This is a genomic window from Nocardioides conyzicola (assembly GCF_039543825.1).
Classification (GTDB): domain Bacteria; phylum Actinomycetota; class Actinomycetes; order Propionibacteriales; family Nocardioidaceae; genus Nocardioides; species Nocardioides conyzicola.
Map to the genome: position 1 here is coordinate 1 of NZ_BAABKM010000001.1, position 225880 is coordinate 225880.

Genomic DNA, 225880 nt, shown 5'->3' on the forward strand with positions numbered 1-225880 from the left:
CTCGGCAGCACCGACAACCCGACCGAGATCGTGCTCCACGCCCACACCCGGCCCGACGGCCACGACCTCGTCGACGTCGACAACACCCGCTCGATCGTCACCATCGACGAACTCATCGAATGGTGCAGCCTCCCCGGCGCCCACGTCACCCTCAAGCCGGTCATCGACCTCGCCGCCGACCTCACCACCTGCGGCTACACGCCCACGCCAGCCCAGCACGAGCAAGCCATCCAGCTCAACCCCACCTGCGTCTTCCCCGCCTGCACCCGACCCTCCCGCAACTGCGACCTCGACCACATCATCCCCTGGCCCCTCGGCCCCACCACGACCGCCAACCTCGCACCCCTGTGCCGAGGCCACCACCGCCTCAAGACCCACAGCGGCTGGACCTACGAACGCACCGGACCCACCACGTTCGTGTGGACCAGCCCGTCCGGGCGACATCTCCACTGACCCCACCCCGCCGACACCGCCGGCGGGGTCATAGCCGCGCAGCACAGTGATTCGTAGAGTCGGACCATGACGACGACGGCGGTGTTGTTGGCCTTCTCCAACGGGGTCAAGGAGTTCGTCGACGGCACGCACATCCACGGCTTCCGCGACGGGCACCTGCTGATCGCGAGCGGAGCTCCCGGCGCCGGCCTGGACGCGCAGGTCGTCAGGCGAGTCGCCACCGTCGACCTGGCCTTCGCCGAGACCTGCGAACGGGACGACACCTCGGATGACGAGCCGACCTACCCGTCGTAGTCGAGCACCACAGACTCGGAGGTCGGGTGCGCCTGACAGGTGAGCACGTACCCGCGCTCGATCTCGTCCGGTTCGAGGGCCCAGTTGGCGTCCATGGCGACGGTGCCGGAGACCAGGCGGGCGCGGCAGGTGCCGCAGACGCCGCCCTTGCAGGCGAACGGCAGGTCGGAGCGTACGGCGATCGCGGCGTCCAGCACCGGTTCGTCGTCCGGGCGGAGCTCGAACGACGAGGAGCGGCCGTCGAGGCGGATCGTCACGTGCGCGGCGCCGTCGACCGCAGAGGACAACGACGTGACCGGCGCACGCGGGACCGGGTCGGCGTGGAAGAGCTCACTGTGCACGCGGGCGTCGGCGACCCCGAGAGCAGCGACGGCCGCGCGCAGGTCGACGAGCATCTGCTGGGGTCCGCAGAGGAACCAGTCGGCGTCGGCGGGAGCCGGGACCAGGGCGGCGACGATGCGCGACAGCCGCTCCCCGTCGAGGCGGCCGGAGAGCAGCTCGACGTCGGAGGCCTCACGGGAGAGGACGTGGACGATCTGCAGCCGCGACGGGAAGCGGTCCTTCAGGTCGTGCACCTCGTCGAGGAACATCACCGTCCGGTGCGTGCGGTTGGCATAGATCAGGGTGACGGAGGAGCCGGGCTCGCCCTCGAGGATCGCGGTGACGATCGACAGGACGGGCGTGATCCCGGAGCCGGCCGCAACGACGACGCAGTGCCGCGCGGCCGCCGGGTCGATGGTGGTCGTGAAGCGCCCCGCCGGCGTCATCACGTCGAGCGAGTCGCCGACGCGCAGCGTCCCGAGGACGCCCTCGCTGAACGCGCCGCCGGGCAGTCGCTTGACGCCGATCCGCAGCCGGCCCGAGGACGGGGCGGTGCAGATCGAGTAGGAGCGGCGTACGTCGTCGCCGCCGCGGATGTTGAGGTGCTGACCGGGCGTGAAGACGAAGTCGTCGGCCAACGACGCGGGCACCTCGAAGGTCAGTGCGACCGCGTCGTCGGTCAGCGGGTCGATCGCCGCGACGCGCAGCGGGTGGAAGGTCGCCGACACTCAGTGCGCCTTGAAGTGGTCGAACGGCTCCCGGCAGGACTGGCACACCCAGAGCGACTTGCAGGCCGTGGACCCGAAGCGGCTCGACTCGCGCGTGTCGAGCGACCCGCACTGCGGGCACCGCACCGAGAGCTGGAGCGCGACCGGTCCCGGCGGGGCGACGCCGTACGCCGCGAGCTTCGCCTTGGCGTCGTCCGTCATCCAGTCCGTGGTCCAGGCCGGTGCCAGCACGAACTCGACGTCGACGTGCTGGTAGCCGGCCGCCGTGAGCGCCTCGACCAGGTCGTCAGTGATCGTCTCCATCGCCGGGCAGCCGGAGTACGTCGGGGTGATCTGCACGTGCACGCGCCCCTGGTCGTCCTCCGTGACGTCGCGGAGGATGCCCAGGTCGGCGATCGTCACCACCGGCAGCTCGGGGTCGGGCAGGTCGGCGGCGATCTTCCAGGCGGCCCCGCGGACGGCGTTCACCACGTCGCCCCCGGGTGCGACCGGTGCAGGTGCTGCATGTCGGCGAGCAGGTGGCCGAGGTGCTCGGTGTGCAGGCCCCGGCGGCCCCCGCCGACGACGGGTGCGACGGTCGGCAGCTCCAGCGTCGCCTCGGCGACGACCGACGAGATCCCGGCCAGCACCGCCGGACGCAGGGACGACGGGTCGACGAGCGCTCCGTCCACGGGCTCGAAGAGCTCCTCCACGAACGGCCACTCGGCGTCGAGCGCGGCCTGCATCCGGGTGTGGGAGAGCTCGGTGCCGTCGCCGAGCCGGAGCGTCCACAGCCGCGCGTGGTCACGGTGGTAGGCGACCTCCTTGACCGCCTTGCCGGCGATCGCGGACAGGGTGGGATCGCCGCACGACGCGAGCGCGGCGTACAACTCGCACTGGTACGTCGAGAGGACCAGCAGCCGCGCCATCGTGACCCCGAAGTCGGTCTGCGGACGCTCCACCAGCCAGACGTTGCGGTAGTCGCGGTCGTCGCGCAGGTAGGCCAGGTCGTCCTCGGTCCGCCCCGCACCCTCGACGACCCCGGCGTACGACAGCAGGGTCCGCGCCTGGCCGAGCTGGTCGAGCCCGATGTTGGCCAGCGCCAGGTCCTCCTCGAGCTCCGGCGCTCGGCTGATCCACCAGCTCATCCGCTGCGCGGAGACGAGGGCGTCGTCGGCGAGCCCGAGGACGTAGTCGACGGACGCGGTCACAGGTGCTCCACCCCGTCGGGGACCGAGTAGAACGTCGGGTGCCGGTAGACCTTGTCGTCGGCCGGGTCGAACAACGCCTCGGACTCCCCCGGGTCCGACGCGACGATCTCCGCGGACGGCACCACCCACAGCGACACGCCCTCCTGCCGCCGGGTGTAGACGTCGCGCGCGTTCTGCAGCGCCAGCTCGGCGTCCGGCGCGTGCAGGGAGCCGACGTGCACGTGGGACAGCCCCCGCCTCGACCGGACGAAGACCTCCCACAGCGGCCACCCGTTCACGCGGCACCCACCCGGTCGGCCCGCTTCGCCTCGTACGCCGTGGCCGCGTCGCGCACCCAGGCGCCGTCCTCGTGCGCGCCCACCCGGTGGTCGATCCGGTCCCGGTTGCAGGGCCCGTTGCCCGCGATCACCTGCTGGAGCTCGGAGAAGTCGATCGTCCCGAAGTCGTAGTGGCCGCGCTCCTCGTTCCAGCGGATCTCGGGGTCGGGCAGCGTGAGCCCGAGCGCCTCGGACTGCGGCACGGTCATGTCCACGAACCGCTGCCGCAGGTCGTCGTTGGAGAACCGCTTGATCCCCCACGCCATCGACTGCGCCGAGTTGGGCGAGTCGTCGTCGGGCGGGCCGAACATCATCAGCGACGGCCACCAGTAGCGGTCCACCGCGTCCTGGGCCATCGCGTGCTGCGCCGGGGTGCCGTGGGAGAGCGTGTGCAGGATCTCGAAGCCCTGCCGCTGGTGGAAGGACTCCTCCTTGCACACCCGGACCATGGCCCGCGCGTACGGGCCGTAGGAGCACCGGCACAGCGGCACCTGGTTGACGATCGCGGCGCCGTCGACCAGCCAGCCGATCGCGCCGACGTCGGCCCAGGTCAGCGTCGGGTAGTTGAAGATCGAGGAGTACTTCTGCCGCCCGGTGTGCAGCTGGTCGATCAGGTCCGACCGGTCCACCCCGAGCGTCTCGGCGGCGGCGTACAGGTAGAGCCCGTGCCCGGCCTCGTCCTGGACCTTGGCCATCAGGATCGCCTTGCGGCGCAGGCTCGGCGCCCGGCTGATCCAGTTGCCCTCGGGCTGCATGCCGATGATCTCGGAGTGCGCGTGCTGGGCGATCTGGCGCACCAGCGTCCGCCGGTAGCCCTCCGGCATCGGGTCGCGGGGCTCCACCCGTCCGTCCTCGGCCAGCAGCTCCTCGAACGCAGTCCCCGTCACCATGAGCCGCACGCTACCAGAGTTGTTACACCTTCGATCCCCATGTGCGACGTCCTGTAACAACGTCGCTGCTGACAGGATGCAGGCATGAGCAGCCCCACCGCCGACGTCTCGGTGCGCATCGCCTGGTCCGACGACGCCGGCGCGATCGCCGAGCTGCAGGTGCGCACCTGGCGGGAGGTGTACGCCGACCTGCTGCCGGCCGAGGCCCTGCCGGACGACGTGGAGACCGCCGCCGCGACCTGGAGGGCCGCACTGAGCCGTCCGGGCGACGCCCGCAACCGCGTCCTGGTCGCGCTCGAGCGCAACCGGGTCGTCGGCTTCGCGATCACCTCCCCGGCGACCGACCCCGACCGCGACCCGATCGTCGACGCCGAGCTGTCCGAGGTCACCATCGACCCCGCCGAGCGCGGCAAGGGGCACGGCTCACGGCTCCTCCAGGCGGCCGCCGACACCCTCGTCGCCGACCGGTTCGAGCGCGCCGTGCTCTGGACGATGGCCGGCGACGACGGCCTGCGGAAGTTCCTCACCGAGGCCGGCTGGGCGGCCGACGGTGCGCACCGCGAGCTCGACCTCGACGGCTCGGGCACGACGCTCGTCAAGCAGGTCCGGATGCACACCGCACTCACAGGTTCAATCTCTTGATTTCAGGGAATCGAGGGTCAAGATGGAGACCCACTCCTCGAACGGAGACGCTCGTGTTCGGACCGCTGCCACCGCTCTACCGGATGCTCGTCGTCGTCACCGCGCTCGTCGTCGGTCTCCTGTCCGGGGTCTGGTTGGTCCAGGTCATGGATGCGCCCGCGCTGATCGCCGCGGGGATCGGCTGGGGCCTGCTGGCCGGCCTGCTTCTCAACTTCGTGCTGCTCCACGACTTCCACCACCGCCCGCGCGCGGTGCGGGTACGCCGCCACTAGCCTCTCCCGGGTGACCGACAGCCCCCTCGACCCCCACGAGCGGACGGCGATCATCCGCGACAGCCTCGGGGTGGGCATCGCCACCGGGGCGTACGGCGTGGGCTTCGGCGCGGTGTCCGTCGCCTCCGGCCTGTCGGTCGCGCAGACGTGCGCGCTCTCGTTCTTCGTCTTCACCGGGGCCAGCCAGTTCGCCCTGGTCGGGGTGGTGGCGGCCGGCGGCGCCCCCATCTCGGGCGCGCTGACCGCCCTGCTGCTCGGCACCCGCAACACGCTGTACGGGCTGCGCCTCGCCCCCCTGCTCGCCTGGAGCGGGTGGCGTCGGGCGCTCGGCGCCCAGGTGCTGATCGACGAGTCCACCGCCATGTCGGTGACCCGCGAGACGACCCCGGCCGCCCGGCTCGGCTTCCTCACGACCGGCGTCTCGGTCTTCGTGCTCTGGAACCTCGCCACCCTGGCCGGCGCCGTCGCCGGCAACGCGATCGGGGACCCACGCACCTACGGCCTCGACGCAGCCGTCGGGGCCGCGTTCCTGGCCCTGCTCTGGCCGCGGCTGAAGACCCGGCGCAACCAGCTCGTCGCCGTCGCCGCCGCCGCGGTCGCCCTCGGGACGGTGCCGATCGTGCCCGCCGGCGTACCCGTGCTCGCGGCGGCCGCGGTCGCGCTCCTCGCCGGCATCCTGGCGAAGGACGCACCCCGATGATCTGGGTGGCGGTGGGCATCACCGCGATCGGCTGCTACCTGCTCAAGCTCGCCGGCCTCTCCGTCCCGCCTCGCGTGCTGGAGCGGCCGGTGGTGGAGCGCGTCGCCGACTACATCCCGGTCGCCCTGCTCGCGGCCCTGATCGCCGTGCAGGTCCTCAGCCGAGGGCACGAGCTCGTCATCGATGCTCGTGCCCTCGGCCTCGGGGTCGCCGTCGTCCTGCTGCTGGTGCGCGCGCCGTTCCTGGTGGTGGTGTTCGGCGCAGCGCTGGCCGCGGCAGTCGTCCGACTGCTGTAGGTCAGGCCGGCTGCACCGCCCCGAGCACCTCGAGCACGTCGAGCGGCGAGTTGGCCTCCTCGAGGTGCCGCACCCGCTCGGGGTCGGTGAAAACCTCGGCCAGCCGCGCCATCAGCTTGAGGTGCTCGTTGCCGAGGGCGGCGACACCCACGACGTACTTGACCTCGCGGCCGTTCCAGTCGATGCCGTCCGGGTAGCGCACGAACGACAGCGCCGTGCGTCGTACGTCGGCCTTGGCCTCGTTGGTGCCGTGCGGGATGGCCAGGAGGTTGCCCATCGCCGTCGACACCGACGCCTCACGCTGGTGCATGGCGTCGACGTACGCCGGGTCGACCGCTCCCGCTGCGACCAGCAGCTCGCCGGCCCGGGCGATCGCCTGGTCCCGCGTGGCCGCACCGCCGTCGAGCACGATCGCGTCCTCGACCAGCAGCCCTCGGGTCGCGTCGACGTCGTCGGCCACCGCGACCGGTGCGGTCGCCGAGCCGGCACCGTTGCGGGCCCGGACCAGCTCGACCACCTCGTCGTAGCGCGGGCTGGCCATGAAGTTGTCGACCGACACGTGCACGGCCGACGGCGTCTCCCGGCGCGCCCGCTCGGTGAGGTCCTGGTGGGTCACCACGACGTCGTAGTCGTCGCTCAGGCTCGAGATCGCCTTGTTGACCACCGTGACGTCGCCGAAGCCGGCGTCCTGGATCTTCTTGCGGAGCACCGAGGCGCCCATCGCGGACGACCCCATGCCGGCGTCGCAGGCGAAGACGATCGAGCCGACCGGGCCGGCAGCGGCGCTGGCGTCGTGGCCCGTCAGCACGCTCGCGACCGACGACTTCTTGCCCTTGTTGGTCTCCATCTGCGCGGTGGCGGCGGCGAGGTCCACCTCCTCCTCGGAGCGGTCCATCTTGAGCAGCAGCCCCGCCACGACGAAGGTCACGACCAGGGCCGAGGACCAGCACAGGGTCACGCCGAGCGCGCTCCCCTTCGCGAGCGACGAGTACACCGCGAAGATCGATCCCGGCGCCGCGGGCGCCACCAGGCCCGAGTCGAAGATGACGTTCATCAGGGTGCCGGTGGCGCCGCCCGCGATGAGGGCGAGGAGCAGGCGCGGCTTCGCCAGCACGTAGGGGAAGTAGACCTCGTGGATGCCGCCGAAGAATTGGATGATGAAGGCACCCGGGGCGGTGGCCTTCGCGACGCCCTTGCCGAAGACCATGAAGGCGAGCAGGAGGCCGGCGCCCGGGCCGGGGTTGGCCTCGAGCAGGAACAGGGCCGAGTGCCCGATGTCCTTGGACTGGTCGAGCCCGAGCGGCGTGAGGACGCCGTGGTTGATCGCGTTGTTGAGGAAGAGCACCTTGGCGGGCTCGATGAAGATCGAGGTGAACGGCAGCAGGCTGTGGTCGACGAGGAACTCGACGACGTTGCCCAGGCCCTCCATGACGGCGCGCAGGATCGGGCCCAGGATGAACATCGAGCCGATCGCCAGGATGGCGGCCGTGATGCCGGCGGAGAAGTTGTTCACCAGCATCTCGAAGCCGGGCTTGATCTTGCCGTCCCAGAGCCGGTCCAGCCGCATGATCACGAAGGCGCCCAGCGGGCCCATGATCATCGCGCCGAGGAACATCGGCGATCCGCCGGTCTCCGTGTAGACCTTGTCGAAGAGCGGCGAGCTGGTCGCCATGATGATGCCGAGGGTCGACGTGGCGCCCACGACGCCACCGCGGATCTTGTAGAGGTTGTAGCCGCCGGTGTAGGCGATCAGCAGCGGCAGCAGGTAGTAGATGCCGGGACCGACCATCGTCGCGATCTTCTCGTTGGGGGTCCACCCCACCGGGATGAAGAACGCGGTGATCAGACCCCACGCGATGATGGCGCCGATGTTCGGCATCACCATGTTCGACAAGAAGGTGCCGAACCGTTGGACGTGGACGCGCGTGCTGACCCGCTCGGGGGCAGCCGCGGATGTGGTGGTGGTCATCGAACCTTCTCTCGCCAGTGCGACCTGTGACTCCAGTCACGCAGATCTTTGATCGTGTTTATATGCCGCCCGAATCGTTGGCGTCAAGGGTTCGAACCAACATGATCGGGCGAATTCCCACACAAATACGCTAGAGTCGAGCGTCGCCCCCACCCGAAGGAGAGATCGATGAAGGCCCTGCGCTTCTACGCACCGGAGGACGTCCGCCTCGAGGAGGTGCCCGAGCCGACGTGCGGTCCCGACGAGGTGAAGCTGCGGGTGCGCAACTGCTCCACGTGCGGCACCGACGTCAAGATCTTCCACAACGGCCACCAGAACCTCACGCCGCCCCGCACCATCGGTCACGAGATCGCGGGTGAGGTCGTCGAGGTGGGCGCCGACGTCAACGCGACGTACGGCAGCAGCTGGCAGGTCGGCGACCGCGCCCAGGTCATCGCGGCGGTCCCCTGCGGCGAGTGCCACGAGTGCAAGAAGGGCTGGATGGCCGTCTGCCAGAACCAGACCTCGGTCGGCTACCAGTACGATGGCGGCTTCGCCGAGTACATGATCGTGCCGAAGCAGGTGCTGAAGGTCGACGGGCTCAACCGGATCCCCGACAACGTGGGGTACGACGAGGCCTCGGCGGCCGAGCCCTTCGCGTGCGCCATCAACGCCCAGGAGCTGCTCGGCATCGAGCCCGGGGACACCGTCGTCGTCTTCGGCGCCGGCCCGATCGGCTGCATGCACATCCGGATCGCCCGCGGCGTCCACCAGGCGGGCGCCATCTACCTCGTCGACGTCAACGCCGAGCGGCTGGCGATGTCGGCGGACGCCGTGAAGCCCGACGAGGTCATCAACGGTGCGGAGGTCGACGTCGTCGAGCGGGTCATGGAGCTCACCGGCGGCCGGGGAGCCGACGTGGTCATCACCGCGACCGCTGCCAACGTCACCCAGGAGCAGGCGATCTCGATGGCCGCCCGCAACGGCCGGATCTCGTTCTTCGGCGGGCTGCCGAAGAACGACCCGTTCATCACGTGCGACTCCAACCTGGTGCACTACCGCCAGCTCCACATCCACGGCGCCAACGGCTCGGCGCCCGAGCACAACAAGCGGGCGCTGGAGTACATCTCGTCGGGCCAGGTCCCGGTCAAGGACCTGATCACCCGTCACATCCCGCTCAGCGACGTGCTCTCCGCCTTCGACATCGTCCAGAAGGGCGAGGCGATCAAGGTCACCGTCGAGCCGTAGAGAGCAGGTAGGGCCCGCACCGTTGCCGGTGCGGGCCCCCTCGCGGTCTCCCAGAGGGTCAGCTCACGCCGACAGCACTCCAGGCCGTGGCGACCGCGTTGTACTGGACGCTGCCCGCGGTGAAGAGGTCGCGAGCCGCATCCAGGCTGGCCGTCCGAGCACCGTGGTAGTCGGTGCTCGACGTCATGTAGACCGTCAGGGCGCGGTACCAGATCCGCGCCGCGTCGTCACGGCCGATGCCGCTGACGGTCGAGCCGTTGCAGGTGGGGCTGTTGTACGACACCCCGTTGATGGTCTTCGCGCCCGAGCCCTCGGCGAGCAGGTAGAAGAAGTGGTTGCCGATGCCCGAGGAGTAGTGCACGTCCGAGTTGCCCGCCGTCGACGACCAGCAGTTGAGCGAGTCACCGTCGGCCGCCGGGTTGTCCATCCGACGGAAGCCCGAGTGGTGGGCCAGGTCGAACTCCTCGCCGATCAGGTAGTCGCCCGGGTCGTTGGCGTTGGCGGCGAAGAACTCCACCATCGTCCCGAAGATGTCCGAGGTCGCCTCGTTGAGCCCGCCGGACTCGCCGTCGTACGTCAGGTTGGCGGAGTGCTCGGTGACGCCGTGGGACATCTCGTGCCCGGCGACGTCGAGCGAGACGAGCGGTCCGTAGCTGGTGCCGTCACCGTCGCCGTACGTCATCTTGGTGCCGTCCCAGAAGGCGTTGACGTAGCCGTTGCCGTAGTGGACCCGGTTGTACGAGCCGCTGCCGTCGCCGAAGATCCCGTTGCGGCCGTAGGTCGTCTTGTAGAAGTCCCAGGTCATGTTGGTGCCGTACTGCGCGTCGACCGCTGCCGACTCGCGGCTGCTGGTCGCCCCGTTGCCGAACGACGTGTCGGGGCTGGTGAAGAGCGTGCCCGTCTGGCAGCCCGAGCCGAAGATCTGGCAGAAGAGCGAGTCCTCCTTGTTGTTCAGGTCGGTCGTGTACGTGTTGCCTCGCGTCGGGTCCTTGAGCTGGTACGTCGAGCCGGACTGCGTCAGCTTCAGCGGCACGGTGCCGGAGTAGAGCGACTGGCCCGAGCCGTCGACGGTCTCGATCTGCTGCTCGCGCCACAGCACCTTGCCGGTGCGGGCGTCGACGTACGTCGCGAGGCGGCTCGGCGTGCCGTCGGCCTGCTTCCCGCCGGAGATGACCTCCCAGGCCAGGCGGCCTTTGCCCGAGGTCGCGTCGACGACGAGGCGTGACGACTCCGCCTTCGGCCCGACGAGGCTCTCCGCGACACCCACGCCGACGACGGGCGTGGTGACGAGGCTGAGCGGTGCGGCCAAGGTCTGGCTGATGCCGCGAGCGGCGCCGGAGGGGCCGCGGTGGACGACCCGGTCGCCACCGATGACCGGCAGCCCGTCGTACCGGCTGACCATCCGGGTGTGGGTGGTGCCGTTGGCATCGGTGATGACGCCGACCACGTCGTACGTCGTGCCTTCGTTCTCCAGTGAGGACGGCGCGGCGCCGGCAGGTGCACCGGCGGCCACGACAACCAGAGCCGCCGCGGCGGCCAGTCCCGAGATCGTGCGCATGAAGAGTCCTTCTCGTCGCAGAGGAGAGCTGCGAGACCCGCAGCCTTGTCGCTCTCAACGAGATGTGGGACGTCGGGGTACGCGCAGGTTCCTGCAATGCAGGAACCTGCACTACTGCGCGAGATCCTGGCTCAGTCGATGTCCAGGAAGTGCTCGAGGCCGACCGTGAGGCCCGGTCGGGCGCCGATCTCGCGCAGGCCGGTGAGCACGCCGGGCACGAACGACGCCCGGTCCATCGAGTCGTGGCGGATCGTCAGGGTCTCCCCCGGGCCACCGAGCAGGACCTCCTGGTGCGCGACCAGGCCACGCAGCCGCAGGGCGTGCACGGCGATGCCGTCGACGTCGGCTCCGCGGGCCCCGTCGAGGCCGGTGCTGGTCGCGTCGGGGACGGGGCCGAGGCCCGCCTCGCGCCGGGCAGCGGCGATGAGCTCCGCCGTACGGCGGGCGGTGCCGGAGGGCGCGTCCGCCTTGTTCGGGTGGTGGAGCTCCACGATCTCGACGGACTCGTAGAAGGGCGCCGCCGCCGCCGCGAAGCGCATCATCAAGATGGCGCCGATGGAGAAGTTGGGGGCGATCAGCACCCCGACCGCGGGAGCGTCGGCGAGCCAGCCCCGCAGCGTCGCCAGCCGGGCGTCGTCGAACCCGGTGGTCCCGACGACGGCATGGATCCCGTGGTCGATGCAGAACTCGAGGTTGTCCATGACCACGTCGGGATGCGTGAAGTCGACGACCACCTCGGCACCGGCGCTCACCAGCCCGCCGATGTCGTCGCCGACGTCGACCGCCGCCACGAGCTCCAGGCCGTCGGCCGCCTCGACCCCACGGCACACCTCGGTGCCGACCCGGCCACGCGCGCCGAGCACGCCCACCTTGATTGCGCCTTCGCTCACGGGCGCCAACCTACCGGGACCTCGCTTCCGGCCCGGCGGTGACTGACGCGGTGGCGACCGTCTGGCAGTCTGTGAGCATGGCGCTGCAGACCATTCCCCCACGGATCCGATGGGCGGTCGACCTGATGGACGTCCAGCCGGGGGACCACGTGCTGGAGATCGGCTGCGGGCCGGGCTTCGGCGCGGAGGCGATCTGCGAACGGCTGGAGACCGGCAAGGTCTTCGCGATCGACCGTTCGGAGTCCGGCGTCGACCGCACCAAGCGTCGTGGGCAGCGCTTCGTGGACTCGGGACGGCTCACGGTCCGCCAGATCGACCTGGCCACGCTGCGCGTCCCGGTCAAGCGCCTGCACAAGGTCTTCGCGTTCAACGTCAACCTCTTCTGGATCCGCTCCTGCGCCGACGAGGTCGCCCTGCTCCACGAGCGGGTGCTGCCGGGCGGGGCCGTCTACCTGTTCTTCGACGCCAACCGCCCCGAGCTGGTGCCCAACATCGTGCGCAAGGCGTCGGCCGCGCTCCAGGAGGGCGGCTTCCGGGTGTCCGTCGTGGATCAGAAGGCGCCGCCGGTCGTCGGCATCATCGGCCGTCGATAAGGAAATATCCTTCATCGCTCTTGTATAAGGCTTTTTCCTGAACTAGCCTCGGCGCATGACCACGTCCGTCGTGGTCCTGACCGTGGACCAGCGTGGGAGCCGGACCGGGCCGGACCTGATCCCCGAGATGCTCACCGGGCTCGCCACCGTGCCGGCCCGCGTCAGCTTCGAGCGCACCGTGGGCGACGAGCTCCAGGGCGTGCTCGACCACGGCGCGGCCCTGGCCGACTGCGTGGAGCGACTGCTGCGGGCCGACGCCTGGAACATCGGCATCGGCGTCGGCGCGGTCGAGGAGCCGCTCCCCGACCATGCGCGTGCGGGGCGCGGACCGGCATACCTCCACGCCCGGACGGCGGTCACCGCCGCCAAGAGCAGCCCCTGGCACACCCGGGTCGTCGGCGACGACCCGGCGGCCCGAGCGCTGGAGACCACGATCTGGCTCTGGGCCGCGGTGCTCGCACGCCGGTCGAGCCGCGGCTGGGAGGTCGCCGACCTCGTCGCCGAGGGCCTGTCGTACGGCGAGGTCGGCGAGCGGCTCGGCATCAGCCAGTCGGCCGTCAGCCAGCGCGCCCAGGCGGCCGGCATCGTCGAGAGCCGCCGCGCCCGCGAGCTCGTCGCGGGCCTCACCGCCCACCTGCTCGGCAAGGATGGACCCGATGACACCTGACACCTGGGGCGCGCTGGCGCTCGTGCTGCTGGGGTTCGCGGTCGCCACCAGCCTCGTCTCCTGGACGGCCGCGGGCCGGCGGATCTGGGCACCGGCGACCCTGGCGCTGCTCGTGGCCGCCGCGCTCGTCGCCGCGATCCCCGAGGACATCACCGTCGAGGGCCGCGGCGCGACCACGGCCCTGGTCGCCCTGGCGGGCGGGCTCGCGGTCTCCGGCGGCGGGCCGGTGACCGCGCTCGTCTTCGACCTCGTCGACCGGCGCGAGCCGCCGGCGGACTCGCTCGCGCGCGCCGGGCAGGTGCTGCGCGGGGGCGCCTGGATCGGCGCGCTCGAACGGGTCACGATCTTCGGCACGCTGGTCGCGGGATGGCCGGAGGGGCTCGCTCTCGTGCTCGCACTCAAGGGCCTGGGCCGCTACCCCGAGCTCCGGGCCGCCGAGACCGGGGGCGCGCCGAGCGGCACCGCCGAACGCTTCATCATCGGCACGTTCACCAGCGTGCTCTGGGCCTGTGCCTGCGGCGGCGTCGTCGCGCTTCTGCTGCGCTGACCCGGTCGGCGTGGAATCCTCGACAACGTGGAAACCCTCGCGGTCCGGCTCACCAACGCCGTCGCCCGCCGCGCCGAGGCGGGCTGGTCGGCGACGTCCACGGCCGAGGCGGCGCTCGCCGCGCTGAGCCCGGAGACGGTGGACGTCGACGCCGAGTCGGCGCTGGCCACGCTCGGCCACCAGTTCGGCCTCTCCCCCGCGGACACCGCGATCCTCGAGGTCGCCGCGCTGGCCGACCAGAGCGTCAGCGGCCACCTCCTGCTCGGGCTGCTCTCCGGGGACGCCGGCCCGGCCCGGCCCAGCGTGGCCGTCGCCCTGGAGGTCGCCGGATTGCCCGCCGACGCCCGCGCTGCCCGGGCGCACCTCGGTCCGCGCTCCCCGCTCGCGCACTTCGGGCTGGTCGACACCTCCGGCACCGACGTCCTGCTCAGCCGCCGGGTGGTGCTGGCCGACCGGGTCGCCGCGCACCTGTCCGGCGACGACCTGCCGCCGCAACGGGTGCTCACCCTGCTGCTCGACGCCGTCCCCGTCGAGGTCGAGGGCACCGACCTGGTCGCCACCGCCCTGAGCGCGGGCCAGCGGGTCGTGTGGGTGCATGCCCCCGGTGGCGGCGCCGGTGCCGCGATGGCGACGGCCGCCTGCCGGCGGCTCGGCGTGGCCCACCTGGTCGCCGACCTGGCCCGGCTCGACCCCGCGGCATCGGTCGAGCAGGCGGCGCTCGACATCCTGCTCGAGGGCGGCCTGGCCGGCAGCGTCGTGGTGCTCGTCGGCGCGGAGCGCGCGCGGGCCGACGTCTACGCGCGATCCGCCGTCCCGGTGATCGCCGTGAGCGCCGAGCCCTGGGACCCGCTGTGGCCCGCCGACCTCCCCCTGACCGTGCCCGCACCGCGCCTGTCCGTGGCCGAGCGGCAGGCGCTCTGGGCCCCCGTGCTCGGCGACGAGGAGGCCATCCGCGAGGTCAGCGGCATGCCGCTCTCCCCCGAGCAGATCGCGACCGTCGGCCGGCACGCCACGACTAGCGCGACGCTGCACGGCGAGGACGGCGTCTCCGCCGAGCGGGTCCGGCACTCCGCCCGCGAGCTGAGCCGCGGCCGCAGCGTGCGGGCGAACGCCGGCTCCTCGGTCACCCTCGACGACCTGGTGCTGCCGCCGGCCGCCCTCGGCGAGGTCCAGCGACTCCTCGACTGGGCGCGCTACCGCGACGAGGTCACCGCCATGGGTCCGCTGCACGGCAAGGGCGGCAAGGGGATCGGGATCTGCGCCCTGTTCTCGGGCCCGCCGGGCACCGGCAAGACCCTCGCCGCCCACGTCGTCGCCGACTCCCTCGGCATGGACCTCTACCAGGTGGACCTCTCCACGATCGTCGACAAGTACATCGGGGAGACCGAGAAGAACCTGGAGCGCGTGTTCCTCGAGGCCGAGGCGACCAACGCCGTGCTGTTCTTCGACGAGGCCGACGCCCTCTTCGGCTCGCGGTCCGAGGTCAAGGACGCCAAGGACCGCTACGCCAACCAGGAGATCGCCTACCTGCTCCAGCGCATGGAGCAGTTCGACGGCATCACCGTCCTGGCCAGCAACCTGCGCGGCAACATCGACCCGGCGTTCGCGCGGCGGCTGCACTTCATGGTCGCCTTCCCCGAACCCGACGAGCCGACCCGCCGGCGCCTGTGGACGCACCACCTCGAGGACCTGGCCACCGACCCGGCCGACCCGGTCGACGTCGACCTGCTCGCGTCCGCGGTCGAGCTCGCCGGCGGCGACATCCGCAACATGGTCCTCACCGCCGTCTACGCGGCCGTGGCCGAGGGCGTCCCCCTCGGGATGCGCCACGTCACCGACTCGGTGCACCGCGAGCACCTCAAGCTCGGCCGCCGGCCCCCAGCCGGCCTCCCGAGCCGGTCTTGACCACTTCAGAAATCTGCCCCGTCCGCGCGGTTCGTGAGACTCCGGGCGTCTGCGGTAGGACAATCCGAGCGTGACCGGTCCTACCCACGTGACCCCGGACGCGGCCGAGGCGGCTCCCCAGGTCGAGGCCCCCGTGCCCGCGACCGTCGCGAGCGCACCCGTGCCGCTCATGGTCGGCCACGCCGAGGACCGCGCCGAGACGGACGCCGACGCCATGGCGGACACCGCGCTGAGCAGGCTGCGCCGGCTCGAGGGCGAGACGCACACCCATGGCCCCGGCTGCGACCACTCCCGGGTACGCCGCAGCGCGGCCGCGCCGAGCGGTGCGCCCGTCGTCGGCTACGAGGGCGGCGCGCTCGACGCCGGCACCAGCTCGGCGATCGAGTCCAGCCGCGGCGGCGGCCGGACCCTCGACGGCGACGTACGCCGCCGCATGGAGAGCGCGTTCTCGCGCGACTTCTCCTCGGTCCGCATCCACGACGACGCCAAGGCCGCCCAGCTCAGCTCGGCCGTCTCCGCGACGGCGTTCACGACCGGCAAGGACATCTTCTTCGGGAGCCGTCAGTACGACCCCGGCACCCCCGCCGGCGACCGGGTGCTCGCCCACGAGCTGGCCCACACGCTCCAGCCCGACGGCGGCACCCGGCGACAGGTCGCGACCGCTCCCGGCGTCTCACCGAAGGCGCACGCCGCGATCGTCCGCAGCGTCGCCACCACCCACACGGTCCGGCGCGGGATCTTCGACTCGATCTTCGGCAAGAAGAAGCCTGCGGCGCCTGCGGCACCCGCCGCGGCCCCGAAGGCCAAGCCCGAAGCGCCGCCGCCACCGCCCCCGGGCTTCAAGGGCAAGGGCGGCGCGCTCCCCTCGACCGCGGTGGAGGGGACGAAGGGCGGCATCGTCGGCGGCGTCGTGGGAGGCGCCGGCGCGGCCGGGCAGTTCGGCTCCGCCGCGGCGCCGATGCTCGGTGGGCTCACCGGCGGCGCGGCCGGCCTGCTCACCACCGGCGACGCCCTGATGGGCCTCAACAACGCCGACAGCATGGCGGAGGAGGCGGCCGACTACGGCGACGCCGGCATGTGGAACCTCGCCGGGCGCAAGGGCAAGAACCAGGGCATGCAGGCCATCACCGGCGCCGCCAGCATGGCCAAGGGCGGCGTGGAGATGGGCTACCTCGCGAGCGCCGGCAGCGCCAACGTCGCGAAGTCGATGGCGGCCGGCGCGGGCAACGCGACCCTCGGCGTGGCGGCAGGTGGCCTCGGCATCGCGGTCGGCTCGCTGCAGACGGCCCAGGGCCTGTGGCGCAGCGGCAAGGCCGTGCAGAAGCTCTGCCGGCTCGCGTGGGGCAGGTCCAAGGACATGTACAGCGAACGCGGCAAGAGCTCGTGGAAGCCGGCGGTGCTGAGCGCCGAGAAGTTCAAGCTCGGCGTCGGCATCGTCAAGACCGCGCTCGGCGTGCTCGGCATCGCCGCGGGCGCCCTCCTCATCGTCAGCAACCCGATCGGCTGGGGCATCGGCATCGCCGCCGCGATCGCCGGCGGCGTCTACGCGGCGACGAAGATCGCCGCGAAGATCTCCGACGCGAAGGCCCGGACCAGGATCGCCGAGAAGATCGCCAACGGCGACGACGCCGACGTCATCGTCGGCGAGGGCGGCACCAAGACCGCCGGCGAGGCGAAGAAGAACGCCGCCGCGAAGACGGCCCAGTCCAACAAGCGGTCGGACAAGCTGCATGCGGGCGGCGCCAAGGGCGAGGAGGACCACCACGCCCGCAACGACGCGATCGAGAAGGCCAACGAGATCGCCCGGATCGCCTCCTCCACCGCCGTCGTCGCCTCCGAGATGCGGGACCGGATGCTGTGGGCCGACGACAGCGGCAACCAGCGGGTCTGGGGACTGCTCGAGAAGGCGGTCGGCGGCGACACCAAGTCCGCCGCGGAGGACCAGGCCGGACTGGACATGACCTGGGCCAGCGAGTCGGAGAAGGAGCTCTTCGACGCCTACATGCTGCTCAGCACCATCAACGTCTCCCGCGAGGAGGCCGTGTCGCCGATGGGCCAGGAGCTGATCGAGAAGAAGCTGTCCAAGATGGAGTCGATGTAGCAGGTGGCGCCCGGACCGCTCGACCCATCCGAAGACCCGGCGTACGAGCTCCTCGGGCTGCTCGGCGAGGAGCTCGCCTCCGGCGACATCGACAACCGGCTCATGGCGGCGGTCGGCGACGCACCGGCTCAGCTCGTCATCCCGCTGGTCGCCGACAACGGCGAGGTCGCGGCGATCAACCTCTGCTTCCTCCCGGAGCACGACCTGCCGGCCGTGCTCCAGTACATCGTCGCGCTCGAGTACGACGTCGTCCCCGACGCGGTCGCGACGACGGCCCGCTTCCTGCACATGGTCAACTCCAGCCTGCCGCTGACCGGGTTCGAGCTCGGCGAGTCGGTGTCGGCCGTCGTGTTCCGCCACCTGCAGGCCGTGTCGGTCCAGCCGCTGGTGACCGAGGTGGTCCTGTGGCCGCTCTCGATGATCTTCCACGCCGTCACCCGGTTCGGGCCGCTCATCGGACGGGCGTGCGACGGCGCCCCCATGGACGAGCTGGTCTCGGGCTACGGGCTGGCGATGGCGGAGCTCTACCGGTCATGAGCAGCGCCGCGCCGGAGAAGCTGGCGACGCCAGCCGAGCAGGCGGTCGTCGAGCCCGCGACGCCGAGCAGTGCCCCGTCCGACGCGCCCCGGGCGCCGGTGCCGCTGCCGGTCGTGGGCCGCGAGCCCGCCGCGGCCAAGGGTCCGAGCCTGCCGGAGGGCGCACCGCCGCTGCTCTCGGAGCAGCAGGCGCAGGTCCACCCCAAGACGATGGATGACCTGCTGGCCCTCAACGACTGGAACATCCGCTTCCTGTGCGCCGGGACCGCCCCCCACGGCATGTTGATGGACGTCCTCAAGACCGCCTTCGAGGCCGACTGGTTCCGCGCCAAGGCCTGCCTGGTCTTCGACAAGTGGCCGGAGGGTCGCACGCGGACCAACTTCACCCACGAGAGCGCCCTGCAGCTGATGACCGCCCTGACGGTGCTGCGCGGCAACGTGCACAACGCGGTCAAGCCGCTGGCCCAGGAACGCGTCAAGACCTCCATCGCCGAGCGCGCGGCGAAGCTCAAGGGCAATGCCAGCCTCGCCGGCGGGCTGACCGCGCAGGCCGGGGTCGAGGGAGCCAAGCAGGTCGAGTTCAAGGGGTCCGTCGGGGCCGACACCGTGACCTCGGACGTGGACGTGTCCACCGGCGGCATCAACAGCGAGCTCGCCGTACGCGCCTATAACGAGGAGTTCCGCAGGTTCGTCAAGGTCCCGCTCGACCCGGGCACGGTCTTCGACCTCAACGTCTACGCCAAGGACTTCATCTTCGGCTTCAACGACAACGCCGACAAGACGGTCATCGACCCCAAGACCGAGAACGCCGAGAAGCCGTCCGCCCCCAAGGCGGCCGACCGCGATCGCGAGCAGGACATCTGGGCGCTGGTGCACGTCTCCCGCTACCTGCCCGACGACGCGGACTGGGACCGGTACGTCGCCGACTCACTGGCCGGCCTCGACGAGCTCAAACGACCCGAGCAGGAGGAACGGCTCTCCACGGCCCGGCGCCGGTCGAAGGGCTTCGAGTTCCGGCTGCTCGCGATGATGGAGCACCTCACGAAGTCCCTCGACCTGGGCCTGGGGAAGTCGGCGGCGACCTGGGGTGCCGAGGAGTCGGCCCACTACGAGGAGGGCGCGGTGCGGATGCGCGCCGCCAACAAGCTCTACGAGGACAAGCTGTTGCAGGTCAAGGAGCTCCGGCTACAGATCGAGACCGTCCGCGCCAAGGTCAAGGAGTCCGCCCTCCCGGCGGACGCCGCCCAGCTCGACGCCCTGATCACCAAGCTGGACGGCGAGCTGTCGATGGCGCAGCTCTACGCCAACGAGGTCTACGGATCGGGTGGTGGGACCGTGCACGCCGTGATCGGGATGCAGCTGCCCAAGAAGCTCACCACCGAGCGCGGCAAGAAGGTGACGGCCGACCTCCCCAAGCAGCAGTGGTACCAGTCGTTCACCGACAACCTCGGCGACGTCCTCAAGGACTTCGAGCACTACGGGAAGGCCGGAGCGCACGGTGACCCCGACTACTGGTACGCCGCCTTCAAGATGGGCAAGTACGCCAACCGCATGATCGACTGCCTCGACCACCTCGCCGACGGCAAGGACGACGACATCATCTCGACCGAGGACGCGGGGACCTTCGCGGCGAACCCGCAGGTGGCGCTGCTCAAGGAGCTCTCCGAGCACCACCTCGTCGAGAAGGACGGCGACGGCGGCCGCGACCCGATGACGCTGAGGACGCACCCCTACTTCCGGACGATGGACCAGGCCAAGGTGGCCGGGCTCCGGACCGCCGCGCTCACCCTCGGCTCGACCGTGCGGGGCATGGCGGCGCGCAAGGGCCCGCTCGTGGGCGCCCCCGTCCGACCGAAGCGCGGAGCCGACATCACCACCGAGCAGGTGAAGCAGATGTCCCTCGCCGTCAAGCACGCGATGGAGGAGGCCCGCAAGGTGAAGGTCGAGGCGGCCGGGCCCAGCTAGCGGCGCGGGTCAGGCCGGCCCGACGACCGCGAGGATCTCGGGTCGACCGAAGACCTCGCGGGCCACCTCACGCACCTGCTCGACGGTGACGGCGTCGATGCGCCGCATCACCTCGTCGATCCCGAGCAGCTCGTCGTGGACCAGCTCGGCCTTGCCGATGCGCGACATCCGTGAGGCGGAGTCCTCGAGGCCGAGCACGAGGCCGCCGCGAAGCTGTCCCTTGCCGCGGGCGAGCTCCTCGGCACTGATGCCGTCGCGCGCCACCTTCGCGAGCTCGTCGCGCACCACCACCAGGACGTCGTCGAGGCGGTTGGGCAGGCAGCCCACCGACACTCCGACCAGGCCGGAATCGGCGTGGTGGGACGAGAACGAGAAGACGGAGTAGGCCAGGCCGCGGTGCTCACGCACCTCCTGGAAGAGCCGGCTCGACGTGCCGCCACCGAGGGCGGTGTTGAGCACCCCGAGCGCGAACCGGCGCTCGTCGTCGCGGGCGAGGCCCTCCATGCCGAGCACGAGGTTGACCTGCTCGAACGGGCGGGTCGCCTCGACCTGGCCGGGCCGGACCCGCTTGCGCCCGCCGTGGCGAGGCGCGACCGGGGTCTCCTCGACGTCCAGCCAGCCGTTGCGGCCGAACGCCGCCTTGACCCGGCGTACGACGTCGTGGTGGTCGACGTTGCCGGCCGCGGCCACGACGATGTTGGCGGGCCGGTAGTGCCGCCGGTAGAACCGGTGGACCTGGTCGCGGGTCAGGGACGCGATCGAGGCCTCCGTGCCGGCGATCCCGCGGCCGAGGGGCGAGTCGCCCCAGGCCTGCAGGGCGAAGAGGTTGTGGACGACGTCGTCGGGGTCGTCGTCGTGCATCGCGATCTCGTCGAGGATCACGTCGCGCTCCGCCTCGACGTCCTCGGGGGCGAGCGTCGAGCTCGTGATCATGTCGCCGAGCACGTCGACCGCGAGCGGCAGGTCCTCGTCGAGGACGCGCGCGTGGAAGCAGGTGTACTCCTTCGCGGTGAAGGCGTTGAACTCGCCGCCGACCGCGTCCAGGGCCACCGAGATGTCCAGCGCCGACCGGTGGGGCGTGCCCTTGAAGAGCAGGTGCTCGAGGAAGTGGGAGCACCCGTGCAGGGCCGGCGACTCGTCGCGCGAGCCGACGCCCACCCACACGCCGATCGCCGCGGAGCGGACCCCCGCCTGCTGCTCGGTGATGATGCGCAGCCCGCTGCGCAACGTCGTACGACGGACCCGTGAGGTCACCTGTCCCGCACCGTCGCGCTCGGTGACGAGCGTGACGGTGGTCTGAGAAGGCGTCGACCCGCCCGCAGTTGCCTGGGGGCGGGTCGACGATGGAGCCTTGGTCACTCGGAGTCGTCCGCGCCTTCGCCGGCAGCGTCGTCCGAGGAGCCCTCGATGTACGGGACCAGCGACAGCTTGCCGCGGTCGTCGATCTCGGCGATCTGGACCTGGATCTTCTGGCCCACCGACACGACGTCCTCGACGGCGTCGACACGCTTGCCGCCGGCCAGGTCGCGCAGCTTGCTGATGTGCAGCAGCCCGTCCTTGCCCGGCATCAGCGACACGAACGCGCCGAAGTTGGTCGTCTTGACGACCGTGCCCAGGTAGCGCTCGCCGACCTCCGGCATGGTCGGGTTCGCGATCTGGTTGATCGCGTCCTTCGCAGCCTGAGCGGCCTCACCGTTGGTGGCACCGATGTAGATCGTGCCGTCGTCCTCGATCGAGATCGAGGCACCGGTGTCGTCCTGGATCTGGTTGATGATCTTGCCCTTCGGGCCGATGACCTCGCCGATCTTGTCCACGGGGACCTTGATCGTGATGATCCGCGGGGCGTGGATCGACATCTCCTCGGGCTCGTCGATGGCCTCGGCCATCACGTCGAGGATCGTCATCCGGGCGTCCTTGGCCTGGTTCAGCGCCGCAGCGAGGACCTCGGCCGGGATGCCGTCGAGCTTGGTGTCGAGCTGGAGCGCGGTGACGAACTCCCGGGTGCCGGCGACCTTGAAGTCCATGTCGCCGAACGCGTCCTCGGCACCGAGGATGTCGGTGAGCGCGACGTACTGCGTCTCGCCGTCGACCTCGCCGGAGATGAGGCCCATCGCGATGCCCGCGACGGACGCCTTGAGCGGCACACCGGCCTGGAGCAGCGCCAGGGTGGACGCGCAGACCGAGCCCATCGAGGTCGAGCCGTTGGAGCCCATGGCCTCGGAGAGCTGGCGGATGGCGTACGGGAACTGCTCACGGTCGGGCAGCACCGGCAGCAGGGCCCGGCGCGCGAGCGCACCGTGGCCGACCTCGCGACGCTTCGGGGAGCCGACGCGGCCGGTCTCGCCGGTGGAGAACGGCGGGAAGATGTACTTGTGCATGTAGCGCCGGTGCTTCTCCGGCGACAGCGTGTCGAGCTGCTGCTCCATCTTGAGCATGTCGAGGGTGGTGACGCCCAGGATCTGGGTCTCGCCACGCTCGAACAGCGCGGAGCCGTGCACCCGCGGGATCACGCCGACCTCGGCGTGCAGCGGACGGATGTCGGCAAGGCCGCGGCCGTCGATGCGGACCTTGTCGCGCAGGACCTGCTCGCGGACGGCCTTCTTGGTCACCGCGCGGTAGGCGGCGCCGACCTCCTTGTCACGGCCCTCGAACTGGTCGGCCAGCTTCTCCAGCAGGCTGGCCTTGATCTTGTCGGCCTCGTCGTCGCGCTCCTGCTTGCTCAGGGTGCGCTCGCGCTGGCCACCGACGCTGTAGAGGTCGCGGACCTCGGCGCCCACGGCCGCGTCGACGGCGTCGTAGACGTCGTCCTCGTAGTCGAGGAAGATCGGGAACTCCTGCACCGGCTTCGCGGCGACGTTGGCGAGCTCCTGCTGGGCCTCGCACAGCTGCTTGATGAACGGCTTGGACGCGTCCAGGCCGCCGGCGACGACGGCCTCGGTCGGGGCCTGCACGCCACCCTCGACGAGGGTCCAGGTCTGCTCGGTGGCCTCGGCCTCGACCATCATGATCGCGACGTCGCCGGTGTCGGTGACGCGACCCGCGACCACCATGTCGAAGACCGCGTCCTCGAGCTGGCTGTGGGTCGGGAACGCCACCCACTGGCCCTCGATCAGGGCGACGCGGACGGCGCCGACCGGACCGGAGAACGGCAGGCCGGAGATCTGGGTGGAGAGCGACGCCGCGTTGATCGCGAGGACGTCGTACGGCGTGTTGGGGTCGAGCGCCATCACGGTGATGACGACCTGGACCTCGTTGCGCAGACCCTTCTTGAAGGTCGGGCGCAGCGGGCGGTCGATCAGGCGGCAGGTGAGGATCGCGTCCTCGCCCGGACGGCCTTCGGACCGGAAGAACGAGCCGGGGATCTTGCCCGCGGCGTACATCCGCTCCTCGACGTCGATCGTCAGGGGGAAGAAGTCGAAGTGGTCCTTGGGGTGCTTGCCGGCCGTGGTGGCCGACAGCAGCATGGTGTCGTCGTCGAGGTAGGCGGTCACCGCACCGGCGGCCTGCCGGGCGAGGAGGCCGGTCTCGAACTTGACCGTGCGCTGGCCGTGCTTGCCGTTGTCGAGGACAGTCTCGACGGCGGAGATCACGGGCTCGTTGGACGTGGTTTCAGTCAAGGGTCGTTCCCTGTTCTGTTTCACGGAGCCACCGCTGCTGCCGGTCTTCGATCGAGGCCCGCCCTGCCCCACCGTCGTGGTGGTGCGCACCTGGTGCGCACAGGGAGGGCCACTACCGAGGACCGGGCCAGCACGAAGCGGTCTGCTCCTAGGGGTATTACTCGGATTCAGTTGTGGTGCAACCCGACACTATCGGCGTCGGGTCGAAATGCAGACGAAGCGGCTGCCCGAGAGGGGCAACCGCTCCGCCCCGCAAGATCGGGTGGTCAGCGTCGCAGGCCGAGGCGCTCGACGATCGTCCGGTACCGGGCGATCTCGGTCTTCTGCAGGTAGTTCAGCAGGCGACGACGACGACCGACGAGCAGGAGCAGACCACGACGGCTGTGGTGGTCGTGCTTGTGCGTCTTGAGGTGCTCGGTGAGGTGGCTGATCCGGTGGCTCAGCAGCGCGATCTGGACCTCGGGCGAACCCGTGTCACCCTCGCTGGTGGCGTACTCGGCAGCGATCTTCTTCTTGGTCTCCGCGTCAGTACCGATCGACATGCGGGCTCCTTCTCCGGCCCTCCCGGGCTCAGTCGTTGCGCGGCGCGCCCGGGCCTGTTCACCGGGGCACTCTGGTTCCGCGGCCGTTGGACGGCAGTTGTCGCCTGTGCAGGCAACCGGAGAACCTTACCGCGTCGGCGTGTCGCGGGCCCAATCGAGCGTGGCACCATCGGGACATGCTCGCTCGTCTCGGACTCCTCCTCGCCGCGCTGGTGCTGGTGGGCACGACGTCCGCCGTCGTGCCGGCCGTCGCGACGGCGCCCGCCCCGCGCTCCGCCGTACCGTCCTGGGCGGCGGACCTGCCGGCCGGTACGACGCAGGTGGTGCGCACCGTCTCGAGCCGGAAGTACTGCCGGAAGGTCTGGTGCACGGTCACCCAGGCCTGGGAGCGTGACGACGACGGCGCCTGGACGAAGCTGCGTGAGTTCCGCTCGTCGATCGGCAGCCGGGGGTGGGGCAAGCAGCGCGAGGGCGACGGCCGCTCCCCCGTCGGCGTCTACCGGATCAAGGTCACGTTCACGACGTCGAGGGCCAACCCCGGGCTGATGCCCTGGCGGCAGCGGCGCGCGACGTCGATCGTGTCCGAGCGGGCCGGGCGCAACTACAACACGTGGCTGGAGGTCCGGGGCGTCACGTCGGGCAACCGACCGTCGATGCGGTCCGGGTGGGTCCTCGACTTCAACCGCGTCCGGCTCCGCCCCGGCGTCGGGCCCCGGCCCGTGCCCGGCAAGGGCAGCGGGATCTTCTACCACACGTCGAAGCCCGGGCACGCGTGGGCGCCGACCGCCGGGTGCACCCAGGTCGGCCGGCCGAGCCAGATGCGGTGGCTGCTCACCTGGCTGCGCCCCGAGGCGCATCCGAGGGTCGTGCAGGACCGTTAGCGGCTGGTCAGACGGCCGGCGGCGGGTCGTTGCGCTCGGTGACGACGCGGCTGCCGTCGGAGTACTGCGTCACGGCGGTCGAGCGTCGGCGCGAGGCCGCCGTGGCCGCGGTCAGCACGATGACGAGCAGACCGGCGGCGCTGAGGATCCAGCCCACCATGGTCAGGTCGACGTTGGAGATCTGGTCGGTCACCGCCAGCGCGAGGATGAGCCCCACCGCCAGCAAGAAGATGCCGAGTCCGTAACCCATGATGTCTCTCCCTCTCCTGCACCCCGGGTACGGGGTGTCGAGGTCAGGGTGTCCGCGCGCAGCCTCTGCGAAACCCTGGTTCAGACGACCGTGACCGGGTGCCGCACGATCGCGTCGAAGAAGTAGCCGTTGGCGTTGAACGGCGTGACGAGCGGCTGGGTGCGACCGGCCGCGTCGGTCGCCCGGGCGAGCAGCTCGTGGGAGCCCGCCTCGGGGCGCCGCCACGTCCAGGTCCACTGGGTCCAGCCGCGCTGGCGAGCCCGGTCCAGGTCGGCCCGCTGCCACGTCGTACCTCCGTCGACGCTCACCTCGACGCGCCGGATCGGCGCGGCACCGCTCCAGGACCGGCCGGTCAGGCGCAGGGTGCGGCCGCGCGCGAGCTGGGCGTCCCAGGGCAGCTCCCATGCCGAGCGGACCGGGTTGGTGGTGAGGACCTCGTCGCCGATCCGGTACCACTTCGTGTTCCACGGCGAGGTGAGCTCGCTCGTGGAGACCTCCAGCGAGCCGAGCCACTTGATGCTCCCGATGCCGACCCAGCCGGGCAGCACCAGGCGCAGCGGGTAGCCGTGGTCGGGGAGCAGGGGCTCGCCGTTCATCCCCCAGACCAGGAGCGCGTCGTCGAGCGCCTTGCTGACCGGGAACGGGCGCCGCACCGGCCCGTAGTCGACGCCTCCGGTCACGTAGCTCGGGTCGAGACCGGTCGCCTGCACCGACACCGCGTCGCGGTCGAGGCCGACGTGGCGCAGGAGGTCGCGGAGCCGGACGCCCTCCCAGCGGACGGCACCGACCGCACCGAGGGTCCAGGCGGTGCCGGCCGCGGGCGTGCCCTGCTGGCTGGCGAAGAAGCTGCGCCCGTTGCCGGTGCACTCGTGGGTGGTGATCAGCGTGGTGCGCGGGAGCCGCCGGAGGTCGCGCAGGGTCACCGTCACCGGGTCGTCGACGGTGCGTGGACGACGGAGGCCGTCGCCGTACACCTTCAGGGCGTACGTCGATGCGTCGATCGTCGGCGTCACCGTGTGGTTGCGGACGAAGAGCCGCGACGGCGGGGTCAGGTAGCGGCGAGGGTCCACGGACGACCAGCGCATCTCCGCGTTGGTGCCGAAGTCGACGAACTGGTCGGCCGGCAGCGGCTTGAGGATGGCCGGAGCGCCAGCAAGCGCCCGGCCGAGTGGCGCGAGCGCTTGCGTGGCGATCAGTCCGCCGACGACGGCGGCAGAGCGGAGCAGGGTGCGGCGGGTCGTCGCCCGAGACGAGGCGTCCATGCTCCGCACACTAACATCATCCAGTTACTCGACATAGGACCCTGCGTACGCCGGCTCGGGCTCCTCGACCACCTGCGCCCGCGGGCGGCGCGGCTTCCACGGCCACCACACCTTGTCGCCGATGAGGACCAGGATCGCCGGCAGCATCACCAGGCGGACCAGCGTCGCGTCGAGCAGGATCGCGGCCGACAGGCCGACGCCCATCATCTTCATCTCGATCATGCTGAGCGTCGCGAAGATGGCGAACACCGACACCATCACCGCGGCCGCGCTGGTGACCACGCCGGCCGTGTCGGCGATGCCGCGCTCGACCGCGAGCCGGGTCGGGAGCCCGTCGTCCATGTGCTCGCGGATCCGGCTGAGGACGAAGACGTGGTAGTCCATCGACAGGCCGACGAGGACCACCAGCACGAAGAGCGGCAGCCAGTCGACCACGAAGCCCGGGCTGGTGAAGTCGAGCAGTCCGCTCCCCCAGCCGTGCTGGAAGACGAGGGTCATCACCCCGAAGGCCGCGCCGATCGAGGCGAGGTTGAGCACCGTCGAGACGAGCGCGAGCGGGATGCTGCGGAACGTCGTGGCCATGATCAGCATGGTCAGCAGGAGCACGAAGCCGATGACGAGCACGAGCCGGCCGTCCTGCTGCTGGGCGAAGTCGAGGCTCTCCGCGGCGTCGCCGCCGACGGCGTACGCACCGGTCCGACCGACGACGCCATCCAGCGCGGCGGGCACGAGGTCGCCCCGCAGGTCGAGCAGGGCGTCGTTGACGCGCGGGTCGGTCTCGTCGAACGGCATGCCGAGCACGATCAGCGACGTGGTGCCGTCCTGCGAGGTCTGGACTCCACGACCCGACGCCACGAAGTCGCCGGTGGCGACGGCCTTGCGGGTCAGGTCGTCGAGCGCCGCGGTGACCTGCTGGGCGGACGCACCGTCCGACCGCACCACGACCCGCGCCGAGGCACCTTCGTCGGCGGGGAAGCTCGCGCTGATGTCCTTGACGGTCTGCACCTGCGGGATCGAGGCGGGCAGCGTGTCGAGCGTGTCGGAGTGGGTCTTCATGCCGAGCGCCGGGATGGCGAGACCGACGATCACGACACCGGAGAGACCGAGCGCGACGACGGGGTGGCGCACCACCGGGGAGAGCAGGCGGCTGCTGATGCCACCGCGACCGATCTTGCGGTTGACCCGCCACAGGAGCGGGACGCGCGGGCGGTCGACCCAGCGGCCGAGCTTGACCAGCAGGGCGGGCAGCACAGTGATCGAGCCGAGCACGGCGACCGCGACGACGAGGATCGCGCCGATCGCGAGCGAGTTGAAGGTCGCGTTGCCGACCACGAAGAGGCCGGCCATCGACGCGATCACCGCGCCGCCGGACACCAGGATCGAGTGGCCCGAGGTCCGCGCGGCGATCTCGACGGCGTCGAGGGTGGTGCGGCCCTTGTCGCGCTCCTCGCGGGCGCGCTTGAGGTAGAAGAGTGAGTAGTCCACGCCGACCGCCATGCCGATCAGCACGATCATGCTGGACACGGTGGAGTCGGCGGGCACGAGGTGCGACAGCGCAGCCAAGAGGCCGAGGGTCGCCGCGACGCTGGTGCCGGCGAGCAGCACCGGGATGCCGGCCGCGATCAGCGCGCCGAAGGCGAGCAGCATCAGCACCAGCGTCACCGGGAGGCTGATCGTCTCGGCGGAACCGAGGTCGTCGGCGACGCGGTCGTTGATCGCGTCGTCGAGCGTCAGGTCGCCGGCCTCGCGGACCTGGAGGTCCGAGAAGTCCTCCTGCACGCCGTCGGTGACCGCCTGCACGGCGTCCGCGTGCTCGACCCCGTGGTCGAGCTCGACCGAGAGGAGCAGCGCCGTACGGCCCTTGTTCCACTGGGGCTTCGCGACGTCGGCGACCCCGTGGGTGGCCTTCGCCGCGGCGGTGAAGGCTGCGGCGGCCTTCTCGGCGGCCGCGGTGTCGAGATCGCCGGACTTCGCCGTGATCAGGACGTTCTCGGTGTCGGGCTGCTCGAGGTGGGCCCGCGCCACCATCGCGTCGGCGCGACCCGACTCACCGATGCGGTAGTCGGCGTCGGTGGCCTCGTGAGTGGGGATGGCGATCGCGAGCCCGACCGCGATCGCGACGAACGCGACCCAGCCGAGGATCGCTCTCCAGGGGTGCTCGGCGCTCCATCGCGCCGCCTTCATCGGTACTGCTGTGAGTGGGTTGCCCATGGCCGTCTCTCCTGGGATTGGTAGGTGGTTCAACCCTCGGATCTGTGACGGCGCACGTCAGGGGCGCAGGGTCCCGGACGGTGGTGGTGCCAGCACCACTGCGCGAGGTCGGGCTGGCCGGAGAGGATGGACCGGTGAGCACCACGTCGACGACCGCGCCGCCCGGACGGCTCCTGCTGACCGGGTACGCCGTGGCCCAGTTCTTCCTCTCGATCCTGATGATCGTGCTGTTCGTCCTCTGGGTCGTCGGCGGCGTGCTCGTGGTCGTGTGGGTCGGCATCGGCATCCTCGCCGCGGTGGTCCCGGCGACCCGGTGGGTGGCGAACCTGCACCGGTCGATGGCCGCGCGGACGCTGGGCACGGAGCTGCCCCCGCCGTACCGTCCCCTGCCGCCGGGCGGCTTCTTCGTCAAGGCGCGCACCGTGCTCGCCGACCCGATGACCTGGCGCGACCTCGGCTGGCTGCTCGTCGCACCGGTCGTCGGGATCACGGTCTCGCTGATCGTGATCGTGCTGCTGCTCGCCATCGTCACCGGCTTCATCTGGTGGTTCGCGACCCCGCCCCTGATGCAGGCGCGGGCGGTGTTCGACCGCTGGTTCCTCTGCTACAGCCGCACCGAGCGGCTCGAGCAGCGCGTGCAGGTGCTCACCGAGACCCGGGCCGACCTGGTCGACCACTCGGCGGCCGAGCTGCGGCGGCTCGAGCGGGACCTCCACGACGGCGCCCAGGCGCGCCTGGTCGCGCTGTCGATGAGCCTCGGCATGGCCGACGCGGCCTTCGACAGCGAGGACCCCGAGCAGGCGCGGCGGCTGATCAAGGACGCCCGGTCGACGACCGCGGGGGCGATCGGCGACCTGCGCTCCGTCGTCCGCGGCATCCACCCGCCGGTGCTCGCCGACCGTGGTCTCGCGGGGGCCGTCGCCGCGCTCGCGATCGACATGGCGATCCCGGTGACGGTCGACGCCCGCCTGCCCGGGCGGCCGCCGGCCCCCGTCGAGTCGGCGGTCTACTTCGGCGTCGCCGAGTGCCTGGCCAACGTGGGCAAGCACTCCGGTGCCCGCAACGGCTGGATCACGCTGGCGCACGAGGACGACGTGCTGCGAGCGGTCGTCGGTGACGACGGTCGTGGCGGCGCCGATCCGGGGGCCGGAACCGGCATGCTGGGGGTGATGCGGCGGCTGGCCGCGTTCGACGGCACGCTGAGCGTCTCAAGCCCGGCCGGCGGCCCGACCATCGTCACCCTGGAGGTCCCGTGCGTCTTGTCCTCGCCGAAGACCACGCCCTCCTCCGGGCCGGCCTGATCCAGCTCCTCGAGGGCAACGGCTTCACGATCCTGCACGCGGTCGACAACGAGGCGTCGTTGTCGGCGGCACTGCTCGACCCGCTCGCCGAGGCGGCCGTGCTCGACGTACGCCTGCCGCCGTCGCAGACGGACGAGGGCCTGCGCGCGGCGATCGCCGTACGGGCTGCGCGTCCGGGCTTCCCGGTCATGGTTCTGTCGCAGTACGTCGAGCAGCTCTACGCCCGCGAGCTGCTGGCCAGCGGCGTGGGTGCCGTCGGGTACCTGCTCAAGGACCGGGTCTCCGACGTCGCCGAGTTCGTCGACGGCGTACGACGCGTCGCTGCGGGTGGCACCGTGCTCGACCCGGAGGTCGTGGCGACCGTGATGGCACGGCAGCGCGAGGAGCCGCTCGAGCGCCTGACCCCCCGGGAGCGCGAGGTGCTCGGGCTGATGGCGGAGGGCCGCTCCAACGCGGCGATCGCCGGGCTCCTGCACGTCACGGACAAGGCCGTGGCCAAGCACATCAACAGCATCTTCACGAAGCTCGACCTGCCGATCGGCGAGGACGACCACCGGCGCGTGCGGGCCGTGCTCGCCTGGCTGCGGGTCTAGACGAGCAGTGCCCGTACGGCGTCGCGCGCCGCGGTGGGATCGGCTGCGGACAGGGCCGCCTCGGCGGCGTCCTCGCACTCGTCCATCGACGCGGCGGCGAGCTGCGCTCCGACCGGTCGTACGGCGGCCGCGGCCATCGACAGCGAGGTGACCCCCATGCCGACGAGGACGCAGGCGAGCAGCGGGTCGGCGGCGGCCTCGCCGCAGACCCCGACCGGCTTGCCGGCCTGGCGCCCGGCCTCGGCCGTGATCGCGATCAGCTGCAGCACGGCCGGCTGCCACGGGTCGGTGAGGTGCGCGAGGTCGGTCGCCATCCGGTCGGCGGCCATCGTGTACTGGGTCAGGTCGTTGGTGCCGATGGACAGGAAGTCGACGACCTCCAGCATCCGGTGGGCGAGCAGCGCGGCACTCGGGACCTCGACCATGACGCCCGCCTTGAGCCCGAGGGCGTGCACCTTGTCGGCGAACTCCTTCGCCTCGGCCACCGTCGCGACCATCGGCGCCATCACCCAGGTCTCGGTGCCGGTGGTGGCGGCAGCGGCGGCGATCCCCTCGAGCTGGCGGTCCAGCAGGCCCGGGTTGCCGAACGACAGCCGCAGCCCGCGGACGCCGAGGGCGGGGTTCTCCTCGCCCTCGTGGGTGGCGAACGCGACGGGCTTGTCGGAGCCCGCGTCGAGGGTCCGCACGACGACGTATCGGTCGCCGTCGAACGCCGCCAGCACCTCGCCGTAGATCTCCGCCTGCTCGTCGACCGACGGCTCGTCCTGGCGGTTGAGGAAGGACAGCTCGGTGCGGAAGAGCCCGACGCCCTGCACGGGCGCGGTGGCGGCCGACCGGGCCGACTCGCCGTCCGCGACGTTGGCCAGGATCTTGACGGGTACGCCGTCCGCGGTGGCGCCCGGACCCGACCAGGACGCCAGCGCGCTGCGAGCAGCGGCGTCGGCGGCCACCCGGTCGGCCGCCTCGTCCGGGTCCGCCTCGGTCTCGATGGTGCCGGCGACCCCGTCCACGAGCAGCGGCGTGCCACCCGCGAGCGACATCGCCCCGACGACGCCGACCACGCAGGGGATGCCGAGCTGGCGGGCGATGATCGCGGTGTGGCTGGTCGGGCCGCCCCGCTCGGTGACCAGCGCGAGCACGAGCCGCGGGTCGAGGCCGGCCGTGTCGGCCGGCGCCAGGTCCTCGGCCACCAGCACGCACGGGGCCTCGGGCACGCCGACGCCGGGCTCCGGCTCGCCGACGAGCTGGGCGACGATCCGCCGCTCGATGTCCTGCAGGTCGGTGACCCGCTCCGCCATCAGGCCGCCCATGCCGGTGAAGATCGAGACGAACTGCTCGACGGCTGCGTTGACCGCGGCGAGCACGTCGACGTCCGCCCTGAGGTGCTTGCGCACCGCGCCGCGCAGCCCCTTGTCGCGGGCCAGACCCGCGCTCGCGGTGAGCACCTGGGCGGCCGCACCGGAGGCGCTCGAGGCCTTGCGGGCGAAGCCCTCGGCGACCGCCTCCGCGGCCGCGTCGTACGCCGCGAGGGCCGCGTCGGAATCGGCGTACGCCGTGCCGTCGTACCGCTCGATCGCCGCCGGCGACACCTCGCTCCGCACGAGCGACGCGGGTCCGTAGGCGACTCCCGGCACGACCGGCGTACCGCGGAGGATGGCTGCAGAAGGGGTGACCATGGTCACGAGTGAACCAGCCGCCTGCCTTGACAGTCAACACATTCGGGCGTAAAACAACACATACACAGATCGCGAACGGAGGCAGGTGCTCGATGACAATGTACGCCGAGGAGCGCCAGCAGGCGATGGCCCAGCTCGTGACCGACCGCGGCCGCGTCTCGGTCACGGCGATCGCCGAGCAGTTCGACGTCACGACCGAGACCGTCCGCCGCGACCTGTCGGTCCTGGAGCGGATGGGTCTGCTCCGGCGCGTGCACGGCGGGGCCGTCCCCGCCTCCGCGCTCGCCGTGATCGAGGCCGGGCTCGGCGAGCGCGACCAGGCGAACACGGCCGAGAAGGATCGGATCGCCCGCGCCGCCCTCGACCTGCTCCCACCCGCCGACGGCACCGTGCTCATCGACGCCGGGTCGACCACCAGCCGGTTCGCCAGCCTGCTCCCCCGCGACCTCCGGCTCACCGTCGTCACCCATGCCGTCCCGGTCGCCGCCCGGCTCGCCGGCAGCCCGCAGGTCGAGCTGCACCTGCTCCCCGGTCGCGTGCGGCCCACCACCCAGGCGGCCGTCGGCGCCGACACTGTCGCCGCGCTCGGCGTCCTGCGGGCCGACGTCGCCTTCCTCGGCACCAACGGGCTGACGCTCGACCACGGGCTGTCGACCCCCGACCGCGAGGAGGCGGCCGCCAAGCGCGCCATGGCCTCGTCAGCCCGCCGCGTGGTCTGCCTGGCCGACTCGAGCAAGGTCGGCGTCGAGGCGCCGCTCCGCTTCGCCGACCTGACCGACCTGGACGTGCTGGTCACCGACGACGGCATCTCCGACGACGATCGACGCGCCCTCGAGCGCGCCGACGTCGAGGTCGTGGTGGCGTGATCCTCACCCTGACCGCCAACCCCAGTCACGACCGCACGGTCGCGCTCGCGGGCCAGCTGGTGCGCGGCGCCGTGATCCGGTCCGAGTCGGTGACCTCCCAGGCCGGCGGCAAGGGCGTCAACATCTCCCGCGCGTCGATCGGCGCCGGCATCCCGTCGATCGCCGTGCTGCCGGCCCCCGACGACGACCCGTTCGTCCACGAGCTGCTCGCGGCGGGCATCGACTGCCGCCCGGTGCACACGGACGGCGCACTGCGCGTCAACATCACGATCAGCGAGCCCGACGGCACGACGACCAAGCTCAACAGCCCGGGACCCACGGTCACCCGCGAGGTCCTCAACGCCCTCACCGAGTCGCTGCAGCGCCGCGCCGGCCAGGCCGACTGGATCGTGCTCGCCGGCTCGCTGCCCCCGGGCGCACCGGTCGGCTGGTACGCCGAGCTCGTGTCCGCCCTCAGCGGCTGCGGCGCCAGGATCGCCGTCGACACCTCCGACGCACCGCTCCTCGCGCTCGTCGACGGGCTCGAGGTCGCGGCCCCGCACCTGATGAAGCCCAACGGCGAGGAGCTGGCCTCCTTCACAGGCGACGACCCCGAGGAGCTCGAGTCCGACCCCGTCGTCGCCGCCCGGTCCGCGGCAACCCTGGTCGCCCAGGGCGTCGAGACCGTGCTCGCCACGCTCGGCCCGCACGGTGCCGTCCTCGTGACCGCCGACGGCGCGTGGCACGCCGCTCCCCCGCCCACGACCGTGGTCAGCACGGTCGGTGCGGGCGACTCCAGCCTGTTCGGCTACCTCCTCGGGGACCTGCGCGGGCTCGCAGCCGAGCACCGACTCGCGCTCGCCGTCGCCTACGGCAGCGCCGCCGCCGGACTTCCCGGCACGACCATCCCGCAACCCCACCAGGTCCGTCCCGAGCTCGTCTCGGTCCGCCGCCTCGACATCACCTCGGGAGATTGACCATGTCCGACCTCATCAACCCCAGCCTCGTGCGCCTCGACGCCGACCTCGGCGCCGACAAGCACGACGTGATCCGGGCCCTCGCCCGGGTCGTCGAGGACGCCGGCCGCGCGACGGACGTGGAGCAGCTCGTCGAGGACGTGTTCGCCCGCGAGGCGAAGTCCGCCACCGGCCTGCCCGGCGGCATCGCCATCCCGCACTGCCGCACCGCCGGCGTCCTGGAGCCGACGCTGGCGTTCGCCCGCCTCTCCCCGACGGTCGACTTCGGCGCCAAGGACGGCGCCGCCGACCTCGTCTTCCTGATCGCCGCCCCCGAGGGCGGAGCCAACACCCACCTCCAGCTGCTGACCAAGCTCGCGCGGTCCCTGGTGAAGGCGTCGTTCACCGACGCCCTGCGGGCGGCGACGACGCCCGACGAGGTCGCCCGGCTCGTCAACGACGTCGTCGGCGAACCCGCCGCGTCGCCGGTCGCGGCCCCGACCACCGCACCTTCGGGTCGTCGGAGCCTGGTCGCCGTCACCGCCTGCCCGACGGGCATCGCGCACACCTACATGGCCGCCGAGGCCCTCGAGGCCGCCGCCGAGAAGGCCGGCGTCGACATCACGGTCGAGACCCAGGGCTCGGCAGGTACGACGCCGCTGCCCGCCGCGACGATCGCAGCGGCCGACGCCGTCATCTTCGCTGTCGACGTGGGCGTCCGCGACCGCGGCCGCTTCGCCGGCAAGCCGCTCCTCTCCTCGGGCGTGAAGCGCCCGATCGGGGAGGGCGACGCGATGATCGCCGAGGCCCTCCGCCTCGCCGACGACCCCAACGCCCCCCGGGTCGAGGGCGGCGGGTCCGACGAGGGCTCCGGTGCCGGCGGCAGCGAGACCGGCGAGAGCTGGGGCGGACGTACCCGCCGCGTGCTGATGACCGGCGTGTCGTACATGATCCCCTTCGTCGCGGCCGGCGGCCTGCTGATCGCGCTGAGCTTCCTGCTCGGCGGCTACGAGATCGTCGGGCCCTACGGCGACATCGCGGTCAACAACACGATCTTCGACCTGCCCAACCCGAGCGCGCTCGGCCTCGACCACGCGCTCTTCGGCTCCGGCCTCGCGGCCTACATCGGGGCCCTCTTCTTCATCATCGGCAAGACCGCCTTCATGCTCTTCATCCCGGCGCTGGCGGGCTACATCGCCTACGCCATCGCCGACCGGCCGGGCATCGCGCCCGGCTTCGTGATGGGTGGCCTGGCCTCGAACATCTTCGGCGTGCACGCCTCCGACGCGGCCGCGACCCCGCTGCCCGCGACCGGCTTCCTCGGCGCCATCATCGGCGGCGTGCTCGCCGGCGTGATCGCGCACTGGGTCTCCGGCTGGAAGGTCCCGACCTGGATGCGCGGCCTGATGCCGGTGCTGATCATCCCGCTCTTCACCTCGATCGTGGCCGGCCTGCTGATGATCATGGTCTTCGGCAAGCCGATCGGCTGGCTGATGGACCAGCTCCAGGACGGCCTGAACTCGCTCAACGGCAGCAGCGCGATCCTGCTCGGCGTCATCCTCGGCCTGATGATGGCCTTCGACATGGGCGGTCCGCTCAACAAGGTCGCCTACAGCTTCGCGGCAGCCGGTGTCGGTGGTGCGGCGTTGGCCAGCGACGCTCCGGAGCTGAAGATCATGGCCGCGGTCATGCTGGCCGGGATGGTCCCGCCCCTGGCCCTGGCGCTGGCCACCGTCGTACGCCCCGGACTCTTCAACGCGGCGGAGCGCGAGAACGGCAAGGCCGCTTGGGCCCTGGGCGCCAGCTTCATCACCGAGGGCGCGATCCCCTTCGCCGCGGCCGACCCGCTGCGCGTGATCCCGGCGATCATGGCCGGCAGTGCCGTGACCGGCGGCCTCTCGATGGCCCTCGACGTCGGCGTCCGCGCCCCGCACGGCGGCATCTTCGTGCTCTTCGCCGTCAGCAACATCTTCGGCTACCTGATCGCGCTCGCTGCCGGCACGATCGTCGGCGCCGCCGGCGTCATCCTGCTCAAGTCCATCGGCCGCACCGACCGAGAGACGGCCGACGAGCGCGAGCTCGTCACCGTCTGACCGCCGTACCCCCACCCAAGGAGAAACGCATGCCCAGCAAGACCGTCGCCGTCGGCTCCTCCGTCGGCCTGCACGCCCGGCCCGCCCAGCTCATCTCCGAGGCCGTCGAGGAGCTCGACGTCGAGGTGCTGCTCGGCCTCCCCGGCGACGAGCCGGTGGACGCCAGCTCCTCGCTGCTGATCATGACCCTCGGCGCCGGTCCCGGCGACCTGGTGGAGGTCACCAGCGACGACCAGGCAGCGCTCGACGCGATCGTCGCCCTCGTCGAGAAGGACCTCGACGCCGAGTAGTCAGCCTCTACCTGTCCCGCAGGGCCAGGTAGACCGCGCGCACGCCGACGGCCCGCTCGAGCTCACGCATCACGCTGCCGAAGAACTGCTCGCGGTAGGCCTCGTCGGTCACGGTCGACACGGTCAGGTAGAGGCCGGAGAAGGCCGCGAGGAACGTCGAGACCTGCAGCAGGGCGCGCGAGGTGTTGAACGTCGGGTCGGTCTGCCAGGCCTCCATCACGTCGCCGCTCATGATGATGCTGCCGAAGAGCACCAGGAACGCGAAGACCGACAGCGAGAGCAGCAGCACCTGGACGAACTGGACGATGATCAGCACCAGGATCAGGTTCCAGCGCTCGTAGCCCGTGACCTCGGCGTACGACGCCGGGTCCGCGTCCGGGTCGTCGAGCAGCTCACGCGCGGCCTCGGCCAACGGCGTCTTCGCGCAGGTGCGGAGCAGGAACGCGTCGTCGACCTCGTCGTCGGCGCGGTCCACCTCCTCGGGCAGCCGGACGAAGAGGAAGCCCACGGCCAGCGTGGCGAAGAGCAGCACCACGAGCCACAGCGCGCCGACGGTCAGGTTGCCGCCGACCTGCCACATCTCGGTGTTGATGAAGAGGAACGTGATCGCGAGCAGCAGCAGCGGCAGCGCCCGGGTCGTCATCGGGAGCAGCAGCCGCAGGCTGCCGGACGTCCGGCTGAGCGCCCAGCCGACACTCGAGCGGGCCCGCAGCGCGGTGAGCGCGTACCAGAGCGCCGCCAGCAGCACGATGGCCAGCAGCACCGCCGGCCCGGCGCTGATCTCGTCGGAGAACCACGCGAGGCCGACGCCGGCGGCGATCGCGAGCACGACCACCGCCACCAGGAGCGGCAGGGTGCGACCGGGGCGCAGCGCAGCGCGTACGGCGGCCCGCTCGTCGGGCACGAAGTAGGGCAGGCCGTGCTTCTGGAACCAGAGCTCGGCCGCGGCCAGCGGCTCGACCGGCTCGGCCGTCATCCGACCAGCAGCTCGCGCGCGCGGTCGACGTCGGCCGTCATCTGCTCGACGAGTGACTCGACGGAGTCGAACGCCACCATGCCGCGCAGCCGCTCGACGAAGCTCACCTCGACCTCCACGCCGTACAGCTCCAGGTCGGTGCGGTCGAGCACGTAGCTCTCGACGCGTCGGTCCCGGACGCCGTTGAAGGTCGGGTTGGTGCCGACGCTGATCGCGGCCGGGTAGCGCTCCCCCGTGTCGAGGCGCCGCAACCAGCCGGCGTAGACCCCGTCGGGCGGCCCGGCGGTCATCGAGCTGGTCGGCACGTTGGCGGTCGGGAAGCCCAGCCCGCGGCCGCGCTGGTCGCCCTGGACGACCACGCCGCGCACGGCGTACGGACGTCCGAGGGCCTCGGCGGCACCGGCGACGTCGCCGGCGGCCACGCTCATTCGGACGTACGTCGAGGACCACACCTGCGGACCGCCGTCGAGCGGGATGCCCTCGGCGGTGAAGCCGAGCCGCGCACCCACCTCGCGCAGCGTGGCCACGTCGCCGGAGGCGCGGTGGCCGAAGCGGAAGTTGGCGCCGACGACCACGGCCGCCGCGTGGAGGGTGTCGACGAGCACGCGCTCGATGAACTCCTCCGGCGACCAGCCCGCGACGTCGCGGTCGAATGGCACGGCGAGGACGTGGTCGGCGCCGACGGCGCCCAGCAGCTCGGCGCGGACCTCGAGGGAGGTCAGCATCGTCGGAGCGTGCTCGGGGCGGAGCACCGCCATCGGGTGCGGGTCGAAGGTGACCGCCACGACGGGCAGCGACCGCTCGTCGGCGATCTCGCGGGCCCGGGCCAGCACGTGCCGGTGCCCGAGGTGCACGCCGTCGAAGTTCCCGATCACCACCGTGGTCGGGCCGAGGTCAGCCGGGACCTCGTCGAGGGAGCGCCAGATCTGCACGGAGGAGAGACTATCGACCGGGCTAGACGAACACGGCGACGGCCTTGGCCGTCTCACCGCGCGGCTCGTACAGGGCGAGGAACTCGCCGTCGGGCGCGAACACCGCGGTGAGCTCGTCCAGGCCGACGTCGAGGGCCCGACCGACGCGGACGTCGGCAGCCTGGGTGTCGTCGAGCTCGCGGCTGGGGAACGCGGCGCGGGCGGCGTCGGCGATCGGCATCAGCACGCCCTGCAGTCCGGGAGGGGCCTCCCCCAGCTGGTCGAGCGTGCGGGCGCTCGCCAAGTCGTAGGGTCCGACGGCGGTACGCCGCAGCGCGGTCAGGTGGCCGCCGACGCCGAGCCGGGCGCCCAGGTCGCGGGCGATGGCGCGGATGTAGGTGCCGCTCGAGCAGCGCACCGAGAGGTCGACCTCGGCGCCGCGCACGGCGCGGACCGTGAGCTCGTGCACGGTGACGGGTCGGGCCTTCAGCTCGACCTCCTCACCGTCGCGGACGCGTTGGTAGGCACGCTTGCCGTCGACCTTGATCGCGGAGACAGCCGTCGGCACCTGCAGCAGGTCGCCGACGAACTCGCCTGCGGCGGCGCGGACGACGGCCTCCTCGAGCCCGTCGGTCGACGCCGTCGCGGTGACCTCGCCCTCGGCGTCGTCGGTGGTCGTCGAGACACCGAGGCGGATCGTCGCGTCGTACCCCTTCTCGGTCAGCATCAGGTGACCGAGCAGCCGGGTCGCCCGGTTGACCCCCAGCACCAGCACGCCGGTCGCCATCGGGTCGAGCGTGCCGGCGTGGCCGACCTTGCGGGTGCCGGCCAGCCGGCGAACCCGGGACACCACGTCGTGCGACGTCATGCCGCCCGACTTGTCGACGACGACCAGGCCGGACTCAGCCGTCACTCGTCGTCGTCTTCGTCGGCCTCGTCGGCCTCGTCGTCGGCGACGACCTCGCGCGGCTTCTTGTACGGGTCCGCGTCGCCGGCGTACGTCGCGACCCGGCGGGCGGCGACCTCGTCGTCGGCCGCCTTGGCCCGGGCCAGGACCTCGTCGAGCTGGCGGGCCGTCTCGGGCAGGGCGTCCGCGATGAAGGTCAGCGTCGGCGCCGTCCGGGTGCCGAGCTGCTTGGCGACCTCGGCCCGGATGAGGCCCTTGGCCGACTCCAGCGCCGCGGCCGTGCTGGCCAGGGCGGCCTCGTCGTCACCGTCGGCACCGAGCACCGTGTAGAAGATCGTCGCCTGCTGCGAGTCGCCGGTGACCCGGACGTCGGTCACGGTGACGAACCCGAGGCGGGGGTCCTTGATCCGTCGTTCCAGCATCTCCGCGACGACGACCTTGATCCGGTCGGCGATCTTGCGGACGCGAGGGTTGCTCATGGTTCCTACTCTCTCAAATCGCCGAGTCGGCGCCAGTTTCAGGTGAACTGGCGCCGACTCGACAGTGACTAGCCGATCAGCTGCGCGGGATCTCGCGCATCTCGAACGCCTCGATGATGTCGCCTTCCCGGATGTCCTGGAAGTTGCGCAGCACCAGACCACACTCGAAGCCCTCGCGGACCTCGGACGCGTCGTCCTTCTCGCGCTTGAGCGACAGCAGGTCGAGGTTGTCGGCGACCACGGCGCTGTCCCGGAGGACGCGGACCTTGGCGTTGCGACGGATGACACCGCTGGTGACCATGCAACCGGCGATGTTGCCGATCTTCGACGAGCGGAAGATCGCACGGATCTCCGCCTGGCCGAGGGTCGACTCCTCGTACTCCGGCTTGAGCATGCCCTTGAGCGCTGCCTCGATCTCCTCGATGGCGTTGTAGATGACCGAGTAGTACCGGATCTCCACGCCTTCCTTGTCCGCCATCTCGGTCGCCTTGCCCTGGGGCCGGACGTTGAAGCCGATGATGATGGCGTCGGAGGCCGCAGCCAGGTCGACGTTGGTCTCGGTGATCGCACCGACACCGCGGTCGATGACGCGGATGTTGACCTCGTCGCCGACGTCGATCTGCGACAGCGCGTCCTCGAGAGCCTCGACCGAACCGGACACATCGCCCTTGAGGATGAGGTTGAGCTCCTGGCTCGCACCCTTCTCCATGGAGGCCATGAAGTCCTCGAGCGTCCGACGCACGCGGCGCTTGGCCTGCATGGCCGCCCGCTCGCGCGACTCGCGCTTCTCGGCGATCTGACGTGCCATCCGGTCGTCCTCGACCACGATGAACGTCTGACCGGCACCCGGGACAGCGGTGAGTCCGAGCACCATCACCGGGCGCGACGGGTCGGCCTCGGTGATGTTCTCGCCGTGCTCGTCGAGCATCGCCCGGACCCGGCCGTAGCCGGCTCCCGCGACGATCGAGTCGCCCACGTGCAGCGTGCCGCGCTGGACCAGCACCGTGGCGACCGGGCCGCGACCACGGTCGAGGTGCGCCTCGATGACGAGACCCTGGGCGTCCTGGTTGGGGTTGGCCCGCAGGTCGAGCGACGCGTCGGCGGTCAGGATGACCGCCTCGAGCAGCTTGTCGAGGTTGAGCTCGGACTTGGCCGAGACGTCGACGAACATCGAGTCGCCGCCGTACTCCTCGGGCACCAGGCCGTACTCGGTCAGCTGGCCACGGACCTTGGTCGGGTCCGCGTCCGGCTTGTCGATCTTGTTGACCGCGACCACGATCGGGACGCCGGCGGCCTTGGCGTGGTTGAGCGCCTCCACCGTCTGCGGCATGACACCGTCGTCGGCCGCGACCACGAGGATCGCGATGTCGGTGGCCTGCGCACCACGAGCACGCATGGCGGTGAACGCCTCGTGACCCGGGGTGTCGATGAAGGTGATCCGACGCTCGTTGCCGTCGACCTCCGCCGTGACCTGGTAGGCACCGATGTGCTGCGTGATGCCACCGGCCTCCTTGTCGACGACGTTGGCGTTGCGCAGCGCGTCGAGGAGCTTGGTCTTGCCGTGGTCGACGTGACCCATGACGGTGACGACCGGCGGCCGGATGGCCAGGTCGTCCTCGTCGCCCTCGTCCTCGCCGAAGCCCAGGTCGAAGGACTCGAGCAGCTCGCGGTCCTCGTCCTCCGGGGACACGACCTGGACGACGTAGTTGAGCTCCTCACCGAGCAGCTCGAACGTCTCGTCGTTGACCGACTCGGTCGCCGTGACCATCTCGCCCAGCGAGAACAGCATCTGCACCAGGGCCGACACGTCGACGCCGATGCGCTCGGCGAAGTCCGTCAGGGACGCGCCGCGAGGCAGCTTGACGGTCTCGCCGTCGCCCTTGCGGACGCGCACGCCACCGATCGTCGGGGCCTGCATGGCCTCGAACTCCTGGCGACGGGCCCGCTTGGACTTGCGCCCACGACGCGACGGGCCACCCGGGCGACCGAAGGCACCCTGGGTCTGGCCGCGCTGGCCGGGACGGTTGGGACGACCACCGCTGGGGAAGCCACCGGTGCGACCCGGTGCACCAGCACCGGCGCCGGCACCCGGAGCTCCGCGGCCGGGTGCGCCACCGCGACCCGGGGCACCGCCACCGGGGCCGCCACGAGCGCCGCCGGGGCCACCAGGACCACCGCGAGCGCCGCCGGGACCACCGGGACCACGACCGCCGGGGCCGCCACCGAAGGCGGCCGGGGACTTGGGCATCATCGCCGGGTTGGGGCGCGGCATGCCCGGGCGACCGGGCGCGCCACCGTCACGGGCGCCCGGAGGACGCGGCGGACGGTTCTCGCCGCCGGGAGCACCCGGAGCGGCAGGAGCGGCACCGGGAGCACCCTCGCGGGCCGGAGCGGGCCGACGGCCCATGCCCTGGCTGGACGCGAACGGGTTGTTGCCCGGACGGGGGGTGCCGGCGGGCTTGCCCACCGGACGGGGGGCGGGAGCCTTGGGGGTGCCGGAGGCGGCGGGCGCCTCGGGCTCGGCCGGCGGCTCGGTCGCTGCCGGAGCCTCCTCGACCGGAGCCTCGGCAGCAGCGGCCTTCTTGGGGCCGGGCTTGGGGGCAGCGGGAGACTCAGGGGCCGCGGTCTCCGCGACCGACTCGGCCACGGGTGCGGCCGCCTCGACGGGCTCCGCGACCTCGGCGGGCGCGGGAGCGGCCGCCTTCTTGGCGGGTGCCTTGGGGCCGGGCTTGGCGGGAGCCGCGGCCGGCGCCGGGGCGTCGGCCTTCAGCTTGTCGCCGACCTCCTTGCGGAAACGCATCTCCGCAGGCAACTCGACGGTGGAGCTCGCCGACTTGACGAACTCCCCCATTTCCTTGAACTTCTCGAGAACAAACTTGCTCTCGACGCCGAACTCCTTGGCGAGCTCGTGAACTCGGGTCTTAGCCACGCTTCTCCTTCTGGCCTGAGACCCGGGTCCAGAGCTGCTTGCCTGGGGGGTGATTCAGACCGTTAGTGGGGGTGCAAACTCATCGGAAAGAACTCATCGAGTGCTCATGAGCTGCTGCTCCAGTTTCTGTCGGTCGATCAGGGTTGGTGTGCGTGCGAGAGGTGCTCAGCCACCGGTGCGCTGGAGAGCCCCGTCGTGACCCGAAGGGCACGGCCGAAAGCCTTCCGGCGTACGGCGAGCTCGAAGCACTCGGCAGTGGGGTGCAGGTGCGCTCCCCGACCGGGTGCGGTGGCTGTCGGATCGGGTACGACGACCGGCTGGCCGTCTGCATCCGAGCCGGCGGTCACCCGCAACAACTCGCTCTTGGCGGCCCGCTTCCGACATCCCACACAGGTCCGGACCGGGCCCGTGAGGGCCGAGGGATCCGGGCATGCAAGAGAGCTGTGTTCACGCGCCACTGCTGTCTAGCCTAGCGCGCTCGGGCTCCGGATATCGAACCGGGGCGCCGCGCCGACCGCCTGGCCTACCGTGGACGGGTGCCCGACGGCTCCCCGTATCTCGTGGACGACTTCGACCAGGCGGACGTGGATCGCTCCACCTGGCTGACGTCCTACCTGCCGGCGTGGAGCTCACGGTCGGCGAGCGCGGCGACGTACACCGTGGAGAACTCCTGCCTGACGCTGTCCATTCCCCCGTCCCAGGGGCTGTGGTGCGCCGGCGACCACGAGCCGCCGCTGCGGGTCTCGGGCGTCCAGTCCGGGAGCTGGTCGGGCCCGGTCGGCAGCCATCGCGGGCAGCAGCGGTTCCGGGAGGGACAGGTGGTGCTCGAGGAGCAGCCGCGCCTCGAGGGATGGCTGCCGGCGTCGGGGCGGGCCGAGATCCGGTGCGCGATGACGCTCTCGCCGCGGTCGATGGCGGCGATGTGGCTCAGCGGCTTCGAGGACGACCCGGCGCAGGAGCACTGTGGCGAGCTCTGCGTGGTCGAGGTCTTCGGCAAGGACCTCGGGCCCGGGCCGTCCGCCGAGGTCGGGGTCGGGATCAAGGCGTTCCGCGACCCGGCGCTCCAGCAGGACTTCGCCGCTCCCCGGCTGCCGATCGACGTGAGCGAGATGCACACGTACGCCGTGGACTGGGACGCCTCCGCGGCGGTGTTCACCGTGGACGGCGAAGAGGTACGCCGGTGCGCGGGCCCACCGACGTACCCGATGCAGGTGATGATCGCCGTCTTCGACTTCCCGCACTGGTCGACCGGCGAGGACGACCACCTGGTGCCCGCGCTGACCGTCGACTGGGTCCGCGGGTAGGTCGCCGCGGCGCTGCTCAGGCCATGAGGACGCGCAGCACCTCGGGCCACAGCCGGCGACCCAGCTCGGCGTCGGCCGCGGGGGTGCCGCCGTGGGCCAGGTGCGACGGCGCCGGCGGGGTCTCGCCCGGGAGCACGACCCGGTGGCCGGCCTCGAGGTGGCTGACCACCGTCGTCTCCAGGCCGGCGTGGGTGCGGCGGCGCACGATCTCCTCCGCGAAGTCGAGCGACGGCCAGAGCCGGTCGTCGCCGCCTGCGGCCAGCACCACGGACCCACCGATCCGCTCGACCGGGATCCGCGCGGCGGGCACCCGGTCGGCGTACGCCTCGAGGCAGTGCTCGTAGAGGCCGACGTACTCCGGCGGGTCGCCGACCGGCGCCCAGGAGTCGTCGTACGGCACGAACGGCAACGGTTCGCCGCCACGCGTCCACGACGAGCGCTGCGGCCGCTCGGTCGACAGCGCCGCCCAGACGACGTCGCTGGGCGAGATCGCGACGACCGCGTCGACCTCCGGGTGGAGGGCGCCCAGCAGCAGCGCCGCCTCGGCGCCCCGGGAGGTGCCGAGCACCACCAGGCGGTCGCAGCGCCCGTGGAGCAGGCTGAGCGCGTCGTCGAACGACTCGAGCGGCACGCGGTCGAGGCGTTCGCCGAACCAGGCGTACGACGCGGCCGTGGCACCGGCGGCGGCGGCCAGCACCCGGCAGCGGTCCTCCTCGACCCGGCCGCTGGAGCCGGAGAGCACCAGCACGCCGGTCGGGCCGTCACCGATGACGAACATCAGCCCTCGGCGGGGACCTCGTCGTCGGAGCGGATGTCGATCCGCCAGCCCGTGAGGCGCGCGGCGAGGCGGGCGTTCTGGCCCTCCTTGCCGATCGCCAGCGACAGCTGGAAGTCGGGGACGACGACGCGGGCCGACCGGGCCTCGAGGTCGATGATCTCGACCGAGTTGACCCGGGCCGGCGACAGCGCGTGGGCCACCATCTCGGCCGGGTCCTCGGACCAGTCGATGATGTCGATCTTCTCGCCGTGGAGCTCCGACGTCACGTTGCGCACCCGCGATCCCATCGGGCCGATGCAGGCGCCCTTGGCGTTGACGCCCGGCGCGGCGGACATCACCGCGATCTTGGTGCGGTGACCGGCCTCGCGGGCGATCGCGGCGATCTCGACGGTGCCGTCGGCGATCTCGGGCACCTCGAGCGCGAAGAGCTTCTTGACGAGGTTGGGGTGCGAGCGCGAGAGCGTCACCTGGGGGCCGCGCATGCCCTTGCGGACCGACACGACGATGCACTTGATGCGCATGCCGTGCTCGTAGCGCTCCCCCGGGACCCGCTCGCCGACCGGCAGCATGGCCTCGATCTTGCCGAGGTCGACCATCACGTCGTCGGGGTTGCGGCCCTGCTGGATGATCCCCGAGATGATGTCGCCCTCCTTGCCGGCGAACTCGCCGAACCGGATGTCGTCCTCGGCGTCGCGCAGGCGCTGGAGCATGATCTGCTTCGCGGTGGTGGCGGCGATCCGGCCGAAGCCCTCGGGGGTGTCCTCGTACTCGCCGACGACGTTGCCCTCGTCGTCGACCTCGGAGGCGAGCACGGTGACGTGGCCGCTCTTGCGGTCGAGCTCGACGCGGGCGTTGTCGCGCGCTCCGGGAGTCTTCTGGTAGGCGGTGAGCAGTGCCTGCTCGATCGCTTCCACGAGCACGTCGAACGAGATCTCCTTCTCCCGCTCGAGCATGCGCAGGATGCTCATGTCGATGTCCATCAGGCCTCCTCCTCTTCCTCGTCGTCCGACTTCTGCCGGTTGAACTCCACCTGGACCAGCGCCTTCTTGACGTCGGCGTACGCCACGTCACGCCGCTCGCCGCTGACCTCCAGGGTCACCGACTCCGCGGCGGCCTCCAGGATCCGGCCGGTGAGGCTCTCGCCGTCGACGAGCGTGACCTTGACCAGCCGGCTCGCGTTGCGGCGCCAGTGGCGCTCGAGGGTGAGCGGGCGGTCGACCCCACGTGACGTGACCTCGAGCGTGTAGGGCTGCTCGCCCATGACGTCGGAGTCGTCGAGCACCCGGTTGACCTCGCGGGTCGCCTCGGCGACCTCGTCGAGGGTGACACCACCATCCTTGTCGACGGCGACCCGCAGGATCCGGCGCTTGCCGGCCGGGGTGATGTCGACGGCCTCGATGTCGAGGCCCAGGGCACGTAGGGGGTCGTCGAGCTCAGCCTCGATCCGGTCCCGAATGGCGTCCTGGTTGGTGCTGCTCACGGTCGGGCGACCTCCTTGTGCTGTTGTTGATCGTCCACGATAGCGGCTCCGGCCAGCATCGCCCGCACGGAGATAGGGTCGGCGCCGTGCCTGTCGATCCCCAGCTCTCGCGCCGCATTCTGCTGACGGCCGGCGTGGCCGGCGCAGGGCTCGCATCGGCCTGCGGCACCGCACGCCCAGCCGGCCCCGCCAGCGCCGACGATCCGGACGGATCGCTCGTCGACGAGGTGGTGGCCAGGATCACGGCGACCGCCGCTCTCGCCGGGCGGGTGCCGGGCCTGGTCGCGATGCACACAGCGCACCTCGACGCGCTCGATGCCGAGCCGCCGGTGCCGGGACGGGCTGCCCTGCCGCGACTCCGGCGCTCGGAGCAGCAGCTCCAGCGGTTCCTGGTCGGCGCCGCGATGACCGCCGAGAGCGGGCAGCTGGCCCGGCTGCTGGCCTCGATGTCGGCGGCCGTGTCGCAGCAGCTGGTGGTCCTGTGAGCACGGGCTCCCCCGGCGTCGACGCGCTGCAGACGACCCTCGCGGCCGAGCACGCTGCGATGTACGTCCTCGGCACGCTCGGCGGCCGGGTCTCGCAGTCGGCCGACCCGGCTCTGTCCACCGCGGTGACGGCGTCCTTCGAGGCGCATCGCCTCTACCGCGACCACCTGACGGCCGCGATCACCGATCTCGGTGGCGACCCGGTGGCTGCGGAGGCGGCGTACGACGTGCCGTCCGGGCTCGACCGGTCCGGGCAGATCGCCCGGGTCGCGCGCGAGACCGAGCAGTCCTGCGCGACGACGTACGCCTGGCTGGTGGCGAACACGGTCGACGACCTGCGCCGGTGGGCGATCGGGGCCCTGAACGAGACAGCGGTCCGCGTACTCACCCTCCGAGGAACTCCCGAGATGTTCCCCGGAGCAGGTGGGTACGCGGACCGCTGAGGCCTGGACTTGAGGCCCGAGAACGAGATCCGCCGGGATGTGGGGGGACTGGCGGTCCTCGCTCTTGCAAAAGCATGCAACACGGGCCCCGTTCGGCGCGAGAGAGCGCCAGACTCACGTTTCTGCATTGCACAAAAGTGCAGAAATCTGCAGCGGGAGGGTCCTCAGGACCAGCCGGCGAGGACGGCCGGGATCTCGGACAGCCGGTGCACGACCGCGTCCGGCGACCCTTCGGTGTGGCCGACCTGGGTCGGCGGGATCACGCTGTGCGGGACGTGGATGGCGCGCAGCCCGGCGTTCTGGGCCCCCCAGACGTCGTCGAAGAGGCGGTCGCCGACGTACACGCAGCGCGCGGGGTCCGTCGCACCGACGGCGTCCATCGCCGCCCGGAACGCGTCCGGTGACGGCTTCGTCCACGGGATCTCGCTGGTGTAGACGTCGCCGTCGATGAGGTCGAGCACCCCGTCGCGCCGGAAGAAGCCCTCGTGCCACGCCCGCGGCCAGATGGTGTTGGAGAGCACGCCGACCTTGATGCCGGCTGTCCGCAGCGCCTCGAAGAGCGGACCGACCTCGGGGTCGGTGAGCGTGTGCGGCTCCCAGAACTCGTAGTAGGCCGTGAGCAGGTCGGGGTCGTGCTCCAGCCCGGCCTCGGTGAAGAGGTCGGCCACGGTCGCGCTCTGCTGGTGGTCGCGGGAGCGGCCCCAGATGGTCTCGTTGGCCGCGTGCAGGCGCTCCCGGGAGACCTCGACGTCGTGGTCCGTGCTGACCGCCTGGGCCAGCGCGAGCGACTCGGCGTGGAAGTCCACGTCGTGCCACCGGGTGAGGGTGCCGCCCCAGTCGAAGATCACCGCGTCGATCCCAGCCATGGCGCCAACCTAAAGGGGCCTGCGTCAGCTCGCGAAACCGGCGATCTCGTCGGCCAGCCGTCCGGGCTGGTCGAGCGACACGAACGTCCGGGCGTCGGCGATCTCGACCAGGCGGGCGTCCGGGAACGCGGCGACCAGCCGGTGCGCGAGCTCGATCCGGAAGAACCGGTCCTCGGGCGCCCAGCAGAGCAGGACGGGTCGCTCGAACCCCGACAGCCGGGCGCCGACCTCCGCGAGCTCACCCGGACGCCAGGCACGTGCGAACGCGGCCACGTCACGCCGTACGCCGGGGTCGCGGAGGTAGGGACTCATCCACGGTTCGGTCTCCGCCGCGTCGAGGCGGCGCCGGACGAGACCGCCGAAGCCGAGCACGCTGGCTCGCATCCGTCCGGCGCGCATCGGCTGGACCGCCGCGAGCATGGTCCGCGGATGCCGCGCCAGCCGGAAGAGCAGGTCGAAGGGGAAGGGTGGGAAGACCTCGAACGCGTCGCAGTTCGTGAGCACCAGCCGGGCGATGCGCGACGGGTCCTCGTCCACGACCAGCTGGGCGACCGCTCCCCCGGTGTCGCTCCCGACCAGGATCACGTCGCGCAGGTCCAGGGTCGCGAGGAGCGACAGCACGATCCGCGCGACGCCCCGCGGCGACAGGTCCGCGTCCGGCGCCATCGAGCTCGGGTGCGCGCCCAGTGGCAGGGTCGGGGCCACCGTCCGGAACCCGCGCTCGGCGAGTCGTCCGGGGACGTCGCCCCAGACCGAGGCGTCGACCAGGAAGCCGTGCAGGAAGACCACCACGGCGCCGTCCACCGGCCCCGACTCCCGATAGTGGACCGTGCCCGTGGGGAGGTCGACGGTCCGGCGTTTCTGCGTCTCGGTCATGCTCGCCTCCGCTACGTTTCATACAAGGTGTACGTAACTTACGGACAGGTTGTATGGAAAGCAAGAGAACACAGCCGGCGCGGTCCGCGGCGACCCGCGCGGCCCTGGTCACCGCGGCCCGGCCGCTCTTCGCCGAGCGCGGGTACGCCGGCGTCGGCACCGACGAGATCGCGCGCGCTGCTGGGGTGAGCCGGGGCGCCCTCTACCACCAGTTCGCCGGCAAGGAGGAGCTCTTCGCGGCCGTCTACGAGCAGGTCGAGGCGGAGCTGACCGCGGAGATCGACGTCGCGTTCGCCGATGCGTTCGACGCCGGTCCGATGGTCGCGGTGCAGGCGGGCATCGACGCCTGGTTGCGCGCGTCGATGAACCCCGAGGTCCAGCGGATCGTGCTCATCGAGGCGCCGGCCGCCCTCGGGTGGGAGAGGTGGCGCGAGATCGGCCGGAGGTACGCCGTGGGGCTGGTCGAGGGCGCGGTCTCCGGGCTCATCTCGGCCGGCGTCTTCGAGCCGCAGCCGGTCACCCCGCTCGCCCACCTGCTGGTCGGCGCTCTCGAGGAGGGGACGCTCTACGCGGCGCGGGCCGAGGATCGGGAGCAGGCGCTCCGCGAGGTCGGCGCCGCCCTGCTCCGTCTCTTCGAGGGCCTCGCCGTCAGGACCTGACGAGCCTGACCACGTGGTCGACGACGTGGTCGGCCGCGACCTGCTCGTTGGTGCCGGCCGCCCGGTCCTTGACCTCGATCACGCCGTCGGCGAGGCCCTTGCCGACCACGACGATGGTCGGGACGCCGATCAGCTCGGCGTCCTTGAACTTCACGCCGGGGCTGATCTTGCCGGTGCGGTCGTCGTACAGGACCTCGATGCCCAGGGACGAGAGCTCGTGCGCGATCCGCTCGGCCGCCGCGAAGAGCTCGGGGTCCTTGCCGGCGGCGACGATGTGGACGTCGGCAGGCGACACCTCGCGGGGCCAGACGAGACCGAACTCGTCGAGGGTGCCCTCGGCGATCGCGGCGACCGCGCGGGAGGCGCCGATGCCGTAGGAGCCCATCGTGACCGTGACGAGCTTGCCGTTCTCGTCGAGCACCTTGAGGTCGAGCGCGTCGGCGAACTTCCGGCCCAACGCGAAGATGTGGCCCATCTCGATGCCGCGCGCCGTGTGCAGCGTGCCGTCGCCGTTGGGGCAGGGATCCCCCTCGCGGACCTCGGCGGCCTCGATGGTCCCGTCCGGCGTGAAGTCCCGACCGGCGACCAGGTCGATGACGTGGCTGCCGGCGACATCCGCGCCGGTGACCCAGCGGGTGCCCTCGACGATGCGGGGGTCGACGAGGTAGCGGATGCCGGACGCGTTCTTCTCGCCCAGCACGCCGGGGCCGATGTAGCCCTTGGCGAGCATGGGGTGGGCCGCGAAGTCCTTCTCGTCGAACGCCTCGATCTCGGCGGGGTAGACCTGCGCGTCGAGCCTCTTGAGGTCGACCTCGCGGTCGCCGGGCACGCCGATCGCCAGGGGCTCCCGCACACCGTCGGGGTGGCGCAGCACGACGATGACGTTCTTCAACGTGTCGGCGGCGTCCCAGGGCCGGTCGTCGCGGGCGAATGCCGCGTTGAGGTGGTCGACCAGCGTCTGGATGGTGGGGGTGTCGGGCGTCTGCTCGGCATGCGCGGCGGGCGCGTCGTCGTACGCCACGGGTGTGGGCGTCGGCACGCGGACCGCCTCGACGTTGGCGGCGTAGTCGCAGCTGCTGCACCGGACGTACGTGTCCTCGCCGTTCTCGGCCGCCGCCAGGAACTCCTCGGACATCGACCCGCCCATGGCGCCCGACATCGCCGAGACGATGACGTACTCGAACCCGAGCCGGTCGAAGATCCGGATGTAGGCGTCGCGGTGCTTCTGGTAGCTCGCCTCCAGGCCGGCGTCGTCGACGTCGAAGGAGTAGGAGTCCTTCATGATGAACTCGCGACCGCGCAGCAGGCCCGCGCGGGGGCGCGCCTCGTCGCGGTACTTGGTCTGGATCTGGTAGATCGACAGCGGCAGGTCCTTGTAGGAGCCGTAGAGGTCCTTCACGACGAGCGTGAACATCTCCTCGTGGGTAGGCCCGAGGAGGTAGTCGTTGCCCTTGCGGTCCTGCAGCCGGAAGATGTTGGGGCCGTACTCCGTCCACCGGCCGGTCGCCTCGTAGGGATCGCGCGGCAGCAGCGCAGGGAAGCTGAGCTCCTGCGCGCCGATGCCGTCCATCTCCTCGCGGATGATGCCCTCGATCTTGCGGAGCACCTTCAGGCCCAGCGGCAGCCAGGTGTAGATGCCGGGCGCCGCCCGGCGGATGTAGCCCGCGCGCACCAGCAACCGGTGGCTCGGGACCTCGGCGTCCGCGGGGTCCTCTCGAAGGGTCCGTACGAAGAGGCTCGACATCCGCATGATCATGCGGAGAGGTTACTTGCGGGCAGCGCTCGCCAGCGAACCAGTAACCACTCAGCCGCCGACGAGGACCGGTCGCGCCTCGACCACCCGCAGCTGCTGCGGGGTGCCCGGGATCGTGACCGTGCCCGCGACGTCGCGCCACGGACCGCCGCCGACGCGGAACTCGGCGGCGTACGTCGTGTCCACGCTCGGGCTCACCCGCCCCTTGCGGAGGTAGGTGTGGGTGACCTCCAGGTCCGGGTACGCCGCCCCCGGGCTCGTCGTCCGCTCCGACTCACCATCGCCGTACCGCCACCCGAACGACGCCGGCCAGATCCGCAGCTCCACCCGCTGCCCCAGCAGCGTCACCGCGCGGGTGAACTCACCCTGCTCGGTGTAGAAGTTCGTCTCGAAGTTCACCAACGTGCGGCCGTTCGGCGGCTGGATCACCAGCTTCGCCTCGGGGAGCGGGATGCGTCGGAAGGCTCGCGCGATCGAGCCGGGGGTCACGGTCGGCGCTGCACCGCCTTCCGGCGGCAGGTCGCAGTAGCGTCCTGGGTCGGCATCAATCTCGAGCGCGCTACGGACGCAAACTCGATCCCAGTCGGAGTCACGTGGTGGCGCCACATAGCCAATCGATGAGCTCTCGCTTGCACTGTCGCACCGCCGCTCCCACTTGATTCGAATAGTGCCGCTCACCATCTGCTCCGTGCGAACCCACTCGCAAGCCGCGCTCGCTTCGTCGGGCACCGACAGCACTCCGAGGGCGAGAAGCCCGGCGCAAAGCCATGCAATCGGCCTCATGACAGAAAGCCCACGAACGCAACGAGCCAGCGACCATCGGTCTGCCGCAACTTGAACTGGAGGATCGACCGATCGACCCCGTACACAACCGGCTCCGCGTCCGACGAGTTGTAGGTGCGCCCAGCTGCGATCGTCACGGCTGCCTTCACAGTCGTCTCGTCCGAATTGTCGGAGACCTGTTTAGCGCGATCTACTGTCCACCCCGAGGTCTCGAACCGTCCACCTGCGTCGATCACTGCATCAATCGGGTCAATGAGACCGTCGCATGACTCGCAGTCACTGGTACCCAGGGACCGCACTTCCGTCGAGTCTCCCGAGGTCATCGCGAGATTTTGCGCGTCGACCCATGCGCGCACGGTGTCCTCAGGGCTGAGAGCTGCAGCGGCCGACGTACTCGGCGAGGTCGGCGCCTCCGACGACGGCGGCGCGAACTTGGGCTCAGGGTCGTCGTCGGTGCACCCGGCCAGGCCGAGCACCGACAGGAGGGTGAAGGCGGTGAGTGCCGCCCGAGTACGGCTCACGTCGCCGATCATTCCCCGACATGCGCCGGAGCGAAACAGCGAGCCGCTCGCCTGTGGACAACCACCGCGTCCCGCTGGCAGCGGTGTGCCAGCAACCGTTTGGCGGCCACAGTCGGCACCATTCGGTTGCCTGCTCACCGCCTCCGAGCCGGCGCCGCGGCCAGCGGTGTGCCAGCAACCGTTCGACGGCCACAGTCGGCACCATTCGGTTGCCTGCTCACCGCCGCCCCGTGCCGACGCGCAGCACGGAGCCGTCAGCCGCGGGCGGCGCGCAGGGCGGCCCGGATCATCGGGAGCTGCATCGGCAGGCGTGCGAAGGACGCCACCTTGAGGCCGGTGTTCTTGGTCTTCAGCGAGTCCGTGGCCATCTTGATGTTGCCCGGATAGACCCCGAGCAGCAGGAGGACGCTGGCCCAGCCTGCGGCCCGGCGGGTGGCGGGTACGGCGAGGCCGGCAGCGCAGGCGAGCTCGGCGACGCCGCTGGCGAGGATCACCTCGCGGTGTGCGGGCACCCACGCCGGCATCAGGGGGAGGTAGACCTCCGGCTTGACCAGGTGGACGGTGCCGCTGACGGCGAAGCCGAGGGCCAGGGACTTCACGCTGCGTGGGAGGGCCATGGCCGCGAGCCTACGAGGCGGTCAGAACATCACGGTGGCGAAACGCGCCGTCTCGCGGAAGCCGACCCGCTCGTAGACGGCCCGCGCCGAGGTGTTCCAGTCGTTGACGTACAGCGAGACCACCGGCGCGATCTCGCGGCGCACCAGCTGGACCACGGCCGCCATGCCGGCGGTCGCCAGACCGAGCCCGCGCCGGTCGGCGGGCACGAAGACCCCCTGCACCTGGGCGGCGTACGGCGTCGCGCACGCGACCTCCGCCTTGAAGACGAGCCGCCCCTGGTCGTCGAAGCGCGCGAACGACCACCCGCGGTTGACCAGCTGGGCGACCCGCGCGCGGTAGAGGTCGGCACCGCCGCCGTACTCGGGCGAGACCCCGACCTCCTCGGTGTACATCGCGACGCAGGCCGGGTAGAGCTCGGCCATGTCCTCGCGCGTCGTACGCCGGACCAGCGGGTCGGGAGCGACCAGCGGGCCGGCTGCGATCTCCAGGTGCGGCTGGTCCCACCGCGCCTCGCGCGGCTGGCCCCACGAGCCGGCCACGCCGTTCCAGAAGCTCCGCACGGCCTCCTGCGGCCCGACGATCGTGGAGACCGTGCGACCGCGGGCCAGCGCCCGCTCGGCGAAGGCAGCGGCGTCGTCGACACTCGCCGAGACCGGCACCAGGTTGGCGCCCACGTGGCAGGCGGCGGCGAGCTCGCCGGACTCGAAACGGCCCCACATCTCGCCGCCGAGCCAGCGCGGCTCGAGGTTGGTGGTGGTGGCCCGGTAGTCGGCGAACACGTTGACCACCGGATCACGGCGCGCCAGCTCCAGGAAGGCGTCCAGGTCCGCGGCCCCGAGAGGGCGGACGCCGTGGCGGGTCGTGAGCACGGCAGGAGCCTAGATCACGTCCATGTGACGACGACCTCAGACGGAGTCGATGATCTCGCGGCGGCGCTTCTCGTACTCCTCCATCGTGATCAGCTCCTGGTCGACCAGCTGCCGCAGCTCGACCAACCGGGCGGCCGTGCTCGCCGGTGCCGCGGCCGGCTCGGCCGCCGGGGGCACGGGCGGCTGACGCAGGTTGGCCGCGAGGTACGTCGCCTCCAGGCCGTCGTCGGACAGCAGCGCCACCGCCGTCGCGTCGCTCTCGCTCATCCCCGCGTCACGCGCCATCCGTTGCGCGGCGCTGACCCGCCAGATGGACGCGCCGACCCCCGCCACCAGGACGAGCACGAACAGCGCGACGAACCACCCCGGGATACCGGGATCGTCCATGCTGTCCATGCCTGGCTCGAGGAAGTCGTCGTCGAACGGAATGATCAGCAACAGGAGCCGAGACATGGCGGGAGCGTACGACGCACCGGCCTGATCCCGCCGGAAATTGGGACCCCTCGGAGAGGACCGTTGCGGGTCCGGCTCACGTAGGGTCCCGACCATGCGACCGACGACCCGCATCGCGGCGACTGGCCTGTCCCTGCTCCTCGCGGTCGCCATGGCACCTGCCGCACCTGTGGTCGCCGCTACGGTGCAGCCCTTCGCGACGGAGTCGGCCACCAACGGGATCGTGCTCGGCCCGGACGGCAACCTGTGGGTCGCCGAGCAGTTCAACGACACCGTCGCGCAGCTGTCCCCGACGGGCGCGCCCCTCGCGAGCCTCCCGGTCGGCGCCAACCCCACGGCCGTGACCACCGGTCCCGGGGGCACGGTGTGGGTCGCCGTGACCGGGGCCGACAAGCTCGTCTGGATCGACGCTGCCTCCGCCTCGCCCACCGCCCACGACGTGCCCACGCCATCCGGCTGCGGACCTGCCGCCATCGCGTCCGGCGGCGACGGGCGGATGTACTTCTCGTGCAGCGGAGCCAGCAAGCTCGGCTCCGTCAAGGACGACGGCACGGACGTCGTGGCCGCGGATGTCGGCGCCGGACTGGTCTTCGACCTCGCCGTGACCAACGGGCACCTCTTCGCCCCCGACTACGACGGCGATGCGGTACGCCGCTTTGCGCTCGGCCGGACCCTGGTCCTCGACGGCACCGTCGCGATGCCGTCCGGCAGCTCCGGGCCTGACGGCATCGCCGCGGACGGCGCCGGACGGCTCTGGGTGACGGCGTACAACTCGTCGCAGATCCTCCGCTTCCCGGCCACCCAGAACCTCGGCACGGCAACAGTCGTCCCGCTGACGGGCGGCACGCTCGGCTCCCCGTTCGGCATCGTGGCGAGCGCTGACGGCTGGGTCTACGCCACCGGCAAGGAGAGCGGCAACCTGGTGCGGATCTCCTCCGACGGCAGCTCCAGCACCTTCTACGACCTGCCGGCCGGCGCCCAGGCGTTCAGCGTCGTCGACGGGCCGGCCGGCGACCTCTACGTCACCGACCAAGGACAGTCACGCATCCTCCGGTTCGTCAACAGCGCGCCCCGGGTGACCTCGCGACCGGCCAGCTCCGTCGCCTCCACGGGTGCGACGGCGTCGGCCACCGTGAGTCCCCAGGGCAACGCGACCCAGGTGGTCTTCGACTACGGGACGTCCACCGCCTACGGCCGCACCACGCCCGCACAGACCCTGGCCGCCGGAGGCGCGCCCGTCACCGTGGCGAGGAAGCTGACCGGCCTCAAGCCGGGCACTCGCTACCACGTGCGCGTGCGCGCCACCAACGGCGAAGGCTCCACGGTCGGGACCGACGTGGTGTTCACGACCAAGCCGGCCAGGCTCGCCGTCACCACCACGTTCTCCGTCACCCACGGCTCGACCACCGTCATCAAGCAGCTCAGGCTGGCCAAGCTGCGCGGGGGCGAGACGGTCGCGATCACGTGCTCCGGCAAGGGCTGCCCGTTCAAGGCGAAGACCTTCCGGCACCTCAAGAAGGGTCAGCGCTCCTTCGGGGCGGCGCTCTGGAAGGGCAGCAAGCTGCGGCCGGGCGTCCACGTCTCGGTCCGGGTGACCGCACCCAAGGCGATCGGGCGGTCGACCGTCCTCACGGTCCGCAAGGGCAAGGCACCGCGCATCGTGCAGGCGTGCCTGCAGCCCGGAGCCACCAAGCCGACGCGCTGCTAGGAGACGGTCACCGACGCCGCGGCACCGTCGACGGCCTCCATGCCCTCGGCGATCCGCATGGCCTCCTCGATCAGGGTCTCCACGATCTGCGACTCCGGCACGGTCTTGATGACCTCGCCCTTGACGAAGATCTGGCCCTTGCCGTTGCCGGACGCGACGCCGAGGTCGGCCTCACGGGCCTCCCCCGGTCCGTTGACGACGCAGCCCATGACGGCGACCCGCAGCGGGACCTCCATGCCCTCGAGGCCGGCGGTCACCTGCTCCGCCAGCGTGTAGACGTCGACCTGGGCGCGGCCGCAGGACGGGCACGAGACGATCTCGAGCTTGCGCGGTCGGAGGTTGAGGGACTGCAGGATCTGGATGCCGACCTTGACCTCCTCGACCGGAGGGGCCGACAGGGAGACCCGGATCGTGTCGCCGATGCCCTGCGAGAGCAGCGCACCGAACGCGGTCGCCGACTTGATCGTGCCCTGGAACGCCGGACCGGCCTCGGTCACGCCGAGGTGCAGCGGCCAGTCGCCGGCCTCTGCCAGCAGCTCGTAGGCCCGCACCATCACCACCGGGTCGTTGTGCTTCACGGAGATCTTGAAGTCGTGGAAGTCGTGCTCCTCGAAGAGCCCGGCCTCCCACACCGCCGACTCGACGAGCGCCTCGGGCGTCGCCTTGCCGTACTTCTCGAGGATCCGCTTGTCGAGGCTGCCGGCGTTGACGCCGATCCGGATCGACGTGCCACGGTCCTTCGCGGCGCGTGCGATCTCCTTGATCTGGTCGTCGAACTTGCGGATGTTGCCCGGGTTGACGCGTACGGCGGCGCAGCCGGCGTCGATCGCGGCGAAGACGTACTTCGGCTGGAAGTGGATGTCCGCGATCACCGGGATCTGAGAGTGCTGGGCGATCTCGGCGAGCGCGTCGGCGTCGTCCTGGCTGGGGCACGCGACCCGGACGATGTCGCACCCGGTGGCAGTGAGCTCGGCGATCTGCTGGAGGGTGCTGTTGACGTCGGAGGTGAGCGTCGTCGTCATCGACTGGACGGACACCGGGGACTCGCTGCCGACGCCCACCTTGCCGACCTTGATCTGGCGGGTCTTGCGGCGCGGGTTGAGCACGGGCGGCGGCGCCTCGGGCATCCCCAGGTTGATCTCGGTCATGTCTCGATCCTAGGCCGGGGTCACGACTGCAGCCGCACGGGGACGACGAGGTCCCCGACGATCAGCACCATGCCCATGACGAGCAGGCAGGCGGCCACGCAGTAGGCGATCGGCAGCAGCCGCGCGACGTCGACGTACCCGGGGTCCGGACGACCGCGCAGGCGGGCCCAGCCACGCCGGACCGCCTCCCACAGGGCACCGGCGATGTGGCCGCCGTCGAGCGGCAGCAGCGGGATGAAGTTGAACATGCCGATGAAGAAGTTGAAGCCGGCGACCAGCATCAGCAGGAAGACGGCCTTCTCCTTGACCGGGAAGGACTCCTCGGAGACCGTCTCGCCCGCGATCCGGCCGCCGCCGACGATGCTGACGGGTCCGTTCGGGTCGCGGGGGTGGACACCGACGATCGCCTCGGCGACACCCCACACCTTCTGCGGCAGCGTGCCGAGCGCGACGACCGTGTCCTTGGTCATCCCGCCCATCTGCTCGATCGTGTAGAGCGGTCCGCCGGTGACCAGCCCGGTGAAGGTCGGGCTGACGCCGAGGAAGCCGACCTGGGTCAGCTTGTCGTCGGTCATCGAGGTCGGCCGGGCGGTGACGGTCGTGTTGGTGGTGAGCGTCAGCTGCTCGCCGTCGCGCTCCACGACGATCGTCGCGGCACCGTCGTCGTTGCCGCGGATCTGGTCCTGCATGGCGTCCCAGCTCGTGAAGGGAGTGCCGTTGAAGGAGACGATCCGGTCACCCTTCTCGATGCCCGCGGCCTTGGCGGGGGCGACCGGGTCGGTGGCCGCGCAGGTGCGGTCGAGCTCGGCCGCCGGCAGCACGCAGTCGACGACCTCGCTGACCACGGGGCTGTAGGGCTTCGCCTCGCTGGGGTTGCCGTACGTCGCGAAGACGCCGGCGAAGATGAAGAACGCGATGAGGAGGTTCACCGTCGGCCCGCCGGCCATCACGATGACCTTCTTCCACCATGCCATCTTGTAGAAGAGGCGGTCGGAGTCCTCGGGCTTGATGGTCTCCCACTCGGCCGCGCGCGCGTCCGAGATGAGCTGCGTGAACATGCCGGTGTTGGACTTGCGGACCCGGACGACCTGGTTGCCCTGGGCGTCGACGGTGACCTCGTCGGCGAGCTCCGCCGCGCCCGGCGGGAGCATCCCGACGATCTTGACGTAGCCGCCGAGCGGCACCGCCTTGACGCCGTACTCGGTCTCCCCGACCTGCTTGCTCCAGACGGTGGGACCGAAGCCGATGAAATACTGCGTGACCTTCCCGCCGAACTTCTTCGCCGGGATCATGTGACCGAGCTCGTGGAGCCCGATCGAGGCCAGGATGGCGAGCACGAAGATCGCCACGCCCAGCAGGTAGAACAGGCCGGTCATCGGGTGTCTTCGATCCTCTCGGTGGCGGCGTCGCGCGCCCAGGAGTCGGCCGCGAGGACGTCCTCGACGGTCATCGACTGCCCCTCAGAGGGTACGTCGTCACTGCTGAGAACAGCCTGAACCGTGGGCACGATCTCGCTGAAGGCGAGACGACCGTTGCGGAAGGCCTCGACGCACACCTCGTTGGCCGCGTTGTAGATCGCCGGGGCGGTGCCGCCGCGCTCCCCTGCCGCGCGGGCGAGCGCCACCGCCGGGAAGGCATCGTCGTCGAGCGGGAAGAACTCCCAGGTCTCGGGCCGGCTCCAGTCGACGGACGGGGCCGCGTCGGGCACCCGGTCCGGCCAGGCGAGGCCGAGGGCGATCGGGATCATCATCGTGGGCGGGCTCGCCTGCACCAGGGTCGAGCCGTCGACGAACTCCACCATCGAGTGCACGACGCTGGTCGGGTGGACCACGACCTCGATCCGGTCGTACGGGATGCCGAAGAGCAGGTGGGCCTCGATCACCTCGAGGCCCTTGTTGACCAGGGTCGCGGAGTTGATGGTGATGACCGGCCCCATGTCCCAGGTCGGGTGGTTCATCGCCTGCTCGGGCGTGACCTCCGCGAGCTGCTCGCGGGTCCGCCCGCGGAAGGGCCCGCCGCTGGCGGTGAGCACGAGCCGGCGTACCTCCTCGGGAGTCCCGCCGCGCAGGCACTGGGCCAGGGCGCTGTGCTCGGAGTCGACCGGCACGATCTGGCCCGGCTTGGCGCGGTCCAGGACCAGTGGGCCGCCCATGATCAGCGACTCCTTGTTGGCGAGCGCGAGGGTGTTGCCGGCGTCGAGAGCGGCCAGGGTGGGACGCAGCCCGACCGCGCCCGTGATGCCGTTGAGCACGACGTCGCAGTCGCGTCCGGCCGCCTCGGTGGAGGCCTCCTCGCCGAGCCCGGAGTACGCCGGCCGGAACTCCGCCACCTGCGCGTCGAAGAGCTCGCGGTGGGACCCGCCCGCGGTCAGCCCGACGACCCGGAAGCGGTCCGGGTTGGCGCGGACCAGGTCCAGCGCCTGCGTGCCGATCGAGCCCGTGCTGCCGAGCACCACCACATCTCTCACCCGACCAGTGTCCAGCATTAGGCTCCCCACATGAGCATCGAGCAGGAGCGTCGCCTCGTCACCCAGATCCCCGGCCCCGCCTCGCTGGAGCGCCTCGACCGCAAGAAGGCGTACGTCGCCGACGGGGTCGGCACCACGCTGCCGGTCTTCATCACGGAGGCCGGTGGCGGGATCCTCGTCGACGTCGACGGCAACCAGCTGATCGACCTCGGCTCGGGCATCGCCGTGACCACCGTGGGCAACGCGGCACCGGCGGTGGTCCGCAACGTCCAGGCGCAGGTCGCCGCGTTCACGCACACCTGCTTCATGGTCACGCCGTACGACGGCTACGTGGACGTCTGCGAGGCGCTGGCCGAGCTCACCCCGGGCGACCACGCCAAGAAGTCGGCCCTCTTCAACTCCGGCGCCGAGGCCGTCGAGAACGCCGTCAAGATCGCGCGCGTCGCGACCGGACGCGATGCGGTCGCGGTCTTCGACCACGCCTACCACGGCCGCACCAACCTGACGATGGCGATGACCGCGAAGAACATGCCGTACAAGAACGGCTTCGGGCCCTTCGCCGGCGAGGTCTACCGCGCGCCGATGTCCTACCCGCTGCGCGACGGTCTCACGGGCGAACAGGCGGCCGCCCGCGCGATCGACGTGATCGACAAGCAGGTCGGCGCCGCCAACCTCGCCTGCATCGTGATCGAGCCGATCCAGGGCGAGGGCGGCTTCATCGTCCCGGCGACCGGCTTCCTGCCCGCGCTCGCGGCCTGGGCGGCCGACAACGGCGTCGTCTTCATCGCCGACGAGATCCAGACCGGCTTCTGCCGCACCGGCGACTGGTTCGCCTCCGACGACGAGGGCGTCGTGCCCGACCTGGTCACCACCGCCAAGGGCATCGCCGGCGGCCTGCCCCTCGCGGCGGTCACCGGCCGGGCCGACCTGATGGACAGCGTGCACGTCGGCGGTCTCGGGGGCACGTACGGCGGCAACCCGGTCGCCTGCGCTGCCGCCCTCGGCGCGCTGGAGGAGATGCGCGGCGGCGCGCTCGACGCCCGCGCCCGTGAGATCGGCGCGATCATGGCCGCCCGGCTCGGCGAGCTGGCGGCCGTGCACGACGTCATCGCCGACATCCGCGGCCGCGGCGCGATGATGGCGATCGAGCTCTGCACGCCCGGGACCACCGAGCCGGACCCGGTGCGGACGGCCGCGGTCGCGGCCTACTGCCACCAGAACGGCGTCGTCGTGCTGACCTGCGGCACCTGGGGCAACGTCTTCCGGTTCCTCCCGCCGCTGTCGATCGGCGACGCGCTCCTCGGCGAGGCCTTCGACGTGGTCGCGGAGGCGTTCACGGCGACGATGTGACCGTGGCGTTCCTGAGCTCGGCGAAGGAGTCGCGGAGGATCTCGGCGAGGTCCTCGGTCGCGCCGCCGCGAGCCCAGGTCTCGAAGGAGACCCGGAAGACCGCGATGCCGGTCTGGGCGACCAGGCCGGCGAGCCGCGGCTCGACCCCCCGCTCACCCAGCGCCGACGTGAGCGCGGCCGCCCACGCGGTCATCTTCCCGAGCTCGCGCTCCCGCAGCTCGGGGTGGGCGTCGATCACGGCCTGACGCCGGGGCGCGATCTCACGACGCCCCTCCAGCAGGGTGGCGGTCGCCTCGAGCGCCGCCGCCACGACGTCGTACGGCGTCGCCTCGGCGGGGGCGTCGGCGACCGACGCGGTCAGCAGGTCCTCGAGGACCGTCCCGCGGCTGAAGAGCACCTCACGCTTGTCGGAGAAGTGCCGGAAGAACGTCCGCTCGCTCAGGCCGGCCCGCTCGGCGATGGCCGCGACGGTCGTTTGGTCGTAGCCGTGCTCGGCGTACAGCTCGAGCGCTGCCATCTCCAGGCGTCCACGCGCGTCCGGCTCCCAGCGACCCATGGGGTGATCCTACGTGATGACAGTCTCTGACATGACCGTGCTACGGTGATGTCAGTTCCTGACATCAACTCTTCCTGGAGGTATCCCATGCGTGTCTTCGTCACCGGCGCGTCCGGCTTCATCGGCTCCGCCGTCGTCCCCGAGCTCCTGTCCGCCGGCCACACCGTCGTCGGTCTGGCCCGCTCCGACGAGGCCGCCGCGACCGTCGCCGGCCTCGGCGCCGAGGTCGTGCGCGGCTCCGTCGACGACCTCGACGTGCTGCGCGCCGCCACGGCCGACGCCGACGCCGTCGTCCACCTCGCCTTCCGCCACGACATCGCGTTCACCGGCGACTTCGAGGGCGCCACCGCGTCCGACCGGGCCGCCATCGAGGCGTTCGGCAACGTGCTCGCCGGCACCGACAAGGCGCTCACGATCGCGTCGGGCACCGCCCTGCTCTCCCCCGGGCGGCTGGCCACCGAGGAGACCCCGGCCGGGGAGTCCGAGCACGCCGGCGGCCGGGCCGCCAACGCGACCCTGACCCTCGCGCTGGCCGAGCGGGGCGTGCGCTCCTCGGTCGTCCGCCTCACCCCGACCGTCCACGACGCCGGGGACAACGGCTTCATCCCCACCACGGTCGCGATCGCGCGCGACAAGGGCGTCTCGGCGTACGTCGGCGACGGCTCGCAGCGCTGGCCGGCCGTCCACCGGCTCGACGCCGCCCGGCTCTTCCGGCTGGCGATCGAGGAGGTGCCGGCCGGGACCTCCCTGCACGCCGTCGCCGAGGAGGGCGTGCCGCTGCGCGAGGTCGCCGAGCTGATCGGTGAGCGGCTCGGCGTACCGGTGGAGTCGGTCGCACCGGAGGCGGCCATGGAGCACTTCGGCTTCCTGGGCGGCTTCCTGTCGGCCGACCTGCCCGCCTCCAGCGCGATCACCCGCGAGCGGTTCGGGTGGGAGCCGACGGAGATCGGTCTGCTCGAGGACATGGCGAAGCACTACTTCGACTCGAAGTGACACCGATCACGGCATTCCGTTGACACGCGTCAACTAGAACCGGTTCCATGCCCTGTATGACGTACGACGCGATCATCAAGAACGGCCTTTGGTTCGACGGCACCGGTGCGGCCGGCGCCGTCCGCAACCTCGGCGTACGGGACGGCCGCGTCGAGGTCGTCACCTCCGACGAGCTCGACGAGACCGGGTGCGCCGAGGTCGTGGACGCGCAGGGCAAGTGGGTCGTCCCGGGCTTCGTCGACATCCACACGCACTACGACATCGAGGTGCTCGACGGCCCGGGCCTGCCCGAGTCGGTGCGGCACGGCGTGACCACGCTGCTGCTCGGGTCGTGCTCGCTGTCGACCATCCACGTCGGCGGCGTCGACGCCGGCGACCTCTTCGGCCGGGTCGAGGCGATCCCGCGCAAGCACGTGATCCGCGCCGTCGACCAGCACAAGACCTGGAGGAGCGCGGACGAGTACGTCGACGCCCTCGAGTCCCTGCCCCTCGGACCCAACCTGGCGGCGTTCATCGGTCACTCCGACATGCGCGCGGCGACGATGGGACTGGACCGCGCCACCCGCAAGGCGGTCCGACCGACGCGTCGCGAGCAGGCGCGCATGGAGTCCATGCTCGACGAGGCGCTGGACGCGGGCTTCGTCGGCATGTCCGCCCAGCAGCTGCTCTTCGACAAGGTCGACGGCGAGCTGTGCCGCTCGCGCACCCTGCCCTCGACGTACGCCAAGGGCAAGGAGATGCGCGGGCTCCGCGGCATCCTCCGTCGCCGGCGCCGCGCGCTGCAGGCGGGACCCGACGCGAGCCACCCGCACACGATCGTCACCCAGGCCCTCGGCTCGATCGGCCTCTTCGGCCGCAACCCGCTGCGCACCAGCCTGCTCTCGGCCGCCGACATCAAGGCGATCCCGTTCGTGATCCACCTGATGCGGCCGCTCGCCTGGGTCGCCAACTGGGCCGGCGCCGACTTCCGGTGGCAGCACCTGCCGGTGCCCTTCGAGGTGTACGCCGACGGCATCGACCTGGTCATCTTCGAGGAGTTCGGATCCGGCGCGATGGCGCTGCACATCCAGGAGAAGATCGCCCGCGACGAGCTGATGGCGGACCCGGCGTACCGCGAGAAGTTCCGCAAGGACTACGAGAGCAAGTTCGGCCCGCGGGTCTGGCACCGCGACTTCTTCGACGCCGAGATCGTGGCCTGCCCCGACGAGTCCGTCGTCGGCAAGTCGTTCGGCCAGGTCGGCGTCGAGCGCGGCGGCAAGCACCCGGTCGACGCGTTCCTCGACCTGGTGCTCGAGCACGGGACCGACATCCGCTGGCGGACGACGATCAGCAACCACCGGCCCGCCGTGCTCAAGAAGCTGGCGGCCGACCCCGGCATCCAGGTCGGCTTCTCCGACGCCGGTGCGCACCTGCGCAACATGGCCTTCTACAACTTCGGGCTGCGGCTGCTCAAGCACGTCCGCGACGCCGAGCGCGCCGGCAAGCCGTTCATGACGACCGAGCAGGCGGTGCACCGGCTGACCGGCGAGCTCGGCGAGTGGTACCGGATCGACGCCGGCACCCTGCGCCAGGGCGACCGCGCCGACCTCGTCGTCATCGACCCGGACCGTCTCGACGACACCCTGGAGGCGTACGCCGAGAGCCCCGTCGAGCAGTACGGCGGCCTCTCCCGGATGGTCAACCGCAACGACGCCGCCGTCCCGGCCGTGTTCGTCAGCGGCCGCCGCGTCGTCACCGACGGGGAGCCGAACGCGCTGCTCGGCACCGAGCGGACCGGACAGTTCCTGCGTGCCGAGCGGCCCGGCGCCCCCGTCGCCCCGGTGGTCGAGGTCGTCGCGGCGCGCAGCGAAGCGATCGCGTGACCCGCACCCCCAAAGAGGCCGTGCTCGGCCTCTGGCGGACGCTGTCCGCGCGCGACTACGACGGCATCGCCGAGTGGGTCACCGACGACTGCATCTACCTCGACATGCCGGTCGGCCCGACGCTCGCGGCCCGCGGGCCTGCCGACATCGCCAAGCGGCTGCAGGTCGGCTGGGGCGGGCTCGCGGCGTACGAGAACCACGACGGCCTGCTCGTCGCCGACGGCGACGACGTGATGTACGAGCACTCCGAGACGTGGACCTTCGCCTCGGGCGAGGTCTTCACGCTCGCCTTCGCGACCGTGCACCGGGTGCGCGACGGCAAGGTCTGCCTCTGGAAGGACTACTGGGACTACGGCGCGATCATGAACAGCGCACCCGCCGCCTGGGTCGAGGGGCTCGCCACCGCCGACACCTCGTGGGTGTACGACGCGAGCGGCGACGTCTGACGCAGGACCACCCTCGGGTGAGGAGAACCACCGCGACAGGTGAGATCGGGCGACCGATGCGAGCGGTTGGGCCCGTCGGCGCTAGCATTCGCGCTCCGCCCCGAGAGGACCTCATATGGCTACTGACTACGACGCATCACGCAAGAGCGAAGACGAGCAGAAGGAAGAGAGCCTGGAGGCCCGCCGACTCACCTCGGGCGAGCAGGACAAGACCTCGGGCAAGGTCGACGAGGACGAGGCCGAGCTGGCCGACACCTATGAGCTGCCCGGCGCGGACCTCTCCCACGAGACCCTCTCGATCGAGGTGACCCCGATGCAGGCCGGCGAGTTCACCTGCACCGTGTGCTTCCTGGTCCAGCACGAGACCCGCAGGTCCGCCCCGGGCGTCGACGTCTGCAACGACTGCGCCTGATCGATCGGCGACGGGCACCGGTCAGCCGGCGAGGTGCCCCCAGGCCGCACTGAGCTCCGTCCACGGGCCGACGGCGGCGATCCGTCCCTCGACGAGGACGACCACGCGGTCCGCCTGGGCGAGGGCGGCGCGCTTGCTGGTCGCACCGATGACGGTCGCACCCCGGTCGCGGAGCGCGGACCAGAGCTCGATCTCGGTGGCGGCGTCCAGAGCGGATGAGACGTCGTCGGCCAGCAGGAGCTCGGCGTCGCAGGCGAGGCCGCGGGCCAGGGCCAGGCGCTGGACCTGACCGCCCGAGAGCCGGACGCCGCGGTGGCCGACCAGCGAGTCGGGGCCTCCGGCGCTCTCGACGTCGGGCAGCAGGCGCGCGCTCTCGATCGCCGGCAGGACCACTCGGTCGAGGTGGTCGAGCCGGACGTTGTCGGTGAACGTGCCCGACAGCACCCGCGGCACCTGGGCGACGTGCGCGACCCGGCCCGGTCGCAGGAACGTCTCCGGATCGGTCGCCGCCTCGCCGTTCCACCGGATCTCCCCGGTCGAGGACACCAGCCCGGCGAGGGCCGAGAGCAGGCTGGACTTGCCGGACCCGACCTGGCCGAGCAGCAGCACCAGCTCCTGCGCGCCCACCGTGAGGTCCACGTCGCTGACGCCGATCGTCCCGTCGTCGTGGACGGCGGAGACGCCGCGCAGCTCGAGGGTGCGCAGCGGGTCCCGCGGACCAGGGGCCGGTGCCGGCGCGACCCCGCGCACCAGGTCGACTCCCTCGGGGAGGTGCATCAGGTCACCACCGCCGGCCAGCCGGCTGGTGGTCTGCATCCAGGCCCGCGTGCCCGGGGCCTCGGTGATGACGGCGCCCGCCACCCGTCCGAACCAGTCGAAGCCGTTGACGGCACCGGCCACCAGCAGCGCCGTCGCGAGTCCCCAGCCGCCGGCGGCGAGGATGCCCCACGCCGCCACCACTCCGCACTGCACCATCACGATGGGTACGCCGTCGAGCAGCGCCTGCACCCGGTGCTCCCGGACGGCCGCGTCGACGCGGCCGCCGTCGACCTCACGGAGGTGGCCGTGCACGCTCGGGGTGGACGCCGCGAGCTTCACGGTGCGGATCGAGTCGAGGGCGGAGACCAGCGAGCGGCCGAACCGGGCCCGGGCCGCGGCCGATGCCGCCGCGGAGCGACCGGCGACCCGTCGTCCCAGCGTCGACGCGAGCGACGAGGCGACCATGACGGCGAGCAGGACCCCGCCGGCCAGCAGGCTCTGCGCCAGGATCGCGGTCAGCGCGGCGATCACGAGGCCGTTGCAGAAGTCGACCCACCGGTCGGCGTACCGGGCGAGCCGGTCGGCGTCCATGGTGCGGGCGACCACCTCGCCGGGCGGGGTGCGCCGGAGCCGGTGCTGCTCGGTCTGGCCGGCGAGCACGGAGGTGCGGACCCGCAGCATCACGGCGATCCACCAGCGGGGATAGAGCCGGATCGCCTCGGCCAGCAGCAGCGGCGAGGCGAGCAGGGACAGGACGACCGCAGCGGTCAGCATGGTGGGGGTGTCCCCGCGCTGCAGGGCGACGATCAGGTGGCCCCAGATCCAGCCAGTCACGGCGCCGAAGGCACCGCACAACGCAGACGCCAGGAAGATCGCGATGCTCAGCACGCCCCACTGGGGCTCGACCACGAGCGCCGACCACGTGGCGCGGGCCAGCCCGGGGACCGGCTCGAGGACCGGCGCCGCGGGCGGCGTACCGACCCGGCGGGCGGTGCCGACCTGGGTCGACCCGCCCTCGACGACGGCGCCGCGGTCCTCCTCCGCCGAGGCGGTCAGCAGCGACCGGAACGGCCCCTGCTCGACCGCCAGCCGGGCGCGCGGACCCCGCTGGACGACCCGCCCGTTGTCGAGCACCGCGACCTGCTCGGCGCGTTCGGTGGTCGAGAGCCGGTGCGCGACGAGGAGGCCGGTGCGACCCGAGAGCAGGCGCTCGGCGGCGCGTACGACGTTGGCCTCGGTGACCGGGTCCATGCGAGCGGTCGCCTCGTCGAGCACGACGACGCTGACGTCGCGCACCAGCAGCCGGGCGAACGCCACCAGCTGCTCCTCGCCCGCTGACAGCGTGGTGCCGCCCGGACCGAGCAGCGTGTCGAGGCCGGCGGAGAGACCTGCGACCCAGCCGTCGAGGCCGAGCTCGGCGACCGCCTCCTCGATCCGGGCGCGCGGGACGTCCTCGAAGAGCGCGATGTTCTCGGCGAGCGTCCCGGCCAGGACCTCCGTGCGCTGGGTGACCACGCCGACGGTCGAGCGCAGCGACTGGAGCCCGAGGTCGAGCACGTCGACGCCGCCCAGGAAGACGGAGCCGGGTTCGGGCTCGACGGCCCTCGAGAGCAGCGAGGCCAGCGTCGACTTGCCGGACCCGGTGCGACCGACCAGCGCGAGCGTCGAGCCGGCGGGGACGTGCAGGTCGACGTGCTGGAGCGCGAACCGGCCCTCGGCGTACGCGAAGTGCAGGTCGGAGAACCGTACGTCGAGCGGGCCGTCCGGGACCGGGGCACCGTCGCTGGGCTCGCGCTCGGAGCCGAGCACGCCGCGGAGCCGGATCACCGCGCCGAAGCCCTCCTGCAGGTCGGGGAGGTGCCGCGCGAGCTGGTCGACCTGGCCGACGAACATCGTGGTGACCAGGAAGAGCGTGACCAGGGACGCGGTGCCGAGGTGGTCGTTGACCACCAGGGTGACCCCGACCAGGGCGGTGCCGGCGAGCACCGCGTGCAGCATCGACCCGGCCCGGCGCGTGACCCGGGCCTCCACCTGGAGGACCGCGTCGAACAGCGCGTGCACCCGGGCCGCGAGCTCGGTGCACCGACGCAGCACGTGCGCCTGCCCGAGGCTGGCACGCAGGTCGTCGCGCCCGGCGACGCCCTCCTCCAGGGCGGCCGCGTGGTCGGTCCACGCCGCCTCCTCGACGACCTTGCGCGTGGAGATCTCCGGCAGCAGCGGGCGGACGACCGTCAGGGCCGCCAGCCCGGTCACCGGGAAGAGGAAGAACGCCGGCCACCAGGTCACGCCGGCGACGATCCACAGCGGCCCGGAGGCGAACACGGTGCGGATCGCCATCCAGCCGCTCTGCCGCAGCAGCGTGCCGACCTCGTGGGTGTCGTCGTCGATCCGGTCGAGCACCTCCCCCACGGCCTGCTCGGTCAGCGCCGAGAGCGGCTGGTGCATGGCGGCGTCGAGCAGGTCTGCGCGCAGTCGGCCCTCCGCCCGGTCGACCGTGCCGGCCCACAGGGTGCGCGCGACGGTGTCGAGCAGCGCGGCGCCGATCACGCAGATCGCGAGCACGCCGACCAGACGGTCGGTCGCGTTGTCGGCGAGCCGGCCGGCGACGAGCGACCCGAGCGAGGTGCCGATCGCGGCGACCGCGCAGGCGACCAGCGCGCAGACGGCCACCGGCGTACGCAGCCGACGCCAGTCGACGGTGCGGGACGGTGCCGGTGGGTCGAGGCGTGCGGACGTGACCGTCCGGTCGGGGCCGAGAGTGGTGGACATCGGGGTCGACGGTACGGCGCGGTACGGACAGTCGTCGCCTGCTTTTACCGACCTGACAACCTGGGGGCCGATCCGGGCGTCACAGTCTCGGAAGGTGGGGTGCAGATGCGTCGGGTGCTGGTCGTCGGAGCGCTGCTGGCTGCCGTGCTGCCGCTCGCCGCCGTGCCGCAGGCTGACGCCGCACCCCGTCATCGCGAGCGCGTGGTCCCGTGCTCGCGCGGGCTCGTCGCGCTGACCTTCGACGACGGCCCGTCGGTCACGGTCACCCCGCGGCTGGTCCGGCTGCTGCAGCGCGAGCGGGTGCCGGCGACGTTCTTCATGATCGGCCAGCACGTCGACGCGCATCCCGAGGTCGCGCGCATGGTCGCCCGGGCCGGCTTCGCGATCGGCAACCACACCTGGGCGCACGAGGACCTCACCACGCGGACGCCGAAGCAGATCCGGACCTCGATCCGGGCCACCCACCAAGCCCTCCTGCGGGCCGGGATCGCGCCGACCTCGTTCGCTCGGCCGCCGTACGGCGCGATGGACGACCAGGTCCGACGGGTGCTGGTCGGAATCGGCTACACGCCCGTGCTGTGGACGATCGACCCGCGCGACTGGGCCGGCGCGAGCACGCCACTGATCGAGACGCGGGTGCTCGGCGCCGTACGCCGCCACCGCACCAACGTCGTGCTCCAGCACGACGGCGTGACCAACTCCCCCGCGACCCTGCGCGCGATGTCCACGGAGATCCGCACCCTGCGCCGGCGCGGCTTCTGCTTCGCCGGCCTCGACGCGGCCGGACAGCCGACGCCACCGGTGCCGGTGGCGTCGGTCCGCCCGGACGAGCGGCGGGTGGCCGAGGGCGGCCGGGTGGGCCTGACCGTCCGGCTGGACCGGCCGACCTCGCGACCGACGACGGTCCGGCTGACGGCCGAGGGACGGCTGTCGACGGACGTGGTCCGGTTCCGCGTCGGAGAGACGTCCGCGCGGGTCTCGCTGCGCCTGCCCCAGGACGACGCCGACCTGCACGCGGCGCGCTCGAGCGTCGGCGTCTCCGGCGGCACCGGGATCCAGCCGTCGGCGCCGGTCCGGCTGCACGTGGTCGACGACGACCCGGCCCCGGTGGTCAGCCTCGGTGACGCCGAGGTCGACGCCTCCCCTCTGCTGCCGACCCAGGTGGACGTGCCGGTCCGGCTCGACCGGACGACCGACCATGACGTCGAGGTGGTCGGCCACAGCTCCCTGGGACGGGTGGAGACGGTGGTCCCCGCCGGGTCCCAGGAGGCCGTGCTGGTCTTCACGGTGCCGGTCGGGACGCCGCGCGACGAGGTGCAGGAGGTCCGGGTCCGGGTCCCGGGCGCGGCACCAGCCACGGTCGTCGTACGACCTCCGGCGCAGACGCGTGCCGAGGCCGTGCGATCGGCGCTGGCCACGGTGCGGTGGCCGGTCGTCACTCTGCCCTCGTTGTTCTGACCGATCCCGGCCGGGGAGCGGCTGCCGCGTCTACGCGTAGTCGGCCCACACGGTCCGGGTCTCGCCGTCCATCGTGACCTCGCCGCCGTACGGCAGGATCCACTGCGGCCGGGTGTGGCCGAACGGCACACCGACGCAGACAACCGCGTCGGGGTTGTAGCGGCCGATGATCTCGAGGGCCGAGTCCCGCTGGGCGGCGCGGTGCGCGGCCCGCCCCGCAGCATCCGGCCGTTGGTCGAAGCTCGACGACGCCGGCCGGGCGACCAGCACCCCGTCGACGGCCTCGAGCAGGCCCCGCTCGCCGAGCGCGCGCAGGATCCAGCCGAACTCCTGGGCCGGGATGACGTCCTCGCTGGTCTCGATCAGCAGGACGCCGCCGGCCAGCACCGCCGGGTCGGTCGGGAAGCGGCCGGCCGTGAGGATCCACTGGATCACCTCGATGCAGCCGCCCCAGGTGCGGCCGGTGACGCTGCGGCCGGGTCCGGCCCAGGTCCAGGGCTCGGTCGGCTCGCGGTCGCCGTACTCCGTGAGGGCGGCGGGGTCCTCCCACTTCCGCCCGAAGTCCTCGGACTCACCTGGTTCCGTGATCTCGAGGCGCTCGCCCGTGAAGAGGCAGGCGCGCAACGCCTCCTCGTGGCACGGGTCGAGGCGGGGGCCGGGGCCGATCTGCACCTGGGTCGATCCGCCGTAGAAGCCGGCGATCCCCTGGCTCCACAGCCACGACAGGATGTTGGTGTTGTCGCTGTAGCCCAGGTAGGGCTTGGGATCGGCGCGGACCGCGCCGCTGTCGAGGTGCGGTACGACGGTGATCTGGTCCTCGCCGCCGATGGTGGCCAGGACCGCCCGGATCTCGGGATCCCGGAAGGCCGCGTTGAAGTCGGCGGCGCGGGCCTCGGCGGAGGCGCCGACCTGGCGGGTGGTCGGGTACTCGACGGGGACGAGCCCCAGGACGTCGCGGATCCGTCCCATCGCCTGCTCGTGCACCTCGGGAGCGACCCCGGGGGCGGCGAACGACGGCGAGAGCACCGCCACCTGGTCGCCTGGCCGTGCCTTCCTGGGATGGGTGAGATTGCGGGTCATGCCCCCATCAAACACGCTTGCGGTCCTCAGAGGACCCAGCGCGTCGCACCGCCCGGCTCCACGGTCTGCAGCGCCGTGACGGCGGTCGCGTCGATCCGGTAGACCTGCCACGGGGGCGAGCCGGCCGACGGTGCACTGAACGGCGCGGTGAGCGCCGTACCGGACGCGTCCACCTCGCACGGCCAGCCGCCAGCCGCCCAGTCCGCGGCTCGGGCGGCGACGACCGCCGGGTCGGTGACGCGGGCGACCGTGCCGTCGACGATCACGTCGTACTCCCGGAGAGCGACCGCGAGGGCGCACCGCGAGTCGCGCACGACGTTGCGCCCTTTGCGGGTCCCGGCGCCGGTCTCGAACCAGAACGCGCCGTCCACCCAGAGCGCGCCGACCGCGGTCACGTGCGGCGACCCGTCGGCGTTGATCGTCGTCAGCCAGCAGGTGTGGCGGTCCGGTCCGCCACCGCCCGGGGCCTGGTCGAAGCCCTGGTCCAGGCGCGCCCGGAGGGCGGCGAGGTCCAGGGGCGGGAGGTCGTAGAGGTCAGCGAGGTTCGTGGCAGTCATGCGCGTGCTGACCCACCGGGCCCGCCGTACTCATCGGGCGCCGGGCGCCCCCGGTCAGCGGGCCCGTGGTCCCGCGAACGGGTAGACCAGCTCGGAAGGAAGCTTGGCACCCTCGTACCGGGGCAGGACCAGCTCGCACGACGGCTTCGTGACCGTGCACCGCACGTAGCCGTGGCCGGTTCCGTACGGGTTCTCCTCGATGTGGTCGTCGATGCCGCTGAAGGCACTCATCAGGACCGAGGCGGAGTCCGGCTCCCACGCCGGCGACTGGGGTCCGAAGAACTTCACCGCCAGCAGGCCGCGGTACTCCGCGACGAGCGCCCCGGTGCGCGCCTTCCGGATGCGGACGGTGGCGAAGGCCGGGAGGTCGTGGTCGCTGATGTCGAAGTAGGGCTTCGCGACGATGCTCAGCACGTAGCGGTCGTCGGGCGACCACGACTCGACCACCTCGTTGTGCCCGGTCCGCCAACGCGGACCGGACTCACCCGGAAGTGGCCGGACCAGCTGCCGCTGCCCGGTGGCGAGCACGGCCTGCCCCGCGCTCAGGTCGAGGGCGGCCACGGCGTCGAAGCCGCTGGCCTTGGCGCGCGCCTTCGGGAGGACCTGGGAGATCTTGTTGGAGTCGAGGTCCCACCGGGTGAGGTAGCCCGCGAACCGGTCGTCCGGTCCCGAGTCCCGCGCATGCGGACCCGACGCCAGCAGGACCCGGTGTCCCCGGAAGGCCAGCGCGCGGCCGGTGAGCGCGCGGCCATCGGTCGCCTTCCGCGACGCGACCGTGCGTCCGTCGGACACCCGCATCACGAGCGTGAAGCCCGTGCCGGAGTCCAGCAGGAGCAGGCGGCCGTTCGCCGACGCCAGCTGGGCGACGAGGTACCTGCGCTGGCCGGCCTGGGTCGACATGTTGTTCCGCCACAGGAGCCGCCGCTCCCCCGTGTCCGGGAGGAAGTAGATGTCCTCGACGAGGAAGCCGTGGTCCCGCCGGGCGAGGTCGACGACGTAGCCGCCGTGCACGCGCAACGGTTGGCTCATCGGTCGCGCGTAGTCGACCGTCGACCGGCCGGGTCGGACCAGGTTGTGATCGGTGTCGACGTAGGCGACCTCCGGCAAGGCGCCCGTCGCAAGGTCGTCGGGCCGCACCTGCACCGGCTCGGGTGCCGCGGCAGCGGCGCTCCCTCCTGGTGTCATGGACACGACCAGCGTCGCGATGACGGCGCCGACCAGGTTGCGGATGCGCATGGATCCTCCGAGATCGATGGGACAGGTGGACGACACGGATCAGCCGGCGGGGGCGCCCTTGACCTTCACCCGGACCTGAGCCGCACCGTGGGCGTCGGTGGCGGGGAGCTGGACGACGTACCACTGGTCGGCCACGGGGGTCGGTACGTCGAACCGCACGCTGCCGCCACTGCCGAGCCTGGCGCTGCCTTCCTGGACGAGCTGGCCGTCGCGCCGCGTCAGGAGGAGCACCTGGTCGTCGGGCTGACCGCCATTGGCCGTCGCCGTGAGGGTCGCGGTCGCACCGGTGGTCCTGCTCGAGCCGGTCATCGTCGGCTGCACGACGAAGCGCCACGTCGCACTGCGCACCTCCTGTGCCACGAACCGGACGTCCGTGGTGCGCTGCAGGGGTCCGACCGCGATCGCGACGGAGCCGTCGCCGTCGGAGGACACCGTCGTCACCCGGCGCCAGCCGCCGCCGTCGCGCTGCTGGAGCGTCACCGGGATGCCGGCGAGCGGGGCTCCGTCGGCGTCGAGGACCTGCCCGCTCACCACCGCAGTGCCGCCCGGTGCGACGCTGTTGCCGGCGCCGGACGAGATGGAGACGGAGGCCGGCTGCGGGGTCGGGTCGGACGACGGGGTGCCCGTCGGCGAGCCGGCCGGATCGGTGGGAGGCACCTCGGTCGGGGTGGCCGTGGGCAGCTCTGTCGGGCTGGCCGACGGGGGCGGCACGGGTCGGCGGGTCGGCTTCCTGGACGGCGACCTCGTCACCGTGGGCGGGCTCGGGAGCACCACCGCGGGGGCCGTCGCCTGCGGCGCACGCGGCTTGCGTGCCACCGGTCGTGGGGTCTCCGGCGCCGGGACACCGATCGGGGCGAGCACCGAGTGGACGGCACGTTGGACCGGGTCGGGCAGGTGGCTCGAGTACGCCGCGGCGACGCCGCCGGTCGCCACCGCGAGAGCGACGGCCAACGTGACGCCCGTCCCCAGTCGCCGTACGTTCCGGCGACCGGAGCCGACCGCCGTCGCCGTCCCGGCCCCGGTCCGGGCACTCCGGAACATCGCCAGGTAGCGCTCCTCCTCGGCCAGCTCGGCCATGGTGCCGGGTGCCTGCAGCGCGCGCTCGAGCGCCTGCTCGTCGAACTCGTCGACCGACATCACTCACCGCCCTCCGGCTCGTGCCCCGGCGACGGGGACAGGGACGCGGACAGGGACCGAAGAGCCCGGTGCACGCCGACGCGCACCGTGCCGGGCTGCTTGTCGAGGAGCCGGGCGACGTCCGCGACGTCCAGGCCGGCCACGACCCGCAGCAGCACCATCTCGGCCTGCGCGGAGGGCAGCGTGGCCACGAGCCGCAGGGCCTGGGCGGTCGCATCGTTGTCGGCGGCCTCCTGCTCGGCACTCGGCGCCGTGGGCGCGAGCCCCGCGGCCGCGACCGGATCCGCCACCGAGACCGTCTGCGGGGCGCGCGAGCGGGCCCGGCCCTGGTCGACCGCACGGTGCCGGGCGATCGTGAACAGCCAGGCACGGAACTCCGGGATGCCGCCCTCGAAGGTGGGCAGACCCCGGACGACGTGCATCCAGGTCTCGGCGGCCAGGTCCTCCGGCCCCTCGTCGCCGCACCCGCGCAGGTAGCGGAGCAGGCGCGGGTGCAGGTCGCGCCACAGCATGGCGAACCCCGCCTCGTCCCCGCTCCGTGCCGCCGTCAACGCCGTCTCCAGCTCGTCCGTGGTCCCGTCGCCGGCGGTCGGTGCGAGAGCGCGCAGGTGCACCCGGGACGTCACCGTCCCGAGTCGTGGTGACCGGCCCTCGGTCGCGTCCAGCACAGCTCCTCAGCAGTTCCACCCGGTCCCGTCAGTCCTCGCGCTGCGTCCCGGCGTTCGCAGCACGGTAGTTGTCCGAGGCGCCCGGTGCGCGCACGTCGACCCGCGCCACCCGGCTCGATCCTTGGGGCAGACCGGTCGCCGGCCGCGCGTGCAGCCGGTAGCGGGTGCTCTTCCTCGGGGAGACCTGGATGCTCACGGAGCCGTCCGTCGCGGTCGTGGCCGTGCCGACGACCGACCATGGCTTGTCCGAGCCGACGGCCCGGGCGAGCAGGTCGACCTTCACGCCCGCGACCGGGCTGCCGACGTGGGTCACCGTCCCGGTGATCGTCGTGGTGTCGCCCCGCTCGATCTGGGCCGGCGTCGCCGCGATCGTGACCGACTGGCGGATCCCGATCTGGACGACGCCGCTGCGGGCCGACTCGAGCTTGGCGGTGCGCGCGAAGACGAGCCGGTAGTAGGTCAGGGTGGTCGGCCAGACCCGGAAGGTGACGTGACCGCTCCGTCGGGTCCGGTGGCGCTGGCGCACCTCCCAGTCGTCATGCGGTGACGTCCGGGCGAGCAGGACGACGTACCTGCCGCGGAGAGGGGTGTTCTTCGCGAGGAGCGTCCCGCCGACGACGCCGCTCTCGCCCGCGGTCACCACCGGATGCGCCGCGCGCACCGACAGCGAGGTCGCGCGGCGGTGGCCCGGCGGCGGTGAGGCCCGGACCTTGACCACGACGACGCCGCTGATGCGCGCGTGCGCGTTGTCGGCGCCCGCGTAGCTCCAGCGGTAGCGGGTCGTCGCCGCCGGCCTGACGCGGAGGCGCACGCCTCCCTGAGCGTCCGTGGTCGCCGTCCGCACCCGGCTGAAGTAGTGCTCACCGGTCGCCTGCGCCTCGAGGACCAGCGGCCGCCCGGCCGGCGACGCCCCCTCGACCTTGAGGTTCCCGGCGATGGTGCTCCTGCCACCCGGTGCGATGGTGGGCTGCAGGACCCGGATCGAGACGGAGGTCGCAGCCGGGGCCGCGGTCGGTGTTGGCACCGCGGCCCCGGCTCCCCCCAGTCCGGAGAGCACGACAGCGACGACCGTTGCTGCCCCAAGTGATGCACGTGCACCGCGCATGCGGCTTCCTCCTGGATGGTCGTCGACGACGTCTCACCCAGGTAAGCGTCGAGACAGCCGGTTGCGTTACATCGGTCGTCGAGCCGGCCGACCCCGGGACGTCAGAGCTCCTTGATCCCCCACGGGCTGCCGTACTCGGTCAGCAGGTCCAGGAAGGGCACGGCGTCGAACGCCTCCGGGCCGAGCACGCCCGCGCCGGTCCAGGTGCCGCGCGCCAGCAGCTCGAGGGCGACCACGGGGTTGATCGCGGTCTGCCACACCACGCACTGGTGGCCGTACTCCCGCATCGTCCACTCGTTGTCGACCACGTGGTAGAGGTACGTCGATCGGGGCTGTCCGTCCGTGCCCGTCCCCGTGACCCACAGGCCGGCGCAGGTCTTTCCCTTCATCCGCGGCCCGACCGTCGCCGGGTCGGGCAGCACGGCGGCGACGACGTCGCGCGGGCTGACCTCGACGCCCTTGACCCGGACCTTCTCGGTGCTGTCCAGGCCGAGCGTGTGCAGCACCTTGAGGATGTTGATGAACTCGTCGCCCAGGCCGTACTTGAAGGTGGCCCGCTTGCAGTCCACCCAGCGCGGCATCAGGAGCACCTCCTCGTGCTCGACGTTGACGCACTCGACCGGCCCGATGCCCTCGGGGAAGTCGAAGACCTCCGGCTCGGAGAAGGGCGGCGTCGTGAACCAGCCGCGCTCCTTCTCCCACACCACCGGCGGGTTGAGGCACTCCTCGATCGTGGTCCACATCGAGAACGACGGCGCGAAGATCTCGTTGCCGTCGTCGTCGGTGACGACGAGGTTGGCGCCGTCGCGGGTGCCGAGCTCGTCGATCTCGCTGAAGAGGTGGTCGGCGGCGTACCGCGCGAAGACGTCGGAGAGCCCCGGCTCGACGCCGATGCCGACCAGCGCGAGCCGGCCGGCGTCCTTCCAGTCCTGCTCCACCGCGAACTGCTCGTCCCCGAGCTTCACGCCCGTCTGCTCGTACGGCGCCTCCGGGTGCGGCTTCGACAGTGACATCGCCATGTCGAGGTAGTCGGCGCCGGCCTCGGCCGCGCCGCCGAAGATCGACATGTTGAAGACCGGGTCGACCGCGTTCATCACGTGGGTGATCCGGTGCTCGCGGCACAGCGCCGCCACCGACTCGGCCGACGAGGCGTCGATCCGCGCCGCGGCGTACCTCTCGTCGATGGCCACGGCCTTGACCGCCTTCGCCTCGTCGTAGTCGGCGACCACGATCGCCTCGAAGAAGTCGCGGCGCGCCGCGATCGCGGCGAAGGCCGACCCGACGCCCCCGGCGCCGACGAGCAGGATCCGCATCGGGTCACTCACCGATGTAGCTCATCACGTGCTTGATCCGGGTGTAGTCCTCGAAGCCGTACCCGGAGAGGTCCTTGCCGTAGCCGGAGTGCTTGAAGCCGCCGTGCGGCATCTCGGAGACGAACGGGATGTGGGTGTTGATCCAGACGGCGCCGAAGTCGAGGCTGCGCGACATCCGCAGCGCCCGGGCGTGGTCCTTGGTCCAGACGCTGGAGGAGAGCGCGTACTGGACGTCGTTGGCCCACGTCAGCGCCTGCGCCTCGTCGGTGAACTTCTGGACGGTCATCACCGGGCCGAAGATCTCGGTCTGGATCTGCTCGTCCTGCTGCTGGAGACCGGAGAGCACGGTGGGCTCGTAGAAGTAGCCCTTGTCGAACTTGCGCGCGCCGCCCGTCTCGATGCTGGCGTGGTCGGGCAGCCGGTCGACCATGCCGGTGACGTGGGCGAGCTGGTTGGCGTTGTTGAGGGGCCCGTAGTACGTCGACTCGTCGTCGGGCATGCCGGTCGGCATCCCCTTGGCGGCCTCGGCCAGCGCCGCGACGAACTCGTCGTGGATGCCGGCCTGGACGAGCACCCGGGTGGCCGCGGTGCAGTCCTGGCCCGCGTTGAAGAGCCCGGCACCGGCGATGCCCTCGGCGGCCTTGGCGATGTCGGCGTCGTCGAAGACGATGCACGGCGCCTTGCCGCCGAGCTCGAGGTGCACCCGCTTGAGGTCGTGGGAGGCCGCCTCGGCGACCTGCATGCCGGCGCGGACCGAGCCGGTGATGGCGACCATCTGCGGCGTCTTGTGCGAGACCAGCGCCCGGCCGGTGTCGCGGTCGCCGCAGACGACGTTGAGCACGCCCGGCGGGAGGAACTCCTGGGCGATCTCCGCGAGCAGCGTGGAGCTGGCGGGCGTGGTGTCGCTGGGCTTGAGCACGACGGTGTTGCCCGCCGCGAGCGCGGGCGCGATCTTCCAGATCATCATCAGCAGCGGGTAGTTCCAGGGCGTCACCTGACCGACGACGCCGACCGGCTCACGGCGTACCCACGAGGTGTGGTCGGCCATGTACTCACCCGCCGACTTGCCCTCGAGCATCCGCGCGGCACCCGCGAAGAACTTGAAGTGGTCCGAGGCGTACGGCATCTCCTCGTCCATCGTCAGCTGGACCGGCTTGCCGGTGTCCTTGCACTCGACGGCGTTGATCTCCTCGACCCGGTCCTCGATCGCGGACGCGAGCCTGAGCAGCGCGTTGGAGCGGTCCTGGGGGGTCGCGTAGCCCCAGCCCTCGAAGGCCGCGTCCGCGGCGGCGTACGCGCGGTCGATGTCTGCGTCCCCCGACTTGGGCGCCTGGGCGTACACCTCACCCGTCGTCGGGTCGATGACGTCGTAGGTCTCCCCCGACACGCTGTCGACGAGCTCACCGTTGATCACGTTCCTGAAGGTCTTGTCGGCCATGTCGTCGAGCCTAGTGATCGGACAACGGAATCTGTAGGGTCTGATCGCCTCTGAAGACGGAATTCGTTGAATCGAGCCCCTCATGCCATTGGGTACGACCATCCCGGCGCTTCCCGCCCGCGACGTCCCGGCGTCCACCGCCTTCTACGTCGACCGCCTCGGCTTCACGACGCTGCACACCGACGGCCACTTCAGCGTGCTGCAGCGCGACGATGCGCGGATCCACCTCTGGGAGTCCGGCGACACGTCGTGGCGGGGGCGGCCGGACCTCGCGGCGAAGCCGGTCGTCAGCGGCGCCGAGTCCTTCCTGGCGGGCACCGCCAGCTGCCGGATCGAGGTGACCGGCATCGACGAGCTGTACGCCAAGATGGACGCCGCCGGGGTGCTCCACGGCGTGAGCGGGGCGGGCGCCCAGGACACCGACTACGGCACCCGCGAGTTCCACGTGCTCGACCTCGACGGCAACCTGCTGACGTTCTACCTCTGGCGGTAGCCCTCGAAGACCCGGGTCCCGTCGACCCAGGTCGACACCACGCCGGTGCCGCCGATGTCGTCGGCGGACCCGGCGAACGGGTCGCGGTCCAGCACGACGAGGTCCGCGGTCGCTCCCGGGCGCAGCATGCCCGCGTTGTCGCGGTGGTTGATCCAGGCCGAGCCGGAGGTGTACGCCGCGAACGCGGTCTCGAGCGCGATCGCCTGCTCGGGGAGGAACCGTCGGCTGCCGACCGCCCCGTGCTCCATCCGGTTGACGGCGACGTGGATCGCCTCCAGGGGGTTCGGCGTGCTGACCGGCCAGTCGCTGCCCGCGACCAGCCGGGCGCCGGCGCGCTCCAGGTCGCCGAACGGGTACTGCCAGGTCGCGCGCTCCTCGCCCAGGAACGGCAGCGTCAGCTCGACCATCTGCTCGTCGAGGCAGGCCCAGAGCATCTGCAGGTTGGCCGCGACGCCGAGCCCGGCGAAGCGGCGTACGTCGTCGGGGTGCACCAGCTGCAGGTGGGCGATGTGGTGGCGCCGCTCGGGATCGGTGCCCTCGAAGGCGTCGAGCGCCTCGCGCGCACCGCGGTCGCCGATCGCGTGCACGTGGACCTGGAAGCCGACGGCGTCGAGCAGGCGGACGTACTCGCGCAGCTCGACCGGGTCGACGAACGAGTGGCCGGTGTTGGAGGTCGCGTGGCCGCAGCGGTCGAGGTAGGGCTCGACGAGCGCGGCGGTGAAGTTCTCGGCCACCCCGTCCTGCATGATCTTGACGCTCGTGGCACGGAACTGCCCGTGGGTGTAGGCGTCGCGGCGCTCGACGAGGCCGGCCATCTGCTCCTCGCCGCGGCTGCGGTCCCACCAGAGCGCGCCGACGACGTGGGCCGAGAGGTCGCCCTCGCGCGCGGCCCGCAGGTACGTCGGGCCGGGGTCGTCCATGCCGGCGTACGCCCCGACGATGGCGTCCTGCCACCCGGTCACGCCGTACGAGTGGAGGTAGCGCTGGCCCTCGAGGAGGCCTTCGTAGTACTCGTCGTCGGTGGTCTGCGGGGTGAGCGACGCGACCGCGTGCATGGCGCCCTCGTGCAGGGTGCCGGTGGGGTGGCCGTCGGCGTCGCGCTCGAAGCGGCCGTCCGGCGGGTCGGGCGTGTGCCGGTCGACGCCGGCGAGCTCGAGCGCGCGGGTGTTGACCCAGGCGCCGTGGTGGTCGCGGTTGGGCAGGAAGACCGGCCGGTCCGGCACGACCGCGTCCAGGTCGGCCGCGGTCGGCGTGCCGCCCGGGAACGCCGACATCGCCCAGCCGCCGCCCAGGATCCAGGGACGGTCGGGGTGCCCGTCGGCGTACTCCTTGATGATCCGGAGGTAGTCCTCGCGCGTCTCGCCCTCGGTCAGGTCGCAGCGGGTGCGCTCCAGCCCGCCTTGGACCGCGTGCACGTGGGCGTCGACGAATCCAGGGCTGATCAACCCGCCCTGCAGGTCGACGACGTCGTCCGCCTCCCCGAGCTCACGACCGACGGCCAGGATCCGCCCCGCGCCGACCAGCACCTCCCCGGCGCCGAGGTAGCGGTGACCGTCGAAGAGCGCGCCGTTGGTGAAGAGGGTGGTCATCAGCGTCCTTCCAGCAGTGGGCCGGCGGGGTCGTGCGAGAGACCGTGCTTGCGCGCGGCCAGGCCGGACAGCGCCTCGAGGCACACCCGGTTGGCGAGGAACGCGGTGATCTCGGCGTGGTCGTACGGCGGCGACACCTCGACCACGTCGATGCCGGCGACCGGGAGCTCCAGGCAGATCCGGCGTACGGCGTCGAGGAGCTGACGGCTCGACAGGCCGCCCGGCTCCGGCGTACCGGTGCCGGGCGCGTGGCCGGGGTCGCACACGTCGATGTCGACCGAGAGGAAGACGGCGTCGCACTCGTCGAGCGCGATCTCGAAGGCCTCGTCGAGGCACGACTCCAGCCCGCGCTTGCCGATCTCGGTCATCTCATAGGACCGCATGCGCTGCTCGGCCATCCAGCCGAGCGTCTCGGGGCCGGGCCAGTAGCCGCGCAGCCCCATCTGCAGGAACCGGTCGCCGCGCAGGGCGCCGGACTCGATCAGCCGGCGCATCGGTTGGCCGTGGCCGTAGAGCGAGCCGAACTCGATGTCGCCGGTGTCGGCGTGCGCGTCGAAGTGGATCATCGAGACCTTGCCGTAGCCGTGGTGGCGCGCGACGCCGGTGGCGTCGGCCAGCGCGATCGAGTGGTCGCCACCGAGGACCAGCGGGATCGCCCCGGCGCTGCTCACCGCGTAGACCGCCTCCTCGAGCGCGTGCAATGAGCGCTCGATCTCCCCCGGTGGCATCTCGACGTCGCCGGCGTCGACGACGCGGACGTCCTGCAGCGCGTCGACCCGGAGCGCGAGGTGCGGCCGGGAGCCGTCGTGCGGCAGGTAGTCGGTCTGCCGGATCGCCATCGGGCCGAAGCGGGTGCCGGGGCGGTGCGACGTACCGCCGTCGAAGGGCGCGCCCACCACGACCACGTCGGCGGCACCCAGCGCGTCGCGGTCGTCGAGGTCGACCCGGTCGACGCCGAGGAAGGTGATGTCGGGTCCGAACTGCGGGCCGTACCGAGTCATGCACCCATGTCTACAACGGATTCCGGACAAAACACACGCCGCAGCGACGGATTCACTTGCTTCTCTTGCTGCCGACCGCGCACCATGGAGGTATGAGCACCGCCGACTACGACCACCTGCAGCGCGCCGCGAAGGATCACCTGTGGATGCACTTCACCCGGCACTCGACGTACGACACGTCGGACGTCCCGATCATCGTCCGCGGTGAGGGTGCCTACATCTACGACGCGCAGGGCAAGCGCTACCTCGACGGTCTGGGTGGGCTGTTCGTGTCGCAGCTGGGTCACGGGCGCACCGAGCTCGCCGATGCGGCGGCCGCGCAGGCCAAGGAGCTCGCCTTCCACCCGCTGTGGTCCTACGCGCACCCCAACGCGATCCTGCTCGCCGAGCGCATCGCCGGCTACGCGCCCGGCGACCTCAACCGCGTCTTCTTCACGACCGGTGGCGGCGAGGCCGTCGAGTCCGCGTGGAAGCTCGCCAAGAACTTCTTCAAGATCACGGGCAAGCCGATGAAGCACAAGGTGATCAGCCGCTCGATCGCCTACCACGGCACCACCCAGGGCGCCCTGTCGATCACCGGGCTGCCGCCGCTGAAGCAGCAGTTCGAGCCGCTGGTCCCGTCCACCTTCCGGGTCCCGAACACCAACATCTACCGGGCCTCCGAGGCCACCGGCGGGTTCCTCGACGGCTCCGACCCCGAGGCCTTCGGTCGCTGGGCCGCCGACCAGATCGCGGTCGCGATCGAGAACGAAGGCCCCGACACCGTCGCGGCCGTCTTCCTGGAGCCGGTGCAGAACGCCGGCGGATGCTTCCCGCCGCCGCCCGGCTACTTCCAGCGGGTCCGCGAGATCTGCGACGAGTACGACGTGCTGCTGGTCTCCGACGAGGTCATCTGCGCCTTCGGTCGCCTGGGCTACATGTTCGGCGCCGAGCGCTACGGCTACCAGCCCGACATCATCACCTGCGCCAAGGGCATCACGTCGGGCTACTCGCCGCTCGGCGCGATGATCGCCTCCGACCGGCTGATGGAGCCCTTCCTGCACGGCGCCGAGTCCTTCGCCCACGGCTTCACCTTCGGCGGCCACCCGGTCTCGACCGCCGTCGCGATGGCCAACTTCGACATCTTCGAGAAGGAGCACGTCCTCGAGCACGTGCGCGACCACGAGGGCGCCTTCCGCTCCACCCTCGAGCGGCTCCTCGACCTGCCGATCGTCGGCGACGTCCGCGGCGACGGCTACTTCTACGGCATCGAGCTCGTCAAGGACAAGGACACCCGCGAGACCTTCGACGAGGAGGAGTCCGAGAAGCTGCTCCGCGGCTTCCTCTCCAAGGCGCTCTACGACGAAGGCCTCTACTGCCGCGCCGACGACCGCGGCGACCCGGTCATCCAGCTCTCTCCCCCGCTGATCTGCGACCAGACCCACTTCGACGAGATGGAGCAGATCCTCCGCACCGTCCTCGACAAGGCCGCCACCCTCCTGTAACCGCGAGTCGGCGCCAGATTGCAGCCGAGTCGGCGCCAGATTGCACTCGCCTCCCGGCGTTGTCCACAGGGGCCGTGCCGCCCTGGTGAGTGAGCCGCAGGCCCGGGCAGGTCTCGTGTCATGGAGACACCAGACCTGCCACGTCATCCGTTCACGTTCGCCATGGCCCGTGACCTGGGCCTCGACGGGCCTGCCCTCTTCCGGCTCGTCCGGTACGGCGTCCTGCGCCATCCCGTCCGCGGCGTCTACCTGCCGGCCACGGCCCCGGACACGATCGCGGTGCGCTGTCGGGCGTTGGGCCTGGTCCTGCCCGGCGATGCCTTCATCTGCGACAGGACCGCGTCGTGGCTCCATGCTGGCGACCGAGCGCTCGCGCCCAACGAGCACCTCGCCGTACCGCCGATCTCGTGCTTCCGCCCGAGCGACGGCGGCCGTCTTCGCAACGGGCTCACCGAGAGCGGCGAACGTGCCGTCTTGCCGCAGGACCTGATGGAGATCAACGGGCTGGTCGTGACGACACCGCTGCGGACGGCACTCGACCTCGGGCGGCTGCAACGGACAGCAGACCTGAAGCTGCACGGCATGGACTGCATGTTGAGCCTGAACGTCTTCACCCATCAGCACCTGCTCGCCGAGATCCCTCGGTTCAGGCGGCAGCGCGGCGTGGTCGAGCTCCGCGTCCTGGCGCCGCTCGCGGACGGCGGCTCGGAGTCGTTCGGCGAGAGCGCCGTCCGACTTCGATGGCACGCCGCTGGACTGCCGCCACCGCAGACGCAGATCTCGGTCATGGTCGACGGCCGCGAGGTCTACCGCATCGATCTCGGTCTGGAGGATCTGCTCTTCGGAGCCGAGTACTTCGGTGAGCAGTGGCACGCCGAGACCGACGCCCCGCACGACGAGGAGCGCCTCGAGTGGCTGGCCCGCGAGCGTGGTTGGGCGATCGACGTCTTCCGCAAGCAGCACGTCTTCGGTCAGCAGCAGGACGCGGAGCGTCGGTTGAGGATCGGGTACGACGCGGTCCGGGCTCGGCTCGGGCTACGCCCCAAGTTCTTTTCGTAAGTGCAATCTGGCGCCGACTCGGCTCGAATCTGGCGCCGACTCGGCGATGGGTCAGGTGAGGGCGCGCTGGCGGCGGCGGCTGTTGACCTCGCCGCCGACGACGATCAGGACCGAGATCAGGAACATCACGGTGCCGACCACGTTGACCTGCATCGGTACGCCGCGCTGGGCGACGCCCCAGACGAACATCGGGAACGTCGTGGTGTTGCCGGCGTTGAGGTTGGTGACGATGAAGTCGTCGAAGGACAGCGAGAAGCTGAGCAGCGCCGCACCCAGGATGCCGGGGAAGACCAGCGGGAAGGTCACCCGCCAGAACGTCTGCTGCGGGGTGGCGTAGAGGTCCATCGCCGCCTGTTCGAGGTTGTCGTCGAGACCGGCCAACCGGGCTCTCACGGTGACCACCACGAACGAGATGCAGAACATGATGTGCGCGATCAGGATCGTCCAGAAGCCGAGCTGACCGCCACGGCCCGCGGCCACGAACAACGCCAGCAGCGAGGACCCCATCACGATCTCGGGCGAGGCCATCGGCAGGAAGATCAGCAGGTTCATCGAGGACCGGCCGACGAAGTCGTGGCGGACCAGGGCGAAGGCGATCAGGGTGCCGAGGACCGTCGAGCCGAGGGTCGCGAGCAGGCCGATCTCGATGCTCGTGCCGAGGGCGCTGCACATGCCCTCGGCCTCGCACGGGTTGAGCCAGTTGTGGAGCGTGAAGCCGTCGAAGCGGTAGATCAGCCGGCTGGTCGGGGCGTTGAAGCTCATCAGCACGACCACGAAGATCGGCACGAACGTGTAGACCAGCACGATCAGGCCGAGGATCAGGACCAGGTGTCCACGCAGCCAGCGACCCGCCGCGGAGCCCTGCTTGTAGGTGACCGTCCGGTTGCCCGTCGCGGTGCTGGTGGAGGTGCTCACAGCAGGTCCTCCGTCCCGGCCCGGCGGACGTAGAACAGGACCATCACCACGATCAGCAGCATCAGGATGACCGACAGTGCGCCCGCAGCCGGGTAGTTGTTGGCGTTGGTGAAGAGGCTCTGGATGACGCTGCCGATCATCCGCTGGTTGGGGCTGCCCAGCAGCTCGGCGTTGATGTAGTCACCGACCGCCGGGATGAAGGTCAGCAGCGTGCCGGACACGACGCCCGGCAACGACAGCGGCCAGGTGACCTTGAAGAAGCCGACGAACGGGTTCGCGTAGAGATCGCTGGACGCCTCGATCAGGCGCGGGTCGATCTTGTCGATGCTGGCATAGAGCGGCAGCACCATGAACGGCAGGAAGTTGTACGTCAGCCCGGCGATGACGGCGAACGGCGTCGCGAGCAGGCGCCCGTCGGCGCCCAGGATGTGCACGAACTGCAGCGTGTTGACGATGATGCCGTCGTCGGCGAGCAGCAGCTTCCAGGACAGCGTGCGGACGAGGAAGCTGGTGAAGAACGGCGCGATCACCAGCACCAGCATCAGGTTCTTCCAGCGGCCCGCCTTGAACGCGATCGCGTACGCCAGCACGTAGCCCAGGATCAGGCAGAAGAGCGTCGCGAGGGCGCCGTACGCCAGCGAGCGCACGAGCGGCTGCCAGTAGTCGCTGATGACGTGCGAGTAGTTCGCCCAGTGGTACGTCATCGTGTAGCCGACGGTGTCCGACCCGCTCGGGTCGAAGAGGCTGGTCGCGACCAGGGAGTAGAGCGGGATCACGAAGAACAGGCCCAGCCAGAGCACCCCGGGGATGAGCAGGAGATAGCCGGTCCTGCCGCGTTTGCGGACCGTCTCGCTCATTCGGCGTCGACCTTCTGCGAGCCGGCGGACGCGTCCTGGCTGAAGTCGAGGAGGAACGCGTACTCGGGACGCCAGGACAGCTCGACCTTCGCGCCCGGGGCGAAGATCTGGTGGCGGCCGGTGTTCTGCTGGAAGACCGAGAGCTCCTGGCCCCACGGCATCCGGACGAGGTACTGCGTGCTGACCCCGACGAAGCTGACGTCGGTGACCACGCCGCCCGGGATGGTGTTGCCCGGGGCGTCGAGCTCCTCGCCCGGCTCGCCGATGAGCACCTTCTCCGGCCGGATCCCGATCCACCCCTTGTCGCTGTCGGCATGGCAGCGCTCGGCCGGCACCGAGACGCCGATGCCGTGCATGTCGACCGTCACCAGGTCGGCCGCCCGGTTGGTGATCGTGCCCTCGATCAGGTTGGACTGGCCGAGGAAGTTGGCGACGAACGTCGACTGGGGGTTCTCGTACAGGTCGGCCGGGGCGCCCATCTGCTCGATCACCCCGGCGTTCATGACCGCGACCGTGTCGGCCATCGTCATGGCCTCCTCCTGGTCGTGGGTCACGTGCACGAAGGTCAGCCCGACCTCGGTCTGGATCCGCTTGATCTCGAGCTGCATCGAGCGCCGCAGCTTGAGGTCGAGCGCACCGAGCGGCTCGTCGAGCAGCAGCACCTCCGGCTTGTTGATCAGCGCCCGCGCGAGGGCGACCCGCTGCTGCTGACCGCCCGAGAGCTGCGCCGGCTTCTTGCGCGCCTGCGAGGTCAGCTCCACCAGCTCGAGCATCTCCCGCACGGTGGCGTCGACGTCATGGCGCTTGCGGCGACGCAGCCCGAACGCCACGTTCTCGTAGATGTCGAGGTGCGGGAAGAGCGCGTAGCTCTGGAAGACCGTGTTGACCGGACGCTGGTACGGCTTGGCGTAGGTGATGTCCTGCCCGGCCAGCGTGATCGAGCCCGCCGTCGGCGTCTCGAGACCGGCGACCATCCGCAGCGTCGTCGTCTTGCCGCACCCGGACGGGCCGAGGAGGGCGATGAACGAGCCGCTGGGTACGTCGAGGTCGAGGTCGTCGACAGCGGTGAACGCCCCGAAGGACTTCGTCACGTTCCGCAGCCTCAGGCCGTCGTACGACTCGCCGTCGGCCGCGGCCGGCTCCTGCTCAGCCACCTGTGACATCGTCGAACTCTCCTTGGTAGGCAGTGATCTGCTCTTCACTCAGCGGCATGAAGTCGAAGGTGACGTCGAGGGTCTCGTCGTCGGGGAAGATCAGCTTGTTGTCGACGAGCGACGGGTCGACCTTCTCCATCTCCTGCTGGGCGCCCTCGACCGGACAGATGTAGTTGACGTACGCCGCCAGCTTGGCCGCGTTCTCGGGGTCGTAGTAGTAGTCGATCCACTTCTCGGCGTTGGCCTGGTGCTTGGCCAGGTTGGGGACCAGCATGTTGTCGCTCCAGAGCGACAACCCCTCCTCCGGCGCGATGAACTTGATGTCCGGGTTGTCGAACTGCGCCTGGATCACGTCGCCCGACCACGCCTCGCAGGCGACGATGTTGCCCGCCGCGAGGTCCTGGATGTACTCGTTGCCGGTGAAGGCCCGGATCTGCCCGGACGCGACGACGTCACGGAGCTTGTCGATCGCGTTGGCCCAGTCGTCGTCGCTGAAGTCGCTCGGGTTGGCGCCCACGACCTTGAGCATGAAGCCCATCGTGTCGCGCATCTCGCTCAGCAGGCTGACCTTGCCCTTGAGCTCGGAGCGGGTGAGCAGCTCCTCGAAGCTCTTGACCTCGCCCGTCTTGGCGGCGTTGTAGGCGATCCCGGTCAGGCCGCTCTGCCACGGTGCGTGGTAGGTCAGGTCCTTGTCCCACTGGCGATCCCGCAGCGGCTTGATCAGGTTGGCGTGCAGGTTGGGGACCTTGGCCTTGTCGAGCGGCTGGATCCAGCCCAGCGAGATCATCCGGGCGGCCATCCAGTCCGTGAGGACGATCATGTCCCGGTTGATCGGCTCGCAGGAGCCGAGCTGGTTCTTGACCTTGGCGTAGAACTCGTTGTTGTCGTTGACGTCGTCGGTGTAGTCGACGGTGATCCCGGTCTGGTCCTCGAAGACCCGCAGGGTCGACGTCGCCTTCTTCTTGGGGTCGATGTACGCCGGCCAGTTCGACACGATCAGCCGCTTGTCCTTCGCGGACACGTCGGTCGCCCGGCAGTCGGCCGGGTTCACCTTCCGGGGCTCGACCCCGAAGAACGGGAGCTTCAGCGCCGCGATGCTCACGCCGGCGAAGGCGACGCCGCCACCGGCCTTGAGCAGCCCGCGACGAGACAGCCCGCCGCGTCCACCTCCGGTGGGTCCCTGCGCCATGCGGACTCCCTTCGAACTGCCTCGACGCATCGGATCGTGCCACGCTGAAGGGCCCCCCACAAGCGATCCCGTCGAGAAGAAACATCCTCGCAACGAAATCGCTTGCGAACACGGCCGGGCGAAATCTTTGACCGCAGCCCCGGCCTGCGGAAGCATCCCCCCATGAGCCGGAATCCAGGTCGTACGTCGCAGCCTCTCGACGACGTCTCCAAGGCGATCATCGAGCAGCTGCAGCAGGACGGGCGCCGTTCGTACGCCGCCATCGGGAAGGTCGTCGGCCTGTCCGAGGCTGCCGTCCGCCAGCGGGTGCAGCGCCTGATCGAGTCGGGCGTGATGCAGGTGGTCGCGGTGACCGACCCGCTGGAGATGGGGTTCGCCCGGCAGGCGATGGTCGGGGTCCGCGTCACCGGCCCCCTGGAGCCGGTCGCCGACCGGCTGGCCGAGCTCGACGAGGTCGACTACGTCGTGGTGACCGCGGGCTCCTTCGACCTCCTCGTCGAGGTCGTGTGCGAGAGCGACGAGCACCTGCTCGAGCTGATCTCGGGACAGATCCGGGCGATCGACGGCGTCGCCGGGACCGAGACGTTCATGTACCTCAGCCTGCGCAAGCAGACCTACTCGTGGGGTGTCCGCTGAGCCGGGACCCCCACTACGAGCGGCTGTCGCTCTGGCACGACACGGTCGACACCGACTGGTCGCCACGGCCGCCGCTGCCGGGTGACGTCGAGGCCGACGTCGCCATCGTCGGTGCGGGCTTCACCGGCCTCTGGACCGCGCACTACCTGGCCGAGGCCGATCCGACACTGCGGATCGTCGTGCTCGAGGCCGAGACCGCCGGCTTCGGCGCGTCCGGCCGCAACGGCGGCTGGTGCTCGGCGCTCTTCCCGGCGTCCCTGCCGACGCTGGCGGGGTACGCCGACCGCGGCGCCGCCCTCGCCCAGCACCGCGCCGTGCGCGCCACCGTCGACGAGGTCGTCCGCGTCGCCACGGCGGAGGGCATCGACGCGCAGGTGAGCAAGGGCGGCACGATCACCCTGGCGCGGAGCCGCGCCCAGTGGTCGCGCGCGAAGGCCGAGGTCGCCGAGGCGCGGGCCTGGGACCGGGGCGACGACGACCTCCGGCTGCTCGGTCGGCAGGAGGCGACCGAGATCCTGCACGGGAGCAACACCCGCGGCGCGACGTACACGCCGGACTGCGCCGCCCTCCACCCCGCCCGCCTGGTCCGCGGGCTCGCGTCGGCGGTCGAGCGACGCGGGGTGACGATCCACGAGCAGACCCGGGTGACGGCGATCGAGCCGCGCCTCGCCCGGACCGAGCACGGCACCGTGAGGGCGCGCACCGTGCTCCGCGCGACCGAGGGCTACACCGCGACGCTGGCCGGCGAGCGGCGCACGATGGTGCCCGTCTACTCCCTGATCATCGCGACCGAGCCGCTGCCGGCCGAGGTGTGGGACGAGATCGGCCTGGCGCGGCGCGAGACGTTCACCGACCACCGGCACCTGATCGTCTACGGGCAGCGGACCGCCGACGACCGGTTGGTGTTCGGCGGGCGCGGTGCGCCGTACCACCTGGGCTCGCGGATCAAGCCGGAGTACGACCGCGACGAGAAGGTCTTCGCCCGGCTCTACGCCACCCTCGTCGACCTCTTCCCGGTGCTGCGGGGCACCCGCGTCACCCACGCGTGGGGCGGAGCGCTCGGCATCCCGCGCGACTGGTGCGCCTCGGTCGGCCTCGACCGCGCGACCGGGCTCGGCTGGGCCGGCGGGTACGTCGGCGACGGGGTCAGCACCACCAACCTCGCCGGCCGCACGCTGCGCGACCTCGTGCTGGGCCGCGACACCGAGCTCACCCGGTTGCCGTGGGTCGGGCACCGCTCCCCCGGCTGGGAGCGCGAGCCGCTGCGCTGGCTCGGCATCAACGCCGGCCTGCGGGCGATGACCCTCGCCGACGCGGAGGAATCCGTCACCCGGATGCCCAGCCTGGTAGCGCGCACGGTCGCTCCCCTGCTGGGATGAGCAGATGACCAAGCGCGCCCTCGTCCGCCGCCCCGGCCCGCGTCTCGACGACGGCCTCCTCACCCACCTCGAGCGCGTCCCGGTCGACGCCGACCTCGCCCTCCGGCAGTGGGAGGCGTACGTCGAGGCGCTGCGGGCCGAGGGCTGGGAGACGGTCGAGGTGCCGCCGGTCGACGACTGCCCGGACGCGGTCTTCGTCGAGGACACCGTGGTCGTCCTCGACGACCTCGCGGTGATCAGCCGGCCGGGTGCCGACGAGCGCAAGCCGGAGACGGCCGGCACCGAGGCGACGCTCGCCGCACTCGGCTACCGGATCGCCCGCATCGAGGCGCCGGGCACCCTGGACGGCGGCGACGTGCTGAAGCACGACCGGACGGTCTGGGTGGGTCTCGGCGGGCGCACCAACAGCGAGGGGCTGGAGCAGCTCGCCGCCCACCTGGCTCCGCTCGGCGCGGACGTCGTCGGCGTACCCGTCTCAAAGGTGCTGCACCTCAAGTCGGCCGTCACCGCCTTGCCCGACGGCACCGTGGTCGGGTTCGAGCCGCTGGTCGACCACCCGGAGGAGTGGGACCCGTTCCTCCCGGTGCCCGAGGAGGGCGGCTCCCACGTGGTGGTGCTCGACGAGTCGACCGTGCTGATGGCGACGAGCGCCCCGCTGACCCGCGCGCTCTTCGAGGAGCGGGGCCTGCGGGTGGTGTCGGTCGACCTCAGCGAGTTCGAGAAGCTCGAGGGCTGCGTGACCTGCCTGTCGGTGCGGCTACGGGGCTGACCGCAGCCCGTTGTCGACGGTGTCGGCCGGCTTGGTGGCCGTGTGCAGCCAGGCGGCGAAGAACCCGTCGAGGTCCTGACCACTGACCTCCGCGGCGAGCGCCTCGAACTGCGCGGTCGAGCCGTTGCCGCCCTCGCGGTCGGCGACCCACCGGCGCAGCAGCGCCCAGTAGGCGGTGTTGCCGATCCGGGTGCGCAGTGCCTGCAGCGTCATCGCGCCGCGCTCGTAGACCCGGTCGTCGAAGATGTCGTTCACGCTGGAGCACCCGGTCGGGTCGGGGCACGGGTCGGCGACGACCAGGTCCCAGAACTCGTCGTCGGCGTCGAGGTTGTCGTAGCGCTGGTGCAGCTCGTCGTCCGCCGAGGACGCACCGCGCGCCTCTTCCCAGCGCCACTCCATGAAGGTCGCCGCGCCCTCGTTGAGCCAGATGTCGCTCCAGTGGGCGACCGCGACCGAGTCACCGAACCACTGGTGGGCGAGCTCGTGGACGACGGTGATCTGGGTCAGGCTGGCCGGAGAGTACGTCGGCCGCGTCTGGTTCTCGAGCGCGAACCCGGGCTCGAGGTTGGTGACCAGGCCACCGACCGTCGAGAAGGGGTAGTCGCCGAGCTGGGTCTCCAGCCAGCGGGTGATCCCGGGCGTCTGCCGCATCAGCCGCATCGCGTTCGGCTGGGCGTTGGTCGGGAGCGCCTTCGAGACCGCCACCAGCCAGGGCCGGCCGTCGCGGGCCCCGTCGGCGATCTTGTAGTGGCCCGCGGCGAAGAAGGCGAGGTACGGCGCCATCGGCTCGTCCGCGTGCCAGGTGGTGGTCGCCAGCCGGCCGTGGGCCTTGCGACGGACCTGACGCCCGTTGGAGACGACGTCGTACTCCTTCGGGACCGTGATGCTGACGCGGACCCGGGCCTTGTCGAGGGGGTGGTCGTTGGCGGGGAACCACCACGGCGCCATGTGCGGCTCGTTCATCGCGACGACCTCGCCGTTGCGCGCGAGCCAGTTGCTCTCCCCGGCGTAGGAGCGTCGATCCGGCCGCCCGGCGTACTGCACCCACACGTCGACGACCTCGCCCGGCTCGAGCCCGTGCTTGACGACGAGCTCGTGTCGGCCCTGCGTGAAGGTCACGGACCGTCCGCCGACGCGCACGGAGCGCACCGGCAGCAGGAAGTCCAGGTCGAAGCTGGAGATCGACGCCGTGCCCCGCAGCCGGAGGCCGGTCCAGCCGGACAACCGGCCCGAGCGGAAGCCGTAGCGGTCGTGGATGTCGTACGAGAGAACGTCGATGCCGCCGTTGCCGTCGAGCGGGAAGTACGGGTCGCCGATCCCTGCGGCGCCGGCCGGTCGCACGGCGTCGCGGTGCGCGGCGCCCACGGACGGGCCGACCGGGCCGAGGCCGAGGGCGACGGCAACGGCAGCGACGACGAGGGCCGTGGACCGGCGAGGACGCGACACCCGGGCAAAGTACCCGACGCGTGCCCCCCGACCCCGCACCCGCCTTGTGTTATAACTCTACTGATTCACTGCACTTAATCGAGGGGGCGTCATGCAGGTGGTCACGCTGGAGATCCCGGAGCTGGGCAACCACACCCATCTCGTCCACGACGGCCGGCAGGCGCTCGTCGTCGATCCCTCGCGCGACATCGCCCCTGTCGAGGCAGCGGCCGAGCGGGCCGGCGTGGAGATCGCCGCCGTCGCGGACACCCACATCCACAACGACTACGTGTCCGGCGCCCTGGGCCTGGCCCGCCGCCACGGCGCTGACTACCTGCTGTCGGCCGACGAGCCCGTGCAGTTCGAGCGGGTCGGCGTCCGCGACGGCGACCTCCTGACGGTCGGCCGGCTCGAGGTGACGGTCCTGGCCACGCCGGGCCACACCCGCCACCACCAGGCGTTCGCGGTCCGCGACCCGGAGGGCAGCGGTCCGGATGCTCTTCTCAGCGGCGGCAGCCTGCTGCACGGCACGGTCGGACGCACCGACCTGGTCGACCCGCGGCTGCGCCACGACCTGGCCCGGGCCCAGTGGGCCAGCGCCCGGGCGCTGGCCCGGCTGGACCCCGCGACCCGCCTGCTGCCCACCCACGGCTTCGGGAGCTTCTGCGCCGGCGGTGACGCGACGACCGGCACCGACGGCAGCCTCGGCGCCGAGCTGCTCACCAACCCCGCGCTGACGCAGGAGCGCGACCGGTTCGTCGCGGACCTGGTCGCCGGCTTCGGTCCGGTCCCGGCCTACTACGGCCACATGGCGCCCCTCAACCGTGCGGGCGCGGGCCGCGCGGTGCCCCGGCCCGGACGTCCCGTCACCCGCGACCAGGTGACCGACGCGATCCTCGCCGGTCAGTGGGTCGTCGACCTGCGCCAGCGCGCCTCGTTCGCGCGCGGACACGTCGCCGGATCGGTCAACGTCGAGTACTCCAGCCAGTTCGCGACGTACGTCGGCTGGCTGGTGCCGTGGGCCGACGACCTGGTCCTGCTCTACGACACGGCCGACGACGTCGGCTCGGCGCTGCACGACCTCGCCGCGATCGGCATCGACGGTCCCGGGATCCACGACCTCGGCCCGACGTCGACGCTGGCGGCGAGCTTCCGGCGTACCGACTGGGCGGGGTTCCGCAGCCACTCCGGCCCGCGGGTCGTCGTCGACGTCCGCGACCAGGACGAGTACGAGTCCGGCCACCTGCCCGACGCGGTGCACCTGCCCGTCCACGAGGTCGACCGACGGGGGGCCGACCTCCCCGCGGGCGAGCTGTGGGTGCACTGCAGGTCGGGCTACCGGGCGGGCATCGCGGCCAGCCTGCTGCACCGCAGCGGCCGCAGCGTCGTGCACGTCGACGACTCCTGGGACCAGGTCAGCGAGCTGGCGATCGCGACGACCGTCGCCGCCTGACGTCGTCGCCCCCTGATCGACGCCCCGCCCGGCGCACCCCCGGGCGGGGCGTCTCCTTATTCGGTTGCGGTCGCCGGGCGGCAACGACCACAGTTGCCCCGAGCGACCGGAGTGACCGGTGCCCGAGCGAGAGGAGCGTGACATGTCCACGACTGTCCTTGGCCTGTCCGCAGACCACTCCCCTTCTCGCTTCTGGAGCACCCACACCGATGACGCACGACGCACCACCCCCGTTCACTGACCCCGACCTCGACCCCGCCTTCGTCTTCGAGTTCGAGGCGTACGACGACCTCGACGAGGGCCAGCGCTGGTCCACCTGGCTGAGCGTCGAGCCGCTCTGCCGCGGCCCGCAGCCACGACCCGACTGGGTCGTCACCTCCCAGGCCGCGGTCGACACCGACCTCGGCATCCTCAAGACCGGCAAGGAGGCCGACGCGTTCCTCCTCGAGCGCGCGGTCCCCGGCTCCGACGCCGTCGGCGACTCCGTGGTGCTGGTCGCCAAGCGCTACCGCAGCACCGAGCACCGCACCTTCCACCGGGCCGCGACCTACACCGAGGGCCGCAGCGTGAAGCGCTCCCGCGACGAGCGGGCGCTGAAGCGCAAGAGCACCTGGGGCAAGATCGTCGCCGCCGGCGAGTGGGCCGTCTCCGAGTGGGACGCGCTCAAGCGGTGCTGGGAGCTCGGTCTCCCCGTCCCCTACCCCGTGCAGATCGACGGCACCGAGATCCTGATGGAGTGGATCACCTACGACGGGGAGACCGCCCCGCGGCTGGCCCAGACCCGCCCGGAGCCGGCGCTGCTGGCGTCGTACTTCGACCAGCTCCGCGACGCACTGGCGCTGATGGTGCAGCACGGGATCGTCCACGGCGACCTGTCGGCCTACAACATCCTGGCGGCGGGCGACCGTCTGGTGATCATCGACCTGCCACAGGTGGTCGACCTGGTCGGCAACCCGGCCGGCATGGACTTCCTGCTGCGCGACTGCACCAACGTCTGCACCTGGTTCCAGACGCGCGGGCTCGATGTCGATCCCGGCGAGCTCTTCGGGGAGCTGATCGCGCACGCGTTCTAGGGTGCGACTGTGAAGAAGAGCGTGGTGCGCGGTGAGCCGGCAGCGATCGTCGGGCGGCTCGAGGAGTGGATGGCCGAGCACCCGGGTGTCCCGGTCGACACCGCGCGCACCTCGCTCTACACGGCGGCCGAGCTCTACGACACCGCGACGTACGACGCGTCGCTCGACGCCCGTGCCTACGCGTGGTCGCAGGAGCCGCGGACGAGGGAGGCGGCGCTCGCCCGGGCGCTGCACGACCACGCCATCGACCTCGCGCTCGCGGACTGGACCGCCGGACGCCACCTGGTCGGGGTGATGGGAGGTCACCGGCTCGAGCGCGGACAACCGGCGTACGCCGAGGCCGCCCGGCTCGGTGCGGCGCTCGGTGCCGGCCTCGTCGTCGCCAGCGGAGGCGGGCCGGGCGCGATGGAGGCGGCCAACCTCGGCGGCCGTCTCGCCGAGCAGCCCGACGACCTCGACGCCGCGCTCGCGCTGCTGGCCGAGGTGCCGTCGTACCATCCGACCGTCGAGGCCTGGGTCCACCGGGCGTTCGACGTGCTGGCCCGGTTCCCCGGCGGCGCGGACACCCTGGGGATCCCGACCTGGTACTACGGCCACGAGCCGCCGAACGTCTTCGCCACCGCGATCGCGAAGTACTTCCGCAACTCCACCCGGGAGGCCACGCTGCTCGAGGTGTGCGACGCCGGGATCGTCTTCCTCCCGGGCCTCGGCGGCACCGTGCAGGAGATCTTCCAGGACGCGTGCGAGAACTACTACGCCACCGAGGAGTCGGTGGCGCCCATGGTGCTGGTGGGCACGGCGTACTGGACCGAGGAGCTGCCGGCCTGGCCGCTGCTGCGCTCCGTCGCCCGCGGCCGGCCGATGGAGCGGCACGTGCACCTGGTCGACGGGGTCGACGACGCTGTGAACCTCATTGTTTCGAGGACGTGAACGACGGACGGCGCCTAGATTGACGCGGGTGCAGATCTCTCGTCGTGACCTCATCCGTTCCACCGCCGCCGTCGGCGCCGTCACCGCCCTCGGTGGGCTCGGACTGGCCGACGCCGCCGTCGCCGGCACCGGGCCCGTAGCCCGGGCGACGACCCGCACCACGACCCTCGACAAGGGCCCGGCCGGGGCCGGCGGCTGGCGTCCCGTCGTCACGAGGGCCGGCGAGGGGTACGCCGTGCGCGGCGGGCTGGGCGCCAAGGCGCGGGGCGGCCGGGCCCGGCGCCGCAAGTCGCTCCTGGCGTTCGCGCAGATCAGCGACGTGCACATCATGGACTGCCAGTCCCCCGTCCGGTCCGAGTACGGCGAGAACTTCAGCCCGAGCGCCTACCGCCCCCAGGAGATCCTGAGCGCCCACGTCGCCGACGCGATGGTCCGCCGGATCAACGCCGTGCGCCGTGGTCCGGCGACGGGCAGCAAGCTCGCGTTCACGATCCAGACCGGCGACAACTCCGACACCGGTCAGTACAACGAGCTGCGCTGGAACATCGACGTCCTCGACGGCGGCACGCTGAGGGTCGACTCCGGCGACCTCACCAGGTACGAGGGGGTCATGGACCAGGACCCGACGTACTACGACACCGTGTTCTGGCACCCGGACGGCACCCCGGACGGCAAGGCCGACGACGACGCCCGGGCGGTGTACGGCTTCCCCGTGGTCGACGGCCTCCTCGACGCGGCCCGCCAGCCGTTTAGCGCCGCCGGGCTGCAGATGCCGTGGTACGCCGTCATGGGCAACCATGACGGCCTGGTCCAGGGGAACTTCCCGCACACCCCCGCCGACAACGCGCGCGCGATCGGCACGGCCAAGAAGGTCACGGGCGGCGCCACCCGGACCGTCACCGCCGACCCCGACCGCCGGCTGCTCGACAAGGCGGAGTGGGTCGACGAGCACTTCGTCACGACCGGTACGCCGGACGGCCACGGCTTCACCAAGGAGAACAAGGCCAAGAAGACGGCGTACTACTACTTCGACCGGGGGCCGAAGGGCGTGGTGCGGTCCGTCGTCCTGGACACGGTCGCCCCGTCGGGTGACCAGGGCGCGATGGACAGCAAGCAGTTCAGCTGGCTGCTGCGCCTGCTCGACCGGAGCAAGAACAAGCTCGTGGTGCTGTACAGCCACCACCCGCTGCAGTCGTTCACCGACGAGAACATCGCCACGATGATCCGTCAGGAGCTGACCAGCCGCCCCCAGGTGATCGCGTGGGTCAACGGCCACACGCACCGCAACCAGATCTGGGCCTACCCCCGGAAGAAGAAGGGCAAGGTGGTGGGCGGGTTCTGGGAGATCAACACGGCCTCGCACATCGACTGGCCGCAGCAGGCCCGCCTGATCGAGATCGCCAACAACAAGGACGGCACGCTGTCGATCTTCACCACGATGATCGACCACGAGGGCCCGACGCAGTTCAACGGCGACCTGACCAGCCCGATCCAGCTCGCGGGCCTGTCCCGCCTGCTGTCCGCCAACGACTGGCAGGAGCGCGAGGAGCACCGCCGCGGCAAGCGCACCGACCGCAACGTGGAGCTGCTGCTCCCCGCCCCGGCCTTCCTCTGGAAGAAGAAGAAGAAGAAGAAGAAGTAGGTCGGGTCCGGTCCCTCGGGGACCGGTCAGGACTCGGTCGCGGCGAGCTGGCCGCAGGCGCCGTCGATCTCGCGACCGCGGGTGTCGCGGACGGTGGTCGAGATGCCCTTAGCCTCGAGCCGGCGCACGAACTCACGCTCGTCGGCCGGGTCGGAGGCGGTCCACTTCGACCCCGGCGTCGGGTTGAGCGGGATCAGGTTGACGTGCACCCAGCCCCAGTCGCCCCGCGCCTGCAGGACGTCGGCGAGCAGGTCCGCACGCCACGCCTGGTCGTTGATGCCGCGCATCATGGCGTACTCGATCGAGACGCGGCGCTTGGTGACCTTCGCGTAGTTCCAGGCGGCGTCGACGGTCTCGTCGACGGAGTAGCGGGTGTTGATCGGCACCAGCTCGTTGCGCAGCTCGTCGTCCGGAGCGTGCAGGCTGAGTGCCAGCGTGACCGGGATGCCCTCCTCGGCCAGCTGCAGCATCCGCGGCACCAGGCCGACCGTCGACACGGTGATCCCGCGCGCGCTCATGCCGAGGCCGTCGGGCGTCGGGTCGGTGAGCCGCCGGACGGTGCCGATGACGGCCTTGTAGTTGGCCATCGGCTCGCCCATGCCCATGAACACGACGTTGGAGACGCGTCCCGGTCCCCCGGGCACCTCACCCCGCGCCAGCGAGCGGGCGCCGGCGACGACCTGCTCGACGATCTCGGCGGTGGACATGTTGCGCTCGAGGCCGCCCTGGCCGGTGGCGCAGAACGGGCAGGCCATGCCGCAGCCGGCCTGGCTCGAGACGCAGACCGTGGCGCGATCGGGGTAGCGCATCAGCACCGACTCGACGAGCGCGCCGTCGAACAGCTTCCAGAGCGTCTTGCGCGTCGTGCCGCGATCCGCCTCCATGGTGCGCAGCGGCGTCATCAGGCTGGGCAGCAGGCCGGCGACCAGCTCGTCGCGCTGGCTTGCCGGCAGGTCGGTCATCTCGGCCGGGTCGTCGACCAGGCGCGCGAAGTAGTGGGTGGAGAGCTGCTTGGCGCGGAAGCCCGGCAGGCCCAGCTCCTTGAGCCGCTCGACCCGTTCGTCGGGGGTGAGGTCGGCGAGGTGCGGCGGCGGCTTCTTGCGGCCACGCGGCTCGTCGAAGACGAGGGGAAGGGGGGTGCGCTCGGACATCTGGACGATTCTCCCACCCCGCCCGCGCCGGACGCGATTCTTGGGCAGGCTCGGCTCAGGCCTCGCGGGTGATCATGTACCAGAGCACGAGCGCGGCGACGCCGCCGACGACCAGCGCCGTGGCGACCATCCCGATCAACATGTAGATGCCGAAGCGTCGCGAGCGCGGCGCGATGACCAGGCCGATCGGCACCGCCAGCGTCACCAGCACGAACGGGAACAGCTGCTCGGCCGTGTCGTCGTCGACCAGGACGTGCAGCAGCGCGATGAACGCGCCGGGCACCAGGACCACGAACGCCAGCCCGGTGAAGAACCCGGTGAGCGACACGAAGGTCGGGTGGTCGCGGTGCCACCAGTCCGGCTGCCGCTCCGGGGCCGGCTCGCTCGGACCGGTGGGGTCGGTCTCCTGCTCGGTCGTCATCGCCTCGATGCTAGACGGGTCGTCCGCCGTACCACCGTCTATGGGCGCGTGTCAGGCGGACGACTCGGTCACGTGAAGACCGCGTAGTGGAGCAGCAGCCAGATCGGCGCGACCGTCGCGAGCAGGGAGTCGAGCCGGTCCATCAGGCCGCCGTGGCCGGGGATCACCTGGCTCATGTCCTTGATGCCCAGGTCGCGCTTGATCACCGACTCGCACAGGTCGCCGAGCGTGGCCATCACGACCGCGATCAGGCCCAGCGCGAGGCCGACCCACCAGTCGCCGTCGAGCAGGTAGACGACCAGCGCCCAGCCGGCCACGAGGCAGAAGACGACCGACCCGGCGAAGCCCTCCCAGGACTTCTTCGGCGAGATGACCGGGGCCATCGGGTGCTTGCCGAACAGCACCCCGGCGACGTACCCCCCGGTGTCGGAGGCGACGGTGATCGCGATGAACGCGATGATGCCCTGCACGCCCGGGTCGTCGAGGCCGTGGGCGTTGACGCCGCCGCCCTCCGCGAGCAGGAGCGCGACGAACGAGCCGAGGAACGGCACGTAGATCAGGCTGAAGACGGAGGCCGTGGCGTTCTGGACGTAGCCGTCGATCCCCCGGCGCAGCAGCCAGAGCATCGTCATCAGGGCGGCGACGGCCGTGGCGGTCACCAGCGCCGGAGCGCCCCAGAAGTACGCGACGACGACCATGACGACGCCACCGAGCATCAGCGGCTGCTCGGGCAGGTCGATGCCCTTGGCGCCGAAGCCGCGCTGCAGCTCCCAGATCGCGACCACGACCGCGATGGCGACGATCACCATGAACGCCGTCTTCCAGAAGAGCAGCGACAGCAGGATCGCGGCCACCAGGACGAAGGCGGAGGTGAGGGCGGCGGGAAGGTCCCGGCCGGCGCGACCGTGGTCCTTGATCGCCGGCGTGGTGGTATCGCTCATCAGTTGCCGATCCGCTCAGACCTCGAGCAGCTCGGCCTCCTTGCTCTTGAGCAGCTCGTCGATGGCGTCGGTGTGCTTCTTGGTGATGCCGTCGAGCCGCTTCTCGGCGCCGGTGACGTCGTCCTTGCCGACCTCGCCGTCCTTCTCGAGCTTCTCCAGGCCCTGCTTGGCCGTACGACGCAGGTTGCGCACGGCGACCCGGCCGTCCTCGGCCTTGGCCCGGGCGACCTTGACGTACTCCTTGCGGCGGTCCTCGGTCAGCTCCGGGAAGTTGCAGCGCAGCACCTTGCCGTCGTTGGACGGGTTGACGCCGAGGTCGGAGTCGCGGATGGCCCGCTCGATGTTGCCCATCGCGCCCACGTCGTACGGCTGGATCAGGATGATCCGCGCCTCGGGGGCGGTGAAGGACGCGAGCTGCTGCAGCGGGGTCGGGGTGCCGTAGTAGTCGACCATGATCTTGCTGAACATGCTGGGCTGCGCCCGACCGGCCCGGATCGCCGAGAACTCCTCGCGCGTCGACTCGACCGACTTGGCCATCTTGCCGTCGGCCTCGTTGAGGATGTCGTTGATCACCGCTGCTCCTTCAATGTCGTGGTGCTGTCAGCCTGCGCTGACGAGCGTGCCGATCTTCTCACCCTGGACGACGCGCAGGATGTTGCCCTCGGGCTCCATCCCGAAGACGACCATGGGCAGCTTGTTCTCGCCGCAGAGGGCGAAGGCCGTCTGGTCCATGATCCGCAGGCCCTGGGCGATCGCCTCGGCGTACGTCAGCTCGTCGTACTTGGTGGCCGTCGGGTCGAGCTTGGGGTCGGCGCTGTAGACGCCGTCCACCCCGCTCTTCGCGACCAGCACGACGTCGCACTTGCTCTCGAGCGCCCGCTGGACGGCCACCGTGTCGGTGGAGAAGAAGGGCATGCCCATGCCGGCACCGAAGATGACGACCCGGCCCTTCTCCATGTGGCGGATGGCGCGACGCGGGATGTAGGGCTCGGCGACCTGGCCCATGGTGATGGCGGTCTGGACGCGGGTCTCGACGCCCATCTTCTCCAGGAAGTCCTGGAGCGCCAGGCAGTTCATGACGATGCCGAGCATGCCCATGTAGTCGGCCCGGACCCGGTCCATGCCGCGCTGCTGGAGCTCGGCGCCGCGGAAGAAGTTGCCGCCACCGGTCACGACCGCGATCTGCACGCCCGCCTCGACGACGGCCGCGATCTCCTGCGCGACCTTCTGGACGACGTCGGGGTCGATCCCCACGTTGCCACCACCGAAGACCTCACCGGAAAGCTTGAGCAGGACTCGCTTGTAACCCGTCACGGGCGGCTCCTTCGGATGGCATGGGTGCCCCGGCGGCGAGGCCGGGGACGCGAGAAGGCCGGTCCGATGATCAGTGGTGCTGTCATCGAACCGGCCTCCTCGTCGTACGTCTGGCAGAAACCTATCCGCTTACGCGCCGACCTCGAAGCGGGCGAACCGCTTGAGGGTGGTGCCGGCCTCGTCCATGACGGCCTTGACGGACTTCTTGTTCTCGGTGACCGACGGCTGCTCGAGCAGCACGACGTCCTTGAAGAACCCGTTGAGGCGACCCTCGGTGATCTTGGCGATCGCCTGCTCGGGCTTGCCCTCCTCACGGGAGGTCTTCTCGGCGATGTCCCGCTCGTGCGCGACGACGTCCGCGGGGACCTCGTCGCGGGTGAGGTACTTCGGACGCATCGCGGCGATCTGCATCGCAGCGGCGCGCGCGGCGTCGGCGTTGCCGTCGTACGCCACGAGCACGCCCACGGCGGGCGGCAGGTCGGCGGCACGCTTGTGCATGTAGGCCACGACCGGGCCGTCGAAGTAGACGTACTGGCCGAGCTCGATCTTCTCGCCGATCGAGACCGCGAGGCCGTCGACGACCTCGCCCACGGTCTGGTCACCCACGGAGACCGCACGAAGCGCGTCGACGTCGGCCGGCTTGGCCTCCGCAGCAGCGTCCGCGATCTTCTGGGCGGCGACGATGAAGTCCTCGCCCTTGGCCACGAAGTCGGTCTCGCACTTGAGCTCGACGAGCACGCCGGGGGCGTGCGCGACGAGACCGGCGGAGGCCTCGCGCTCGGCGGCGCGGTTGGCCGCCTTGGCGGCGCCCTTGACGCGGAGGATCTCGACGGCCTGGTCGAAGTCGCCGTCCGCCTCGTCGAGCGCCTTCTTGCAGTCCATCATGCCGGCGCCAGTGAGCTCACGGAGCTTCTTGACGTCGGCTGCGGAGAAGTTAGACATGATCCTTCTTCCTCGAAGTATCCGAAGTGTGGTGAGTGGTGCTCAGGCCTGGGCGTCGGTCGTCTCGGCGGCGGCCTCGACGGGCGCCTCCGCAACGGCCTCGGTGGCCTCGGGAGCGACGGGGGCCTCGGTGACAGCCTCGGTGGCCTCGACGGCCTCAGCGGCCTCGGAAGCGGCACCGGTCGACGCGGCGGCCGGGGTCTCCTCCGTGGCGGTGTCGCCACCGGTCGCCTCGACGGCGGCAGCCTCGGCCTCGCCACCCAGGAGCTCGCGCTCCCACTCGGGCAGCGGCTCCTCGGCGCCCACGGCCTCGGTGCCCTCGGACGCCTTGGCGCCGGAGCGGGCGATCAGGCCCTCGGCCACGGCGTCGGCGACGACGCGGGTCAGCAGGCCGACCGCGCGGATCGCGTCGTCGTTGCCCGGGATCGGGTAGTCGACCAGGTCCGGGTCGCAGTTGGAGTCCAGGATGCCGATGATCGGGATGCGCAGCTTGCGCGCCTCCTCGACGGCGAGGTGCTCCTTGTTGGTGTCGACGATCCAGACGGCGGACGGCGTCCGGCTCATCTCGCGGATACCGCCGAGGGACTTGTTGAGCTTGTCCCGCTCGCGGCGCATCTGGAGCAGCTCCTTCTTCGTGCGGCTGCTGCCGGCCACGTCGTCGAAGTCGATCTCGTCGAGCTCCTTGAGGCGGTTGATCCGCTGGTGCACCGTCTGGAAGTTGGTGAGCATGCCACCGAGCCAGCGCTGGTTGACGTAGGGCATCCCGACGCGGGTCGCCTGCTCGGCGATCGCCTCCTGGGCCTGCTTCTTGGTGCCGACGAACATCACGGTGCCGCCCTTGGCGACGACGTCCTTGATGAAGGCGTAGGAGCGGTCGATGTAGGCCAGCGACTGCTGCAGGTCGATGATGTAGATGCCGTTGCGCTCGGTCATGATGAAGCGCTTCATCTTGGGGTTCCAGCGACGGGTCTGGTGCCCGAAGTGGACGCCGCTCTCGAGAAGCTGGCGCATGGTGACGACTGCCATTGAAATGTCTCCTGTGAGCGGAGCGCACACCGTGACGCCCGTCCTTGAGCCAGGACGGACCGGAGCGTGCTCCTGTTGTGTTCTCAGTTGCTGCCTCCGGCGGGTGCCGGCGGCCCTGACGCCTGCGCGCGGCCCGATCTTCGTGAGAAGAACTGAGGGTCGCGCCCACGGGTGGTCGGGTCCTCGGAGTGCCAGGTCCCGTCGCGGTCTGCGAGCGTGCGAAGTCAACCCTTGCGGGTTGCAGCGACCAGAGTAGTCCACGGGCGCCCGCGGGGGGAAATTGCCAGGAACCGTCCACAAGCGGCTGCCGGACACCCGTTTCCCCAGGCCGCCACGCACTCGACGCGGCCCGCCGGGATCTCGCGGCACGCTCGCCCCATGACACCACGTCTCGCGCTCGTCACCCTCGTCCTCGCGGCCCTGGTCGCCCTGCCGGCGGCCGCGTCCGCGGAGACCGACCCGGTCGGCGTCTGGCCGCTGGCACCGGAGCCCGAGGTGGTGCACGGCTTCGACCCGCCCGACGACCCGTGGGGCGCCGGCCACCGCGGCGTCGACCTGCTCGGCACCGTCGGGCAGCCGGTCCGGGCGGCGCTGCCCGGCCGGGTGTCGTGGGTGGGCGTGCTGGCGGGGCGCGGTGTGGTGGTGGTCGACCACGGCGGGACGCGGACGACGTACGAGCCGGTCGACGCCACGGTGTCGCTGGGCTCGACCGTGGGTGCGGGCGACCGGATCGGGATCCTCGAGCTGGCCGGCACCCACTGCCTCCTGCGCGCCTGCCTGCACTGGGGGTGGCTCGAGGGCGAGACCTACCTCGACCCGCTCCGTCTCGTGGGCGCCGGGCCGGTGCGCCTGCTGCCGCTGTGGGTCGACGCACCCGTGACGACCGGGCCGCCGGTCGCGCGGCCCGCCTATGCCGGCTGGCGGACGCCGCTGGAGCTGGTGCGGGGCTAGGCCCGTGGGTGGGCCTGCTGGTAGGCCCGACGCAGCCGGTCCGTGGTGACGTGCGTGTAGAGCTGGGTCGTGGCCAGGGACGCGTGACCGAGCAGCTCCTGGACCGAGCGCAGGTCGGCGCCGCCCTCGAGCAGGTGGGTGGCGGCGGTGTGGCGCAGCCCGTGCGGGCCGATGTCCGGCGCACCGGGGACCTCGGCGATGCGGCGGTGCACCATCGTCCGGACCGCCCGCTGGTCGATCCGCTTGCCCCGGGTGCCGAGAAAGAGGGCCGCACCCGAGCCCTCGACCGCGAGCGGTGGACGGCCGTGTCGCACCCAGAAGTCGACCGCGCGGGCGGCCGGCCGGCCGAACGGCACGGTCCGCTCCTTGCGGCCCTTGCCGAAGACCCGGATGACGTTGCGCTCACGGTCCACGTCGTCGACATCGAGGCCGACCAGCTCGCCGACCCGGATGCCGGTCGCGTAGAGCAGCTCCAGCATCGCGATGTCCCGGAGTCCGGTCGGGCTGCCGTCGTCGGCGTGCTCGGTCGCCGCCCGGATCAGGTCGGCCGCCTCGTCCGCGCGCAGCACCGGCGGCAGGGACTTGTGCGCCTTGGGCGAGCCGAGGCTCGCCCCGACGTCGGTCGGGATCCGGCCGGTGCGGGTCAGCCAGGCGGTGAACACCCGCGCCGCGGTCGCCCGCCGGGCGATGGTGGTGCGGGAACGCCCCATGGTCTGCTGCTTCGCGAGCCAGCTGCGCAGCGTGCGCAGGTCCAGCTGGGTGACGTCGGTGTCGCCCAGCCGGGCGGCGTGGTCGAGCAGGCCCGCCACGTCGGCCAGGTAGGCCCGCACCGTGTGCGGCGTGAGGTCGCGCTCGATCGCGAGGTGGCGGTCGTAGGCCGCCAGCACGCCCGCCATCGCCTCCGGCAGCGCGTCGGTCGCCCCGGACTCGTCGACCTCCTCGGCCTGCTCCGTCACGCCTCCACTCTAGGAACCACCACCCGCCTCAGTCATGAGCGAGCGCGGCGAGCCGCCAGCCGTCCACACCTCCTTCCACCATCCCCCGGACCTCGAGCTCCAGCAGTGCCGTGTGCGTGGCGTCGGCGCCGAGCCCGATGACGCGGGCGATCGAGGCCGAGGTGGCGCCGCGGGCGACCGGCACCGCGTCGAGCACGAGCCGCTGCCTGTCCGTCAGTGCGTCGCGCGGCCGGTCCCGGCCGCGAGGCCGCTCGAGCAGGTGCTCGCCGGCTGCGCCGAGCACCTCCAGGACCTCGGGGCCGGAGGTGACCAGGCTCGCGGCGCCCGTCCGGATCAGCTGGTGCACGCCGGCCGAGGGCGCGCTCGTGACCGGACCCGGGACCCCCATCAGGTGCCGGTTGAGCCGTGCCGCCCAGTTGGCGGTGTTGAGCGCACCGCTGCGCACCGCCGCCTCGACCACGACGGTCCCGCCCGTGAGCGCCGCGATCAGCCGGTTGCGCGTCAGGAACCGCACCCGCATCGCAGCGCCGCCCGGCACCGTCTCGGACACCACCGCGCCCTCGGCCGCGATGTGGGCGAGCAGGTCGGCGTGGCGTGGCGGGTAGACGCTGTCGGCCCCGCAGGCGAGCACCGCGACGGTCGGGGCACCGACCGAGACCGCGCCGCGGTGGGCGGCCTGGTCGATCCCGTAGGCCGCGCCGGAGACCACCACGCGACCGGCCTCCGCGACGTCCGCGGCGATCTCGCGCGCGAGGTCGGTGCCGTAGGTCGTGGCGGCCCGGGACCCGACGATCGCGACGGACCCGGCCAGCGCGTCGAGACGAAGCGGTCCGCGCACCCACAGGCCGAGCGGGACACCGCCGCGCTCCTGCACCGGACCCGCGTGTGCGAGGTCGTCGAGGCCAGCCGGCCACTCCGCGTCGCCGGGCACGACGAACCGGAGACCCGCGCGGGTCGCGCTCTCGAGATCGCGCTGGGCGTCGACCTCCGCCTGCAGCACGCGGGACCTGGTCTCCGGCTCGTCCCGCAGCGAGTCCAGGACGGTGAGCGCCCCGACCTCGGTCACCGCGCCCAGCATCGAGAGCCGGCCAGGCTCCACGATCCGGCCGAGGGTGATGCGGGCCAGCCGGTCGCTGTCGGTCACGACGCCCGCTCCAGCATCTTCACCAGCAGCGCGTCGCCGGTGCGCAGGCGCAGCGCGGTCTCCACCTCGGCGACCCCCGGCGCCGGTAGTCGGCGCAGGTCGGCGACCGTCCAGGCCACCCGGTGCACCCGGGTCGCCCCGCGTCGCGAGATGACGCCGCTGTAGACCTGCTCGTCGATGAGCTGCTGACCTGGGGGTGGCAGCGGCCATCGGTCCCGGAGTGCCGGACCGGGTGCGTGCGCGTTGAGGCGCCAGCTCTCCCGCGCGAAACGGTCGGCCTGGCGCAGCCGAGCATCCTCGACGCGGGCACGGATGGCAGCCGACGACTCCGGCAGCGCGAGCGGGTCCGGCCGGTCGGTGCGTCGGAGGGCGCGCAGGTTGCGCGTGATGTCGACCCGGTCGGCCACCGGCCCGGTGACCCGGAGCTGGTAGTCCCGGACCGCTCGGGGAGCGCACTGGCACCGGCTGGTGCGCTGGTCCTTGGTCCAGTCGCCGCAGGGGCACGGGTTGCACGCGAGCACGACCATGCCGCGGGCGGGCAGCGTCACCGACTCCTCCTGGCGGGCGATGGTGACGTCGCCGCTCTCGAGCGGCTGCCGAAGCGCCTCGATCACGTCGGACCTGAAGAGCGGGAACTCGTCGAGGAAGAGCACTCCGGCGTGGGCGCGACTCACCTCGCCCGGCCGGACGGCACCGCTGCCGCCGCCGATGATGCTGGCCTTGCTGGCGTCGTGGTGCGGCGCGGAGAACGGCGGCCGGACCAGCATCCCGCTGCTGGGATCGAGGACGCCGGCGAGCGAGTGGACCGCGGTGAGCTCCAACGACTCCGACCGGGTCAGGTCGGGCAGGAGCCCCGGGATCCGCTCGGCGACGCTCGTCTTGCCCGATCCCTTGGGACCCGACAGCAGCAGGTGGTGCCCGCCGGCCGCCGCGACCTCGACCGCGAAGCGAACGTCCTCCATGCCGAGCAGGTCGGACATGTCGGTCTCCTCGAGCCGGTCCTCCCCCTGCCAGCTGAGCAGCCGCGCACCCGACATCGGCGCGACCGGCGGCGCCTCGGGCACCTCCTCGCCGCGGAGCTCCGCGACCACCTGGGCCAGCGACCGCATCCCGAAGACCTCCATGTCCGGGACCATCGCGGCCTCGCGCGCCTGCGGCTCCGGCACGAAGACCCGGCGCACGCCGCGCTCCGACGCCGCCAGCACCATCGGGAGGGCACCGGCGACCGCGCGCAGGTTGCCGTCGAGGGTGAGCTCGCCGACGAACGCCGTCGCTTCGAGGGCGTCCGTCGGGACGGCGCCGTCGGCGGCGAGCACGGACACGGCGACCGCCAGGTCGAAGTGGGTCCCGCGCTTCAGCAGGTCGGCCGGGGAGAGCAGGACCGTGATCCGCTTGGTGGCCGGCCAGGTCAGCCCGCTGTTGACGATGGCCATCCGGCACCGGTCGGGCGCCTCGTGGAGCATGGAGTCGGGTCGGCCCACCAGGGTCAGGCCGGCCTGGCCCGGCGACACGTCGGACTGCACGTCGACGAGATGACCGACGGCGCCGTTGAGGGAGACCGCGTGCGTCGTCGCGACCGGCATCAGCCGATCCCCCGCACGTGCTCGATCAGGGACGGTCCGCGGCGCGGGCGCAGCACCGCGACGAGGTCGACCCGGACGTCGGGCACGCTCAGCCCGTGAGCCACCTGCCAGGCGACGCCGAGGCGGCGCAGCCGGTCGAGCTTGTCGGCACCGACCGCCTCGTGGGGGGTGCCGTGGTCGACGCTGGTGCGCGTCTTGACCTCGCACACGACGAGCACGTCACCGTCGCGCAGCACCAGGTCGATCTCGCCGACGGCGCAGCGCCAGTTGCGGTCGAGCACCACCATGCCCGCCGCCTGGAGCAGCTCCGCAGCTCGCCGCTCGCCGTACGCACCCAGGGCCTGCTTCACCGTTGCCGAACTCGTCATCCCGAGACCTCCTGACCACCACCCTCGCGGTCGGCGGGGACGCTCAGGAGGGCACGGGGGCGTGCCTGTGGATCACGGGGTCTGGAGCGCGCCTGTGGACGAAAAGCGGTCCGTTGGCCCCCAGATCAGGTCTTGGGGAGGTCGATCTCCGTCGGGCTGAGCTCCTCGACGTTGACGTCCTTGAAGGTCAGCACCTTCACGTTCTTGGCGAACCGGGCGGGGCGGTACATGTCCCACACCCATGCGTCGCTCATCGAGACCTCGAAGAACACGTCGCCGGCCTCGGTGCGCGCCTTCACGTCCACCTGGTTGCACAGGTAGAACCGACGGTCGGTCTCCACGACGTACTTGAAGATGCCGACGACGTCGCGGTACTCGCGGTAGAGCGTCAGCTCCATCTCGGTCTCGTACTTCTCGAGGTCCTCGGCGCTCACGAGGCCGACTCTATCTCCGCGGCCTCGGGCGCCAAGGGCTCCAGGCCCGCGGCACGCCGGACGTTCACGAACCGCATCCGGTGCACCGGCGACGGCCCGTGCTCGATCAGCGCCGCGGTGTGGACGTCGGTGATGTAGCCCTTGTGGGTCTTGAAGTCGTACGCAGGCCAGTCGGCGTCCAGGTCGGTCATGATCCGGTCGCGGGTGACCTTCGCGATCACCGACGCCGCGGAGATGCAGGCCGCCACGCGGTCGCCCTTCCACACGGCCAGCCCGGGCACGCCGAGCCCGTCGACCGGGAACCCGTCGGTGAGCACGTACGCCGGCGGCAGGTCCAGCAGTGCGACGGCTCGGCGCAGCGCCTCGATGTTGGCCACGTGCATGCCGAGCCGGTCGCACTCCTCGTGCGAGATCGCGACCACCGACCAGGCGACGGCGCGCTGGACGATGTGGGCGTAGCAGCGCTCCCGGGCCTTCTCGGTGAGCAGCTTGGAGTCGGCCAGGCCCGGGATGATTCCGGCCTTGCCGGCCGGCAGGATCGCCGCACCCGCCACCAGCGGGCCGGCGCACGCGCCGCGGCCGGCCTCGTCGACGCCGGCGATCGGCTCGATCCCGTGCCGCCGCAGGGCGCGCTCGTAGCCGTAGAGCCCGGCGTCCTTGCGGACCGTGGCTCCCCGTGGCAGCGCGCTCACGACCAGGACCTACTTGGCGTCGGGGACGTCCGCGAAGGTGTCGGGACGGTGGATGGTCTTGAACCGGTCGCTCGGCCAGAGCAGCACGAACACCTTGCCGACGACGTCGTCCACGTCGACGTACGGGTTCTTGGTGCAGTCCGTCGCCTTGGGCTGGCACATGTGGTACGACGAGTCCGCCGAGTTGTTGCGGTTGTCGCCCATCACGAAGATCTGGCCCTTCGGGACGGGACCGACCTCCCAGTCCTGGTTGCAGTCGGTGACCATCGGGCCGTAGCAGGTCGCGCCGCCGAGGCGGGCGTACCCCTTCTCGTTCAGCGCCTTGCCGTTGACGGTCAGGCGGCCCTTGTCGTCGCAGCACTTGATCACGTCGCCCTCGACGCCGATCACCCGCTTCACCAGGTGCCCGCCGGTCGGGTAGAGCCCGATCTTGGAGAGCACCTTGGCGACGGGGCTGGTCGGGCCGGCGGCCTCCTCGCCGTCGAGCCAGCCGCCCGGGTCCTTGAAGACCACGATGTCGCCGCGCTCGGGTCCGTCGAACCAGTACGAGGGCTTCTCGACCAGGATCCGGTCGTTCTTGACCAGGCCGGGCTCCATCGACTCCGACGGGATGTAGAACGCCTGGACGAAGAGCGCCTTGATCACGATGGCGAGCACCAGGGCGATGCCGAGGAGGAGGATCGTCTCCTGCCAGACCGGCAGGTGCTTCTTCTCCTTCTTGACCGGCTTGTCGGGCTTGCCGGGATCCGGCGCCGGAGCGTCCGTCGTGGGTTCGGTGGTGCTCATGGGTGAAGGACCAGCCTCGCCGGTGTCGTCGGGGTCGGGAACGTGAGAAGACCGCGACCCCTGCTCGTCCGGATCGACGGGCTGCGGGTCGCGGTCTTCAGGAGTCACGCGGAGAGCGTAACGAGCGAGCCTGAGCTCAGAGCTCGCGGCGCTCCTTGATCTTCGCCTTCTTGCCGCGGAGGTTGCGCAGGTAGTAGAGCTTCGCGCGGCGGACGTCACCGCGGGTGACGATCTCGATCTGCTCGAAGATCGGGGAGTTGAGCGGGAAGGTGCGCTCGACACCGACGCCGAAGGAGACCTTGCGGACGGTGAAGGTGCGGCCGACGCCGGCACCGTGGATGCGGATGACGACACCCTGGAAGACCTGGATGCGGGACCGGTTGCCCTCGACGACCTTCACGTGCACCTTGACGGTGTCGCCGGCGCGGAAGGCGGGGAGGTCGGTGCGCTTGATCGAGTTGCCGAGATCGGCGATGACGTTCGTCATGGTGTTCTCTCCTCGCGAGTGTCACAGGTCAGCCGCGGTACGGGGATGTGGTGCAGTGGCGGGTCCAACGATGCCGGTCGGCGGCGCCGGACTCCCCCTGTGACAGGAGCCGGAGCGGATCCCCCTCGGAGAGCTCCTCGGGGCGATCCCTGTTTGACCAATAGGACCAAGGAGCAAGTCTGCCACAGCGGTCCGCGGGCCTGCTAATCCGTCAGCCGCGGCGGATCGGCTTCTGCAGGACCACCGCGCCCGGCTCGTCGTACGCCCCCATCACGCGGTAGCCGGCCTTCTTGTACATCCGCAGGTTGCGCTCGCTCCTGGCCCCGGTGAAGAGCCAGTACGACGTCGCGCCGGCGGGTGCCAGGGCCTCCATCCGACCCAGCAGCTCACGGCCCAGGCCGCGCCCCTCGAGGTCCGGGGCGACCATCAGGCGGCCGATGTCCCAGACGTCCTCGTGCCGGATGCCGCGGACCGCGCCCACCAGGCGCCCGGCGGAGCGGACGACCAGCACGGTGTGGGTCCCGATCCACGAGCGGACGTCGTCGAGCGACTCGTGCAGGGCGGCGACGTGGACGCCGGGGTTCTCGTGCTGGACCTGCACCCAGCAGGCGAGCTGCAGCACGTGGAGCTCCGCGGCGTCGGCGAGCAGGGCCGGCCGGATCTCCAGGTCGTCGAACAGCGAGGGTGCGGACACCAGGTCGGGTCGTCGCTCCGCCGTACGCCGGACCGCCTGGTCGCGCCGCCAGGCGGCGATCGCGGCGTGGTCGCCCGACAGCAGCACCGGCGGCACCTCGAGCCCGCGCCACGACGACGGCTTGGTGAAGACGGGGTACTCGAGCAACCCGTCCTCGTGGGACTCCTCGACCAGCGACGAGGCGTTGCCCATGAACCCCGGCACCAGGCGGACGACCGCCTCGGTGATCGCCAGCGCGGCCACCTCACCACCGTTGAGCACGTAGTCGCCGAGCGAGATCTCGCGGACCTCCGCCCGCGTCGCGACCTCGTCGATCACCCGCTGGTCGATGCCCTCGTAGCGGCCGCACGCGAAGACGATCCGCTCCTTGCCCGCCAGCTCACGGGCGACGGCCTGGGTGAACGGCTGCCCCGACGGGGTCGTGAAGACGACGGTCGGCCGGTCGTCGCCCTCGTGGTCGAGGAGGGCGTCGAACGCCTCCCCCCACGGCTCCGGCTTCATCACCATGCCGGCGCCGCCGCCGTACGGCGTGTCGTCGACGGTGTGGTGGCGGTCGTGCGCCCACTGCCGCAGGTCGTGCACGCGGATGTCGATCAGCCCCTTGTCCCGCGCCTTGCCCGCGAGCGAGAGCTCGAGCGGGGCGAGGTAGTCCGGGAAGATCGTGACGACGTCGATCCGCAGGCCGGTCGACACGGTCAGTCGTCCTCGAGCGGAGCGACCAGGCCGGGACGGTCGGCGACGACCACGCGGCCACCGGCGACGTCAACCTCGGGCACCAGTGCCTTCACGAACGGCACCAGCGTGTCGCGGCGGTCCGGCGTCCGGATCGCGAGCAGGTCCTGCGCGCCACCGTGGACCAGTCCGGTGACCTCGCCCAGCACCACGCCCTCCAGGTCGTACGCCGTGAGCCCGACCAGCTGGTGGTCGTAGAACTCGTCCGGGTCCTCGGGTGACTCGTCGGCCGGGATCGAGGCGTGCAGCAGGAGGCCGCGCGCCGCCTCGGCGGCGGTGCGGTCCGGGACCTCCTCGAAGCGGACCAGCAGCACCGACGAGTGCCAGCGGGAGCTCGCGACAGTGACGGTCCGCAGGGTCGACGCGGATCCCGACGGTGCCTCGACGCCCAGCACGGAGCCGGGCGCGAACCGCCGGTCCGGCTCGTCGGTGCGGACGTTGATGGTCACGTCGCCGCGCAGGCCGTGTGCCTTGCCGATGCGGCCCACGACCACGTCGGTGCTGTCCACGATCTCCCTCTCGAAATGCCGAACGGGTGTCGCCCCGGAGGGCGACACCCATTCAAGCGGTCCTAGGACTCAGCGACGACGGTCCACGTCGACGAAGTCGATCCGGGCCCCGCCGCGTCCCGCCAGGGCGGAGATCACAGTGCGGAACGCCGTCGCGGTGCGACCGGCTCGCCCGATGACCTTGCCCAGGTCATCGGGGTGCACGCGCACCTCGAGGATCGAGCCGCGACGCAGGTCCTTCTCACGCACGACCACGTCGTCGGGGTGTTCGACGACACCACGCACCAGGTGCTCGAGCGCCTCGGCGAGCATGGCGGTCAGGACTCGGTCTTCTCGGCGTCGGCCTCGGCGACCTCAGGGGTCTCCTCGGCCGCAGCCGGAGCGGCCTCGGCGGCGGGCGCCTCGGCGGGGGTCTCCTCGGCGGCCGGGGTCTCCGCGGCGGGAGTCTCCTCCGCTGCCGGGGTCTCCTCGGCGGGCTTCTCCTCGGCCTTCTTCTTCGGGGCCTTCTTGGTCACCGCGTCACCCTTGGGTGCGCTGGCGGCGTCCTTGAGGGCCTCGTTGAAGAGGTCCACCTTGCTCGGCTTCTCGGCGGCGTGCTTCAGGGTGCCCTCGGTGCCGGACATGCCCTTGAAGGTCTGCCAGTCACCGGTGATGGTGAGGATCTTGGCGACGGCGTCGGACGGCTGTGCGCCGACACCGAGCCAGTACTGGACCCGGTCGGAGGTGACCGCGATGTACGACGGGTCCTCCTTGGGGTGGTACTTGCCGATCTCCTCGATGACCTTGCCGTCGCGCTTCTTGCGGGAGTCGACGACGACGATGCGGTACTGCGGGACCCGGACCTTGCCCAGGCGCTTCAAACGGATCTTGACGGCCACGTTTGTGGTGTCTCCTCAGGAATAAGTGTGGTGAGGAAGTCTCCGGGACCAGGTGGGGAAAGCACCGGCCGGTTCCTTCGATGGGCTCTGCGACGCTCGGGTGAGAGGGTCCGGGCGCGCAGGACTCAGCGGCCAAGTCTGCCAGACGGGGCGCCCGGTGGAAAAATCGGGCAGAGTCGTGACCATGAGCCAGCCACCGCCGTCGTACCCGGTCCCGTCCGGCTACCCGCCAGGCGCGTCTCCGTCGCCGCCCAAGTATCGGCCGAGCGGATGGTGGTTCGTCGTCGGGGCCGCGCTGGTCGTCGCCGCCGTCGCGGCCGCGGTCGGGCTGTTCGTCTGGACCCTCTCGGCGTTCTTCTCGACCGACGCGACGGTGCCGGCGGACGGCAGGACCCACACCGTCACCGTCGGCACCGACGGCGACCGGGTGCTGTGGCGGGACACGGCGGTCGCGGATCCGGAGTGCGCCGTCGTGGACACCACGACCGGCGACCAGGTCGACCTGCGCGTGGTCACCAGCCACATGACCAAGGACCTCAACGAGGACCACTGGACGGCGGCGTACCGCTTCGACCCGGGCTCCGGGAGGCTCGACGTCACGTGTGCTGCGGGAGACGAGGTCGAGATCGGCCCGGCACCCAGCATCGGCGGGTTCGTCGGCGGCATCATCGCCACCGTCGCGGTCCCAGGCCTGCTCGGCCTCCTCGGCCTGGTGACCCTGATCGTGACCGGGGTCCTCTGGGCCTCGCGGCCGGCGAGGCCGAAGGGCTGACCACAACCAACGGCCCGCCGGCGGCGTCCCACCGGCATGACCCTCTCCCAACGGCACCCGCGGCTGCGCCCGGCTGCCGTGCTCGCCCACCGCGCCACCCGCCGGGCGCAGTGGCTGCTGGGCGACACCGACTGGGCGACGTACCGCGCTCCTGACGAGCTGCCCGTGCGGCTCCAGCGGCACGGCTCGCTGCTGCTGCGCGAGCTGGCGGGCGCGGAGATGGTGCTGCAGCACAACAAGGTCGTGAACCTGCGGATCGCCGCTCCCCGGGTCGACCGGCTGGTGATCGGGCCGGGACAGACCTTCTCCTTCAACAAGGTGGTCGGCAACTGCACCCGCCGGAAGGGGTACGTCGAGGGCATGCGGCTCTCGGACGGCGCGGCCGTGCCCGGCGTCGGCGGCGGCATCTGCCAGCTCGCCAACCTCCTGCACTGGATGGTCCTGCACTCGCCGCTCACCGTGGTCGAGCGCTCCGAGCACAGCTTCGACCCGTTCCCCGACAACGGCCGGGTGCTGCCGTGGGGAGTCGGCTGCTCGATCGCCTACAACTACGTCGACCTGGTGGTCCGCAACGACACGGCAACGACGTTCCAGCTGCGCACCTGGGTCGGCGAGCGGCACCTGCGCGGCGAGCTCCGTGCCGACCGGGAGCTGCCGGTGTCCTACTCGGTCGAGGCGCGGGAGGAGCGGTTCGAGCGCGGCGACGACGGGCTCGTGCGGCGCAGCAACGAGATCTGGCGGAGCACCGTCGACCGGCGTACCGGCGACGTCGTGGCCACCGAGCTGGTCCGGCGGAACAGGGCCGTGGTGAAGTACGCCGTGGGCGTGTGACCGGCCGACCTCAGGCGACCACGACGCCGCGCAGGACGACGCAGGCGGGCCGGAGCAGGACCGAGAGGTCCGCGAGCGGGTCGGAGTCGTAGACCACGAAGTCGGCGGGCGCTCCCTCGGTCAGGCCGGCGTTCCAGCCCAGCCACTCACGGGCCCGCCAGGACGCCGCGCCGAGGGCGTACTCCCGTGGGAGCCCCATCGCCGCGAGCCCGATCACCTCGCCGGCGAGGTTGCCGTGGCGGCTGACCCCGCCGTTGTCCGAGCCGGCGTAGAGCGGCACCCCCGCGTCGTACGCCGCCATCAGGGTGTCGCGACGGTGGACGAAGAGGTCGGTCATGGTGCGCGAGTACGCCGGGAAGCGCTCGCGGCTCGACCACGCGTACTCGGGGAACTTCTCGGTCTGCATCACCGTCGGCACCAGCGCGACGCCGCGCTCGGCCATCAGCTCGAGGTGCTCCTCCGCGAGCCCGGTGCCGTGCTCGATGCAGTCGATGCCCGCCTCGAGCAGGCCGGTCAACACGTCGCGGCCGAAGCAGTGGGCGGTGACCTTCGCGCCGTGCTCGTGGGCGACCCGGATCGCCTCGGCGAAGTCGGCCGCCGGGAAGGACGGCGTGAGGTCGCCGTCGTCGCGGGAGATCCAGTCCCCCACGAGCTTGACCCAGCCGTCGCCGCGCTGCGCCTGCTCGGCGACGGCCTCGACGAGACCGGCCGGCTCGACCTCGTCGGCGTAGTTGCGCAGGTAGCGCCTGGTGCGCGCGATGTGGCGCCCGGCGCGGATCAGCCGCGGCAGGTCGTCGCGCTCCTGGACCCAGCGGGTGTCGGCCGGCGATCCGCAGTCGCGGATCAGCAGGGTGCCGCCGTCGCGGTCCTCGACCGCCTGCTGCTCGGTCTCCTCGTCGCTGACCGCACCCTCCTCGCCGAGGCCGAGGTGGCAGTGGGCGTCGACCAGACCGGGGACGATCCAGCCGTCGACGGCGCGCTCGGCGCCGGCGACCGGCTCGTAGGTGACCGTGTCCCCGACGACGAACAGCTCACGCCGTTCGCCGTCGGGGAGCACCGGACCGGAGAACTTCAGTACGGGAGCAGCCATGTTCCCGGACGGTACCGCCCTAGCGCGTGCTCAGGCCGAACCCGTAGGAGTAGAGCGGGTCGTACTTCTTGTCCCCGACGTTGATCGGCTCCTGGGCGATGGTGCGGGGCCAGGTGACGGGCAGCTTGCCGACGAACGGGCTGCGCCCGTAGAGCACGTCGGCGACGCCGCCGCCCTCGCTGCCCGGCAGCCACGACGCAACGAGCGCGTCGATCTGGCGGAGCAGTCCCGGCGGGACGATGAGCGGACGCCCCGAGACGACCAGCACCGTGCAGGACGTCGTACGCGCGCAGACCGTGCGGATCGCCTGCTTGTCGGCGGTGCTGATCTCCATGGTCTGCTTCTGCCGCGGCACCCCGGCGTCGCCGGGGTCGTAGGCCCACTGCGGGCCGCCGACGTCGCCGAAGCCCTCGGCGTACGGCGTCTCGCCCACGACCACCACACCGACCGCCTTGCGCGGGATGCGCGCGGTGGCCTTCTCGCTGTAGGTGACGTCGCCCTTCGCGGCCTTCTCGATGCCGTCGAGGATGGTCCGGCCGGGCACCACGTTGGTCGAGCCACCCTGCCAGGTCAGCGTCCAGCCCGCGGTCTGGTTGCCGATGTTGTCGGCGTTGCTGCCCGCGACGTACACCTTGTTCTTGGGCTTGAGCGGGAGCGTGCGCTGCTTGTTGCGCAGCAGCACCTGGCTCTCCGCGACCGCCTGCCGGGCGACCGCACGGTGCGCCTTGCTGCCGATGTCACCGATGTGGGTCCGGTCGGTGAGCGGGTGCTCGAAGAGCCCGAGGTCGAACTTCGCCTTCAGGATCCGGGCGACCGCGTCGTCGATGCGACTCACCGGGACCTCGCCGTCGCCGACCAGGTCGGTCAGCGTCGGGATGAACTCGTCCCAGCCGCTCGGGTTGTTGGGCGCCTGGATCGGCTCCATGAACATGTCGACGCCGGCCAGCACGGAGGCCTTGACCTGGGCGCGGTAGTCGCCGGGCAGCTGGCGGATCGCCCGCCAGTCGGAGATGACGAAGCCCTTGAAGTGCTGCTGGTTCTTGAGCCAACCGGTGATCAGCTGCTTGTTCGCGTGCATCTTGACCGGGTTGCCGAGCCCGTCGTCGGTCCAGTCGACACTGGAGAAGGACGGCATCACCGAGCCGACGCGGTGCTCCTTGACCGCCGGGACGTACGGCGCCAGCGCGAGCTTCTTGAACTGCTTGCGGCTGACCTTGTCGATGCCCTGGTCGATCGGGTAGGCGCCGGTGCCGGCCGCTGCCTCGTCGTACGCCGTGAGTCCGTCGCCGGCGAAGTGCTTGGCGCTGGCGAGGACGCGGTCGGCGTGGTCGAGCTGGCCCTTCTTGCCCTGGAGCCCGTCGATGACGGTCTCCATCGACCGCACCAGAGCGGGCGACTCGCCGAAGCTCTCGTAGGTACGGCCCCAGCGGTCGTCGCGGGCGACGCAGATGCAGGGCGCGAACGCCCACTGCGGACCGGACGCGCGGGTCTCCTCGGCGGTGATGTGGCCGATCTTCTCGACCAGCTTGGGGTCGCGGGTCGCGCCCAGGCCGATGTTGTGCGGGAAGACCGTCGCGCCCTGGAGGTTGCCGTGGCCGTGCACGGAGTCGACGCCGTAGATGAGCGGGATGCCGAGCCGGGTGGCGAGCGCGGCCTGCTGGTAGCGGTCGACCATGTCGGCCCAGGCCGCCGGCGTGTTGGGCGTGGGCACGGAGCCGCCGCCGGAGAGCACGCTGCCGAGGGCGTTGGTGGTGATGAGCGACGGGTCGGCGTCGACGTCGATGCGCTCGGCCTGGGTCATCTGGCCGATCTTCTCGGCCAGCGTCATGCGGCCGAGCAGGTCGTCGACGCGCTGGGCGGTCGGGAGGGACGGGTCCTGGTAGGGCAGCGGGTCATCGCCTGCTGCCGGGGACGACGGTTGGAGGAGCGTGACGGCGAGGGCGCCGCCCGCGAGCACGGCGAGCAGTGAGCTCCGCCGCCGTGAAGAGGGGTTGCTGGACATGCCTTCTCCTTGCCGAGATCAAGGGTGGGGTGACGCCCGTCACGTTAGGAACCGACGTTCGTCCGGGTCAATGCGTAAAGAACGGTGACGGGCGTCTTGTTTGTTCACTTCCCGGATGAATGGCTCTACGCTCGCCCGATGGTCACGACCGGGGCGCTGGAGCGCCTGCGCGAGGCGCACCGCCGGGCGATCACCGGGCTGCTGGCCGGCGAGGGACCGATGAGCCGGGCGGACCTGGCCCGTGGCACCGGTCTCTCCCGGACCACCATCTCGAGCCTGGTCACCGACCTGATCGGCAGCGGCGACATCGTCGAGACCGCCGACCGCGGCCGACCTCACAAGGGCGGCAGCGGGCGGCCACCGCTCCTGGTCGCACTGAGCACGCCGCACGGCGTGGTCGCCGGGGTCGACATCGGCCACGGGCACGTCCGCGTCGCGGTGGCGGACCGCGGTGGCGCCGTCCTCGCCGAGGAGAGCGACGTCCTCGACGTCGACGAGCACGGCGTGGACGCGCTGGACCGCGCCGCCCGGATGGTCCGCGACGGGCTGGCCGCGGCCGGGATCGCGCGCAGCGACCTGCACGCCGTCGGCATGTGCGTGCCGGCGCCGCTCGACCGGCGTTCGGCCCGGATCCGCACCGGGATCATGCCGGGCTGGCGTCACCTCTCCCCCGGCGACGAGCTCCACCGCCGGCTCGACGCCCCCGTCTTCGCCGACAACGACGCCAACCTCGGCGCGCTCGCCGAGCTCGGTCACGGTGCCGCCCGCGGCATCGCCGACGTCCTCTACGTGAAGGTCGCGAGCGGCCTGGGCGCCGGCATCGTCCTCGGCGGCCGACTCCACCGCGGCGCCACCGGCATCGCCGGCGAGATCGGCCACGTCCAGGTGGGCGAGGACGGCCAGGTCTGCCGCTGCGGCAACCGCGGCTGCCTCGAGACCGCCGTCTCCGCGCCGCGGCTGGTGGCGCTGCTGCAGCCGGCGTACGACGAGGAGCTCACCGTGGAGAGCGTGCTCGACCTCGACGACGCCGGGGACGCCGGCGTACGACGGGTGCTCAGCGACGCCGGTCGGTCCGTCGGCCGCGCCCTCGCCGACCTGTGCAACAGCCTCAACCCCGAGGCGATCGTCCTGGGCGGCTCGCTGGGCACGTCGACCTCCCTCGCGGCGGGGGTCCGCGCCGCGGTGGACCGCTACGCCCAGCCCGACACCGCCGCGGCCGTACGCGTGGTCGCCGGCGAGCTCGGCGACCGGGCCGAGGTCGTCGGCGCGGTGTCGCTCGCGATCGCGCGGGTGGCCGCGGGCTGAGTGCTCGGCTGCCGCCGAGGTCGTCGAGTGACGCGAAACGGCCCTTTTCAGGTTTGTCCGAGGGCGATCTCGCGTCACTCGACGCGAAAGGGCGCAGTCAGAGCTGGTCGAGCAGCCAGGACGGGCTGAGCGCCTGGGCGCCCACTCCCCCGACCCGGGCCTGCAGGAACCGGTCGGCGGTCACCACCACGACCCGGTCGCCGCGAGCGGCCGCGACCCGGGCCTGCTCGACGATCGTGTCGTCGCCGGCGCCCTTCGCGTGGACGGTGCGCACGTGGCCGTCACGCCCCGCCTTGACCCCGCCCTTGGCCTGGCCCTCGAGGACCAGCACCACCTCGTCGTACGGCGTGTCCGCGACCAGCAGCCCCTCGTGCAGGCGCCGGGCCGCACCGGCGCGGTCCTTCCACCACCCGTCCGGGCGGCTGCCCACGACGTTGGCGCCGTCGACGATGAGGACCGATGTCACCGCTGCAGTCGCACCGGAGCCGACACCGCACCCAGTCGGCCGCCCTGATGGGCGAGCACGACCCTGTAGGTGCCGCGCGGCAGGTCGAGGGTGCGGGTCTCGGCTCGTCCCCGCGTGTGGAGAACACCCGGGCGGGTGTGCCAGGCCCCCGACATGGCCCGACGCTGCACGCGGAACTTCCAGGACCCGGAGGCTCGGTTGGGATTGACGTTGAGAAACAGCCGACTGCGATGCCGGAGAGCGCCGACGCGGAGCGTGAGGTGTTGCGGCATGGTCGTGGGCGGCGGCAGCTGATGCCCCAGCTGGATGTCCGCACCCGCTGCCGTGCCGCCGGCACCCACCGTGACGCTGTCGGCCTGGTCCACGGACGACGCACCGCCGAAGTACTCGTCGTCGAGGGCACCGGACGGATCATGTGCGCTGATCCGGTAGGCGCCTGCCGCGAGACCGCCGAGGTCGTAGGCCCCGGAGGCGTCGGCCGCGACCGTGGTCACGGCCTGCCAGCTGAACCGCTCGTCACCACCGCCCCACGGGGTGTGCTCCGTCGTGCCCTCCGTCATCCACGAGTACGCCGTCACCTCCGCGCCGGCCAGAGCCGCCCCGTCCGAATCGGTCACGGCCCCGGTGACGTGAGATGCCGGACCGAGCTGGACGTCCATGCCCGAGACGGTCGTGCCGTAGGGGACGTGGATCGCGACCGCGTCCGTCGGCCCGCCACCGCTGACCGTGATGCGGGTCGCGTTGTCGTAGTACTCGAACGCATGGACACCGTCGGAGAACCGGAGGTAGTAGTCACGGTGGTCGGCGCCCGCGTAGGAGTCCGTGAGCAGGTTGCTGACGTCGTAGGCCCCGGAGGCGTCGGTCTGCACCGAGGTCACAACCACCGGTCCCAGGAGCTGGGTGCCGAAGTCGTTCCAGGTGTACGCGGTCACAGTCACGCCGGCGAGCGGTGCGTCATCCGCGCCGATCACCGTCCCGGTGATGTGCCCGCGGTCCGCTGCCCACGCGCCGCCTGGCACCATCGCTGCGACGAGCCCGAGGACGAGGCCCGCGCATCCCGTCACGATCCGCGTTGCTGCAGGCATCAGTGGCTCCCTCGAGTTCCCAGGACGACGTCGTCCCTCGCCGTTCTATCACTACCCACGAGTGGCGGACCGGTGCGCGGTCACTTGAGGTACTTCGAGAAGTCCTTCGGCAGGTTCAGCGCGGCCGCGGCCTGCTCGTAGTCGACGGGCTCGGCGCCGGCGGGGGTGCCGAAGGGGTTGGCGGGGCTGGCGGCGGCCTTCTGCTTGGCCGCGGCGGCCTCCTGGGCGGCCTTGGCGGGGTTGCCGGAGCGCTTGGCGCCCTTCGCCTTCTTGGCCTGGGGCTTGGCCTTCGCGCGCTTGGGACCACCCATGCCGGGCATGCCCGGCATGCCGGGCATCCCGCCGCCCTTGGCCATCGACTGCATCATCTTGCGGGCCTCGAAGAACCGGTCGACGAGCTGGTTGACGTCGGAGACCTGCCGCCCCGAGCCGCGGGCGATCCGGAGCCGGCGGGAGCCGTCGATCATCTTGGGGTTGGCCCGCTCGGCGGGGGTCATCGACTGGATGACCGCCTGGATCCGGTCGATCTCGCGGTCGTCGAAGTTCTCGAGCTGGTCGCGGAACTGCCCCATCCCGGGGAGCATCCCCATGATCTTGGACATCGAGCCGAGCTTGCGGACCTGCTGCATCTGCTCGAGGAAGTCATCGAGGGTGAACTCGCCGCCCTGCCCCGTCAGCTTGGCGGCGGCCTTCGCCGCGGCGTCGGCGTCGAACGTCTTCTCGGCCTGCTCGATCAGGGTGAGCATGTCGCCCATGTCGAGGATGCGCGAGGCCATCCGGTCGGGGTGGAAGAGGTCGAAGTCGGACATCTTCTCGCCGTTGGAGGCGAACATGACCGGCTTGCCGGTGATCGAGGCGATCGACAGGGCGGCACCGCCGCGGGCGTCACCGTCGAGCTTGGTGAGCACCACGCCGTCGTACCCGACGCCGTCGAGGAAGGCCTGCGCCGTGCTGACGGCGTCCTGGCCGATCATCGCGTCGACGACGAACAGCACCTCGTCGGGCTGGACGGCGTCGCGGATGTCGGCGGCCTGCTTCATCAGCTCGGCGTCCACACCGAGGCGGCCCGCGGTGTCGACGATGACGACGTCGTGCAGCGTCCGCTTGGCCTCCTCGACGGCGTCGCGGGCGACCGTGACCGGGTTGCCGACGCCGTTGCCCGGCTCGGGTGCGAAGACCTTGACCCCGACGCGCTCGCCGTTGACCTGGAGCTGGTTGACGGCGTTGGGGCGCTGGAGGTCGGCCGCGACCAGGAGCGGGCTCTTGCCCTGCTCCTTGAGCCACAGCGCGAGCTTGGCGGCCAACGTCGTCTTGCCGGCGCCCTGGAGGCCGGCGAGCATGATGACGGTCGGGCCGGTCTTGGCGTAGCGCAGCCGCCGGGTCTCACCGCCGAGGATGGCGACGAGCTCCTCGTTGACGATCTTGACGACCTGCTGGGCGGGGTTCAGCGCACCGCTGACCTCCTCGCCGCGCGCGCGCTCCTTGACCGCGCCGACGAACTCCTTGACGACCGGCAGCGCGACGTCCGCCTCGAGCAGCGCGATGCGGATCTCGCGCGCGGTGGCGTCGATGTCGGCCTCGGAGAGCCGGCCCTTCCCGCGGAGGTTCTTGAAGGTGTCGGCGAGCCGGTCGGAAAGTGTGGCGAACAAGTCGTGGTCCTACTCGTGGTCCTGAGGTGTCAGCGACGGTCGATGAGAGGTGCCAAGCCTAACCGGGACGCCCTGGTACGCCGTACGCTGGCGGCATGGTCATCCTGGCGATCTGCGTCGCATCGGTGCTGCTGCTCGGCGTCATCGTGTGGATCGGCACCAACATGGTGGCCCACCCCGACCCGGCCGCGGGCGCCGTGGGCGCCGGGATCGGCTCCGGCCTGGGCATGTTCGACCCCGGTGCGGGACGGGCCCGCGAGGAGATCGACGACAAGGCGAACCAGACCGAGGTGCTACCGACTCCCGACGAGGACGAGGACCACCCGGTGTGGAAGGTCGACCTGCGCCGCGGGACCGTCAAGATCCCCCGGCCGCCGCAGTGAGAGCGGCCCGTACGGCGTGCGCGGCCTCGGCCGCACGCTGGTCGCTGAGCACCCCGGCGTGCGCCTCCTGCAGGTAGAAGACGTCCACCGCCTGCGGTCCCAGGGTGTCGACGTGGGCCGACCGGACGGCGATGTCGAGGTCGGCCAGCGCCGCGCAGGCCAGGTAGACGACCCCCGGCCGGTCGCCGGTCCGGACCTCGAGGACCGTCGCCTGCTGCGACGCCTCCGGACGTACGGCGACGGTCGGCTCGAGCGCGTCGGTCGCGGACGCCCGGCGGAGCCGCTTGGAGGCCTCGACCCGGCCGGCGACGACCGCTTCGTACCGTTGCCGCAGCACGGCCGCGTCGAGGTCGGGCACGCCGACCTCCCAGACGGAGACGCCGTACTGCTCCTGCGCCCAGGCGCGCGCGGCGCGCACGGGGATGCGCTGCAGCGCGAACATGGCCGCGAAGTCGGCCAGCAGGCCGACCCGGTCGGGTGCGATGACCGTGACGCGGGTGCCGTCCTCGTCGTGCTCGACGGTGATCGCCGCCGAGCCGCGGCGTACCTCCTTGGGGATCTGGACGTCGTCGGTGACGATCGGCGGCAGCGCCACCCCGGAGTCCAGGGCGGCCCGCGCGCGCCGCGCCAGGTCGTTGATCAGGCCGGACCGCCAGGCGGACCAGGCCTTCGGTGAGGCCGCCTTCGCGTCGGCCTCGGACAGCGCGAGCAGCAGGTCCAGCGCCTCCACGGACCCGACGCGGTCGGTGATGAGCTCGACGGTGGCGGGGTCGTCGGGGTCGCGGGTGGTGGCGGTCTCGGCGAGCACGAGGTGCCACCGCACCAGCCGCGCGATCAGGTCGACCGCGTCCGGCGCGAAGCCCATCCGGGTGGCGACCTCGCGGGCGATCGGCTCGCCGGCCACGCTGTGCTCGGTCAGGCTCCCCTTGCCGATGTCGTGGAGCAGCGCCGCGACCATGAGCACGTCGGGCCGGGCCACGTGGCGGATCAGGGCGGACGCCTCGATGCAGGTCTCGACGACGTGCCGGTCCACGGTGAACCGGTGGATCGCCGACGCGTGCGGCAGCATCCGGATCCGGTCCCACTCGGGGAGCGCCCGGCTCATGGCGCCGGTCTCCTCGAGCGTCTCCCAGACGGCCAGCAGGCCGCGGCCCGAGGCGAGGAGCCGCACCAGCAGCTGCCGTGCCTCGGCGGGCCACGGAGTCGGCAGCGGGACGCCCTCGCGGGCCAGCCGGGCCGCGGTCGCGGGAGCCAGGACCACGTCGTGCTCGGCTGCCGCCGCCGCCGCTCGCAGCAGGAGGACGGGGTCCTCGGCCGGTCGGGCGGACCGGTCCAGCACGACCTCACCGTTGGAGAGCGCGACGCCGGGTGCCAGCGGGGTCAGCTCGGGGCGCCGCGCGCGCTGGTTGGGGGCCGGCCGCGCCAGCGCGGCGTCGACCCGGCGCCAGGTCAGGTGCGAGAGGTGGGTGATGCGGCGACCGAGCTCGCGCACGTGGATCTGGGCCTCGCGTGCGTCGGTCAGCCCCAGCGCGTGCCCGAGGTCGCTCCACTGCTCGGGGTTGATCCGGTCGGTCGGCCGGCCCGCGGTGTCCTGCAGCGCGTCGCGCACGTCGAGCATGGTCAGGCGCACCCGCTCGAGCTCCACGTGCGGCACGTCGACCATCCAGGTCGCGACCAGGGCCTTGAGGACGGTCGCGTCGCGGAGGCCGCCCTCGGCCTCCTTGATGTCGGGCACCGAGAGGTGGGCGACCTCGCCGACCGACTCGTGCCGGGCGCGGACCATGGCCTGCAGGGCGGGCAGCCGCTCCTTGGCGGTCCGGCGCCAGCTGGCGAGCATCGTCGTGCGCAGCCGCAGGGTGAGGTGGGGGTCGCCGGCCAGGTGGCGTACGTCGAGCAGACCGAGCGCGACCTTCAGGTCGGCGTCGGCGGCACTCACCATCTCGCTCATCGTGCGCACCGAGTGGTCGAGCCGGGCGCCGGAGTCCCACAGCGGGTACCAGACCTTCTCGGCGACCGCCCGGACGTCGACCCCGTCGTCCGAGACCAGGACGACGTCGAGGTCGGAGTAGGGAGCCAGCTCGCGTCGTCCGTAGCCGCCGACGGCGACCAGCGCGGCCCCGGACTCCGGGCCGCCGCTGTCGCGGTAGGCCTCGGCGCAGAGCGCGTCGGCCTCGTCGGCTCGGCGCGTGCGGTCGGATGCGCTCAGAGGGCTGCCTCGCCCTGGTCGCCGGTGCGCACACGCTGCACCGACTCGATCGGAGACACCCAGACCTTGCCGTCACCGATCTTGCCGGTGCGGGCTGCGGAGGAGATCGCCTCCACGAGCGGGGCGGCGTCGTCGTCGGAGACCACGATCTCGATGCGGATCTTCGGGACCAGCGCGACGTCGTACTCCGCGCCCCGGTAGGTCTCGGTGTGACCCTTCTGCCGGCCGTAGCCGCTGACCTCGCTGACGGTCATCCCGGTGACGCCCGCCGCCTCGATCGCGGCGCGGGTGTCCTCCCACTTGTGGGGCTTGATGACGGCGGTGATGAGCTTCACGAGGACTCCTCAAGGTCGGGACGTGGTCCGATCATGCCGGACTGTGGTCTCGGGCAGGACGGGACCGGCCCGGCTCCCCGCCGGGGAGCCGGGCCGGACTGCACCTCAGGGATCAGATCGCGGACGAGTCACGGTCACCGGTGCGGACCCGCACCACCGTGTCGACCGGGCTGACCCAGACCTTCCCGTCGCCGATGCGGCCGGTCTGCGCGGTCTTCACCACGATGCCGACCACGTCCTCGGCGTCGTCGTCGTCGACGACGATCTCGATGCGGATCTTCGGGACCAGCGCGATGTCGTACTCCGCGCCGCGGTAGACCTCGGTGTGGCCCTTCTGCCGGCCGTAGCCGCTGACCTCACTGACGGTCATCCCGGTGACGCCGAAGGTCTCGAGCGCCTCCCGCACGTCCTCCCACTTGTGCGGCTTGATCACCGCAGTCACGAGCTTCATGCGTTGACTCCTTCCGTGACCGTCGAGCCGGCCAGGACGCCGGTGGACGGCAGGCCACCGCTGATGCTGGTGCCCAGGTCGTACGCCGACTCGCTGTGCTGGTCGCTGTCGATGCCCTCGACCTCGGCCTCGTCGGAGACCCGCCAGCCGATGGTGAACTTGATCGCGAACGCGATGATCGTGGTCAGGACGCCGGTCCACACGATCGTGAAGAGGGCCGCGAGGGCCTGGTCGCCGAGCGAGGAGAAGCCGCCGCCGTAGAAGAGGCCGTCGATGCCACCTGGAGCGCTCTTGGTGGACACGAGGCCGATCAGCAGGGTGCCGACGAGGCCACCGACGAGGTGGACGCCGACGACGTCGAGCGAGTCGTCCATGCCGACCTTGTACTTCAGGCCCACCGCGGCGGCGCAGGCGCCACCGGCGACGGCACCGACGACGATGGCCCCGACCAGGTTGACCGCACCACAGGCGGGCGTGATCGCGACGAGACCCGCGACGATGCCGGAGGCGGCACCCAGCGAGGTGGCCTTGCCGTGCAGGAGCCGCTCGATGACCAGCCAGGCGAGCATGGCCGCGCAGGTCGCGATCGTCGTGTTCAGGAACGTCACGCCGGTCTCACCCTGGAACTGTGCCGAGAACGCGTCCGGGTCGGCCAGCGAGTCGGGGGTGAAGACGATCGAGCCGACGTTGAAGCCGTACCAGCCGAACCACAGGAGGCCGGCGCCGATCATGGTGAGCGTCAGGTTGTGCGGCTTCATCGGCTCCTTCATGAAGCCGACGCGCTTGCCGATGACCAGGGCGAGCACGAGGCCCGCCACACCGGCGTTGATGTGGACGACCGTGCCGCCCGCGTAGTCCTGGGCGAACGTCGAGCCCTTGGCGAGCTGTCCGGCCAGCCAGCCGCCGCCCCACACGTTGTGGGCGATCGGGAAGTAGCAGGCGGTCAGCCACAGCGGGACGAACACGACCCAGGACACGAGCTTGACGCGGTCGGCGATGGCTCCCGAGATGAGCGCGACCGTGATGGCGGCGAACGTCAGCTGGAAGACCACGTAGATGTAGTTGATGTGCGACACGCCGTCCAGGCCGAACATGTCGAACGGGTTGGCGATCAGCTTGCCGTTGCCGTTGCCGGCACCGTCCCCACCCCAGCCCATCGACCAGCCCCACAGCACGAAGACGATGGCCGCGACCGCGAAGGCGACGTACGACATCATCATCATGTTCAGGACCGACTTGGCCCGCGTCATGCCGCCGTAGAACAGGGCGAGCGCGGGAACGGTCATCATCAGGACGAGGGCTGTCGCCACCAGCATGAAGGCGTAATAGCCGTCCACAGAACCTCCAGGGATCACATCTCGGGAGGGCGGCTCTGGGAGGCGACCGCACTGTCGGCTCCGGGGTCCCGCCCCATTGCCAGACACCTTCGAAGCCGGAGGTTTCGACCTGCGTTGTCGCGTGTTGCGGTCAGGAAACGAGACGCACCGTTTTGTTACTTCGGTGTTACGAGTTCCCGAACGACGTTTGTCAGCCCAGCAACGCGTCGACGAACGCGCCGGGCTCGAACGGAGCCAGGTCGTCGGCTCCCTCGCCCAGGCCGACGAGCTTGACGGGCACGCCGAGCTCGCGCTGGACCTGGACGACGATGCCGCCCTTGGCGGATCCGTCGAGCTTGGTGAGCACGATGCCGGTCACGTCGGCGACCTCGCCGAAGACGCGCGCCTGGATCAGACCGTTCTGACCGGTGGTGGCGTCGAGGACCAGCAGCACCTCGGTGACCGGCGCCTGCTTCTCGATCACCCGCTTGACCTTGCCGAGCTCGTCCATCAGGCCCGCCTTGTTCTGCAGGCGGCCGGCCGTGTCGATGATGACGGTGTCGACACCCGCGTCGACGCCCGTCCTGACGGCGTCGAAGGCGACGCTGGCGGGATCGGTGCCCTCGGGCCCGCGGACGACGTCGACGCCGACCCGCTCCCCCCAGGTGGCGAGCTGCTCCACCGCGGCCGCGCGGAAGGTGTCGGCAGCGCCGAGCACGACCGTGTGGTCCTCCGCGACCAGGATCCGCGAGAGCTTGCCGACCGTGGTGGTCTTGCCGGAGCCGTTGACGCCGACGACCAGCACGACACCGGGCTTGCCGTCCGCGCCGCTGACCTGCAGCCGACGGTCCATGCCCCCGTCGACGAGCGTCAGCAGCTCCTCGCGCAGGACGGTGCGGGGGTCCTCTCCTCCCTCGACCCGGAGGCGGGTGCGCAGTCGGTCGACCAGCTCCTGGGTCGGGGCGACGCCGACGTCGGCGGTGAGCAGGGTGTCCTCGATCGACTCCCAGGTGTCCTCGTCCAGGCGGTCACGCGACAGCAGGGCGAGCAGGCCGCGGCCGAGGCCGCTCTGCGAGCCCGCCAGGCGCTGCCGCAGGCGCACCAGCCGCGAGGCCGTGCCCTCGGGCCGCTCGAGCGTCGGCGTGGCGACCGGGGCCTCGGCCTCGACCGGGGTCTCCACCCCGGTGGGGGGCGGGCTGACGACCTCCGGCGCAGGGGCCGCTGGCGGAGCGGACCTGCGTCGGCGACCCGAGACGGTGAGCCCGACGCCGACGGCGACGGCGATGACCGCCACGACGGCGATCGCGAGCACGAGCAGCACGATCAATGACATGGCTCAATCCAACCAGAGGCGGTGGCTGGAGGCGTCAGTGGCGACGCTCGGACTCCTCGAGGTCGCCGCGCAGGTCGTACATCTCGTCGTCCTCGGCGGGGAGGAGCGGGGCGGCGTCCGCCGCCTTCGCCATCGCGTCCCCGAGCCACGGCGTGCCGGGCATCTGCTCACCCCGGTGGGGATAGGCGACGTACGCCGCCACCAGACCCGCGATCACGACGATGACGACCATGACGACCACGACTGCGAGCACGTGCACTACCTCCCGAGAGAACCGGCTGTCAGACGACTACCCGTTCGTCCACCGTGCCACACGGACCCCGAAGGCCCGGCTTCGCCGCGCCCGTGCCCTACGATCCCCGGGTGACTCGGTGACCGCTCCCCGACGGACGTCATCCCCTCAGCGACAGGAAGATCCCCCGATGAGAATGCGTTGGCTCGCGCTCGGCGCCGGCACGTGCTGGTTGGCCCTCGTCGTCGTCGTCGCCCTCGTGTCCGACCTCGGTACGGCGAGCGCCGTGCTGTTCGCGGCCCTCGGCCTGATGACGATCGCCGGGCTGGTCTTCGTGGTCTCGATCCCCCCTCGCATCACGAGCGCGGCGGGCCGGGTGATCAAGGCGATCCCGCCGCCGCCGCCCGCCGACGCGAAGGTCGCCGCGACCCTGGACGAGCAGGTGCTCGCCCAGGTGGCCAGCGCCGTCGCCCGCGCCGTCGACCAGGACCTCAAGCGCACGTTCCGCCAGACCGAGGCGCTGCAGAACCTCTACGCGATCATCGACTTCGAGCACGCGCTGCCCGCCTCCCGGGGCTGGCCCGCCTCGCCCGACCTGCTGCTCCTCCTGGTCGACCTCGTCGACCGGCACCGGCCGCAGCTGGTCGTGGAGTGCGGCAGCGGCCTCTCGACCCTGTGCCTCGCCCTCGCGATGCGCCGCTACGGGATCGACGGCAAGGTGATCGCCCTCGAGCACCTCGAGCAGTACGCCGCCCAGACGCGCGAGCTCCTGGAGCGCCACGGCGTGGCCGACCTCGCGGAGGTGCGCACGGCCCCGATCGAGACCGTCGAGGTGGGCGACGGCTCGGCCGTCTGGTACGCCCGCGCCGCGTGGGAGGACCTGACCGCCGTGGACCTGCTCTTCGTCGACGGCCCACCCAGCAGCCTCTCCCCCCAGTCCCGCTACCCGTCGCTGCCGCTCTTCTCCGAGCGCCTGGCACCGGGCGCGCACGTCGTCCTCGACGACTTCCAGCGCGCCGAGGAGCGCGACGTCGTCAAGCGCTGGCGCAGCGAGTACGGCGACCGGCTGACCCTCGAGCGGGTCCCGCTCGAGAAGGGCGCCGCGCTCCTCACCTTCCGGTGAGGAGCGGCTCCACCGCGGCCCGGATCACGTCGGGCATCGTGGTCGACGGCCGCTCCGGGTCGGTGTTGTCGACGTACACGTGCACGAACCGGCCCTCGGCGGCGGCCTCCTCGGAGTCGCCCTGGAAGAGGCCGATCCGGTAGATCACGCTGGAGCGGCCGACCTTGTCGACCACCAGGCCGGTCTCGATCGGTGCCGGGAAGCCGAGCTCGCGGAAGTAGCGGCACGACGTCTCGGCCACGACGCCGATCTGCGGCAGCCGGCGTACGTCGACGCCGGTCGCCTCGTAGAGGTAGGCGTTGACGGCCGTGTCGAAGAGCTCGTAGTAGGTCGCGTTGTTGAGGTGGCCGTAGGCGTCGTCGTCGCGCCAGCGCGTGGTGACGGTCCGCCACGCCACGTAGTCGGACCGGGTGGGACGATCGCCCACTAGGCCGACTCGGCTTCGCGCAGCCGCTGGCTGATCACCGCGGAGACGCCGTCGCCGCGCATGGTCACGCCGTAGAGCGCGTCGCCGACCTCCATGGTCCGCTTCTGGTGGGTGATCACCAGCAGCTGCGAGTTCTCGCGCAGCTCCTCGTAGATCTCCAGCAGGCGGCCCAGGTTGGTGTCGTCGAGCGCGGCCTCGACCTCGTCGAGGATGTAGAACGGCGACGGGCGGGCCTTGAAGAGCGCCACCAGGAAGCACACGGCGACCAGCGACCGCTCGCCACCTGACAGCAGCGAGAGCCGCTTGACCTTCTTGCCGGCCGGACGGGCCTCGACCTCGATGCCGGTGTTGAGCATGTCGTCCGGCGTGGTCAGCACCAAGCGGCCCTCGCCGCCCGGGAACAACCGCGAGAAGGTCGAGTCGAAGGCCCTGCTGACGTCGGCGTACGCCTCGGTGAAGACCTGCTCGACGCGCGAGTCGACCTCGCGCACGATGTCGAGGAGGTCCTTGCGGGTCTGCTTCAGGTCCTCGAGCTGCTCGGTGAGGAACTTGTGCCGCTCCTCCATCGCCGAGAACTCCTCGAGCGCCAGCGGGTTGACCCGGCCGAGCTCGCGCAGCGACCGCTCCGCGAGGCGCAACCGCTTGGCCTGCTCGTCGCGGACGTACGGCGCCGGGGCGGGCGTCTCCTCGCCCTCGGCGACCTCGCCGCTGAAGGGCACCAGCTGGTCGGGGCCGTAGTCGGCGACGAGTCCGTCGCCGTCGAGGCCGAGCTCCTCCAGCGCACGCTCCTCGAGCTGCTCGATGCGCATCCGCTGCTGGGTGCGGGCCATCTCGTCGCGGTGGACCGAGTTGACCAGCTCGTCGTGCTCCTTGCCGAGCTCGCGCATCGCCGCACGCACCTCGCGGAGCTCCTGCTCGCGCCCGCTGCGGGACTGCTCGACCGCCGTCCGGGCCTCGGCCGCCCGGTGCACGGAGACCTCGAGGCGGCTCAGCACGTAGCCGACCGCCAGGCCGACCGCCTCGGCGGCACGGCCCTCGCGGATCATCCGCTCGCGGCGCTCGGCGGCGCGCGCGCGGGCGTCGCGCTCCTTCTCGGCCGCCCGCAGCAGCGAGTCGGCGCGACCGTGCAGCGCACGGGAGCGCTCCTCCGAGGTCCGCAGCGCGAGGCGGGCGTCCATCTCCGCCTGGCGGGCGGTGCGCGCCGCCTCGGCGAGCTGCTCGCGGACCGTGGTGTCGGGCTCGGCCTCCGGCGCGTCCTCGGCCGCCGCGAGGCGGGCCTCGAGGTCGGTCAGACCGGCGACGGCCTGGACCCGCGCCTCCTCGGCCTTCTCGATCGCCTGGGCGAGGCGGTCGGCCTCGCCGCGGGCGGCGCGCGCCTGCGAGCCGTACTGGCCGAGCTCCTCCGCGACGGCCGCCAGGGTGGCGTCCGACTCGTGCAGCTTGGCGAGGGCGACGTCGACCCGCTTGCGCGCGTCGAGCCGCTCGCTCTCGAGCCGGGACATGTCGAAGCCGAGCCGCTCCGAGGAGGCGATCGCCTCGGCGAGCTGCTCCGACGCCTCGTCGACCGCCGCCTGGATCTCGATCAGGCTCGGCTGGGAGCTGGAGCCACCGGACGCGAAGTGGGTGCCGATCAGGTCACCCTCGCGGGTCACGGCGGTGACGTCGGGCAGCGACGCCACCAGGGCACGGGCGGCGTCGAGGTCGTCGACGACGGCGACCTTGGACAGCAGCCGCGTCAGGGCCGCGCGGACGGTGTCCGGGCACTCGACGACGTCGGCGGCGTACGTCGCGCCTGCGGGCAGGCTCGGCCAGTCGCGGGCCGGGTCGTGCGTCGGGGCGGTGCCACCGCCGAGGAGCATCCCGGCGCGGCCGAGGTCGGCGCTCTTGAGGTGGGCGATCGCGCCGACGGCCGCATCCGCGTCGACGACGGCCACCGCGTCGGCGGCCGAGCCGAGCGCCTGGGCGATCGCGGTCTCGAAGCCGGAGCGGACGGTGACCAGCGCGGCGACCGACCCGAGCAGGCCGGAGATCTCCTCGCTGGCGGCCAGCAGGGCGCCGACGCCGTCCTTGCGGTTGAGGCCGAGCTCGAGCGCGTCCTTGCGGGCGGCGAGCCCGGTGCGGTCCCGGTCGGCCTGGAGCGCCTCGTCCCGGGCCTTGGCGAGCCGGTCCTCGACGTCGTCGAGCGCGGCCGTGGCGGCCTCGTGCTCGGCGTCGAGCCCCTCCTCGCCTGCATCGAGGCCGGCGACCCGGGTCTCGAGCGAGGTGAAGTCGCGCTGGGCGCGGTCGGCGCGGGCCACGGCCTCCTCGCGTGCCAGCCCGAGGCGGCCGACCTCCTCGTCGGCGGCGGTCGCGCGCGAGCGCAGGGTGTTGACCTGGCCGTGCAGCCGGGCGAGGCCCTCACGCCGGTCGGCGGCGGCGCGCTGGAGCGCGGCGATCTTGCGGTCCTCCTCGGCGGCGGCGTCCTCGGCGGCGCGGCGGCCGGTGACGGCCTCCTCCAGCGCGACCCGGTGGGCGTCCACCTCGGCGGTGATCCGCTGCTCCTGCTCGCGGACCTGACCGGCCTCCGCCTCGAGCTGCTCGGGGTCCCGCCCGGAGCGTGCCTCCTCGACGTCGGCGGTGCCGGCGGCGTTGCGGATCCGCTCGGCGGCCAGCGACTGGGTGCTGCGCAGACGCTCACGGAGCCCGGACAGGGCGAACCACACCTCCTGGGCCCGGGCTAGCGCCGGCAGGTCCTCGCGCAGGGCGGCCTCCAGCGCCGTCTCCTGCTCGGCGCGGCGGGCGACTTCGGCCTCGACCTGCTCGCGGCGCGCGACCAGGATCGACTCGTCGGCCATCTCCTGCTGCAGCGCGATCCGGGCCGTCGTCAGGTCGTCGGCCAGCAGGCGGGCGCGGGCGTCGCGGACGTCGGCCTGGACGGTCTGCGCCCGACGCGCGACCTCGGCCTGACGACCGAGCGGCTTGAGCTGGCGCCGGATCTCGACCAGCAGGTCGTTGAGCCGGGTCAGGTTGCCCTCGGTGGAGTCCAGCTTGCGGAGCGCCTTCTCCTTGCGCTTGCGGTGCTTGAGGACGCCTGCCGCCTCCTCGATGAAGCCCCGGCGGTCCTCGGGCGTCGCGTGGAGGATCGTGTCGAGCTGTCCCTGCCCGACGATCACGTGCATCTCGCGGCCGATGCCGGAGTCGGAGAGCAGCTCCTGGACGTCGAGCAGACGGCACGAGCTGCCGTTGATGGCGTACTCGGACCCACCGCTGCGGAACATCGTGCGGGTGATCGTGACCTCGGAGTACTCGATCGGCAGCGCGCCGTCGGAGTTGTCGATGGTCAGGACGACCTCGGCGCGCCCGAGCGGCGGGCGCCCCGACGTACCGGCGAAGATGACGTCCTCCATCTTGCCGCCGCGCAGCGACTTGGCGCCCTGCTCACCCATCACCCAGGCGAGCGCGTCGACGACGTTGGACTTGCCGGAGCCGTTGGGACCCACGATGCAGGTGATCCCGGGCTCGAGCTGGAGCGTCGTCGAGGAGGCGAAGGACTTGAACCCCTTCAGGGTCAGGCTCTTCAGGTACAACGCGGGCTCCCAGCTCATCGGTATCGAGGTACTGATACGAACGCTGCATCCTCGCAGCCGGCCGTGGGGGAAGCTCAGCGGGGCTCACGTTACCCGGAGCCACCCCCGATCGGTGGCATCCGGGGGCGCGGGTCTCGTCCGCCTTAGGGTCCTGCCATGGAGTTGATCGGCACCGGGCGGGACGCGGACGTCTTCGCGTACGACGACGGCCTGGTCCTGCGGCGCAACCGCGACGGGCGCAGCAGCGAGCGGGAAGGGGCGCTGATGGTCCGGCTCGCCGGCCTCGGCTATCCGCTCCCCCGCGTCCACTCGGTGAGGGGACCGGAGATGGTCATGGAGCGGGTCGACGGCCCGACCCTCGGGGCCGAGCTGTTCGCCGGCACGCGGCCGGCCGAGGAGGGCGCGGCGATCCTCGCCGACCTGCACCGCGGCCTGCATGCGCTGCCGTGGCCCGGTGCCGCACCGGGCGAGTGCCTGGTGCACCTGGACCTGCACCCGCTCAACGTGATCATGACGGGCGGCGGACCGGTGTTGATCGACTGGACCAACGCGCGTGAGGGCCGGCCCGGGCTCGACGTTGCGGTCACGGTGCTGACGATCGCCCAGGTCGGCCTGGCCGACGACGACCTGCGCGACGTGCTCCTCGGCTTCCTCGCCGAGTTCGTCGTCCGGGTCGCCACGCCGTACGCCGCGGAGCTGCCGGAGGCGGTCGCGTTCCGTCGCGCCAACCCGCACCAGACCCCGGCCGAGGCCGCGCTCTTCGACGACGCCGTGGAGCTCACCCGACGCTGGGCGTGACCGCCTCGTCGGCGTGCGCGATGTGGGAGAGCTGGCCCCAGATCAGCACCACGAAGACCGCCGACCCGGCGAACGCGAACCAGAACGGCGCGGTCACACCCCAGTGCTGGGCCAGGACGCCCCCGATGCCGGCCCCGACGACGAGGCCGCCGTACACGCCGACGAGGTTCACGCTGCCGACCCTGCCCTGGAGCTCCGTGGGCACGGCCCGCTGGCGGACGGTCAGCGACGTGGTGCCCCAGATGAAGGCGTGCGCGCCGAAGACGAAGAAGATCACCATCGCCACCCACGGCGTGGTGGTGAGCGCCAGCGCCAGGTGCGTGACGGTCTCGAAGACCAGCCCGATCCGCATGATGTCGGCGAGCGTGATGCGACGGGTGATCCAGCCGTAGGACAGCGTGCCGAGCAGGCCACCGACCGCCGAGACGGTGGTGAGCAGCCCGAAGCCGATCGGACCCATGTCGAGCCGCTGGGTCGCGTAGAGCACCAGGACCGACCAGGCGGCGCCGAAGGTGATGTTGAAGACGAAGATCGTCAGCACGAGGGTGCGTACGGCGGCGTGGTGGAGCACCCAGCGGAACCCCTCGGCGATGTCGTGCCGCAGGTGGGTGGCGGCGGCGCGCTCGCGGCGGTGCGGCGGCAGCACCACCTGCGCCACCAGCAGCGCACCGAGCGCGACCACCACCGCCTGGGTCGCGAACGGCACCGCGTGGCCCAGCGCGAAGAGGGCCGCCCCGATCGGCGGCCCGGCCAGCTGGTTGACCGTGATGAACCCGGTCGTCAGCCGGGCGTTGGCGAGCGCGAGGTCGTCGCGCTGCACCAGCATCGGCATCAGCGTGGAGGACGTGTTGTCCGCGAACACCTCCGCGGTGCCGAGCAGGAACATCGCGACCAGGACCAGCCAGATCGACGCCACGTCGGTGGCGACGGCCAGCGTCAGCAGGACGAGCACCGCCGCGCGCAGCAGGTCGACGGTGACGATGATGAGCCGGCGGTCCAGGCGGTCGGCGAGGGCGCCGGCGTACAGCCCGAAGACCAGCGGCGGCAGCCACTGGAGCAGCGCCGCGAGCGCCACCAGGATCGCGTCGTGCGTCATCGACGCGACGAGGAGCGGGCCGGCGGCGAGCGCGATGCCGTCGCCGAGGTTGGAGACCCAGGACGATGCCAGCAGCCACCGGAACCCGGCGCCGAACCGGCGGGGCGCGACGATCTCGACGAGGCGGCTCACAAGGGCGCGACGCTACCGTCGGGACCGGTCGGTCGCGACTGGTTTACAGCCGGCCGGTCAGGCGGGCTGCATCTCCTGCAGGTGCGAGGTCTCGATCTCGAGGAGGGCGGCGGCGTGTGCCTGGGCCAGCCGGTCGTTCTCCTCGGACAGACGCCCAGCGAGCGCCTCGAGCTCACCCACACGCGCACGCAGCCGAGCGTTCTCGGCGGCGAGGGCGGGGCTTCGCAGGTCGCTGTTCATGTAGCCGATCAGCGCCTTGGCCATGAAAGAGCCTTCCGGGGTATGGAGGGGGTGACTCGCGGTGGCGGGCCGTCTTCAAGAGTCCCACCGTCGGGCCCACCGGTCAATCTGGGACGGGTGACGCTGGGGTGGCCGTCGTACGGCGCCTGCGTGGCGCGGGCTGGCACACCGGGCAGAAGTACGACGACCGGTTCATGAACGCGACCCGCCGGATCGGCGTACCGCACCGCTCGCACGGCTCCCCCTCCCGGCCGTAGGCGTGCAGGGACCGGTCGAAGTAGCCGGACTCGCCGTTGACGTTGACGTAGAGCGCGTCGAACGACGTGCCGCCCTGGCCGAGCGCGGACACCATCACCTCGCGGGCGTGGCCGAGCAGCTCGCGCGCCTGGGTCGCGGTGAGCCGGTCCCCCGGTCGCTCGCCGTGGATCCGGGCGCGCCAGAGCGCCTCGTCGGCGTAGATGTTGCCGACGCCCGAGATGAGGTTCTGGTTGAGCAGCTGGCGCTTGACGCCGGACGTCCGCTTGCGGACGGTGCGCACGAACGCGTCGTCGTCGAACTCCGGGTCGAGCGGGTCGCGGGCGATGTGCGCGATCTCGGCGGGGAGGTCGGCTCCCCCGGTCGAGATCGACAGCCCGCCGAACATGCGCTGGTCGACGAACCGCATCTCGCGGCCCTCGTCGGAGCCCTCGAGGCCGAAGCGCACCCGCAGGTGCCGCTCGTCGGGCGCCGTGGGCGGCTGGACCAGGATCTGGCCGCTCATGCCGAGGTGGCCGAGGAGGGCGTCGCCACTGTCGAGCGGGAGCCAGAGGTACTTGCCGCGCCGGCGGGCCGACTCGATGCGGCGGCCGACGAGCGCGGCGGCGAACCCGGACGGGCCGCGGGGGTCACGGCGCACCGGACGGGGGTGCAGCACCTCGACCCGGGTGATCGTCGCGCCGACGACGTGGCGCTCGAGGCCCGCGCGGACGACCTCGACCTCGGGCAGCTCGGGCACCGGGAGCGATCAGGCCTGCGGAGTGAGCGCGGCGACGATCTCGCCGTACGCCGTCTCGGCGGCGGCCTGCTCGGCTTCCTTCTTCGACCGGCCGACGCCGTTGCCGTAGAGGCCGGTGCCGACGCGAACCTGGGCGGTGAAGGTCTTCATGTGGTCGGGGCCCTCGTCCGCGATGACGTACTCGGGGACGCCGAGCCCGTGCTCGGCGGAGAGCTCCTGGAGGGACGTCTTCCAGTCGAGGCCGGCGCCCATCGCGGACGCGGCCTCGATGAGCGGGTCGAACAGGCGGTGCACGACGACCGCGGAGACCTCGAAGCCACCACCGCTGAGGTGCACGGCGCCGATCACGGCCTCGACGGTGTCGGAGAGGATCGACGCCTTCTCGCGGCCACCGGTCGCCTCCTCGCCACGGCCGAGCATGACGTGCTCGCCGATGCCGATGCCGCGGCCGACCTCGGCCAGGGCGCGGGCGTTGACCACGGCCGCCCGCAACTTGGCCAGCCGGCCCTCGGAGAGGTCCGGGTGGGTGCGGTAGAGGGTCTCGGTGACGACGACGCCGAGGACGGAGTCACCGAGGAACTCGAGCCGCTCGTTGGTCGGCAGCCCGCCGTTCTCGTAGGCGTACGAGCGGTGCGTGAGCGCGCGCTCGAGCAGCTCGGGATCCAGCTCCGGGTCCCCGAGTGCTGCTCGCAGCGCGGCGTAGTTGGTCAGCGGACCGGACCGGTCAGAGGACCTGACGACGGTCGGCGCGCGCGCCGTACTGGCCACACTCACCGCACGCCGTGTGCGGGAGGTGCTTGGCACCGCAGGCGGGGTTCGCGCAGGTCGCCAGGTTGGCCGGGACGGCCTTCCAGGCCGAGCGACGGTGGCGCGTGTTGCTGCGCGACATCTTCCGCTTCGGGACAGCCACTGTTTTCTCCTCTACCAGGACCGGACGAACCGGTCGTGCGTGGTCATTCTAGGTCGTACGGGGATCGTGCCGGGTGCTACTGGTCCTGCTCGGGCTGGAGGGCGGTGAGCCCCGCCCAGCGCGGGTCGATCGGCTCCTCGTGCGCGTGGTCGGGGTCGTCCGCCAGGCGGGCGCCACACTCGACGCACAAACCGGGACAGTCGTCCTCGCACAGCGGCTGGAACGGTAGTGCGAGCACCACGGCGTCCCGCAGCAGCGGCTCCAGGTCGAGCAGGTCCTTGTCGAGCTTGCTGACGGCGCCGTCGTCCTCCTCGGAGTAGTCCTGGTCCGAGTAGACGTACAGCTCCTGGAACGTGAACTCCGACTGGTCGGAGATCGGCTCCAGGCACCGTGCGCACTCACCCTCGAGCACCGCCGTGGCGGAGCCCGTGACCAGCACACCCTCCATGACCGCCTCCAGCCGCAGGTCGAGCTCGACCTGGGAACCTTCGGGGACACTGAGGACTTCGATGCCCAGATCTGCGGGCGCCGGAACAGTAAGCGTCACCTGTCGCTGGGACCCCGGGCGGCGGCCGAGCTCGCGGGTGTCGAGCACGAGCGGCGCTCTCGGGTCCAGGCTGCTCAGGTTTCTACTTCCGGTTCAGGCACAAACAGATCAGCGAGAAGCGTACCGGTCGGTCGCAGATGCGACCAAACCCGGCGCCTCAGCGCTCGGCCAGCCGGGCCACCAGTCGGTCGTGCACGGACGGCGGCACCAGGGCGGAGACGTCGCCCCCGAGCGAGGCGACCTCCTTGACCAGGCTCGACGAGACGTAGCCGAGCGCGGCGTTGGTCGGGACGAAGACGGTCTCGACGCCGGTCAGGTGGGAGTTCATCTGGGCCATCGGCAGCTCGTACTCGTAGTCGTTGCCGCCCCGGAGACCCTTGACGATCGCCTGCGCGTCGATCTCGCGGCAGAAGTCCACGATCAGCCCGGTGAACCCCATCACGGTGACGTTGGGCAGGTCCGCGCACACCGCCCGGAGCATCTCCAGCCGCTCGTCCGGGTCGAAGAGCCGCGACTTCGACTGGTTGGTGCCGGTCGCGACCACCAGCTCGTCGAAGAGGCCGGCGGCCCGCCTGAAGATGTCCAGATGACCGTTGGTCACCGGGTCGAACGAACCGGGGCACACCGCGCGGGTCATGGCGTGGAGGCTACCGCGTCGCTACCGGCCCGCCGAGCCGGACTCGGCGTACCAGAGGGTGGTCTCGCCGTACCTCTTCGCGCGGGTGTCGACGAACCCCTCGGGCCACCTGGGCTCGGGGCTGCGCGCCGACCGCTCGACGATCACCAGCGCCCCCGGCACCAGCCAGTCGTGCTCGACCAGCAGGGCGAGGTCGGCGGCGACGTCCTCGTCGGCGAGGGGGTACGGCGGGTCGAGGAACACCACGTCGTACGGCGCGTGGGGCGGCTTGCGCAGCGTGCCCGCGACCGAGCCCGCGACGACCGTCGCCTTCGGGAAGCCGATGGCCCGGGCGTTCTCGGTGATCAGCGCGGCGGTGCGCCGGTCCTGCTCGACGAGCGTGACCACCCCCGCGCCGCGCGACCAGCCCTCGAGCCCGACGGCGCCCGAGCCGGCGTACAGGTCCAGGAAGCGGAGCCCGTGCAGCGAGCCGCACCACGACTCGACCGCGGAGAACAGCGCTTCCCGGACCCGGTCGCTGGTGGGACGGGTGGCCGCGCCGCGCGGGGTGGTGAGGCGGCGTCCGCCGGCCGCTCCCCCGATGATCCGCGTCATGCCGGGATCCTCATGACTTCTCCATGAAGTCGGACTGGACCGACTCCTCGAGGCGCGCGACCGCGACGGCCAGGTCGGGGGCGTGCGCCAGGTCGGCGTCGGCGTCCAGGAGACCGACCGCGGCCTCCCGCGCCTGCACGATCGTCTTCTCGTCGCGGAGCACCCGCAGATTCTGCAGTCCCGAACGGTATCCCGACTGGGATTTGCCGAGAACGTCTCCCTCGCGACGTTGCTCGAGGTCGACGCGGCTGAGCTCGAAGCCGTCCGTGGTGCCGGCGACCGCGGTCAGCCGGTCGCGCGCCGGGCTGCCGAGCTCGGCGCGGGAGACGAGCAGGCACAGCCCCGGGTGGCCGCCCCGGCCGACGCGTCCGCGGAGCTGGTGGAGCTGGGAGACGCCGAACCGCTCGGCGTCGATGAGCACCATCGCGGTCGCGTTGGCGACGTCGACCCCGACCTCGATCACGGTCGTCGCCACGAGCACGTCGACGTCGCCCGCCGCGAAGGACCGCATCACCCGGTCCTTGTCCTCGGGCGGCATCCTGCCGTGGAGCTTCTCGACCCGCAGGCCGGCGAGCGGGCCGGCCGTCAGCTGCGCGGCGACCTCCTCGACGGCGGCCAGTCCCCCGGCGGGCCGCTCGGGGGTGACCGTGTTGCCGTCCTCGTCGAGCTCGAGCTGGTCGCTCTCCCCCTGCTCCTGCTCGTCGCCGGTGATGCGCGGGCACACGACGTACGCCTGGTGCCCCTTGTCGACCTCCTCGCGCACCCGCTCCCAGACCCGGCCGAACCACGTGGGGTGCTCGGCGAGGGGGACGACGTTGGTCTGGATCGGCGCGCGGCCGGCCGGCAGCTCGGTCAGCGTCGAGACCTCGAGGTCGCCGAAGACCGTCATGGCGACCGTGCGCGGGATCGGCGTCGCGGTCATCACCAGCACGTGGGGCGGGGTGCCGGCCTTGTCGGTGAGCGCGGCCCGCTGCTCGACGCCGAAGCGGTGCTGCTCGTCGACCACGACGAGGCCGAGGTCGTCGAAGATCACGCGCTCCTCGAGCAGCGCGTGGGTGCCGATGACGATGCCCGCCTCGCCCGTGGCGATCCGCGACATCGGTGCCGTGCGCTGCGCCTTGGTCATCGAGCCGGTGAGCAGCTCGACGTTGGTCGCGTCGGCCGCGCCGCCGAGCATCCCGCCGGCGGCGAGGTCGCCGAGCATCGCGGTGATCGAGCGGTGGTGCTGCTGGGCGAGGACCTCGGTCGGGGCCAGCAGCGCGGCCTGGCCGCCGGAGTCGACGACCCGGAGCATCGCGCGCAGCGCGACCAGGGTCTTGCCGGAGCCGACCTCGCCCTGGAGCAGGCGGTTCATCGGGTGCGGCTCGGCGAGGTCCGCCTCGATCTGGGCGCCGATCTCCCGCTGGCCGGCCGTCAGCTCGAACGGCAGCCGCTCGTCGAAGGCCGCCAGCAGGGTCCCCTGGTCGCCGGTGCGCGCCTGGGCACCGAGCTCGCGCACGGCGCGGCGCCGGCGCGCGAGGACCAGCTGGGTGACCAGCGCCTCCTCGAAGCGGAAGCGCCGTTGCGCGTCGGTGATCTCGGCGTAGTGGTCGGGCGCGTGGATGAGCTCGAGCGCCCGCCGGGCGTCGAGCAGGTCGTACTGCTCGCGAGTGACCGTCGGGAGCACGTCGGGCACCTCGCCGACCACCGAGAGCGCGAAGGCGATCGCGCGCTGGAGGTCCCACGAGTCCACGCCCTTGGTGAGCGGGTAGATCGGGTAGAACGCCCGCAGCGTCTCGAGCGAGAGCTGGGCGGCGTCCTCGTCCGGGTCGCCGAAGAGCACCATCTGCGGGTTGGTGAGCTGCCAGTCGCTCCGGAACTTCCCCACCTTGCCCAGGAAGATGCCGCGGCGGCCCTCCTTGAGCCGGTTGGCGTTCCACTCCGCGGTGCCCTTGGACTTGGCGAAGAAGGAGATCCGCAGCTCCGGGCCGTCGGTGCGGACCACGGTGTCGACGCGGTACGCCGGCCGGCCGGTGCGCCGGTCCTGGTAGGTGTTCACGTAGGGCCTGCCGAGCTCACCGCTCACGGTCAGCATCTCGCCCTCGTGGAGCTCGTCCACCTTGGTGAGCTCGCCGGTCCTCACGTAGCGCCGCGGGAAGTGGTGCAGGAGGTCGGCCACCGTGCGCAGCCCGAGGCGCTCGACGATGGCGTCCCGCTTCTTCTTCTGGTCGCCCAGGACGGTGGCGACCGGTGAGTCGAGGGTGATCATGAGCGGGCCTTCACTCGGCGGACATGAGCAGCGGGTAGCGCGGCTGACCTCCGTCGTACACCACGACGTCGACAGCGGGGTGGTGCTCCTCGACGTACGCCGCGCACCTGGTCGCCAGCGCGCCCTCGGCGTCGTCCTCCCCGCCGACGATCGTGACCAGCTCGCCACCGCCGCCGAGCAGGCGCTCGACCACGGCCGTCGCGACGTCGTACAGGTCCTGCCCGACGACCGCGAAGTCACCAGCAACGACACCGAGCACGTCACCGGGCTCGCACGGGCCGGCCATGGTCATCGCCTGCTTGGCCGCGATCGTGACCGCGCCCTGGCGGGCGTGCCGGGCGGTCGCCGTCATCTCGAGCACGTCCTGGTCGAAGGCGCGCCCGGGCTCGTGGACGGCGACCGCGGCCAGCCCCGTCACCTGCGCGTGGGTCGGGATCACGGCCACCCGGATCGACCCGCCGAGGTCGGCCTCCGCCGTGCGCGCCGCGACCTGGGCCACCCGGACGGAGTCGGCGTCGTTGGGCAGCACGATGACCTCGGCGGCCCCGCAGGACGTGATCGCCTCCAGCAGCTGCCCCGTCGACGGTCGCCGGCCGGGTCCGCCGGACACGACCACCGCACCCGCCTCCTCGAAGAGCGCCGCGAGGCCCGGGCCGGCGGCCACCGCGATCACGCGGCGACCGCTGCGCGCGGACGGCCGGTTCCCGGCGGCCTCGACCTGCTCGGCGAAGTGCGTGACCCGCACCCGGTGCGGCCGCCCGGCCTCGATGCCGGCCTCGATCGCGGCGCCCACGTCGTCGACGTGGACGTGGACGTTCCAGAGCCCGTCGCCGCCGACGACCACCAAGGAGTCGCCGAGGCCTGCCAACGTCACCCGCAGGGGCGGGATGTCGTCGTCCTCGGCGTCGAGCAGGTACATGACCTCGTAGGCCGGTCCGTCCGGTGTCAGGTCGCCGGCGGGCGACGGGATCGGCACGGGGATCTGGTGGCTGCCGAGCGGCGCGGTCACCGGCATCGGACGGCGCCCGGTCAGCACCGTCTCCGCGGCGTCGAGGATCACGCTCAGCCCACGGCCACCGGCGTCCACGACACCGGCGTCGCGCAGCACGGGCAGCAGCTCCGGCGTACGCGCCAATGCGTCGCGGGCGGCGGCCGCCGCTGCGGTGAAGACGTCCCGCGAACGGGCTCCCGGGTCGGCAGCCACCTTGGCGGCCGCCTCGCTCGCCGCGCGGCTGACGGTGAGGATCGTGCCCTCCACGGGCGTGCCGACCGCGGCGTAGCTCGCGTCGGTGGCGCAGACCAGGGCGGCCGCCATCACCGCGGCGCTCCGCTCGTCGGGCCGCGCCTGCGAGATCCGGCGTCCGATGGCCCGCAGCATCTCGCTGAGGATCACGCCCGAGTTGCCCCGCGCGCCGAGGAGCGCGCCGCGGCCGAAGGTGTCCAGCGCCGTCCGGAGGTCGACGTCGGGGTCCTGCGCGACCTGGGCGCGTACGGCGTCGCGCGCGGCCGAGACGGTGAGGTACATGTTGGTGCCGGTGTCGCCGTCGGGCACCGGGTAGACGTTGAGCGCGTCGATCTCCTCGCGGGCCTCGGCCAGCGCGTCCGTGGCGACGTCGACGAAGCGCAGCACCACGGCGAGGGTGATGCGGCCCTCGATCGGTACTTCCATCATCGCGTCCTCGATCGTGGAGAATGGCGGGCCGTGGCCCGGGGAGACTCGGGGAGATGAGTGCCACAGGCTAGTGCCACTCGCACGATTTTCGCCTCGGCGCCGTGTCGGATACTCTTGTGCGGTTGCCCGTTCGCGGGCCCCTTCGTTCTCAAGACCTTCGATCGTTCAGGAGTACCTCGTGGCTGCCGTCTGCGACATCTGCGCCAAGAAGCCGGGCTTCGGCAACAACCGGCCGTGGTCGCGCAAGATCACCAAGCGCCGCTTCGACCCCAACATCCAGCGCGTGCGGGCCACCGTCAACGGGACCCCCAAGCGCCTCAACGTCTGCACCGGCTGCCTCAAGGCCGGCAAGGTCTCGCGCTGATCTAGCGTTCCCGAGAGGCCCCGACCGTTCCGCGGTCGGGGCCTTTCGCATGCCCGGACCCGGGTCTAGAAATGCGTCCAGCCGGTCGGGCCCTCGTACGCCGCGCCGTCGACCGTGACTCCGGAGCCCTCGGTGACCGCGCCGATGACCGTCCAGCCGTCCGGCACCGCCGCGCGCCCGGTGAAGGTCGCGAGCAGGGCGTGGTCGTCGCCGCCGCCGAGGATGAACTGCATCGGGTCGGCGCCGAGCGCGGCGCCGACCGCCTGCAGCGGCTCGGGGACCTCGAACGCCGACGCCTGGACGTCGATCGCGACACCCGAGTCATCGGCGAGGTGCCCGGCCTCGGCCAGCAGGCCGTCGGAGATGTCGATCATCGACGTCGCCCCTGCCTCGGCGGCGACCCGGCCCGCGTCGTACGGCGGCTCCGGGCGCCGGTAGGCCTCGACCAGCACGCGCGGCGAGCGGAAGCCGCGGCCCAGCACCGAGAGCCCTCCGGCCGCCCAGCCCTGGCGGCCGCAGATCGCCAGCACGTCACCCGCCCGCGCGCCCGAGCGGACGACCGGGGCCTGCGTGCACGAGCCGAGCACCGTCACCGCGATCACGACCTGGTCCGCGCGGGTCACGTCGCCGCCGACGACGCTGGCACCCACCAGGGCGCACTCCTCGGCGAAGCCGCGTGCGAAGTCGAGCGCCCACTGCACCGGCAGGTCGGCCGGGGCGGCGAGCCCGACGGTCAGCGAGCTGGCGCGACCGCCCATCGCGTTGATGTCGGAGAGGTTCTGCGCGGCGGCCCGGTGCCCGACGTCGGCGGCGCTGGCCCAGTCGCGGCGGAAGTGCCGGCCCTCGACCATCAGGTCGGTGGAGACCACCACGTGGCCCGACTTCACGCGCAGCACGGCCGCGTCGTCCCCGGGGCCGATCAGGACATGGTCGCCCTGCGGGAAGAGGGCGACGAGCTCGCTGATCAGGCCGAACTCCCCCGCGTCGGCGAGCGTGGCATCAGGTGGGAACGACATGAGGCCCATCCCACCAGATGCGGTCGTAGCAGCCGCACGGTAGGTTGGCCGACGGCAGTTTGCTGAACTCGAACCCCCAGGGAGAGCTCGATGGTCGTCCAGGCATACATCCTGATCCAGACCGATGTCGGCAAGGCCGCTGAGGTGGCCACTGCCATTGCTCAGGTCAAGGGCGTGACCCTTGCCGAGGACGTCACCGGCCCGTACGACGTGATCGTGCGCGCCGAGGCCCGCAACGTCGACGAGCTGGGCAAGCTCGTCGTCTCGAAGGTCCAGAACCTCGATGGCATCACTCGCACGCTCACGTGCCCGGTCGTGCACATCTGAGTGTCTGACCCTGCTCGCTCCCGACGCCTCGGTTCCCGACGGACCCGGGGCGTCGTCGCGTGCGCGGCCCTGGTGCTGCTCGCGGGCTGCTCGACCGGCCAGTCCGTCGAGCTGGCCGGCCCCCCACCGTCCGCGGAGGACGCGCAGGCGTGCCGTGACCTCGTCGCCGACCTGCCCGACACCCTCGCCGGGTTGCAGCGACGCGAGGTCACCGGCGACACGGCGTACGCCGCCGCCTGGGGCGACCCCGCCATCGTGCTGGTCTGCGGTGCCGCCGACCCCGCCGGCCGCACGGACGCATCGACCTGCGTCCAGGTCGGCCGGACCGGCTGGTACGTGCCCGACTCGGTGCTCGCCACCACCGTCGACGGCGACCAGACGGCCGACGTGCCCACGACGGAGCTCAACTTCAGTCCTCGGGTCGCGCTGCTGATCCCGGGCCGCTACCGGCCCGAGGGCTTCTCCGACTCGATCGCGACGATCGGACCCCTCGTGCAGCGCCACTTCACCAAGGTCGGCCGCTGCCTGTGAGCGGTGCCGCTCAGCGCAGGCCGGTACCGCGGGCCAGGGCGAGCTGGATCAGCCGGTCCACCAGCGCCGGGTAGTCGACGCCGGACGCCGCCCACATCTGCGGGTACATCGACGTCGGCGTGAAGCCCGGCATCGTGTTGATCTCGTTGACGACCACGCGGCCGTCGGGCAGCACGAAGAAGTCGACGCGGGCCAGCCCCTCGCACCCGACGGCCTCGAAGGCCCGTACGGCGAGCTCCTGGACCTGCGCCGTCACGTCGGGCGGCAGGTCGGCCGGGATGTCGATCTCGGTGTCCTGGCCAGGGAGGTACTTCGCCTCGAAGTCGTAGAACTCGTGGTCGCCACCCACCCGCAGCTCCGCCGGGGAGCTGGTCTCGGGCGTGCCGTCGAGCGCCTGCAGCACGCCGCACTCGATCTCGCGGGCGTCCACGGCGGCGGTCTCGACGAGGACCTTGGGGTCGAAGCGGACCGCCTCCTCGATCGCCGCGTCGAGCTCGGAGGCGTCGTGCACCTTGGAGATGCCGAAGCTGGACCCGCCCCGGGCCGGCTTCACGAACTGCGGGTAGCCGATGGACGCCGCGCGCTCGCGGCAGCCGGCCGGGTCCCGCTCCCACTCGCGGGCCGTCACGGTGATCGACGGCAGCACCGGCAGCCCGGCGGCGGCGAGCACGACCTTCATGTACGCCTTGTCCATGCTGACGGCGGAGGCGAGCACGCCGGCTCCGACGTACCGGACCCCGGCCATCTCGAACATCCCCTGGATCGTGCCGTCCTCGCCCCACGGGCCGTGCAGCAGCGGGAAGACGACGTCGACGTCGCCGAGGGTGCGCGGCGGCTGGGACGGCTCGGTGACGACGAGTCCGGTGGAGGTCGCCTCCGGTGCCAGCGCGATCGTCGCGCGGTCGCCGTCGACGGCGGGGAGCCGGTCCGGCCCCTCGATGCGCAGCCGCTCGGGGTCGCCGGACTCCAGCACCCACCGGCCGTCCACGGCGATGCCGATCGGCACGACGTCGTACCTCTCGGGGTCGATGGCCGCGAGCACGCTGCCCGCGGTGACGCAGGAGATGGCGTGCTCGCTGGACCGACCACCGAAGACGACGGCGACCCGGGGCTTGTGGGATGGGGAGTTCATCGGCACGACCCTATCCGTCTAGGTTCGTGGCATGACCGAGGACCTGCGCCCCGCCACCGTCGCCGTCACGGCTGGGCGGCCGCCCCACGAGCCGGACCAGCCGCTCAACGCGCCGATCACGATGGCGGCGACGTACGTCGCGGGTGGCGACCTCGAGTACGGCCGGTACGGCAACCCGACGTGGACGGCACTGGAGGACGTCCTCGGCGCCCTGGAGGGCGGCCGCTGCCTGACCTTCGCGTCCGGGCTGGCGGCGGTCGCGACCGTCCTGGACCTGGTCGCCCAGGGCGGCATCGTGGTCGCGCCGGCCCACTCCTACACGGGCACGCTGCTCCAGCTGGCCGACCTGGAGGCGCGCGGCCGGATCCAGGCGCGGCTCGTCGACATCACCGACACCGAGGCCGTGGCCGCCGCGTGCGACGACGCGGCGCTCGTGTGGTTCGAGTCGCCCACCAACCCGGCCCTGGAGCTGGCCGACATCCCCGCGATCGCCGCCGCCGCGCACGAGGCCGGCGCGGTCGTCGTCGTGGACAACACGTTCGCCACTCCCCTGCTGCAGCGGCCGCTCGAGATGGGTGCCGACATCGTGGTGCACTCGGCGACGAAGTACCTCGCCGGCCACAGCGACGTCCAGATGGGCGCGATCATGACCAACGACGACCAGGTCTACGGCGTGCTCAAGGGCCGGCGTGACCTGCTGGGCGCGATCCCCGGCACGTTCGAGGCCTGGCTGACCCTGCGCGGCGTACGTACCCTGCACCTGCGGGTCGAGCGGGCGCAGGCCAACGCCGCCGACCTGGCGGAGCGGCTGGCCGCGCACCCGGCGATCGGCGAGGTCCGCTACCCCGGCTTCGGTGGGATCGTCTCGATCGTGCTCGCCGAGGGCGCGATGGCCGCAGACCTGCTGTGCCGCAAGACGCGGCTGTGGATCCACGCGACGTCGCTCGGCGGGGTCGAGTCGACCCTCGAGCGACGGCGCCGCTGGAAGGCCGAGCCCGCGACGATCCCCGACGGCCTGGTGCGGCTCTCGGTCGGCATCGAGGACGTCGAGGACCTGTGGCGGGACCTCGCGACCGCTCTCGACGACCTGGTGGGCTAGTCCGTCTCAGCCTTGGTGTCGCGGGCGATGAACGCGTCCATCATCTCCTCGGCGGTCATCCGGCCGTCGACGAGCGCGTCGACGTGGTGGGCGATCGGCGCGTCCACCCCGGTCCGCTCGGCCAGGGCGAGCAGGGAGGAGCACGACTTCGCGCCCTCGGCGACCTGCCGCGTGGAGGCGTAGATCTCTGCGGTGGTCATCCCCTGCCCGAGCTTCTCGCCGAAGGTCCGGTTGCGGGAGAGCGGCGAGGAGCAGGTGGCGACGAGGTCGCCGAGCCCGGCGAGACCCATCAGCGTCAGCGGGTTGGCGCCGAGGGCCATGGCGAGGCGGGCGGTCTCGGCGAGGCCGCGAGTGATCAGCGAGGCCGTGGTGTTGTCGCCGAAGCCGAGGCCGACGGCCATCCCGACCGACAGCGCGACCACGTTCTTGTAGGCGCCGCCCAGCTCGCAGCCGAGCACGTCGACGCTGGTGTAGGGCCGGAACGCCGGCGAGTGGCAGCGGGCCTGCAGCATCTTCGCGACGTCCTCGTCCTCGCAGGCCACCACCGACGCGGCGGGCTCGCGGCGGGCGATCTCCTTGGCCAGGTTGGGTCCGCTGATGACCGCGATCCGCTCGGGACCGGCCTCGGTGATCTCCGCGATCACCTGGCTCATCCGCTCGAGGGTGCCGAGCTCGACGCCCTTCATCAGGGACACGAACGTCGCCCCGGGCTCGACGTACGGCGCCCACTGGGTGAGGTTCTCCCGCAACGACTGCGACGGCGTCGCCAGCACGACCACATCGGCACCGTGCAGCGCCTTCTCGACGTCGTGGGTGGCCTGGATCGCCGGTGGCAGCTCGACGCCGGGGAGGTAGTCGGCGTTCTCCCGCCGCTCGTTGACCGCGACGGCGACCTCCTCGCGGCGCGCCCACAGGGTGACGTCGTTGCCGGCGTCGGCGAGGACGATCGAGAACGCCGTACCCCACGAGCCGGCACCGAAGACCGCGACCTTGTTCATGCTGTGTCCCTTCGCGACGTCTTCTTCTTGGTGGGGTTGCCGATCTGCTGCACGCCCAGCTTCTTCATGTCGAACCGCTCGGCCGGCGCCTTCTCGCCGCGGACCTCCTCGACGAGGTGGGTGATGGTCGCCATGATCCGGTCGGTCGCCTGCTGGATCACCGCCGGGGTCCGCTCCTGCGCGATCAGGTCGGTGAGGTCCACCGGGGTGCCGACCTTCATCGTGATCGGCTTGCGGGGGAAGAGGTCCGGCCTCTTCGCGTACGGCGGCAGGATCGCCTGCGCGCCCCACTGCCCGACCGGGATCACCGGGCAACCGGTCTCGAGCGCGATCCGCGCCGCGCCGGACTTCCCCGTCATCGGCCATCCGTCCGGGTCCCGGGTCAGCGTGCCCTCGGGGTAGACCACCACGCACTCCCCCGCTCGGACGGCAGCAACGGCCGCGTCGAAGGCGCCCGCGGCGTTCTTGCTCATCCGCTCGACGGGGATCTGGCCAGCGGCCCTGAGGAAGAACGCCAGCGCCTTGTTCTTGAACAGGCCCGACTTCGCCAGGTAGCGCGGCAGCCGCCCGTGGTCATAGACGATGTGCGCGGCGGTCAGCGGGTCCACGTGCGACACGTGGTTGAGCACCAGGATGAAGCCCCCGGTCGACGGGATGTTCTCGCCGCCGATCCACGTGTGGGTGGTGGTGGCGAGCAACGCGGGCCGCACGATGGGCACCGCGATCCACCACGCCCAGCCTCGTCTCTGTGTCAGCTTCCGAACAACCACCTGCGCAGGCTACTCGCTCGCGACCCTGCTCCTCGGACCTACGGCGAGCCTGACAGGATCGGACCGATGTCCGACCAGGAGCCCACCACCCGCTACGCCGTCCTCGTGCCGGTCAAGCCGCCGGCCGTGGGGAAGTCGCGCCTCGCAGAGCTCGACGCCGGCGCCTCCCGCCGCCGGCTGGCGGAGGCGTTCGCCCAGGACACCGTGCTCGCCTGCCTGCGGGCCGAGACGGTGCGGCAGGTGCTCGTCGTGACGGACGACGCCAGGTTCTCGCAGGTCCTGTCGGCGCTCGGCTGCACCGCGATCCCCGACGGCGTCTCCGGCGACCTCAACGCCACCCTGCGTCAGGCCGCGGCCGAGGCGCACCGTCGCTGGCCCGACCTCGTCCCGGTCGCCGTCTGCGCCGACCTCCCGGCGCTCCGGTCGGACGACCTCGACGCGGTGCTCGGCGTGCTCGAGACCGGACGGCCGAGCTTCGTTCCGGACGCTGCCGGCGTGGGGACCACCATGTACGTCGCTGCGCACGACGAGTTCGACCCGCACTTCGGTCCCGGCTCGCGCGACGCCCACCTCGACGCCGGCGCACGCGAGCTCGCCGGGGTCCCGGCGTCCGTGCGCCGCGACGTGGACGACCCGGCAGACCTCGCCGCCGCCGTCGAGCTCGGCGTGGGCCCGCACACGTCGGTCGCCCTGCTCGCCGCGAACCCCACGCCCTGACGCACGACGGGCCGCCACCCCGATGGGGTGACGGCCCGCTCGTGGGTGCGGTGGCGTCAGGCCTTCTTGGCCGTCTTCTTCGCGGGTGCCTTCTTGGCCGGGGCCTTCTTGGCGGGTGCTGCCTTCTTCGCCGGAGCCGCCTTCTTGACCGGAGCGGTCTTCTTGGCGGGTGCCGCCTTCTTCGCCGGAGCGGCCTTCGTGGCCGGCGCCTTCTTCGCAGGTGCCTTCTTGGCCGGAGCGGCCTTCTTCACGGGCGCCGACTTCTTGGCCGGTGCGGCCTTCTTGGCGGGCGCTGCCTTCTTCGCCGGAGCCGCCTTCTTGGCAGGAGCCGCCTTCTTCGCCGGAGCGGCCTTCTTGACCGGAGCCGCCTTCTTCGCGGCGGCGGTCGCCTTCTTCGCGGCGGCCGGCGCGGCGGCCAGCGTCAGCTTCGGCAGCTTCTTGGCCCCCGACACGACGTTCTTGAGATCGGCGCCGGCGGTGAACTTCGGCACCGCCGTCTTCTTCGCCTTGATCCGCGCGCCGGTCTGCGGGTTACGTACCCATCGCGCCTCGCGAATCCGCTTCTCGAAGGATCCGAAGCCGGTGATCGCGACCTTCTCGCCCTTGGCAACCTCGCGCGTGATGGTGTCCAGCACGGACTCCAGTGCGTGTGAAGCGGCCTTCTTGTTCCCGTCGAAACGTGACGAGAGTGCGTCGATGAACTCTGACTTGTTCACTGTCTTCCCTTCCAATGAACCATGGGGTCGGGCCGATGCCCGACTTTCTTCAATGCACGCTAGGTAAACGCGGCTGCAGTCACAATCACCGCGCGGCGTTTTGCCGAGTGTTTTTCCTGGCGCCCGAAACGGCATAACGGGCCAGATTGGCTCAGCGACAGGCATTCCGGGCTGTGCGCGTGCACCTTTCGATCTCGACCCGAAATGCATTGATGCCGAGAATCTCCAACCAGGGTTGGAGATTCTCGGCATCAGCGAGATGTCCGAAGGGCGTCAGCCCGCGTGGATCGTCACCGGCTTCCACGTCGGTCGGGAGGCCTCGAACGCGGCGATGTCCTCGTCGTGGCCCAACGTGATTCCGATGTCGTCGAGGCCCTCGAGCAGCCGCCACCGCGTGTAGTCGTCGATGTCGAAGGAGTCCTCGATGGCATCGACCCCCTCACCGGCGCGCACGGTGCGGGTCTCGAGGTCGACGGTGACGGTCGCACCGGGGCGTTCGTCGAGCAGGTCCCAGAGCCGCTGCACGACCTTCTCGTCGACCTGGGCGGCGACGAGTCCGGCCTTGCCGGAGTTGCCCCGGAAGATGTCACCGAACCGGGGCGAGATGACGGCCCGGAACCCGTAGTTCTGCAGGGCCCAGACCGCGTGCTCACGGGACGACCCGGTGCCGAAGTCGGGGCCGGCGACCAGCACCGAGCCGCCGGCGTACGCCTCGTTGTTGAGGATGAAGGTGGGGTCGTTGCGCCAGGCGGCGAAGAGGCCGTCCTCGAAGCCGGTGCGCGTGACGCGCTTGAGGTACTCGGCCGGGATGATCTGGTCGGTGTCGACATTGCTGCGCCGCAAGGGCACGCCGACGCCGGTGTGGCTGGTGAACTTGTCCATGGTCAGTTGCTCCCAACGGTGGCAGGCGCGAGGTCGGCGGGCGAGGAGAGGGTGCCGCGGATGGCGGTGGCCGCAGCGACGGGCACGGACACCAGGTGGGTGCGACCACCCTTGCCCTGCCGGCCCTCGAAGTTGCGGTTGGACGTCGAGGCACTGCGCTCGCCGACGGCGAGCGTGTCGGGGTTCATGCCCAGGCACATCGAGCAGCCCGCGCCGCGCCACTCGGCACCCGCCTGCTTGAAGATGACGTCGAGCCCCTCGTCCTCGGCCTGCAGGCGCACGCGTGCGGAGCCGGGGACGACGAGCATCCGCGTGTCGGCGGCGACGTGGTGGCCCTCGATGATGCTGGCGGCGAGGCGGAGGTCCTCGATGCGGCCGTTGGTGCAGGAGCCGACGAACACCGTGTCGACCTTGACCTCACGCATCGGGGTGCCGGCGACCAGGTCCATGTAGCGCAGCGCGTTCTCGGCGGCGACCCGGTCCTGCTCGTCCTCGAAGTCGGCCGGGTCGGGCACGGTCCCACCGAGCTGCACGCCCTGGCCGGGGTTGGTGCCCCAGGTGACGAACGGCGTCATGTCGGCCGCGTCGAGCACGATCTCCTTGTCGAAGAAGGCGTCGTCGTCGGTGCGCAGCGTCTTCCAGTGCGCGACGGCGGCATCCCAGTCGGCGCCCTTCGGCGCCTCGGGGCGTCCCTCGATGTAGTCGAACGTCGTCTGGTCGGGGGCGATCAGGCCCGCCTTGGCGCCCCACTCGATCGACATGTTGCAGACCGTCATCCGGCCCTCCATCGAGAGCTCCTCGATGGCCTGGCCGCGGTACTCGACGACGTAGCCCTGGCCGCCGCCCGTGCCGGTGTGGGTGATCAGCGCGAGGACCATGTCCTTGCTCGTGACACCCGGCGGGAGGCTGCCGTTGATCGTCACGGACATCGTCTTCGGCCGGGCCTGCATCAGCGTCTGCGTGGCGAGCACGTGCTCCACCTCGGACGTGCCGATGCCGAAGGCGATCGCGCCGAAGGCGCCGTGGGTGCTGGTGTGGCTGTCACCGCAGACGATGGTCATGCCGGGCTGGGTCAGGCCGAGCTGCGGACCGACCACGTGGACGATGCCCTGCTCGATGTCACCGAGCGGGTGCAGGCGTACGCCGAACTCCTCGGCGTTGCGACGCATCGTCTCGACCTGCGTGCGCGAGACCGGGTCGGCGATCGGCTTGTCCCAGTCGACCGTCGGCACGTTGTGGTCCTCGGTGGCGAGGGTCAGGTCGGGGCGGCGGACCTGGCGGCCGGCGAGGCGCAGGCCGTCGAACGCCTGCGGGGAGGTCACCTCGTGGATGAGGTGCAGATCGATGAAGAGCAGGTCCGGCTCTCCGTCAACGGACCGGACGACGTGCTCGTCCCAGACCTTCTCGGCCAGGGTCTTGCCCATGACTGACTCCCTCGGTGCTCGTGCGTTGCTGGTACGTCACACAGCGTACCGCTTGCATCCCATGATCTGAGACGCCAGTATTGCCATATGGACAACACCAGCGGAGTGGGCGTGCTCGACAAGGCCGCCCTCGTGCTCACCGCCCTCGAGTCGGGACCCGCCACCCTCGCGGGCCTGGTCGCCGGCACCGGCCTCGCCCGCCCGACCGCCCACCGGCTGGCCGTGGCGCTCGAGCACCACCGCCTGGTGGCCCGCGACATGCAGGGCCGCTTCGTGCTGGGGCCGCGTCTCGCCGAGCTCTCCGCGGCCGCAGGCGAGGACCGCCTCCTCGCCACCGCCGGACCGGTGCTCGCCCGGCTCCGCGACATCACGGGCGAGTCCGCCCAGCTCTGGCGCCGCCAGGGCGAGCACCGCGTCTGCGTCGCAGCCGCCGAGCGGCCCAGCGGCCTGCGCGACACGATCCCGGTCGGCTCGCAGCTGACCATGCGCGCCGGCTCCGCCGCCCAGGTCCTGCTCGCGTGGGAGGACCCGGAGCGGATGCACCGAGGCCTGCAGAACTCGGCCTTCTCCGCCGCCGCCCTCTCCGGCATCCGTCGTCGCGGCTGGGCCCAGTCGGTCGGCGAGCGCGAGCAGGGTGTCGCGTCGGTCTCGGCGCCGGTCCGCTCCCCCGGCGGCAAGATCATCGCCGCCGTCTCGGTCTCCGGGCCGCTCGAGCGCCTGTCCCGTCAGCCCGGCCGGATGCACGCCCCCGCCGTGCTCGCCGCCGCCGAGCGGCTGTCGGAGTCGCTGCGGCGGGCTGCGGCCGAGTAGCTCGTCGAGGTCAGAAGAGCGCATCCTGCTCGAGCTCGAGCAGGAGCTGCTTGCGGGGCAGGCCGCCGGCGTACCCGGTGAGGGTGCCGTTGGCGCCGATGATCCGGTGGCACGGGATCACGATCGGGATCGGGTTCCTGCCGTTGGCGAGGCCGACCGCGCGTGAGGCGGCGTTGGTCATCCCGAGCCGCTTCGCGATCTCGCCGTACGACGCGGTCTCGCCCCAGCCGACCTCGAGCAGCTGGTCCCACACGCGTCGCTGGAAGTCCGTGCCCACAGGGCCGAGCGGGAGGTCGAACTCCTTGAGGTCGCGGTCGAAGTACGCCGTCAGCTGCCGCACCGTCTCCGCCAGGACCGGGTCGTCGGGTGCTTCCGCACCGCGGACCCGTCCGGTCGAGTCACGGTAGGGGGAGAACTCGATCGCCGTGATCGCACCGTTCTGCTCGACGATGCGCAACGGGCCGATCGGGGATTCCATCTCGGTCCACATGTCAGTGCTCCTTCGGGGTGTGAGTCTGCCAGAGGTAGAGCTGGGCGTAGGACCGCCACGGGCTCCAGGAGTCGGCGAGCCGGGCCGCGTCGGTCGGGTCCCGGCCGAGGCGGACGAGCGCGTCGCGGATGCCGATGTCGGTCGGCAGGAAGACGTCGGGATGACCGAGCGCGCGCAGCGCGACGTAGTCGGCCGTCCAGGGGCCGATGCCGGGCAGCGCCAGCAGCGCACGTCGCACGTCGTCGCGGTCGGGCCCGCGGTCCAGGGCGATCTCGCCGGAGGCCAGCGCGGCACACAGCGCGATCAGCGCCCGACCACGCGCCCGCGGCATCGGCAGGTCCTCGGGATCGAGCGACGCGAGGGTCGCGGCGTCCGGGAAGAGATGGGTCAGTCCGTCGACCGGCTGGGCGATCGGCCGGCCGTGGAGCGCGGTGAGCCGCGCGGCCACGGTGCGCGCGCCCGCGACGCTGACCTGCTGGCCGAACACCGCGCGGACCGCGACCTCGTGGCCGTCGACGTGACCCGGCACCCGCAGCCCCGGCCACTCCCGCACCAACTGGCCGATCAGCGGGTCGCCGGCGAAGGCGTCGCCGACGGCCACCGGGTCGCAGTCGGCGTCGAGGAGGCGCCGGACGCGTTCGGTCGCGGCGCCGATGTCGCGCAGGTCCTCCAGGGCGAACGACGCCGTCAAGAAGGCGGTCTGCCCCGGCTCGGGCACGTCGGGGACCTCCAGCCGCACCGTGCCCGACCCGTGCGGCAGCGCCAGGGTCCGGGCGTACCAGCCCTCCCCCGCCGCCTCGACGCCCGGCACGGCCCGCAGGGCCAGGAAGTCGAGCAGCGCCCGTCCGGCGTACGGCGTCCGCACGGCCAGCCGCATCACGACCGTCCCGGTGGCGGGCCGACCGCCGCGCCGCCCCCGCAGGTCGGTGGGCGAGGACGCGTAGACCTCGCGGACGGTCTCGTTGAACTGCCGCACGCTGGAGAAGCCGGCCGCGAACGCGACGTCGGCGTACGTGAGGTCGGTGGTCTCGATGAGCACCCGCGCGGTCTGCGCCCGCCGGGCCCGGGCGAGCGCCAGCGGACCGGCGCCGAGCTCGGCGCTGAGGATGCGGCCGAGGTGGCGCGACGTGTAGCCGACCCGGTCGGCCAGGCCCTCGACGCCCTCGCGGTCGACGACCCCGTCGGCGATGAGCCGCATCGCCCGACCGGCCGCGGTCGCGGCGACGTCCCAGTCGGGGCTCCCCGGCGTCGCGTCGGGCAGGCAGCGCTTGCAGGCGCGGTAGCCGGCGGCCTGGGCCGAGGCCGCGCTCGGGTGGAAGGTGACGTTGTGGAAGGCCGGGGTCCGGGCCGGGCACGACGGACGGCAGTAGATGCCGGTGGTGCGGACCGCCGTGTAGAAGACGCCGTCGAAGCGACGGTCGCGCGACTTCACCGCGCGGTAGCAGGACTCGCCATCCATCTGGGGAGCCGTCCGCGTCTCGAGGGTCGGCGACATGACCCCATCCTCTCCCACCCCACCGACACCATCTGGCGGGAATCGGACATCGCCGTGCGGGTGCTCTCAACCGTTCACAGTCAGGACCTACACCCGTCCCCGTAGGCTGAGCGCACAGTGTCTCGGGGACACTCCCTGGAAGGACCTCAGTTGTCGAAGGCGACCCGCCACCAACGGCGCAACGTGCTGCGGGTCATCCTCGTGACCGAGCTCGTCATCGCGCTCCTCACCGGCGCGACCGTGGTGTTCGCGTACAACAAGGTCGACAACCGGATCGACACGGGCGACGACATCGTCCACCAGGTGGCCCCGCCGAAGAAGCGTGCCCTCCCGACCAGTGCCCTCAACATCCTGGTCCTCGGCACGGACACCCGCTCGTGCGCCGGCTGCGGCATCGACCACGAGTCCGGCAAGGGCGGCTCCGACCTGACGATCCTGCTGCACGTCGCCGAGGGCCGGAAGTCGGCGTACGGCATCTCGATCCCCCGCGACACCCTGGTCGACCGACCGGCGTGCACCGCCGAGGACGGCACCGCGGTCCCGGCGGCCACGAGCGTCATGTGGAACGACGCGCTCGCCGTCGGCGGACCGGCGTGCACCGCCGCCCAGGTCGAGGCCGTGACCGGCGTCTACATCGACGAGTACCTCGTGATCGACTTCGCCGGGTTCAAGGACATGGTGGACGCGATCCACGGCGTCGAGGTGTGCCTGCCTGCCGCCGTCGACGACACGGAGCACAACATCCACCTCGACGCCGGCACCCAGACCCTGCACGGCGAGGACTCGCTCGCCTACGTCCGCCAGCGCAGCTCGACGCCCAACTCCGACATCGGCCGGATGCGGCGCCAGCAGGCGTTCATCGCCTCCATGCTGTCGAAGGTGACGTCGGCCGGCACGCTGACCAACCCGACCAAGGTCTACAACTTCGCGAAGGCCTTCGCCGGGTCCATCACCACCAGCCCCGAGCTCTCCAGCGTCAGCAAGCTCTACAAGCTCGGCCTGTCGCTGCGCGGCGCCAACCTGGACAAGATCCGGTTCGTGACCGCGCCCACCACGGACTTCCCGATCGACGACCCCAACTGGGGCCGCCTGCAGTTCACCGACGCCGCTCCGGCGCTGTGGGCGAAGGTGAAGAAGGACGAGCCGCTGGGCACCCTGGGCAAGGGTGCGATCAGCGGTCAGAACAAGAGCGGCTCCAAGGCAGAGGCAGCCACCAACGGCCTCTGCTCCTAGGCGTTGTCTGCGCGAGCGAGCCGGCGCCGTACCCGGAGCCGGCGCTGCGGCCGGGGGACGGACCGGAGGAACCCGGTGCCCCAGGACAGGTGCATGGTCATCACCACGAGCGGGAGGAGCGCCTGGACCCGCCACGGCAGGCCGCGCCCGATCAGGGTGCTGGCCCCCAGGACGCCGAGCGCGTAGCCGACAGGCGCCAGGAACCCGGCGAGGAGCCACGCGAAGACGGTCAGGTCGCCGGCGAGGGTCGCGGCACCGACGAGCCCGAGCAGGGTGCCGAGCGCCACGATCGCGGTCACGGCCGGCGCGGCGAGGTAGCGGAAGCTCGCCGTGTCGGGGTGCTCGTCGACGATCTGCCGGCGCCACTGCCCGGAGCCGAAGAACTGGCGCCGCAGGGCGGCGAAGTCGCGCCGCGGCCGGTAGGTGACCGCCAGCTCGGGGGTGAACCAGACGACGTGGCCGGCCTGTCGGATGCGGTAGTTGAGCTCCCAGTCCTGAGCGCGGCGGTAGTGCTCGTCGAAGCCCCCCAGCTCGACGAGGACGTCGCGGCGGAAGGCGCCCAGGTAGACGGTGCGCGCCGGGCCGGGCTGACCGCCGACGTGGAACTTCGACCCGCCGATCCCGAGCGGGGAGGACATCGCGGCGGCCACGGCCTTGCCGAACGGCGTCTCGCCCTCGACACGCATCATGCCGCCGACGTTGGCGGCCCCGGTGGTCTCGAGCAGGTGGACGACGTCGTGCAGGTAGCCGGGTGGCAGCAGGCCGTGGGCGTCCACGCGGACCAGGTACGGGTGACGAGACGCCGCGATCGCGGCATTCAGCGCGTGGGGGGTGCCCCCATCGGGGTTGTCGACGAGGATGATGCGCGGGTCGCGAGCGGCCAGCGACGCGGCGATCTCCGCGGTCCGGTCCTTGCCGGGTGCGACGGCCAGGACGATCTCGATCTCGCCCTCGTAGGCCTGGTCGAGCACGCGGCGCACGGACTCCTCGAGGTAGCGCTCCTCGTCGCGCACCGGCATGACGACCGACACGGGCGTGGCTACGCGGACCCGGTGCGCGGGTTCCTTCCGCGGCTCCGGAAGGGCCTGGCTGATCACGGAGCTGCTCACGTTGCATTCCTTCCGTGCACCCGGTCCGACGATTTCTGTACTGATCTTATGTACTTACTGTACATACGCTGAGGCGTCCCGGACAACCGACAGGCCGACGGGCCGACGGGTGACCGCTCTCACCCCAGGATCTGGTCGTACGTCGAGCCGACGATCTCGACCAGCGAGGACCAGTCACGTTCGTTCTGGACCCAGGTCCTGGCCGACTCGCCGAGCTTCGACCTCAGACTGGCGTCGTCGAGCAGACGCTCGATGACGCGCGCGAGATCGTCGGCCGAACCCTTCTCGAACACCAGGCCCGTCGTGCCGTCCGACACGATCTCGGTCAGCGCCGCGACCGAGGACACGACGACCGCCTTGCCCATCGCCATCGACTCGAACGGCTTGATGGGCGAGATCAGCTCGCAGACCGGGAGCGGCAGGCGCGGGAACGGCGTCACGTCGAAGAGCGACAGGTACCGACCGACCTCCTCGTGGGGCACGCGTCCGGTGAACGTGACCACGTCGCCCAACCGGAGCCGGTCGGCGGCGGCGTGGACGGTGGACTCGTGCGGGCCGTCCCCGACCACGACCAGGTGGAAGTCCGGCGCGCCGTCTCCCCCGCGCCGCGCCTTGAGCAGCGCGACCGCCTCGAGGAGCAGCTCGAGGCCCTCGTAGTCCACCAGTCCCCCGGCGTACCCGATCACGGTCCTGCCGCGCACGCCGAGATCGCGCTCGAGATCGGCGTCGCGCTCGCGCGGCTGGAAGAGGTGTGTGTGGACACCGTTGGGCAGGACGACCAGCTTGTCCTCGGGGACGCCCTGCGCCACCATCTCGCGGCGCAGCGCCTCCGTGATCACGAAGACCTTGGCGGCGCCCGTGCACGACGCGAGCTCGACGGTCTCGAGGAAGCGGCTGCGGTCGGTGCCGGCGAAGGCCGGGTCGCGGGAGACCTTCATCAGCGACTCGAGCCCGCGCATCTCGTAGACGTACGGCACCCCGAGCTGGGCCGCGGCCTGACGGGCGGCGAGCCCGTTGACGTGGAAGCTCGAGGCGTGGAGCAGCGCCGGGCGGTGCCGCCGGGCATGGGCGACGAGCGCCGCGGCGTACCGGTCGACGTACGACGTGAGCGGGTACTGCGGATACGGGCCGGGCACGCTCGCGTCGAGGACGCGGTGGTAGCGGATCCCGTCCACGACGTCGTGGTCGGCGACCCGCCGGGGGTCCGACTTCGACCAGCGGTCGTACGGGAAGCCGAGGCGCGTGACGGCCTCGACGTCCCAGCCGAGGCCGGCCAGCCCGGTCAGGATGCCGTGCGAGCGGGTCGCGTAGCCGCCGGACTTGTGCGGCAGCGACTGCGCGAGCACCGAGAGCACCGCACGCGGGCGGGGCTCGAAGCGCGGCCGGGCGGCCGGCGTCGGCGCGGCCCAGCCCTCGCGCTCCACGCGCAGCTGGTCGTGGGCGTTGGCCCAGGTCTCCTGGGCGAACCGGTCGTCCGGGTAGCGCGCCAGGGCCTGGCCGGCGAGCCGCAGGGCGGGCTCGGTGTAGCCGGCGCTCAGCGCGCGCGAGGCGGCCCGGCGCAGCTCGAGCGCCGCCGCCCGCCGCTGGGACATCGAGGTCGCCGCCGCGATCCGCCGGTCGGCGTAGTCCGCGAGCCGCTGCCAGTCACGGCGCCGGTCCAGGCCACGCGCGACGACCGGCAGGGGCTGCCGGAGACGGTCGGTCGTGCGCGCCAGCACGGCGTCGACGTCGTCGGTCGACGCCGCCACGATCTCGAGCTCGGCGTGCACTGCCGAGATCTCCTCGTCGAAGCCGGGCAGGCCCCACTCCAGGAGATGGGCACGGAAGCGCGCGACGTCGGCGTGCTCCGCGCTGCGGAGCACCGTCAGGACGGCCGCGACCTCGGCCCGGTTGCGCGGCTTCGTGTCGACCAGCGACGCGATCGCGGAGGCGGCGTCGTCCGCGCCGGCCGCGAGCGCCAGCCGGGCCAGGACGAGACGAGCACCGAAGCTCCCGTCACCGCGCGCGGCGAGCCGCGCCGCCGCGAGGGCCTGACCCAGGCTGCCGGCGCGCTCGTGGACCTCGGCCGAGAGGACCCATGCCTGCGAGGCGACGGGCGAGCCGTCCAAGTAGGGCGCGACCAGTGCCAGGGCCCCGTCGGGGTCGCGGTCGGCGACCAGCTTGCGGCGAGCCTCGGCGACGTGGGCGCGGCCCACGAGCGACTGCGCCCACAGCGGTCCCTGGCCGGAGGGCAGGACGACGGAGACGGCAGCCGCCCGCCGGCGTACGGCCCGCTTCACCCGGATGCGCACGGACATGTCACACCTCCACGTGGGTTCGAGGATCGCCGTAGAACGCCAGCCGACCCGATGCGGTGAAGAACGTCGCGTCCTCGACCGTCCAGGTGTGCGTGGTGCGGTCGTCGCCACGGACGCTGACGAAGTTGAACCGGTCGGCGGACCAGATCGGCACGCCGGCGGTGATGGCCCGGTCGAGGATGTCGGAGTCCACGGCCCGCGGCAGGTCGGCGAACTCGAGGTCGCGCAGCACGTCGGCGGTGAACAGCATCGTCCCGCCCTGGATCCGACGGGCCCAGGCGCTCTCGAAGTCGGGGTAGCGCAGCACCACGGCTCCCGTGCTGCGCAGCCACACGTAGTGCGCCCACTTGCCGGCGATCCCGGCGCCCTGCGCCTCGAGCGCCTGGACCAGGTCGGTGAGGTAGTGCGTCCCGTAGTAGTTGTCGTCGTCCATCTTGGCGATCAGGTCGCCACCGGCGACCTGCGCGCCACGGTTGAGGCAGGCACCGAGCGTCAGGTGGCTCGGCGCCTCGACGACCTGGAGGTCGGGGACGCCGTGGTCGCGGGCGCGGGCGCGCAGCTCGGCGGCCGGGAGCTCGATCCCGTGCAGCACGAGCACGAGCTCCACGGAGCGGTGGGCCTGTCGCCCGATCGACGCGAGCACGTTGTCGATCTCGTGGGGCCGGTTGGTGGGGACGACCGCCGAGACGGTGGACTCGGCCGCCGTCGGCTCCGGTCGACCGACCGCCGCGAGCAGCTCGCCCGCCCGGTGGGCGAACGTGTGGCGCTCGAGGACCGCACGACGCTGGACGAGCGCCTCACGGTCCGCCAGCTCGGGCTGGTGGAGGCGCGCGACGACCTCGGCGCGGACCTCGGTGGCACCGCCGGGGGTGGCCGCAACCAGGCCCTCGGGCAGGTGCAGGCCGGCCAGGGAGACGACCGGCGTGCCCGCGGCGGCGGCCTCGAGGACCGTCCAGGTGTCGCCGGGCGTACGGCGCGGCCCGTCGACCACGACCGCCGCCGCGGCGATGGCGTCGACGACGCCCGTGTGCCGGGTGGTGTGGGCCAGCTCCGTGAGGGGGCGTGGCAGCACGCCGCGTGCCGGCAGGTCGTGGTCGAGCAGGAGCACGTCGAGCTGATCGACCAGCGGCCGGAGCGCCGGGGCGACGGCGGTGGCGACGAGACCGGCGGCGAGGGCGTCCGGGGGCCCGGCCGACACCAGGACGGCCCGCGGCTCGGCACCGTCGCCGGCCCGGTGGTCACGGGCGAGGCGTCGGGCGGTGGCCGCGGGCGCGAGCAGCCGGGCGTGCGGGACCAGCTCCTGCCAGGCCTCGAGGAGGTCGGCGACGAAGACGACGCTCGCCGCCTCGATCAGCCCCGCCACGGCAGCGGTGCGGTCGGCGCCGCTGGGCGGCCGGCCGGACGTGATCCAGAGGACCACCGGGACCGACGACCGGTCGGCGGCCGCGAGCAGGGCGACCACCTCGGGCTCCGCCGGCGGGCCGAAGCCCGGGACCACACCGTCGACGAGCTCGACCAGCAGCAGGTCGGCACTGCCGAACGCGACGGCGTCCGGCGTGACCGGCCGCTGGCGCCACTGGTCCGCGAGGCCCGCGCTGAGCCGGTCCGACGCAGCGATCGCGACCCCGAGGTCAGGGCGGGCGACGCCAGGCGCGGGTGGCACCTGCCAGCTCGGCGTGGGCTCGGCGACGAGGCGGAGCCGGCGTACCCGATCTCGAAGAGCACTCACGACGACACCCCCGCTCGCTCGAGGGCGGAGTCCAGCCGCGGGGCCAGCGTCTCGATGTAGGTCTTGGTGATGTGGGATCCCTGTCGGTAGACGAGCACGTTGCCGATCACGGGCGCGCAGGTGCTGGTCGGGCAGATGAAGTCGGTCAGGTCGATGAAGGGCACGTCGGCCTTCTTCGCCGCCGCCTCCTGGGTGGGTGCACCGCTCGCGGCGATGCCGCGGTCGCGGTCGTAGGTGCAGGCCGTCAGGTCGTCGGAGTGCTCGTCCACGCACGCGTAGACGTCCATGAAGGTCTGCGGCGTGTCCGCGAGCGAGATCACCTTCACGCCGGCCCGGTCGAGCTCGCCCCAGGTGTCGACGAGCGCCTGCTGCATGGCGTCGCCGCTGAGCTCCAGGTCGCCGTCGCTGCCACCGACCACGCCCTCGCTGCGCTGGCCGACCGTCACCACGACATCGGGGTGGCCCGGGCCCGTGAGCTTGGCCATGACGTTGTCGGTCCACTCCCGGCAGGTCTGGTAGACGTCGCCGTTCATCGAGGTCTCGATCGTGACGAACGGGCAGGCGGACTTGGTGTAGGTGACCACGTGCCAGTCGTGCTGCTTGGCCAGCAGCTGGAAGGCGGGCACCCACTGCGCGGCCTTGGAGTCGCCGACGACCGCGATCGTGGTGTCCGCGGCCTTGTCGCCGTAGCTGCAGGAGACCGGCTCCGCCGACTCGACGGCGGCCTGGCACCCCTGGGCGTACAGGTCGGGGACGTCCTTCGGGGCACTCAGCGGGTCCGGGGTGATGCCGCCGGTGACCTGGGCGACCGGGCGCCCGGCGGCGTCGGAGGCCGGGTGGTCCGACAGCACGGCCGCGCCGCGGGCGTTGCCGACGACGGCGCTCGTGGTGCTCGCCTGGGCGAAGAGCGCGACCAGGACCAGCCCGGCGGCGGCGCCGACGAGCGTGGCATTGGCGCCGACGCTGAGCGCCATGCGGGAGTCGCGCAACCGCTCGGAGCCGCGGATGGGGTTCTCGACGAGGTGGTAGGTCAGCCAGGCCGGGATGATCGAGAACACGACGATCCCCATCCCGACGGGGACGGAGATGCCGTCGAAGTGCTCACGCGCGACGATCAGCAGGGGCCAGTGCCAGAGGTAGAGCGAGTACGTCAGGTAGCCGAAGAACATCATCACCCGGTTGCCCAGCAGCAGGACGGGACCCGCTCGGCCGGCGGCGGTGCCGCCCGCGATGATCAGGCCGGCGCCGACGGTCGGCAGCAACGCGGGCGGGCCGGGCCAGGTCATGTCGGTGCTGTAGAGCCGGCCGGCGAGCAGCACCATCACCAGCCCGGTCCACGCCAGCCCCACGCCGAGCCACTGCGGCATCCGGTCGAGCCGGGCGATCAGGATCGCGACGAAGGCACCGATCGCGAACTCCCAGATCCGCACCGAGGTGTCGAAGTAGGACCGCTCCGGCTGGACCGCCACCTGGTGCGCGGACCAGAGCAGGGACGGCACGGCGATGGCCGCGAGGCCGGCCAGGAGCACCACGTTGCGGCGGATGCCGGTGCGCGCCGCGATCAGCACGACGGCGAGCAGCAGCAGCGGCCACAGGAAGTAGAACTGCTCCTCCACCGCCAGCGACCAGTAGTGCTGGACAGGGGACGGCGTGACGTCCTCGGCGAGATAGTCGACCGAGCGGTCGGCGAGCCGCCAGTTCACGAAGTACAGGGACGACGAGAGGATGTCGCCGCCGATCACGTCCCACTTGATCCGGGGCACCCACAGATAGGTCATCGCCGCGGTGGCCACGAGGACGACGGCGCTGGCCGGCAGCAGCCGCTTGGCCCGGCGTGCGTAGAACCCGAGCAGCGAGACCTTGCCGTCGCGCTCGACCTCCTTGAGCAGCTGACCGGTGATCACGAACCCGGAGATCACGAAGAAGACGTCGACGCCGACGAAGCCGCCGGGGAAGAGCATCAGCCCGGCGTGGTAGGGCAGCACGAGGAAGGTCGCGACCGCCCGCAGGCCTTCGATGTCCCGTCGGATGCGGCCGCCCCGAGGCGCCTTGCCGAATCCGGCGTCCGGCGGGCTCCCCGGCTTCGCCGGGTCGGGTGGCGTGGCGCGGTCGGCGCCACGGTCGACGGTCAGGGTCATCTCAGACCTCCGCGAGTGCGTAGGGGTCGGCGACGTCGAGGACCTGCGACGAGCGCGCCTTGATCTCGTCGTCGGTGATCGTCCAGGTGTGCCCGGTGGGATCGGCCCGGCGGACCGAGACGAAGTTGAACCGGTCGGCCGCGTAGACGGTGAGGCCGGCCGCACGGACCTTGGCCAGGAACGTGGTGTCGACGGCGCGCGGCAGGTCCTCGAAGCGGAGCTGCTCGGCGAGGGTGCGCCGCATCAGGAGCGTGCCACCCTGCACCTGCTCGACGAAGCGGTGCTCGGCGTGGCCGAACCGGAGCAGCGTCTCGCCGCTGCCCTCCAGCAGGACCAGGTGGGCCCACTTGCCGACCACGTCGGCCGCGGAGTAGTCGAGCGCCCGGACCAGGTCGGTCAGGTAGTGCGTGCCGTAGAAGTTGTCGTCGTCCATCTTGGCGACGAGGTCGCCGGTGGCCGCGTCCACGCCGAGGTTGAGGCATGCGCCGAGCGTCAGATCGGCGTCCGCCGGCACCAGCGTCACGGCCGGTACGCCGGCGGCCTCGGCGCGGCGGCGTACGTCTTCCTCGTCGAGGACGAAGCCGTGGGTGACCAGGACCAGCTCGAGGGCGCGGTGCGACTGCGAGCCGACCGCGTGCAGGACGTGGTCGAGCTGCTCGGGGCGTCGGGTCGGCACGACGGCGCTCACCGTCGTGGTGCGCGAGTCGGCGGCCAGCGGCTCGATCCCGACCGACCGCAGGACGGTGTCGACCCGCAGCGAGTAGGTGTGCTCGTCGTAGACGCGGCGGTGCGCCTGGAGCGCGGTCCGGTCCCGGAGGTCGTCGTCGCCGAGCAGCAGGTCGAGGGCGGCGCGGGTCTGGCCGGCGTCCTCCACCACGGTCACCGTGCTGCCGAAGAAGGGCTCGATGCTCGCGGCCGGGGCCGACACCACCGCGGTCTGGGCGGCGGAGAGCTCGAAGAGCCGCCGCGAGCACATGGTCTTGCTGCCGGTGACCGAGTTGACGTTGAGGAAGACCTTGTAGGCGGTGTACGCCGCGAGCATCCGCTCGTAGGGCAGCGAGCCGACGACGTGCTGGCGGTAGGGGCGCGGGAAGCGGTAGCGGCGGTCGCCCTTCTGCATGCGCGACCAGATGTGCAGGTCGTGCTCGATCGCCGGCCCGAGGACGTACTCCATCTGGGCCCGCCGGTCGGGGTGCTTCTGCGCGAACCAGGTGCCGGCGAAGGCCACCTCGTACGGGCGCCCGCGCAGGCGGCGTACCGGGTTGTGGATCCGCGGCTGGGCCGCGAAGGGCAGGAGCTCGATCCGGTCGTGGCCGAGATCACGCCGGTAGTCCGGGATCCGGTCGGCGTCGACGGTGAAGACCTGGTCGAACAGCCGGGCGGTCTCGAGGAACTTGTCGTAGTTGGGCGGGTCCTCCTTGTTCCAGAAGACGGTCGGGATCCCCTCGCTCCGGCACCACGCGACCAGCGCGCGCAGCTCGTCGCTGGGCTGGTCCTCGCGCGTCATGTGGAGGCGCCAGCGGCCGTCGTTGCCCTGCCAGGCAGACTCGACGAAGAGCAGGTCGGGCCGCTGCCGGCCCAGGACCCGCTCCCAGTCGTCGGGACCGAAGGTCACCTGGGCCCACTCGTAGCCGAGCGCGAGCTCGGAGAACGGGTCGAGGATCACCGCCACCGTGAGCTCCGGACGGGTGGGTGCGGTCACCGGCAGGGGGTACGACGCGAGCCGAGGTCGGCGCCGGCGGCGCTGGAACGGAGACATGCGCACGACCTTTCGTTCTGCGAGCGACGACACGGTGATCAATTGAGGTAACTGTAGTTGTTTACTATAGATTGACCCCGACCACATAATCGATCATCGGCGCGCCTCACGTCGCACGGATGAACCCCAGGGGAACTGATGAGAGGAACGACGTCCGGCCGGGCGCTGCGTGCTGCGCGCGCGCTGCGCAACGGACCCGCCGCCGTCACCGTCGCCACCCGTCACCTGGCCCGGGGCAGCGACCACGTCCAGACCGTCCCGCAGCCGTGGCTCGGCCGGGAGGCCTACCGCTCGGCCCAGTCGGCGTTGCGGGACGGCGACCTCATGCTCGCGCGCGACCGGGCCGCGCGCGCCGGTCTCGCCGGCCGGGTCCTCGGCCACCTCGTCGACGGCGAGCTCGGGACGCTGAGCCCGACGGTGCCCGACGGCCCCCGGACCCTGGCGCCCCGCTCAGCCCCCGGGACCACGCGCGTGCTGCACCTCGTGTCCAGCGCCCTGCCGGAGATCGTGGCCGGCTACACCCTGCGGACACAGGGAATCGCGAGCGCGCAGCAACGTGCCGGCCACGACGTCCACGTCGTCACCCAGGTCGGCTTCCCGGTCACCCGCGGGCACCTCGCGGCCGAGGCCGAGGTGGTCGTCGACGGTGTCCCCCACCACCGGATGCTCCCGGTCCGCCTCCCGTTCCGCGCTGACGTCGCGCTGCGCGCCGACATCGAGGGCGCCGCCCGCCTGGTCCAGCGGCTCCGGCCGACTGTCTTGCACGCGCACAGCAACCACGTCAACGGCCAGGTCGGGCTCGCCCTGCGCAGCCGCTTCGGCATCCCGCTGGTCTACGAGGTCCGCGGCCTGCTCGAGGAGACCTGGCTCAGCCGGGGCGACGGCCGGCACTCCGCCGCCTCCGACTTCTACCGGCTCAACCGCGCGGCCGAGACCGCCGTGATGCGGGCCGCCGACGTCGTCGTCGTGCTCAACGAGGCACTGCGCGACGAGGTCGTCGCCCGTAGGGTGCCGGCCGAGCGCGTCCACGTGGTGCCCAACTGCGTCGACCGGTCCTGGCTCGAGCACCCGGTCGCCGAGCCCTCCCCCGGCCGGCAGACCCTCACGGTCGGGCTCGTCGGCACCCTGAACGCCTACGAGGGCCTGGACGTCCTCGTCGACGCGGTCGCCGCGCGCCGGGCGGCCGGCAGCGACGTACGCCTGCTCGTGGTGGGCGACGGAGCCGCTCGCGCGGACCTCGTCCGCCTCGCCGCCGACCGCGGTCTCGGCGACGCGGCCACCTTCACGGGCCGCGTGCCGTACGCCGAGGTGCGCGCGGCCTACGCCCGGCTCGACGTCTTCTGCCTGCCGCGCCTCGACCTCCCGGTGACCCGGCTCGTGCCACCGCTCAAGCCCGTCGAGGCCATGGCCCTGGGCATCCCGGTCGTCGCGTCCGACCTCGCGCCCCTGCGCGAGCTCGTCGGCGAGGACCGCGGCATCCTCTTCCCGGCGGGCGACGCCGGCGCACTCGCCGCCGCGCTCGCCGGACTCGCCGACCCCGACCTACGCCGCACGCTGGGTGCCGCCGCGCAACACTGGGTGGCGGAGACACGCACCTGGGAGGCGGCGGCCACCCGCTACCAGCAGATCTACGCCCTGACCCGAGGAGAGAACCCGTGACCGCAACCTTCAGCACCGACCTGGTCGTGGTCGGCCTCGGCTACGTCGGCCTGCCGCTGGCGCAGGAGGCCACCCGGGCCGGCCTGCGCGTCGTCGGCCTCGACGTCACGGAGTCGCTCACCGCGAGCCTCAACGCCGGCCGCTCGCACGTGGACGACCTCAGCGACGACGACATCGCCGCCATGGTCGCCGGCGGCTTCCGCGCGACGACCGACGCCGGCGCGCTCGCCGACACGGAGACCATCGTGATCTGCGTGCCCACCCCGCTCGGCGCCGAGGGCGGCCCCGACCTGGGGGCGGTCCGTTCGGCCGTGGGGGCGGTCGCCCAGCACCTCCGCCGCGACCAGCTGGTCGTGCTCGAGTCCACGACGTACCCCGGCACGACCGAGGAGGTCGTCCAGCCGATCCTCGACGAGGCGACCGGGCTGACCGCCGGCATCGACTACCACCTGGCCTTCTCCCCGGAGCGGATCGACCCGGGCAACGCGACCTGGGGCCTGGCCAACACCCCGAAGGTCGTCGGTGGGGTCAACGCCGCCTCGACCGCACGGGCGGCGGGGTTCTACGGCAAGTTCGTGCACACGATCGTGGAGGCCGCCGGCACCCGCGAGGCCGAGACCGCGAAGCTGCTCGAGAACACCTACCGGCACATCAACATCGCGCTGGTCAACGAGATGGCCCGCTTCTGCCACGAGCTCGGCATCGACCTGTGGGACGTGATCCGCGCCGCCTCGACGAAGCCCTTCGGCTTCCAGGCGTTCTACCCCGGCCCAGGCGTCGGCGGGCACTGCATCCCGATCGACCCCAACTACCTGTCGCACAGCGTCCGCGCCAAGCTCGGCTACCCCTTCCGCTTCGTGGAGCTCGCCGAGGAGATCAACGCGACGATGCCGTCGTACGTCGCGCACCGTGCCCAGAACCTGCTCAACCAGCACGGCAAGGCCGTGCAGGGCGCGTCCGTGCTGCTCCTCGGCGTGACCTACAAGCCGGACATCGCCGACCAGCGCGAGTCCCCGGCCGTGCCGCTCGCCCGACAGCTCGACCAGCTCGGCGCGCACGTGGTCTACCACGACCCGCGGGTCGAGGCCTGGGACGCGGGCGTCCCGGTGTCGCGGGCGACCGACCTCCCGACCGCGCTGGCGTTCGCCGACCTGGTCGTCCTGGTGCAGGCGCACAGCGAGTACGACGTACCCGCCCTGGCTGCGCAGTCGCGGCTGTTCTTCGACACCCGCGGTGTGACCACCGGGGACGAGGCCCACCGGCTGTGACGACCCCTCCGACGAGCAGCCTCTCCGCGCTTGCCGCCGAGCACGGACTGGTCCGCGTCGGCGTCCGCCCGAGCCTGCCCGACTACGTCCGCCAGGTCTGGGTGCGCCGCCACTTCGCGGTGGCCCTGGCAGGCTCCAAGGCGTACGCCCGCAACCAGGGCAGCTACCTCGGCCAGGTCTGGGCCGTGCTCACCCCGCTGCTGTGGGCCGGGGTCTACCTGCTGATGTTCGGGGTGGTCCTCCAGACCGACCGCGGGGTCGCCAACTACCCGGGGTTCCTGGTCATCGGCGTGTTCCTCTTCCACTTCGGCTCCGCGTCGATCCAGAGCGGCTCCAAGGCGGTGACCAACAACATGGAGCTGATCGGCTCGCTCCAGTTCCCGCGCGCCCTGCTGCCGATCTCCGCGGTGCTGGCCGAGCTCTTCACGCTGCTGCCGTCGCTCCTGGTCCTGACCGTGATCGTGCCGGTCACCGGCGACCCGGTGCAGTGGTCCTGGCTGCTGCTGCCGGTGGCCGTCGGCCTGATGTGGATCTTCGGCACCGGCGTCGCGTTCGTGCTGGCGCGGGCGGTCGCGCAGACCCGTGACCTGGCCCGGCTGGTCCCGTTCGGGCTCCGGGTGCTGATGTACGGCTCGGGCGTCTTCTTCTCGATCAACCACTACGTCGGCAACCCTGCGGTCGTCTCGGTGCTGCAGCGCCAGCCGATCGCGGTCTACCTCGAGCTCGGCCGGGGCGCGCTGCTCGCCGACGTACCCTTGAGCCCGGCGACGTGGCTGTGGGGCATCGGCTGGGCCGCCGTGGCCGTGGTCGGCGGCTTCGTCTACTTCTGGCACGCAGAGGAGAAGTACGCCCGTGGCTGAGCGCCCGTCCCTCGTGGTCGACGACGTCCACATCCACTACCGGACCTTCGGCGGACGACGTCCCACCGGGTCGTCGTGGATGGGCGCCGTACGCCGTCACGTCGGCTCGGTCGACCTCGTCAAGGCGGTCCGGGGCGTCTCCTTCGTCGCCCACCACGGCGAGTCGATCGGCGTCATCGGGCACAACGGCTCCGGCAAGAGCACGCTGCTGCGGGCGATCGCCGGCGGCCTGCCGACCGCGTCCGGCGCGATCTGGGCGGACGGCTCCACGGCCCTGCTCGGCGTCAACGCCGCCCTCATGCGCGACCTGTCGGGCCACCGCAACATCGTGCTCGGCGGCCTCGCCCTCGGCCTGACCCCCGCCGAGATCGCCGAGCGTCACGACGAGCTCGTCGACCTGGCCGGCATCGGCGACTTCCTGCACCTGCCGATGCGGGCCTACTCCTCCGGCATGAGCGCCCGGCTGCGGTTCGCGATCTCGTCGGCGGCCCGCCCGGACCTGCTCCTCATCGACGAGGCCCTGGCGACCGGCGACGCCGAGTTCAAGCAGCGGAGCCGCGAACGGATCGACGAGATCGTCGGCGAGGCCGGGACCGTCATCCTGGTCAGCCACTCGATGTCGACGATCCGGAGCATGTGCGACCGGGTGCTGTGGCTCGACCACGGACGCCTGGTCGCCGACGGGCCGACCGTCGACGTGCTCGAGGAGTACTCCGCGCGCACCGGGCGGCCGACCGCCCGGCCCACGCCGCGGCGTACCCAGGAAGTGTCGTGAGCCGCCGGCTCCGTGCTCTCGTCGTGACGGTCGTTCACCACCCGGAGGACGCGCGGATCCGGCACCGCCAGATCGCGGCGCTCCTCGACGCCGGGTGGCAGGTCACCTACGCGGCGCCGTTCTCCGGCTACCCGGCGGCGTCCGCCACCGACCCGGCGCTGACGACGGTCGACCTCCCCCGCGCCCGCGGCCGCCGCCGGGTCCGCGCCCTGCGCGCCGCCCGCACCCTGCTCCGCACCGAGGGTCCGCGCCACGACGTCGTGCTGCTCCACGACCCGGAGCTGCTCCTCGCGACCTGGCGGGTCGACCTGCCGGCCGTCGTCTGGGACGTCCACGAGGACGCGGCCGCCAGCATGGCGATGAAGCCCTGGCTCCCGTCCGTCCTCGCAGCGCCGGCGGCCCACGCCGTACGACGGCTGGAGCGGCACGCGGAGCGGCGCTTCCACCTGCTCCTCGCCGAGGACCGCTACCAGGACCGGTTCCGGCGGCCGCACCCCGTCGTGCCCAACACGACCCGGGTGCCGGCGTCGTTCGTCACGCCTGATGACCCGCGCGTCGTCTACGTCGGGCACCTGAGCCGCGCGCGTGGCGTGGTCGAGCTCGTCGAGACCGGCGCACTCCTGCACCGGCGCTCCGACGGCCGGCTGCGGGTCCAGCTCGTGGGCCACGCGGACGCAGAGGCGACGGACCTGCTCGCCGGCGTCCTGCCCGGGGTGGAGTGGCTCGGCTTCCGGCCGTACGCCGAGGCGATGCGACTGCTCTCCGGCGCGACGGCGGGGCTGTCCCTGCTCCACGACGAGCAGAACTACCGGGTCTCGCGGCCGACCAAGGTGGTCGAGTACGTCGCGCACGGCGTACCCGTCGTGACCACGCCGCTCCCGGAGGCGACCGACCTGGTGGAGCGGACCGGTGCCGGGGTCGTGGTGCCGTTCGTGGACGGCCGGGCCGATCCCGTCGCCGTCACGGACGCCGTCCTCGCGCTCGACGCCAACCGCGCCACCCGCCTGCGGATGGGGGCCAGCGGGCACGCCTACGCGCTCGAGCACCTGGACTGGACGCGTCACGCCACCGACTTCGTCGACCACCTGTCCCGCGCGGCGGGCGCCCAGCTGGTCCCTTGACGCCGGGTCAGTCCGACACGATCGAGGTCAGCTCCGACGGAGCGTGCACCACCACGTCGGCGCCCCGCACGTGCTCCAGGCTGCCGCGGATCGCGAACGCGGGCCGGCACGACCGCGCCCTGCTCACGCGCACGACGGACTTGCTGAACACCATGGCGTGGTGGACGGCGGCGGTCACCCGCCGCAGCTGGGAGAACACCTGGGTCCTCGCACACGGCGAGCCCCGGGCGTCGAGCTGCACCGCCGAGACCGTCAGCCGGACCACGGTGCCCTGGGTGCTCACCCGGGACGAGCAGAGCTCCCGCCCGATCGTCGTGGAGTCCCGGCTCCCCCCGACGGCCGAGCAGGTGGTGACCTTGTGGTCGCTGGTCAGCTCGAAGGAGCGACGGGCGTGCACCCTGGCGACCGTCGCGATCGGGGTCCACCGCTCCTGGCCGTCCAGCACCCGGGACCGTGCATCCGTCTCGACCGACCGCGCCCACGAGCTCATCGGCTCGCTCACCGAGAGCGACGAGCCCGCGGCGACGGACCACACGTTGCTCGACCGGTACCCGTGGGACGACGGCCGCGGTCGGAGGCCGCTGGCGAGGAGGACGCACTCGACCATGCCGGTGCGCGGCACGACGTACACGAAGCGGGGCTTGAAGGTCGCCGACGTCCCGCGCCGCAGGTTCTCGGTCGCACTCGCCCTGACCACCTTGCCGTTGTCCGGCGAGCAGATGATCGACGCCGACGCCATCAGCAGGCTGTCGGAGGTCGACCGCGACTGCCGCGCGATCACCTGCGCGGCGACGTAGCGGCGCTCGCCGGCCCGGGCCCAGAACGTCACGGAGAAGACCCGGACCACCCGACGGGGGTCGGAGCTGGCGCGGTACGCCGGGACCTGGCGACCCGAGTCGGCACTCGCGTCCCGGACGGCCGACGGCGGCGCGGCCGCAGCGGGCAGCACAGCGGCCGTCGTCACCAGCAGCCCAGCCGCCGTCACGACGGCAGGCAGCACCCTTGCACCCCACCGCACCCTTGCGCACCCTTCGTCACACCCGCCGCCCACGGTAGACACCGGTTGTTCCGCTGTCAGACGAAGGCGCGAAATGCCCCGTTCACCGCCGGGCCGGCTGGGCGACGAGAGCATGAACGTCGGACGAACTCGTCCGGCCAGGCGTTTCGGCAGGCTCCCCGACGGCGCACTGTGAGGTCGTGACAGCCGCAACCCTCATCCTCGTCCTGGTCATCGTGACCGCCCTGGCGTTCGACTTCACCAACGGCTTCCACGACACCGGCAACGCGATGGCCACCTCGATCGCCACCGGTGCCCTGCGACCCAAGATCGCCGTCGCCCTCTCCGCCGTGCTCAACCTCGTCGGCGCCTTCCTCTCGGTCGAGGTCGCGCTGACCGTCACGAACTCGGTGATCAAGATCCAGGACTCGTCAGGTGCTCCCAAGTCGGACCTCACGTCCGACGGCGGGTACGCCCTCCTGCTGATCATCCTGGCCGGGCTCGTCGGCGGGATCGTGTGGAACCTCGCGACCTGGGTCATCGGCCTCCCGTCGTCCTCCTCGCACGCGCTCTTCGGCGGCCTCATCGGCAGCGCCATCGCCGCCCTCGGCATGAGCGGGGTGAACTGGAACGGCGACGGCAGCAAGCTGGACGGCGTCATCGGCAAGGTGCTCCTCCCGGCGGTCGCCTCACCGGTGATCGCCGGCGTCGTCGCCGCGGTCGGCACCTGGCTCATCTTCCGGGTGGTCGCGGGTGTCGCCGAGCGGTTCACCGAGACCGGCTTCCGCTGGGGCCAGGTCGGCAGCGCGTCCCTGGTCTCGCTCGCCCACGGCACCAACGACGCCCAGAAGACCATGGGCGTCATCACCCTCGCCCTGATCGCCGGCGGCGAGTGGAGCGACACCGGCTCGGTGCCCTTCTGGGTCAAGCTCAGCTGCGCTCTGGCGATCTCGGCCGGGACGTACGTCGGCGGGTGGCGGGTCATGCGCACCCTCGGCAAGGGCCTGGTCGAGCTGCGGTCGCCCCAGGGCATGGCGGCCGAGAGCTCGTCGGCCGCCGTCATCCTGGTCTCCAGCCACTTCGGGTTCGCGCTGTCGACCACCCAGGTCGTGACCGGGTCGATCATCGGGAGCGGCGTCGGCAAGCCCGGCGCCCAGGTCCGCTGGGCCGTCGCCGGACGGATGGTCGTCGGGTGGCTGTTCACCCTCCCGGCCGCCGGCCTCGTGGGCGCGGCGATGTGGTGGCTCGGCGACCTCCTGGGCGGGTACGCCGGCCCGATCGCGATCGTCGCCATCCTGCTCGCGACCTCCGGGTTCCTCTACTTCCGATCGACGCTCCAACCGGTGTCGGCCGACAACGTCAACGACGAATGGACGGGTACGCCGAAGGCGGCCCGGTCCAAGGAAGGCGCGCCAGCATGATGGACAACCTCCAGTACGCGTTCGACGGAGCGTGGCGAGTCCTGCTCGTCGGCCTGGTCTTCGGCGCCGGTCTCCCACTGGTCTTCGCCCTCGGGATCCGCTCCTTCGCCTGGGGCGCCGGCGGCACGGCCGAGGTCAGCGGCGCGGCGGGCAACCCGGTCGGCAAGCTGCTCGCCGGCCTGTGCCTCGCCGTGGTGCTCGCCGGCGTGGCGCTCGGCATCACCATCATCGCGGCCACCGGCTTCGGCAAGGAAGTCTCGTTCGAGCACGGCTACCCCACGATCGTGGCGAAGGAGGGCTGAGATGACTTCCGACCCGTCAGGGCGCTGGCGAGGCATCCTCGACTGGCTCCGCGAGGGCTACCCCGCCGGCGTACCGCCCAAGGACTACATCCCCCTGCTGGCGCTGCTGCGGCGACGGCTGTCCGAGGACGAGGTGCGCGCGATCGCGGGCGAGATCGCGAGCGCCGACGGTGCCGACACCGCCGACATCGCCGTCCACATCACCAAGATCACCGACGCGCTGCCCAGCCCCGAGGACATCGCCCGGGTCGAGGCCCGGCTCACCGAGCAGCACGGCTGGCCGGAGGGCGCGTAGCCGCACCCCACCCCGCTTCGGGTGGTTGCACCGGACCAAGGCCGCCCTAGCGTGGTCACGACCGTAGGTGCGGCGCGGGTCGCGAGGTGGTGCAGCGTGAGCAAGCAGCGGGACGTCGACCCGGTCGAGATGTCCGCCGGCGACACGCGGCTGGCGATCCTGCTCGCGATGGCGATGTTCGTGCTGGTCGTGGACACCTCGCTGATGAACGTGTCGATCAGCGCCGTGGTCCGCGACCTGGACACGACCGTCAGCGGAGTGCAGTCGGCGATCGCCCTCGAGGCCCTGGTCTCGGCGGCGTTCATCCTGATCGGGAGCAAGGTCGGCGACCTGATCGGCCGCAGGCGCGCGTACGTCCTGGGACTCCTCGGCTACGCGACCGGGGCGGTCGCCATGACGCTGGCGCGGGACCTCACCGCGATCATCGTCTTCTGGGCCGTCATCGGCGGGCTCGGCGCCTCCCTGCTGCTGCCGGCGATGCAGTCGCTGGTGCACGGGAACTTCACAGGCGCGGCGCAGCGTCGTGCCTACGCCCTGGTGGGCGCCGCCGCCGCGATCGCCGCGGCCGTGGGGCCTCTGCTGGGAGGGTTCATCACGACGTACCTCTCCTGGCGGGTCGCGTTCGGAATGGAGGTGGTGATCATCGCCGTCGTCCTGTCCGGGATCCGCCTGGTCCACGACGCGCCGTACACCGGTCCGCGGACCGTCGACCCGGTCGGCGCCCTGCTCTCCGTCCTGGCGATGGGCGGGCTCGTGCTCAGCATCCTCGTGTGGCAGGAGGGCGGCGAGTTCGTCCTCCTGCTGATGGCGGTCGGCGCGGTCGCCCTGGGGTCTCTGGTCATGTGGCTCCGGAGCCGCAAGCGGGCCGGCCGCCCCGCACTCGTGGACCCAGATCTGTTCGCGATCCCGACGTTCCGACTGGGCATCTCGCAGCAGATGCTGCAGCAGATCGCCCTCGGCGGCGCGATGATCGCACTCCCCATCTACCTCCAGATGGTGCTGGAGTACGACGCGATGCAGGCCGGCCTCTCGCTGGCCCCTCTGTCGCTCAGCATGTTCGCGGTCGCTGTGGTCGCGGGGCGTGCCGCCGGCGATCGCCGCGCGAGCGGGATCGTCCGGGTCGGATTCCTCCTGCTGGCGGTGGGGATGGCAGCCCTGCTGCCGATCGTGCCGCGCGCCGACTCCGGGTGGGCGCTCGTCGTACCCCTCGTCGTGGCCGGCTGCGGTCTCGGCCTGCTCGTGTCGCAGCTGAACAACTACACACTGGGACCGATCTCGGAGGAGCGCGTCAGCGAGGCCGCTGGCATCAACTCCGCCGCAGGGTCGTTCGGGCTCTCCTTCGGCCTGGCCTTCGCCGGCGCGATCATGCTGGCCGCTCTCTCCGTGACGTTCACCGCCAAGGCCGAGGGCAGCTCGGTCCTTCCGCCCGACGACCAGCAACGGATCGCCGACACGCTCCAGGACGACGCGGAGCTGATGAGCAACACCCACCTGGAGACCCTGCTCGCCGACCAACCCCCGGACGTCCAGGACGAGGTCCTCCGGATCAACACCGAGGCGCGCCCGCTGGCCCTCCAGGTGGCGCTGACGGTGCCGATCCTGGCGGCTCTCGCCGGTCTGGTCAGCTCGTTCCGCGCGGTCCGGCTGCCCGAGCCCGAGTCGAAGGCCGCCCCGGGTGGGGCGGCCTTCGGTTGACGTCGTCGGCGGCGGACACCGCAGGACTTCCACCCTGGTCGGGGTGGGGCGCACCGGCCGGGCCGCCGCCACGCTCACGCTCACGGCACCGTGGGAGGCAACATGGGCGCTCAGGTCGGCTCCGACGTCGACGGCTCGGCACCTGGCGTGTTCGCGGCGGCCACGGCGACGTTCGCCGCGTTCCTGCTGATGATCGCGTCGCTGTTCGACATCCTCCAGGGACTGTCGGCCGTCGCCGACGACGAGTTGTTCACGCCCGGCAAGCAATACCTGTACGAGATCGACCTGACGGTGTGGGGCTGGGTCCACCTCGGGATCGGCGCCGCCGGCGTCGTCGTCGCTGTTGGGATCTTGCGGCGCACGACGTGGGCCCAGGTCGCGGGTCTTGGCGCCGCGACCATCGGGATCCTGACCAACTTCGTGTTCCTGCCGGTGTATCCCGTGTGGAGCGCGTTCATCATCGGCTTCGACGTCCTCGTCGTCTGGGCCCTGTGCGTGCAGCTCCAGCTGCCGTCCTACCCGGACCGCCGGCCCCGACCGGTCGCCGCACTGCGGACGCATCAGGAGCGGTAGCGCTATCTACCCCGTCCAGGGTGGTGCCCGACCACCCGAGTCCTTCCGACGATGGTGCACGAACCCAACAGCAGGCGCCGGTCGAGGACGACCACGCGCAGCAACTCGGCAGGAGGCACAGCGTGGTCACCGTGTGGGAGTACAGCCCGGGAGACGTCTTCCTCTCCATGCTCTGGTTCTTCTTGTTCTTCATCTGGATCTGGCTGCTGATCTCGGTCTTCGCCGACGTCTTCCGCAGCGATGACCTCTCCGGCTGGAGCAAGGCCCTGTGGACGATCTTCGTCATCGTGCTCCCGTACCTCGGGGTGTTCGTCTACCTCGTCGCCCGAGGCAAGAAGATGGGGCAGCACGCCGTTCGGGATGCGTCGATGCAGGAGCAGCAGCGACGCGACTACATCCAGAGCGTCGCCGGCACCAGCACGGCCGCGGAGATCGAGCGCCTCGCCGAGCTGCAGCGCAGCGGCACCATCTCCGATGCCGAGTTCCAACAGGCGAAGGCCAAGCTGCTCGCATGACCGCCGACGACGGATGAGGTCGCGCCATGGCACGGGGAGCCAGCGGCGGCGAACGTGGCCGCCCCGAACGCTTCGTCCCCGACCTGGACCTCGTCGAGTACGTCGTCATCAACCTGCCCGACCTGGGATCGTCACTGACGGTCGCCCAGGCCCTGCGGAGCCTGGTGGAGACGTCGAGGATCAGGATCCTGGACCTGGTCGGCGTGGTCACGGACGCCGAGGGGCGGTACACGGTCGCGGAGCCGGAGCTGGTCGCGGCACTGGCCGACCTGCGGAGCGTGGACGGCGAGGTCGGCGGCCTGCTCAGCGACGACGACATCGCGCTGGCGTGCCGGGCGCTGCGGGCGGGCTCCTCGGCGCTCATCCTGGTCGCAGAGGACCTCTGGGCCCAGGAGCTCGCGGACGCGGCCCGATCCGGCGGCGGACAGATCGTCGGCGGCGAGCGGATCCCGCGACACCGCCTCGAGCAGGCTCGCCACGCCCGACAGAGCGGCCCTGCAGGACCTGGGGGTGAGCCGACGTGAGGCGCGTCCCTGGTCTGCGACACGACCACCTCGGGGTGCTCCGTACCCGGCCCCCGCTGGATCCGATGGTCGACTCGCCTGCCGACCCCCCGGCGCAGCGCACCGCGGACGTGGTCCGTCGGCTCCTCCGTCTGGTCGACGCGGGGCTGCTCTCGGAGGAGGAGTTCGAGGTCCAGGTCCTGAGGAGCTGCCGCGCCTCGGCCGCCGGCCCGGCCCCGTGGCGCAGCTAGAACGTGCGCAGCAGCCCGAGACGGCGGGCCGTCGCCACGGCCTCAGCGCGCGAGTTGACGCCGAGCTTCTGGTAGATCACGCGCAGGTGGAACTTCAGCGTGTTGTGGGACACGAAGAGCTGGTCGGCGATCTCCCGCACGGTCAGCCGCGTCGGGAGCAGCCGCAGGACGTCGCGTTCGCGAGCCGTGAGCTCGTCGACCAGCGCTCCGGGCGCGGCGACCGCGAGGTCGCCTCCGACCGCGACGTGGCGCAGCCGGTTCATCCATCCGTCAGGCACCCGCCACGCGGCCAGCTCGAGCAGGTCGAGGAGGTCCCGGCCGACCGAGCCGACGGTCTCGACCATCCCGTGCTCCGCAGCGATCTCGGCCGCGGTCGCGACCTCCTTCTCGGCGCGCTCCCGCTCTCCGTCCCGGAGGGCCCGGGCGAGGACGAGGTGGCGGAGCACCTGGTGCCGCGCGCAGCGCGCGACGGCTTCCGAGACGGACTCGGCTGCCTCCGGCAGACGGTGCTGGGCGAGCAGGACCTGCGCACCGCTCAGCGCACCCCAGAACGGATCGTCGACCCGCAGCGCCCAGCGTGCGGCCGAGTCCTGGTCACGACGGGCGAGGCCGACGAGCACGCCGCGGCGCGCGACGGAGCTCGCGGCGCTGCCCGCGCTGTGCTCGCGTTCGCTGGTCTCGGTCGCCCGGGCGAACATGGTCTCCGCGAGGCCGACCTCCCCGTCCGCCAGGTGCAGCTCGACGAGCTCGAGCTGGGCCACGAGCTGCACGAAGGTGAGGGGGTACGACGCGTGCGCGGACAGGCACTCGAGCAGCTGCCGGGCCTGGTCGTGGTCGCCGAGCTCTCGCATCGCGAGGGCCTCGGCCAGGTCGAGCTCGACGCGCAGCGTGCTGAGCTCGCCCTGCTCGGCGACCTGCCGCACGGCGGCCGCCGTCCGCACCGCGTCGAGCGGATGCCCCGCGAGGGCGAGGCCCAAGGCCCGGGTGCCCTCGAGCGCGATCGAGCGCTGGGCGTCGTTGCTGACACCGTTGGCGACCGCCAGGACCGCTTCGCCGCCGTCGAGCCATCGCTCGTCGAGTGCGATCCCGTGGGCGACCAGGCTCCAGCCGTAGCGCGCGATGGGGTCGAGCCAGGCCGGGCTCTCCATCATGGACAAGGCCTCTCGGGCGAGCTCCTCGCAGCCGCGCCAGTCCCCTGACAGCAGTGCGGCGGTGGCGCGCAGCACCATCAACCGGGCCGCACCATCACCGGTCTCCGAGGGCGCCGTGCTCTCAGCGGCGGCGGACGCGGCCACGAACGAGGTCCGGTCGACCAGCAGCTGGCACCAGGCGAAGTCGACCAGCTCGTCGGGGCCTGCGGTCGCGAGGTCGGGCGTGAGCCTGCCGATCGTCTGCCGGATGGCGGCCTCCCGGCCGCTGTCGAGCAGGTCCACGGCCAGGGCGGCCAGCAGCCGCACCGCCTCGCGCGGCCGGTCTGCGGCCATCCAGTGATCGACCGCTGTCAGGCTGTCGTCGGCCGCCTCGAACCAGCGGGCGGCCAGGCCGTGCAGCTCCCGCAGCCGATCAGGCGACCTGCGTTCGAGGTCGGCGCGCAGCATGTCCCGGACCAGGCCGTGGACCTCGAACCACCCACCGGACTCGAGCCCGGTGACGAAGAGACCGCGCCCCTCCGCCTCGGCGAGGAGGTCGCCGGCGTCGGGGCGCGACGTCAGCATCTCCGCGAGCGGGTAGTTCACCCGGTCCACGACCGAGACCGACAGGAGCAGGTGGATCATCTCGGGGCGCTCGGCAGTGAGCACCTCGTGCCACAGGTACTCGTCGACCAGGCGTCCCGAGCCGGCTGCTGGTGCGTCAGACTGCTCGCCCGACTCCTTCACCGGGGATGCGCGTTGCGAGCGGACGGCCAGGGCGGCGAGCTGGAGCGCCGCGGCCCATCCACCCGCCCACTCGGTGACGTCGGGCAGCTCCTCGGAAGCAACGTCGGGACACAGGCCCGTGAGCATCGCCGCGGCCTCGGCGTCGGAGAACCGGAGCGCGTCGAAGGTGACGTCGGCGAGGGCGCCGTCGGCGCGGAGGCGGTCCACGGGAAGCGCCAGACGGCGCCGACTCAGCAGCACCAGGTCGAGCCAGGCGGGCCGGTGCTCGACGAAGGTGGCGAGGCACCCGGCTGCCACGGTGTCGCCGTCGACGAGATGAACGTTGTCGACGACCAGGACCGTCGGCTGGGTGCCGAGGTCCTCCAGCTCCTCGACGAGGGTGTGCACCGCCTCCGCGGGATCGCGCGGACGCCGGAGCACCGACATGGCGGCCTCGGCACTCCCCGGCACCAGCTGGTCGGCGGAGACGGCGAGCGCCATCGTCAGCTGTCGCGCCTCACGGTCGGCGTCGTCCAGCGCCAGCCACGCCGCACGTCGACCGGTATGTCGGATCCAGTCGGCCGCGAGCATGGTCTTGCCAGCTCCGGCCGGCGCGACGAGCGCGGTGACGGGATACTCCACCAGGTCGTCGAGCAGCTGCACGAGGCGCGGTCGACGCACGAAGTGGCGTGGAGTCACGGGCACGCGGAACTTGGACCGGAAGAAGGGCGAGTCGAAGCTGCCCCTCTGCGCCTGTCCTGAACCACGTCCGCCGTCAGCCATGCGCGTCCCCTGCGGGTTGCCTCTCGTTCCGAGTGAGTGGGCAGCCATCCACGCTATCGCGCAACCTGCCGCAGCCCCTCCCCCGATTGAGGTGATGTCGGGACGAGGATCCCGCTCAGGCTGACAGCAGCCGGGCCTTCTGCGCCTGGAACTCGGCGTCGGTGAGCACTCCCTGGTCGCGCAGCGCGCCCAGCTTCTGGAGCTGCCCTATCAGGTCGTCAGAGCTCGATGGCGCAGGCGGCGCGGGCGGCGGTGGTGCGTACGCCGGCTGCTGGTACTGCTGCTGCTGGTACGCCTCGGCGTCCGCCTGCGCCTGCCACCGTCCCGCCTGGCGCCTCGACACGCGGTTCGAGACCGCCGTCGCCGTCCCCGCGACGACGGCCGTCCGTGCCATTCCTCCGATGAGTCCCATGTCCGCGCTCCTCTCAGGATTCCGCTGCTTCGAGCGCGTCCAACGCCGCGGCGACGTCGGCGGCAGGGATCCTGCCGCTGGCGATGACCTCCGCGCCGACGTCGCGCATCGCGCTCACGAACGGCCCGGCCCAGGTGTTCTCGTAGAGCAGCAGGCCGACCGCGTTGCCTGGCTTGACCAGCGCCGCGCTCTGCGCGACGTCATCCGGATCAAGGAGTCCCGACTGCACGCCTTCGAACACCGCGAGGTCGAGCGAGCCGTCACCGTCCAGGTCGGCGAGCGTCACCACGGCGAAGGTCCCGTCCTCCTCGACCTTGGCCACCACCAGGTCGAGGATCCGGATGATGCCCCGATCGGTGAGGTCCACGAGAGCGGCGAGGCCGTCACCCTCGAGCCTCGCGCCGGGGAACTCGACGGCCAGGTAGTCGATCGGCCCTACGTCACGGTCCGTCATCCGCCTTCTCCTCATCGCATCGGCAGTCGTCTCGAATGGTTCGAGGATTTCACCGCCCCCAAGCCCCCGCACCACACCGCCGAGGGTGGGATCCCACGGAGTCCTCGGGAGGTGCCCTCCGGCGGGCAGCGCCCCGACCCAGCGCGCAGCCGCTCGACCGTCTCCCCGCCCCACCCCACCTGGGGTGAGGCGGCACCACCCGGCGCGTGATGACGATCGACGGGACCGTGCACCGCCCCGCCCCGCCCCGCCCCGCCCCGACTCGGAGGACCGATGACGACACAGGACGCCCGTCGTTCCGTCGTCCAGCGCCCCCAGGACCCGGTCGGCCGACCGGCCGTCGACGTCGCCGGCGACCTCGGCGTCGACCCGGCCGCCGGACTGTCCTCCGCCGAAGCCGGGTCCCGCCTCGCCTCCCACGGTCCCAACCGGCTCGCCGGCGGGAAGAAGGAGCCCGCCTGGCGGGCCTTCGTCCGTCAGTACGAGGACTTCATGCAGGTGATCCTGCTGGCCGCGGCCCTGGTCAACCAGCTCGTGACGCAGGAGACGGGTACGACGGTCGTGCTGGCCGGCCTGACCGTGTTCAACGCGGTCATCGGGCTGCGGCAGGAGGCGAAGGCAGAGGAGAGCGTCAAGGCGCTCTCGCAGATGATGAAGACGATCGCGCGGGTCCGCCGCGACGGCCAGGCCGTCGAGATCGACGCCGAGGAGCTCGTCCCCGGCGACGTCGTCCTGGTCGAGGCGGGCAACCGGGTCCCGGCCGACGGCCGGGTGTGCGTGGCGGCGACGCTCGAGATCGAGGAGGCAGCGCTCACGGGAGAGAGCCTCCCCGTCGGCAAGCACACCGACCCGGTGCCCGGGGAGGACGTACCCCTCGGCGATCGGCTCTGCATGGCCTACATGAACACCTCGGTCACCCGGGGCCGCGGCGAGATCATCGTGACCGCCACCGGCATGGACACGGAGATCGGCCACATCGCCGACATGCTCGCCAACACCGGGACCAGCAAGACGCCACTGCAGCAGCAGCTCGACTCCCTCTCGAAGATCATCGCGTCGATCGCCGCGGTGGCCCTCGTCATCGTGGTCCTGCTCGGCCTCGCCCGCGGCGAGTCCTTCGACACCCTCTTCATCACCGGTGTCGCGCTCGCGGTCGCCGCGATCCCGACCGGTCTGCCGGCCGTCGTGACGGCGCTGCTCTCGATGGGCACCCGCGAGATCGCGCGACGCAACGCGATCGTCAAGCGGCTGCCGGCCGTCGAGACCCTCGGGTCGACCTCCGCCATCTGCTCCGACAAGACCGGCACCCTGACGCTCAACAAGATGACCGCGCGGGAGATCGTGATCCCCGGTCAGAACCGCTACACGGTCTCCGGCGAGGGCTACAGCACGGCTGGTGAGATCAGCCACGTCGGCGGCCAGCGCCACGACCTCGATCCCTACCTGCTGCCGATGGTGCTGTGCGCCGACGCCGTGCTCGACGGGGAGGCCCTGATCGGCGACCCGACCGAGGGCGCCCTGATCGTGCTCGGTGCGAAGGGCGGGCTCGACATCAACGAGACCAGGTCGGCACTCCCCCGGGTCGCCGAGGTCCCGTTCGACTCCGACTACAAGTTCATGGCCACCTTCCACGAGATGACCGCCGACGACGGGCGCTCGGTCGTGCGGTGCTACGTCAAGGGCGCTCCCGACGTCCTGATCGCCCGGGCGACGACGCTGCGCAAACCGGACGGCACGCTGGTCCCGCTCACCGACGACAACCGGCACCTCGCCCTGGAGGCCAACGACCAGATCGCGAACGCGGGCGAACGCGTCATGGTCGTCGCCCAGCGCGACCTGGACCCGGGTGCCGTCCGGACCGACGGCGAGCTGATCGGCCAGGTCCGGGACCTCACCCTGCTCGCCATGGTCGGCATCGTCGACCCGCCGCGGCCGGAGGCCAAGGCCGCGATCGCCGAGTGCCACGACGCCGGGATCCGGGTCCGGATGATCACCGGCGACCACGCCACCACCGCCGCCGCGATCGCCGGCGAGCTCGGCATCGAGGGACGCGCCATCACCGGCGCCGAGTTCGCCGCGATGAGCGACGACCAGCTGGTCGGCGAGCTCGACGACATCGGCGTCATCGCGCGCGTGGCGCCCGAGGACAAGGTCCGCCTCGTCCGGCTGCTCAAGGAGAAGGGCAACGTCGTCGCGATGACCGGCGACGGCGTGAACGACGCGCCGGCCTTGAAGACCGCCGACATCGGCGTGGCGATGGGCATCACGGGGACCGAGGTCTCGAAGGAGGCCGCGGTCATGATCCTGACCGACGACAACTTCGCGACCATCGTCGGCGCCGTCTCCTACGGCCGCAGCCTGTACGACAACCTGCTCAAGTACCTGCGGTTCCAGATGTCGACGCTGGTCGCGTACATCGCGATCTTCATCGGGGCCGGCGTCATCGGCATCGCCGACGGCGCGCCGCTGAACCCGCTGCAGATCCTGTGGCTCAACATGGTCGTCGACATCCCGCTCGCGATCGCCCTCGGCTTCGACCAACCGGCCCGCGGACTCATGGCGCGTCCTCCGCGGCCGGTCGGGGCGCCGGTCCTGTCGCGCAGCAACTGGGTCCGGCTCTGCGTCCAGGGCGCGGTCATGACCATCGGCTCCCTGGTCGCCTACCAGATCGGCGACGACCAGGGCGGCGCCGTCGTCGCCGGGACGATGCTGCTGACCACGCTGTCGCTGTTCCACCTCTTCGGGGCACTGCTCAGCCGCGACCAGACCCGCACCATCTTCGACCGCGACACGTTCCCGGGAGCCATGCAGCTCCGCCGCTACGCCGTCTCGCTGCTCGCGATCGTGGCGATCACCGCGCTGGACTTCCTCGAGCGGATCTTCGGCACCACGGGACTCAGCTTCAACCAGTGGTGCATCTGCATCGGCATCGCCGCCTCGATCGTCGTGGTCGAGGAGCTCGTCAAGCTCTTCGTCCGGCCCCACGCCGACACCCCCGCCATCGCCTAACAGGGAGCCACCATGTCGTTCAACCTCCGTCACCGCAGCTTCCTCAAGGAGCTTGACTTCACCCCGGGCGAGCTGAAGTTCCTCCTCAAGCTGTCCGCCGACCTCAAGGCCGCGAAGTACACCGGCTACGAGCAGCCCCGCCTGGCCGGCAAGGACATCGCGATGATCTTCGAGAAGACGTCGACCCGCACCCGCACTGCCTTCGAGGTCGCCGCCAAGGACCAGGGCGCCCACGTCACGTACCTGGAGCCCAGCGGCTCCCAGATCGGTCACAAGGAGTCCATGAAGGACACGGCGCGCGTGCTCGGCCGCACGTTCGACGGCATCGAGTACCGCGGCTCCGCCCAGGAGAACGTCGAGGTCCTCGCGCAGTACGCCGGGGTGCCGGTGTGGAACGGGCTGACCGACGAGTTCCACCCGACCCAGATCCTCGCCGACGTGCTGACGATGACCGAGCACTGCGACAAGCACCTCGGCGACATCGCGTTCTGCTACCTCGGCGACGCCCGCAACAACATGGGCAACTCGCTGATGGTCGGCGGCTGCAAGTACGGCATGGACGTTCGGCTCTGTGCGCCACGCGATCTCTGGCCGAGCGACGAGCTGATCGACACCTGCCGCGAAATCGCCGAGGACACCGGGGCCAGGCTCACGCTCACCGAGGACGTCGACGAGGGCGTCGTCGGCGCGGACTTCCTCTACACCGACGTCTGGGTGTCGATGGGTGAGGAGAAGGGGGTGTGGGCCGAGCGGATCAAGCTGCTGACGCCGTACCAGGTCAACGCGGACGTCATCGAACGCACCAAGAACCCGCGGGTCAAGTTCATGCACTGCCTGCCGGCGTTCCACAACCGCGAGACCAAGGTCGGCGAGGACATCTTCCAGGAGTTCGGGCTCGACGGGCTCGAGGTCACCGACGACGTGTTCGAGTCTCCTCACTCGATCGTGTTCGACCAGGCGGAGAACCGCCTGCACACGATCAAGGCGATCATGGTCGCCACCCTCGGGGACTGACCTGCCGTGCGGGTCGTGGTCGCGCTCGGTGGCAACGCCCTGCTGAGGCGCGGGGAACCCATGACCGCGGAGAACCAGCGCTCCAACGTGCGAGGTGCCGCCCCCGCCCTCGCCTCCGTGGCGAAGGCGCACCAGCTGGTGCTCTCCCACGGCAACGGCCCGCAGGTCGGCCTCCTGGCCCTCCAGGCGGCGGCGTACGAGGACGTCGACCCGTACCCGCTCGACGTCCTCGGCGCCCAGACCGAGGGGATGATCGGCTACGTCCTGGAGCAGGAGCTGGGCAACGTGATGCCCCGCGACGTGCCGCTGGCCACCATCCTCACCATGGTGCAGGTCGACCCGGCCGACCCGGCGTTCCTCGACCCGACGAAGTTCGTCGGACCCGTGTACTCACGAGCCGACGCCCACCGGCTCACCGCCGAGAAGAGCTGGGTGTTCAAGCCGGACGGCGACACCTGGCGGCGGGTGGTGCCGTCCCCGCAACCCCGGCACATCTTCGAGATCCGGCCGATCCGCTGGCTGCTCGAGCACGGCGTCGTCCTCATCTGTGCGGGCGGCGGTGGCGTGCCGACGATGTTCCTGCCTGCGGCGGAGACCACGCTCGTCGGCGTCGAGGCCGTCATCGACAAGGACCTCGCCAGCGAGCTGCTCGCGCGGGAGGTGGACGCCGACCTGTTCGTGATGGCCACCGACGTCGACGCCGTGTACGCCGACTGGGGCACCCCGCAGCAACGCGCGCTCGGCCGGGTCACGACCGCCGACCTGCGCGCCACCACGTTCCCTGCCGGGTCGATGGGACCGAAGGTCGAGGCGGCCTGTCGCTTCGTCGAGGCGACCGGCGGCCGGTCCGCCATCGGCTCCCTCAACCAGATCCAGCAGATCGTCGACGGAGAAGCTGGCACCCAGGTGGTGCCCGGAACGGAGGAGCCATGACGTTCGGAGTCCACTCGGAGGTCGGCCGGCTGCGCAAGGTGATGGTCCACCGACCCGAGCTGAGCCTGCAGCGGCTCACCCCGTCCAACCACGACGACCTGCTGTTCGACGACGTGCTCTGGGTCGAGCGCGCGCAGTACGAGCACGACCAGTTCGTCGCCCGGATGCGCGAGCGCGGGGTCGAGGTGTTCCTGCTCCAGGACCTCCTCGGCGAGGCGCTCGCGGCCAGCGAGGAGGGCCGCAGGCGCCTGATCGAGGTCACCGCATCCCCCTTCACCGTCGGACTGTCGATGGTCGACGAGGTCCGGGCACTGCTCTGGGAGATGGAGCCGACGCGACTGGCGACCCACCTGATCGGCGGCCTCACCGTGGCCGAGTCCGGGCTGGACCGTGGGCGCCTGCGGTCCAGCTCGGTGATCGCGGCTGCCATCGACGACGACAGCATGTTCGTCCTGCCCCCGCTGCCGAACACGCTGTTCACCCGCGACTCCTCCTGCTGGATGTACGGCGGAGTCTCGATCAACCCGATGTTCTGGCCGGCCCGCCGGCTCGAGGCGTACAACGTGGCGGCCATCTACCGCTACCACCCGATGTTCGCCGAGGCCGACTTCGAGTTCTGGTACCCCGCGCTCGGTGACGACGCGCGGTTCGACATCGAGGACTTCGGACGGGCGTCCCTGGAGGGCGGCGACGTGCAACCGATCGGCAACGGAACGGTCCTCATCGGGATGAGCGAGCGGTCCCAGGCACGGATGATCGAGCAGGTCGCCCGAGCGCTCTTCTCCCAGGGCGCCGCGGAGCGGGTGGTGGCGGTCGTGATGACCAAGGATCGCGCCCACATGCACCTCGACACCGTCTTCACGATGCTCGACCGGGACGCGGTCACCCTGTACCCCCGCGTGATGGACCAGGTCCGGGCGATCAGCCTGCGCCCGGGGATCAACGGCGCACCGTTCCACGTGACGGAGGAGAAGGACTTCCTCTCGACGGTCGCCGACGCGCTCGGGGTGCCGGAGCTCCGCGTCATCGAGACCGGGGGCGACGCCTACCAGCAGGAGCGCGAGCAGTGGGACGACGGCAACAACGTCGTCGCCCTCGAGCCAGGGGTGGTCATCGCCTACGAGCGCAACACCCACACGATCGCGAAGATGCGCGCGGCCGGCATCGAGGTCATCACCATCGAGGGCTTCGAGCTCGGCAAGGGCCGTGGGGGCGGCCACTGCATGACGTGCCCGTTCGAGCGGGACGCGCTGTGAACGCGCCCGTGCGGTGGGCCGTCGTCGTCTTCGACATCCTGCTCATCCTGGCCCTCATCATCTGGGCGCGCGGTGACTCCCACCACCACGGCGACGAGGTCGGCTCCTCCGCGCACGTCGCCGTGAGGTAGCCGGACCGCCATGCCGCAGCCTCGAGCCCCCAGCCTGGTCGACTCGCTCGCGCCGATCGTGGTGCTCATCGGGCTGCTCGCGCTGACCATCTACCTCTTCGGCGTCAGCGCCACCGACGGCCCCTTGCAGGTGGCCCTGCTCCTCAGTGCGGCGTTCGCGAGCCTGGTGGCCTTCAAGAACGGCTACTCGATACAGACCGTCGCCGACGCCGCGGTCGCCGGCGTCACCGCGGCGATGAGCGCGGTCTTCATCCTGCTCGCCGTCGGCGCCCTGATCGGGACCTGGAACATGGCCGGCACGATCCCCACGGTCGTCGACTACGGCATCCGGATCGTCAGCCCCACGTGGTTCTACTTCACCGCCGCCGCCGTGTGCGCGCTGGTGGGCATGGTCACCGGGAGCTCCTGGACCACCGCCGGCACCCTGGGTGTGGCCTTCGTCGGGATGAGCAACGTGCTGGGCCTCGAGGAGGCGATCACCGCCGGGGCCGTCATCTGCGGCGCCTACTTCGGCGACAAGATGACACCGCTCTCCGAGACCACGATCCTCGTCCCCCAGCTGGTGGGAGGGGGGCTCACGGTCGGCGAGCACGTGCGGAACATGACCTGGACCGCGGTCCCGGCGCTCCTCGTCAGCCTGGTGATCTTCCTGGTGCTCGGCCGCTCCGCCAGCGGTGACTCCGACGCGGCCGTCGCCGATGCCCGCGCGTCCCTGGCGTCGGCCTTCGACATCTCGGTCCTCAACCTGCTGCCGCTGGTCCTGCTGGTGGTCTTCGCCGCCCTGCGGATGCCTCCGTTCCTGTCGATCCTCGGCTCCGCCCTCTTCGCCGCGGTGCTCGCCCCGTTCCTGCAGTGGGACGCCGTCGTCGCGTTCGTCGACGACCCGAGCCTGGGCCGCGTCGCGACCGCCATCGAGGCGGGGTACGCCGCCATGGCGACCGGGTTCGAGAGCCACTCGGGCTTCCCGGCCGTCGACGACCTCTTCTCCCGCGGCGGGATGGCCAGCATGCTCACGACGATCTGGCTGGTCCTCGGTGCGCTCTCGTTCGCCGCGGTCATGGAGCACGCCGGCTTCCTCCAGCGGTTGCTCCAGCCACTGGCGGCCCGCACCCGACGTCGGGGATCGCTGATCACGGCCGTCGTCGGCAGCGGGGTCGGGCTCAACCTGATCGCCGGGGACCAGTACGTCGCCGACGTCCTGCCGGCACGGTCCTTCCGGGCCGAGTTCGCCCGGCGCGGACTGGCGCCGCAGGTGCTCAGCCGAGCCGTCGAGGACTCCGGCACCGTGACCTCGCCCCTGATCCCGTGGAACACCTGTGGCGCCTACATGTCCGGCGTCCTGGGTGTCACCACCATCGCCTACCTGCCGTTCTGCTTCTTCAACCTGCTCAGTCCGTTGCTCGAGATCCTCTACGGCTACCTGGGCTTCAAGGTGCCGGAGGCCGACGAGCCCTGGGAGGACAACGCCAGGACCGCGTCGCTGCCGGTCGTACCCCGAGGAGACGTGCATGTCTGAGACCACCACCGCACCCGCGACGCGCCGCGGGTTCAAGCTCCCCTCGGCGTACACGATCCTCTTCGCGCTGATCGTGCTGATGGCGCTGGCCACCTGGGTCGTGCCCGCGGGCGTCTACGAGCTCGACAAGAACGGAAGCCCGATCCCCGGGACCTACCACGGCGTCGACTCGCACCCCGCCCGCATCCTCGTCGACTCGTTGACCGCTCCGATCAACGGGCTCTACGGGATCGAGGACGACGCCGGGACCATCAGCTACTACAACTCGGGCTCGCTGTTCGGGGCGATCGACGTCGCGCTCTTCATCATCGTCATCGGCGGCTTCCTCGGCGTGACCATGCGCACCGGCGCGATCCAGAACGGCATCGGCCGCCTGGTGCAGCGCCTCCGCGGCCGCGAGCGCTGGATGATCCCCATCTTGATGACGGTCTTCGCACTGGGCGGCACGACGTACGGGATGGCGGAGGAGAGCCTCGCGTTCTACTCGCTCATCGTGGCGGTGATGATCGCCGCCGGGTACGACGCCATGACCGGTGCTGCGGTGGTCCTGCTCGGCTGTGGCATCGGCACGTTCGGCTCGACGATCAACCCGTTCGCCACCGGCATCGCGTCGGGGTTCGCCGGGGTCTCGATCAGCGACGGCCTGGTCCTGCGTGTGGTGATGCTCGTCGTCGCGCTGGTCGTCGGGATCTTCTTCGTGCTCCGCTACGCGGACCGGGTCAAGGCCGACCCGTCCCGCTCCATCGTCGCCGACCTCCGCGCGGAGAACGAGCAGTACTTCAGTGCCGGGGCGGGCGGGACCGACGCGGAGCTCACCGGGCGGCACCAGCTCATCCTCATCGTGTTCGCCCTGGCGTTCGGCGTGATGATGTACGGCGTCATCCCCTGGGAGGACCTCAACGTCCCGCTGCCGACCCTGTGGTGGTGGTTCCCCGAGATGACCGCGTCGTTCATCCTCTTCACCGTCGTCATCGGCCTGATCGGGGGCCTGAGCGAGGAAGACCTGACCGGCTCGTTCGTCGACGGTGCCCGCGACCTCCTCGGCGTCGCGCTCATCATCGGCATCGCCCGTGGGATCACGGTCGTGATGAACAACGGGCAGATCACCGACACCGTCCTGAACTGGGCGGAGCAGGCGCTCGGCGACGTCGGCCAGTCCGGGTTCGCGATCGTGATGTTCCTGCTGTTCCTGCCCCTCTCGTTCCTGATCCCGTCGTCCTCGGGCCTGGCCACCGTGGCGATGCCGATCATGGCTCCCCTGGCCCTCTTCGTCGATGTGCCGCCCGAGCTCGTGGTCACCGCGTTCCAGAGCGCCTCCGGGATCATGAACCTCTTCATCCCGACCTCCGCGGTCGTCATGGGCGGGCTGGCGATCGCCCGCGTGCCCTACGGCACCTACCTGCGCTGGGTCTGGCCGCTGCTCGCGTCGCTCGTCGTCCTGAGCGTGGTCGGTCTCGGCGTCACCGCGCTCGTGACCTGACCGCCCGGCCAGGCCGACAGCAGTTCGAAACGGAGTGAGACATGACGACCTTCACGGTGTGGAAGTTCGACGACCCGGACGGTGCCGCGCAGGCGGAGACCGCGCTGAGGTCCGGAGCGGACGACGGTCTGGTCACGATCGTCGACCATGCGGTCATGAGCTGGCCCGAGGGCGCCGACCAGCCGGTGCTCCACCATCACCACGACAGCCCGAAGCGTGGCGCGGCCTGGGGAGCGCTGTGGGGGATCCTCGGTGGCGCCCTCTTCGCGATCCCGGTCGCCGGACTCGCGCTCGGGGCCGGGATCGGGGCCCTGGCCAAGGCCACCGCGGGCACCGGCATCACGAAGGAGGACCTGGAACGCATCCGGACCGAGGTCGGCCCGGGGAGCTCGGCCCTCTTCCTGGTCACCGAGAACGCCGACATGGACCGGCTCGGCGAGAGGTTCCGAGGCCGCGACAGCAGGCTGGTCAGCACCAACCTCACCGAGGCGGAGCGCGCCACGCTGCTGGAGACCTTCGGTGGCGGATGACGTGCGTCGCGCCGATCCGCTCGGCCTGGTCTCCGGCGGCGAGGGTGCGATCACCGGCACCGTGGTCTGCGCCGCGGTGATCGCGTACGGCGTGGGGCACGCCGAGTCGACCGCCCACCTGAGCGTCGCGATCGTCGCCACGGTGGGCGTGTACTGGGTCGCCCACCTGCATGCCGTCACCATCGGCAGCTCCCTCACCCACGGCCATCACCCGCTCGAGGCACTGCGTCACGCCCTGGTCGAGACCCTGCCCGTGGCCGCTGCGTCCATCATCCCGCTGGTCGCCCTCCTGGTGACCCGCCTGGCCGGGGCCAGCCTGAGCGGCTCTGCCTGGACCGCGCTGGCGGTGACGATAGGGCTGCTCGCGGTGTACAGCTACGCAGCGGGCGCGCGCGGCGGTCTCGACCTGGGTGGCCGGATCACCAGCGCAGCGGCCGGAGCCTGCGTCGGGGTCCTGGTCGCGCTCCTGAAGGTGGCTCTGCACTGAGCCACGGGGCACCGTGAGGGGAGCACACCGACATGTCGGACCGACCAGGCGCAACGGGCACACCGAGGGATCGCGCCGCGACCGCGTCCCTGACGGTCTGGATCTACGACTCGGCCCTGGGCGCCGCCGCCGGCGAGGTCCGGCTCAAGAACCTCCGGGACCGAGCCGCCCTGCGCGTCCACGACGCCATCACGGTCTCGTGGATGCCCGGCGTGCACGAACCGCGCATCGGCCACCTGCGGCGCGAGACGTCGGCGGTCGCGGCCCGCAGCGTGCTGGGAGGGCTCGTCGAGCTGCTCCTCCGCTCGGCGAGCGACGCCGCGGCGGGTATCCCCGCACTGGCCCAGCAGCTGCGCGGGACGGGTATCGACCAGCTCTTCCTGGAGGAGATCGTGGCGCAGCTCCACCCCGAGACGTCGGCCCTGTTCGTGCTCTCGAGCCACGCGGACCTGGACCAGGTCCGACCGGTGGTCGAACGCGGCCTCGCCCGAGGTGATGTCGTCCTCATGCACGCCCAGCTCCCGGGCGAGGCGCCCGCCGTGCTCCGCGCGGCCGTGCGGGACCTGCAGGCGCGAGCCGGGAGGCGCGACTTCCGCTGACCCTCGGCAGCAGGGACCTCAACGACGCTTCAGCTGCGTGGACAGCGCATGGATGACGAGGATGTCGACGGCGATGACGGTGATCGCCCACAGCGGGTAGCGCGGGAGGAAGGCGAAGTTCGCGACCGCCGACAGGCCCGCGATGATCATGCCGGAGACCTGCGCCCACGACGATCCGCGCAGGATGCCGATCGCGACCACGACGCACAGCACGCCGATCACGACGTGCGTCCAGCCCCAGACATCCATGTCGAACTTGTAGAGGTAGTCGCTGCCGGCCGAGTAGAGGTCGTCGTTGGCGATCGCCGAGGCGCCCTGGAGGATGCCGAAGGCACCGCTGATCAGGAGCATCACCCCCGCGAAGACGCTGACGAGGTCGGTCATGAACCCCTCGGCCGGGTCCACGCGCGCCGACCGCGACGTACGGACCCCTCCGGTGGTTCCTGTGCCGGGTGCTGTCTGGCTCATCGGGTCTCCCCCGCTCGCGTTCTGGTGACCCCACCACGATTCTCCGGGCCGGGGTGGCGCCGCCTCACCCTGCGCAGGGTGGTCTCGGCCCACCCGGACCGACGCGACCATGAGCCATGGACCCGACGCCTACGAGTGCCACGCTGTCCGACGAGGCATTGGTCGAGCTGGTCGCGATGCTCCCTGCCGTCGACAGCGTCGAGCTGAAGCTCTGCGTCCCGGACGGCGGCCGACGGTCGGCCGTGGCCGCGCTCCGGCTCGATCCGCTGCAGGCGGAGCTGCGGCAGGCCGTGTTCTTCGACACCGCCGACCTGGCGCTGGACCGGTGCGGCGTCGTCCTCCGAGCCCGGCGGATCCGTGACAAGCCCGGCGACACCGTCGTCAAGATCCGTCCGATCCAGCCCGAGGCGGTGCCGCAGGCCCTCCGCGACGAGCCCGGCTTCTCGCTCGAGGTCGACGCGCTACCAGGAGGGTTCACCTGCTCCGGCTCCATGCGGCACCACGCGACCGACGCCGACGTCCGGTCCGTGATGCAGGGTGCCCAGTCCGTCCGCACGCTGCTCTCCCGACCCCAACGACGCCTGTACGCCGCCCACGTCGGCGACGACGGACCTCGGCTCGATCGGCTCAGCGTCCTGGGTCCCATCACCATCATGAAGCTGAAGTGGAGGCCGCCGGACGTCAGCCGTCGATTCGTCGCCGAGCTGTGGCTCTTCCCTGACGGCGGTCGGACCCTCGAGCTGTCCACCAAGTGCGCTCCTGGTGACGCCTTCGCCGCCGCGGCGGAGGCCAAGGCGTTCCTGATCTCGCACGGGATCGACCTGACCGCGGAGCAACAGACCAAGACGCGCGCCGCCTTGGCGTTCTTCTCGCTCGAGCTCGCTCGTCCCTAGATCGCACCCGACCAGCTGACCCCGCCGAGGGCGAACTGTTCACAAGTCGCTCGGCTGTCCGTTGGCGCGGCATTTCCCCGGTGTTCCCCAGGTCTCGACACAGTCCCTGGTGTGCTGGCAGTCGGTGAGTCGCTGCTGACGGGGACCCGGCAGGCCCCGGACCCGGTCCCGGTTGGCGCGGCGACTCCGCGCGTGGCTGCACCGCCCCGCTTCCTGGTGTGGGTCAGCGTCGGGCTCGTGGTCGCGGGCACCGTGATGGCCGTGGTCGGCGCGTTGCGCACCGGCGTCTCCTGGGACGAGCCCTTCCACGTGATGCGGCTCCGCAACTTCTTCGAGCACGGGTGGTTCAGCGTCGACTGGTCCACCGAGACCGGCGGATCGACCGCGGGCGACAACAACACGCTGGTCTACGGGCCGGTCGCGATGCTGCTGCTGCACGGCCTGTGCGTCCTCGTGGGCGTCGACGGCTGGCACACCGTCTCGACCACACCGACGGCGTACGACGTGCGCCACCTCGGCGTCGTCCTGATCGGTCTCGCCGGGACGGCCGCCGCGGCGGGGATCACGCGGGTCCTGCTCGGGTCGTGGCGCTGGGCCGTGCTGACGGCTGCGGCACTGCTGGCGCTGCCGATGTGGACCGGCCACCTCATGTTCAACGTCAAGGACGTGCCCGTCGCCACCGGCTACACCCTGATGACGCTGGCCCTCGTCGCCATGGTCTCCCCGGCGCCCGGCCGTCAGCTGCTGCGCGTCGCCGGCCTCGTCGCCGGCATCACGCTCATGGTCGGCACCCGCCCGGCGATGGCGTCCGCGGTCCTGGTGGCCGTGGCGCTGCTGGTCGGTGGCGCCCTGCTCGCTCGCTCCCACGGTGGACAGCGACCGGCGACCGGCGAGGCGGTGGCCGGTGCCACCATGGCGGGCGCCCTGCTCGCCGTCGTCTACCCGCACGTCTTCCTGCATCCCCTCCTGCTCCTCGGGTCGGTCCGGCAGTCGGCGAGCTTCCGCGACAACGATGCCTCCGGCTACACCTACGTCCCGTTCCACCTGGCCACCCAGTTCCCCCTGCTCCTCCAGGCCCTGTTCGTCGTCGGGCTCTGGTCGGCGGTCACCGTCATCGCGCGGAGCCGGCGCGTCGATCCCGCGAGGGCCACCCGCCTGGCGCTCGTCGTGGCCCAGGTCACCGTCCTGCCCCTCGTCGCCGTGGCGAAGAACTCCGACCTCTACAACGGGCTGCGCCAGCTGCTCTTCGCCTCGCCGGCGTGGGCGGTCCTGGTGACGATCGGCCTGGCTCACCTGCTGGCGTGGGGCGCTCTGCGTCGCCGTACGGGACTGGTCGGCGGTCTGGCCGCCGTCGCCCTCCTCGTGCCGATGGCCGACCAGGCGACGCTCTTCCCCTACCAGTACAGCTACTTCAACGTCGCGTTCGACGCGACCGGGGGCCACGCCCAGACCGACTACTGGCGCACGAGCGTCCCCGAGCTCCTGCCCGGCATCCCGACGGATGGTCAGCTGGTCTGCGGGCCGACGCGGTCCACCCAGCTCGGGGCGCCGGCCGGCAGCCCCGGAGCACGTGGCGTCGGTGCGGAGGCGATGCTGGCGGGCCGGTACTCCTCCGACAGCAGCGTCGACTGCCGCACGGACCCGCTCGGGCCGCTGGCGCCCGTCTGGCGTGCCGATGGCCTGCCGGTCGACGACCTGCTGCCGCACGACGAGTTCTACGTCGTCATCGACCGCGACCACCCGCTGCCGAGGAACTGCGCCGAGATCGCCGCGGTGACCCGTCACCGGCACTGGCGCACGGTCGCGATGACGTACGTCGCCCGCTGCCGCCTCGCTCCGCAGCCCCTCGTCGGGACCGTGGCGTTCACCCACGCGGACGGGGAGAACATGCTGCCGCGGCTGTGGGCCTACGCCCCCGAGGGGTGGGTCATGCGCGAGAGCGCGACGGCCATCGACGCGGCCGCCGACGCCGCGAGCCTGACCTTCCGGGCACCGTCCGCGTGCGCCGAGACGGCGTGCGCGCTGGTCCTCGACGCAGACGCGCCCGCCGACCTCGGTGCGGCCGTGAACGACATGCCGGCCGCGGTCGACGTCGACCGCGGCGGCGTCAGCGTCGTCCTCCCGTCCGGCACCGCCGACACCTGGGTCACCTTCACGAGCACGTCCGGAGCGCCACTCGGTCTCCGGGTCCGCAGCATGCGAGCGGTCCCCTCCGGGACCGGCTAGGAGACATCGAATGTCTACCAACCTCTGGGTCGTCGTCCCAGCCCTCGACGAGGCCGAGAACCTCGTGGTGGTCGTGCCGCGCATCCTCAACGAGCTGGTGCTCCTCGACGTGAAGGGCCACGTCCTGGTCGTCGACGACGGGTCGACCGACAAGACCCGTGAGGTGGTCTCGGACCTCGCCGACCGGCACGCCGAGGTCCGGCTGGTCTCCCTGGGTCGCAACATGGGCAAGGCCACCGCCCTGCGCCGCGGGTTCGAGGAGGCGCTCGCCGAGGGCGCCGAGGTGGTCGTGATGATGGACGCCGACGGCCAGGACGACCCCGCCGAGCTGCCGCTCCTCCTGGCCCGGCTCGACGACGGCGCCGACCTCGTCACCGGCGCCCGGACGGTGCGCAACGACCGCTTCGTGAAGCGCAACACGTCCAAGCTCTACAACGCCGCCACGGCACGCCTCTCCGGCGCCCCGGGCAAGGACTTCAACTCCGGCTTCAAGGTGATGCGTGCGGACGTGGCCCGTCACGCCTCGCCGATGCTGTACGGCGAGCTGCACCGCTACCTCACCGTCGTGGCCCACTGGCTGGGCTACCGCGTGGCCGAGGTCAGCGTCCAGCACCACGAGCGGCTGCACGGCAAGACGAAGTACGGCCTCGCTCGCTTCTGGCGCGGCTTCGTGGACCTGCTCACCGTGCGGTTCCTGATGACCTACGAGAGCCGGCCGTCGCACCTCTTCAGCGGGCTGGGCCTGGCGAGCATGGCGGCCGGCGGTCTGGCCCTCGCGTACCTCTTCGTCGAGAAGGTGTCGGGGGCGGCCATCGGCGGTCGCCCGCTGCTGATCGCCGCCGTGGTCCTCGCGCTCGGCGGCCTCCAGCTGGTGCTGTTCGGCCTGCTCGCCGAGCTCCAGGTCTACTCGCGGCAGCGCGAGCGCGTGTGAGGCAACCACCCCGGATCCTGGTCGCGGTCGGCGTGGTCGTCCTCGCCACCACCACGGTGCTCGCCGTGCTCGGCGCCCTCCGGGCCGGGGTCACCACGGACGAGCCCATCCACGTGATGCGGCTGCGGAACTTCTTCGACACCGGCTGGTACGCACTCGACTGGGACTTCGGCGGCGCCGGCCCGGGGGGGGACGGCACCAACACCTACGTCTACGCCCCGGTCACGATGCTGGTGCTGCACGCCTGGTCGGTGCTCTGGGGCGTGGAGGGGTGGCACGACGTCTCCACGACCTCGCACGCGTACGACGTACGCCACCTCGGCGTCGTCGTGATCGGGCTCGTCGGCGTGGCCGCCGTCGCGGCGATCGGCCGCCTGGTGCTCGGGAGCTGGCGCTGGGGCGTCGTCGCCGCGGCCGTGCTCGCCGCCACCCCCCTCTGGACCGGGCACGAGATGTTCAACGTCAAGGACGTCCCCGTCGCCACCGGGCACACCCTGGTCACGCTCGGGCTGCTGCTCCACCTGCGGGACGTGCCCGCGTCCCGGCTGCGCCGGGTCGCCCGGGCCGGCTGCCTGGCGGCGGGACTGGTGCTGACCCTCGGCACCCGACCGGGCATGTGGTCGGGCCTGTCGGTCGCCTTCGCGGTCGCGGTCGTGGGGATCCTCGTGGTCTCCGCCAGCAGGCGCGTCGCTGCCGTCGCCCTGACGGAGGTCGCGGGGACGTGCGTCCTCGCCGCGGCGGCCCTCGTGGCCATCTACCCCCATCTCTTCGCCTCGCCGCTGCGCGCGCTGCCGCGCACCAGCGAGTCGTCCTCCAGCTTCATGGCCGGGGAGAGGTCCGACCGTCTCTACGTGCCGCGTCACCTCGTCGAGGACCTGCCCACGCTGCTGACGCTCTTCGCGCTGCTCGGGTCGGCGCTGGCCGTCGGGGCGCTGCTGCGCCGGCGACCCGGCGACGGCGTACGCACCGCGCGGCTCGCCGTCGTGGGCGCCCAGGCGTTCACCCTGCCCGTGGTCGCGGTCGTGCTGGGCTCCGACCTCTACCACGGCCTGCGTCAGCTGCTCTTCGCGATCCCGGCGCTCGCCGTGCTGGCGACGTACGGCGTCGCCTGGCTGTGCGAGCGCCCCCGGCTGAGCCCGCGGGCGGTCGTGCTGGTCGCCGGGCTGGCGCTGGTGCTGCCGACCGTCGACCAGGTCACCCTGCAGCCCTACCAGACGACGTACGTCAACCTCGCGACCGACGTCCTCGTCGGCAGCCGTGCCGACGACCTGCGCCCGGGTGGCGACTACTGGCGCGTCAGCATCCCCGAGCTGACCGCCCGCGCCACCCTCGACCACCAGCTGCTGTGCAAGGCGACCATCGACCCGGACACCGACCTCGCCTACCCCTTCGCCAACGGCGGCGAGGCCTTCTCCACCAGCCGGAGCACCGACTGCAGGGAGGAGCCCAACGGCCCCCTCGCGCCGGTGCGGCTGCCCGTCGTGCGCGAGCTGCCGAGCACGGAGTACGACGCCGTCTTCATCGGCCCGCTCCCCACCAACTGCACGGCGCGGGAGGACGTCAGACGCTGGCGGCACGGCTTCGGCGTCGTGCTGAGCACCCTGGGCCGGTGCCGGGTCGACCCGGCGCCGCTGACCGCCGGCGGCGTCCGCGCCGACGACCCCGCCCTGGGCACGACGTCGCCGGGCGACCTGTGGCTCTACGCCGTCAGCGGGTGGCTGCAGTGGCCCGCCCGGACCGAGCTGACCTCCTCGGTGCCGGTCGCGGAGATCGCCTTCCGCCCGGACTCCGCCTGCGCGACCGGCTGCACGCTCGCGATCGCCGGTGCCGGCCCCGACGACCTCCTCGCGACGGTCGACGGCGCCCCGGTGCCGGTGACCCGCGACCACCCCGGTCTGCTGACGATCGACGTCACCGCGGCCCAGGCGGCCGACGACGTCTGGGTGACCCTCACGCACGACACCGACGGCCCGCCGGTGTCGATGACCGGCATCTCGCTCACCCCCCGCACGACGAAGGGACAGGCATGAAGAGGACGTACGTCTCCGGGGTCCGCGCGCTGCGCCGGGCCCTCGCCGCCATCGGGCTGCTCGGCCTCCTTGACCGCTGGGCGGCCCGGTCCCGCACCGGGCTGTGGCTGCGGTCCCTCCTGTCCATCTACGACCTCGAGGACCTCCTCGCGTACGACGTGCCGTGGTGGACGTTCGAGGCCTCCGACCGGGTCGCCGACTTCCTCGCCACGCGGCCGCGGGCCCGGGTCTTCGAGTGGGGGTCGGGGGCGTCGACGGTGTGGCTGTCCCGGCGCGCGGGGACGGTGACCTCCATCGAGCACGATGCCGCGTGGGCCGAGGTCGTGGGACCGGTGCTGCCCGGCAACACCGTCGTCCGGGTGGTGCCGCCGGTCCCCGCGGCGGGTGGCGCGGGCGAGCTGTCGGCCAAGGACGGCTTCGAGGGGCTCGACTTCGGCGACTACGTCGCCGCGGTCGACGACACCGAGGGCACCTTCGACCTCGTCGTGGTCGACGGCCGGGCCCGCAACGCGTGCTTCCGTCGCGCGGTCAGCCGGCTGGCGCCGGGCGGCGTCCTGGTCTTCGACAACGTGGACCGCCAGCGCTACCGCGACGCGATCGCGTCGTCCCCCGTCGACGTCGACGTCGAGTGGACCCGTGGGCTGACCCCCGCTCTCCCCTACCCCACCCGCACCGCTCTAGTGAGGCGCCGTGCCTGACTCCCGCTACCTGCCGGCGCTGCGCGTGGTGTTCCTCGGCGCGGTGGTCGCCTTCGCCTGGTTCGGGCTGCGCGGCCGCTTCGACGAGGTCGGCACCGCGCTCGGCTCCACCTCCGGCGCCGGGCTGGCCGGCGCCCTCGTGCTGGTGCTCGGGGGCCTGCTCGCCACCGGCGTGCTGTGGCGCCGGCTGATGGCGGCCGTCGGCGCGGACCTGCCGGTGACCGACGGGCTCGCGACGTTCTTCGTCGGCCAGCTGGGCAAGTACATCCCCGGGTCGGTGTGGTCGATCGGCGCCCAGGCCCAGATGGCGGGACGCCGGGCGGTCCCCCCGCGCGCCACCGTCACCGCGGGCCTGCTCTTCCTCGGCTACCACGTCGCCACCGCGGTCGTCGTCGGCACCACCGTGCTCCTCCTCGGCGGGCTGGAGTCGCCGTGGCCGTCCTGGCTGTCGGTCCTGCTGCTCGTCGGCGCGCTGGCCGGCCAGCTCCCCGCCGTCGTCCGCCGCGCCGGCGCCCGGGTCGGTGGCCGGTCGGTGTCGGTCGGTGCGACCGACACCCTGGTGACGCTCGCCCTGATGACCGTCACCTGGGCGTCGTACGCCGCCGCCCTCGTGCTGCTCGCGCCCGGCTTCCCCTGGCCCGACCTCGTCGCCCTCGGCGGCGCGTTCGCGCTGGCGTACGCCGTCGGCGTGGTGATCGTCCTGGCGCCGGCCGGCGTCGGCGCCCGCGACGCGCTGCTGGTGCTGCTGCTCACCCCGTTGCTCGGCGTCGCGGACGCCACCGCCCTGGCCCTGCTGGCCAGGGTCGTGCACACCGCCGCCGACGCGCTGATGGCGGCCGGCTGGTGGGTCGCCGCCCGGTCAGGCGGGCTCGAGCGTCCGCTGCCAGAGGGCAGCGCCTGACCCCTCGTGCAGGGTCACGGTGAGTGCCCCCGCCGGGTCGGTCTCGAGGTGCCCGAAGAACTGGTTGCCGTCGCGCGGGGACTGCCGCAGGTCCGTGTCGTTCCCCTTCGAGAAGACGACCTCCGGCCCGAAGGTCTGGTCGAGCAGCCCGTCCTTGCGCGGGAAGGTCTCGGCCGCGAGCGGGCCGGACACGAACTCCCAGAAGGGGTCGAAGTCGGAGAACGAGGCCCGGTCGGGCGCGTAGTGGTGCGCGGCGGTGTAGTGCACGTCCGCGGTGATGAAGACGACGCCGGTGACGCCGGCCCGCTTCCACGCGGAGAGGATCCGGGCCAGCTCCGGCTCCCGACCGGTCGGCGGACCGTCGTCGCCGTTGGACGGTCCGTCGAGGTCGTCTGCGTGGGTGGAGGGGATCGAGAGTGGCAGGTCGGCCGAGATCACCTTCCACGTCGCGCGCGAGGCGATCACCGACTCGGTGAGCCACTTCTCCTGGGCCGGGCCGAGGATGCCCTGCGACGCGTGCGTCGACGTGTCGTTGGTGCCCCGGTAGGAGCGCATGTCGAGCACGAACAGGTCGAGGTGCTGACCGCGCGGGACCTTCCGGTAGATCCGCCCGGACGCGTAGCCGTCCCCGCCCCGCTCGACGAACGTGGACACCGGCACCGGCATGTACTCCTGCCAGGCCCGGCGCCCGCGCGCGGCGAGGACGTCGCAGCGGCGCTCGGTGTAGCGGTCGTCGTCGAGCACCTCGCCGGGATACCAGTTGTTGCAGGTCTCGTGGTCGTCCCACTGCGCGATGGTCGGCACGTCGGTGTACAGCGCCCGGACGTTCTCGTCCTGGAGCACGTAGCGCTGACGACCGCGGAACTCCTCCAGGGTCTCGGACACCTTCTCGACACCGTCGCTGACGAGGTTGCGCCAGACGTGGCCCGACTCCTCCTGGAAGGACGCGGGGATCTCGAGGTCGGCGTAGATCGTGTCGCCGCAGTGCACGAAGAGGTCGGGCCGGGTGCGGTGGATGGCGGCGTACGTCGTCAGCCCGCCGAGCTCCTCGTTGATCCCGAAGCCCTGGCCACAGGTGTCGCCCGACCACACCAGCGAGGTCGGTGCGGCGTGGACCGGAGCGGTGCTGAAGCTGACCCGCTCGGTCTGGCCGGCGACGCCGTCGTCGCCGGTGAACGAGACGGTCGCGTCGTACCGCCTCCCGGGCGCGAGCCCGCGCAGCTGCACCCTCCCGGTGAGGTCGGAGCGCTCGTCGACCCGGGGGCCACGCAGTGAGCGCAGCTCCCGTCCGTTGCTCTCCAGGCGCACCGACATCCGGCCGCGTCCCGACGAGCGGGCCCACAGCACGGCGGAGTCGGTGGTCACCTCGCCGGACCGCGCCCCGTGGGTGAGCGAGAGCCGTTGCCGGACCTGGCCGGGTGCGTGCCCGGGCGCCCGACCGGGCCAGCCTGCGGCGAGGAGTCCGGGCGTGGCGCCGACGCCGACGCCTGCGAAGAGGGCCGAGCGCCTACCGACGTGGGGCATGACTCGAGGTCACTGGCGACGGCTTGCCGGACCGAGACGTGCGGGTGTCGTGTCGCCCAACGTTGGATGAGCGACGGCCCCTGCCGGACAGGCGGTCCCGGAACGTCATCTGCGCGTCGACTGCCGCTCATCTGGGCGACCCCGTCGCCGCTCCGGGCGCGTCTACCTTCGCGCAACGGCGTGACCGGGAGCGAGAAGGTGGTGGAGATGGGCGACGTGGCGTTCCTCGGTGACGGTCCCCGGGTGCTGTCGGTCTACGACGGGATCTTCTCCGGCGGGGCCAGGGTGCTGCACAACGCCGTCGTCCGGCATCTCGACGCCACGACGGCGCAACGCCACACCGTGCTCAGCCTGACCGACCGGTCCGTGCGCGAGTCCACCACCCAGCCGGCCTCGGCCGACGTGGGGTACCGCCGGCTCGTCGGCGCCGGCGTCCCGGTCACCCTGCTCGACCGGGTCTCCTCCCAGCCGCTCCGACCGCGCCACCGGGCGGCGCTCGAGCGCGCGGTGCTCGGCGCCGATGTCGTGCTCTCGCTCAAGGAGCAGCCACTCGCGGCGCTGGCCCGGATCGGCACCGCCGGACGTCCGGTCGTCACCTGCCTGCACCGCTCCGACCCCGAGCACCAGGGCCCCGGCCTCGACGCCCTCGTCTCCCTGGTCGACCAGGGCATCGTGACCACCGCGGTGTGCTGCGCCCGATCGACCCAGGCCGCCTATCACGCCGCCACCGGGATCCCGCTCGACCGCCTCCCGGTGATCCCCAACGGCGTCGACCTCCACCGCTTCCGGCCGGACGCCGCGGTCCGCCTCGACGTACGCCGGCAGCTGGGTGCCGTCGACGACGCGCCCGTCGTGCTGCTCTCCGCCCGCTTCGACCCGATGAAGGACACCGCGCTCTTCGCTCGCGCCGCCGCCACCTTCACCGCGACGTACCCGCACGCCCACCTGGTGCTGTGCGGTGCCGGGATGTCCCCGACGAACCCGGCCCTGGTGGCGCAGCTCGAGGAGGCGCTCGGCCGGTGGGCCGGGTTGCGCGACCAGGTCCACCTCCTCGGCATCCGCGCGGACATGCCCCGGCTCTACAACGCCGCGGACCTGGTCGTGCTGACCAGCGCGTACGGCGAGGCCGCCCCGCTGTCGCTGCTCGAGGGCATGGCCTGCGGCGCGGTGCCGGTGACCACCGACGTGGGCGACGCGGCGACCATGGTCGGCGACGCCCGGCTGGTCACCTCCCGGGAACCCACCGAGGTCGCGCTCGCCTGGGCGTCCGCCTTCGAGCAGCGCGAGGAGCACGGCGAGACCATCGTCCGCCGGCGGCAGCGCTTCAGCGAGCAACGCACCTTCGACGCCTACGCCCGGCTGCTGGACCAGCAGGTCGACGGGCTGCCGCTGGAGGTCGCGGTCTGACGGCAGACGGGTCTCGCCGAGTCGGCGCTATTTCACCCCTCCCCCGCTTCGCTCCTCCGGGTGAACTACCGCCGACTCGGCTTTGGTTCAACTCCGTGGAGACACAGAACGACGAAGGCCCTGGTCTCAGCGCATCCGCGCTGCGACCAGGGCCTTCGTCGTTCTGTACCCCCGACCGGATTCGAACCGGCGCTACCGCCTTGAGAGGGCGGCGTGCTAGGCCGCTACACAACGGGGGCCTGCGCTCTGGAGTGTCCTCCCGAGCAACCTGCGAAACTCTAGCGTTTGCCTTCGTGACGCACAAAATCGCCGCCCGTGAGCGGCGATCTTCGCTGGGATACTAGGACTCGAACCTAGAATAACTGGACCAGAACCAGTCGTGTTGCCAATTACACCATATCCCAATGGCCCCTCTGAGAGGGCCGTGTCAGCCCGTCTCCGGGCCGAGAAGAAACCTTACACGCGAGGTCTGGAGCCGACCAAAACGCCCGGTCCCGCGGGCGTTTCGGTCGTCGTGCGGATGCCCCGGCGGCGAGCCACCCAGAGCACCAGGCCGAGGTAGACCAACGACTGGGTGAGCGTGACCGGGATGGTCCACCAGCTGTCGCCGGTCGGGTTCAGCGTCGAGGCCATGTCGCTGAAGGCGAGCGCCAGGCCGAAGGCGAGCCAGTTGTTCAGCACGTGCATCGCGATGCCGGCCTCGAGGCCCCCCGTCAGTACGACGGCCAGCCCGGCCACGATGCCGAAGGCGAACCGGTCGAAGAAGACCGGCGCGCTCTGGCTGCCGTGGGCCAGGGCGAACACCACCGCGGGGAAGAGCACCGCGGCCCAGGCCTTGCCGAACACGTTGCCGAAGGCCTGGGTCAGGTAGCCGCGGAACGCGTACTCCTCGCCCGCCGCCTGCAGGGGCGTCAGAAGGAGCACGACGAGCAAGTAGTCGCGCGTCGTGCTAGTGAAGTCGTTGAGGTGGCCGCCCACCTGGGCGTCGTCGGCCGAGGCGGGCACCATCGCCGAGACGACCAGGGTCGCGAACAGCGCGACGACGGCGAGCCCGAAGCAAATCAACAGCCACTGCCACCGGATCCGCGGTGTGATCGAGGCGAGCCAGCGCGGCTGCAGGCCGTGCAGCACCCGGGTGAGCAGCCAGGCGACCGGGATCGCGCCGGCCAGGGCGATGTTGAGGTAGGCGAGCCCGAGCGGGGTGGGGTGGTCGAAGTCGCTGATCCGGTCCAGTCCGTCGACCACGTCCCGGCCGGACACGGCGAACCCGAGGGCGAACGGCACCTGGACGAGGAGGGGTACGACGAGCAGGAACGCGATGACGAACGCGACGACGCCGACGATCGGTCGCCACACGCCGGGCCGGCCGCCGCGCTGGACGAGGTGGTAGGGCAGGCCCTCCCCCGGAACCTCCGTCATGTCAGCCCAGTGCGCTCTGCAGTCGAGCCAGCGAGCGCTCCCGGCCGAGCAGCTCCATCGACTCGAAGAGCGGCGGCGAGATCCGGCGGCCGGTCACGGCGACCCGGATCGGGCCGAAGGCGTTGCGCGGCTTGAGTCCCATCCCGTCGACGAGCTCCGTCTGCAGCGCGGCCTGGATGGCGGCGGTGGACCACTCCGGCAGCGCCTCGAGCGCCGCGAGCGACCGAGCCACGACGGCCCGCCCGTCGTCGTTGAGCAGCTTCTCCGCGTCGGTCGCGTCGACCGCGAACGCGGCCTCGTCGACGAAGAGGAAGCCGAGCATGTCGACGGCCTCGGTGAGCTTGTTGATCCGCTCGGCGACCAGGGGCATCGCGAGCTCGAGCAGCTCGGCGTCGGCGTCGGACACCGGGTCGGAGACGACGCCGGCCCGCTTGAGGAACGGCAGCGCCCGGTGGGTGATCTCCTCCACCGACAGCAGCCGCATCTGCGCCGAGTTGATGGCGTCGGCCTTCTTGATGTCGAAGCGCGCCGGGTTGGGGTTCACGTCCCCGATCTCGAACGCCTCCACCATCTCCTCGAGGGAGAAGACGTCGCGGTCGGCGGCGATCGCCCAGCCCAGCAGGGCCAGGTAGTTGAGCATGCCCTCGGGCAGGAAGCCCTGGTCGCGGTAGGCCAGCGCGTGCGCCTCGGGGTCGCGCTTCGACAGCTTCTTGTTGCCCTCGCCCATCACGAACGGCAGGTGCCCGAACTCCGGCATCACCTTGCCGATGCCCAGCTCGATCAGGGCCGCGTGCAGCGGGATCTGGCGAGGCGTGCTGGAGAGCAGGTCCTCGCCGCGCAGGACGTGGGTGATCTCCATCAGCGCGTCGTCGACGGGGTTGACCAGCGTGTAGAGCGGGTCGCCGTTGGCGCGGCACAGGGCGAAGTCCGGGACGAACCGGGTCTCGAACGTCACGTCGCCGCGCACCAGGTCGTGCCAGGTGATCGAGCCGTCGGGCATCCGGAACCGGACGACCGGCTTGCGGCCCTCGGCCTCCCAGGCCGCGCGCTGGGCGGGGTCGAGGTCGCGGCAGAAGCCGTCGTACCCCATCACCTTGGAGCCGGACGCCTTGCGGCGCGCGTCGACCTCCTCGGTCGTGCAGAAGCAGTCATAGGTGTACGACGAGGCTGCGAGCCTGGCCAGCGCGTCGGTGTAGAGGTCGCTGCGCTCGCTCTGCTTGTACGGCGCGTGCGGCCCGCCGACCTCCGGCCCCTCGTCCCAGTCGAGGCCGAGCCAGCGCATCAGGTCGAGGATCGCGTCGTACGACTCCTGGGTGCTGCGCTCCTTGTCGGTGTCCTCGATCCGGAAGACGAACGTGCCGCCGTGGTGGCGCGCGAACGCCCAGTTGAAGAGCGCCGTGCGGACCAGGCCGACGTGCGGGCTCCCGGTCGGGCTGGGGGCCATCCGGACGCGGACGGGGGTGCTCATCGTTGTGCCACCTTGTTCGTGAGAGTGCCGAGGCCCGCGATCGAGATCTCGACCTCGTCACCGACCTCCATGGGACCGACACCCTCGGGGGTGCCGGTGAGGATCACGTCGCCGGGGAGCAGCGTCATCACGCTGGAGACGTGCGCGATCAGCGTGGGGATGTCGAAGATCAGGTCCTTGGTGGACCCGTCCTGCTTGAGGTCGCCGTTGAGGTAGGTCTGGACGGCGCGGCCCTCGGCGAAGTCCGCCGGGTCCAGGTCGGTCTCGATCCACGGGCCGAGCGGGCAGAACGAGTCGAAGCCCTTGGCCCGGGTGAACTGCACGTCGCTCTTCTGCAGGTCACGCGCCGTGACGTCGTTGGCGATCGTGTAGCCGTGGATGACGTCGGTCGCCTGCTCCGGCGGTACGTCGCGGCAGATCCGGCCGATCACGACCGCGAGCTCGCCCTCGAAGTGGAGGTTCTTGGTCTGCGGCGGGTAGAAGATCGGGTCGCCCGGGCCGACCACGCTGGTGTTGGGCTTGAGGAACATCAGCGGCTCGGTCGGGACGTCGTTGCCCATCTCCGCCGCGTGCGCGGCGTAGTTGCGGCCGATGCCGACGACCTTGCTGCGCGGCAGGACCGGCGCCAGCAGGCGGACGTCCTCCAGCTTGAACTCCTGGTCGAGCAGCTTCACCCCGACGTACAGCGGGTCTCCCGCCAGCGCGACGACCACGCTCTCGGGGTCGGGCTGGCCGAACTGGTCGACCTCGCCGGTGACGACGCCGTACATGGGGTCTTCGCCCGTGGTGAATCTCGCGATACGCACCCATGGAGCCTATCGACCCCGGCCCTACGGGTAGTCGCCGCCGCTGATGTCGAAGAACTCCTCCAGGGTGTCGGCGTGCGTACGCCGCAGCTCCGCGGCCAGCTGCCGGCCCACGAAGCGCAGGTGCCAGGGCTCGGGCGAGTAGCCGGTGACCGCCTCGTTGCCGGGCTGGTAGCGGACCACGAAGCCGTAGCGCCAGGCGTTGCGGGCGAGCCACCGCCCGCCCGGCGTACCCGCGAAGCAGGCCTCAAAGTCGCAGCCCGGGCTGGCCGGCGTGACCAGGTCGACCGCCAGCCCGGTCTGGTGCTCGCTGTGGCCGGGGCGGGCGGACACCCGGTCGGCCGCCGCCTGGCCACTGGCGGCGACGATGTTGCCGTAGACGCCCGCCTGGTAGCCGTAGGAGCGGTAGGCACTGGCGATCTTGAAGCCCAGCCCACGGCCGTCGCTGTCGTCGAGCAGCTCGGCCAGCGGTCCCGCCGCCGGGGTCGCGACCTGGTAGCCGCGGACCAGCGTGATGTCGGGGTGGTAGTCCGGGACGATCGGGTGCTTCTTGTTCACGACGACCCAGATGCTGGCCGGGTCGACGGTCGAGTGGGCCGTGCGGTCGAACGGCTTCGGTGGTGGGGCGGCGTCGTCCTTGACGGTCATCGCGGCCGGGCTCTGGACCGGAGTCTCGGGACGCGCGGCGTGGTGCCCGCCCGCGGACGTGCAGGCGGTGGCCAGCAGGATGATCGAGATGGCCACGGCCGTACGCGTCCTCACGCCCCGCTGACGGGTGCGGCACCGTCGGAGGTTGCATGTGGGGTTCATGCAACCCTGCTGCTGCCCGCACCCGTCAACCAGGTGGAAGGAGCGGTGTGCGCGACGACGAACGGTCAGCGGAGTTCGTGGCGTTCACGCGCGCCCATCGGACGGACCTGGTGCGCACGGCGACGCTGCTGTGCGCCGGTGACGAGGCATTCGCGGAGGACGTGGTGCAGACGACGCTCACCCGGCTCTACCTGTCGTGGTCGCGGGTACGCCGCGCCGACAGCTCGCTCGCCTACGCGCGCCGGAGCCTGACCCATGCGTTCATCGACGAGGCCCGCCGGGCCCACCGGCGGCGCGAGACGACGTACGCCGACCCGAGCGACGCACTGCCCACCGAACCCGCTGCCGGCGGCACCGACCCCGAGCTCCGCGAGATCGTCCTGGCCGCGCTCGCCTCGCTCGGTCCGCGCCAGCGGGCCGTCGTCGTGCTGCGCCACTGGCACGACCTCGACGTCGCCGAGACCGCCCGGATCCTCGGCTGCTCCGCCGGCACCGTGAAGTCGCAGAACGCACGCGCGCTCGCCCACCTGCGCGGCGTCCTCGGCGCTGCCGACCACCACCTGATCCTGGAGGTCTCCTGATGTCCCCCACTCACGACCTCAAACGGGCCCTGCAGTCCGCCGCGGAGTCCGGCCGGCCGGCGGTCGACCCGGCCGACGACCTGGCGAGGGCGGTCGCGGCCGCACGGGCCCGCAGCCGTCGGCGCTTCCGGGTCGGCCTGGCTGGCGTCGCGTCGGTGGCCGTGCTCGGCGTCGGTGCGGCGGTCGTGCTGGACCGCGAGCCGACGGACCCGGCCGTCAGCGCTCCTCGTCCGAGCGGCGTCGAACTCGTGTCGAAGCAGCTCGACGCGACGCCGTACACCTTCGACCTGACGCCCAAGGGCTGGTCCGTGCAGGCGCAGAACCCGACCGGCGTGACGATCGTCCCCGACGACGGATCGACGTCGGACGACCCGGACGTCTTCGTCGGCAAGCTGGTGATCATGTTCGATGCCAACCCGCCGGACGGACGCGTGCTGCACCACGACGGTCGCCGGTTCTGGGTCGCCGGCACGTCCGGGCGCACGACCCTCGCGGCACGTCTCTCCGGCTACACCACCGTCGCCACGCATACCCGCGACGACGAGCCCGCCGGCGTCGTACGCATCCAGTACCCGAACGGCGCGGGCTGGGACGAGCCGTCGATGGTGGCCTTCCTCGCCAGCGTCCACGTGGGCCCGGGCGCCCGGCACGGGTTGGGCTGAGCCGCTCGCGCTGACCTACGCTGAGCCGGTGCAGGTGATGGACCGGGCTTCGTGGCTCGCGCGGGCCGACGCGCACGCTGCCCGGGTCGACGGCTTCGTCGCACCGCACCTGGCTCGCCGCTCCGAGAGCGTGAAGCACCCGGTGCACGACTTCCTCTTCACCTACTACTCGCAGCGGCCCGCCCAGCTGCGCCGCTGGCACCCCGGGTACGGCGTCGCCCTGGCCGAGGCGCCCGAGTACGACGGCCTCAAGGGGTACGCCGACGGTGCGGTGACGGCGTCGTACGTGTCCTCGCAACGCGTCCTCCTGACGACGCTGGTGCGGCTGCTGCGGGCCACGGCCTCGCGACCTGCGAACTTCGGCTGCTTCGGGATGCACGAGTGGGCGATGGTCTACCGGCTCTCCGAGGACGAGACCCGGCATGCCGACTGGCCGCTGCGCCTCGGCGGCGCCGGGACCGACGAGGTCGTCGAGTCGCACCGGATCGCCTGCTCGCACTTCGACGCCTACCGCTTCTTCACGCCCGCGGCCGCACCGCTCAACACGCTCTCCCCGACGTCGCTCGACCGACCCGACTTCGAGCAGCCCGCCTGCCTCCATGCCGGCATGGACCTCTACAAGCACGCCTTCCGGCTGACGCCGATGATCGGCTCCGACCTGGTCGCGGACTGCTTCGAGTTGGCGCGCGACATCCGCGAGCTCGACATGCGCGCGGCGCCGTACGACCTGGTCGACCTGGGCTTCTCGCCCATCCGCGTGGAGACCGCCGCTGGCAAGGCGGAGTACGCCGAGGCGCAGCGCGTCTTCGCGTCCCGCGGAGCGCCGCTGCGGGCGCGGCTGGTCGATGAGTGCGAGCGCCTGCTGTCGGTCTGACCCTGCATAATCCAGTCGCATGACGGCCCGGATGACAGAGATCAGCATCGACTGCGCGGACCCGGCGAGGCTCGCCGACTTCTGGAGCGGGGTGCTCGGCTACGAGGTGATCCACGCGGAGGACGGCCTGATCGAGATCGGACCGGCCGGCCGGTCCGACGCGGAGCTGCTCGACGCCGTGCGTCGCGGACCGGTGCCGCCGACGATCTTCCTGTGCCGGGTGCCGGAGCCGAAGAAGGTCAAGAACCGGCTGCACTTCGACGTCTCCCCCGTCGACGGCACCCAGGCGGACGAGGTGGCGCGCATCGAGGCACTCGGCGCGACCCGGGCCGACATCGGGCAGAGCGGCGAGGAGTCGTGGGTGGTGCTGGCCGACCCGGAGGGCAACGAGTTCTGCGTGCTGCGCAGCCTGGCTCCGGGCGAGTTCGCGTTAGCGTGACGTCATGCGACTCGGACGCCTGCTGCTCGCCGCCCTGCTCGGACTGGTCCTCGTCGGCTCCCTGACGACGTCGGTGCACGCCGACCCGCGGTGGGTCTTCTACAGCAAGGACAAGACCCGCTACGAGTCCCCGTGGTTCAAGGGCGCGCACCGGATCATGGTGCCCTTCGGCTGCACGACCGCGCCGTACTACTCCCCCGACTCGCGCTGCTCGGGCCATCGCGGCTTCCACCACGGCCTCGACATCGCGATGCCCTGTGGCACCCCGTTGTACGCCGCCCGCCGGTTCAAGGTCGTCTCCAACGACAGCCTCGGCCCGGCGTACGGCGAGCACCCGCTGCTGCTGCGCAACCGCAAGCTCGGCTGGGACCTGGTGATCGGCCACACCCGCAAGGTCTACGTGCGCGAGGGACAGGTGGTGGCCAAGGGCACGATGTTCGCGCGGGCCAACGACAGCGGCGCCCCCGACGGCTGCCACCTGCACTTCGAGAAGCGCTCCGTCGGCGGTGGCCTGTCCACCGCGAGCTGGCCGCGACCGCTCCTGGCGCTCACGCCACAACAGAAGAAGTGACCTAGCCGCAGCCTGACCGACCAGTTCCGCCGTACGCCGGGATCGAAGCCTGTGCAAGCACACCCCGGCGAAAGAGGCGGACATGGGCACGATCGTGATCAACACCAACCTGACGCTCGACGGCGTCGTCGAGGACCCCACGGGCGACGAGGGGTTCGCCCGCGGCGGCTGGTTCGACGAGCTGATGGGCGAGGACCGCGCACCGTGGGCGGAGGTCGAGGCCGCGGAGGCGGACCGGACGGCGGCGATCCTGATGGGGCGTCGCAGCTACGACTGGTTCGCCCGTCGCTGGCAGGAGCGATCCGGCCCCTGGGCGGACCGGCTGCGCGCCGTGCCCAAGTACGTCGTGTCGTCCTCGTCCGACGGGCTCGTCTGGGACGGCTCCACCGTCCTCGACGGCGACCTGCTCGACTCCGTCAAGCGGCTGCGCGACGAGGTCGACGGCGACATCGTGGTCTACGCGAGCCGTCAGCTGGTGCAGACGCTGCTCGACAACGACCTGGTCGACGAGCTGCGGCTCATCGTGCTCCCGACGGTGCTCGGCGACGGCAGGCGGCTCTTCGGGGAGACGGCGAGCCCGGTGCCCGTCCGGCTGACGAGCGCCCGCACCATCGGCTCCGGACTCGCGTTCCTGACCTACGAGGTCGTGCGCGGCGGCCCTGCGTAGGTAGTGTCGCGCGATGTGAGCAACGACTGGCGCAGCGAGACGATCGAGACGGTCCGCACCCTGATCACGACGGCGGAGCCCGACATGGCCGAGGAGGCCAAGTGGCGCAAGGCGTCCAACCCGGACGGCGTACCGACGTTCTCGTGCGACGGCCTGGTGTGCACGGCGGAGACCTACAAGGACAAGGTGAAGCTCACCTTTGCGAAGGGGGCGTCGCTGGACGACCCGGCCGGCCTCTTCAACGCCAGCCTCGACGCCGGCACGCGCCGGGCGATCGATCTCTTCGAGGGCGACAGCCTCGACGAGGACGCGTTCGTGGCGCTCATCAAGGACGCGGTCGCCCGCAACCGGGCGTGACCCGGACAGACAGCACCGGCCCCACCGTGACGGTGGAGCCGGTGCGATCGGTCTCGTGCGGAGGGGCTCAGACCCCGCGACCCCCGCGGACGCGGCCCAGGATGAAGAGCACCAGGGCGACGATGGCGAGAATGATGAGGATGGTCCACAACATGGCGAGATTCCGTCCGTTCGATGGTCTCGGGACGTCGTCGGCGATACCTCGATAGGTACCTCGGAGACGCGTCCCGACGCGCCTGTGGGCGCACTCAAGGGGTGCCCGGTGGCCGTGCGGGCCAAACGCACCAAAAGGGTGATCCGGGACCGTGACGGATCCGTGACATGCTGCAGCGCATGCCCCAGGTCACCGCAGAGGCGTGGATCCCAGTCGTGCCGGACACCGCGTTCGCCGTCTCGCAGACGACCGGCGAGGTACGGCTCGGCTGGGACCCGTTCATCCGGCACCAGCACCTGATCGACGCCGACCGGCCGGGCAAGGACGTCCGCACCCTCACGAAGGCGCGCGTCGGGCCGACGATGATCAGCCGCTACGTCTCCTACCGTCCGCCGACGTCCGTCGGCATGACGATGGAGAAGGGTCCGTGGTTCTTCGCGACCTTCGGCGGCGGCTGGCGCTTCACGCCCGAGGAACGCGACGGGGTGGCCGGCACCCGTGCCGTGTGGAAGTACACCTGGTCCGTTCGACCCGGGTGGTTGGCCCCGGTCGCCGACCCGATCGGCCGGTGGCTGCTGGGCCGCGAGATCCGGGCGCGGATCGCTGCCTTCGCCCGGGCCTGCGAGAACCCGGACGTGCTCGGCGCCGTCTAGCGCGATCCAGCCCCGGCGAGCGCCCGGATCCCATCGACCACGATCTGCAGGCCCAGGGCGAAGTCGGAGTCCTCGCGCGGCGCGTCCTCGATCGCGCCGACCGAGCCGGCCTGGAGGTGCGTCTGCTCGTCGACGGTGTGGCCGAAGACGTAGTGGAGCAGCGTCCGGGCGGCGGTGGGGACCAGGGCCGGGTCGAGGTCGCCGTCGGTGAGGGCGGCCACCAGCTCGTCGTACGGCGTGCCCGCGCCGAGGCCGAAGGCACGGACCGTGGCGACCAGCTCGGCGCCGTCACGGTAGGCCAGCATCGCCTCGCGCAGCTCGGTGCAGACCGCCTCGACGCGCGCGTCCCAGCCCGATGGCCGCGGCGTACGGCGTCCCCGCTCGAGGAGCTCGTCGGCGACAGCGGCGAGCAGCGACTGCTTGTTGGGGAAGTGGTGGTAGAGCGCGCTGGGCTGGACGCCGAGCTCTCCGCCGAGCCGGCGCATGGTCAGGTCGGCCAGGCCGTAGGCGTCCAGCACGACCAGGGCCCGGTCGACGACGTCGTCGCGGTGGTAGCGCACGTCACACCTCTTCCCGTGGGACTACTGGTCGGTCACGATTGACCGGGTTCGGTCCGAACCCTAACCTGAACGACGTTCACCTGAACACCGTTCAGGTCCGTCCGAAGGAACCGAGCATGGCGATGGCCGAGACCCCCACCACCCCCGAGACCGCGGAGGCGCCCGTCGCGCGCCGGCGGTCCACCACCACCGACATCGCGCTGATCGCGGCGTTCGCGGCGCTGATCTCGGCCTGCGCGTACGTCGGGGCGATCCCAGTCGGCGGCGCCGGGGTCCCGATCACCCTGCAGACCTTCGGCGTGATGCTCGCCGGCTGCGTCCTCGGCCCCGTCCGCGGGTTCCTCGCCGTCTCGCTCTACCTGCTCCTCGGCATCATCGGCCTGCCGGTCTTCGCCGAGCACTCCTCGGGCCTCGGCGTCTTCAGCGGCCCGAGCGCCGGCTACCTCTACGGGTTCCCGGTCGCGGCCGCGCTCGCCGGCTTCCTGGTGAAGTACGTCGCGCGCGAGCGGCGTACCCGCGCCCTCTGGGTGTTCGTCTGCTCCCTCGCCGGCAGCGTGCTGGTCATCCACCCGCTCGGCATCCTCGGCATGAAGCTCTACTTCGACGTCTCGTGGCACGACGCCTTCACCTACGACACGCCGTTCTGGATCGGCGACATCCTCAAGACCACGCTGGTCGCGCTGATCGCCGCCGAGGTGTTCCGCGCGTTCCCGTGGATGCAGCGCGTCGACAGCTGACGTTGCCCACCATCACGTTCGACGCCGCCGGCCTGACCGTCCCGGTCGCCGGCGGCACCCGGGTCGTCCTCGAGCCGACCACCGCGGAGCTGACCGAGCAGCGCATCGGGGTCATCGGCGCCAACGGCTCGGGCAAGTCGACGCTGGCCCGGATGATCAACGGCCTGGTCGCGCCGAGCGCCGGCCGGGTGCTCGTGGACGGCGTCGACGTGACCCGCCACGGCGCCGCCGTACGTCGGAAGGTGGGGTTCTGCTTCACCGACCCGGCCTCCCAGCTGGTGATGCCGACCTGCGTCGAGGACGTGGAGCTGTCCCTGCGGCGGCACGAGAAGAACGCCGGGCGCCGGCACGACCGGGCTCTCGAGGTGCTCGGCCGCTACGGCCTGGCGGAGCACGCCGACATCAGCGTGCACGCGCTGTCCGGTGGTCAGAAGCAGCTGCTCGCACTGGCCGGCGTGCTCGCGGTCGAGCCGGCCATCGTGGTCGCGGACGAGCCGACGACCCTGCTCGACCTCGCCAACACCCGCCGCGTCGCGGACCTGCTCTTCGGGCTCGACCAGCAGCTGGTGCTGGTCACCCACGACCTCGACCTCGCGCGCCGGTGCGACCGGGTGCTGGTGGTCGAGGACGCCCGGGTGCGGTACGACGGCGCGGCCGACGCCGCCGTCGACGACTACCTCGCCTCGGTCGCGTCGTGAGCACCACGGGACTCGTCGGCGTCTACCAGCCGGGGACGTCCTTGCTGCACCGGCTGCCGGTGGGCGTGAAGCTCGGCGGGCTGATGGTGCTGAGCCTGACGATCGTGCTGGTGCGGAGCATGCCGTGGGCGTGGGTGTTCCTGGCGGTCGCGCTGGCGCTGGCGCTGCTGGCGCGGGTCCGGCTGGGCACGCTCGCCCGAGCGGCCCGGACGGTGCTGTTCTTCGCGGTCTTCGTCGGCGCGCTGCAGTGGTGGTGGTACGGCCGCGACAAGGCGATCGAGACCTTCGTCGACCTGCTCGCCCTGTCGATCGCGGCGGTCGTCGTCTCGGCGACGACGCCCGTCAACGCGATGCTCGACTCGTTCATCCGGTGGATCACGCCCCTCCGGCCGATCGGCGTCGACCCCGAGCGCGTCGCGCTCACCATCGGCCTGGCGATCCAGGCGCTCCCCGGCACGGTCGCGCTGGCGGTCGAGACCCGCGACGCCGCCCGGGCCCGCGGCGTACGCCATCCCCGCGCCTACCTCGCGCCGTTCGTGGTGCGCGTCGTCGCGCGGGCCCACGAGACCGGTGACGCGCTCCACGCCCGCGGCCTCGGCGACGAGTGACCGGCGCTCCGGTCCGCGGACCCAAGCCCACGGGAGCTTGAGGTCACCTGGCCCAGAGGAGCAGCACCGTCGGGACGGCAGGAGCGAAGCCGACCAGCAGCACACCCGCCAGGTCACCGCGGTGGCGCCAGCCGACGGCTGTCGCGAGCAGCGCGACGACCAGTGAGAACACCTCCGTGTTGCCCCCGACGGCGTTGGTGGCCCAGGTGAGACCGACGGCGACGGCGAGGACGTAGCTCACGAGGCCGGGACGGTCGCGACCGATCATGGTGCGGGTCAGGGCGACCAGGACGAGCACGACGCCGGCGTACCAGATCGCGTGACCGACCACCTCGTCCCACAGGTGGGCGGTGTCGCTCGGGTGGGAGTTGCCCACAGAGTTGCCGGCCAGGTGGATGCCGTGGCCGGAGGCGTAGGCGAGCACGCCGGCGCCGAAGAGCCACCAGGTGCGCTCCTCGGCGCGGGCGGCGCGCAGCGTGAGTGCTGCCGGGAGCAGCACCAGCCACGGGACGAGCAGGTCGAGCCAGTCCGCCCAGCGGGTCTCGTCGGGACCGGTGCCGAGGCCGTCGGGGAGCAGGCCGAGGTGGTGGAGGACGGCGTACGACACGGCCGTCAGGGCCAGCCACCGGGAGTACACGGGCGTCAGTGTGGCGGATTCGCGGCGAGCCAGTCGGCAGCGCGCCGCCTGGAGGCGCGGGCGAGCCAGGCGTCCTGCACCACCTCGGCGATCTCGTCACGGGTGAGCTCGCCGATCCGGCTGCCGCGCAGCAGCACCGACGGGTGGCCGTCGAAGTGCGGCGTGGTGAAGAACGGGTTGGTCTCGTCGAGGATGATCGCGTCCTTCTCGATCGGGTCGACCCAGAAGACGATCACGTCGTCGTACCGCTCCCCCGTCTCCGGGTCGAACGCGTCGGGGCGCGGCGTCCGGAAGAACACGAACGACTTCTTGCCGACCTGGTAGACCGGTCGCTCGGGGGTCGTGCCGTCGGCGATCTCGACGTACGGCATCGCGAGGGCGATCTCATGGACGTCCTGGAGCTTGGCCTTGCGCGACCGTGGGCTCATCCGGAGTAGGGCACCTCGCTCTGCCAGTCGTCCGGGTCCTGGTGCACGGCGTCCCAGATCGCCTCGGCCACCCGGTCGGGCGTGAACGCTCCCTCGCGGCCGAGGGTGCCGCGGACCGTCACGGAGACCGCACGGATGCCGTCGGGCCGCAGCGTCGTGTCGAGACTGTGTACGAGGTTGCGTACGCCGGCCTTCTGCACGCCGAGCGACGCGGCCCGGTGCCAGGGCTGGTCGGCCGCCATGCTGCCGGTGACCGTCACCCGGCCTCCCGCCCCCATGAACGGGCGCGCGGCCTGGACCGCCGTGAGGAGGGCACCGACGCCGAGCGCGACGTCCTCGAGCAGGTCGGCGACGGTGAGCTCCAGCGGGTCCTGCTCGCGGAAGGCGCTCGGGTTGAAGTGGACCACGTCGATGCTGCCGAAGACCTCGCCCATCGCCGTGATCACCTCGGTCGTCGTCTCGACGTCGGTGACGTCGACGACCGCCGCCTGGCCGTTGGCACCGGCCGCCTCGAGCTCGGCACCGAGGGCGCCGAGCTGCTCCGCGTCGACGCCGAGCAGGCCGACGTCGTAGCCCTCCCGCGCGAAGAGCCGGGCCACGGACCCGCTCACCCCGGGGCCGGCGCCGACGATCAGGATCACGGGACGAGTCATGCGCTCACGGTACTCACCATCCCGGTGGCTTCCGGTCCGCCCAGGGCGCCGCCGCCTCGACCTGGCTGGCGAGGGAGAGCAGCAGCTCCTCCTCGGCGGGCCGCGCTGCGAGCATCACGCCGACCGGCAGCCCGTCGGGGGTCCAGTGCAGCGGGAGCGAGACCGCCGGCATGCCGGTGACGTTCCACGCCGAGGTCCAGGGGGTGAAGGCCTTCTGGGCGTCGAAGTCGGCCTGTGGGTCCGCGTCGTTGCGCATGGCGCCGACCGCGACCGGTGGGGTCGCGAGGGTGGGGGTCAGCACCGCGTCGTACGGCGCGAGCGCGGTCAGCGCGTCGGCGGCGAAGCGCCGCATCGCACCGATCGCCAGCCCGAACTCGGGACCGGTCACGGCGTTGCCCCTGGCCGAGAGCCAGCGGGTGAGCGGCCGGAGCAGGTGCTCCTTGTCGGGAGGTACGACGGAGAGCGCGGTCAGCACCGCCCAGCAGGTCTCGAAGACCGGGACCGCCTCGGACGGCAGCGGCACCGGGACGTCCACCACCTCGTGGCCGAGCGACTCGAGCAGCCGTGACGCGTCCTCCCACGCCAGCCGGCACTCGGGGTCGACGGGGGTGTCGGTGATGACGGGTGTGATGAAGCGAGCGACCCGGAGCCGCCCCGGGTCGCGACGAGTGGCGGCCAGGAAGGTCTCGGCAGGAGGTGGCGCCCAGGACGGATCCCCCACCCGACGACCGGCGAGCACGTCGAGCATCGCCGCCGCGTCGGCCACGGTCCGCGCGATCGGTCCGGCCGTGGCCAGACCCACCGGGTCGCCGTACACGGGGTGACCGCTGATCCGCCCCCGCGTGGGCTTGAGACCGACGAGTCCGCAGCAGGACGCCGGGATCCGGATCGAACCACCGCCGTCCGACCCCTGGGCGAGCGGCACCAGCCCGGCGGCCACGGCGGCCGCGGCTCCCCCGGACGAGCCGCCCGCGGTGCGGGTGCGGTCCCAGGGCGTGACGGCCGGTGGAGCGACGTCGGGCTCGGTGTAGCAGGGCGAGCCGAACTCCGGCGCGTTGGTCTTGCCGAGGCTGACCAGGCCGGCAGCCTCGATCGAGAGCGTCACGCCGTCGGAGACGTCCGGCACGTAGTCGGCGAACGCCGCGGAGCCGAAGGTCGTGCGGACGCCAGCGGTCAGGTTGAGGTCCTTGATCGCGGTCGGGACGCCGAAGAGCGGGCCGGCCGCGGCGGCGACGTCGAGCCCGGCCGCCCGGGAGCGGGCCAGCTCGGGCGTGAGCGTGACGAACGCGCCGACCGAGTCCAGCCGGTCGGCGCGTTCGAGGTAGTGCTCGGTGAGCTCGAGCGGCGACACCTCGCGGCGTCGCACCAGGTCGCCCTGCTCGAGGGCGGTCAGGTCATGGAGTTCGGCCACGACCCGACGGTAGCGCTCAGGCGGCCACGGTCTCCGTGTCGTGGTCGACCAGGAGGCGCACGGCGTTGGCGAGCCGGGCGAGGACCTCGGGGTCCGTCAGCACGTCGACCTCGAGGGCCGACTGCGAGACGGTGACGTCCTCGACGACCTGGGCACCCGCGATGCCGGCGGAGCGGACGGCGTCGGCGTGGGCCCACTTGCCGCCGTACGGCGTCGGGGTGGCGCCGATGACGCCGAAGGGCTTGCCGACCAGGGCGCCGGCGCCGTACGGGCGCGACAGCCAGTCGATGGCGTTGCTGAGGACGGCGGGCATCCGCCCGTTGTACTCGGGGGTCACGGCGAGGACGCGGTCGGCTCCGCCGACCTGCTCGCGCAGCCGGGCGGCCGCGGCGGGGATGTCGGTCGCGTTGTCGACGTCCTGGTTGTAGAACGGGACCTCACCGAGTCCGTCGATGATCTGGATGTCGACGCCGTCGGGTGCCTGGTCGCGCAGGACCTCGGCGAGCTTGCGGTTGACGGAGTCGCTGCGGAGGCTGCCGACGAGGACGGCGATGCTGGTGGAGGTGGTCATGTCCCTTCAAACGGACTGCGGTCCGCTTTACATTCCCGCGCGTCGCGTGGGCTGGCTCACTAGGGTGGCGCCGAGATGTCCGAACGCCGCCTGCTCCCCCTCCTCGACGCCCCGCCGCCGGAGCGCCGCGACGCCGCGCGCAACCGGGTGGCGCTGCTCGACGCCGCGGCGCGCCTGGTCGCGCAGCACGGCGCCACGGGCGTCACCATGGACGCGGTCGCCGCCGAGGCGGGCGTCGGCAAGGGCACGGTGTTCCGGCGCTTCCAGTCGCGCGAAGGGCTGATGGGGGCCCTGCTCAACCATTCCGAGACCGACTGGCAGGCCTCGGTGATGTCCGGACCGCCGCCCCTCGGACCGGGCGCCGAGCCGTGGGACCGGCTGCTGGAGTTCGGCCGCTCGCGGCTGGAGACGACACTGCTGCACGCGGAGCTGATCCGCGCCGCGGGTCGCGCCGGCACGCGCTCGTACGCGGCGTACTCGTTCTCGGTCCTGCACGTGCGCTACCTGCTGCACGAGCTCGGCGTCACCGGCGACCTGCCGCTCCTCGCGGTCGCGCTGCTGGCGCCGCTGGAGGCGCCGGTCCTCGACCAGCAGGTCAGCGTCGACGGCTTCCACCGCGAGCGGGTCTACGCCGGCTGGGTCGACCTCGCCGGCCGGATCGTGGGTCGCTGACCGCTCAGGCCTCCTGGCGACGCAGCCCGAACGTGACGCCGTCGACCAGCGCGCCCCAGGACGCCTCGATGACGTTGGCGCCGACGCCGACGGTGACCCACGACGACTCGCCGTCGCTGGTCTCGATCAGCACCCGGGTGATCGCGTCGGTGCCGTGGCCCTGGTCGAGGATGCGCACCTTGTAGTCGATGAGCTCGAACTTCGCGACCGCCGGGTAGGCGCGGCCGATGGCCTCGCGCAGCGCGTGGTCGAGGGCGTTGACGGGGCCGTTGCCCTCGCCGGTCATCACGTAGCGGACGCCGTCGGCCTTGAGCTTCACGGTCGCCTCCGAGACGGCCTCGCCGTGCGGCGCCGTCTCGGTGATGACTCTCCAGGACTCGACCTCGAAGTACGTCGGGCGCGCGCCCTCGACCTCCTCGATCAGCAGCAGCTCGAACGACGCATCGGCGGCCTCGAACGTGTAGCCGGTGTTCTCCATGACCTTGACCCGGTCGGTGATCCGGGTGACCAGCTCGCGGTCGCCGGAGAGGTCGAAGCCGAGCTCGCGTCCCTTGAGCTCGATCGACGCCCGGCCCGCCATGTCGGAGACCAGCAGCCTCATGTCGTTGCCGACGCCCGCGGGGTCCATGTGCTGGTAGAGGTCCGGGTCGACCTTGATGGCGCTCGCGTGCAGGCCGGCCTTGTGGGTGAACGCCGAGCTGCCGACGTACGGCTGCCGCGACGCGGGCGGGAAGTTGGTGACCTCGGCGACCGCGTGCGCGATCCGGGTCGCGTCGGAGAGCAGGCCGGGCGGCAGCACCCGCCGGTCCAGCTTGAGCTCGAGGTTGGCGACGACGGAGACGAGGTCGGCGTTGCCGGTGCGCTCGCCGTACCCGTTGATCGTGCCCTGCACGTGCGTGGCGCCGGCGTCGACGGCGGCGAGCGTGTTGGCCACGGCGCAGCCGGTGTCGTTGTGGCAGTGGATGCCGACCCGCACCTGGGCGTGCTCGCGGACGTCGTGGACGACGTCGCCGACCCAGCCGGGCAGCATGCCGCCGTTGGTGTCGCAGAGCGCGATCACCTCGGCGCCCGCGTCGTACGCCGTGCGCAGCACCTCGAGCGCGTAGTCGCGGTTGGCGCGGTAGCCGTCGAAGAAGTGCTCGGCGTCGAGGAAGACCGTCTGCCCCTCGGCGCGCAGGTGGGAGACGGTGTCGCGGATCATCGCGAGGTTCTCCTCCAGCGTGGTCCGCAGCGCGAGCTCGACGTGCCGGTCGTGCGACTTCGCCACCAGGGTCACCACGCTCGCACCGCTGTCGCGCAGCGCGGCGACGAGCGGGTCGTCCGCGGCGCGTACGCCGGCCCGCCTGGTCGCCCCGAAGGCGGCGAGCTTGGCGTTGCGCAGGTCGAGCTCACCGGCCGCGCGCCGGAAGAACTCGGTGTCCTTCGGGTTCGCCCCCGGCCAGCCGCCCTCGATGTAGCCGACGCCGAGGCCGTCGAGCTGCTTCGCGATCGACAGCTTGTCGGCGACCGAGAGGCTCAGGCCCTCCTGCTGGGCGCCGTCGCGCAAGGTCGTGTCGTAGACGTGGAAGTCGCCGTGGAGGTCCATCGGGGGTCCTGTTCAGTCTGTTTCGAGCAACAAAAAAACCCCTCGAGAACGAGAGGTTGGCGCGTCGTGCCCGGGGATCGGTGGGCGTCGACGCGCTAGGAAATAATGATCACGTGGTGATGCACGTCGTCATCGTGCCACGGCGACCACATCATGGACCAGGGATCTCGACATGCGGCTCGCCACCGGCGGGGTCCCAGCTTGCCCCCGACACGTCGGCGCGGAAGCCCAGCGCGGCGGCGATCGCGAGCACGACGACGAGCGCGACGGCCCAACGGCGTACGTCGACCGCGAGGGGCACGACGATCCGGTTGACCGGTCCACGGAGGCGAGAGCCGCCCGGCCCCCACCACAGCGAGCCCGCGAGCACGACGCCGCAGACGAAGAGCGCCAGCTCGATGCCCGTGGAGATGGCGTAGCAGACCAGGGCCGCCGCGGACGCCAGGCCGAGCGCCCACAGCCCGAGCAGCACCGCCCCCGGGATCGACTGGACGAGGTGCCACGGAGCAGCGACGAGCAGCTGCATGCCGTCGTACCACTTGCGGCCGCGGTACTGCCGCCGCTGGTCGTGCGCCGACGCGGCCAGCGAGATGCTGCGCAGGAGCCAGGTCAGCAGGAGGAGCAGGCCGACCACGAGCCAGGGGTACGCCGCCGCCCCGGCGCCGGCCGCGAGCGCGCCGGCGACCAGCAGCGCGCCGCGGCGGACCCGCTCCCCGAGCGTGGCCCGCGGCTCCTCGTAGAGCGCGGTCGCTCCCTCGGGCGGGAGGGCGAGGGTGTACGGCTCGGGGGTGTTGTGGCCGGGCCACACGTCGGTCTCGTCGTCGGCGCCGGCTTGGGCGGCCAGCGCGAGCGGCACCGTGTAGGGGTCGTGCTCGACCGCGACCGGCGGGGCGACCGTCGGCGCGTCGCGCCGCGTGGTCAGCGGCCGGAGCCAGGCCAGCAGCTGCGGGAAGGTCGGCCGGTTGCGCGGCTCCGGGTCGAGCGCGGAGGCGACGACCTGGCGCAGGTCGTCGGGCAGCCCGGTGAGGTCGAACTGACCCCGTCGTACGCGGTCCATGATCGCCATCGACGGACCACGCCCGAACGGCGGATGGCCGAGGCCGGCGTACGCGACCGTCGCCGCCCAGGAGTGGACGTCGGACGCGGCGGTCGCGTCCTCGCCGTACAGGATCTCGGGCGCCAGGTAGCCCGGGGTGCCGAGGAGCCAGCCGGTGTGGGTGAGCTTGGGGTCGTCGGCGACCCGGGCGAGCCCGAAGTCGATGAGGATCGGGGTGCGGCCCTCCATCAGCACGTTGGACGGCTTGACGTCGCGGTGCAGCACGCCGACCGCGTGCACCGAGGTGATGCCCTCGGCGAGGCCGGCGGCGAACCAGTACAGGTCGGGGCCCTCGATCGCACCGTCCTCCACGATCAGGTCGTGGAGGGACAGCCCGGGGACGTAGCGGGTGGCGACGTACGGGATCGGCGCCCAGGGGTCCGAGTCGACGATGCCGGCGACCCAGGGGCTGCTGACGCGCTGGAGGGAGCCGACCTCGCGGGCCAGCCGGTGGCGGGCCTCGTCGTCGCCGACGATGTGCGGCCGCAGCACCTTGAGCGCGACCCGGTCCCCGTCACCGCGGCGGGCGAGGTGCACCACGCCCATGCCGCCCTCGCCGAGCTTGGCCAGCAGCGTGTAGCCGCCCACCATGGGCCGCTCGCCCGACCCGGCGGACCCGGCACTCGCGGAGGAGGTCGTCACGGGCCGAGGCTACCCGTGACCCAGCCCTCGACCCGGCAGGCCGGCACCCCCTTCAGTCCGCGTCGGCGATATGACTAAGGTAAGCCTTACCTTTATCGCCGTCTCCTGGGGACCCCATGACCTCGATCGCACCGCAGCAGGTCGCGCCGACCACGCGGCAGCTCGCCCCGCTGCGCCGGGGCTCGGTGCGCGGGCTCGTGGTGCTGACCCTGCTCCTGGTGCTCGCCGGTCTGGTCAGCCTCGCGGTGGGGAGCCGGCCCATCTCGCTCGGCACCGTGGTCGACGTGCTGGTGCACCCCGACGGCTCCGACGCCTCGACGATCGTCCACGACCTGCGCATCCCGCGGACGATCCTGGCGATCGCGGTGGGGATCTCGCTGGGCATCGCGGGCGCCCTGATGCAGGGCCACACCCGCAACCCGCTCGCCGACCCGGGTCTGCTCGGCGTCGAGGCGGGCGCGGCGTTCGCCGTCGTGATCGGCATCTACGTGTTCCACGTCCAGGACCTGACCGGCTACGCGTGGTTCTCGCTCGCCGGCGCCGGTCTGGCGGCGGCCGCGGTCTTCGCCATCGGCTCCACCAAGGGCGGCCCGGACCCGATCTCGCTGGTCCTGGCCGGTACGGCGGTGAGCGCACTGCTGGCCGCGCTCACGCAGACCGTCATCCTCCGCGACGTGGACACCCT

224 protein-coding genes, 2 tRNA genes and 1 pseudogene (1 of these 227 cut by a window edge) are annotated in these 225880 nt (G+C 71.8%); 99 read left to right on the forward strand and 128 right to left on the reverse strand.

Going from position 1 to position 225880, the window contains the following annotated elements:
• Positions 1–453 (forward strand): HNH endonuclease signature motif containing protein (locus tag ABEA34_RS00005; RefSeq protein WP_345517949.1); only part of this gene is annotated, 453 nt, incomplete at its 5' end.
• A 66-nt stretch (positions 454–519) separates the two neighbouring features.
• On the forward strand, positions 520–747 hold the full coding sequence (locus ABEA34_RS00010) for a hypothetical protein (RefSeq protein ID WP_345517951.1): 228 nt from the start codon (positions 520–522) through the stop codon (positions 745–747).
• On the opposite strand, the gene paaE is transcribed toward ABEA34_RS00010, so the two are convergent.
• The 5 genes from paaE to paaA are packed head-to-tail and all read right to left on the reverse strand — an operon-like array spanning position 735 to position 4193.
• Entirely contained in the window at positions 735–1796 is a 1062-nt protein-coding gene (gene paaE, locus ABEA34_RS00015; RefSeq protein WP_345517953.1) for a 1,2-phenylacetyl-CoA epoxidase subunit PaaE, read from the reverse strand. The genes ABEA34_RS00010 and paaE overlap by 13 nt on opposite strands.
• The gene (gene paaD / locus ABEA34_RS00020; protein WP_345517955.1) at positions 1797–2267 is read right to left on the reverse strand and encodes a 1,2-phenylacetyl-CoA epoxidase subunit PaaD; all 471 of its coding nucleotides are present in this window, start codon (positions 2265–2267) and stop codon (positions 1797–1799) included.
• A complete protein-coding gene (gene paaC, locus ABEA34_RS00025) occupies positions 2261–2986 on the reverse strand; it encodes a 1,2-phenylacetyl-CoA epoxidase subunit PaaC (protein WP_345517957.1) in 726 nt (241 codons plus the stop codon). Before paaC ends, paaD begins: the two co-directional genes overlap by 7 nt.
• Positions 2983–3264, reverse strand: coding sequence for a 1,2-phenylacetyl-CoA epoxidase subunit PaaB (paaB, locus tag ABEA34_RS00030; protein ID WP_345517959.1), 282 nt, complete (start codon positions 3262–3264; stop codon positions 2983–2985). The genes paaC and paaB overlap by 4 nt, the downstream gene beginning before the upstream one ends.
• Positions 3261–4193, reverse strand: coding sequence for a 1,2-phenylacetyl-CoA epoxidase subunit PaaA (gene paaA / locus ABEA34_RS00035; protein ID WP_345517961.1), 933 nt, complete (start codon positions 4191–4193; stop codon positions 3261–3263). The genes paaB and paaA overlap by 4 nt, the downstream gene beginning before the upstream one ends.
• Before the next feature lie 84 nt (positions 4194–4277).
• Here paaA and ABEA34_RS00040 point away from each other — a divergent pair, with 84 nt between their 5' ends.
• The 4 genes from ABEA34_RS00040 to ABEA34_RS00055 are packed head-to-tail and all read left to right on the forward strand — an operon-like array spanning position 4278 to position 6103.
• Positions 4278–4835 (forward strand): GNAT family N-acetyltransferase, encoded by a 558-nt coding sequence (locus ABEA34_RS00040; RefSeq protein ID WP_345517963.1) that lies wholly within the window; start codon positions 4278–4280, stop codon positions 4833–4835.
• Positions 4836–4888: 53 nt separating this feature from the next.
• A complete protein-coding gene (locus ABEA34_RS00045; RefSeq protein WP_345517965.1) occupies positions 4889–5107 on the forward strand; it encodes a hypothetical protein in 219 nt (72 codons plus the stop codon).
• A 10-nt stretch (positions 5108–5117) separates the two neighbouring features.
• Positions 5118–5807 carry an AzlC family ABC transporter permease gene (locus ABEA34_RS00050; RefSeq protein WP_345517967.1) on the forward strand — a complete coding sequence of 230 codons (690 nt, stop codon included), beginning with the start codon at positions 5118–5120 and terminating at the stop codon, positions 5805–5807.
• Complete coding sequence (locus tag ABEA34_RS00055) at positions 5804–6103, forward strand: AzlD domain-containing protein (protein ID WP_345517969.1); 300 nt, start codon at positions 5804–5806, stop codon at positions 6101–6103. Before ABEA34_RS00050 ends, ABEA34_RS00055 begins: the two co-directional genes overlap by 4 nt.
• Before the next feature lies 1 nt (position 6104).
• Here ABEA34_RS00055 and ABEA34_RS00060 read toward each other — a convergent pair whose 3' ends face one another.
• Positions 6105–8072, reverse strand: coding sequence for a PTS mannitol transporter subunit IICBA (locus ABEA34_RS00060; RefSeq protein ID WP_345517971.1), 1968 nt, complete (start codon positions 8070–8072; stop codon positions 6105–6107).
• A 168-nt stretch (positions 8073–8240) separates the two neighbouring features.
• On the opposite strand from ABEA34_RS00060, the gene ABEA34_RS00065 reads away from it, so the two are divergent.
• A complete protein-coding gene (locus tag ABEA34_RS00065) occupies positions 8241–9299 on the forward strand; it encodes a zinc-dependent dehydrogenase (protein ID WP_345517973.1) in 1059 nt (352 codons plus the stop codon).
• A 58-nt stretch (positions 9300–9357) separates the two neighbouring features.
• On the opposite strand, the gene ABEA34_RS00070 is transcribed toward ABEA34_RS00065, so the two are convergent.
• Complete coding sequence (locus ABEA34_RS00070) at positions 9358–10857, reverse strand: M4 family metallopeptidase (RefSeq protein WP_345517975.1); 1500 nt, start codon at positions 10855–10857, stop codon at positions 9358–9360.
• 131 nt (positions 10858–10988) lie between these two features.
• Complete coding sequence (dapB, locus tag ABEA34_RS00075) at positions 10989–11732, reverse strand: 4-hydroxy-tetrahydrodipicolinate reductase (RefSeq protein ID WP_425576847.1); 744 nt, start codon at positions 11730–11732, stop codon at positions 10989–10991.
• Positions 11733–11824: 92 nt separating this feature from the next.
• Between dapB and ABEA34_RS00080 the strand changes: the two genes are divergently transcribed.
• The 7 genes from ABEA34_RS00080 (at position 11825) to ABEA34_RS00110 (ending at position 20061) form a co-directional block, all read left to right on the forward strand.
• Positions 11825–12340, forward strand: coding sequence for a class I SAM-dependent methyltransferase (locus ABEA34_RS00080; protein WP_345517979.1), 516 nt, complete (start codon positions 11825–11827; stop codon positions 12338–12340).
• Between the two features lie 55 nt (positions 12341–12395).
• Positions 12396–13007, forward strand: coding sequence for a transposase (locus tag ABEA34_RS00085; RefSeq protein ID WP_345517981.1), 612 nt, complete (start codon positions 12396–12398; stop codon positions 13005–13007).
• Positions 12997–13554 carry a hypothetical protein gene (locus ABEA34_RS00090; protein ID WP_345517983.1) on the forward strand — a complete coding sequence of 186 codons (558 nt, stop codon included), beginning with the start codon at positions 12997–12999 and terminating at the stop codon, positions 13552–13554. Before ABEA34_RS00085 ends, ABEA34_RS00090 begins: the two co-directional genes overlap by 11 nt.
• Before the next feature lie 27 nt (positions 13555–13581).
• Positions 13582–15459, forward strand: a complete 1878-nt coding sequence (locus ABEA34_RS00095; RefSeq protein WP_345517985.1) for an ATP-binding protein — start codon at positions 13582–13584, stop codon at positions 15457–15459.
• Between the two features lie 70 nt (positions 15460–15529).
• A complete protein-coding gene (locus tag ABEA34_RS00100) occupies positions 15530–17560 on the forward strand; it encodes an eCIS core domain-containing protein (RefSeq protein ID WP_345517987.1) in 2031 nt (676 codons plus the stop codon).
• A 3-nt stretch (positions 17561–17563) separates the two neighbouring features.
• Positions 17564–18097 carry a type III secretion system chaperone family protein gene (locus ABEA34_RS00105; RefSeq protein WP_345517989.1) on the forward strand — a complete coding sequence of 178 codons (534 nt, stop codon included), beginning with the start codon at positions 17564–17566 and terminating at the stop codon, positions 18095–18097.
• Positions 18094–20061, forward strand: a complete 1968-nt coding sequence (locus tag ABEA34_RS00110) for a hypothetical protein (protein WP_345517991.1) — start codon at positions 18094–18096, stop codon at positions 20059–20061. The genes ABEA34_RS00105 and ABEA34_RS00110 overlap by 4 nt, the downstream gene beginning before the upstream one ends.
• A 9-nt stretch (positions 20062–20070) precedes the next feature.
• On the opposite strand, the gene ABEA34_RS00115 is transcribed toward ABEA34_RS00110, so the two are convergent.
• The 3 genes from ABEA34_RS00115 to rpsO form a co-directional block, all read right to left on the reverse strand.
• On the reverse strand, positions 20071–21315 hold the full coding sequence (locus tag ABEA34_RS00115) for a M16 family metallopeptidase (protein WP_345517993.1): 1245 nt from the start codon (positions 21313–21315) through the stop codon (positions 20071–20073).
• Between the two features lie 101 nt (positions 21316–21416).
• Complete coding sequence (locus ABEA34_RS00120) at positions 21417–23678, reverse strand: polyribonucleotide nucleotidyltransferase (protein ID WP_345517995.1); 2262 nt, start codon at positions 23676–23678, stop codon at positions 21417–21419.
• A 266-nt stretch (positions 23679–23944) separates the two neighbouring features.
• On the reverse strand, positions 23945–24220 hold the full coding sequence (gene rpsO, locus ABEA34_RS00125; protein WP_345517997.1) for a 30S ribosomal protein S15: 276 nt from the start codon (positions 24218–24220) through the stop codon (positions 23945–23947).
• Positions 24221–24396: 176 nt separating this feature from the next.
• Here rpsO and ABEA34_RS00130 point away from each other — a divergent pair, with 176 nt between their 5' ends.
• Positions 24397–25101 carry a L,D-transpeptidase family protein gene (locus ABEA34_RS00130; RefSeq protein WP_345517999.1) on the forward strand — a complete coding sequence of 235 codons (705 nt, stop codon included), beginning with the start codon at positions 24397–24399 and terminating at the stop codon, positions 25099–25101.
• Positions 25102–25108: 7 nt separating this feature from the next.
• On the opposite strand, the gene ABEA34_RS00135 is transcribed toward ABEA34_RS00130, so the two are convergent.
• From ABEA34_RS00135 to ABEA34_RS00145, 3 genes are all read right to left on the reverse strand, one after another.
• Positions 25109–25351, reverse strand: coding sequence for a DUF6458 family protein (locus tag ABEA34_RS00135; RefSeq protein ID WP_345518001.1), 243 nt, complete (start codon positions 25349–25351; stop codon positions 25109–25111).
• A gap of 80 nt (positions 25352–25431) precedes the next feature.
• Positions 25432–26613 carry a sulfite oxidase gene (locus ABEA34_RS00140; RefSeq protein WP_345518003.1) on the reverse strand — a complete coding sequence of 394 codons (1182 nt, stop codon included), beginning with the start codon at positions 26611–26613 and terminating at the stop codon, positions 25432–25434.
• A 24-nt stretch (positions 26614–26637) separates the two neighbouring features.
• On the reverse strand, positions 26638–28824 hold the full coding sequence (locus ABEA34_RS00145) for an MMPL family transporter (RefSeq protein ID WP_345518005.1): 2187 nt from the start codon (positions 28822–28824) through the stop codon (positions 26638–26640).
• Positions 28825–28958: 134 nt separating this feature from the next.
• Here ABEA34_RS00145 and ABEA34_RS00150 point away from each other — a divergent pair, with 134 nt between their 5' ends.
• Together ABEA34_RS00150 and ABEA34_RS00155 are read left to right on the forward strand one after the other, a co-directional pair.
• Positions 28959–30125 (forward strand): sensor histidine kinase, encoded by a 1167-nt coding sequence (locus ABEA34_RS00150; protein WP_345518007.1) that lies wholly within the window; start codon positions 28959–28961, stop codon positions 30123–30125.
• On the forward strand, positions 30077–30718 hold the full coding sequence (locus ABEA34_RS00155) for a LuxR C-terminal-related transcriptional regulator (protein ID WP_345518009.1): 642 nt from the start codon (positions 30077–30079) through the stop codon (positions 30716–30718). Before ABEA34_RS00150 ends, ABEA34_RS00155 begins: the two co-directional genes overlap by 49 nt.
• Here ABEA34_RS00155 and ptsP read toward each other — a convergent pair.
• On the reverse strand, positions 30715–32394 hold the full coding sequence (gene ptsP / locus ABEA34_RS00160; RefSeq protein WP_345518011.1) for a phosphoenolpyruvate--protein phosphotransferase: 1680 nt from the start codon (positions 32392–32394) through the stop codon (positions 30715–30717). The two genes, ABEA34_RS00155 and ptsP, sit on opposite strands and share 4 nt — an antisense overlap.
• Positions 32395–32486: 92 nt before the next feature.
• Here ptsP and ABEA34_RS00165 point away from each other — a divergent pair, with 92 nt between their 5' ends.
• Genes ABEA34_RS00165 through ABEA34_RS00180 form a run of 4 tightly spaced genes read left to right on the forward strand, consistent with a single transcriptional unit; the run spans position 32487 to position 36578 of the window.
• On the forward strand, positions 32487–33260 hold the full coding sequence (locus ABEA34_RS00165) for a DeoR/GlpR family DNA-binding transcription regulator (RefSeq protein WP_345518013.1): 774 nt from the start codon (positions 32487–32489) through the stop codon (positions 33258–33260).
• Positions 33257–34216, forward strand: a complete 960-nt coding sequence (locus ABEA34_RS00170) for a 1-phosphofructokinase family hexose kinase (RefSeq protein ID WP_345518015.1) — start codon at positions 33257–33259, stop codon at positions 34214–34216. Before ABEA34_RS00165 ends, ABEA34_RS00170 begins: the two co-directional genes overlap by 4 nt.
• 2 nt (positions 34217–34218) lie before the next feature.
• Complete coding sequence (locus ABEA34_RS00175; protein ID WP_345518017.1) at positions 34219–36288, forward strand: PTS fructose transporter subunit IIABC; 2070 nt, start codon at positions 34219–34221, stop codon at positions 36286–36288.
• A gap of 29 nt (positions 36289–36317) precedes the next feature.
• On the forward strand, positions 36318–36578 hold the full coding sequence (locus ABEA34_RS00180; protein ID WP_345518019.1) for an HPr family phosphocarrier protein: 261 nt from the start codon (positions 36318–36320) through the stop codon (positions 36576–36578).
• 7 nt (positions 36579–36585) lie between these two features.
• Here the strand turns inward: ABEA34_RS00180 and ABEA34_RS00185 are convergent, their stop codons facing one another.
• The 6 genes from ABEA34_RS00185 to ABEA34_RS00210 form a co-directional block, all read right to left on the reverse strand.
• Positions 36586–37554 carry a hypothetical protein gene (locus tag ABEA34_RS00185; protein ID WP_345518021.1) on the reverse strand — a complete coding sequence of 323 codons (969 nt, stop codon included), beginning with the start codon at positions 37552–37554 and terminating at the stop codon, positions 36586–36588.
• Complete coding sequence (locus ABEA34_RS00190; protein ID WP_345518023.1) at positions 37551–38486, reverse strand: bifunctional riboflavin kinase/FAD synthetase; 936 nt, start codon at positions 38484–38486, stop codon at positions 37551–37553. Before ABEA34_RS00190 ends, ABEA34_RS00185 begins: the two co-directional genes overlap by 4 nt.
• Before the next feature lie 22 nt (positions 38487–38508).
• The gene (truB, locus tag ABEA34_RS00195; RefSeq protein WP_345518025.1) at positions 38509–39378 is read right to left on the reverse strand and encodes a tRNA pseudouridine(55) synthase TruB; all 870 of its coding nucleotides are present in this window, start codon (positions 39376–39378) and stop codon (positions 38509–38511) included.
• Entirely contained in the window at positions 39375–39851 is a 477-nt protein-coding gene (gene rbfA, locus ABEA34_RS00200; RefSeq protein ID WP_345518027.1) for a 30S ribosome-binding factor RbfA, read from the reverse strand. The genes truB and rbfA overlap by 4 nt, the downstream gene beginning before the upstream one ends.
• A 76-nt stretch (positions 39852–39927) precedes the next feature.
• Positions 39928–42780: a translation initiation factor IF-2 gene (gene infB / locus ABEA34_RS00205; RefSeq protein WP_345518029.1), complete on the reverse strand. Its 2853-nt coding sequence runs from the start codon at positions 42778–42780 to the stop codon at positions 39928–39930.
• A gap of 137 nt (positions 42781–42917) precedes the next feature.
• A complete protein-coding gene (locus ABEA34_RS00210) occupies positions 42918–43238 on the reverse strand; it encodes a YlxR family protein (RefSeq protein WP_345518031.1) in 321 nt (106 codons plus the stop codon).
• Between the two features lie 78 nt (positions 43239–43316).
• Here ABEA34_RS00210 and ABEA34_RS00215 point away from each other — a divergent pair, with 78 nt between their 5' ends.
• The gene (locus ABEA34_RS00215) at positions 43317–44084 is read left to right on the forward strand and encodes a glycoside hydrolase family 16 protein (protein ID WP_345518033.1); all 768 of its coding nucleotides are present in this window, start codon (positions 43317–43319) and stop codon (positions 44082–44084) included.
• Positions 44085–44100: 16 nt separating this feature from the next.
• Here ABEA34_RS00215 and ABEA34_RS00220 read toward each other — a convergent pair whose 3' ends face one another.
• The 3 genes from ABEA34_RS00220 to rimP are packed head-to-tail and all read right to left on the reverse strand — an operon-like array spanning position 44101 to position 46342.
• Entirely contained in the window at positions 44101–44862 is a 762-nt protein-coding gene (locus ABEA34_RS00220) for an acyl-CoA thioester hydrolase/BAAT C-terminal domain-containing protein (protein ID WP_345518035.1), read from the reverse strand.
• Entirely contained in the window at positions 44862–45842 is a 981-nt protein-coding gene (nusA, locus tag ABEA34_RS00225; protein ID WP_345518037.1) for a transcription termination factor NusA, read from the reverse strand. The genes ABEA34_RS00220 and nusA overlap by 1 nt, the downstream gene beginning before the upstream one ends.
• On the reverse strand, positions 45842–46342 hold the full coding sequence (gene rimP, locus ABEA34_RS00230; protein ID WP_425576840.1) for a ribosome maturation factor RimP: 501 nt from the start codon (positions 46340–46342) through the stop codon (positions 45842–45844). Before rimP ends, nusA begins: the two co-directional genes overlap by 1 nt.
• A gap of 86 nt (positions 46343–46428) precedes the next feature.
• On the opposite strand from rimP, the gene ABEA34_RS00235 reads away from it, so the two are divergent.
• Positions 46429–46827 (forward strand): hypothetical protein, encoded by a 399-nt coding sequence (locus tag ABEA34_RS00235; protein WP_345518039.1) that lies wholly within the window; start codon positions 46429–46431, stop codon positions 46825–46827.
• Positions 46824–47270 (forward strand): ferritin-like domain-containing protein, encoded by a 447-nt coding sequence (locus ABEA34_RS00240; RefSeq protein WP_345518041.1) that lies wholly within the window; start codon positions 46824–46826, stop codon positions 47268–47270. Before ABEA34_RS00235 ends, ABEA34_RS00240 begins: the two co-directional genes overlap by 4 nt.
• A gap of 164 nt (positions 47271–47434) precedes the next feature.
• Here the strand turns inward: ABEA34_RS00240 and ABEA34_RS00245 are convergent, their stop codons facing one another.
• Both ABEA34_RS00245 and ABEA34_RS00250 read right to left on the reverse strand, forming a co-directional pair.
• Positions 47435–48136 (reverse strand): HAD family hydrolase, encoded by a 702-nt coding sequence (locus tag ABEA34_RS00245; protein WP_345518043.1) that lies wholly within the window; start codon positions 48134–48136, stop codon positions 47435–47437.
• Between the two features lie 24 nt (positions 48137–48160).
• On the reverse strand, positions 48161–49012 hold the full coding sequence (locus ABEA34_RS00250; protein ID WP_345518045.1) for an alpha/beta fold hydrolase: 852 nt from the start codon (positions 49010–49012) through the stop codon (positions 48161–48163).
• A 53-nt stretch (positions 49013–49065) separates the two neighbouring features.
• On the opposite strand from ABEA34_RS00250, the gene ABEA34_RS00255 reads away from it, so the two are divergent.
• On the forward strand, positions 49066–49671 hold the full coding sequence (locus ABEA34_RS00255; protein WP_345518047.1) for a TetR/AcrR family transcriptional regulator: 606 nt from the start codon (positions 49066–49068) through the stop codon (positions 49669–49671).
• Here the strand turns inward: ABEA34_RS00255 and ABEA34_RS00260 are convergent.
• The 6 genes from ABEA34_RS00260 to ABEA34_RS00285 form a co-directional block, all read right to left on the reverse strand.
• Positions 49661–51427, reverse strand: a complete 1767-nt coding sequence (locus ABEA34_RS00260) for a proline--tRNA ligase (protein ID WP_345518049.1) — start codon at positions 51425–51427, stop codon at positions 49661–49663. The two genes, ABEA34_RS00255 and ABEA34_RS00260, sit on opposite strands and share 11 nt — an antisense overlap.
• Before the next feature lie 48 nt (positions 51428–51475).
• Positions 51476–51853: a hypothetical protein gene (locus tag ABEA34_RS00265; protein WP_345518051.1), complete on the reverse strand. Its 378-nt coding sequence runs from the start codon at positions 51851–51853 to the stop codon at positions 51476–51478.
• 350 nt (positions 51854–52203) lie between these two features.
• Complete coding sequence (locus ABEA34_RS00270) at positions 52204–52740, reverse strand: DUF6318 family protein (protein ID WP_345518053.1); 537 nt, start codon at positions 52738–52740, stop codon at positions 52204–52206.
• Between the two features lie 242 nt (positions 52741–52982).
• Positions 52983–53345, reverse strand: a complete 363-nt coding sequence (locus ABEA34_RS00275; protein WP_345518054.1) for a DoxX family protein — start codon at positions 53343–53345, stop codon at positions 52983–52985.
• Between the two features lie 21 nt (positions 53346–53366).
• Entirely contained in the window at positions 53367–54215 is an 849-nt protein-coding gene (locus ABEA34_RS00280) for a GNAT family N-acetyltransferase (protein WP_345518056.1), read from the reverse strand.
• 36 nt (positions 54216–54251) lie between these two features.
• Entirely contained in the window at positions 54252–54668 is a 417-nt protein-coding gene (locus ABEA34_RS00285; protein ID WP_345518058.1) for a hypothetical protein, read from the reverse strand.
• A 94-nt stretch (positions 54669–54762) separates the two neighbouring features.
• Here ABEA34_RS00285 and ABEA34_RS00290 point away from each other — a divergent pair, with 94 nt between their 5' ends.
• Positions 54763–56376 carry a Vgb family protein gene (locus ABEA34_RS00290; protein WP_345518060.1) on the forward strand — a complete coding sequence of 538 codons (1614 nt, stop codon included), beginning with the start codon at positions 54763–54765 and terminating at the stop codon, positions 56374–56376.
• Here the strand turns inward: ABEA34_RS00290 and ispG are convergent.
• From ispG to ABEA34_RS00305, 3 genes are read right to left on the reverse strand one after another with little or no spacing between them, the layout of a single operon-like run.
• Positions 56373–57524 (reverse strand): flavodoxin-dependent (E)-4-hydroxy-3-methylbut-2-enyl-diphosphate synthase, encoded by a 1152-nt coding sequence (ispG, locus tag ABEA34_RS00295; protein WP_345518062.1) that lies wholly within the window; start codon positions 57522–57524, stop codon positions 56373–56375. The two genes, ABEA34_RS00290 and ispG, sit on opposite strands and share 4 nt — an antisense overlap.
• A gap of 20 nt (positions 57525–57544) precedes the next feature.
• Positions 57545–58900: a M50 family metallopeptidase gene (locus tag ABEA34_RS00300; protein WP_345518064.1), complete on the reverse strand. Its 1356-nt coding sequence runs from the start codon at positions 58898–58900 to the stop codon at positions 57545–57547.
• On the reverse strand, positions 58897–59991 hold the full coding sequence (locus ABEA34_RS00305) for a 1-deoxy-D-xylulose-5-phosphate reductoisomerase (RefSeq protein ID WP_345518066.1): 1095 nt from the start codon (positions 59989–59991) through the stop codon (positions 58897–58899). Before ABEA34_RS00305 ends, ABEA34_RS00300 begins: the two co-directional genes overlap by 4 nt.
• A 30-nt stretch (positions 59992–60021) precedes the next feature.
• On the opposite strand from ABEA34_RS00305, the gene gabT reads away from it, so the two are divergent.
• Complete coding sequence (gene gabT / locus ABEA34_RS00310) at positions 60022–61341, forward strand: 4-aminobutyrate--2-oxoglutarate transaminase (protein WP_345518068.1); 1320 nt, start codon at positions 60022–60024, stop codon at positions 61339–61341.
• Here the strand turns inward: gabT and ABEA34_RS00315 are convergent.
• Positions 61325–61897: a TetR/AcrR family transcriptional regulator gene (locus ABEA34_RS00315; protein WP_345518070.1), complete on the reverse strand. Its 573-nt coding sequence runs from the start codon at positions 61895–61897 to the stop codon at positions 61325–61327. The two genes, gabT and ABEA34_RS00315, sit on opposite strands and share 17 nt — an antisense overlap.
• A gap of 87 nt (positions 61898–61984) precedes the next feature.
• On the opposite strand from ABEA34_RS00315, the gene ABEA34_RS00320 reads away from it, so the two are divergent.
• From ABEA34_RS00320 to ABEA34_RS00335, 4 genes are all read left to right on the forward strand, one after another.
• Entirely contained in the window at positions 61985–62890 is a 906-nt protein-coding gene (locus tag ABEA34_RS00320; RefSeq protein ID WP_345518072.1) for an SDR family oxidoreductase, read from the forward strand.
• A 47-nt stretch (positions 62891–62937) separates the two neighbouring features.
• Positions 62938–64752, forward strand: a complete 1815-nt coding sequence (locus ABEA34_RS00325; RefSeq protein WP_345518074.1) for an N-acyl-D-amino-acid deacylase family protein — start codon at positions 62938–62940, stop codon at positions 64750–64752.
• Positions 64749–65198, forward strand: coding sequence for a nuclear transport factor 2 family protein (locus ABEA34_RS00330; protein ID WP_345518076.1), 450 nt, complete (start codon positions 64749–64751; stop codon positions 65196–65198). The genes ABEA34_RS00325 and ABEA34_RS00330 overlap by 4 nt, the downstream gene beginning before the upstream one ends.
• Before the next feature lie 115 nt (positions 65199–65313).
• Positions 65314–65610: a DUF4193 domain-containing protein gene (locus tag ABEA34_RS00335; RefSeq protein WP_345518078.1), complete on the forward strand. Its 297-nt coding sequence runs from the start codon at positions 65314–65316 to the stop codon at positions 65608–65610.
• A gap of 21 nt (positions 65611–65631) precedes the next feature.
• On the opposite strand, the gene ABEA34_RS00340 is transcribed toward ABEA34_RS00335, so the two are convergent.
• The gene (locus ABEA34_RS00340) at positions 65632–69138 is read right to left on the reverse strand and encodes an ATP-binding cassette domain-containing protein (protein ID WP_345518079.1); all 3507 of its coding nucleotides are present in this window, start codon (positions 69136–69138) and stop codon (positions 65632–65634) included.
• 105 nt (positions 69139–69243) lie between these two features.
• Here ABEA34_RS00340 and ABEA34_RS00345 point away from each other — a divergent pair, with 105 nt between their 5' ends.
• Positions 69244–70596, forward strand: a complete 1353-nt coding sequence (locus ABEA34_RS00345) for a polysaccharide deacetylase family protein (protein ID WP_345518081.1) — start codon at positions 69244–69246, stop codon at positions 70594–70596.
• A gap of 30 nt (positions 70597–70626) precedes the next feature.
• Here ABEA34_RS00345 and ABEA34_RS00350 read toward each other — a convergent pair whose 3' ends face one another.
• The 8 genes from ABEA34_RS00350 to ABEA34_RS00385 all read right to left on the reverse strand — a co-directional run bounded on the left by ABEA34_RS00350 (position 70627) and on the right by ABEA34_RS00385 (position 79130).
• Positions 70627–71676, reverse strand: coding sequence for a S66 family peptidase (locus ABEA34_RS00350; RefSeq protein ID WP_345518082.1), 1050 nt, complete (start codon positions 71674–71676; stop codon positions 70627–70629).
• A gap of 26 nt (positions 71677–71702) precedes the next feature.
• Entirely contained in the window at positions 71703–72233 is a 531-nt protein-coding gene (locus ABEA34_RS00355; protein ID WP_345518084.1) for a pyridoxamine 5'-phosphate oxidase family protein, read from the reverse strand.
• Positions 72234–72287: 54 nt separating this feature from the next.
• On the reverse strand, positions 72288–73469 hold the full coding sequence (locus ABEA34_RS00360; protein WP_345518086.1) for a WD40 repeat domain-containing protein: 1182 nt from the start codon (positions 73467–73469) through the stop codon (positions 72288–72290).
• Positions 73470–73508: 39 nt separating this feature from the next.
• Positions 73509–74606, reverse strand: a complete 1098-nt coding sequence (locus ABEA34_RS00365) for a carboxypeptidase-like regulatory domain-containing protein (RefSeq protein ID WP_345518088.1) — start codon at positions 74604–74606, stop codon at positions 73509–73511.
• A complete protein-coding gene (locus tag ABEA34_RS00370) occupies positions 74606–75274 on the reverse strand; it encodes an RNA polymerase sigma factor (protein ID WP_345518090.1) in 669 nt (222 codons plus the stop codon). The genes ABEA34_RS00365 and ABEA34_RS00370 overlap by 1 nt, the downstream gene beginning before the upstream one ends.
• A gap of 28 nt (positions 75275–75302) precedes the next feature.
• Complete coding sequence (locus ABEA34_RS00375; RefSeq protein WP_345518092.1) at positions 75303–76379, reverse strand: hypothetical protein; 1077 nt, start codon at positions 76377–76379, stop codon at positions 75303–75305.
• Between the two features lie 101 nt (positions 76380–76480).
• Positions 76481–77704 carry a saccharopine dehydrogenase family protein gene (locus tag ABEA34_RS00380; protein ID WP_345518094.1) on the reverse strand — a complete coding sequence of 408 codons (1224 nt, stop codon included), beginning with the start codon at positions 77702–77704 and terminating at the stop codon, positions 76481–76483.
• Positions 77697–79130 carry a gamma-aminobutyraldehyde dehydrogenase gene (locus tag ABEA34_RS00385; protein WP_345518097.1) on the reverse strand — a complete coding sequence of 478 codons (1434 nt, stop codon included), beginning with the start codon at positions 79128–79130 and terminating at the stop codon, positions 77697–77699. Before ABEA34_RS00385 ends, ABEA34_RS00380 begins: the two co-directional genes overlap by 8 nt.
• 82 nt (positions 79131–79212) lie before the next feature.
• Between ABEA34_RS00385 and ABEA34_RS00390 the strand changes: the two genes are divergently transcribed.
• Positions 79213–79623: a bleomycin resistance protein gene (locus tag ABEA34_RS00390; protein WP_345518099.1), complete on the forward strand. Its 411-nt coding sequence runs from the start codon at positions 79213–79215 to the stop codon at positions 79621–79623.
• Here the strand turns inward: ABEA34_RS00390 and ABEA34_RS00395 are convergent.
• Together ABEA34_RS00395 and speB are read right to left on the reverse strand one after the other, a co-directional pair.
• On the reverse strand, positions 79608–81212 hold the full coding sequence (locus ABEA34_RS00395; protein WP_345518101.1) for an amidohydrolase: 1605 nt from the start codon (positions 81210–81212) through the stop codon (positions 79608–79610). The genes ABEA34_RS00390 and ABEA34_RS00395 overlap by 16 nt on opposite strands.
• On the reverse strand, positions 81212–82213 hold the full coding sequence (gene speB / locus ABEA34_RS00400; protein WP_345518103.1) for an agmatinase: 1002 nt from the start codon (positions 82211–82213) through the stop codon (positions 81212–81214). The genes ABEA34_RS00395 and speB overlap by 1 nt, the downstream gene beginning before the upstream one ends.
• A gap of 92 nt (positions 82214–82305) precedes the next feature.
• On the opposite strand from speB, the gene ABEA34_RS00405 reads away from it, so the two are divergent.
• Positions 82306–83697, forward strand: a complete 1392-nt coding sequence (locus ABEA34_RS00405) for an aspartate aminotransferase family protein (protein WP_345518105.1) — start codon at positions 82306–82308, stop codon at positions 83695–83697.
• Between the two features lie 162 nt (positions 83698–83859).
• The gene (locus ABEA34_RS00410; protein WP_345518107.1) at positions 83860–84756 is read left to right on the forward strand and encodes a hypothetical protein; all 897 of its coding nucleotides are present in this window, start codon (positions 83860–83862) and stop codon (positions 84754–84756) included.
• Positions 84757–84807: 51 nt separating this feature from the next.
• On the opposite strand, the gene ABEA34_RS00415 is transcribed toward ABEA34_RS00410, so the two are convergent.
• From ABEA34_RS00415 to ABEA34_RS00430, 4 genes are read right to left on the reverse strand one after another with little or no spacing between them, the layout of a single operon-like run.
• Entirely contained in the window at positions 84808–85671 is an 864-nt protein-coding gene (locus ABEA34_RS00415) for an ABC transporter permease (RefSeq protein WP_345518109.1), read from the reverse strand.
• Positions 85668–86528 carry an ABC transporter permease gene (locus ABEA34_RS00420; protein WP_345518111.1) on the reverse strand — a complete coding sequence of 287 codons (861 nt, stop codon included), beginning with the start codon at positions 86526–86528 and terminating at the stop codon, positions 85668–85670. The genes ABEA34_RS00415 and ABEA34_RS00420 overlap by 4 nt, the downstream gene beginning before the upstream one ends.
• Positions 86525–87682 (reverse strand): ABC transporter ATP-binding protein, encoded by a 1158-nt coding sequence (locus ABEA34_RS00425; RefSeq protein WP_345518113.1) that lies wholly within the window; start codon positions 87680–87682, stop codon positions 86525–86527. Before ABEA34_RS00425 ends, ABEA34_RS00420 begins: the two co-directional genes overlap by 4 nt.
• A complete protein-coding gene (locus tag ABEA34_RS00430; RefSeq protein WP_345518115.1) occupies positions 87675–88871 on the reverse strand; it encodes a polyamine ABC transporter substrate-binding protein in 1197 nt (398 codons plus the stop codon). The genes ABEA34_RS00425 and ABEA34_RS00430 overlap by 8 nt, the downstream gene beginning before the upstream one ends.
• Positions 88872–89033: 162 nt before the next feature.
• On the opposite strand from ABEA34_RS00430, the gene ABEA34_RS00435 reads away from it, so the two are divergent.
• From ABEA34_RS00435 to ddaH, 3 genes are read left to right on the forward strand one after another with little or no spacing between them, the layout of a single operon-like run.
• Positions 89034–89507, forward strand: coding sequence for an Lrp/AsnC family transcriptional regulator (locus ABEA34_RS00435; RefSeq protein WP_345518117.1), 474 nt, complete (start codon positions 89034–89036; stop codon positions 89505–89507).
• Positions 89492–90886, forward strand: a complete 1395-nt coding sequence (locus ABEA34_RS00440) for an NAD(P)/FAD-dependent oxidoreductase (RefSeq protein WP_345518119.1) — start codon at positions 89492–89494, stop codon at positions 90884–90886. Before ABEA34_RS00435 ends, ABEA34_RS00440 begins: the two co-directional genes overlap by 16 nt.
• A gap of 4 nt (positions 90887–90890) precedes the next feature.
• Positions 90891–91655, forward strand: coding sequence for a dimethylargininase (ddaH, locus tag ABEA34_RS00445; protein ID WP_345518121.1), 765 nt, complete (start codon positions 90891–90893; stop codon positions 91653–91655).
• Here the strand turns inward: ddaH and ABEA34_RS00450 are convergent.
• A complete protein-coding gene (locus ABEA34_RS00450) occupies positions 91644–93101 on the reverse strand; it encodes a M1 family metallopeptidase (protein ID WP_345518123.1) in 1458 nt (485 codons plus the stop codon). The genes ddaH and ABEA34_RS00450 overlap by 12 nt on opposite strands.
• 91 nt (positions 93102–93192) lie before the next feature.
• On the opposite strand from ABEA34_RS00450, the gene ABEA34_RS00455 reads away from it, so the two are divergent.
• The 4 genes from ABEA34_RS00455 (at position 93193) to ABEA34_RS00470 (ending at position 98178) form a co-directional block, all read left to right on the forward strand.
• A complete protein-coding gene (locus ABEA34_RS00455) occupies positions 93193–94533 on the forward strand; it encodes a rhodanese-like domain-containing protein (RefSeq protein WP_345518126.1) in 1341 nt (446 codons plus the stop codon).
• A 209-nt stretch (positions 94534–94742) separates the two neighbouring features.
• Positions 94743–95606: a serine protein kinase RIO gene (locus tag ABEA34_RS00460; RefSeq protein ID WP_345518128.1), complete on the forward strand. Its 864-nt coding sequence runs from the start codon at positions 94743–94745 to the stop codon at positions 95604–95606.
• A 9-nt stretch (positions 95607–95615) separates the two neighbouring features.
• Positions 95616–96536, forward strand: a complete 921-nt coding sequence (locus tag ABEA34_RS00465; protein ID WP_345518130.1) for a Rossmann fold nucleotide-binding protein — start codon at positions 95616–95618, stop codon at positions 96534–96536.
• A 28-nt stretch (positions 96537–96564) separates the two neighbouring features.
• Entirely contained in the window at positions 96565–98178 is a 1614-nt protein-coding gene (locus tag ABEA34_RS00470) for a TIGR03767 family metallophosphoesterase (RefSeq protein ID WP_345518132.1), read from the forward strand.
• Between the two features lie 26 nt (positions 98179–98204).
• Here the strand turns inward: ABEA34_RS00470 and rlmN are convergent, their stop codons facing one another.
• The 7 genes from rlmN to rpsB all read right to left on the reverse strand — a co-directional run bounded on the left by rlmN (position 98205) and on the right by rpsB (position 103973).
• Complete coding sequence (gene rlmN, locus ABEA34_RS00475; RefSeq protein ID WP_345518134.1) at positions 98205–99329, reverse strand: dual-specificity RNA methyltransferase RlmN; 1125 nt, start codon at positions 99327–99329, stop codon at positions 98205–98207.
• Between the two features lie 55 nt (positions 99330–99384).
• The gene (locus tag ABEA34_RS00480) at positions 99385–99750 is read right to left on the reverse strand and encodes a hypothetical protein (RefSeq protein WP_345518136.1); all 366 of its coding nucleotides are present in this window, start codon (positions 99748–99750) and stop codon (positions 99385–99387) included.
• Between the two features lie 68 nt (positions 99751–99818).
• A complete protein-coding gene (locus ABEA34_RS00485) occupies positions 99819–100691 on the reverse strand; it encodes a phosphatidate cytidylyltransferase (protein ID WP_345518138.1) in 873 nt (290 codons plus the stop codon).
• A gap of 15 nt (positions 100692–100706) precedes the next feature.
• Positions 100707–101261, reverse strand: coding sequence for a ribosome recycling factor (frr, locus tag ABEA34_RS00490; RefSeq protein ID WP_345519099.1), 555 nt, complete (start codon positions 101259–101261; stop codon positions 100707–100709).
• Positions 101262–101291: 30 nt separating this feature from the next.
• The gene (pyrH, locus tag ABEA34_RS00495; protein ID WP_345518140.1) at positions 101292–102005 is read right to left on the reverse strand and encodes a UMP kinase; all 714 of its coding nucleotides are present in this window, start codon (positions 102003–102005) and stop codon (positions 101292–101294) included.
• A 129-nt stretch (positions 102006–102134) separates the two neighbouring features.
• On the reverse strand, positions 102135–102947 hold the full coding sequence (tsf, locus tag ABEA34_RS00500; protein ID WP_345518142.1) for a translation elongation factor Ts: 813 nt from the start codon (positions 102945–102947) through the stop codon (positions 102135–102137).
• A 42-nt stretch (positions 102948–102989) separates the two neighbouring features.
• On the reverse strand, positions 102990–103973 hold the full coding sequence (gene rpsB / locus ABEA34_RS00505; RefSeq protein ID WP_345518144.1) for a 30S ribosomal protein S2: 984 nt from the start codon (positions 103971–103973) through the stop codon (positions 102990–102992).
• A gap of 378 nt (positions 103974–104351) precedes the next feature.
• Between rpsB and ABEA34_RS00510 the strand changes: the two genes are divergently transcribed.
• On the forward strand, positions 104352–104924 hold the full coding sequence (locus tag ABEA34_RS00510; protein WP_345518146.1) for a M23 family metallopeptidase: 573 nt from the start codon (positions 104352–104354) through the stop codon (positions 104922–104924).
• Here the strand turns inward: ABEA34_RS00510 and ABEA34_RS00515 are convergent.
• From ABEA34_RS00515 to rpsP, 12 genes and pseudogenes are all read right to left on the reverse strand, one after another.
• Complete coding sequence (locus ABEA34_RS00515; protein ID WP_345519101.1) at positions 104921–105820, reverse strand: tyrosine recombinase XerC; 900 nt, start codon at positions 105818–105820, stop codon at positions 104921–104923. The two genes, ABEA34_RS00510 and ABEA34_RS00515, sit on opposite strands and share 4 nt — an antisense overlap.
• A gap of 88 nt (positions 105821–105908) precedes the next feature.
• The gene (gene dprA, locus ABEA34_RS00520) at positions 105909–107024 is read right to left on the reverse strand and encodes a DNA-processing protein DprA (protein WP_345518148.1); all 1116 of its coding nucleotides are present in this window, start codon (positions 107022–107024) and stop codon (positions 105909–105911) included.
• A complete protein-coding gene (locus tag ABEA34_RS00525; RefSeq protein ID WP_345518150.1) occupies positions 107021–108607 on the reverse strand; it encodes a YifB family Mg chelatase-like AAA ATPase in 1587 nt (528 codons plus the stop codon). The genes dprA and ABEA34_RS00525 overlap by 4 nt, the downstream gene beginning before the upstream one ends.
• Positions 108607–108975, reverse strand: a complete 369-nt coding sequence (locus tag ABEA34_RS00530) for a YraN family protein (protein ID WP_345518152.1) — start codon at positions 108973–108975, stop codon at positions 108607–108609. The genes ABEA34_RS00525 and ABEA34_RS00530 overlap by 1 nt, the downstream gene beginning before the upstream one ends.
• 125 nt (positions 108976–109100) lie before the next feature.
• On the reverse strand, positions 109101–109409 hold the full coding sequence (locus tag ABEA34_RS00535) for a DUF2469 domain-containing protein (RefSeq protein ID WP_345518158.1): 309 nt from the start codon (positions 109407–109409) through the stop codon (positions 109101–109103).
• Positions 109406–110101, reverse strand: coding sequence for a ribonuclease HII (locus tag ABEA34_RS00540; RefSeq protein WP_345518160.1), 696 nt, complete (start codon positions 110099–110101; stop codon positions 109406–109408). The genes ABEA34_RS00535 and ABEA34_RS00540 overlap by 4 nt, the downstream gene beginning before the upstream one ends.
• Positions 110102–110110: 9 nt before the next feature.
• On the reverse strand, positions 110111–110887 hold the full coding sequence (lepB, locus tag ABEA34_RS00545) for a signal peptidase I (protein ID WP_345518162.1): 777 nt from the start codon (positions 110885–110887) through the stop codon (positions 110111–110113).
• A 136-nt stretch (positions 110888–111023) separates the two neighbouring features.
• Positions 111024–111374, reverse strand: a complete 351-nt coding sequence (gene rplS / locus ABEA34_RS00550; RefSeq protein ID WP_345518164.1) for a 50S ribosomal protein L19 — start codon at positions 111372–111374, stop codon at positions 111024–111026.
• A 211-nt stretch (positions 111375–111585) separates the two neighbouring features.
• Positions 111586–112761 carry a tRNA (guanosine(37)-N1)-methyltransferase TrmD gene (gene trmD, locus ABEA34_RS00555; protein ID WP_345518166.1) on the reverse strand — a complete coding sequence of 392 codons (1176 nt, stop codon included), beginning with the start codon at positions 112759–112761 and terminating at the stop codon, positions 111586–111588.
• 2 nt (positions 112762–112763) lie between these two features.
• On the reverse strand, positions 112764–113312 hold the full coding sequence (gene rimM / locus ABEA34_RS00560) for a ribosome maturation factor RimM (RefSeq protein ID WP_425576848.1): 549 nt from the start codon (positions 113310–113312) through the stop codon (positions 112764–112766).
• Positions 113313–113378: 66 nt separating this feature from the next.
• Positions 113379–113621, reverse strand: coding sequence for an RNA-binding protein (locus ABEA34_RS00565; protein ID WP_345518170.1), 243 nt, complete (start codon positions 113619–113621; stop codon positions 113379–113381).
• A 131-nt stretch (positions 113622–113752) separates the two neighbouring features.
• Positions 113753–114187 (reverse strand): annotated as a pseudogene (rpsP, locus tag ABEA34_RS00570) (30S ribosomal protein S16); the annotation flags it as partial.
• A 184-nt stretch (positions 114188–114371) separates the two neighbouring features.
• Between rpsP and ABEA34_RS00575 the strand changes: the two are divergent.
• A complete protein-coding gene (locus ABEA34_RS00575; protein ID WP_345518174.1) occupies positions 114372–114959 on the forward strand; it encodes a hypothetical protein in 588 nt (195 codons plus the stop codon).
• A 36-nt stretch (positions 114960–114995) separates the two neighbouring features.
• The gene (locus ABEA34_RS00580) at positions 114996–115790 is read left to right on the forward strand and encodes a VanW family protein (protein WP_345518176.1); all 795 of its coding nucleotides are present in this window, start codon (positions 114996–114998) and stop codon (positions 115788–115790) included.
• Positions 115791–115800: 10 nt separating this feature from the next.
• Here the strand turns inward: ABEA34_RS00580 and ABEA34_RS00585 are convergent, their stop codons facing one another.
• A complete protein-coding gene (locus tag ABEA34_RS00585; protein ID WP_345518178.1) occupies positions 115801–116880 on the reverse strand; it encodes an amidohydrolase family protein in 1080 nt (359 codons plus the stop codon).
• 19 nt (positions 116881–116899) lie between these two features.
• Positions 116900–118882: a glycoside hydrolase family 3 protein gene (locus ABEA34_RS00590; protein ID WP_345518180.1), complete on the reverse strand. Its 1983-nt coding sequence runs from the start codon at positions 118880–118882 to the stop codon at positions 116900–116902.
• Positions 118883–119020: 138 nt separating this feature from the next.
• On the opposite strand from ABEA34_RS00590, the gene ABEA34_RS00595 reads away from it, so the two are divergent.
• On the forward strand, positions 119021–120187 hold the full coding sequence (locus ABEA34_RS00595) for an ROK family transcriptional regulator (protein ID WP_345518182.1): 1167 nt from the start codon (positions 119021–119023) through the stop codon (positions 120185–120187).
• Between the two features lie 97 nt (positions 120188–120284).
• On the opposite strand, the gene ABEA34_RS00600 is transcribed toward ABEA34_RS00595, so the two are convergent.
• From ABEA34_RS00600 to ffh, 3 genes are all read right to left on the reverse strand, one after another.
• Positions 120285–120653: an NYN domain-containing protein gene (locus ABEA34_RS00600; protein ID WP_345518184.1), complete on the reverse strand. Its 369-nt coding sequence runs from the start codon at positions 120651–120653 to the stop codon at positions 120285–120287.
• The gene (locus ABEA34_RS00605; RefSeq protein WP_345518186.1) at positions 120650–121738 is read right to left on the reverse strand and encodes an MSCRAMM family protein; all 1089 of its coding nucleotides are present in this window, start codon (positions 121736–121738) and stop codon (positions 120650–120652) included. The genes ABEA34_RS00600 and ABEA34_RS00605 overlap by 4 nt, the downstream gene beginning before the upstream one ends.
• Positions 121739–121818: 80 nt before the next feature.
• Positions 121819–123387: a signal recognition particle protein gene (ffh, locus tag ABEA34_RS00610; RefSeq protein WP_345518188.1), complete on the reverse strand. Its 1569-nt coding sequence runs from the start codon at positions 123385–123387 to the stop codon at positions 121819–121821.
• Between the two features lie 95 nt (positions 123388–123482).
• On the opposite strand from ffh, the gene ABEA34_RS00615 reads away from it, so the two are divergent.
• Complete coding sequence (locus tag ABEA34_RS00615) at positions 123483–123770, forward strand: hypothetical protein (RefSeq protein WP_345518190.1); 288 nt, start codon at positions 123483–123485, stop codon at positions 123768–123770.
• On the opposite strand, the gene ABEA34_RS00620 is transcribed toward ABEA34_RS00615, so the two are convergent.
• From ABEA34_RS00620 to ABEA34_RS00645, 6 genes are all read right to left on the reverse strand, one after another.
• A complete protein-coding gene (locus ABEA34_RS00620) occupies positions 123745–126039 on the reverse strand; it encodes a [protein-PII] uridylyltransferase (RefSeq protein ID WP_345519103.1) in 2295 nt (764 codons plus the stop codon). The genes ABEA34_RS00615 and ABEA34_RS00620 overlap by 26 nt on opposite strands.
• On the reverse strand, positions 125973–126311 hold the full coding sequence (locus ABEA34_RS00625; RefSeq protein ID WP_345518192.1) for a P-II family nitrogen regulator: 339 nt from the start codon (positions 126309–126311) through the stop codon (positions 125973–125975). The genes ABEA34_RS00620 and ABEA34_RS00625 overlap by 67 nt, the downstream gene beginning before the upstream one ends.
• Before the next feature lie 112 nt (positions 126312–126423).
• Positions 126424–126762 (reverse strand): P-II family nitrogen regulator, encoded by a 339-nt coding sequence (locus ABEA34_RS00630; protein WP_028645366.1) that lies wholly within the window; start codon positions 126760–126762, stop codon positions 126424–126426.
• Positions 126759–128099, reverse strand: a complete 1341-nt coding sequence (locus tag ABEA34_RS00635; protein WP_345518197.1) for an ammonium transporter — start codon at positions 128097–128099, stop codon at positions 126759–126761. Before ABEA34_RS00635 ends, ABEA34_RS00630 begins: the two co-directional genes overlap by 4 nt.
• A gap of 190 nt (positions 128100–128289) precedes the next feature.
• Positions 128290–129411: a signal recognition particle-docking protein FtsY gene (gene ftsY / locus ABEA34_RS00640; protein WP_345518199.1), complete on the reverse strand. Its 1122-nt coding sequence runs from the start codon at positions 129409–129411 to the stop codon at positions 128290–128292.
• Positions 129412–129445: 34 nt separating this feature from the next.
• Positions 129446–129664 (reverse strand): hypothetical protein, encoded by a 219-nt coding sequence (locus tag ABEA34_RS00645; RefSeq protein ID WP_345518201.1) that lies wholly within the window; start codon positions 129662–129664, stop codon positions 129446–129448.
• Between the two features lie 169 nt (positions 129665–129833).
• On the opposite strand from ABEA34_RS00645, the gene ABEA34_RS00650 reads away from it, so the two are divergent.
• Positions 129834–130766 carry an O-methyltransferase gene (locus tag ABEA34_RS00650; protein ID WP_345518203.1) on the forward strand — a complete coding sequence of 311 codons (933 nt, stop codon included), beginning with the start codon at positions 129834–129836 and terminating at the stop codon, positions 130764–130766.
• On the opposite strand, the gene ABEA34_RS00655 is transcribed toward ABEA34_RS00650, so the two are convergent.
• The gene (locus ABEA34_RS00655) at positions 130753–131193 is read right to left on the reverse strand and encodes an acyl-CoA thioesterase (protein WP_345518205.1); all 441 of its coding nucleotides are present in this window, start codon (positions 131191–131193) and stop codon (positions 130753–130755) included. The genes ABEA34_RS00650 and ABEA34_RS00655 overlap by 14 nt on opposite strands.
• The gene (gene smc, locus ABEA34_RS00660) at positions 131193–134759 is read right to left on the reverse strand and encodes a chromosome segregation protein SMC (RefSeq protein ID WP_425576849.1); all 3567 of its coding nucleotides are present in this window, start codon (positions 134757–134759) and stop codon (positions 131193–131195) included. The genes ABEA34_RS00655 and smc overlap by 1 nt, the downstream gene beginning before the upstream one ends.
• A gap of 156 nt (positions 134760–134915) precedes the next feature.
• Here smc and ABEA34_RS00665 point away from each other — a divergent pair, with 156 nt between their 5' ends.
• A complete protein-coding gene (locus ABEA34_RS00665) occupies positions 134916–135557 on the forward strand; it encodes a phosphotransferase (RefSeq protein ID WP_345518209.1) in 642 nt (213 codons plus the stop codon).
• Here ABEA34_RS00665 and ABEA34_RS00670 read toward each other — a convergent pair.
• The 10 genes from ABEA34_RS00670 to ABEA34_RS00715 form a co-directional block, all read right to left on the reverse strand.
• Positions 135538–136785, reverse strand: coding sequence for an MFS transporter (locus ABEA34_RS00670; RefSeq protein WP_345518210.1), 1248 nt, complete (start codon positions 136783–136785; stop codon positions 135538–135540). The genes ABEA34_RS00665 and ABEA34_RS00670 overlap by 20 nt on opposite strands.
• Positions 136786–136842: 57 nt before the next feature.
• Entirely contained in the window at positions 136843–137049 is a 207-nt protein-coding gene (locus ABEA34_RS00675; RefSeq protein WP_056149229.1) for a hypothetical protein, read from the reverse strand.
• Between the two features lie 79 nt (positions 137050–137128).
• A complete protein-coding gene (gene mutM / locus ABEA34_RS00680) occupies positions 137129–138019 on the reverse strand; it encodes a bifunctional DNA-formamidopyrimidine glycosylase/DNA-(apurinic or apyrimidinic site) lyase (RefSeq protein WP_345518217.1) in 891 nt (296 codons plus the stop codon).
• A 9-nt stretch (positions 138020–138028) separates the two neighbouring features.
• Positions 138029–138793: a ribonuclease III gene (gene rnc, locus ABEA34_RS00685; RefSeq protein ID WP_345518220.1), complete on the reverse strand. Its 765-nt coding sequence runs from the start codon at positions 138791–138793 to the stop codon at positions 138029–138031.
• Positions 138744–138929 carry a 50S ribosomal protein L32 gene (rpmF, locus tag ABEA34_RS00690; protein ID WP_028645375.1) on the reverse strand — a complete coding sequence of 62 codons (186 nt, stop codon included), beginning with the start codon at positions 138927–138929 and terminating at the stop codon, positions 138744–138746. Before rpmF ends, rnc begins: the two co-directional genes overlap by 50 nt.
• Positions 138930–139005: 76 nt before the next feature.
• Positions 139006–139377 (reverse strand): YceD family protein, encoded by a 372-nt coding sequence (locus ABEA34_RS00695; protein ID WP_345518223.1) that lies wholly within the window; start codon positions 139375–139377, stop codon positions 139006–139008.
• Between the two features lie 256 nt (positions 139378–139633).
• A complete protein-coding gene (gene coaD / locus ABEA34_RS00700) occupies positions 139634–140113 on the reverse strand; it encodes a pantetheine-phosphate adenylyltransferase (RefSeq protein WP_345518225.1) in 480 nt (159 codons plus the stop codon).
• Between the two features lie 21 nt (positions 140114–140134).
• On the reverse strand, positions 140135–140707 hold the full coding sequence (gene rsmD / locus ABEA34_RS00705) for a 16S rRNA (guanine(966)-N(2))-methyltransferase RsmD (RefSeq protein WP_345518227.1): 573 nt from the start codon (positions 140705–140707) through the stop codon (positions 140135–140137).
• 10 nt (positions 140708–140717) lie between these two features.
• Positions 140718–142955 (reverse strand): ATP-dependent DNA helicase RecG, encoded by a 2238-nt coding sequence (locus ABEA34_RS00710; protein WP_345518229.1) that lies wholly within the window; start codon positions 142953–142955, stop codon positions 140718–140720.
• A 10-nt stretch (positions 142956–142965) separates the two neighbouring features.
• A complete protein-coding gene (locus tag ABEA34_RS00715; RefSeq protein WP_345518231.1) occupies positions 142966–144624 on the reverse strand; it encodes a DAK2 domain-containing protein in 1659 nt (552 codons plus the stop codon).
• Positions 144625–144805: 181 nt separating this feature from the next.
• Between ABEA34_RS00715 and rpmB the strand changes: the two genes are divergently transcribed.
• Positions 144806–144991 carry a 50S ribosomal protein L28 gene (rpmB, locus tag ABEA34_RS00720; protein ID WP_028645381.1) on the forward strand — a complete coding sequence of 62 codons (186 nt, stop codon included), beginning with the start codon at positions 144806–144808 and terminating at the stop codon, positions 144989–144991.
• A 65-nt stretch (positions 144992–145056) separates the two neighbouring features.
• On the opposite strand, the gene ABEA34_RS00725 is transcribed toward rpmB, so the two are convergent.
• A complete protein-coding gene (locus ABEA34_RS00725; protein WP_345518238.1) occupies positions 145057–146007 on the reverse strand; it encodes a thiamine-phosphate kinase in 951 nt (316 codons plus the stop codon).
• A gap of 90 nt (positions 146008–146097) precedes the next feature.
• Here ABEA34_RS00725 and ABEA34_RS00730 point away from each other — a divergent pair, with 90 nt between their 5' ends.
• Together ABEA34_RS00730 and ABEA34_RS00735 are read left to right on the forward strand one after the other, a co-directional pair.
• Positions 146098–146334: an Lrp/AsnC family transcriptional regulator gene (locus ABEA34_RS00730; protein WP_028645383.1), complete on the forward strand. Its 237-nt coding sequence runs from the start codon at positions 146098–146100 to the stop codon at positions 146332–146334.
• Positions 146335–146865 carry a DUF3515 family protein gene (locus ABEA34_RS00735; RefSeq protein ID WP_345518246.1) on the forward strand — a complete coding sequence of 177 codons (531 nt, stop codon included), beginning with the start codon at positions 146335–146337 and terminating at the stop codon, positions 146863–146865.
• A 10-nt stretch (positions 146866–146875) separates the two neighbouring features.
• Here the strand turns inward: ABEA34_RS00735 and ABEA34_RS00740 are convergent, their stop codons facing one another.
• The gene (locus ABEA34_RS00740; RefSeq protein ID WP_345518248.1) at positions 146876–147997 is read right to left on the reverse strand and encodes a D-alanine--D-alanine ligase family protein; all 1122 of its coding nucleotides are present in this window, start codon (positions 147995–147997) and stop codon (positions 146876–146878) included.
• A 31-nt stretch (positions 147998–148028) separates the two neighbouring features.
• Here ABEA34_RS00740 and ABEA34_RS00745 point away from each other — a divergent pair, with 31 nt between their 5' ends.
• Positions 148029–149096, forward strand: a complete 1068-nt coding sequence (locus ABEA34_RS00745; RefSeq protein WP_345518250.1) for a trans-sulfuration enzyme family protein — start codon at positions 148029–148031, stop codon at positions 149094–149096.
• Here ABEA34_RS00745 and ABEA34_RS00750 read toward each other — a convergent pair.
• Both ABEA34_RS00750 and ABEA34_RS00755 read right to left on the reverse strand, forming a co-directional pair.
• Positions 149093–150094, reverse strand: coding sequence for an NAD(P)H-dependent glycerol-3-phosphate dehydrogenase (locus ABEA34_RS00750; protein ID WP_345518252.1), 1002 nt, complete (start codon positions 150092–150094; stop codon positions 149093–149095). The genes ABEA34_RS00745 and ABEA34_RS00750 overlap by 4 nt on opposite strands.
• Positions 150091–150813, reverse strand: coding sequence for a lysophospholipid acyltransferase family protein (locus tag ABEA34_RS00755; RefSeq protein ID WP_345518254.1), 723 nt, complete (start codon positions 150811–150813; stop codon positions 150091–150093). Before ABEA34_RS00755 ends, ABEA34_RS00750 begins: the two co-directional genes overlap by 4 nt.
• A gap of 117 nt (positions 150814–150930) precedes the next feature.
• Between ABEA34_RS00755 and cofC the strand changes: the two genes are divergently transcribed.
• A complete protein-coding gene (cofC, locus tag ABEA34_RS00760; RefSeq protein WP_345518256.1) occupies positions 150931–151581 on the forward strand; it encodes a 2-phospho-L-lactate guanylyltransferase in 651 nt (216 codons plus the stop codon).
• Positions 151582–151637: 56 nt separating this feature from the next.
• Here the strand turns inward: cofC and ABEA34_RS00765 are convergent, their stop codons facing one another.
• The 3 genes from ABEA34_RS00765 to leuC form a co-directional block, all read right to left on the reverse strand.
• Entirely contained in the window at positions 151638–152297 is a 660-nt protein-coding gene (locus ABEA34_RS00765; RefSeq protein ID WP_345518258.1) for an HU family DNA-binding protein, read from the reverse strand.
• A gap of 273 nt (positions 152298–152570) precedes the next feature.
• A complete protein-coding gene (leuD, locus tag ABEA34_RS00770; protein ID WP_345518260.1) occupies positions 152571–153179 on the reverse strand; it encodes a 3-isopropylmalate dehydratase small subunit in 609 nt (202 codons plus the stop codon).
• A 2-nt stretch (positions 153180–153181) separates the two neighbouring features.
• On the reverse strand, positions 153182–154603 hold the full coding sequence (gene leuC, locus ABEA34_RS00775; protein ID WP_345518262.1) for a 3-isopropylmalate dehydratase large subunit: 1422 nt from the start codon (positions 154601–154603) through the stop codon (positions 153182–153184).
• Positions 154604–154690: 87 nt separating this feature from the next.
• Between leuC and ABEA34_RS00780 the strand changes: the two genes are divergently transcribed.
• On the forward strand, positions 154691–155413 hold the full coding sequence (locus ABEA34_RS00780) for an IclR family transcriptional regulator (RefSeq protein WP_028645392.1): 723 nt from the start codon (positions 154691–154693) through the stop codon (positions 155411–155413).
• A gap of 10 nt (positions 155414–155423) precedes the next feature.
• Here the strand turns inward: ABEA34_RS00780 and ABEA34_RS00785 are convergent, their stop codons facing one another.
• Entirely contained in the window at positions 155424–155903 is a 480-nt protein-coding gene (locus tag ABEA34_RS00785; RefSeq protein WP_345518264.1) for a methylated-DNA--[protein]-cysteine S-methyltransferase, read from the reverse strand.
• A 1-nt stretch (position 155904) separates the two neighbouring features.
• The gene (locus ABEA34_RS00790; RefSeq protein ID WP_345518266.1) at positions 155905–157398 is read right to left on the reverse strand and encodes an AlkA N-terminal domain-containing protein; all 1494 of its coding nucleotides are present in this window, start codon (positions 157396–157398) and stop codon (positions 155905–155907) included.
• 150 nt (positions 157399–157548) lie between these two features.
• Between ABEA34_RS00790 and ABEA34_RS00795 the strand changes: the two genes are divergently transcribed.
• Complete coding sequence (locus ABEA34_RS00795) at positions 157549–158631, forward strand: LCP family protein (RefSeq protein ID WP_345518268.1); 1083 nt, start codon at positions 157549–157551, stop codon at positions 158629–158631.
• On the opposite strand, the gene ABEA34_RS00800 is transcribed toward ABEA34_RS00795, so the two are convergent.
• The 5 genes from ABEA34_RS00800 to ABEA34_RS00820 all read right to left on the reverse strand — a co-directional run bounded on the left by ABEA34_RS00800 (position 158628) and on the right by ABEA34_RS00820 (position 167663).
• A complete protein-coding gene (locus ABEA34_RS00800; RefSeq protein WP_345519105.1) occupies positions 158628–159650 on the reverse strand; it encodes a glycosyltransferase family 2 protein in 1023 nt (340 codons plus the stop codon). The genes ABEA34_RS00795 and ABEA34_RS00800 overlap by 4 nt on opposite strands.
• 209 nt (positions 159651–159859) lie before the next feature.
• Positions 159860–162037: a glycosyltransferase gene (locus ABEA34_RS00805; RefSeq protein WP_345518270.1), complete on the reverse strand. Its 2178-nt coding sequence runs from the start codon at positions 162035–162037 to the stop codon at positions 159860–159862.
• A gap of 1 nt (position 162038) precedes the next feature.
• Positions 162039–163766 carry a glycosyltransferase gene (locus ABEA34_RS00810; RefSeq protein WP_345518271.1) on the reverse strand — a complete coding sequence of 576 codons (1728 nt, stop codon included), beginning with the start codon at positions 163764–163766 and terminating at the stop codon, positions 162039–162041.
• Complete coding sequence (locus ABEA34_RS00815) at positions 163763–165904, reverse strand: acyltransferase family protein (RefSeq protein ID WP_345518273.1); 2142 nt, start codon at positions 165902–165904, stop codon at positions 163763–163765. Before ABEA34_RS00815 ends, ABEA34_RS00810 begins: the two co-directional genes overlap by 4 nt.
• Position 165905: 1 nt before the next feature.
• Positions 165906–167663, reverse strand: coding sequence for a glycosyltransferase family protein (locus tag ABEA34_RS00820; RefSeq protein WP_345518274.1), 1758 nt, complete (start codon positions 167661–167663; stop codon positions 165906–165908).
• A gap of 138 nt (positions 167664–167801) precedes the next feature.
• Here ABEA34_RS00820 and ABEA34_RS00825 point away from each other — a divergent pair, with 138 nt between their 5' ends.
• From ABEA34_RS00825 to ABEA34_RS00845, 5 genes are read left to right on the forward strand one after another with little or no spacing between them, the layout of a single operon-like run.
• The gene (locus tag ABEA34_RS00825) at positions 167802–169322 is read left to right on the forward strand and encodes a glycosyltransferase family 4 protein (protein WP_345518275.1); all 1521 of its coding nucleotides are present in this window, start codon (positions 167802–167804) and stop codon (positions 169320–169322) included.
• Complete coding sequence (locus ABEA34_RS00830; RefSeq protein ID WP_345518276.1) at positions 169319–170590, forward strand: nucleotide sugar dehydrogenase; 1272 nt, start codon at positions 169319–169321, stop codon at positions 170588–170590. The genes ABEA34_RS00825 and ABEA34_RS00830 overlap by 4 nt, the downstream gene beginning before the upstream one ends.
• A complete protein-coding gene (locus tag ABEA34_RS00835) occupies positions 170587–171450 on the forward strand; it encodes an ABC transporter permease (RefSeq protein WP_345518278.1) in 864 nt (287 codons plus the stop codon). Before ABEA34_RS00830 ends, ABEA34_RS00835 begins: the two co-directional genes overlap by 4 nt.
• Entirely contained in the window at positions 171443–172225 is a 783-nt protein-coding gene (locus ABEA34_RS00840) for an ABC transporter ATP-binding protein (protein WP_345518280.1), read from the forward strand. Before ABEA34_RS00835 ends, ABEA34_RS00840 begins: the two co-directional genes overlap by 8 nt.
• The gene (locus tag ABEA34_RS00845; RefSeq protein WP_345518282.1) at positions 172222–173346 is read left to right on the forward strand and encodes a glycosyltransferase; all 1125 of its coding nucleotides are present in this window, start codon (positions 172222–172224) and stop codon (positions 173344–173346) included. Before ABEA34_RS00840 ends, ABEA34_RS00845 begins: the two co-directional genes overlap by 4 nt.
• A 7-nt stretch (positions 173347–173353) precedes the next feature.
• On the opposite strand, the gene ABEA34_RS00850 is transcribed toward ABEA34_RS00845, so the two are convergent.
• Positions 173354–174331, reverse strand: a complete 978-nt coding sequence (locus ABEA34_RS00850; RefSeq protein ID WP_345518284.1) for a hypothetical protein — start codon at positions 174329–174331, stop codon at positions 173354–173356.
• 212 nt (positions 174332–174543) lie between these two features.
• On the opposite strand from ABEA34_RS00850, the gene ABEA34_RS00855 reads away from it, so the two are divergent.
• From ABEA34_RS00855 to ABEA34_RS00890, 8 genes are all read left to right on the forward strand, one after another.
• Complete coding sequence (locus ABEA34_RS00855) at positions 174544–175764, forward strand: inorganic phosphate transporter (RefSeq protein ID WP_345518285.1); 1221 nt, start codon at positions 174544–174546, stop codon at positions 175762–175764.
• Positions 175761–176066, forward strand: a complete 306-nt coding sequence (locus tag ABEA34_RS00860) for a hypothetical protein (protein WP_345518286.1) — start codon at positions 175761–175763, stop codon at positions 176064–176066. The genes ABEA34_RS00855 and ABEA34_RS00860 overlap by 4 nt, the downstream gene beginning before the upstream one ends.
• Position 176067: 1 nt before the next feature.
• Complete coding sequence (locus ABEA34_RS00865; RefSeq protein ID WP_345518288.1) at positions 176068–176361, forward strand: DUF3349 domain-containing protein; 294 nt, start codon at positions 176068–176070, stop codon at positions 176359–176361.
• Between the two features lie 96 nt (positions 176362–176457).
• Positions 176458–178056 (forward strand): MFS transporter, encoded by a 1599-nt coding sequence (locus ABEA34_RS00870; protein WP_345518289.1) that lies wholly within the window; start codon positions 176458–176460, stop codon positions 178054–178056.
• Positions 178057–178158: 102 nt separating this feature from the next.
• Positions 178159–178629, forward strand: a complete 471-nt coding sequence (locus ABEA34_RS00875) for a DUF7144 family membrane protein (protein ID WP_345518291.1) — start codon at positions 178159–178161, stop codon at positions 178627–178629.
• 122 nt (positions 178630–178751) lie between these two features.
• Positions 178752–179144 (forward strand): SHOCT domain-containing protein, encoded by a 393-nt coding sequence (locus ABEA34_RS00880; RefSeq protein WP_345518293.1) that lies wholly within the window; start codon positions 178752–178754, stop codon positions 179142–179144.
• Positions 179145–179170: 26 nt separating this feature from the next.
• The gene (locus ABEA34_RS00885; protein WP_345518294.1) at positions 179171–179668 is read left to right on the forward strand and encodes a DUF6325 family protein; all 498 of its coding nucleotides are present in this window, start codon (positions 179171–179173) and stop codon (positions 179666–179668) included.
• A 65-nt stretch (positions 179669–179733) separates the two neighbouring features.
• Positions 179734–179898, forward strand: coding sequence for a hypothetical protein (locus ABEA34_RS00890; RefSeq protein WP_345518296.1), 165 nt, complete (start codon positions 179734–179736; stop codon positions 179896–179898).
• Here ABEA34_RS00890 and ABEA34_RS00895 read toward each other — a convergent pair.
• The 3 genes from ABEA34_RS00895 to ABEA34_RS00905 form a co-directional block, all read right to left on the reverse strand.
• Positions 179895–182453 (reverse strand): winged helix-turn-helix domain-containing protein, encoded by a 2559-nt coding sequence (locus ABEA34_RS00895; RefSeq protein WP_345518298.1) that lies wholly within the window; start codon positions 182451–182453, stop codon positions 179895–179897. The genes ABEA34_RS00890 and ABEA34_RS00895 overlap by 4 nt on opposite strands.
• 199 nt (positions 182454–182652) lie before the next feature.
• On the reverse strand, positions 182653–182949 hold the full coding sequence (locus ABEA34_RS00900; RefSeq protein WP_345518300.1) for an SHOCT domain-containing protein: 297 nt from the start codon (positions 182947–182949) through the stop codon (positions 182653–182655).
• Positions 182950–182962: 13 nt separating this feature from the next.
• Complete coding sequence (locus ABEA34_RS00905; protein WP_345518302.1) at positions 182963–183403, reverse strand: DUF6325 family protein; 441 nt, start codon at positions 183401–183403, stop codon at positions 182963–182965.
• 273 nt (positions 183404–183676) lie between these two features.
• Here ABEA34_RS00905 and ABEA34_RS00910 point away from each other — a divergent pair, with 273 nt between their 5' ends.
• The 10 genes from ABEA34_RS00910 to ABEA34_RS00955 are packed head-to-tail and all read left to right on the forward strand — an operon-like array spanning position 183677 to position 194358.
• The gene (locus ABEA34_RS00910; protein WP_345518304.1) at positions 183677–186412 is read left to right on the forward strand and encodes a cation-translocating P-type ATPase; all 2736 of its coding nucleotides are present in this window, start codon (positions 183677–183679) and stop codon (positions 186410–186412) included.
• 12 nt (positions 186413–186424) lie between these two features.
• A complete protein-coding gene (gene argF / locus ABEA34_RS00915) occupies positions 186425–187426 on the forward strand; it encodes an ornithine carbamoyltransferase (protein ID WP_345518306.1) in 1002 nt (333 codons plus the stop codon).
• A gap of 6 nt (positions 187427–187432) precedes the next feature.
• Entirely contained in the window at positions 187433–188359 is a 927-nt protein-coding gene (gene arcC / locus ABEA34_RS00920; RefSeq protein WP_345518308.1) for a carbamate kinase, read from the forward strand.
• Positions 188356–189615 (forward strand): arginine deiminase, encoded by a 1260-nt coding sequence (locus ABEA34_RS00925; protein WP_345518310.1) that lies wholly within the window; start codon positions 188356–188358, stop codon positions 189613–189615. Before arcC ends, ABEA34_RS00925 begins: the two co-directional genes overlap by 4 nt.
• A complete protein-coding gene (locus ABEA34_RS00930; protein ID WP_345518312.1) occupies positions 189612–189746 on the forward strand; it encodes a hypothetical protein in 135 nt (44 codons plus the stop codon). The genes ABEA34_RS00925 and ABEA34_RS00930 overlap by 4 nt, the downstream gene beginning before the upstream one ends.
• 10 nt (positions 189747–189756) lie before the next feature.
• Positions 189757–191262, forward strand: a complete 1506-nt coding sequence (gene nhaC, locus ABEA34_RS00935; RefSeq protein WP_345518314.1) for a Na+/H+ antiporter NhaC — start codon at positions 189757–189759, stop codon at positions 191260–191262.
• Positions 191255–192742: a YfcC family protein gene (locus ABEA34_RS00940; protein ID WP_345518316.1), complete on the forward strand. Its 1488-nt coding sequence runs from the start codon at positions 191255–191257 to the stop codon at positions 192740–192742. The genes nhaC and ABEA34_RS00940 overlap by 8 nt, the downstream gene beginning before the upstream one ends.
• A 41-nt stretch (positions 192743–192783) precedes the next feature.
• Positions 192784–193272, forward strand: coding sequence for a DUF1269 domain-containing protein (locus ABEA34_RS00945; RefSeq protein ID WP_345518318.1), 489 nt, complete (start codon positions 192784–192786; stop codon positions 193270–193272).
• Between the two features lies 1 nt (position 193273).
• Positions 193274–193759: a hypothetical protein gene (locus tag ABEA34_RS00950; RefSeq protein WP_345518320.1), complete on the forward strand. Its 486-nt coding sequence runs from the start codon at positions 193274–193276 to the stop codon at positions 193757–193759.
• Between the two features lie 32 nt (positions 193760–193791).
• A complete protein-coding gene (locus ABEA34_RS00955; protein WP_345518322.1) occupies positions 193792–194358 on the forward strand; it encodes a DUF1269 domain-containing protein in 567 nt (188 codons plus the stop codon).
• 18 nt (positions 194359–194376) lie between these two features.
• On the opposite strand, the gene ABEA34_RS00960 is transcribed toward ABEA34_RS00955, so the two are convergent.
• Entirely contained in the window at positions 194377–194742 is a 366-nt protein-coding gene (locus ABEA34_RS00960; RefSeq protein ID WP_345518323.1) for a DUF7144 family membrane protein, read from the reverse strand.
• Positions 194743–194942: 200 nt separating this feature from the next.
• Between ABEA34_RS00960 and ABEA34_RS00965 the strand changes: the two genes are divergently transcribed.
• The 6 genes from ABEA34_RS00965 to ABEA34_RS00990 all read left to right on the forward strand — a co-directional run bounded on the left by ABEA34_RS00965 (position 194943) and on the right by ABEA34_RS00990 (position 202505).
• The gene (locus tag ABEA34_RS00965; protein WP_345518325.1) at positions 194943–195719 is read left to right on the forward strand and encodes a CYTH domain-containing protein; all 777 of its coding nucleotides are present in this window, start codon (positions 194943–194945) and stop codon (positions 195717–195719) included.
• A 192-nt stretch (positions 195720–195911) separates the two neighbouring features.
• Positions 195912–197945 (forward strand): hypothetical protein, encoded by a 2034-nt coding sequence (locus ABEA34_RS00970; RefSeq protein WP_345518327.1) that lies wholly within the window; start codon positions 195912–195914, stop codon positions 197943–197945.
• Positions 197946–197955: 10 nt separating this feature from the next.
• Positions 197956–198876, forward strand: coding sequence for a glycosyltransferase family 2 protein (locus ABEA34_RS00975; protein WP_345518329.1), 921 nt, complete (start codon positions 197956–197958; stop codon positions 198874–198876).
• A complete protein-coding gene (locus ABEA34_RS00980; protein ID WP_345518330.1) occupies positions 198873–200906 on the forward strand; it encodes a hypothetical protein in 2034 nt (677 codons plus the stop codon). Before ABEA34_RS00975 ends, ABEA34_RS00980 begins: the two co-directional genes overlap by 4 nt.
• On the forward strand, positions 200903–201604 hold the full coding sequence (locus ABEA34_RS00985; RefSeq protein WP_345518332.1) for a class I SAM-dependent methyltransferase: 702 nt from the start codon (positions 200903–200905) through the stop codon (positions 201602–201604). The genes ABEA34_RS00980 and ABEA34_RS00985 overlap by 4 nt, the downstream gene beginning before the upstream one ends.
• Positions 201597–202505 carry a lysylphosphatidylglycerol synthase domain-containing protein gene (locus ABEA34_RS00990; protein ID WP_345518334.1) on the forward strand — a complete coding sequence of 303 codons (909 nt, stop codon included), beginning with the start codon at positions 201597–201599 and terminating at the stop codon, positions 202503–202505. The genes ABEA34_RS00985 and ABEA34_RS00990 overlap by 8 nt, the downstream gene beginning before the upstream one ends.
• On the opposite strand, the gene ABEA34_RS00995 is transcribed toward ABEA34_RS00990, so the two are convergent.
• Entirely contained in the window at positions 202464–204029 is a 1566-nt protein-coding gene (locus ABEA34_RS00995; RefSeq protein WP_345518335.1) for an alkaline phosphatase D family protein, read from the reverse strand. The two genes, ABEA34_RS00990 and ABEA34_RS00995, sit on opposite strands and share 42 nt — an antisense overlap.
• 180 nt (positions 204030–204209) lie before the next feature.
• Between ABEA34_RS00995 and ABEA34_RS01000 the strand changes: the two genes are divergently transcribed.
• Complete coding sequence (locus ABEA34_RS01000; protein ID WP_345518337.1) at positions 204210–205436, forward strand: glycosyltransferase; 1227 nt, start codon at positions 204210–204212, stop codon at positions 205434–205436.
• A gap of 166 nt (positions 205437–205602) precedes the next feature.
• On the opposite strand, the gene ABEA34_RS01005 is transcribed toward ABEA34_RS01000, so the two are convergent.
• The 6 genes from ABEA34_RS01005 to ABEA34_RS01030 form a co-directional block, all read right to left on the reverse strand.
• Positions 205603–205675, reverse strand: a tRNA-Glu gene (locus ABEA34_RS01005).
• A 93-nt stretch (positions 205676–205768) separates the two neighbouring features.
• Positions 205769–205840: transfer RNA gene (locus ABEA34_RS01010), tRNA-Gln, on the reverse strand.
• A 52-nt stretch (positions 205841–205892) separates the two neighbouring features.
• The gene (locus tag ABEA34_RS01015) at positions 205893–206855 is read right to left on the reverse strand and encodes a CPBP family intramembrane glutamic endopeptidase (protein WP_345518339.1); all 963 of its coding nucleotides are present in this window, start codon (positions 206853–206855) and stop codon (positions 205893–205895) included.
• A 1-nt stretch (position 206856) separates the two neighbouring features.
• The gene (gltX, locus tag ABEA34_RS01020) at positions 206857–208323 is read right to left on the reverse strand and encodes a glutamate--tRNA ligase (protein WP_345518341.1); all 1467 of its coding nucleotides are present in this window, start codon (positions 208321–208323) and stop codon (positions 206857–206859) included.
• Positions 208320–209129, reverse strand: coding sequence for a fumarylacetoacetate hydrolase family protein (locus ABEA34_RS01025; RefSeq protein ID WP_345518343.1), 810 nt, complete (start codon positions 209127–209129; stop codon positions 208320–208322). Before ABEA34_RS01025 ends, gltX begins: the two co-directional genes overlap by 4 nt.
• 24 nt (positions 209130–209153) lie before the next feature.
• Positions 209154–209873 (reverse strand): M15 family metallopeptidase, encoded by a 720-nt coding sequence (locus ABEA34_RS01030; RefSeq protein WP_345518344.1) that lies wholly within the window; start codon positions 209871–209873, stop codon positions 209154–209156.
• A 113-nt stretch (positions 209874–209986) separates the two neighbouring features.
• Here ABEA34_RS01030 and ABEA34_RS01035 point away from each other — a divergent pair, with 113 nt between their 5' ends.
• The 8 genes from ABEA34_RS01035 to ABEA34_RS01070 all read left to right on the forward strand — a co-directional run bounded on the left by ABEA34_RS01035 (position 209987) and on the right by ABEA34_RS01070 (position 214897).
• A complete protein-coding gene (locus ABEA34_RS01035; RefSeq protein ID WP_345518345.1) occupies positions 209987–210520 on the forward strand; it encodes a SigE family RNA polymerase sigma factor in 534 nt (177 codons plus the stop codon).
• Entirely contained in the window at positions 210520–211182 is a 663-nt protein-coding gene (locus ABEA34_RS01040; RefSeq protein WP_345518346.1) for a hypothetical protein, read from the forward strand. Before ABEA34_RS01035 ends, ABEA34_RS01040 begins: the two co-directional genes overlap by 1 nt.
• Before the next feature lie 37 nt (positions 211183–211219).
• Positions 211220–212056: a 3-methyladenine DNA glycosylase gene (locus tag ABEA34_RS01045; RefSeq protein WP_345519107.1), complete on the forward strand. Its 837-nt coding sequence runs from the start codon at positions 211220–211222 to the stop codon at positions 212054–212056.
• Between the two features lie 19 nt (positions 212057–212075).
• Entirely contained in the window at positions 212076–212495 is a 420-nt protein-coding gene (locus tag ABEA34_RS01050; protein WP_345518348.1) for a VOC family protein, read from the forward strand.
• 4 nt (positions 212496–212499) lie between these two features.
• A complete protein-coding gene (locus tag ABEA34_RS01055; RefSeq protein ID WP_345518350.1) occupies positions 212500–213066 on the forward strand; it encodes a M23 family metallopeptidase in 567 nt (188 codons plus the stop codon).
• Positions 213067–213148: 82 nt separating this feature from the next.
• Positions 213149–213733, forward strand: a complete 585-nt coding sequence (locus tag ABEA34_RS01060) for a dihydrofolate reductase family protein (RefSeq protein WP_345518352.1) — start codon at positions 213149–213151, stop codon at positions 213731–213733.
• Between the two features lie 15 nt (positions 213734–213748).
• Positions 213749–214090 carry a DUF1801 domain-containing protein gene (locus ABEA34_RS01065; protein WP_345518353.1) on the forward strand — a complete coding sequence of 114 codons (342 nt, stop codon included), beginning with the start codon at positions 213749–213751 and terminating at the stop codon, positions 214088–214090.
• A gap of 333 nt (positions 214091–214423) precedes the next feature.
• Positions 214424–214897 carry an SRPBCC family protein gene (locus tag ABEA34_RS01070; protein WP_345518355.1) on the forward strand — a complete coding sequence of 158 codons (474 nt, stop codon included), beginning with the start codon at positions 214424–214426 and terminating at the stop codon, positions 214895–214897.
• On the opposite strand, the gene ABEA34_RS01075 is transcribed toward ABEA34_RS01070, so the two are convergent.
• Positions 214894–215457 carry a TetR/AcrR family transcriptional regulator C-terminal domain-containing protein gene (locus ABEA34_RS01075; protein ID WP_345518356.1) on the reverse strand — a complete coding sequence of 188 codons (564 nt, stop codon included), beginning with the start codon at positions 215455–215457 and terminating at the stop codon, positions 214894–214896. The genes ABEA34_RS01070 and ABEA34_RS01075 overlap by 4 nt on opposite strands.
• Positions 215458–215573: 116 nt before the next feature.
• Between ABEA34_RS01075 and ABEA34_RS01080 the strand changes: the two genes are divergently transcribed.
• The 3 genes from ABEA34_RS01080 to ABEA34_RS01090 are packed head-to-tail and all read left to right on the forward strand — an operon-like array spanning position 215574 to position 217500.
• Positions 215574–216194, forward strand: a complete 621-nt coding sequence (locus tag ABEA34_RS01080) for a biotin transporter BioY (protein ID WP_345518358.1) — start codon at positions 215574–215576, stop codon at positions 216192–216194.
• 2 nt (positions 216195–216196) lie between these two features.
• Positions 216197–216892 carry an energy-coupling factor ABC transporter ATP-binding protein gene (locus ABEA34_RS01085; protein WP_345518360.1) on the forward strand — a complete coding sequence of 232 codons (696 nt, stop codon included), beginning with the start codon at positions 216197–216199 and terminating at the stop codon, positions 216890–216892.
• Positions 216889–217500: an energy-coupling factor transporter transmembrane component T family protein gene (locus tag ABEA34_RS01090; protein ID WP_345518362.1), complete on the forward strand. Its 612-nt coding sequence runs from the start codon at positions 216889–216891 to the stop codon at positions 217498–217500. Before ABEA34_RS01085 ends, ABEA34_RS01090 begins: the two co-directional genes overlap by 4 nt.
• A 43-nt stretch (positions 217501–217543) precedes the next feature.
• Here the strand turns inward: ABEA34_RS01090 and ABEA34_RS01095 are convergent, their stop codons facing one another.
• Genes ABEA34_RS01095 through ABEA34_RS01115 form a run of 5 tightly spaced genes read right to left on the reverse strand, consistent with a single transcriptional unit; the run spans position 217544 to position 221200 of the window.
• Positions 217544–218137 carry a hypothetical protein gene (locus tag ABEA34_RS01095; RefSeq protein ID WP_345518364.1) on the reverse strand — a complete coding sequence of 198 codons (594 nt, stop codon included), beginning with the start codon at positions 218135–218137 and terminating at the stop codon, positions 217544–217546.
• A 5-nt stretch (positions 218138–218142) separates the two neighbouring features.
• Positions 218143–218565: an MmcQ/YjbR family DNA-binding protein gene (locus tag ABEA34_RS01100; RefSeq protein ID WP_345518366.1), complete on the reverse strand. Its 423-nt coding sequence runs from the start codon at positions 218563–218565 to the stop codon at positions 218143–218145.
• Positions 218562–219218 (reverse strand): SDR family oxidoreductase, encoded by a 657-nt coding sequence (locus ABEA34_RS01105; protein ID WP_345518367.1) that lies wholly within the window; start codon positions 219216–219218, stop codon positions 218562–218564. Before ABEA34_RS01105 ends, ABEA34_RS01100 begins: the two co-directional genes overlap by 4 nt.
• 13 nt (positions 219219–219231) lie before the next feature.
• A complete protein-coding gene (locus ABEA34_RS01110; RefSeq protein ID WP_345518369.1) occupies positions 219232–220629 on the reverse strand; it encodes an amidase in 1398 nt (465 codons plus the stop codon).
• Between the two features lie 16 nt (positions 220630–220645).
• Positions 220646–221200: an NAD(P)H-dependent oxidoreductase gene (locus ABEA34_RS01115; RefSeq protein ID WP_345518371.1), complete on the reverse strand. Its 555-nt coding sequence runs from the start codon at positions 221198–221200 to the stop codon at positions 220646–220648.
• A gap of 75 nt (positions 221201–221275) precedes the next feature.
• Here ABEA34_RS01115 and ABEA34_RS01120 point away from each other — a divergent pair, with 75 nt between their 5' ends.
• The gene (locus ABEA34_RS01120; protein ID WP_345518373.1) at positions 221276–221872 is read left to right on the forward strand and encodes a TetR/AcrR family transcriptional regulator; all 597 of its coding nucleotides are present in this window, start codon (positions 221276–221278) and stop codon (positions 221870–221872) included.
• 4 nt (positions 221873–221876) lie between these two features.
• Here the strand turns inward: ABEA34_RS01120 and cimA are convergent, their stop codons facing one another.
• Complete coding sequence (gene cimA / locus ABEA34_RS01125; protein WP_345518375.1) at positions 221877–223457, reverse strand: citramalate synthase; 1581 nt, start codon at positions 223455–223457, stop codon at positions 221877–221879.
• Between the two features lie 151 nt (positions 223458–223608).
• On the reverse strand, positions 223609–225195 hold the full coding sequence (locus ABEA34_RS01130; protein WP_345518377.1) for a serine/threonine-protein kinase: 1587 nt from the start codon (positions 225193–225195) through the stop codon (positions 223609–223611).
• Between the two features lie 116 nt (positions 225196–225311).
• On the opposite strand from ABEA34_RS01130, the gene ABEA34_RS01135 reads away from it, so the two are divergent.
• Positions 225312–225880: the 5' portion of a FecCD family ABC transporter permease gene (locus ABEA34_RS01135; RefSeq protein ID WP_345518379.1), read on the forward strand. The gene runs 478 nt beyond the window's last position; only the first 569 of its 1047 coding nucleotides appear in the window; it begins with the start codon at positions 225312–225314; its stop codon lies beyond the right edge, outside the window.

Coding starts and splice junctions, on each gene's coding strand:
- ABEA34_RS00010 (WP_345517951.1), top strand. CDS start 520: ATGACGACGACGGCGGTGTTGTTGGCCTTCTCCAACGGGGTCAAGGAG.
- paaA (WP_345517961.1), bottom strand. CDS start 4,193: ATGGTGACGGGGACTGCGTTCGAGGAGCTGCTGGCCGAGGACGGACGG.
- ABEA34_RS00040 (WP_345517963.1), top strand. CDS start 4,278: ATGAGCAGCCCCACCGCCGACGTCTCGGTGCGCATCGCCTGGTCCGAC.
- ABEA34_RS00055 (WP_345517969.1), top strand. CDS start 5,804: ATGATCTGGGTGGCGGTGGGCATCACCGCGATCGGCTGCTACCTGCTC.
- ABEA34_RS00060 (WP_345517971.1), bottom strand. CDS start 8,072: ATGACCACCACCACATCCGCGGCTGCCCCCGAGCGGGTCAGCACGCGC.
- ABEA34_RS00065 (WP_345517973.1), top strand. CDS start 8,241: ATGAAGGCCCTGCGCTTCTACGCACCGGAGGACGTCCGCCTCGAGGAG.
- ABEA34_RS00070 (WP_345517975.1), bottom strand. CDS start 10,857: ATGCGCACGATCTCGGGACTGGCCGCCGCGGCGGCTCTGGTTGTCGTG.
- ABEA34_RS00080 (WP_345517979.1), top strand. CDS start 11,825: ATGGCGCTGCAGACCATTCCCCCACGGATCCGATGGGCGGTCGACCTG.
- ABEA34_RS00085 (WP_345517981.1), top strand. CDS start 12,396: ATGACCACGTCCGTCGTGGTCCTGACCGTGGACCAGCGTGGGAGCCGG.
- ABEA34_RS00090 (WP_345517983.1), top strand. CDS start 12,997: ATGACACCTGACACCTGGGGCGCGCTGGCGCTCGTGCTGCTGGGGTTC.
- ABEA34_RS00110 (WP_345517991.1), top strand. CDS start 18,094: ATGAGCAGCGCCGCGCCGGAGAAGCTGGCGACGCCAGCCGAGCAGGCG.
- rpsO (WP_345517997.1), bottom strand. CDS start 24,220: ATGTCGATCGGTACTGACGCGGAGACCAAGAAGAAGATCGCTGCCGAG.
- ABEA34_RS00130 (WP_345517999.1), top strand. CDS start 24,397: ATGCTCGCTCGTCTCGGACTCCTCCTCGCCGCGCTGGTGCTGGTGGGC.
- ABEA34_RS00135 (WP_345518001.1), bottom strand. CDS start 25,351: ATGGGTTACGGACTCGGCATCTTCTTGCTGGCGGTGGGGCTCATCCTC.
- ABEA34_RS00140 (WP_345518003.1), bottom strand. CDS start 26,613: ATGGACGCCTCGTCTCGGGCGACGACCCGCCGCACCCTGCTCCGCTCT.
- ABEA34_RS00145 (WP_345518005.1), bottom strand. CDS start 28,824: ATGGGCAACCCACTCACAGCAGTACCGATGAAGGCGGCGCGATGGAGC.
- ptsP (WP_345518011.1), bottom strand. CDS start 32,394: ATGGTCACCCCTTCTGCAGCCATCCTCCGCGGTACGCCGGTCGTGCCG.
- ABEA34_RS00165 (WP_345518013.1), top strand. CDS start 32,487: ATGACAATGTACGCCGAGGAGCGCCAGCAGGCGATGGCCCAGCTCGTG.
- ABEA34_RS00175 (WP_345518017.1), top strand. CDS start 34,219: ATGTCCGACCTCATCAACCCCAGCCTCGTGCGCCTCGACGCCGACCTC.
- ABEA34_RS00180 (WP_345518019.1), top strand. CDS start 36,318: ATGCCCAGCAAGACCGTCGCCGTCGGCTCCTCCGTCGGCCTGCACGCC.
- ABEA34_RS00185 (WP_345518021.1), bottom strand. CDS start 37,554: ATGACGGCCGAGCCGGTCGAGCCGCTGGCCGCGGCCGAGCTCTGGTTC.
- rbfA (WP_345518027.1), bottom strand. CDS start 39,851: ATGAGCAACCCTCGCGTCCGCAAGATCGCCGACCGGATCAAGGTCGTC.
- ABEA34_RS00220 (WP_345518035.1), bottom strand. CDS start 44,862: ATGTTCGTCATCGGTGACGGCCCGACCGGCGTGCTGGTGCTCTCCGGC.
- nusA (WP_345518037.1), bottom strand. CDS start 45,842: ATGGACATCGACATGAGCATCCTGCGCATGCTCGAGCGGGAGAAGGAG.
- ABEA34_RS00245 (WP_345518043.1), bottom strand. CDS start 48,136: ATGGCTGGGATCGACGCGGTGATCTTCGACTGGGGCGGCACCCTCACC.
- ABEA34_RS00250 (WP_345518045.1), bottom strand. CDS start 49,012: ATGACCGAGACGCAGAAACGCCGGACCGTCGACCTCCCCACGGGCACG.
- ABEA34_RS00255 (WP_345518047.1), top strand. CDS start 49,066: ATGGAAAGCAAGAGAACACAGCCGGCGCGGTCCGCGGCGACCCGCGCG.
- ABEA34_RS00260 (WP_345518049.1), bottom strand. CDS start 51,427: ATGATCATGCGGATGTCGAGCCTCTTCGTACGGACCCTTCGAGAGGAC.
- ABEA34_RS00270 (WP_345518053.1), bottom strand. CDS start 52,740: ATGATCGGCGACGTGAGCCGTACTCGGGCGGCACTCACCGCCTTCACC.
- ABEA34_RS00275 (WP_345518054.1), bottom strand. CDS start 53,345: ATGGCCCTCCCACGCAGCGTGAAGTCCCTGGCCCTCGGCTTCGCCGTC.
- ABEA34_RS00285 (WP_345518058.1), bottom strand. CDS start 54,668: ATGTCTCGGCTCCTGTTGCTGATCATTCCGTTCGACGACGACTTCCTC.
- ABEA34_RS00290 (WP_345518060.1), top strand. CDS start 54,763: ATGCGACCGACGACCCGCATCGCGGCGACTGGCCTGTCCCTGCTCCTC.
- ispG (WP_345518062.1), bottom strand. CDS start 57,524: ATGACCGAGATCAACCTGGGGATGCCCGAGGCGCCGCCGCCCGTGCTC.
- ABEA34_RS00300 (WP_345518064.1), bottom strand. CDS start 58,900: ATGACCGGCCTGTTCTACCTGCTGGGCGTGGCGATCTTCGTGCTCGCC.
- gabT (WP_345518068.1), top strand. CDS start 60,022: ATGAGCATCGAGCAGGAGCGTCGCCTCGTCACCCAGATCCCCGGCCCC.
- ABEA34_RS00315 (WP_345518070.1), bottom strand. CDS start 61,897: ATGGGTCGCTGGGAGCCGGACGCGCGTGGACGCCTGGAGATGGCAGCG.
- ABEA34_RS00320 (WP_345518072.1), top strand. CDS start 61,985: ATGCGTGTCTTCGTCACCGGCGCGTCCGGCTTCATCGGCTCCGCCGTC.
- ABEA34_RS00325 (WP_345518074.1), top strand. CDS start 62,938: ATGCCCTGTATGACGTACGACGCGATCATCAAGAACGGCCTTTGGTTC.
- ABEA34_RS00335 (WP_345518078.1), top strand. CDS start 65,314: ATGGCTACTGACTACGACGCATCACGCAAGAGCGAAGACGAGCAGAAG.
- ABEA34_RS00340 (WP_345518079.1), bottom strand. CDS start 69,138: ATGTCCACCACTCTCGGCCCCGACCGGACGGTCACGTCCGCACGCCTC.
- ABEA34_RS00345 (WP_345518081.1), top strand. CDS start 69,244: ATGCGTCGGGTGCTGGTCGTCGGAGCGCTGCTGGCTGCCGTGCTGCCG.
- ABEA34_RS00350 (WP_345518082.1), bottom strand. CDS start 71,676: ATGACCCGCAATCTCACCCATCCCAGGAAGGCACGGCCAGGCGACCAG.
- ABEA34_RS00355 (WP_345518084.1), bottom strand. CDS start 72,233: ATGACTGCCACGAACCTCGCTGACCTCTACGACCTCCCGCCCCTGGAC.
- ABEA34_RS00360 (WP_345518086.1), bottom strand. CDS start 73,469: ATGCGCATCCGCAACCTGGTCGGCGCCGTCATCGCGACGCTGGTCGTG.
- ABEA34_RS00365 (WP_345518088.1), bottom strand. CDS start 74,606: ATGTCGGTCGACGAGTTCGACGAGCAGGCGCTCGAGCGCGCGCTGCAG.
- ABEA34_RS00375 (WP_345518092.1), bottom strand. CDS start 76,379: ATGCGCGGTGCACGTGCATCACTTGGGGCAGCAACGGTCGTCGCTGTC.
- ABEA34_RS00385 (WP_345518097.1), bottom strand. CDS start 79,130: ATGGCCGACAAGACCTTCAGGAACGTGATCAACGGTGAGCTCGTCGAC.
- ABEA34_RS00390 (WP_345518099.1), top strand. CDS start 79,213: ATGCCATTGGGTACGACCATCCCGGCGCTTCCCGCCCGCGACGTCCCG.
- ABEA34_RS00395 (WP_345518101.1), bottom strand. CDS start 81,212: ATGACCACCCTCTTCACCAACGGCGCGCTCTTCGACGGTCACCGCTAC.
- speB (WP_345518103.1), bottom strand. CDS start 82,213: ATGACTCGGTACGGCCCGCAGTTCGGACCCGACATCACCTTCCTCGGC.
- ABEA34_RS00405 (WP_345518105.1), top strand. CDS start 82,306: ATGAGCACCGCCGACTACGACCACCTGCAGCGCGCCGCGAAGGATCAC.
- ABEA34_RS00410 (WP_345518107.1), top strand. CDS start 83,860: ATGGCCCGTGACCTGGGCCTCGACGGGCCTGCCCTCTTCCGGCTCGTC.
- ABEA34_RS00420 (WP_345518111.1), bottom strand. CDS start 86,528: ATGAGCGAGACGGTCCGCAAACGCGGCAGGACCGGCTATCTCCTGCTC.
- ABEA34_RS00430 (WP_345518115.1), bottom strand. CDS start 88,871: ATGGCGCAGGGACCCACCGGAGGTGGACGCGGCGGGCTGTCTCGTCGC.
- ABEA34_RS00435 (WP_345518117.1), top strand. CDS start 89,034: ATGAGCCGGAATCCAGGTCGTACGTCGCAGCCTCTCGACGACGTCTCC.
- ddaH (WP_345518121.1), top strand. CDS start 90,891: ATGACCAAGCGCGCCCTCGTCCGCCGCCCCGGCCCGCGTCTCGACGAC.
- ABEA34_RS00455 (WP_345518126.1), top strand. CDS start 93,193: ATGCAGGTGGTCACGCTGGAGATCCCGGAGCTGGGCAACCACACCCAT.
- ABEA34_RS00460 (WP_345518128.1), top strand. CDS start 94,743: ATGACGCACGACGCACCACCCCCGTTCACTGACCCCGACCTCGACCCC.
- rlmN (WP_345518134.1), bottom strand. CDS start 99,329: ATGTCCGAGCGCACCCCCCTTCCCCTCGTCTTCGACGAGCCGCGTGGC.
- ABEA34_RS00480 (WP_345518136.1), bottom strand. CDS start 99,750: ATGACGACCGAGCAGGAGACCGACCCCACCGGTCCGAGCGAGCCGGCC.
- ABEA34_RS00485 (WP_345518138.1), bottom strand. CDS start 100,691: ATGAGCGATACCACCACGCCGGCGATCAAGGACCACGGTCGCGCCGGC.
- tsf (WP_345518142.1), bottom strand. CDS start 102,947: ATGTCTAACTTCTCCGCAGCCGACGTCAAGAAGCTCCGTGAGCTCACT.
- rpsB (WP_345518144.1), bottom strand. CDS start 103,973: ATGGCAGTCGTCACCATGCGCCAGCTTCTCGAGAGCGGCGTCCACTTC.
- ABEA34_RS00510 (WP_345518146.1), top strand. CDS start 104,352: ATGACACCACGTCTCGCGCTCGTCACCCTCGTCCTCGCGGCCCTGGTC.
- ABEA34_RS00515 (WP_345519101.1), bottom strand. CDS start 105,820: ATGGCGGGCGTGCTGGCGGCCTACGACCGCCACCTCGCGATCGAGCGC.
- ABEA34_RS00525 (WP_345518150.1), bottom strand. CDS start 108,607: ATGCCGGTCGCGACGACGCACGCGGTCTCCCTCAACGGCGCCGTCGGT.
- ABEA34_RS00530 (WP_345518152.1), bottom strand. CDS start 108,975: ATGACGAGTTCGGCAACGGTGAAGCAGGCCCTGGGTGCGTACGGCGAG.
- lepB (WP_345518162.1), bottom strand. CDS start 110,887: ATGAGCACCACCGAACCCACGACGGACGCTCCGGCGCCGGATCCCGGC.
- rplS (WP_345518164.1), bottom strand. CDS start 111,374: ATGACGAACGTCATCGCCGATCTCGGCAACTCGATCAAGCGCACCGAC.
- ABEA34_RS00565 (WP_345518170.1), bottom strand. CDS start 113,621: ATGCTCGCCGAGGCGCTCGAGCACCTGGTGCGTGGTGTCGTCGAACAC.
- ABEA34_RS00575 (WP_345518174.1), top strand. CDS start 114,372: ATGAGCCAGCCACCGCCGTCGTACCCGGTCCCGTCCGGCTACCCGCCA.
- ABEA34_RS00580 (WP_345518176.1), top strand. CDS start 114,996: ATGACCCTCTCCCAACGGCACCCGCGGCTGCGCCCGGCTGCCGTGCTC.
- ABEA34_RS00585 (WP_345518178.1), bottom strand. CDS start 116,880: ATGGCTGCTCCCGTACTGAAGTTCTCCGGTCCGGTGCTCCCCGACGGC.
- ABEA34_RS00590 (WP_345518180.1), bottom strand. CDS start 118,882: ATGTCCAGCAACCCCTCTTCACGGCGGCGGAGCTCACTGCTCGCCGTG.
- ABEA34_RS00595 (WP_345518182.1), top strand. CDS start 119,021: ATGGTCACGACCGGGGCGCTGGAGCGCCTGCGCGAGGCGCACCGCCGG.
- ABEA34_RS00605 (WP_345518186.1), bottom strand. CDS start 121,738: ATGCCTGCAGCAACGCGGATCGTGACGGGATGCGCGGGCCTCGTCCTC.
- ABEA34_RS00615 (WP_345518190.1), top strand. CDS start 123,483: ATGGTCATCCTGGCGATCTGCGTCGCATCGGTGCTGCTGCTCGGCGTC.
- ABEA34_RS00630 (WP_028645366.1), bottom strand. CDS start 126,762: ATGAAGCTCGTGACTGCGGTGATCAAGCCGCACAAGTGGGAGGACGTG.
- ftsY (WP_345518199.1), bottom strand. CDS start 129,411: ATGTCATTGATCGTGCTGCTCGTGCTCGCGATCGCCGTCGTGGCGGTC.
- ABEA34_RS00650 (WP_345518203.1), top strand. CDS start 129,834: ATGAGAATGCGTTGGCTCGCGCTCGGCGCCGGCACGTGCTGGTTGGCC.
- ABEA34_RS00665 (WP_345518209.1), top strand. CDS start 134,916: ATGGAGTTGATCGGCACCGGGCGGGACGCGGACGTCTTCGCGTACGAC.
- ABEA34_RS00675 (WP_056149229.1), bottom strand. CDS start 137,049: ATGGCCAAGGCGCTGATCGGCTACATGAACAGCGACCTGCGAAGCCCC.
- ABEA34_RS00695 (WP_345518223.1), bottom strand. CDS start 139,377: ATGGAGGGTGTGCTGGTCACGGGCTCCGCCACGGCGGTGCTCGAGGGT.
- coaD (WP_345518225.1), bottom strand. CDS start 140,113: ATGACCCGCGCGGTGTGCCCCGGTTCGTTCGACCCGGTGACCAACGGT.
- rsmD (WP_345518227.1), bottom strand. CDS start 140,707: ATGACGCGGATCATCGGGGGAGCGGCCGGCGGACGCCGCCTCACCACC.
- ABEA34_RS00710 (WP_345518229.1), bottom strand. CDS start 142,955: ATGATCACCCTCGACTCACCGGTCGCCACCGTCCTGGGCGACCAGAAG.
- ABEA34_RS00715 (WP_345518231.1), bottom strand. CDS start 144,624: ATGGAAGTACCGATCGAGGGCCGCATCACCCTCGCCGTGGTGCTGCGC.
- ABEA34_RS00725 (WP_345518238.1), bottom strand. CDS start 146,007: ATGTCGTTCCCACCTGATGCCACGCTCGCCGACGCGGGGGAGTTCGGC.
- ABEA34_RS00730 (WP_028645383.1), top strand. CDS start 146,098: ATGGTCGTCCAGGCATACATCCTGATCCAGACCGATGTCGGCAAGGCC.
- ABEA34_RS00740 (WP_345518248.1), bottom strand. CDS start 147,997: ATGAACTCCCCATCCCACAAGCCCCGGGTCGCCGTCGTCTTCGGTGGT.
- ABEA34_RS00745 (WP_345518250.1), top strand. CDS start 148,029: ATGACCGAGGACCTGCGCCCCGCCACCGTCGCCGTCACGGCTGGGCGG.
- ABEA34_RS00750 (WP_345518252.1), bottom strand. CDS start 150,094: ATGAACAAGGTCGCGGTCTTCGGTGCCGGCTCGTGGGGTACGGCGTTC.
- cofC (WP_345518256.1), top strand. CDS start 150,931: ATGTCCGACCAGGAGCCCACCACCCGCTACGCCGTCCTCGTGCCGGTC.
- leuD (WP_345518260.1), bottom strand. CDS start 153,179: ATGGACAAGTTCACCAGCCACACCGGCGTCGGCGTGCCCTTGCGGCGC.
- leuC (WP_345518262.1), bottom strand. CDS start 154,603: ATGGGCAAGACCCTGGCCGAGAAGGTCTGGGACGAGCACGTCGTCCGG.
- ABEA34_RS00780 (WP_028645392.1), top strand. CDS start 154,691: ATGGACAACACCAGCGGAGTGGGCGTGCTCGACAAGGCCGCCCTCGTG.
- ABEA34_RS00785 (WP_345518264.1), bottom strand. CDS start 155,903: ATGTGGACCGAGATGGAATCCCCGATCGGCCCGTTGCGCATCGTCGAG.
- ABEA34_RS00790 (WP_345518266.1), bottom strand. CDS start 157,398: ATGTCGCCGACCCTCGAGACGCGGACGGCTCCCCAGATGGATGGCGAG.
- ABEA34_RS00800 (WP_345519105.1), bottom strand. CDS start 159,650: ATGCCGGTGCGCGACGAGGAGCGCTACCTCGAGGAGTCCGTGCGCCGC.
- ABEA34_RS00805 (WP_345518270.1), bottom strand. CDS start 162,037: ATGTCCGTGCGCATCCGGGTGAAGCGGGCCGTACGCCGGCGGGCGGCT.
- ABEA34_RS00815 (WP_345518273.1), bottom strand. CDS start 165,904: ATGACCCTGACCGTCGACCGTGGCGCCGACCGCGCCACGCCACCCGAC.
- ABEA34_RS00820 (WP_345518274.1), bottom strand. CDS start 167,663: ATGTCTCCGTTCCAGCGCCGCCGGCGCCGACCTCGGCTCGCGTCGTAC.
- ABEA34_RS00825 (WP_345518275.1), top strand. CDS start 167,802: ATGAGAGGAACGACGTCCGGCCGGGCGCTGCGTGCTGCGCGCGCGCTG.
- ABEA34_RS00860 (WP_345518286.1), top strand. CDS start 175,761: ATGATGGACAACCTCCAGTACGCGTTCGACGGAGCGTGGCGAGTCCTG.
- ABEA34_RS00865 (WP_345518288.1), top strand. CDS start 176,068: ATGACTTCCGACCCGTCAGGGCGCTGGCGAGGCATCCTCGACTGGCTC.
- ABEA34_RS00875 (WP_345518291.1), top strand. CDS start 178,159: ATGGGCGCTCAGGTCGGCTCCGACGTCGACGGCTCGGCACCTGGCGTG.
- ABEA34_RS00885 (WP_345518294.1), top strand. CDS start 179,171: ATGGCACGGGGAGCCAGCGGCGGCGAACGTGGCCGCCCCGAACGCTTC.
- ABEA34_RS00890 (WP_345518296.1), top strand. CDS start 179,734: ATGGTCGACTCGCCTGCCGACCCCCCGGCGCAGCGCACCGCGGACGTG.
- ABEA34_RS00900 (WP_345518300.1), bottom strand. CDS start 182,949: ATGGGACTCATCGGAGGAATGGCACGGACGGCCGTCGTCGCGGGGACG.
- ABEA34_RS00905 (WP_345518302.1), bottom strand. CDS start 183,403: ATGACGGACCGTGACGTAGGGCCGATCGACTACCTGGCCGTCGAGTTC.
- ABEA34_RS00910 (WP_345518304.1), top strand. CDS start 183,677: ATGACGACACAGGACGCCCGTCGTTCCGTCGTCCAGCGCCCCCAGGAC.
- argF (WP_345518306.1), top strand. CDS start 186,425: ATGTCGTTCAACCTCCGTCACCGCAGCTTCCTCAAGGAGCTTGACTTC.
- ABEA34_RS00925 (WP_345518310.1), top strand. CDS start 188,356: ATGACGTTCGGAGTCCACTCGGAGGTCGGCCGGCTGCGCAAGGTGATG.
- nhaC (WP_345518314.1), top strand. CDS start 189,757: ATGCCGCAGCCTCGAGCCCCCAGCCTGGTCGACTCGCTCGCGCCGATC.
- ABEA34_RS00940 (WP_345518316.1), top strand. CDS start 191,255: ATGTCTGAGACCACCACCGCACCCGCGACGCGCCGCGGGTTCAAGCTC.
- ABEA34_RS00945 (WP_345518318.1), top strand. CDS start 192,784: ATGACGACCTTCACGGTGTGGAAGTTCGACGACCCGGACGGTGCCGCG.
- ABEA34_RS00955 (WP_345518322.1), top strand. CDS start 193,792: ATGTCGGACCGACCAGGCGCAACGGGCACACCGAGGGATCGCGCCGCG.
- ABEA34_RS00960 (WP_345518323.1), bottom strand. CDS start 194,742: ATGACCGACCTCGTCAGCGTCTTCGCGGGGGTGATGCTCCTGATCAGC.
- ABEA34_RS00965 (WP_345518325.1), top strand. CDS start 194,943: ATGGACCCGACGCCTACGAGTGCCACGCTGTCCGACGAGGCATTGGTC.
- ABEA34_RS00975 (WP_345518329.1), top strand. CDS start 197,956: ATGTCTACCAACCTCTGGGTCGTCGTCCCAGCCCTCGACGAGGCCGAG.
- ABEA34_RS00985 (WP_345518332.1), top strand. CDS start 200,903: ATGAAGAGGACGTACGTCTCCGGGGTCCGCGCGCTGCGCCGGGCCCTC.
- ABEA34_RS00995 (WP_345518335.1), bottom strand. CDS start 204,029: ATGCCCCACGTCGGTAGGCGCTCGGCCCTCTTCGCAGGCGTCGGCGTC.
- ABEA34_RS01015 (WP_345518339.1), bottom strand. CDS start 206,855: ATGACGGAGGTTCCGGGGGAGGGCCTGCCCTACCACCTCGTCCAGCGC.
- gltX (WP_345518341.1), bottom strand. CDS start 208,323: ATGAGCACCCCCGTCCGCGTCCGGATGGCCCCCAGCCCGACCGGGAGC.
- ABEA34_RS01040 (WP_345518346.1), top strand. CDS start 210,520: ATGTCCCCCACTCACGACCTCAAACGGGCCCTGCAGTCCGCCGCGGAG.
- ABEA34_RS01045 (WP_345519107.1), top strand. CDS start 211,220: ATGGACCGGGCTTCGTGGCTCGCGCGGGCCGACGCGCACGCTGCCCGG.
- ABEA34_RS01050 (WP_345518348.1), top strand. CDS start 212,076: ATGACGGCCCGGATGACAGAGATCAGCATCGACTGCGCGGACCCGGCG.
- ABEA34_RS01055 (WP_345518350.1), top strand. CDS start 212,500: ATGCGACTCGGACGCCTGCTGCTCGCCGCCCTGCTCGGACTGGTCCTC.
- ABEA34_RS01060 (WP_345518352.1), top strand. CDS start 213,149: ATGGGCACGATCGTGATCAACACCAACCTGACGCTCGACGGCGTCGTC.
- ABEA34_RS01070 (WP_345518355.1), top strand. CDS start 214,424: ATGCCCCAGGTCACCGCAGAGGCGTGGATCCCAGTCGTGCCGGACACC.
- ABEA34_RS01080 (WP_345518358.1), top strand. CDS start 215,574: ATGGCGATGGCCGAGACCCCCACCACCCCCGAGACCGCGGAGGCGCCC.
- ABEA34_RS01100 (WP_345518366.1), bottom strand. CDS start 218,565: ATGAGCCCACGGTCGCGCAAGGCCAAGCTCCAGGACGTCCATGAGATC.
- ABEA34_RS01105 (WP_345518367.1), bottom strand. CDS start 219,218: ATGACTCGTCCCGTGATCCTGATCGTCGGCGCCGGCCCCGGGGTGAGC.
- ABEA34_RS01115 (WP_345518371.1), bottom strand. CDS start 221,200: ATGACCACCTCCACCAGCATCGCCGTCCTCGTCGGCAGCCTCCGCAGC.
- ABEA34_RS01120 (WP_345518373.1), top strand. CDS start 221,276: ATGTCCGAACGCCGCCTGCTCCCCCTCCTCGACGCCCCGCCGCCGGAG.
- cimA (WP_345518375.1), bottom strand. CDS start 223,457: ATGGACCTCCACGGCGACTTCCACGTCTACGACACGACCTTGCGCGAC.